At 65.7% G+C, this 230,686-nt stretch carries 193 protein-coding genes and 2 pseudogenes (1 of these 195 cut by a window edge); 89 read left to right on the top strand and 106 right to left on the bottom strand.

The genetic code is table 11. From position 1 onward, the window contains the following. A partial coding sequence (locus tag H8S47_RS00005; protein ID WP_187501891.1) for an MFS transporter occupies window positions 1-353 on the bottom strand: 353 nt, incomplete at its 3' end. Between the two features lie 11 nt (window positions 354-364). Continuing rightward, on the bottom strand, window positions 365-1,399 hold the full coding sequence (locus tag H8S47_RS00010; protein ID WP_187501892.1) for an aldo/keto reductase: 1,035 nt from the start codon (window positions 1,397-1,399) through the stop codon (window positions 365-367). Between the two features lie 83 nt (window positions 1,400-1,482). On the opposite strand from H8S47_RS00010, the gene H8S47_RS00015 reads away from it, so the two are divergent. Then, window positions 1,483-2,391 (top strand): LysR family transcriptional regulator, encoded by a 909-nt coding sequence (locus H8S47_RS00015; protein WP_187501893.1) that lies wholly within the window; start codon window positions 1,483-1,485, stop codon window positions 2,389-2,391. Window positions 2,392-2,800: 409 nt separating this feature from the next. Next, the gene (locus H8S47_RS00020) at window positions 2,801-3,631 is read left to right on the top strand and encodes a 23S rRNA (adenine(2030)-N(6))-methyltransferase RlmJ (RefSeq protein ID WP_187501894.1); all 831 of its coding nucleotides are present in this window, start codon (window positions 2,801-2,803) and stop codon (window positions 3,629-3,631) included. Window positions 3,632-4,101: 470 nt separating this feature from the next. On the opposite strand, the pseudogene H8S47_RS18625 reads toward H8S47_RS00020, so the two are convergent. The 6 genes and pseudogenes from H8S47_RS18625 to H8S47_RS00050 all read right to left on the bottom strand — a co-directional run bounded on the left by H8S47_RS18625 (window position 4,102) and on the right by H8S47_RS00050 (window position 7,840). Next, window positions 4,102-4,591: pseudogene (locus tag H8S47_RS18625) on the bottom strand (SRPBCC family protein). Then, complete coding sequence (locus tag H8S47_RS00030; protein ID WP_187502103.1) at window positions 4,566-4,916, bottom strand: ArsR/SmtB family transcription factor; 351 nt, start codon at window positions 4,914-4,916, stop codon at window positions 4,566-4,568. Before H8S47_RS00030 ends, H8S47_RS18625 begins: the two are co-directional and overlap by 26 nt. Window positions 4,917-5,120: 204 nt before the next feature. Continuing rightward, complete coding sequence (locus H8S47_RS00035) at window positions 5,121-5,945, bottom strand: SDR family NAD(P)-dependent oxidoreductase (RefSeq protein WP_187501895.1); 825 nt, start codon at window positions 5,943-5,945, stop codon at window positions 5,121-5,123. 63 nt (window positions 5,946-6,008) lie between these two features. Further along, window positions 6,009-6,518 (bottom strand): nuclear transport factor 2 family protein, encoded by a 510-nt coding sequence (locus H8S47_RS18970; RefSeq protein WP_187501896.1) that lies wholly within the window; start codon window positions 6,516-6,518, stop codon window positions 6,009-6,011. A 56-nt stretch (window positions 6,519-6,574) separates the two neighbouring features. Continuing rightward, window positions 6,575-7,378 (bottom strand): SDR family oxidoreductase, encoded by an 804-nt coding sequence (locus tag H8S47_RS00045; RefSeq protein WP_187501897.1) that lies wholly within the window; start codon window positions 7,376-7,378, stop codon window positions 6,575-6,577. A 45-nt stretch (window positions 7,379-7,423) separates the two neighbouring features. Beyond that, entirely contained in the window at window positions 7,424-7,840 is a 417-nt protein-coding gene (locus H8S47_RS00050) for a GlcG/HbpS family heme-binding protein (RefSeq protein WP_187501898.1), read from the bottom strand. Window positions 7,841-7,949: 109 nt separating this feature from the next. On the opposite strand from H8S47_RS00050, the gene H8S47_RS00055 reads away from it, so the two are divergent. Beyond that, on the top strand, window positions 7,950-8,837 hold the full coding sequence (locus tag H8S47_RS00055; protein WP_187501899.1) for a LysR family transcriptional regulator: 888 nt from the start codon (window positions 7,950-7,952) through the stop codon (window positions 8,835-8,837). 274 nt (window positions 8,838-9,111) lie between these two features. Here the strand turns inward: H8S47_RS00055 and H8S47_RS00060 are convergent, their stop codons facing one another. Further along, window positions 9,112-9,891, bottom strand: a complete 780-nt coding sequence (locus H8S47_RS00060; RefSeq protein WP_187501900.1) for a Crp/Fnr family transcriptional regulator — start codon at window positions 9,889-9,891, stop codon at window positions 9,112-9,114. A gap of 94 nt (window positions 9,892-9,985) precedes the next feature. On the opposite strand from H8S47_RS00060, the gene H8S47_RS00065 reads away from it, so the two are divergent. The 8 genes from H8S47_RS00065 (at window position 9,986) to H8S47_RS00100 (ending at window position 16,759) form a co-directional block, all read left to right on the top strand. Next, the gene (locus H8S47_RS00065; RefSeq protein WP_187501901.1) at window positions 9,986-11,107 is read left to right on the top strand and encodes an alpha/beta hydrolase; all 1,122 of its coding nucleotides are present in this window, start codon (window positions 9,986-9,988) and stop codon (window positions 11,105-11,107) included. Between the two features lie 87 nt (window positions 11,108-11,194). After that, window positions 11,195-11,803, top strand: coding sequence for a carboxymuconolactone decarboxylase family protein (locus H8S47_RS00070; protein WP_187501902.1), 609 nt, complete (start codon window positions 11,195-11,197; stop codon window positions 11,801-11,803). After that, on the top strand, window positions 11,800-12,261 hold the full coding sequence (locus H8S47_RS00075) for a hypothetical protein (protein WP_187501903.1): 462 nt from the start codon (window positions 11,800-11,802) through the stop codon (window positions 12,259-12,261). Before H8S47_RS00070 ends, H8S47_RS00075 begins: the two co-directional genes overlap by 4 nt. A gap of 69 nt (window positions 12,262-12,330) precedes the next feature. Next, the gene (locus tag H8S47_RS00080; RefSeq protein ID WP_214654853.1) at window positions 12,331-13,422 is read left to right on the top strand and encodes a catalase family protein; all 1,092 of its coding nucleotides are present in this window, start codon (window positions 12,331-12,333) and stop codon (window positions 13,420-13,422) included. A 76-nt stretch (window positions 13,423-13,498) separates the two neighbouring features. Continuing rightward, window positions 13,499-14,584: a catalase family protein gene (locus tag H8S47_RS00085; RefSeq protein WP_187501904.1), complete on the top strand. Its 1,086-nt coding sequence runs from the start codon at window positions 13,499-13,501 to the stop codon at window positions 14,582-14,584. A gap of 37 nt (window positions 14,585-14,621) precedes the next feature. Beyond that, a complete protein-coding gene (locus tag H8S47_RS00090; RefSeq protein ID WP_187501905.1) occupies window positions 14,622-15,191 on the top strand; it encodes a type 1 glutamine amidotransferase domain-containing protein in 570 nt (189 codons plus the stop codon). Beyond that, complete coding sequence (budC, locus tag H8S47_RS00095) at window positions 15,191-15,952, top strand: meso-2,3-butanediol dehydrogenase (RefSeq protein ID WP_187502105.1); 762 nt, start codon at window positions 15,191-15,193, stop codon at window positions 15,950-15,952. The genes H8S47_RS00090 and budC overlap by 1 nt, the downstream gene beginning before the upstream one ends. Before the next feature lie 96 nt (window positions 15,953-16,048). Further along, the gene (locus tag H8S47_RS00100; protein ID WP_187501906.1) at window positions 16,049-16,759 is read left to right on the top strand and encodes an SDR family NAD(P)-dependent oxidoreductase; all 711 of its coding nucleotides are present in this window, start codon (window positions 16,049-16,051) and stop codon (window positions 16,757-16,759) included. Window positions 16,760-16,833: 74 nt separating this feature from the next. Here H8S47_RS00100 and H8S47_RS00105 read toward each other — a convergent pair whose 3' ends face one another. From H8S47_RS00105 to H8S47_RS00125, 5 genes are all read right to left on the bottom strand, one after another. Beyond that, window positions 16,834-18,924, bottom strand: a complete 2,091-nt coding sequence (locus H8S47_RS00105; protein WP_187501907.1) for an epoxide hydrolase family protein — start codon at window positions 18,922-18,924, stop codon at window positions 16,834-16,836. Window positions 18,925-19,251: 327 nt separating this feature from the next. Then, window positions 19,252-19,818: a hypothetical protein gene (locus H8S47_RS00110; protein ID WP_187501908.1), complete on the bottom strand. Its 567-nt coding sequence runs from the start codon at window positions 19,816-19,818 to the stop codon at window positions 19,252-19,254. A 224-nt stretch (window positions 19,819-20,042) separates the two neighbouring features. After that, window positions 20,043-20,477, bottom strand: a complete 435-nt coding sequence (locus H8S47_RS00115) for a hypothetical protein (RefSeq protein ID WP_187501909.1) — start codon at window positions 20,475-20,477, stop codon at window positions 20,043-20,045. A 188-nt stretch (window positions 20,478-20,665) separates the two neighbouring features. After that, complete coding sequence (locus tag H8S47_RS00120) at window positions 20,666-21,271, bottom strand: hypothetical protein (protein WP_187501910.1); 606 nt, start codon at window positions 21,269-21,271, stop codon at window positions 20,666-20,668. Window positions 21,272-21,509: 238 nt separating this feature from the next. Next, window positions 21,510-23,078 carry a bifunctional AfsR/SARP family transcriptional regulator/alpha/beta hydrolase gene (locus tag H8S47_RS00125; protein WP_214654854.1) on the bottom strand — a complete coding sequence of 523 codons (1,569 nt, stop codon included), beginning with the start codon at window positions 23,076-23,078 and terminating at the stop codon, window positions 21,510-21,512. A 286-nt stretch (window positions 23,079-23,364) separates the two neighbouring features. Here H8S47_RS00125 and H8S47_RS00130 point away from each other — a divergent pair, with 286 nt between their 5' ends. Continuing rightward, the gene (locus H8S47_RS00130) at window positions 23,365-24,168 is read left to right on the top strand and encodes a helix-turn-helix transcriptional regulator (protein ID WP_187501911.1); all 804 of its coding nucleotides are present in this window, start codon (window positions 23,365-23,367) and stop codon (window positions 24,166-24,168) included. Between the two features lie 32 nt (window positions 24,169-24,200). Here the strand turns inward: H8S47_RS00130 and H8S47_RS00135 are convergent, their stop codons facing one another. Together H8S47_RS00135 and H8S47_RS00140 are read right to left on the bottom strand one after the other, a co-directional pair. Beyond that, entirely contained in the window at window positions 24,201-25,505 is a 1,305-nt protein-coding gene (locus tag H8S47_RS00135) for a cytochrome P450 (protein WP_235982507.1), read from the bottom strand. 101 nt (window positions 25,506-25,606) lie between these two features. Continuing rightward, the gene (locus H8S47_RS00140; RefSeq protein WP_187501912.1) at window positions 25,607-26,095 is read right to left on the bottom strand and encodes a cupin domain-containing protein; all 489 of its coding nucleotides are present in this window, start codon (window positions 26,093-26,095) and stop codon (window positions 25,607-25,609) included. Window positions 26,096-26,399: 304 nt separating this feature from the next. Here H8S47_RS00140 and H8S47_RS00145 point away from each other — a divergent pair, with 304 nt between their 5' ends. Beyond that, window positions 26,400-28,094, top strand: a complete 1,695-nt coding sequence (locus H8S47_RS00145) for a GMC family oxidoreductase (protein WP_187501913.1) — start codon at window positions 26,400-26,402, stop codon at window positions 28,092-28,094. Window positions 28,095-28,157: 63 nt separating this feature from the next. Here H8S47_RS00145 and glsA read toward each other — a convergent pair whose 3' ends face one another. The 3 genes from glsA to H8S47_RS00155 form a co-directional block, all read right to left on the bottom strand. Then, window positions 28,158-29,762 carry a glutaminase A gene (glsA, locus tag H8S47_RS00150; RefSeq protein ID WP_187502108.1) on the bottom strand — a complete coding sequence of 535 codons (1,605 nt, stop codon included), beginning with the start codon at window positions 29,760-29,762 and terminating at the stop codon, window positions 28,158-28,160. A gap of 210 nt (window positions 29,763-29,972) precedes the next feature. Continuing rightward, the gene (locus H8S47_RS18975) at window positions 29,973-30,104 is read right to left on the bottom strand and encodes a hypothetical protein (RefSeq protein WP_268932938.1); all 132 of its coding nucleotides are present in this window, start codon (window positions 30,102-30,104) and stop codon (window positions 29,973-29,975) included. Between the two features lie 274 nt (window positions 30,105-30,378). Continuing rightward, on the bottom strand, window positions 30,379-31,800 hold the full coding sequence (locus tag H8S47_RS00155; protein WP_459565428.1) for an 8'-apo-carotenoid 13,14-cleaving dioxygenase: 1,422 nt from the start codon (window positions 31,798-31,800) through the stop codon (window positions 30,379-30,381). Window positions 31,801-31,856: 56 nt separating this feature from the next. Between H8S47_RS00155 and H8S47_RS00160 the strand changes: the two genes are divergently transcribed. Both H8S47_RS00160 and H8S47_RS00165 read left to right on the top strand, forming a co-directional pair. Then, on the top strand, window positions 31,857-32,411 hold the full coding sequence (locus tag H8S47_RS00160; protein ID WP_235982509.1) for a TetR/AcrR family transcriptional regulator: 555 nt from the start codon (window positions 31,857-31,859) through the stop codon (window positions 32,409-32,411). A gap of 3 nt (window positions 32,412-32,414) precedes the next feature. Further along, on the top strand, window positions 32,415-32,969 hold the full coding sequence (locus tag H8S47_RS00165) for a cupin domain-containing protein (protein WP_328805366.1): 555 nt from the start codon (window positions 32,415-32,417) through the stop codon (window positions 32,967-32,969). A 212-nt stretch (window positions 32,970-33,181) separates the two neighbouring features. On the opposite strand, the gene H8S47_RS00170 is transcribed toward H8S47_RS00165, so the two are convergent. The 5 genes and pseudogenes from H8S47_RS00170 to H8S47_RS00190 form a co-directional block, all read right to left on the bottom strand. Continuing rightward, window positions 33,182-33,433: a glutaminase gene (locus tag H8S47_RS00170; RefSeq protein ID WP_187501915.1), complete on the bottom strand. Its 252-nt coding sequence runs from the start codon at window positions 33,431-33,433 to the stop codon at window positions 33,182-33,184. Window positions 33,434-33,758: 325 nt separating this feature from the next. Then, a complete protein-coding gene (locus H8S47_RS00175; protein WP_187501916.1) occupies window positions 33,759-34,892 on the bottom strand; it encodes a PepSY-associated TM helix domain-containing protein in 1,134 nt (377 codons plus the stop codon). A 2-nt stretch (window positions 34,893-34,894) separates the two neighbouring features. Next, complete coding sequence (locus H8S47_RS00180; protein WP_187501917.1) at window positions 34,895-37,108, bottom strand: TonB-dependent receptor; 2,214 nt, start codon at window positions 37,106-37,108, stop codon at window positions 34,895-34,897. 86 nt (window positions 37,109-37,194) lie between these two features. Then, window positions 37,195-37,605 (bottom strand): DUF2946 family protein, encoded by a 411-nt coding sequence (locus tag H8S47_RS00185; protein WP_187501918.1) that lies wholly within the window; start codon window positions 37,603-37,605, stop codon window positions 37,195-37,197. A gap of 273 nt (window positions 37,606-37,878) precedes the next feature. Then, a pseudogene (locus tag H8S47_RS00190) lies at window positions 37,879-38,052 on the bottom strand (tyrosine-type recombinase/integrase); the annotation flags it as partial. A gap of 82 nt (window positions 38,053-38,134) precedes the next feature. Here H8S47_RS00190 and H8S47_RS00195 point away from each other — a divergent pair. The 3 genes from H8S47_RS00195 (at window position 38,135) to H8S47_RS00205 (ending at window position 40,286) form a co-directional block, all read left to right on the top strand. Continuing rightward, window positions 38,135-39,118 carry a hypothetical protein gene (locus H8S47_RS00195; protein WP_187501919.1) on the top strand — a complete coding sequence of 328 codons (984 nt, stop codon included), beginning with the start codon at window positions 38,135-38,137 and terminating at the stop codon, window positions 39,116-39,118. A 492-nt stretch (window positions 39,119-39,610) separates the two neighbouring features. Beyond that, a complete protein-coding gene (locus H8S47_RS00200; RefSeq protein ID WP_187501920.1) occupies window positions 39,611-39,874 on the top strand; it encodes a hypothetical protein in 264 nt (87 codons plus the stop codon). 1 nt (window position 39,875) lies between these two features. Continuing rightward, the gene (locus tag H8S47_RS00205; RefSeq protein ID WP_187501921.1) at window positions 39,876-40,286 is read left to right on the top strand and encodes a hypothetical protein; all 411 of its coding nucleotides are present in this window, start codon (window positions 39,876-39,878) and stop codon (window positions 40,284-40,286) included. A gap of 481 nt (window positions 40,287-40,767) precedes the next feature. Here the strand turns inward: H8S47_RS00205 and H8S47_RS00210 are convergent, their stop codons facing one another. Continuing rightward, window positions 40,768-41,640, bottom strand: coding sequence for a LysR family transcriptional regulator (locus H8S47_RS00210; protein ID WP_214654856.1), 873 nt, complete (start codon window positions 41,638-41,640; stop codon window positions 40,768-40,770). Between the two features lie 136 nt (window positions 41,641-41,776). Between H8S47_RS00210 and H8S47_RS00215 the strand changes: the two genes are divergently transcribed. Further along, window positions 41,777-42,445, top strand: a complete 669-nt coding sequence (locus H8S47_RS00215) for a glutathione S-transferase family protein (RefSeq protein WP_187501923.1) — start codon at window positions 41,777-41,779, stop codon at window positions 42,443-42,445. A gap of 164 nt (window positions 42,446-42,609) precedes the next feature. Here H8S47_RS00215 and H8S47_RS00220 read toward each other — a convergent pair whose 3' ends face one another. Continuing rightward, a complete protein-coding gene (locus H8S47_RS00220) occupies window positions 42,610-43,485 on the bottom strand; it encodes an AraC family transcriptional regulator (protein ID WP_187501924.1) in 876 nt (291 codons plus the stop codon). Between the two features lie 87 nt (window positions 43,486-43,572). Between H8S47_RS00220 and H8S47_RS00225 the strand changes: the two genes are divergently transcribed. Next, entirely contained in the window at window positions 43,573-44,364 is a 792-nt protein-coding gene (locus H8S47_RS00225) for an SDR family oxidoreductase (protein WP_328805367.1), read from the top strand. Window positions 44,365-44,448: 84 nt separating this feature from the next. On the opposite strand, the gene H8S47_RS00230 is transcribed toward H8S47_RS00225, so the two are convergent. Further along, window positions 44,449-45,342 (bottom strand): NAD(P)/FAD-dependent oxidoreductase, encoded by an 894-nt coding sequence (locus H8S47_RS00230; RefSeq protein WP_187501925.1) that lies wholly within the window; start codon window positions 45,340-45,342, stop codon window positions 44,449-44,451. 111 nt (window positions 45,343-45,453) lie between these two features. Between H8S47_RS00230 and H8S47_RS00235 the strand changes: the two genes are divergently transcribed. Next, window positions 45,454-45,906, top strand: a complete 453-nt coding sequence (locus H8S47_RS00235; protein ID WP_187501926.1) for an Rrf2 family transcriptional regulator — start codon at window positions 45,454-45,456, stop codon at window positions 45,904-45,906. A 158-nt stretch (window positions 45,907-46,064) separates the two neighbouring features. Here the strand turns inward: H8S47_RS00235 and H8S47_RS00240 are convergent, their stop codons facing one another. Both H8S47_RS00240 and H8S47_RS00245 read right to left on the bottom strand, forming a co-directional pair. Then, a complete protein-coding gene (locus tag H8S47_RS00240; protein WP_187501927.1) occupies window positions 46,065-46,187 on the bottom strand; it encodes a transcriptional regulator in 123 nt (40 codons plus the stop codon). Window positions 46,188-46,419: 232 nt separating this feature from the next. Further along, the gene (locus H8S47_RS00245) at window positions 46,420-47,169 is read right to left on the bottom strand and encodes an SDR family NAD(P)-dependent oxidoreductase (RefSeq protein ID WP_187501928.1); all 750 of its coding nucleotides are present in this window, start codon (window positions 47,167-47,169) and stop codon (window positions 46,420-46,422) included. Window positions 47,170-47,260: 91 nt separating this feature from the next. Between H8S47_RS00245 and H8S47_RS00250 the strand changes: the two genes are divergently transcribed. Next, on the top strand, window positions 47,261-47,626 hold the full coding sequence (locus H8S47_RS00250) for a winged helix-turn-helix transcriptional regulator (RefSeq protein ID WP_187501929.1): 366 nt from the start codon (window positions 47,261-47,263) through the stop codon (window positions 47,624-47,626). A gap of 708 nt (window positions 47,627-48,334) precedes the next feature. On the opposite strand, the gene H8S47_RS00255 is transcribed toward H8S47_RS00250, so the two are convergent. After that, complete coding sequence (locus tag H8S47_RS00255) at window positions 48,335-48,826, bottom strand: winged helix-turn-helix transcriptional regulator (protein WP_187501930.1); 492 nt, start codon at window positions 48,824-48,826, stop codon at window positions 48,335-48,337. Between the two features lie 34 nt (window positions 48,827-48,860). Between H8S47_RS00255 and H8S47_RS00260 the strand changes: the two genes are divergently transcribed. Then, on the top strand, window positions 48,861-49,781 hold the full coding sequence (locus H8S47_RS00260) for an aromatic alcohol reductase (RefSeq protein WP_187501931.1): 921 nt from the start codon (window positions 48,861-48,863) through the stop codon (window positions 49,779-49,781). Window position 49,782: 1 nt separating this feature from the next. Then, the gene (locus tag H8S47_RS00265; RefSeq protein ID WP_187501932.1) at window positions 49,783-50,286 is read left to right on the top strand and encodes an ester cyclase; all 504 of its coding nucleotides are present in this window, start codon (window positions 49,783-49,785) and stop codon (window positions 50,284-50,286) included. Window positions 50,287-50,533: 247 nt separating this feature from the next. Here H8S47_RS00265 and H8S47_RS00270 read toward each other — a convergent pair whose 3' ends face one another. Beyond that, window positions 50,534-51,409 carry a LysR family transcriptional regulator gene (locus tag H8S47_RS00270; RefSeq protein ID WP_328805368.1) on the bottom strand — a complete coding sequence of 292 codons (876 nt, stop codon included), beginning with the start codon at window positions 51,407-51,409 and terminating at the stop codon, window positions 50,534-50,536. A 121-nt stretch (window positions 51,410-51,530) separates the two neighbouring features. Between H8S47_RS00270 and H8S47_RS00275 the strand changes: the two genes are divergently transcribed. Further along, the gene (locus H8S47_RS00275) at window positions 51,531-51,974 is read left to right on the top strand and encodes a putative quinol monooxygenase (RefSeq protein ID WP_214654857.1); all 444 of its coding nucleotides are present in this window, start codon (window positions 51,531-51,533) and stop codon (window positions 51,972-51,974) included. A 155-nt stretch (window positions 51,975-52,129) separates the two neighbouring features. Here H8S47_RS00275 and H8S47_RS00280 read toward each other — a convergent pair whose 3' ends face one another. The 3 genes from H8S47_RS00280 to H8S47_RS19070 form a co-directional block, all read right to left on the bottom strand. Then, entirely contained in the window at window positions 52,130-52,969 is an 840-nt protein-coding gene (locus tag H8S47_RS00280) for a hydroxypyruvate isomerase family protein (RefSeq protein ID WP_235982510.1), read from the bottom strand. A 386-nt stretch (window positions 52,970-53,355) separates the two neighbouring features. Next, on the bottom strand, window positions 53,356-53,757 hold the full coding sequence (locus tag H8S47_RS00285; RefSeq protein WP_187501934.1) for an ArsR/SmtB family transcription factor: 402 nt from the start codon (window positions 53,755-53,757) through the stop codon (window positions 53,356-53,358). Next, entirely contained in the window at window positions 53,754-54,137 is a 384-nt protein-coding gene (locus H8S47_RS19070) for a hypothetical protein (protein WP_398456946.1), read from the bottom strand. Before H8S47_RS19070 ends, H8S47_RS00285 begins: the two co-directional genes overlap by 4 nt. 12 nt (window positions 54,138-54,149) lie before the next feature. On the opposite strand from H8S47_RS19070, the gene H8S47_RS00295 reads away from it, so the two are divergent. The 4 genes from H8S47_RS00295 to H8S47_RS00310 are packed head-to-tail and all read left to right on the top strand — an operon-like array spanning window position 54,150 to window position 57,728. After that, window positions 54,150-55,457 (top strand): NAD(P)/FAD-dependent oxidoreductase, encoded by a 1,308-nt coding sequence (locus tag H8S47_RS00295; RefSeq protein ID WP_214654866.1) that lies wholly within the window; start codon window positions 54,150-54,152, stop codon window positions 55,455-55,457. A gap of 29 nt (window positions 55,458-55,486) precedes the next feature. After that, window positions 55,487-56,263 carry a sulfite exporter TauE/SafE family protein gene (locus tag H8S47_RS00300; protein ID WP_187501935.1) on the top strand — a complete coding sequence of 259 codons (777 nt, stop codon included), beginning with the start codon at window positions 55,487-55,489 and terminating at the stop codon, window positions 56,261-56,263. After that, entirely contained in the window at window positions 56,260-57,078 is an 819-nt protein-coding gene (locus H8S47_RS00305) for a TlpA disulfide reductase family protein (protein WP_187501936.1), read from the top strand. Before H8S47_RS00300 ends, H8S47_RS00305 begins: the two co-directional genes overlap by 4 nt. Before the next feature lie 17 nt (window positions 57,079-57,095). Further along, the gene (locus tag H8S47_RS00310) at window positions 57,096-57,728 is read left to right on the top strand and encodes a DsbA family protein (protein ID WP_328805369.1); all 633 of its coding nucleotides are present in this window, start codon (window positions 57,096-57,098) and stop codon (window positions 57,726-57,728) included. A gap of 3 nt (window positions 57,729-57,731) precedes the next feature. Here the strand turns inward: H8S47_RS00310 and H8S47_RS00315 are convergent, their stop codons facing one another. Then, on the bottom strand, window positions 57,732-58,925 hold the full coding sequence (locus H8S47_RS00315; RefSeq protein ID WP_187501938.1) for a sensor histidine kinase: 1,194 nt from the start codon (window positions 58,923-58,925) through the stop codon (window positions 57,732-57,734). Beyond that, complete coding sequence (locus tag H8S47_RS00320; protein WP_187501939.1) at window positions 58,915-60,147, bottom strand: sigma-54-dependent transcriptional regulator; 1,233 nt, start codon at window positions 60,145-60,147, stop codon at window positions 58,915-58,917. The genes H8S47_RS00315 and H8S47_RS00320 overlap by 11 nt, the downstream gene beginning before the upstream one ends. Before the next feature lie 163 nt (window positions 60,148-60,310). Between H8S47_RS00320 and H8S47_RS00325 the strand changes: the two genes are divergently transcribed. The 5 genes from H8S47_RS00325 (at window position 60,311) to H8S47_RS00345 (ending at window position 71,077) form a co-directional block, all read left to right on the top strand. Beyond that, window positions 60,311-61,558, top strand: coding sequence for an efflux RND transporter periplasmic adaptor subunit (locus H8S47_RS00325; RefSeq protein WP_187502116.1), 1,248 nt, complete (start codon window positions 60,311-60,313; stop codon window positions 61,556-61,558). Window positions 61,559-61,567: 9 nt separating this feature from the next. Next, window positions 61,568-62,248 carry an ABC transporter ATP-binding protein gene (locus H8S47_RS00330; RefSeq protein WP_187501940.1) on the top strand — a complete coding sequence of 227 codons (681 nt, stop codon included), beginning with the start codon at window positions 61,568-61,570 and terminating at the stop codon, window positions 62,246-62,248. A gap of 126 nt (window positions 62,249-62,374) precedes the next feature. Then, window positions 62,375-64,792 (top strand): ABC transporter permease, encoded by a 2,418-nt coding sequence (locus tag H8S47_RS00335; protein ID WP_187501941.1) that lies wholly within the window; start codon window positions 62,375-62,377, stop codon window positions 64,790-64,792. Window positions 64,793-64,802: 10 nt separating this feature from the next. Next, on the top strand, window positions 64,803-67,205 hold the full coding sequence (locus H8S47_RS00340) for an ABC transporter permease (protein WP_187501942.1): 2,403 nt from the start codon (window positions 64,803-64,805) through the stop codon (window positions 67,203-67,205). A 983-nt stretch (window positions 67,206-68,188) separates the two neighbouring features. After that, on the top strand, window positions 68,189-71,077 hold the full coding sequence (locus H8S47_RS00345) for a TonB-dependent receptor (protein ID WP_187501943.1): 2,889 nt from the start codon (window positions 68,189-68,191) through the stop codon (window positions 71,075-71,077). A 94-nt stretch (window positions 71,078-71,171) separates the two neighbouring features. On the opposite strand, the gene H8S47_RS00350 is transcribed toward H8S47_RS00345, so the two are convergent. The 4 genes from H8S47_RS00350 to H8S47_RS00365 form a co-directional block, all read right to left on the bottom strand. Then, the gene (locus tag H8S47_RS00350) at window positions 71,172-72,560 is read right to left on the bottom strand and encodes a M20/M25/M40 family metallo-hydrolase (protein ID WP_398457713.1); all 1,389 of its coding nucleotides are present in this window, start codon (window positions 72,558-72,560) and stop codon (window positions 71,172-71,174) included. Between the two features lie 322 nt (window positions 72,561-72,882). Further along, window positions 72,883-73,281: a barstar family protein gene (locus H8S47_RS00355; protein WP_328805370.1), complete on the bottom strand. Its 399-nt coding sequence runs from the start codon at window positions 73,279-73,281 to the stop codon at window positions 72,883-72,885. Window positions 73,282-73,324: 43 nt separating this feature from the next. Then, window positions 73,325-73,615, bottom strand: coding sequence for a DUF1488 family protein (locus H8S47_RS00360; RefSeq protein WP_187501946.1), 291 nt, complete (start codon window positions 73,613-73,615; stop codon window positions 73,325-73,327). Window positions 73,616-73,618: 3 nt separating this feature from the next. Further along, window positions 73,619-73,903 carry a hypothetical protein gene (locus tag H8S47_RS00365; RefSeq protein ID WP_187501947.1) on the bottom strand — a complete coding sequence of 95 codons (285 nt, stop codon included), beginning with the start codon at window positions 73,901-73,903 and terminating at the stop codon, window positions 73,619-73,621. A gap of 229 nt (window positions 73,904-74,132) precedes the next feature. Between H8S47_RS00365 and H8S47_RS00370 the strand changes: the two genes are divergently transcribed. Both H8S47_RS00370 and H8S47_RS00375 read left to right on the top strand, forming a co-directional pair. Next, window positions 74,133-74,933: a class I SAM-dependent methyltransferase gene (locus tag H8S47_RS00370; protein WP_187501948.1), complete on the top strand. Its 801-nt coding sequence runs from the start codon at window positions 74,133-74,135 to the stop codon at window positions 74,931-74,933. 124 nt (window positions 74,934-75,057) lie between these two features. After that, window positions 75,058-76,344, top strand: coding sequence for a glycoside hydrolase family 130 protein (locus H8S47_RS00375; protein WP_187501949.1), 1,287 nt, complete (start codon window positions 75,058-75,060; stop codon window positions 76,342-76,344). Window positions 76,345-76,645: 301 nt separating this feature from the next. Here the strand turns inward: H8S47_RS00375 and H8S47_RS00380 are convergent, their stop codons facing one another. Continuing rightward, window positions 76,646-76,924 (bottom strand): hypothetical protein, encoded by a 279-nt coding sequence (locus tag H8S47_RS00380; RefSeq protein WP_187501950.1) that lies wholly within the window; start codon window positions 76,922-76,924, stop codon window positions 76,646-76,648. 162 nt (window positions 76,925-77,086) lie between these two features. Here H8S47_RS00380 and H8S47_RS00385 point away from each other — a divergent pair, with 162 nt between their 5' ends. Continuing rightward, window positions 77,087-77,350, top strand: a complete 264-nt coding sequence (locus H8S47_RS00385) for a hypothetical protein (protein WP_187501951.1) — start codon at window positions 77,087-77,089, stop codon at window positions 77,348-77,350. A 268-nt stretch (window positions 77,351-77,618) separates the two neighbouring features. Here H8S47_RS00385 and H8S47_RS00390 read toward each other — a convergent pair whose 3' ends face one another. The 12 genes from H8S47_RS00390 to H8S47_RS00445 form a co-directional block, all read right to left on the bottom strand. Further along, complete coding sequence (locus H8S47_RS00390; RefSeq protein WP_187501952.1) at window positions 77,619-79,463, bottom strand: carboxypeptidase regulatory-like domain-containing protein; 1,845 nt, start codon at window positions 79,461-79,463, stop codon at window positions 77,619-77,621. After that, window positions 79,460-81,559 (bottom strand): DUF4175 family protein, encoded by a 2,100-nt coding sequence (locus tag H8S47_RS00395; protein ID WP_187501953.1) that lies wholly within the window; start codon window positions 81,557-81,559, stop codon window positions 79,460-79,462. The genes H8S47_RS00390 and H8S47_RS00395 overlap by 4 nt, the downstream gene beginning before the upstream one ends. Beyond that, complete coding sequence (locus tag H8S47_RS00400) at window positions 81,556-82,683, bottom strand: BatA domain-containing protein (RefSeq protein ID WP_187501954.1); 1,128 nt, start codon at window positions 82,681-82,683, stop codon at window positions 81,556-81,558. Before H8S47_RS00400 ends, H8S47_RS00395 begins: the two co-directional genes overlap by 4 nt. After that, window positions 82,680-83,594: a DUF58 domain-containing protein gene (locus H8S47_RS00405; protein ID WP_328805371.1), complete on the bottom strand. Its 915-nt coding sequence runs from the start codon at window positions 83,592-83,594 to the stop codon at window positions 82,680-82,682. The genes H8S47_RS00400 and H8S47_RS00405 overlap by 4 nt, the downstream gene beginning before the upstream one ends. Further along, a complete protein-coding gene (locus H8S47_RS00410; RefSeq protein ID WP_187501955.1) occupies window positions 83,587-84,582 on the bottom strand; it encodes an AAA family ATPase in 996 nt (331 codons plus the stop codon). Before H8S47_RS00410 ends, H8S47_RS00405 begins: the two co-directional genes overlap by 8 nt. Before the next feature lie 25 nt (window positions 84,583-84,607). Continuing rightward, window positions 84,608-85,303: a DUF4159 domain-containing protein gene (locus H8S47_RS00415; RefSeq protein WP_187502118.1), complete on the bottom strand. Its 696-nt coding sequence runs from the start codon at window positions 85,301-85,303 to the stop codon at window positions 84,608-84,610. Between the two features lie 163 nt (window positions 85,304-85,466). Next, window positions 85,467-86,801 carry a TldD/PmbA family protein gene (locus H8S47_RS00420; RefSeq protein ID WP_187501956.1) on the bottom strand — a complete coding sequence of 445 codons (1,335 nt, stop codon included), beginning with the start codon at window positions 86,799-86,801 and terminating at the stop codon, window positions 85,467-85,469. A 15-nt stretch (window positions 86,802-86,816) separates the two neighbouring features. After that, on the bottom strand, window positions 86,817-88,397 hold the full coding sequence (locus H8S47_RS00425; protein WP_235982512.1) for a TldD/PmbA family protein: 1,581 nt from the start codon (window positions 88,395-88,397) through the stop codon (window positions 86,817-86,819). Window positions 88,398-88,831: 434 nt separating this feature from the next. Further along, the gene (locus H8S47_RS00430) at window positions 88,832-89,740 is read right to left on the bottom strand and encodes a LysR family transcriptional regulator (protein WP_187501958.1); all 909 of its coding nucleotides are present in this window, start codon (window positions 89,738-89,740) and stop codon (window positions 88,832-88,834) included. A gap of 24 nt (window positions 89,741-89,764) precedes the next feature. Beyond that, entirely contained in the window at window positions 89,765-90,169 is a 405-nt protein-coding gene (locus H8S47_RS00435) for a (R)-mandelonitrile lyase (RefSeq protein WP_187501959.1), read from the bottom strand. Window positions 90,170-90,514: 345 nt separating this feature from the next. Next, the gene (locus tag H8S47_RS00440) at window positions 90,515-91,735 is read right to left on the bottom strand and encodes an MFS transporter (RefSeq protein WP_187501960.1); all 1,221 of its coding nucleotides are present in this window, start codon (window positions 91,733-91,735) and stop codon (window positions 90,515-90,517) included. Between the two features lie 205 nt (window positions 91,736-91,940). Then, window positions 91,941-92,078 carry a hypothetical protein gene (locus H8S47_RS00445; RefSeq protein WP_187501961.1) on the bottom strand — a complete coding sequence of 46 codons (138 nt, stop codon included), beginning with the start codon at window positions 92,076-92,078 and terminating at the stop codon, window positions 91,941-91,943. Between the two features lie 202 nt (window positions 92,079-92,280). On the opposite strand from H8S47_RS00445, the gene H8S47_RS00450 reads away from it, so the two are divergent. Further along, window positions 92,281-93,270: an endonuclease/exonuclease/phosphatase family protein gene (locus H8S47_RS00450; RefSeq protein WP_235982513.1), complete on the top strand. Its 990-nt coding sequence runs from the start codon at window positions 92,281-92,283 to the stop codon at window positions 93,268-93,270. A gap of 30 nt (window positions 93,271-93,300) precedes the next feature. Here H8S47_RS00450 and H8S47_RS00455 read toward each other — a convergent pair whose 3' ends face one another. The 4 genes from H8S47_RS00455 to H8S47_RS00470 form a co-directional block, all read right to left on the bottom strand. Beyond that, window positions 93,301-94,599, bottom strand: coding sequence for a mechanosensitive ion channel family protein (locus H8S47_RS00455; RefSeq protein WP_187501963.1), 1,299 nt, complete (start codon window positions 94,597-94,599; stop codon window positions 93,301-93,303). Window positions 94,600-94,859: 260 nt separating this feature from the next. Next, entirely contained in the window at window positions 94,860-96,122 is a 1,263-nt protein-coding gene (locus tag H8S47_RS00460) for a DUF3526 domain-containing protein (RefSeq protein ID WP_187501964.1), read from the bottom strand. Beyond that, complete coding sequence (locus tag H8S47_RS00465) at window positions 96,122-97,558, bottom strand: ABC transporter permease (protein WP_187501965.1); 1,437 nt, start codon at window positions 97,556-97,558, stop codon at window positions 96,122-96,124. The genes H8S47_RS00460 and H8S47_RS00465 overlap by 1 nt, the downstream gene beginning before the upstream one ends. After that, the gene (locus tag H8S47_RS00470; protein WP_187501966.1) at window positions 97,555-98,283 is read right to left on the bottom strand and encodes an ABC transporter ATP-binding protein; all 729 of its coding nucleotides are present in this window, start codon (window positions 98,281-98,283) and stop codon (window positions 97,555-97,557) included. The genes H8S47_RS00465 and H8S47_RS00470 overlap by 4 nt, the downstream gene beginning before the upstream one ends. 172 nt (window positions 98,284-98,455) lie before the next feature. On the opposite strand from H8S47_RS00470, the gene H8S47_RS00475 reads away from it, so the two are divergent. The 8 genes from H8S47_RS00475 to H8S47_RS00510 all read left to right on the top strand — a co-directional run bounded on the left by H8S47_RS00475 (window position 98,456) and on the right by H8S47_RS00510 (window position 110,962). Next, window positions 98,456-100,615: a TonB-dependent siderophore receptor gene (locus tag H8S47_RS00475; protein ID WP_187502119.1), complete on the top strand. Its 2,160-nt coding sequence runs from the start codon at window positions 98,456-98,458 to the stop codon at window positions 100,613-100,615. A 12-nt stretch (window positions 100,616-100,627) separates the two neighbouring features. After that, the gene (locus H8S47_RS00480; protein ID WP_398456935.1) at window positions 100,628-102,415 is read left to right on the top strand and encodes a M14 family metallopeptidase; all 1,788 of its coding nucleotides are present in this window, start codon (window positions 100,628-100,630) and stop codon (window positions 102,413-102,415) included. Between the two features lie 574 nt (window positions 102,416-102,989). Beyond that, window positions 102,990-104,150 (top strand): efflux RND transporter periplasmic adaptor subunit, encoded by a 1,161-nt coding sequence (locus tag H8S47_RS00485; protein ID WP_235982514.1) that lies wholly within the window; start codon window positions 102,990-102,992, stop codon window positions 104,148-104,150. A gap of 1 nt (window position 104,151) precedes the next feature. Beyond that, window positions 104,152-107,268: an efflux RND transporter permease subunit gene (locus H8S47_RS00490; RefSeq protein WP_214654858.1), complete on the top strand. Its 3,117-nt coding sequence runs from the start codon at window positions 104,152-104,154 to the stop codon at window positions 107,266-107,268. Then, window positions 107,265-108,662, top strand: a complete 1,398-nt coding sequence (locus H8S47_RS00495; protein ID WP_187501969.1) for an efflux transporter outer membrane subunit — start codon at window positions 107,265-107,267, stop codon at window positions 108,660-108,662. The genes H8S47_RS00490 and H8S47_RS00495 overlap by 4 nt, the downstream gene beginning before the upstream one ends. Next, window positions 108,659-108,877: a hypothetical protein gene (locus H8S47_RS00500; RefSeq protein WP_187501970.1), complete on the top strand. Its 219-nt coding sequence runs from the start codon at window positions 108,659-108,661 to the stop codon at window positions 108,875-108,877. Before H8S47_RS00495 ends, H8S47_RS00500 begins: the two co-directional genes overlap by 4 nt. Then, on the top strand, window positions 108,870-109,598 hold the full coding sequence (locus H8S47_RS00505; RefSeq protein ID WP_187501971.1) for a response regulator: 729 nt from the start codon (window positions 108,870-108,872) through the stop codon (window positions 109,596-109,598). Before H8S47_RS00500 ends, H8S47_RS00505 begins: the two co-directional genes overlap by 8 nt. Then, window positions 109,595-110,962 (top strand): ATP-binding protein, encoded by a 1,368-nt coding sequence (locus tag H8S47_RS00510; RefSeq protein WP_187501972.1) that lies wholly within the window; start codon window positions 109,595-109,597, stop codon window positions 110,960-110,962. The genes H8S47_RS00505 and H8S47_RS00510 overlap by 4 nt, the downstream gene beginning before the upstream one ends. Window positions 110,963-111,036: 74 nt before the next feature. On the opposite strand, the gene H8S47_RS00515 is transcribed toward H8S47_RS00510, so the two are convergent. From H8S47_RS00515 to H8S47_RS19075, 10 genes are all read right to left on the bottom strand, one after another. Next, entirely contained in the window at window positions 111,037-112,950 is a 1,914-nt protein-coding gene (locus tag H8S47_RS00515) for an alpha-L-fucosidase (protein ID WP_187501973.1), read from the bottom strand. Between the two features lie 23 nt (window positions 112,951-112,973). Beyond that, window positions 112,974-115,397 (bottom strand): glycoside hydrolase family 95 protein, encoded by a 2,424-nt coding sequence (locus H8S47_RS00520; RefSeq protein ID WP_235982515.1) that lies wholly within the window; start codon window positions 115,395-115,397, stop codon window positions 112,974-112,976. Between the two features lie 49 nt (window positions 115,398-115,446). Next, complete coding sequence (locus H8S47_RS00525; protein WP_187501974.1) at window positions 115,447-118,704, bottom strand: TonB-dependent receptor; 3,258 nt, start codon at window positions 118,702-118,704, stop codon at window positions 115,447-115,449. Window positions 118,705-118,812: 108 nt separating this feature from the next. After that, complete coding sequence (locus H8S47_RS00530; protein WP_187501975.1) at window positions 118,813-119,847, bottom strand: FecR family protein; 1,035 nt, start codon at window positions 119,845-119,847, stop codon at window positions 118,813-118,815. After that, entirely contained in the window at window positions 119,844-120,344 is a 501-nt protein-coding gene (locus H8S47_RS00535) for an RNA polymerase sigma factor (protein WP_187501976.1), read from the bottom strand. The genes H8S47_RS00530 and H8S47_RS00535 overlap by 4 nt, the downstream gene beginning before the upstream one ends. A 103-nt stretch (window positions 120,345-120,447) precedes the next feature. Next, window positions 120,448-121,299, bottom strand: coding sequence for a MipA/OmpV family protein (locus H8S47_RS00540; protein WP_187501977.1), 852 nt, complete (start codon window positions 121,297-121,299; stop codon window positions 120,448-120,450). A 51-nt stretch (window positions 121,300-121,350) separates the two neighbouring features. Then, window positions 121,351-122,772 carry an efflux transporter outer membrane subunit gene (locus tag H8S47_RS00545; protein ID WP_187501978.1) on the bottom strand — a complete coding sequence of 474 codons (1,422 nt, stop codon included), beginning with the start codon at window positions 122,770-122,772 and terminating at the stop codon, window positions 121,351-121,353. Continuing rightward, the gene (locus tag H8S47_RS00550; protein WP_187501979.1) at window positions 122,765-125,851 is read right to left on the bottom strand and encodes an efflux RND transporter permease subunit; all 3,087 of its coding nucleotides are present in this window, start codon (window positions 125,849-125,851) and stop codon (window positions 122,765-122,767) included. The genes H8S47_RS00545 and H8S47_RS00550 overlap by 8 nt, the downstream gene beginning before the upstream one ends. 3 nt (window positions 125,852-125,854) lie before the next feature. Beyond that, window positions 125,855-126,970: an efflux RND transporter periplasmic adaptor subunit gene (locus tag H8S47_RS00555; protein WP_187501980.1), complete on the bottom strand. Its 1,116-nt coding sequence runs from the start codon at window positions 126,968-126,970 to the stop codon at window positions 125,855-125,857. 124 nt (window positions 126,971-127,094) lie between these two features. After that, complete coding sequence (locus H8S47_RS19075; RefSeq protein ID WP_187501981.1) at window positions 127,095-128,144, bottom strand: AraC family transcriptional regulator; 1,050 nt, start codon at window positions 128,142-128,144, stop codon at window positions 127,095-127,097. Between the two features lie 275 nt (window positions 128,145-128,419). On the opposite strand from H8S47_RS19075, the gene H8S47_RS00565 reads away from it, so the two are divergent. Together H8S47_RS00565 and H8S47_RS00570 are read left to right on the top strand one after the other, a co-directional pair. Then, window positions 128,420-129,163: a dienelactone hydrolase family protein gene (locus H8S47_RS00565; RefSeq protein WP_187501982.1), complete on the top strand. Its 744-nt coding sequence runs from the start codon at window positions 128,420-128,422 to the stop codon at window positions 129,161-129,163. Window positions 129,164-129,280: 117 nt separating this feature from the next. Further along, on the top strand, window positions 129,281-131,092 hold the full coding sequence (locus H8S47_RS00570) for a DUF885 domain-containing protein (RefSeq protein ID WP_187501983.1): 1,812 nt from the start codon (window positions 129,281-129,283) through the stop codon (window positions 131,090-131,092). Window positions 131,093-131,151: 59 nt separating this feature from the next. Here the strand turns inward: H8S47_RS00570 and H8S47_RS00575 are convergent, their stop codons facing one another. The 10 genes from H8S47_RS00575 to H8S47_RS00620 all read right to left on the bottom strand — a co-directional run bounded on the left by H8S47_RS00575 (window position 131,152) and on the right by H8S47_RS00620 (window position 142,360). Then, window positions 131,152-131,973 (bottom strand): HpcH/HpaI aldolase/citrate lyase family protein, encoded by an 822-nt coding sequence (locus tag H8S47_RS00575; RefSeq protein WP_187501984.1) that lies wholly within the window; start codon window positions 131,971-131,973, stop codon window positions 131,152-131,154. A 10-nt stretch (window positions 131,974-131,983) separates the two neighbouring features. Continuing rightward, window positions 131,984-132,727, bottom strand: a complete 744-nt coding sequence (locus H8S47_RS00580; RefSeq protein WP_187501985.1) for a GntR family transcriptional regulator — start codon at window positions 132,725-132,727, stop codon at window positions 131,984-131,986. A gap of 83 nt (window positions 132,728-132,810) precedes the next feature. Beyond that, on the bottom strand, window positions 132,811-134,004 hold the full coding sequence (locus H8S47_RS00585; protein ID WP_187501986.1) for a CaiB/BaiF CoA transferase family protein: 1,194 nt from the start codon (window positions 134,002-134,004) through the stop codon (window positions 132,811-132,813). Continuing rightward, complete coding sequence (locus H8S47_RS00590; RefSeq protein ID WP_187501987.1) at window positions 134,001-135,179, bottom strand: acyl-CoA dehydrogenase family protein; 1,179 nt, start codon at window positions 135,177-135,179, stop codon at window positions 134,001-134,003. Before H8S47_RS00590 ends, H8S47_RS00585 begins: the two co-directional genes overlap by 4 nt. Further along, window positions 135,176-136,570, bottom strand: a complete 1,395-nt coding sequence (locus H8S47_RS19080; protein ID WP_187501988.1) for an MmgE/PrpD family protein — start codon at window positions 136,568-136,570, stop codon at window positions 135,176-135,178. Before H8S47_RS19080 ends, H8S47_RS00590 begins: the two co-directional genes overlap by 4 nt. Continuing rightward, window positions 136,567-137,940, bottom strand: a complete 1,374-nt coding sequence (locus tag H8S47_RS00600; protein WP_187501989.1) for an MFS transporter — start codon at window positions 137,938-137,940, stop codon at window positions 136,567-136,569. The genes H8S47_RS19080 and H8S47_RS00600 overlap by 4 nt, the downstream gene beginning before the upstream one ends. 113 nt (window positions 137,941-138,053) lie before the next feature. Further along, window positions 138,054-138,563, bottom strand: a complete 510-nt coding sequence (locus tag H8S47_RS00605; RefSeq protein ID WP_107959818.1) for a MaoC family dehydratase — start codon at window positions 138,561-138,563, stop codon at window positions 138,054-138,056. 77 nt (window positions 138,564-138,640) lie between these two features. Next, a complete protein-coding gene (locus H8S47_RS00610; RefSeq protein ID WP_187501990.1) occupies window positions 138,641-140,173 on the bottom strand; it encodes an OprO/OprP family phosphate-selective porin in 1,533 nt (510 codons plus the stop codon). A gap of 161 nt (window positions 140,174-140,334) precedes the next feature. Further along, window positions 140,335-141,246, bottom strand: coding sequence for an acyl-CoA thioesterase (locus tag H8S47_RS00615; RefSeq protein WP_187501991.1), 912 nt, complete (start codon window positions 141,244-141,246; stop codon window positions 140,335-140,337). A 43-nt stretch (window positions 141,247-141,289) separates the two neighbouring features. Further along, a complete protein-coding gene (locus tag H8S47_RS00620) occupies window positions 141,290-142,360 on the bottom strand; it encodes an FUSC family protein (protein ID WP_214654859.1) in 1,071 nt (356 codons plus the stop codon). A 231-nt stretch (window positions 142,361-142,591) separates the two neighbouring features. On the opposite strand from H8S47_RS00620, the gene H8S47_RS00625 reads away from it, so the two are divergent. Both H8S47_RS00625 and H8S47_RS00630 read left to right on the top strand, forming a co-directional pair. Then, window positions 142,592-143,062 (top strand): nucleoside deaminase, encoded by a 471-nt coding sequence (locus H8S47_RS00625; RefSeq protein ID WP_214654860.1) that lies wholly within the window; start codon window positions 142,592-142,594, stop codon window positions 143,060-143,062. 233 nt (window positions 143,063-143,295) lie between these two features. Then, window positions 143,296-143,889, top strand: coding sequence for a hypothetical protein (locus H8S47_RS00630; protein ID WP_187501992.1), 594 nt, complete (start codon window positions 143,296-143,298; stop codon window positions 143,887-143,889). Here the strand turns inward: H8S47_RS00630 and H8S47_RS00635 are convergent. The 4 genes from H8S47_RS00635 to H8S47_RS00650 are packed head-to-tail and all read right to left on the bottom strand — an operon-like array spanning window position 143,886 to window position 147,537. Beyond that, a complete protein-coding gene (locus H8S47_RS00635; protein ID WP_187501993.1) occupies window positions 143,886-144,596 on the bottom strand; it encodes a Crp/Fnr family transcriptional regulator in 711 nt (236 codons plus the stop codon). The two genes, H8S47_RS00630 and H8S47_RS00635, sit on opposite strands and share 4 nt — an antisense overlap. A 55-nt stretch (window positions 144,597-144,651) precedes the next feature. Further along, a complete protein-coding gene (gene cydX, locus H8S47_RS00640) occupies window positions 144,652-144,774 on the bottom strand; it encodes a cytochrome bd-I oxidase subunit CydX (RefSeq protein WP_187501994.1) in 123 nt (40 codons plus the stop codon). Between the two features lie 25 nt (window positions 144,775-144,799). Next, on the bottom strand, window positions 144,800-145,939 hold the full coding sequence (cydB, locus tag H8S47_RS00645; protein ID WP_187501995.1) for a cytochrome d ubiquinol oxidase subunit II: 1,140 nt from the start codon (window positions 145,937-145,939) through the stop codon (window positions 144,800-144,802). A gap of 14 nt (window positions 145,940-145,953) precedes the next feature. Next, on the bottom strand, window positions 145,954-147,537 hold the full coding sequence (locus H8S47_RS00650) for a cytochrome ubiquinol oxidase subunit I (protein WP_187501996.1): 1,584 nt from the start codon (window positions 147,535-147,537) through the stop codon (window positions 145,954-145,956). A gap of 121 nt (window positions 147,538-147,658) precedes the next feature. Here H8S47_RS00650 and cydD point away from each other — a divergent pair, with 121 nt between their 5' ends. Together cydD and H8S47_RS00660 are read left to right on the top strand one after the other, a co-directional pair. After that, a complete protein-coding gene (gene cydD, locus H8S47_RS00655) occupies window positions 147,659-149,446 on the top strand; it encodes a thiol reductant ABC exporter subunit CydD (RefSeq protein ID WP_187501997.1) in 1,788 nt (595 codons plus the stop codon). Further along, window positions 149,443-151,092, top strand: a complete 1,650-nt coding sequence (locus H8S47_RS00660) for an amino acid ABC transporter ATP-binding/permease protein (protein WP_187501998.1) — start codon at window positions 149,443-149,445, stop codon at window positions 151,090-151,092. Before cydD ends, H8S47_RS00660 begins: the two co-directional genes overlap by 4 nt. A gap of 111 nt (window positions 151,093-151,203) precedes the next feature. On the opposite strand, the gene H8S47_RS00665 is transcribed toward H8S47_RS00660, so the two are convergent. Continuing rightward, window positions 151,204-151,923, bottom strand: coding sequence for an OmpW/AlkL family protein (locus tag H8S47_RS00665; RefSeq protein WP_187501999.1), 720 nt, complete (start codon window positions 151,921-151,923; stop codon window positions 151,204-151,206). A gap of 235 nt (window positions 151,924-152,158) precedes the next feature. Here H8S47_RS00665 and H8S47_RS00670 point away from each other — a divergent pair, with 235 nt between their 5' ends. Genes H8S47_RS00670 through H8S47_RS00685 form a run of 4 tightly spaced genes read left to right on the top strand, consistent with a single transcriptional unit; the run spans window position 152,159 to window position 156,820 of the window. Continuing rightward, window positions 152,159-153,616 (top strand): TolC family protein, encoded by a 1,458-nt coding sequence (locus tag H8S47_RS00670; RefSeq protein WP_235982516.1) that lies wholly within the window; start codon window positions 152,159-152,161, stop codon window positions 153,614-153,616. After that, window positions 153,613-154,614: an HlyD family secretion protein gene (locus H8S47_RS00675; protein WP_187502001.1), complete on the top strand. Its 1,002-nt coding sequence runs from the start codon at window positions 153,613-153,615 to the stop codon at window positions 154,612-154,614. The genes H8S47_RS00670 and H8S47_RS00675 overlap by 4 nt, the downstream gene beginning before the upstream one ends. Continuing rightward, a complete protein-coding gene (locus tag H8S47_RS00680; protein ID WP_187502002.1) occupies window positions 154,611-155,747 on the top strand; it encodes an ABC transporter permease in 1,137 nt (378 codons plus the stop codon). Before H8S47_RS00675 ends, H8S47_RS00680 begins: the two co-directional genes overlap by 4 nt. Then, on the top strand, window positions 155,651-156,820 hold the full coding sequence (locus H8S47_RS00685) for an ABC transporter permease (RefSeq protein ID WP_235982517.1): 1,170 nt from the start codon (window positions 155,651-155,653) through the stop codon (window positions 156,818-156,820). The genes H8S47_RS00680 and H8S47_RS00685 overlap by 97 nt, the downstream gene beginning before the upstream one ends. A gap of 76 nt (window positions 156,821-156,896) precedes the next feature. Here H8S47_RS00685 and H8S47_RS00690 read toward each other — a convergent pair whose 3' ends face one another. Both H8S47_RS00690 and H8S47_RS00695 read right to left on the bottom strand, forming a co-directional pair. Next, window positions 156,897-158,180, bottom strand: a complete 1,284-nt coding sequence (locus H8S47_RS00690) for a DEAD/DEAH box helicase (RefSeq protein WP_187502003.1) — start codon at window positions 158,178-158,180, stop codon at window positions 156,897-156,899. A gap of 195 nt (window positions 158,181-158,375) precedes the next feature. Further along, entirely contained in the window at window positions 158,376-160,151 is a 1,776-nt protein-coding gene (locus H8S47_RS00695) for a putative bifunctional diguanylate cyclase/phosphodiesterase (protein WP_187502004.1), read from the bottom strand. Window positions 160,152-160,391: 240 nt separating this feature from the next. On the opposite strand from H8S47_RS00695, the gene H8S47_RS00700 reads away from it, so the two are divergent. Then, window positions 160,392-161,399: a LacI family DNA-binding transcriptional regulator gene (locus tag H8S47_RS00700; protein ID WP_187502005.1), complete on the top strand. Its 1,008-nt coding sequence runs from the start codon at window positions 160,392-160,394 to the stop codon at window positions 161,397-161,399. On the opposite strand, the gene H8S47_RS00705 is transcribed toward H8S47_RS00700, so the two are convergent. From H8S47_RS00705 to H8S47_RS00715, 3 genes are all read right to left on the bottom strand, one after another. Then, on the bottom strand, window positions 161,371-162,516 hold the full coding sequence (locus tag H8S47_RS00705) for an MFS transporter (protein ID WP_187502125.1): 1,146 nt from the start codon (window positions 162,514-162,516) through the stop codon (window positions 161,371-161,373). The two genes, H8S47_RS00700 and H8S47_RS00705, sit on opposite strands and share 29 nt — an antisense overlap. Before the next feature lie 86 nt (window positions 162,517-162,602). Further along, window positions 162,603-164,924 (bottom strand): TonB-dependent receptor, encoded by a 2,322-nt coding sequence (locus H8S47_RS00710; protein ID WP_187502006.1) that lies wholly within the window; start codon window positions 164,922-164,924, stop codon window positions 162,603-162,605. Window positions 164,925-165,023: 99 nt separating this feature from the next. Next, window positions 165,024-166,112 carry a Gfo/Idh/MocA family protein gene (locus tag H8S47_RS00715; protein ID WP_187502007.1) on the bottom strand — a complete coding sequence of 363 codons (1,089 nt, stop codon included), beginning with the start codon at window positions 166,110-166,112 and terminating at the stop codon, window positions 165,024-165,026. Between the two features lie 26 nt (window positions 166,113-166,138). On the opposite strand from H8S47_RS00715, the gene H8S47_RS00720 reads away from it, so the two are divergent. The 4 genes from H8S47_RS00720 (at window position 166,139) to H8S47_RS00735 (ending at window position 169,674) form a co-directional block, all read left to right on the top strand. Further along, window positions 166,139-167,047 carry an aldo/keto reductase gene (locus H8S47_RS00720; protein ID WP_187502008.1) on the top strand — a complete coding sequence of 303 codons (909 nt, stop codon included), beginning with the start codon at window positions 166,139-166,141 and terminating at the stop codon, window positions 167,045-167,047. Next, the gene (locus H8S47_RS00725; protein WP_187502009.1) at window positions 167,044-168,120 is read left to right on the top strand and encodes an LLM class flavin-dependent oxidoreductase; all 1,077 of its coding nucleotides are present in this window, start codon (window positions 167,044-167,046) and stop codon (window positions 168,118-168,120) included. The genes H8S47_RS00720 and H8S47_RS00725 overlap by 4 nt, the downstream gene beginning before the upstream one ends. A gap of 121 nt (window positions 168,121-168,241) precedes the next feature. Next, window positions 168,242-168,667, top strand: coding sequence for a fasciclin domain-containing protein (locus H8S47_RS00730; RefSeq protein WP_187502010.1), 426 nt, complete (start codon window positions 168,242-168,244; stop codon window positions 168,665-168,667). Window positions 168,668-168,738: 71 nt separating this feature from the next. Further along, a complete protein-coding gene (locus H8S47_RS00735) occupies window positions 168,739-169,674 on the top strand; it encodes an NAD(P)/FAD-dependent oxidoreductase (protein ID WP_187502011.1) in 936 nt (311 codons plus the stop codon). Here H8S47_RS00735 and H8S47_RS00740 read toward each other — a convergent pair. The 4 genes from H8S47_RS00740 to H8S47_RS00755 form a co-directional block, all read right to left on the bottom strand. Then, the gene (locus H8S47_RS00740) at window positions 169,630-170,589 is read right to left on the bottom strand and encodes a Brp/Blh family beta-carotene 15,15'-dioxygenase (protein WP_328805373.1); all 960 of its coding nucleotides are present in this window, start codon (window positions 170,587-170,589) and stop codon (window positions 169,630-169,632) included. The two genes, H8S47_RS00735 and H8S47_RS00740, sit on opposite strands and share 45 nt — an antisense overlap. Before the next feature lie 37 nt (window positions 170,590-170,626). Further along, window positions 170,627-171,394, bottom strand: coding sequence for a bacteriorhodopsin-like (locus tag H8S47_RS00745; protein WP_187502013.1), 768 nt, complete (start codon window positions 171,392-171,394; stop codon window positions 170,627-170,629). 274 nt (window positions 171,395-171,668) lie between these two features. Continuing rightward, window positions 171,669-172,358, bottom strand: coding sequence for a PAS domain-containing protein (locus H8S47_RS00750; protein WP_187502014.1), 690 nt, complete (start codon window positions 172,356-172,358; stop codon window positions 171,669-171,671). 153 nt (window positions 172,359-172,511) lie between these two features. Further along, window positions 172,512-173,420, bottom strand: a complete 909-nt coding sequence (locus H8S47_RS00755; protein WP_187502015.1) for a LysR family transcriptional regulator — start codon at window positions 173,418-173,420, stop codon at window positions 172,512-172,514. 106 nt (window positions 173,421-173,526) lie between these two features. On the opposite strand from H8S47_RS00755, the gene H8S47_RS00760 reads away from it, so the two are divergent. The 7 genes from H8S47_RS00760 to uxuA all read left to right on the top strand — a co-directional run bounded on the left by H8S47_RS00760 (window position 173,527) and on the right by uxuA (window position 182,272). Continuing rightward, the gene (locus H8S47_RS00760; RefSeq protein WP_187502016.1) at window positions 173,527-174,735 is read left to right on the top strand and encodes an MFS transporter; all 1,209 of its coding nucleotides are present in this window, start codon (window positions 173,527-173,529) and stop codon (window positions 174,733-174,735) included. Then, window positions 174,732-175,712, top strand: coding sequence for an LLM class oxidoreductase (locus H8S47_RS00765; protein WP_187502017.1), 981 nt, complete (start codon window positions 174,732-174,734; stop codon window positions 175,710-175,712). The genes H8S47_RS00760 and H8S47_RS00765 overlap by 4 nt, the downstream gene beginning before the upstream one ends. A gap of 67 nt (window positions 175,713-175,779) precedes the next feature. After that, complete coding sequence (locus tag H8S47_RS00770; protein WP_187502018.1) at window positions 175,780-176,694, top strand: EthD domain-containing protein; 915 nt, start codon at window positions 175,780-175,782, stop codon at window positions 176,692-176,694. 461 nt (window positions 176,695-177,155) lie between these two features. Further along, entirely contained in the window at window positions 177,156-180,368 is a 3,213-nt protein-coding gene (locus tag H8S47_RS00775) for a TonB-dependent receptor (protein ID WP_235982518.1), read from the top strand. A 187-nt stretch (window positions 180,369-180,555) separates the two neighbouring features. Beyond that, on the top strand, window positions 180,556-180,873 hold the full coding sequence (locus H8S47_RS00780; protein ID WP_187502019.1) for a hypothetical protein: 318 nt from the start codon (window positions 180,556-180,558) through the stop codon (window positions 180,871-180,873). Further along, on the top strand, window positions 180,858-180,983 hold the full coding sequence (locus tag H8S47_RS18990; protein WP_268932943.1) for a hypothetical protein: 126 nt from the start codon (window positions 180,858-180,860) through the stop codon (window positions 180,981-180,983). The genes H8S47_RS00780 and H8S47_RS18990 overlap by 16 nt, the downstream gene beginning before the upstream one ends. 122 nt (window positions 180,984-181,105) lie before the next feature. Further along, entirely contained in the window at window positions 181,106-182,272 is a 1,167-nt protein-coding gene (uxuA, locus tag H8S47_RS00785) for a mannonate dehydratase (protein ID WP_235982519.1), read from the top strand. A 46-nt stretch (window positions 182,273-182,318) separates the two neighbouring features. Here uxuA and H8S47_RS00790 read toward each other — a convergent pair whose 3' ends face one another. Genes H8S47_RS00790 through madL form a run of 3 tightly spaced genes read right to left on the bottom strand, consistent with a single transcriptional unit; the run spans window position 182,319 to window position 184,234 of the window. Continuing rightward, window positions 182,319-183,011 (bottom strand): GntR family transcriptional regulator, encoded by a 693-nt coding sequence (locus H8S47_RS00790; protein WP_328805374.1) that lies wholly within the window; start codon window positions 183,009-183,011, stop codon window positions 182,319-182,321. A gap of 6 nt (window positions 183,012-183,017) precedes the next feature. Continuing rightward, complete coding sequence (gene madM, locus H8S47_RS00795; RefSeq protein ID WP_187502021.1) at window positions 183,018-183,782, bottom strand: malonate transporter subunit MadM; 765 nt, start codon at window positions 183,780-183,782, stop codon at window positions 183,018-183,020. Window positions 183,783-183,793: 11 nt separating this feature from the next. Continuing rightward, complete coding sequence (gene madL / locus H8S47_RS00800; RefSeq protein ID WP_187502022.1) at window positions 183,794-184,234, bottom strand: malonate transporter subunit MadL; 441 nt, start codon at window positions 184,232-184,234, stop codon at window positions 183,794-183,796. A 164-nt stretch (window positions 184,235-184,398) separates the two neighbouring features. Between madL and mdcA the strand changes: the two genes are divergently transcribed. The 7 genes from mdcA to H8S47_RS00835 are packed head-to-tail and all read left to right on the top strand — an operon-like array spanning window position 184,399 to window position 190,459. Continuing rightward, complete coding sequence (gene mdcA / locus H8S47_RS00805; protein ID WP_187502023.1) at window positions 184,399-186,045, top strand: malonate decarboxylase subunit alpha; 1,647 nt, start codon at window positions 184,399-184,401, stop codon at window positions 186,043-186,045. 7 nt (window positions 186,046-186,052) lie between these two features. Then, window positions 186,053-186,370 carry a malonate decarboxylase acyl carrier protein gene (gene mdcC / locus H8S47_RS00810; protein ID WP_187502024.1) on the top strand — a complete coding sequence of 106 codons (318 nt, stop codon included), beginning with the start codon at window positions 186,053-186,055 and terminating at the stop codon, window positions 186,368-186,370. Continuing rightward, complete coding sequence (locus H8S47_RS00815; protein WP_235982520.1) at window positions 186,367-187,389, top strand: biotin-independent malonate decarboxylase subunit beta; 1,023 nt, start codon at window positions 186,367-186,369, stop codon at window positions 187,387-187,389. The genes mdcC and H8S47_RS00815 overlap by 4 nt, the downstream gene beginning before the upstream one ends. Further along, window positions 187,376-188,092 (top strand): biotin-independent malonate decarboxylase subunit gamma, encoded by a 717-nt coding sequence (mdcE, locus tag H8S47_RS00820; RefSeq protein ID WP_187502025.1) that lies wholly within the window; start codon window positions 187,376-187,378, stop codon window positions 188,090-188,092. Before H8S47_RS00815 ends, mdcE begins: the two co-directional genes overlap by 14 nt. Continuing rightward, window positions 188,092-188,721 carry a malonate decarboxylase holo-[acyl-carrier-protein] synthase gene (gene mdcG / locus H8S47_RS00825; RefSeq protein WP_187502026.1) on the top strand — a complete coding sequence of 210 codons (630 nt, stop codon included), beginning with the start codon at window positions 188,092-188,094 and terminating at the stop codon, window positions 188,719-188,721. Before mdcE ends, mdcG begins: the two co-directional genes overlap by 1 nt. Next, window positions 188,718-189,551 carry a triphosphoribosyl-dephospho-CoA synthase MdcB gene (gene mdcB, locus H8S47_RS00830; RefSeq protein WP_187502027.1) on the top strand — a complete coding sequence of 278 codons (834 nt, stop codon included), beginning with the start codon at window positions 188,718-188,720 and terminating at the stop codon, window positions 189,549-189,551. Before mdcG ends, mdcB begins: the two co-directional genes overlap by 4 nt. Further along, window positions 189,548-190,459: an acyltransferase domain-containing protein gene (locus H8S47_RS00835; protein ID WP_187502028.1), complete on the top strand. Its 912-nt coding sequence runs from the start codon at window positions 189,548-189,550 to the stop codon at window positions 190,457-190,459. Before mdcB ends, H8S47_RS00835 begins: the two co-directional genes overlap by 4 nt. A gap of 97 nt (window positions 190,460-190,556) precedes the next feature. Here the strand turns inward: H8S47_RS00835 and H8S47_RS00840 are convergent, their stop codons facing one another. From H8S47_RS00840 to H8S47_RS00850, 3 genes are all read right to left on the bottom strand, one after another. Further along, a complete protein-coding gene (locus H8S47_RS00840; protein WP_187502029.1) occupies window positions 190,557-191,210 on the bottom strand; it encodes an outer membrane protein in 654 nt (217 codons plus the stop codon). A gap of 114 nt (window positions 191,211-191,324) precedes the next feature. Continuing rightward, window positions 191,325-192,968 carry a glycoside hydrolase family 43 protein gene (locus tag H8S47_RS00845; RefSeq protein WP_187502030.1) on the bottom strand — a complete coding sequence of 548 codons (1,644 nt, stop codon included), beginning with the start codon at window positions 192,966-192,968 and terminating at the stop codon, window positions 191,325-191,327. Between the two features lie 8 nt (window positions 192,969-192,976). Then, window positions 192,977-195,547, bottom strand: coding sequence for a glycoside hydrolase family 9 protein (locus tag H8S47_RS00850; RefSeq protein WP_187502031.1), 2,571 nt, complete (start codon window positions 195,545-195,547; stop codon window positions 192,977-192,979). A 248-nt stretch (window positions 195,548-195,795) separates the two neighbouring features. On the opposite strand from H8S47_RS00850, the gene H8S47_RS00855 reads away from it, so the two are divergent. The 7 genes from H8S47_RS00855 (at window position 195,796) to H8S47_RS00885 (ending at window position 205,856) form a co-directional block, all read left to right on the top strand. Next, window positions 195,796-197,451, top strand: coding sequence for a carboxylesterase/lipase family protein (locus H8S47_RS00855; protein WP_187502032.1), 1,656 nt, complete (start codon window positions 195,796-195,798; stop codon window positions 197,449-197,451). 61 nt (window positions 197,452-197,512) lie between these two features. Next, window positions 197,513-198,397, top strand: a complete 885-nt coding sequence (locus H8S47_RS00860; protein WP_235982521.1) for an alpha/beta hydrolase — start codon at window positions 197,513-197,515, stop codon at window positions 198,395-198,397. Between the two features lie 34 nt (window positions 198,398-198,431). Further along, complete coding sequence (locus H8S47_RS00865; protein ID WP_187502034.1) at window positions 198,432-199,148, top strand: acetylxylan esterase; 717 nt, start codon at window positions 198,432-198,434, stop codon at window positions 199,146-199,148. A gap of 41 nt (window positions 199,149-199,189) precedes the next feature. Next, a complete protein-coding gene (locus H8S47_RS00870) occupies window positions 199,190-200,641 on the top strand; it encodes a family 43 glycosylhydrolase (protein WP_187502035.1) in 1,452 nt (483 codons plus the stop codon). Between the two features lie 234 nt (window positions 200,642-200,875). Beyond that, entirely contained in the window at window positions 200,876-203,212 is a 2,337-nt protein-coding gene (locus H8S47_RS00875; protein ID WP_187502036.1) for a glycoside hydrolase family 95 protein, read from the top strand. Between the two features lie 59 nt (window positions 203,213-203,271). After that, window positions 203,272-204,294 carry an alpha/beta hydrolase gene (locus H8S47_RS00880; RefSeq protein WP_235982536.1) on the top strand — a complete coding sequence of 341 codons (1,023 nt, stop codon included), beginning with the start codon at window positions 203,272-203,274 and terminating at the stop codon, window positions 204,292-204,294. Then, entirely contained in the window at window positions 204,291-205,856 is a 1,566-nt protein-coding gene (locus H8S47_RS00885) for a glycoside hydrolase family 43 protein (protein ID WP_328805376.1), read from the top strand. The genes H8S47_RS00880 and H8S47_RS00885 overlap by 4 nt, the downstream gene beginning before the upstream one ends. 133 nt (window positions 205,857-205,989) lie before the next feature. On the opposite strand, the gene H8S47_RS00890 is transcribed toward H8S47_RS00885, so the two are convergent. The 5 genes from H8S47_RS00890 to H8S47_RS00910 form a co-directional block, all read right to left on the bottom strand. After that, entirely contained in the window at window positions 205,990-207,900 is a 1,911-nt protein-coding gene (locus H8S47_RS00890) for an NPCBM/NEW2 domain-containing protein (protein ID WP_235982537.1), read from the bottom strand. Window positions 207,901-207,905: 5 nt separating this feature from the next. After that, window positions 207,906-210,578, bottom strand: a complete 2,673-nt coding sequence (locus H8S47_RS00895; RefSeq protein ID WP_187502038.1) for a glycoside hydrolase family 3 C-terminal domain-containing protein — start codon at window positions 210,576-210,578, stop codon at window positions 207,906-207,908. A gap of 64 nt (window positions 210,579-210,642) precedes the next feature. Next, a complete protein-coding gene (locus tag H8S47_RS00900; protein WP_187502039.1) occupies window positions 210,643-212,595 on the bottom strand; it encodes a sialate O-acetylesterase in 1,953 nt (650 codons plus the stop codon). Window positions 212,596-212,611: 16 nt separating this feature from the next. Beyond that, window positions 212,612-214,153 carry a tryptophan halogenase family protein gene (locus H8S47_RS00905; protein ID WP_187502040.1) on the bottom strand — a complete coding sequence of 514 codons (1,542 nt, stop codon included), beginning with the start codon at window positions 214,151-214,153 and terminating at the stop codon, window positions 212,612-212,614. A 63-nt stretch (window positions 214,154-214,216) separates the two neighbouring features. Beyond that, complete coding sequence (locus tag H8S47_RS00910; protein WP_187502130.1) at window positions 214,217-217,186, bottom strand: TonB-dependent receptor; 2,970 nt, start codon at window positions 217,184-217,186, stop codon at window positions 214,217-214,219. Window positions 217,187-217,507: 321 nt separating this feature from the next. Between H8S47_RS00910 and H8S47_RS00915 the strand changes: the two genes are divergently transcribed. Beyond that, on the top strand, window positions 217,508-218,194 hold the full coding sequence (locus H8S47_RS00915) for a SapC family protein (protein ID WP_187502041.1): 687 nt from the start codon (window positions 217,508-217,510) through the stop codon (window positions 218,192-218,194). After that, window positions 218,191-219,207 carry a cupin-like domain-containing protein gene (locus H8S47_RS00920; RefSeq protein WP_187502042.1) on the top strand — a complete coding sequence of 339 codons (1,017 nt, stop codon included), beginning with the start codon at window positions 218,191-218,193 and terminating at the stop codon, window positions 219,205-219,207. Before H8S47_RS00915 ends, H8S47_RS00920 begins: the two co-directional genes overlap by 4 nt. Before the next feature lie 17 nt (window positions 219,208-219,224). Here H8S47_RS00920 and H8S47_RS00925 read toward each other — a convergent pair whose 3' ends face one another. Continuing rightward, window positions 219,225-219,788 carry a DNA-3-methyladenine glycosylase I gene (locus H8S47_RS00925; RefSeq protein WP_187502043.1) on the bottom strand — a complete coding sequence of 188 codons (564 nt, stop codon included), beginning with the start codon at window positions 219,786-219,788 and terminating at the stop codon, window positions 219,225-219,227. A gap of 273 nt (window positions 219,789-220,061) precedes the next feature. Between H8S47_RS00925 and H8S47_RS00930 the strand changes: the two genes are divergently transcribed. Further along, a complete protein-coding gene (locus tag H8S47_RS00930; protein WP_187502044.1) occupies window positions 220,062-221,264 on the top strand; it encodes an acyl-CoA dehydrogenase family protein in 1,203 nt (400 codons plus the stop codon). Between the two features lie 12 nt (window positions 221,265-221,276). Here H8S47_RS00930 and H8S47_RS00935 read toward each other — a convergent pair whose 3' ends face one another. Both H8S47_RS00935 and H8S47_RS00940 read right to left on the bottom strand, forming a co-directional pair. Continuing rightward, a complete protein-coding gene (locus H8S47_RS00935) occupies window positions 221,277-222,575 on the bottom strand; it encodes a sensor histidine kinase (RefSeq protein ID WP_235982522.1) in 1,299 nt (432 codons plus the stop codon). Window positions 222,576-222,583: 8 nt separating this feature from the next. After that, window positions 222,584-223,258, bottom strand: a complete 675-nt coding sequence (locus tag H8S47_RS00940) for a response regulator (RefSeq protein WP_187502046.1) — start codon at window positions 223,256-223,258, stop codon at window positions 222,584-222,586. Window positions 223,259-223,353: 95 nt separating this feature from the next. Here H8S47_RS00940 and H8S47_RS00945 point away from each other — a divergent pair, with 95 nt between their 5' ends. From H8S47_RS00945 to H8S47_RS00960, 4 genes are read left to right on the top strand one after another with little or no spacing between them, the layout of a single operon-like run. Next, on the top strand, window positions 223,354-224,616 hold the full coding sequence (locus H8S47_RS00945) for an efflux RND transporter periplasmic adaptor subunit (protein WP_187502047.1): 1,263 nt from the start codon (window positions 223,354-223,356) through the stop codon (window positions 224,614-224,616). Next, window positions 224,613-227,789: an efflux RND transporter permease subunit gene (locus H8S47_RS00950; RefSeq protein ID WP_187502048.1), complete on the top strand. Its 3,177-nt coding sequence runs from the start codon at window positions 224,613-224,615 to the stop codon at window positions 227,787-227,789. Before H8S47_RS00945 ends, H8S47_RS00950 begins: the two co-directional genes overlap by 4 nt. After that, window positions 227,786-229,207: an efflux transporter outer membrane subunit gene (locus H8S47_RS00955; RefSeq protein WP_187502049.1), complete on the top strand. Its 1,422-nt coding sequence runs from the start codon at window positions 227,786-227,788 to the stop codon at window positions 229,205-229,207. The genes H8S47_RS00950 and H8S47_RS00955 overlap by 4 nt, the downstream gene beginning before the upstream one ends. Before the next feature lie 3 nt (window positions 229,208-229,210). Next, window positions 229,211-229,837, top strand: a complete 627-nt coding sequence (locus tag H8S47_RS00960) for a hypothetical protein (RefSeq protein WP_187502050.1) — start codon at window positions 229,211-229,213, stop codon at window positions 229,835-229,837. Window positions 229,838-229,858: 21 nt separating this feature from the next. Here the strand turns inward: H8S47_RS00960 and H8S47_RS00965 are convergent, their stop codons facing one another. Continuing rightward, window positions 229,859-230,686: the 3' portion of an NAD(P)/FAD-dependent oxidoreductase gene (locus H8S47_RS00965; protein ID WP_187502051.1), read on the bottom strand. 417 nt of this gene lie beyond the right edge of the window; the window shows 828 of its 1,245 coding nt (coding positions 418-1,245); its start codon lies off the right edge, out of view; its stop codon occupies window positions 229,859-229,861.

The following is a 230,686-nucleotide window of genomic DNA, read 5'->3' on the forward strand; positions in this document are numbered from 1 at the left end:
GCGACGATCGAACCGACGCCGAAGAACGCGCCGTGGTTGAACGAGGTCAGGATCCGCGCGACCATCAGCATGCTGTATCCGGTCGACACCGCCGCCAGCAGATTGCCGGCGGTGAAGATCCCCGCGAGCGCGATCAGCAACGTCCGCCGCGGCACGCGCCCGGTCGTCAGCGTCATTAGCGGCGCACCGATCACCACGCCCAGCGCATAGGCACTGATCAGCAACCCGGCGGTCGGAATCGACACACCGAGATCATGCGCGATCACGGGCAACAGCCCCATCGGCGCGAATTCGGTCACGCCGATGCCGAACGCACCGACGGACAGGGCCAGCAGGCCGGGATTGAACTTCATCGTGGTGCTCCTCAGACCAGCGCCGGATTCAGACGGGCGAATCCCTCCTGCTGGCGGTACGGCGTATGCGGGTAGGGCGGCAGCACGTCGCTCGCCGCATCGAGCGCGGCCATCTGCGCCTCCGACAAGGCCCAGCCGATGGCGCCGAGATTGTCGCGCAACTGCGCCTCGTTGCGCGCGCCGATGATCACCGACGCGATCGTCGGCCGGCGCAACAGCCAGTTGATCGCGACCTGCGGCACGGTCTTGCCAGTCTCGGTCGCCACCGCCTCCAGCGCGTCGATCACGCGGTAGAGATGCTCGGTCTCGACCGGCGGCGCGAACTGCTCCGTATCGTGCAGCCGGCTGCCGTCCGGGATCGGCCGGTCGCGCCCGATCCTGCCGGTCAGCCGACCCCAGCCAAGCGGGCTCCAGACCATCGCCCCGACGCTGTGGTCGGCGCCCATCGGCATCAGGTCCGCCTCATAGGCGCGGCCGATCAGCGAATAATAGACCTGGTGCGCGACGAGCCGCGGCCAGCCGTGCCGGTCGGCGATTCCCTGCGCCTTCGCCACCTGCCAGCCGGGATAGTTGGACACGCCGGCATAGCGCACCTTGCCCGCGGCGATCAGTGCGTCGAGCGTTCCCATCAGTTCCTCGGTCGGGGTCGACGCGTCGAACGCGTGGAGCTGGAGCAGGTCGATATGATCCGTGCCGAGCCGCCGCAGCGACTCCGCGACCGCGCGGATCAGGCGTGCGCGCGATGCGCCCCAGTCCTGGGGTCCGTCGCCCATCGGCAGGCCGGTCTTGGTCGAGATCAACACCTGTTCACGCCGCCCCTTGATCGCCGCGCCCAGCACTGTTTCCGACGCGCCGTTCGAATAGACGTCGGCGGTGTCGAACAGCGTCACGCCCGCCTCCAAGCACACGTCGACCAGCCGTCGCGCCTCGGTCGCGTCGCTACGCCCCCACGCGCCGAACAGCGGACCGGTGCCGCCGAACGTGCCCGTGCCGAAGCTGAGCACGGGCACCCGCAGCCCCGATGATCCCAATTGCCGATAGTCCATAACGATATCCCCATGATGTCGACGCATAGATGGACGGCGCGGCGCTCACATATTAGCCTGTGTCGCGGCGAAGGATTTTTGAGGTGGACGCAAAGATAGTGCCGGGCGCCGACCGCGCCCGCGCTTTAGGGATTTTCGCGGCGGTGATGCGAGAGGGCAGCTTTTCAGCCGCGGGTCGCGTGCTGGGGCTGACCCCATCGGCAGTCGCGCGGTCGATCGACCGGATCGAGGCGCGGCTTGGTGTCCGGCTGCTTCTGCGCTCGACCCGCGCGCTCACGCCGACCGCGGAGGGGCAGGCCTATTTCCAGAGCGCGCGTCGGATACTCGCCGATCTCGATGACGCCGAACAGCAGATCGCCGACCAGGGCGCGCCCCGCGGCCGGTTGCGGGTCAGCGCAGCGCTCTCGCACGGCCGTTTGTGCGTCGTCCCGCTGCTCGGCGAATTCGTCGGCCTCTATCCGCAGATACTGCTCGATTTCGCGCTGAGCGATGCGATCGTCGACGTCGCTGCGGGTCAGGCGGACGTCGCGATCCGGTTCGGACCGTTGGCCGACAGCCTGCTCACCGCGCGCAAGCTCGGCGAAAGCGGTCGCGTGATCGTCGCCTCGCCCGCCTATCTCGCGCGCTGCGGCATGCCGGTCACGCCCGAAGACCTGCGCGACCACAACTGCCTCAACTTCAACTTTCGCCGGATCGAGCCGGTATGGCCGTTCCGGCGCGACGGCCGCGACCTAGCTCTGTCGGTTAAGGGCAACATCGAGGCGAACAACGGCGAGACGCTCGGTCAACTCGCGCTGGCCGGGGTCGGGATCGCGCGCGTCGGCGCGTTCAGCGTCGCCGACGACATCGCCGCCGGCCGGCTGGTCCCGATCTTCGAGGAGTTCAACCCAGGCGACGTCGAACTCATCCACGCGGTCTTCGTCGGCGGCATCAACATGCCGGCGCGCGTCCGCGTGTTCGTCGACTTCCTCGCCGCTCGCGTGCCGTTATGACTCGGGCGATTCTCATTGCGCGCCGTACGTCCTTAACAATCCTCCGAATTTGTGGATCATCTGGAGGCGTTCAAACTCCGCTTTTCGGGGCGGCTCGGCAACAAGTCGATCATTTCTGAGATAGTCGCATCAGTGGGAAGTCGAGGCTAACGCCATGAACGACCGTCTGGAGTCGGAAAGCGCGCACAGCCCCCAGAGTGACCGACTGTGGGGCAGCGCCGTTCCCGGAGCCTCGCGCCTCCGTTCCTGATCGCGACCGCTAACGCGGGCTCCAAGCCTCGCGCAGAAGTCCGTTGAAGGTTTCCGCCCGACTTTATACCAGCACGGGCTCGGTGACTTCGGTCGCCTCGCGCTCGGCAACCGCGCCAAGGGGCACGTATAAGGTAGATCGTCAGGATTTCGAATTGAAATGAATTATCGCCATTCCTTCCATGCCGGCAATAGTGCCGACGTCGTAAAACACAGCCTACTTATCGCCCTCGTCCGGGCCCTGCAGCAAAAACCGGGTGCGCTGACCCTGATCGACACCCATGCCGGCTGCGGGCTGTACGACCTCGACGGCGAGGATGCACAACGCACCGGCGAGTCCACGCAGGGCGTGCTGCGGGCCTATGCCGACCCGAACTCCGTGCTGAACGACTACCGCGCCGTCGTGCAGGCGGTGAATGCCGGAGCCGAGCTACGGTTCTACCCCGGCTCGCCGCGAATCCTGGCGCAGCTACTGCGCCCGCAGGATTTTCTAATCCTGAACGAAAAGCATCCCCGGGACGCCTATACTCTGCGCGGTGTGATGCGCGACACATCCGCTGCCGTGCATGAGCGCGACGCCTACGAGCTTTGGCTGGCGACGCTGCCGCCCCGAACCGCGCGCGGCGTGGTGGTGGTCGATCCGCCGTATGAGCAACCCGATGACCGCGCGCGTATCACAGCCACCCTTGCGGCTGCTTACCGTAAATGGGCGCACGGCGTGACGATGATCTGGTATCCGCTGAAAGACCGCGCCGCGCATCGGCGGTGGAACGAGCAGTTACGCCGAATCAGCATCCCGAAATTGCTGAGTGTGGAGCATTGGCTGTACGATGACGATCAGCACGGCATCTATAATGGCGCAGGCCTTTATATTGTCAACCCGCCCTACGCCTTCATACAGGCGCTACCACCTCTGCTGGAAGCCTTGCGCGCCGTGCTGGCACCGGAGGGGCATAAAGGCGAGATCACAACCGCTTGGTTGGATGGTTAAAGCAAAGCTAGTATCGCCATCTGCTCCCAAAGGAGGAATTTCGCGCTGCAGGTCTCAAGCAAAGCATTCTCTCTAGAGTCGCTCCCTGACGTCGGAGGTCGACTAGTGTTCATCGCTAGCTTGTGTTCCGCGTTCACCGGGGCCGCTGGTGGCTTTGCTTTCCCAGTAAAAGTAGCCGATTGCCGAAAGCCGCTCATCGACGCGCAGCGTCGACATGAACGGATGTCTGAAGTTCGTAGGCGCGAAATTGCGGCTGAACGTCAGGAACTGGGTCCTCGCTGCCGGAAGCCGTGGGGCTGCTTGCAACCCAAGGGCAGACGTAGCGGAGAAAGTTGCCGGTCTTGGGAGCTGACATTCTGAACCAGCATTCTAATACACGCAAACCTCTGGAAAACCATGGTCGCGTCTGCAGTGTCACAACCGACCGGTTATGACACCGACGACAACAGGGCGGGTCTCGCGTTGAGTGTTCAGCCTTCCAGATAGGTCGTAAGGCCTTCCAGCGTCTGCATTCCGTATTCCACCGCGCCGAAGTCGATCACGGCCTGACGCCGCTCACGGCTCGGATGGAGCTGGCGCATCGTCAGCACCGTTTTACCGTCCGCCTGTTCATCAAAGGTCACCGTCATGCGGAAACGGTCGGGATCGTTGTGATCGGGCGTCCCATAGTCCACCACGATCCGTTCGTTCGGGACAATTTCCAGAAAAGCGCATGAGGTTCGCGAAGCGCTGCTCCCGGCCCTCGAACATGCCCACCATGTCGAACCGCCAGACGCCGCCAACTCGGATGTCAGCCTCGTGATTCTCGATGCTGAGGCCGGCCGGGCCGTACCATTCGGCCAAGGCCTTGGGGTCCAGCCACGCGGCAAAAACCTTGTCACGAGGATGATTCAGCACCTTCGCCAGCACGATTTCACGGTCAAGCGACCAAGTCTCAAACGGGGCCGCCATGTCCTTCATCCTCTTTATTGTCCAAATAGAGTTCCAGCCGATCTAGCCGCTCTGTGGCGCGCCAGCGTTCCGCGTCCATCCAATCCGCTGCCTCGGAGAAACGCGCCTGCACCAGCCTGCACCAGCGGCTGCGCCCGCGCTTTTCGCTGGTAATCAGCCCGCATTCCTCCAGCACCTTGAGATGCTGGGCGAACGAGGGCAGCGCCATGTCGAAGGGCTCCGCCAAAGCACTGACCGGTACTTCGCCTTCGGCAAGCCGCGACACTACCGCGCGCCGCGTCGGGTCACTGAGCGCGTAAAAGGCGAGATCAAGGGGAGCTGAATGGTAAGGCACATCCCTGAGTATCAAGGAATGGGTGATAAAGCAAGGATATTAAGGTAATTGCCTTAGTATAAGGTCACTGCACGCCCCGCCTCATATCGCGACGCCTTAAAATGCTTGGTGACGCGAACGCAGGAGTTTGCTCACTACGATCCTTGCTGTTGCCGGTGTCAGAACCGGACGGTTGTAACACCGAACAAGCAGCGGCAAGCAGCTTCAGAAATCGGTAGAAGTGGACGTGCTGCCCCATTCTTTCAGGATTGCTGAGTCAGAGGCGTGTTTCCCTTGGATCGCCGCCATCGTGTCGCTACCCAGAGGCAAGCGAACGGGTGGGTTGGGCGACTCCACGAAATCAACCAGCACCTTCGCCAGCTTCGTCGGATCACCGGGTTGGCCATGGTTCAAGTCCACGGCGCGGTTGCGAACACGGCCAGCGGTCTGGTCATAGTCGGGGATGCGATTTGGGCTGACGACCAGCGATGACGCATCGAGAAAGTCTGTCCGGAAATAGCCGGGCTCGATTACGGTGACATGGATGCCGAGCGGCGCGAGTTCCGCGTGCAGCGCTTCCGATACGCCTTCCACCGCGAACTTGGTCGCACTGTAGATGCCGAAGCCGGCTGCGCCCCGATAGCCGCCGATGGACGAGATGTTGAGGATACGTCCCGATCTCACGGCGCGCATGTGGGGCAGGACGGCGCGAGTGACGGCGAGCAAGCCGAACACATTGGTGCGGAAGAGACGTTCGATCTCTGGCGCGGTCGCCTCCTCCACGGCCCCAACCATGCCGAAACCGGCATTGTTGAGCAGCACATCGATGCCACCGAACCGAGCGATCCCAGCCTCCGCTGCGGCAACTGCTTGTTCGTCGCTGGTGACGTCGAGCGGCAGCGCAAGCAGGTTCGGGTGCTCGCCGAAACGGTCAGAAATCGCCTGTGGGCTGCGGGCCGTGGCGATGACGGCATCGCCTTTGGCCAGCACGCGTGCGGTGATGAGCGCGCCGAAGCCGCGCGATGCGCCGGTGATAAACCAGGTTTTCATGTCAGATGTCCTTTTCCGGGTGGCGGGGTTCAGGTGCCTGCGTTGCAGGGAGTGCGGGCGCGTTCACTCGGCAGGCGCGACGCGAGCCCAGAGGTCGTTGAAAGCGATTGCGTCGAAGAAGGCGAAGGCGCGGGTCACGCGGCCACCCCGCATTTGGAAGAACCAGGCGTAGGTGTTGACGTAAGGCTTGCCATCGCGTGCGGTGCCGGCGGCGTCGAAGTGGATGACGACGCGGTCACCATCGGCCGTGATGCTCTTGATCGTCGGCTTGATGCCGGCCGACATGCGCGCGTTGAACGGGCGGATGACCTCGCGCATGAAAGCCTCTTTGGTCGGATAGGTCTTCGACACGACCGAGTTGCGCTCGATGGTCCAGCTCGCCTCGTCGGCAAGCAGGTCGAAAGGGCTGCCGGTGCCGGCCGTCCATGCATCGAAGCTGCGCTGTACGATCGTCTTGTTGCCCGCCGGCGTCTGCGCATGAGCGCCGGGTGCCACCGCGAGGATGCCAACGCTGGCGGCGGCGAACGCTAGGCTCGCGCGCACGGCGAAGGGTTTCCAGAAGGTGCTGGTCACGGTCGTTCTCCTGATCGGGCGAGCGGCAGCATGGATCGCCGCCCCTCGCCAGTGGGTTAAATCTGGGCGGTCCAGGCAGCGGCCTGAGCGTCCTTCAGCATGTCCTCGACGAACTGCGGGCAGACGTTGCGGACCTTGCCGGTGTCGGCGGGAACGATATCGATCATGCGGTCGATCATCTCCTGCGGGTCGAGGTGTCCCTGCGGGCTGGCGAGCAGCGCATCGAAAGTGGCCCGGAGTTCGTCGCGCTTGGTGAAGTTCCTGGCGTCGTCGAGCCAGCGGAAGGCGGTGTCCGCCATCGTCTCGTTGTAGCCGGTGAGATAAGCACCGGGGTTGATCGTCTGGACCTTGATCCCGAATGGCGCGACTTCCTGCGCGATCGCCTCGGCCATTGATTCCAGCGCGTGCTTGGTCGAGACGTAGGTGCCCCAGCCGGCGGGCGTGAACAGGCCGCCCATGGAAGACGTGAAGACGATCTTGCCTTGGCGGCCCTCCGCCACCCAGCGGCGGATGAACGCTTGCGTCAGCTCCAACGGCTTGAAGACATTGACTTCGTAGTTCCTGCGGAAGAGATCGAGCGGAATCTCGCTCACAGGTCCGCTCTCACCATAGCCGGCGTTGTTCCAGAGCACGTCGGCATCCAGCGTCTGGATGAACGCCATGTCGTAAGGGTCGTTGAGGTCGAGCTTCTCGACGCGGAAATTGTCGAGTCCGAGTTCGGCGACCTTGTTGCGTAGCGCCGCCACCTGGGGGCTGATCTGGGCGGTGGCGATGATGGTATGGCCCGCCTTCGCCATACCAATGGCAGCAGCCTTGGCGAAGCCGGAGCCTGCGCCGGTAATGAGGATAGTCTTCGTCATGATCGTTCTCCTGGCGCTTGCGGTAGTATTTGCGAGTGAGGGTTCTCAGCCGTTCAGCGCGGCTACTGCGGCTTCGGCGATGGCCAAGTCCTGCGACGGCGCACCGCCTGAGACGCCGATGGCGCCAATGAGCACGCCGTCTGCATTGATCAGCGGCAGGCCGCCCGGAAAGGGCATCAGCCCGCCATTGCTGGCCTGGAGGTTCGGAGCCGGCGCGCCAGGCTGGCAGTAGTCCCACACAGCGGCGCTGCTGGTGCCGAACATCGTGGCCGTGCGCGCCTTGGCCGCAGCAACATCAATCGAGCCGAGCACCACGCCGTCCATGCGGACGAAGGCCTTCAGGTGCGCGCCGGCGTCCAGCACGGCGACGACGGCAGGCACGCCGATCGCAGCGGCGTGGGCTTGGCCTGCGGCAAGCAGGCCCTGCGCCTGGTCTGCGGTGATGGTCTCGAAAATGGTCATCATGTAGCTCCTTCGATCCGGCAGCGTCGGTGGCAGGAGCGTTGTGCGCCTTCTGGACTGATGCGATTAGATGGCTAGTCTTCCGGACAATGCTGAGCGAGGATCAGCAATGCGCACGACCGATCTGTCCGAACTCGCCGCCTTCGACGCGGTCGCCCGCCATCGCAGCTTCCGCAAAGCGGCAGAGGAGCGCGGCGTCACCGCCTCCGCGATCAGCCACGCAGTGTCGAACCTAGAGGCGCGTGTCGGCATCCGCCTGCTCAACCGCACGACCCGCAGCGTGTCGCTGACCGACGCAGGGGCCATGTTGCTGGCGCAACTCTCGCCCGCGTTCGGCGACATCGGCTTGGCGCTGGATGCGCTCAATCAGTATCGCGACACGCCATTCGGCAAGGTGCGGATCAACGCGCCGAACTCGATTGCGCCATTTGTGCTCGGGCCGGTGATTGGCAAGCTGATCGAGCGCAACGCGAACCTGCAGCTGGAGATCGTCGCCACCGACCGCCTGGTCGACATCGTCGAGGAAGGCTTCGACGCGGGCATCCGGCTAGGCGAGAGTCTGCGTGAGGGCATGACTGCCGTGCGCATCAAGCCGCGCATGAGCCTGGTGGTGGTGGGCTCGCCTGGCTATTTCGCGCGGCACCCCGTCCCGCGCACGCCTGCTGACCTGAAAAGCCATGTCTGCATTCAGAACATGTACCCAAGCACTGCTCGCTATCCGTGGTTCTTCAGTCGCGAAGGGGAGGACGTCGAGTTTGAGCCGACCGGTCCACTGGCGCTGCATGACCACGAGCTGATGATCGAAGCTGCGCTTGCGGACGTTGCGCTTGCCTACGTCTGGGAAGATCGCGCACGGCCCTATGTGAAGGCCGGGCGCCTGATCCGATGTCTCGATGAATGGATTGTGCCGGAAGATTGGCTCTATCTCTACTATCCCGCTCGGACAGGCATGTCAGCCGGACTGCGCGCTGTGATTGAAGCGCTCCGCGTCAGCTAGCTAGAACGACGCCTCCAGATCGCGTGGCCCTCTCAAGTCCGGCGATGATTATTGATCGGTGTCATAACCGAACGGTTGTGACACTACGCACCGACGGCTTTCGACCGTTCCGATTCTGGAAGCTGTCAGGCAGCAATGTCCCCAGTTTGAGCCGTTCGGAGCGGCTGTAAGAGTTCGTCAAAGCGGTCTACCCACTCACATGAATGAGCGGCAAGTTTTGGGAAGCGAGAAAGCCCGCGTGAACGGCTGGAATCGGGTCACCTGGCGCGAGGCCTTATCGGTTCCGGTCCATCTGTAGGAGACGGACATAGTCCTGTTCTGGTTGGCCATATGTATCGCCCGCCAGCGCCATAAGCTTTGTCCGATCGTGGACCAGAACCTTGGCCCGGACGGCCCGGATCGCATGCTCTTCCTCCAGCCGGTGGAGTGCGTCCGTAACGCTGCTACGGCGAACGCCGAGCATCAGCCGGAACTCTTCGTGCGTCATGCAGATCTCGTCGGCCTGGACGCGGTCGTGATAGAGAAGGATCCACCGGGCCATGCGGCGTTCGATCGAATGCGCCAGCGATGACACGACGGTCCGGCCCATCTGCAGCATGAACACGTGCGCGAATCTCAGCAGTGTCAGGTGCAAGGCAGGGCTTAGGTCGATCGCTGCAAGCAATGCGTGGGCGGGAATGCGCAGCGCCTGGCCGCGCTCGGCGCGCATCGTGACGTCGTAGGGCGAGCGATCGTCGCCCATCACCAGCGGCCAGCCGATGAACCCCTCGGCGCCGACCAGACCGACCGCATAGCGGCGGTCGTCGTCGAGCGAATCCAGCACTCCGGCAATACCCTGTTCCAGAAAGCAGATGCTTTCGATCGGATCGCCGGCTCGCGTGATGAAGTCGCCGACAGCGAACGATACCGGCTCGAGATGCGGCGCCAGCACGCCGAAATCTTCCGGGGAGAGGCTGGCTAGCAGCCGATTGCCGACCATTCTTTCGACAGGGGCGTCATCGCGATCGACCGCTGCGCGAGGCGTTGCGCCGGTGATGGAAACGATCGTCGACACCCAATTCTCCTTCTAACCGGCGGACTTTGCACGGTTCCGTACAGCAACGTTGGCCATCCTGCTTTGTTCATGAGCGATCAAACAGGAGGATCACATGGTTTCCATCTCGAAGCGCCCGGTCGCGCGCAGCCTTTTCGCGGCGGCGCTGCTGACCGCATCGGCAGGCGTTCTCGCGCAATCGGCCCGCTCGCCTAGCGCACCGCCGCCCGCAGCCCCGCCGGCAAGCGCGACGCAGCCGCCCAAGGCCGCGCCCGACATGCAGAAGGTACTCGACGCGCTGGCGGGTCTCGGCGGCAAGCCGATCGAGACGCTAACCCCGGCGCAGGCGCGGATGCAGCCTTCGGCCGCCGACGGTGCCAAGGCGGTGATGGCGCAGCAGGGCCTGTCGACCGCGCCCGACGCCTCGGTAACGACGCAGGACGTGCCCTATGGCTCGGACGCCCAACAGTTCGCGCGCATCTACAAGCCCGCGGCAGCGCCCGCGAATGGCAAGCCTATGCCGGTCGTCGTCTATTATCATGGCGGCGGCTGGGTGATCGCGGACGTGAACACGTATGATTCGGCCCCGCGTGCGATGGCCAAGGCGCTGAACGCGATCGTCGTGTCGGTCGAGTACCGTCACGCGCCCGAGTTCAAGTTCCCCGCGCAGCATGACGACGCCGCAGCGGCGTATCGTTGGACTTTGCAGAATGCGGCGAGCTGGGGCGGCGATCCTGCGAAGATTGCGGTGGCGGGCGAGAGCGCGGGTGGCAACCTTGCGGTCGCGACGGCGATCTACGCCCGCGACAATCGCCTGACGCTGCCACGCTACATCGTCTCGGTCTATCCGATCGCCAACAGCAGCATGACGCTGCCGTCGCGCAAGGACTCGGCGAACGCCAAGCCGTTGAATGCAGCGATGCTGAAATGGTTCGGCTATTATTACCAGACCAGCGCCGCCGATGCGCAGGACCCGCGGCTGAACCTGGTCGCCGCCAACCTGCGCGGCCTGCCGCCGACGACGATCATCAATGCGCAGATCGATCCGCTGCGCTCGGACGGCGAGACCCTGGCCGCGGCGATGCGCACCGCGGGCGTGAAGGTCGAGCAGAAGACGTATCCAGGCGTGACGCATGAGTTCTTCGGCATGGCGAAGGTCGTGCGTGGTGCCAAGGACGCCAACGAACTGGCGGTCGCGCGCCTGAAGGCAGCGCTCGCAGGGGCGCCCCGCCGCTGATCGGTTCGACGGGGTGGCTGGTGCCGCCCCGTCGATCAATGCGTGACCGGCATCTGGCCGGCGCGGCCTGACAAGGGAGAGCAAGCGATGCGTACCCCACCTTATCCGCCTGCGGACATGCCCGCGGATCTGCGTCCGCTCCACGACGAGATGGACGCTTACATCACCGGGCATCTCAAGGGCTTCGTCTCGCATCGGGCGGATGGCGCGCTGGTCGGGCCATTCGCACCGATGCTGCGCTTTCCCGCGTTCGGTCGCGCTGCCTGGACGTATACCAAGGCGCTGATCGACAACGCGACGCTGCCCAAGGAGGCGCACGAGGTCGCGATCCTGGCCACCGGCGCCGTCTTCAACTCGCGCTACGAACTCTACGCGCACGAGCGGGTCGGCGAGGCGGCGGGTCTGTCGGCCGAGAAGGTCGCGACAATTGCCGCCGGCCAGCGTCCCGCCGACCTGACCGAAGAGGAGGCTTCCGCCTATGACGTCGCGGTCACGTTGGCGGCCGGGCGTCAGCTGCCAGCCTCGACCTATAACCGTGCCGTGCGCGCGTTCGGCGAGGAGGGGACGGCGGAACTCGTTTATCTGGTCGGCGGCTATTGCCTCGTGTCGCTGCTGCTCAACGCCTACGACATGTCGGTCCCGGGCCGCGAGGAGGGCTTGCCCGACGATCCAAAGGAAGAGGGAGAGCGCGCATGAACGGCAAGCGGATGGCCGGCGCGATCGCCGGTGGGTTGGTGGCAGGCCTCGGCATCACCGCGATGATGATGGCGGGCGAGAAGAAGAGCGGCACGCCGTCCGAGCTCACCGATCTCGAACGGGCCGGTGCGCGGCAACTCGGCGCCCGCTCCGTACCGTTAAGCGACCTCCCGGATGCGACCGAACAGGTCGTCGTGCAGGGCAGCCACCTCCTGCTCTCCGCGGCAGCCGGCGCGGTCTATGCAGCGACCGTCGACGAGAATGCGGGCGTGCTGCCGTCGGGGATCGTGTTCGGTCTTGCGTTCTATGCGGCGATGCACTGGATCACCGGGCCGCTGCTGGGGCTCAAGAAGCCCGAATGGCAGGCGGACGCGGCGACGATCGGGACGCACACGATGGTCCACCTCGTCTTCGGCGTCGCGACCGCGGCCGGCGCGAAGGCAGCGGCCAACGCCTGACCGTTCCGGAATACCGACGCCCCCAAAGCGCGAACCGCGCGTTACTGCGCTGAACCACAAGGATTTCCCATGTTGAAGAACCCGATCCGCTACAGCCCCGACGTCGAGACGATCGGTCCCGACGAGCAGGAGACGATCGACGGTCTCAACAAGACGTTCAGCTACATTGTCGAAAAGACGCACGAGGACCTCGGCCACGCGCAGCGTGGCGTCCATGCCAAGAGTCATGCCCTGCTCGAAGGCGAGATGGTGGTGCACGACGACCTCGCCGACGAACAGGCGCAGGGCATTTTCGAGCGCGGGCGTCGCTACCCGGTCATCATCCGGATGTCGGCGATCCCCGGGGATCCGATCCGCGACAGCGTGTCCCTGCCACGCGGCTTCTCGATCAAGATTATCGGCGTCGACGGCGAGCGGCTGCCGGGCGCCGAGGATGAAGTGACGCAAGATTTCCTGATGGCTTCGGGGGTCGCCTTCTCGAACCCGACGCCGGTCGGGTTCCTGCGCAACACCAAGCTGCTCGCTGCGACGACCAACCGCGTGGAATGGGCGAAGGCGGCGCTGTCGAAGGTCTTGCGCCCGATCGAGCAGGCGCTCGAAGCGGTCGGCGGCGAGAGTGCTTTGCTGAAGGGCTTCGGTGGCTATCCGGATACCAATCCGATCGGCGACCGCTATGGCACGCAGGCGGCGCTCCGCTTCGGCGACTATATCGCCAAGTTCGACATTGTGCCGGAATCGCCCAACTTTCGCGCGCTGACCGACCAGAAGCTCGACGAGAGCAAGAGCCCCGACTCGATCCGCGAAGAACTGATGGCGATCTTCGCGGACGAGGGTGGTGCCTGGACGCTGCGCGCGCAACTCTGCCGTGACCTCGAGGAGAACCCGATCGAGGACGCCGCGACGCCGTGGCCGGAGCAGGGCAATCCCTACATCCCGGTCGCGACCATCACGGTGAAGCCGCAGAAGAGCTGGTCCAAGGAGCGCGTCGCCGTGCTCAACGAACAGACTGCATTCCGCCCGTGGCACGGCGTCGAAGCGCATCGCCCGCTCGGGTCGGTCATGCGCGCACGCCGCGCCGTGTATCCCGTCATCCAGGATCTGCGGAGCGAGTTGAACGGCTGCCCGATGCACGAGCCGCGGTCGCTGCCTGCGCTCGACTGACCGGGTCTGCACGGAACCGTACCGAAACGTCGAGGGGCATTCGGGTGTTAACATCCTGATCCAACAGGAGCTTCCCATGCCCTATCTACCCTATCGTGACGACATCGAGACGCCTGAGCCCGGCGAGCAGGAGAGCATCGACGGTATCATCAAGGGGATGACGCAGGAGAGCGAGACGGTCGAGAAGCGCGACGGCCATGCGGTGCGCGCCAGTCATGCCAAGAGCACGGCTTGCGTCATCGGCAAGTTGGTCGTCGCCGCGGATTTGCCGCCCGAACTGGCGCAGGGGCTGTTCGCGAACCCAGGGACGTTCGACGTCGCGGTCCGCTTTGCACAGGGGCCGGGCGAGAAGCTCGGAGACCGGGTCTCGACGCACCGCGGAATGGCTATCAAGGTCTTCGGGGTCGAAGGCGCCAAGCTGTCTGGTCACGACGCGCCGACGCAGGACTTCGTACTGGCGAGCGGCACGACGTTCCCGGCCGGCACCGCCGCCGGGTTTCTAGCGCAGGCGAAGAAGATCGGCATGACCGTGCCGATGCCCGAAGGTGTCAAAAGCGCGGCCGCATCGATCGCGCGCAACATCAACAGGGTCTTGAACGCGGTCGGTGCCGAACCGAGGCCGACGCTGGACTTTTACGGCCATCCGTTCAGCCACCCGCTCGTCGAGAGCTATTTCAGCCAGTGCCCCATCCGCTACGGCGATCATGTCGCGAAACTCGGCGTGTTTCCGGTCGCGCCTGAGCAGCGTGCGCTCGATGATTGGCGGCTCGATCCGCATGAGGATGAGGATGGCTTCCGTCACGCCGCGACCGCGTATTTCGACGGCAACGACGCGGTGTTCGAACTGCGCGCGCAACTCTGGGCCGATGCCGAGACGCAGCCGATCGAAGATACGTCGGTCGACTGGCCGACGCGGGTCAGCGAATACCGCACGATCGCGACGATCCGTCTGCCGCGGCAGGCCGCCTATGGCCCGGATCGCGTCCGCTATTTCGACGAGGTGATGACGTTCCGGCCGGCGCACGCGCTCGAAGCGCACCGCCCGCTCGGCGGCGTGATGCGCGCACGCATGCAGGTGTACCGCGCGCTCAGCGATTTCCGCCACCGCGAGACCGGCATCGCCGCCGCGAACACCGCGGCCATCGCCGATATTCCGGCCTGATACCGCACACGCTTATTCAGATTTCGAAAGGACGATAATGAAGCTCCAAGGCAAGACAATCGCAATTCTGATTTCACCACGCGGCACGGAGGAGCCCGAGTTCGCGCAGCCCAAGGCCGCCGTCGAACAGGCGGGCGGTGCTGTGACCGTCATCAGCCTCAAAACCGGCGACGCGGAGACGTTCAACAACGACCTTGATCCCGGCAAGACGTTCGCCATCGACAAGGCGATCGAGGACGTGTCGGCGGCCGACTTCGATGGCTTGGTAATTCCGGGCGGGTGCGTCGGCGCGGACACGCTGCGGTCGTCGGACAAGGTCGTGGCGTTCGTCCGCGATTTCTTCGCCGCCGGTAAGCCGGTCGCCGCGATCTGCCATGCGCCATGGACGTTGATCGAGGCCGATCAGGTACGCGGTCGTAAGCTCACCTCGTACCCGACGCTCGCCACCGACATCCGTAATGCCGGCGGGACCTGGGTCGATCAGGAGGTGGTCGTCGACCAGGGCCTCGTCACCAGCCGCACCCCGGATGACTTGCCTGCGTTCTGTGCAAAGCTCGTCGAGGAGTTCTGCGAGGGCAGGCACGAGGCGCAGGCGGAGAACGCATGATGGCGCGCTTTGCCGGCAAGGTGGTCGTGATTACCGGTGCCGCCTCGGGCATTGGTGAAGGTGCTGCTCGCCGTTTCGCCGAGGAAGGCGCGACGCTGGTGCTGGGCGACATCGACAAGGGCGCGCTCGACCGGTTGGCGGGCGAACTGGGCGGCACCGTCGAGACGCGGGAAACCGACGTCACCGACCGCGCCGCGTGCGAGGCGCTGGTCGAGGCGGCGATCGACCGGTTCGGTCGGATCGACGTGCTCGTCAACGACGCCGGCGTCGACCATCTGGGCAAGCTGGACGAGGGCGACTTTTCCGAATTCACCAAGGTGATCGAGACGGACCTGTACGGCGTCGTCCACATGAGCCGCGCGGCGATCGCGCATCTGCGCGCGTCGAAGGGCTGCATCATCAACGTGTCGTCGGTGTCGGGGCTCGGCGGCGACTGGAACCACAGCTTCTACTGCGCGGCCAAGGGTGCGGTCAGCAACTTCACGCGAGCGCTGGCGATGGACGAGGCGAGGAACGGCGTTCGCGTCAACGCGGTCAACCCGTCGCTGACCTATATCGCGCTGACCGCGGGAATGAGGGAACAGCCCGACCTGATCGCCAAGTTCGAGGAGCGAATCCCGATCGGGCGTGGTGCCGAGCCCGCCGACATCGCCGGTGCAATCGCGTTCCTGGCGAGCGACGACGCGCGCTTCGTGACGGGCGTCAACCTGCCGGTCGACGGCGGACTGACCGCGTCCAACGGCCAACCCCCGCTGTCCTGACATCGCGAGAGCGCAGCAACCCGCTTTCGGTCCTTTTCGGAGTCCATTCGGCAATGACGACCCCCGTTACCCTCCGCGCGCAGATCGGCGCCGTCGATGTCTGACGCGCTCAAGGTCGCTATCGTCACCGGTGCCTCGCAAGGCTTGGGTGAGGGGATTGCAGATGCGTATCGCGCGCGCGGCTGGCGTGTCGTCGGCGTGTCGCGATCGATCGCACCTTCGCAGGCTGACGATTGGGTCACCGTTGCGGGCGACGTCGCGGATCCCGAAACCGCGAGGCGCACCGTGATGGCCGCGCGCGAGCGGTTCGGGCGTGTCGATACGCTCGTCAACAATGCCGGCGTCTTCATCGGTGAGCGTTTTACTGGTTACACGGCCGAGCAGTACCGCCAGATCACGCAGACGAACCTCGATGGCTTCTTCCACATGACGCAGGCAGTGCTGCCGCTGATGGTCGAGCAGGGCAGTGGCCATATCCTTCAGATCGTCACGACGTTGGCGGAGCACGCCAATGTCGAATTCCCGTCGGTGCTCGCGTCGTTGACGAAGGGCGGGCTCGCTGCGGCGACGCGCAGCCTGGCGATCGAATATGCGGCCTGCGGCGTACGCGTCAACGCGGTGTCGCCCGGCATCACCGAAACGCCGATGCACCCTCCCGAAACGCGCGCCGGGCTCGGAGCGTTTCACCCGCTCGGTCGGATGGGCACGGTCGCGGACGTGGTCGGCGCGGTGCTGTACCTCGAGGATGCCAGTTTCGTGACCGGCGAAATACTCCACGTCGACGGTGGACAAGTCGCCGGTCACTGACGCGCAAGACAGGTACGCGTCGTTATATCTCTGAGTGGGTCAGCGGGCGCCGAGTCCCCTGACCCCCCTTGGCGCTACTGCAAGACGTGTTCGGCGCATCGGCGGACGGACGCAGCGCTGGCCTGCGGGTGCGCGACCGGGAGCATATGCCCTCCGTCGGTCATCTCCAGCGTCGCGCCTGGAATTGCGGCTACTGCCCGGTCGCCGTCGATCGAGGGGGCGATCACTTGGTCGTCACGGCCATAGAGCAACGCGACCGGGATCGTCAGGTCGGCATAACGGCTGACGATTGCGGCAAGGTCGACGTCTGCGCTGGCCAGTTCGACCAGCGCGGCGTTGACCGCAACCGGGCGATCGCCGAGCCCACCGCCGCCGCGCGTGGCGAAATCGGCCGGAACAGCATCGGGCGCGAAGATCTTGCCCCAGCGCAGGCCATACGCCGCACGGCTGATCGGCGTGCCGAGCAGATTGGCAAAGAGCGCGCGCCCGCCAGGGTTGCTTTCGATCGCGTTTGCCACCGAGGCGGGCATCGATCCAGGCGGCTGCGTCATCGGTGCCAGCAGCGCGAGGCCGGCGACCGTCCCAGGATGGTGCGCGGCCACGCCGAGGGCGACCGCACCGCCCAGCGAATGACCGACGAGCAGCGGCGGACGATCGAGCGCGAGCGTGTCGATGAGGCCTGCGATGATCGCCGACTGGCCGAGGATACCGGGCTGTTCGCCGGTCGGTACCGAATAGCCCGAGCCGGGCCGGTCGACCAGAATGACGCGATACGTGTCGGCCAGCGCATCGGCGACGCCGTAGGAGAAGTTGCGCAGTTGCGCGCCCAGCCCGTGGATCAGGACGATCGGCGGTCCCGCTCCGCGATCGACATAGTGGATCCGTGCACCTGTGACGTCGATGAAACGGCCGTCGGCGGGCACGTCCTGCTCGATCCGCTTGGTCGTCGCGCGGGTGTAGACCGCAGCCGCTGCCAGCGCCGCAGCGATGATCCCAGCCGAGCGAAGTGCGATCGAGCGTTTCGGGGCGTCGTCGGAAACCGATCTGGACGCGAAGAAACGGCGCATGTCGGCGAGCAGCAATTCGGGTTGCTCGAGCGCGGCAAAGTGGCCGCCCGCGGGCATCTCGGTCCACTGGACGATGTCATAGGTCTTTTGCGCCTGCGAGCGCGGCGGCGGCGGGAAGACCGGGTCGGGGAACACCGCGACTCCGGTCGGTACGGTGATCCGCGTTCCCGCGGGAAAAGTGCCCGAATCCTCCAGCACGCGGCCACGGTACATCCAGGTCGACGTCACGAACGATCCCTCGACCAGATACAGCATGATGTTGGTAAGGAGCAGGTCCTCGTCGAACGCCTGCCACAGGTCGGGGCGGCCGTGTGCGTCGCGTGGCACGTCGGTCCATGCGCCGAACTTCTCCAGGATCCACGCCGCGACGCCGACCGGGCTGTCCGACATCGCCACGCCTAGCGTCTGCGGGCGCGTGCCCTGTTCCTGCGAATAGCCAGTTTCTTCCTTGGCAAGCTTGGCGCGTTTCGCGGCCCAGGCGACCTCATCGGGCTTTTTAGGCACCGCGTCCTTGGCCTGGAGCAGCACCATGTTCACATGGAGTCCGGCGATCGCATCGGGATGCGCGTGCGCCATCCAGCCACCGATCGCGGCACCCCAGTCGCCGCCCTGCACGAGATAGCGTCGCGTGCCGAACAGCTCGACCATCAGGCCGTGCATGAGCTCTGCGGTCTGCTTCGGTCCGATCGGAGACACGGGGCGGCCCGAAAACGCGTAGCCGGGCAGCGAGGGGACGACGACGTCGTGACCGTCGGCGACGAGCGGCGCGATCAGCGCCTCGAATTCGAGGAACGACCCCGGCCAGCCGTGCAGCAGCAGCAGCGGGGGACGTGAGCCATCGCCCCGCGCATGAATGAAGTGGAGGCTCTGCCCCTGCACGTCGGCCGTAAACTGCGGCAGCATATTGAGCCGCCGCTCCTGCGCGCGCCAGTCGTAGTCCGCCAGCCAATAGTCTACGAGCCGCTTGAGATCGGCGAGGCCGACGCCTGACTGCCAGCCCCCCGCGTCCGGCATAAGGCTCCAGTCGAACGCCTCGACCTTTGCGCGGATGGCAGCGAGGCGGTCGTCGAGTACCGCTATGAAGAAGGGTTCTGCCATGTGTCGATCCTGCCGATGGGGGTAAATCTTGCTTCCCCGATTGAAAGCCTAGCGTCGAACGCGCGAAGGTCGCCGAAAGGCGCTTCGAGGCGAGATGAACGAGCGGCTGCTTTTGGGAAGCAGGTACGGCAATTTGGACGTCTGGAATTGGGTCTGGCCGGCAGCCGTAGGGCAGGGGGCCGCTCGCCCAAACGCGGACGTTGAAGCTCGTGATCTGGACTCCCGATAACGGCCATTCGTTAGGCGCGATCTTTCCTGTCACTATGGGTTAAAAACTTGGAATGCAGCGCCGATGTGATCTCACTGCCCTATCGGCCTCGGCGCGTGCTAGATTGCAGCAGCTTCGATCCGGCTTTGAAGGTCTTTGATATTCTGCTCCACGGCGTGCTGTATAACTGCATCGCCCAGAGCCCGCGCGGCCTCATATTCCGCCCTCCTAATCTTGAGCACCTCGCTGGCGACATGTTGCCAATCGGCAGCAGGTATGCCGTAGTCGCGGGTAGCTTCTGCTTGTTCGAGAGCGCTGATTCCAATCAGATGGAGGCGAGGCCACTGATCAATCTCGTCGACATACGCATAATCGAAGTTGATTTTAGCAGTTTCGGTCAACGTCACCGTAACGTGATTCCAAGGCCTTGGCAGGAAGATGTCCAGCGTTCTCATTCTCGCGAGATCGACCTTGACTGACTCCTCCACCTTTTCGGGCCTGCTACCAAAGCCGGCATACTGCCCTTGAACACCGTCGCGACGGGTCCACTGACTGACTCCCGCGGTCTGCATCCACTCATGAAATTGCGCCTCGAACCGCATCTCCACAGCATCCGCGGGGAAGATCGACCAAAGCTTTCGACCAATGTCGCCAACGGTTGCTTCGAAATGCTGCGTGTCTGCCATCGGTGTCCCAATCCGTTTGTTAGCATTAATTCGTCAGTCTCAGGCAGCAGGTCCAGTCTCGTTCCAAACTTCGTAATTCGGTGCCGACCAACAGGACGTCTATCGCGCAATCATTTCGGAAAATGCGACGTACCATCTCGGCTATCGCGATCGATTTTCCGTAAGCAGTCCGTCCGCTTTCCTCTCCATTCCGGCCATCCTGATGCAAAATCAAAAGTTTTGCATCAGGCCTGGGCGCTTGGCCGAGGCCGCAAGCGCCCAAGGGGATCTAGGATCTTCACCCGTTGGCCAGGTATTCCCGCATAGTCTGTTGCGGAGCGGTGACCGTCGCGGTCAGTGATCGTCACTGTGAAGTGGCAGTTCAACGCGTCGGACCAAAAGCGGGCCTTTGCTTCTACCACGTTAGCGATTGATCCACCGGCTTTCGAACAGAGGTCAGCGAATGCGGTCTTATAGAGCGCTACCGACTCCACCAGCGAGGTAGACGGTTCACCTTCGATGACAACGCCGTGTAGAAAATCGACCGTGATCGCGCGCTCGTGAGAGCGCTCGGCATCTCCATAAACGTCCATCTCGTAATGGCCGATCATGAGACCGATGCCGCTACCGAGGGAATCGGCGACGTTGTGAACGATGGACCGTAGTTCGGCATGTTTCATAGGGCAGGCTATAATGGCTCAGACCCGTTTCCTATGACTTTCCGCACCCATCTGATGCAAAACTCACGGATTTCGCAACGGCCTCAAGGCGGCCCAATCTGCGGCCTTCCTCGATGCAGAACTCTGATGCTTCCCGAGCAGCACGTCGGTTGCAAAAGGGTTCGTTTTTTGGGAACGCTGAGAAGCTCCTACATTCCCTTCGTGAACCAGCAGTTGACCACGCGACCGTCCTTGGCATCCACGTGGCAACGCCCGGTCCATGTCGTCACTTCGAGCACCGCCTGATCTAACGCTATGATCTGAGAGTAGCCTTTCGCGTCCGACCACTCTTCAATTACCATCGGTGCGCGCCAGGCAAGCCTGCCGTTATGTTCGTACGCTGCGACATTTGAAGCGTTGTCCTCCGCAACAAATCCGTACGGCTCATTGACGACATAGACCCGGCGGCGATCAAAATCAGGTACGATCTCCGATACTTCCGTATTGCCAGTTCGGATGCGCTTCAGAATGTTGGCCGTTGCGGCATCTATCAGTAGCAGACCGTCATCGACGCCTACGAACAGGGTTTCATCCATCAGCACCATAATCCGTGCGTTGAACCACGGCGCACCGGGTACGGACACGTCACCAAGTTCGATGATCTTGGCAAAATCAGCGCGTCTCTGTCGCAAGCCGAGGCGCACCCTGCTGGGAGGACGCGACAGCTTCTTGTCGTGGATCTCCTCATAGCTGAGAGCGTCAAATGTCAGATCGGCGACATAATCGACATTTTCCTCTCTATAGACGTAGCGCATTGCCGTCCTTTCCCTTGTCATGCGCAATGCACCGATGGTTCGCTACTAGCACCTATGCCAGCGAAACCTGAGATTCTCGAAACAACATCCTTTTTGAAAAATTCGGCTTGCCGTCAGGCAGAGGGCAATGCGTGCAGCATGAGGCTCGCCTCGAGATGAACGAAGGGCCGAAGTTGGGAAGCGGAGACTACCCCGCGAACGTCAGGAACTGGGTCGTCGGCGCCGGCGCTCACGAACCTTACTTTGCCAGAAATTGGCGCACATGCGCGACGAAAGCGTCCGACGCGGGCTCGCGCCCCAGCAACAGATGATTGTCGCTGTCGAGCGTCACGAATTCTGCGCCCGGGATTCGCGCGGCGAGTTCGCCGCCCTGGCAGAGCGGGATTCGTCTATCGCCACGGGCGTGCATGACGAGCGTCGGGGCCCGCACATCGCCGAGAATGTTGCGAACATCGATATCGGCGAAGACCTCGAGATAGCGCGCGGCATTCTCGGGGGTGACCGTCTGACACTGGAATGCGTTGAACCATTCGAGTTCTTCGGGCGTGGCACTCGGCATGAAGGTCGCGGTGACCATCTGGCGATAACCCGCGTCGGTGCGACCCCAGCCTTGCCGGACCAGCGTTATGATCGCTTCGCGCTCCGCCGTTTCGTCCGGCGTGGCATCGATCCGCCAGCCCGCGGCATAGCCTCCCCACAGGATCAGGTGGCTCACGCGGTCGGGATGGCGCACGGCATAGGCAATCGCGACCGCACAGCCCTGGGACAGGCCGAGCAACGGGAAACGGTCGATCCCGGCAGCGTCGACGACTGTTTCCAGATCCTGGACGAACGCCTCGAAGCTGATGTCGGATGCTGCCCCGTCCGACATGCCGTTGCCACGCTCGTCATAGCGCACGAACGTGTTATCGCGCGCCAGCTCGCGGAACATCGGTGCCCAGATCGGCGCATCCCAATCGAGCTCGAGATGGTTGAGCCAGTTGGCCGCCTTCACAAGGGGCGGCCCCTGTCCGACGCAGCCATAGGCGAGGCGAACCCCGTCAGCCGCCTCGCAGAACCGGATCTTCTGCCGCTGCAGCAATGTCGGCGTCGCCTCTTGGGTCAATGCGGCATCGCTCGGTGGCGGGCTCGCGATCGCCGGAGCGGCGAGGCCGGCTGCGACCATCGTCGCCGCAAAACGTTGCCCCACCATCGCCGCGTCGGCGCTGCGGCCCAGTTGCGACAGGGTGGCATGAAGTTCCTCGGCGGCGGCGCCGTTGAAGCAATCGACGTCGAACCATTCGCGCGCCCATGGCAGCCGGTCTTCCGGTACCAGTGGCGCCGTCTTCACATACCGCGCGAGAAGCAGGCGCCGGAGACGATCGGCCGCCTCCCGCTGCGCGGCCAGCCAGATGGTGAAGCGGTCTAGTCTCGGGAGATCGAGCCCTGCCAGAAACGGCTCGCGCAGCGCGACGAGCGCCTCGACCATGTCAGCGGCGGCAGCGGTGTCCGCATCCAGCGCGCGCGATGCCCGCTGCAGATCGGTTTCGAGTTCATCCTGTCGCAGGGCGACCGTCTCGCGGTCCGCGACGAGTGAGGGCCGATCGACGTCGATCACCGCGCGCAATTTGCTCAGCGACCAGCGCAACGCGCCCCGGGGATCGTCCGGACCATCATCCCATAAGAGATCGCACAGATGCTCGCGGCGGTGCGGCCGATCCTCGACAATCAGATAGGCGAGCAACGCCCTGGTCTTGCGCGAGGGCGGCAGTTTCGCCGTCGTGGCAGCGGACACGACGGTAAGCGGACCGAGGAGGGTGATCGCCAAGCGGGGGGCGGTCGGAAAGGTGGCGGGCTTGCCGGTTACGCTCGGTTTGGGGGGCGCGACGGTACGAAAGGCAGCGGCGCCATGGCCCCGCATCTGCCGGGTGGCAAACGGTGGGTTCGTCTCTCGAGCTGCGACACGGCTTGTCATGATGCGATCCTCATCCTATGTTTACAATGTTCACATTGAAGAAGGTCACAACGGTGCCCAACATGAGCATTCTAGCCGATAAATCGATGTACCGATGCGCGAACCCCGCGTCCGTGCCCGCACTCCGTTGCAGCACAGAATGACCCGGCCACTTGCGTTGCGCGAGGATACCGGAGCACGCGGCATGGTTTCGCGGCGGCAATTCGCCAAGCAGACGCTCGTCTATTTCCCCGACGCGAGCCGGGTGGTTCATGGCAGCGACGATCACCCGAACCAGCGTTATGACGTGCCCCAGGGCACCGTCGTCATCGCTTTGCGGCACGAACCGGAAACGATCGAGTTGATCGAGAACACCACGATGGTGACGCTCGAACTCCAGGATGATCTGCTGGGTGACATGGCGCAGACGGTGCTGGGGCGGGTCGACACCGCATTGGTAGCATCCTCCGGTATCGTCGACACCCGCCTGACCGCCCTGTTCGAGACGCTTCGCACCGAGCATCGTGCCGGGTATCCTACGGGTCAGGCTTTTGCCGAAGCCATCGAACGATCGATCGTTGCATTCTTGCTGACGCACCATGCGAGCGAGGCGGCCCCCGCCGCCGTAGCCAAAGGGGGGCTTGCGCCGTTCCAGGCCCGGCGGGTGGTGGAGTATATCGACGACAGGCTGTCGGAAACCATCACGATCCGCGATCTTGCGGTGACCTGCCAGCTCAGCATTTCCCATTTTGCCCGTAGCTTCGCCGTTACTTTCAACGAAACGCCGCATCGCTATCTCATGCGTCGGCGCCTGCTCCGCGCGAAGGATCTGCTGCGCGGGGCCGACACGTCTCTGCTCGATGTCGCGCAGCTGACCGGGTTCCAGACCCAACAGCATTTCAGCCGGGTGTTCGCCCATGCCACCGGGACGACGCCGGGGACGTTCCGGCGGGCGAACGGCTGATCCGGGACGCTCGGTGATATCCGCGGCGCGAGTCATGACCGCGCCGGTATGCGAACCGGCAGGCTCTGATAGCCCCGGATGAAGCTCGACGGCACCCGCGCCGGCGCGCCCACCACCTCGATCAGCGGCCAACGGGCGAGAATCTCTTCCCACAGGATGCGGAGCTGCATCTCGGCCAAGCGGCTTCCCATGCAGACATGGATTCCCGAGCCATAGGCCAGATGCTGGTTCGGTTTGACCCGATCGATGAGGAACGAATCCGGCTGTTCGATCGCGCGTTCGTCGCGGTTGCCCGAGACGTACCACAGGATGACGCGGTCACCCTTGCGGATCTGCTCGCCGCCAAACATGATATCGCTGCGCGCGGTACGGCGCATGTGCGCGAGCGGAGTCTGATAGCGGATGATTTCGGGCACCATCGTGCCGATCAGGCCGGGATCGTGCCGAAGTTTTCGATATTGTGCAGGATTGTCGTTCAGGAACAGTAGTCCGCCGGTGATCGAGTTGCGCGTCGTGTCGTTGCCACCAACAATCAGGAGCATCAGGTTGCCGAGATAGGTCATCGGCGACATCCCCTGCGTCGCGGGATTATGCGCCAGCATCGAAATCAGATCGTGTCGCGGCGGCAGCGCGATCCGGGTCTTCCAGAGGTCCGTGAAATAGCCGAGGCACTGCAGCAATACCGCCTGCCGCTCCGCCGGCGAAGGACCGCCAGCCTGCTCGTCGACTGCAACCGCCATGTCGGACCACGCCGACAGCTTCGACCGATCGGCGAACGGAATGTCGAGCATGATCGCCAGCATCTGGATCGCGACCTCGCGCGACACTTGGTCGACCCAGTCGAAAGTCTCGCCGATCGGCAGCGCGTCGAGGATGCGCGTGACACATTCGCGCAGGCGGACTTCGAGAAGGTCGAGGTTCTTGCGCGCGAACATCGGCGCGACGGCCCCGCGCTGGACGGCGTGTCCCGGCGGGTCCATCGCGATGAACATCGGCGTGGTGAACCCCGGCGGCTGATCCCTGATCGTGATCCCGCCGAACAGCGCGTCCGACGAAAAGACGGCAGGGTTGGCTTCCACCGCCCTGATGTCGGCATAGCGCGTGATCGACCAGAACGCCCCGAACCGGCCATTCGGACAATAATGGACCGGTGCCTCGTCTCTCAATCGTTTGAAATAGGGCGCCTGGGTGTCGTTCAGATACAGATCCGTTTCCGACATATCGATCGCGGCGAGCGGCATTGCGTAGGCGGTGGATCTGGCGTCCGCGCTAGCGTTGTCAAACGCTTCGAGACCGGGGAGCGACGACGATGCCGTCGTGCGTGGGTGCTGGGTCAAAGGCTTTCCTTATTCGGATCGCGCCACGCGTGCGTCGGGATGCACATGACGATCGAACGTCCAGTCATTGGCGCTGGGTGAGTGGCGTATGTGGGGCCGTGTCAGCCGGCTGGCGGCGACAGCATCTCGATGCCGTATTTCTGCGTCAGCCGATCGATCCGCTCCATATCGTCGATGGACGGACGAATTTCCGCATCGGGCGACGGCGTGCCGTTGAGCGACACCGCCGCTTCGGCGATGAAGGCGGCAAATTCGCCCGGGGTCGCGATCAGCAGCGAACGCATCGCGCCCGGACCGGGATTGCGGAGCCGATGCGGCACGCCGCGCGGCGCGAAGTAGCTGTCGCCTTCGCCCAGAAGACCCGTCTCCTCGCCGATGGTCACCTCGAGTGTCCCCTCGAGGATGGTCATGGACTTGTCATCGCGGTGATGGACATGCAGCCCACCGTCGCCATGCGCCGGCATGATGCCCTCGACCAGCGCAAATTGTCCGCTGGTCTGTGCGGGCGACAGCAGGATACGCATGCCGACGCCAAAGAAGAGATAGTGCGGCGCCGCTGCCGTCGTGGAGAAAAATCCGTGATCAGCCATCGTTTGTTCCTTTTCGATGACCGTCTTCTTAGGCGTCGCGAGGAACCGGGTTTGCCGATTGCCGCCATGCTTTGTCTATTCCGGCTTATTTGTACCGAATGGCGCCCACGCGCCGCACTCAGTGCTCGTTTCGACCCAATCGGTCAAAAAAACCACGGTTTCGACCACGGTCGTTTCGCCGCGTCGGGCGGACACAGGCAACCAGAGCCGTCCATCCGGGCGAGCCGATCAAAGGATGCCGATGTGACAATTTTTCTCTTGGGTCACGCCGCCGCCGCGGCGACGTCATTGCAGGGTCGCCGCCATGACGCATGACGAAACCCTGTCTCCAGCCTTCGCCGCCGGAGTCGTCGCGAACCAGGCGGAGCGGCGCGCGGCCGGCCTTCGCGAATTCGATTACATCGTGTGCGGCGCAGGATCGTCGGGCTCGGTCGTCGCGCGGCGGCTGGCCGAGAACCCGGCCGTGACGGTGCTTTTGCTCGAAGCGGGCGGCGACGACGTCGCGGCAAGTGTTTCCGATCCGCTGCTCTGGCAGGCCAATCTTGGCGGTGCGCGCGATTGGGGATTTGTCGCGGAGCCGTCCCCGCATCTCAACGGGCGCGCCATGCCATTGTCGATGGGCAAGGGGCTCGGCGGCGGATCGTCGATCAATGCGATGATGTGGTCGCGGGGGCACCAGACCGATTGGGACCATTTCGCGCAGGAAACGGGGGATGCCGGTTGGGGCTATCAATCCGTTCTCGGCATGTATCGCCGGATCGAGGATTGGCAGGGCGCGCCCGACCCGCTTCGTCGTGGACGTGGCGGATTGTTTCCGGTCGAGACCGCCAAGGATCCGCATCCGCTTGCCACCGCGATGCTGCACGGTGCGGCCGATGTCGGTATTCCCACCTTTGCCGATCCCAACGGGGCGATGATGGAGGGCAGCGGTGGTGCCGCGCTTTGCAACGTCGCAATCCGCGGCGGGACGCGGTCATCGATCTTCCGGCGGTACGTCTATCCCGTCATGGCGCAGCCGAACCTGACCGTGCTGACCCACGCACTGGTGACGCGGATCCTGATCGAGCGGTGTCAGGCACGCGGGGTGGAGGTGCTGCTCGACAACCAGCGAATCCAGGTCCGCGCACGCTGCGAGACGATCCTTTCGCTTGGCGCGATCAATACGCCCAAACTGCTGCTGCAGTCGGGGGTCGGCGATGCGGCGCAGTTGAGACGGCATGGCATTGCGCTGGCGGAGCATCTGCCCGGCGTGGGGCAGAACTTTCAGGACCATGTCATGGCAGCGGGATGCGGCTGGGCGAGCCCCGAACCTCTGGTGCCGCGCAACAACCAATGCGAGGCGACCTTCTTCTGGAAGAGCGATGCGCAGCTGGACACCCCCGACATCCAGGCGATCCTGGTCGAACTGCCGGGCGGCGTGCAGGACCCAGGCGCTCCCTTGGCCGAATCCTGGAAACTGCTCCCCGGGCTCGTCCGCCCGAAGAGCCGCGGCACGATTACGCTGACCGGTTGCGATCCGTTGCAGCCCATCCGCATCGAGGCGCAGGCGCTTGCCGACCCGGACGATGTTGCGGCGCTTGTGCGGGGCGTGACGCTATGTCGCGAGATCGCCAACGGTGCCGCGATGGCGCCCTTCAACCGGGGCGAGGTGGCACCGGGCAACCTCACCGGGGCGGCGCTCGAGGCATTTGTGCGGGAGTCGGCGGCGACGGTCTGGCACCAGGCAGGGACCGCGAAGATGGGGCGCGATGCGATGTCGGTCGTCGATGCCGAGTTGCGGGTCTATGGAATTGCGAATCTTAGGATCGCCGACGCCTCGATCATGCCGCGGGTCACCACGGGCAACACGATGGCACCGTGCGTCGTGATCGGCGAACGTCTCGCGATGTTAATGACGGCAACACGGGTAGGCGCGCGCTCTGGGGTGCATGCGCACGATGGGCTGCCCGCCGACGAGGAGCGTTCGCGACCGGTCGAGGACGCTTTGGGCCGCTGTTAGGAACAGGGTTTTGCCGGTGCCGCAGTCAAAGCGCGGCACCGGCATGATCCTGGGGTGAATGGCTCAGCCCTCCAAACTCAACACCTTGGTGCCCCTTCGAGCTTTGCTCGCGCTAACCGCAGATGTCGTGCACGTCTGCAGCAGCGCAATGCTCTCGGCATCCTCGTTGCGCTGCGCGTCGAAGAGCGCCGTGTTTCCCCAGCGATCGCTCAGGTCCCGGTCGGCACCGCGTGACAGCAGATAGCGCAAGACGTCGGCGCGACCTTCGCTGGCGGCGAGATGGAGGGCCGTCCGGCCATCGTAATCCGCCAGATTGACGTCGATCGATCGTGCCATCAGCCGCCGCAATTCGGTGAGATCCCCTTTCGCCGCGGCGGCGCAGAAATAGGTCGCCTGATCGACGATCGTCTCGGCGGAACGTCTCCGCGGGTTCGTCTGTGCCCCGGCATCGGGGCCATCGGCGAAGCTGTCGAAGGTAAAGGTCTTGGTCAGGCGACGCGCGAATTCGACCCCGCGGACCGAATTGCCCAACGCGTCGAGCCGTGGACTCCATAAGGCGATCCCGCAGACGCCCGGTATCGTGAGGAACAGCGCGCCCGAAACCCCAGATTTTGCCGGGAGCCCGACCGTAAAGGCGAATTCGCCGGAAAAGTCGTACAGTCCGCAGGACGCCATCAACGACAGGCAGTTCTTGGTCGTGTCATTGCTAAAGACCCGCTCGCTGGTCAGCGGGCACACTCCGCCATTCGCGAAGGTCGCGGCGACGGTCGCCAGGCCGGGCGCGTCGATCGTGATCGAGCAGCATTGGAAATACAGCTCCAGCGTGGCCTTCAGATCGGTGCCATCGGGGAATGCGCCGTTCTCGCGCATGAAATAGGCGAGTGCAAAATTGCGATCGGCAGTGTCGCGCTCGGACAGGAATACGGCGTTGTCGAAGCCGACGGCACCGGCTCCCGCCAGCGCCCTCCAGGTCTGAAAGACGCTGTCGAAGCGATCGGCCGCCGACAGGCCGGGCGCGATCAGCGATGCGCACATGATCGCGCCTGCATTGATCATCGGATTGTGCGGCAGCCGCGCGGCGTTGAGCGTGATCTCGTTGAACGAATGTCCCGACGGTTCGCGACCGACATGGCGGTGGACCGCGTCGATGCCGAGACGATCGAGCGCGATCGCATAATTGATCGGCTTGCAGGTCGACTGCACGCCGAAGCGCGCGTCTGTATCACCGATCGCGAAGCGCTGACCGTCGACCGTGCAGACTGCCATCGCGAAGCCATCGGCATCCGCCCTGGCAAGTTGCGGGATATAGCTGGCGACGTCGCCTTCCCGACACTCCCGCACGGCGACAAACAGGCGTTCGAGTTCGGCGCAGAACGCGGTGAAGTCCGGGATCACCAGATTGCCCGTAAGGGCGCGGCTGAGCAGCGTCTGATTGGTGCCCGACAACGCCGGGGCAATCGCCTCGAACGGGATCTCGATCGTCTGGGCATATCCCTGCATCAGCGCGCTCAAATACCGCAGACGCGGATCGTCGATCGCCAGGCCGTTCGTGCGCAGCATCTGCTCGATTGCATCCCGCGACCGATCGGCGCCGCCATCGGTCAGGTCCTCGTAGAGTTTGCGCGCGCTGGTGTCTTCTTTGAGGTCGCGGGCGACCGGGGCGATCATAGCCACAGCGGCACGCCGACTGACGATGGGCGTGTGTTTTCGGGTGTTCCGAAAGCGGTCGTTGAAGAGCTCGTCGCGATAAAGGAGAACGGTGCATGGGCCATGATGTGGTTCCAGCTAGATTGATGAATTTACGGGGTGGGCCAGCAGCGAATTGGCTGCTTGCCGGCGGAACGTTCTACGTCTGATGTTAGGAAGGGCCGGCGAGCCCTAGAAGCCATTACCCGCCGAGCGCTCGGCAAGCGTTGTCACGGTGACAATGACGCAGATCGTGGTGCAGAATGCTGCGGCGGCAGTTGCCAGCATCTTTTCGGCAATAGTTGCACTGGGTGGTAAGATCATGAGGTATCCTGTCTTGGTCCGCAGTCCCGGCACCTGATGGCGAGGACGCGCGATACGGTCGGTATTGATTGGATCCATTGGCGTAGCGTCGTTGAAGCCTGCGGGGGATCACCCGTGGAAATCGCGTCGCCAGCCATGGTATTTTGCCGTCGGATTGACCGGCTGGCCTTTGTCGCAGCGTGTCGGACGTATCGACGCCGACCCGGAGCGCCCGCCGCCGGCCGCGGACTCGCGTCGCACGATCCGGCTGGCGGCATGCCCCGACCCGCTTTCGTCAGGCGGGGAACCAGTTTCCGTGGAAGCCCGGTGGTATGCGGTGTGGAATGCGGATGCTGGCAACCGGCACGCCGGCAAAGTCGCGCGCGTCGAGCAGCACGAGGTCGGTCGTTTCCTCGGTCATGTCGACGACCAGCCCGATCAGCCACCCTTCGTCCTCGGCCGCGGTCGGGCTGGCCGGAACGAACACGAACTCGCCGGGATAGCGGTTCCGGCCGAAATCGTGGACGCTCCGCTTGCCCGTATCGAGATCGTGCTTGAGCAGGTAGGTTTCGCCGACCCATCCCGGCACCGTGTCGGGCAGGCCGATCGTGTAGGCGTAGCGATAGGGTTGTCCTGCGCGCCGGTCATCCATCCGGGGAAACTCCTGCGGCGTCGCATCGAGGGTCAGACGCTCGACGGTCCGGGCCTCGGGATCGATCGTCCAGCGTTCGAGACCGCGCCCGGAGCCGTCGGGCCCCTTGATGTGTCGTGCGAACATCGTGTCGTAGACGATCGCGTCCATCACGATGCGTCCGTCGGGAAGGTCGTAGGCGTTGGCCACGTGGAAGATGAAGCATGGCGCGAGGGGGATCCAGATCGTTTCGTCGCCGCGGCCCAGGCGGGGAAGCAATCCGATCCGCGCTTGGTGCGCTGTGTTCCAGCGATAGGGAAAGCGATGCCCCGCCATCATCGTCTCCTGCGAGAAGGTGACCGGCAGGTCGAGGATCACCGCATAGCGTGCGGTAATGGCGCAATCGTGGATCGAGGGCCCGTGCTGCACCGCGACGGGCTCCTGACGAACGACACTGCCATCGTCGGAGACCACAACATGCCGGACGGTCGTCGGGTCGGTCGCGTCATAGGTGATGGCGTGATGCTCGCGCAGTTGCGGATCGAAATGGGGATGGCCGCTAAACCCGTTTTCCAGCGTGCCGCCGAACGCGCTATACTGTTGTCCATCGAGCATATCGGAGAGTTCGACCGGGTAGCTGCCCGCCTCCACCACCGCGAACGTGCGCCCAGCAATCGAGACCACGTTGGTATTGACAGTGGAGAGCGCGCCGTCGCGTTGGCCAGACGCCGCGGGCTGGTCGATGACCGCCGCCACCGCTTCGGAGCGGACCCAGCGATTGCGATACCAAAGCGCTTCGCCGCCCTGCAGCGCGATGCCGTGCACCATCCCGTCGCCGATAAACCAGTGATAGCCGGCCGGATCGGGCTTGGCCGGGTTCGGCCCGATCCGCAGATAGCGCCCGTCGAGGGCGACGGGAATCCGGCCCATGACCGTCAACCGTTCGATCGTGATCTCGTCCGTCATCGGGGCGTGAATGCCCGTTAGGAACGGGTGGACGTCCATGCTCTTCGTGCTGGAGCGCGGGCTACCCGCCTCGCATGGGGGAGTACCGGATATCGTCGCAATGGCGCTTGTCATTATCATATCCTCGGGTAAGTGTTGACGATGTAAACATGGGCGTCAAAGGTAACACTGTCAACATGCAAGAACGAAGCGGGAGCTATCATCATGGGGATCTGCGCGCGGCACTGGTCGAGGCGGGTCTGCGTCTTCTCGCCGAACGGTCCGGCGATGGTCTTGGGTTGCGCGAAGTCGCTCGGGCGGTGGGGGTCAGTGCCACGTCGGTGTATCGCCATTTCCCGGACAAGACGGCGCTCCTGGAGGCACTCGCTGCCGAGGGGCTGGCGCGGCTGGCCGCGGCCCAACGCTCGGCATCCGAAGCAGCAGGTGGCGGGACCGCCGGGTTCAGCGCCAGCGGTACGGCCTATGTCCGGTTCGCCTTGGCAAACCCCGCCTTGTTTCGCATGATCTTCGCCAATCCGGGCGCCCGTACCGCCGCCGAGCGCGACGACGACGCGATCGCCATGCTGCGCGACAATGCGGCGACGCTTGCTGCAGGAAATGGCGGAAACGCCGAAGTCGTCATGCTAAAGGCGTGGGCTCTGGCGCACGGTCTTGCGATGCTGATGCTTGATCAACAGGTTCCGGCGGACGACAAGATCATCGATGACGTCGTCACCGCCGCAGGGCTTTAGCAGGTGGTCGATCCGATCGCGGTCGAGGGACTCTATGCGCCCGTCGTCCACCTTGATCGAGCGGCCAACACCGGTCCGGCGCGCCTCCGCGCGACATCGTCCGCCGGTAGCGATACTATTGCCGAGGTCTGCTATGCCGGTCGAATGCCCTCAACCGAAGCCGCCGAAATCATCGAGACCCTGGCGCTCTCGCCCCATCCGGAAGGTGGCTGGTATCGGGAAACCTATCGACAGCCCTCCACACACGGTGGGCGAGATGCCTCGTCGGCGATCCTGTTCCTGCTGGATAAGGGTGAACGGTCGCATTGGCATCGCGTCGATGCGGTCGAAACATGGTTCTGGCACGCGGGATCGCCGCTGCGATTGACCGTCGATCATGATGAAATGATGCTGGGTGGAAACGTGCTTCTCGATCAGATGCCGCAAGCGATCGTCCCCGCCTTCGCGTGGCAATGCGCTCGCGCCGACCAAGGCTGGGCGTTGGTCAGCTGTGTCGTTACGCCGGCCTTCGAATTCGCTGGATTCGAGTTGGCGGCGCCCGACTGGACATTTTCATGACGCCGCAGGAACCGGGCCCGTGCCGATCATAACGGGGCCCGGCTGAGAATTCGGCAGATCGCCGGGTGCCTGCGACAGACATTTCGGCAACCGCCCGATCCGCTGCCTGACCTCGTTGAAACGGCTTGCCTGGGCACCCGGCACTCCCGTTGCCATGCCCGGTGCGTCTACGGTGATCTAGCAGCACTGGAAATGCTGGTCGAGCGTCGCCTTCAGATCGGTGTCGTCAGGGAAAGCCCGTTTTTGCGCATGAGATAGGCGAGTGCCAAATTGCGATCTGCGGTGTTGCGTTCGGACAGAAGGACGGCGTTGTCGAAGCCTACGGACGCTTGCCCGGCCAGCTTCGCCCAAGCCTGCAGGACGGTGTCGAAACAATCCGCGGCCGACAGGTCGGGGGCAATCAGCGATGCGCACATGATCGCACCCACGGTGATCATCGGATTGTGCGGCATCCCGTGGAACACCTCACAGCGGTATCCTTCGTGCGACCAAATCCCAGCGAGGATCTCGGATTAGCTACCGATTGAGAATCTTCATCTAGGTAGCGGTATGCGACAGGCGGAAACGGGTCAAAATTTACTGGTCTGCTCAAGGTAAGCCCATGTCGAAGGTGCCTGAGGTCACGCAGTGAGGTGTGCGAAAGCTGTTGATTTCCCGAGCGTTCGGCGTGGCAGCATGGAGGTGTACGAACGTCCGAAGTTGGGTCTGGCCGGAAACCGTAAGGCGGCCCGGTTTCGCCCAATTGCAAACGTCGAAGCGCAATGCCTGTCGCTGAAGGCAGCCATTCTTTCACGTATGTCGGGCTGCCCGCCGGCGGAGCCAGTGGAGAATGCCGGTTACGAAAAGCACCGACGGAACGAGCCCGAGCAGGACCGCGAGGACCCTCGTGGTTATACCGCCGATCGTGCCGTCGTGTAGCGTGCGTACCCAGCTCGCTACGGCGGTTCCGGTCCCGGCACGCCGAACATCATGCGTCGCCAGTACCCGGCCCGAAAACTGGTCGATGAAGACAAAGCTGCCGGGGAAGCGCCGATGGGGATCGCCGGGCACCTGAAGCCGTACCCGGATTGCCGCGTCATGCGCGCTCGGCACATCGACGAACACGACGTGACCGTCCGGCAGCGCCCGGTGCGCTGCGTGGAGCGCCTGGACGATCGAGATCTGCGCGGCTCCCCCGTCGCGCGATTTCGGGGCACGCGACTTCGGGGCAGGTATCGCCGCGGGCGCCAGCAGGGCCTGTGTGACCGCAGGCAACGCCAGCAGCACACCGGTCGTGACCAGCACGAAGAGCAGCGTCATGCTCCACAGGCCGGACAGTTTGTGCAGGTCGCGCAAACGCCGGATCGACGCTGCGTCGCGCTTGAAGGCGAGGGCCTTGCGCCAACTCCCGCGCGGCCACCAGGCCAGCATGCCGCTGGCTAGCAGCACCAGCATCGCTACACCCGACCAGCCGACGACCTGACTGCCGAACGCGCCGGCAAGCAGCTGCATGTGGAGCTGATAGAGCCAGCTCATGAGGTAGCCGCCCCACGGTTCGGCACGAACGATGCGCGTGCCATCGCCCGAGAACCAGACCATCATCCGGTCGCCGTGGTGGCCGGGCGCCGGATAATAGCGCGCCGGGATCCCACCGCCTTCGCCCGTTACTTCAAGCGTCCACTTGCCGCCCGTGTCGTGCCAGCGCCCCCGCCCGGTCGCCAGCGCGCGATCCCAAACGCGCGCGTTCAGGTCGGGCGCGGGATCGTTGCGCCCGGCCTGGATCGCAGGATGAAGCGCCGTGTCGATGCCGGTGTAGAAGACCAGCGCCGACCCGGTGAGGCCCAGCACCACGAACAGCAGCCCGACGCTCAACCCCAGCCAGAGATGGACGCGGCGCAAGAGGATACGCGCGCGTGACGCTGCCGATCGGCGATGCCCGGCCATGATCAGAACCGCGTCGCCAACGCGACCTCGAACGACCGCGCTGCGCCGATATAGACGTTGGTGGTGGGGTAGCCGGAATACTCGCCATAAAAGGCGTCCGTCAGGTTCCGCCCGCGCAGCGTCACGATCGCCCGTGGTGCGACCGGGAACGACAGGCTTGCATCCAGCACGGTATGGCCAGCGACGCGGATGGTGTTGGCGGTGTCGGTGTAGAAGGCGCTCGCGCGGCGGAGGAAGCCGCCCAGCGTCACCTTGTCCGCAATGGTGTAGAGCGCCGAGGCGTTGACCGTCGTAGAGGGTATGTTGATCGGGCGGTTGCCGCTCCGATCGATCCGCACCCCGCTCACCAGCTCCGACAGTTCGTCATATTGCGCGTCGGTATAGGAGACGCCGCCCGAGAGGCGCAGTAGCTTTACCGGGGAGAGGACGCCGGACAACTCGACACCCTGCGAGGATTGCCGTCCGCCCTGTACGGCCAAGGCCGGGTTGGTCGGATCGCGGGTCAGGATATCGCGCTGTTCGATCCGGTAGGCGGCACCCGTGACGCTTGCCCGCCCGCCCCAGCCGCTCGCCTTGAACCCGGCCTCGTAGGCGCGGCCCGTGGTCAGTCGGAACCGGCTGTTCGCGATCGAGGCCAGCAGGATCGAGGACACCGGCGATACCGCGGTCGTATATTGCGCATAGAGCGTCAAACCGGACGTCACGTCCCATGTCGTGCCCGCCCGCCACGATATGGGGTTGAAGGTCGGGCTGTTGCGATCGACCGCGCCGCCCACATTCTGGATCGTCGTCCGGTCCAGGTCCATGTGATCCCAGCGTACCCCGCCGACCAGCAGCCACTTGGGGGTCAGGTTCAGCGCGTCTTCCGCAAACACCGAGGTCTGTTTGAGCTTGGAATCGAAGGTGACGTTGCCGGCGGTGAAGATCGCCGTCCCCGTGGGTAGGGGTACGATCGCAGGGTTGCGTACATCGACAGCCGGCAAGGCCGAGGTCGGGGCGGTCTGGCGCAGGCTGACGAAATCCGTGTCGTTATGCTCGACGCCCAAGGTGAAACGGTTGCGCAGGCCCGCGATGACGCTGTCGTTGCCGACGACCCCGCGCGCGTTCCAGAACTGGTGATCGTGGCGGAAATCCTGATAAGTCTGGCGGAAGCTGCCGTTCGGAAACCCCGTGGTCGGCGCGACGAAGGCCTGGCTGTCCGCCAGCAGGAAATCGCGCTTCGCGGTATAGCCGGTCAGGTCGAGCGCGAAGGTCCACCCGCTGCCGATCGACCAGTCGAGCCGCGAGCGCACCGTCGTCTCGTCGGCACCGGAATAGGCCCCCTGCGGATTGTAGTTGCGGCGTCGCAGCGCGCGATCGGCGACCAGGCCGTTGGCGCTCGTCACTGCATCGGTCGGACGCAGGGCGTATTGGCCGGGGATCAGCGGCAGTCCCTGATAGGTCGCGTCGTAGCGGTCCTCGAAATGATCGACCGCGACCAGCAGCGACAGGCGGTCGCTCGGCTTCCATAGCGCGCTCGCGGTCAGACCGGCCGAGAAGGTGTCGTTGTTGTCGACGTCGTAGAGGCTGTCCGAGCGCTGGTAGCTGGCGTCGGCGCGCACCGCGATCGTCGACGACACCGGCAGGTTGACCCCGCCGGCCGCGAACACCGTGTCGAAGCTCCCGACCGACAGGAGCGTGTCGAGATGGCGTTCGCCCAGGACCGGTTTGCGCGTCACCTTGTTGATGACACCGGCCAATGCGCCTTCGCCATAGAGGACGGACGCCGGTCCCTTCAGCACTTCGATCCGGTCGTAGTGCCAGTTGTTGCTGTCACGCTGCACGACGGTCGAAGCGGACACCCGTACCCCGTCCTGAAGGATCGACACGGTATTGCCGGCGAAGCCGCGCATCGAGACGACCGCCGGGTTGCCGGGAACGTTGCCGGCGACGGCGCCCACCACGTCGTTGAAAGTCTCGCGCGCGGTGCGCAGCCCGCGCACCTGTAGATCGTCCTGCGTCAGCACCTCGATGCTCGCCGGCGTCTCGCGGATCGTCAGGCCGAGACGGCTGCCGGCTTGGGCCTGATCGTTCAGCTTGAGCGGATCGCGCTGGCCGGTGACGATGATCGTCGCATCGGTTCGCTCGTCAGCAGTGTCGCGGGTCTGTGCGCTGGCCGGGACGGCCAGCAGCAGGCACGGCGCAGCAACGCTGGCCAGCAAATACGTTCGGATCATGGGATTACCTTCGACCGGCCCGGTGCATGACATGCACCAGGCCGCAATTCATGAAAGCGCCGCGTGCAGCGGCACAGAATGACAGGTCAGAGGTAGGCCGGAGGACCGCGCAAGGGTGGCCGCAGGAACGCCGGCCGGGAGGGGGCTGGCGGAACGGTCGCCGTCAGACCGATGGCCAGGACGAAGGCGATCAGCGCAGCAAGCTGGATCGGATCGACCGGACTCAGAACGGCTGCGGACAGCCCGGAGAACGCACAGGGCATCTCAGCCTTGCCGTGGTCCTTCGACTTGCCGTGATCGGGCATGTCGCCGTGCATTCCTGGCATGTCCATTGCCGCCGCCGCGGGTGCGGTGCCCGCACAGATGGTGATGGCGAAGCGGCCATGATCGGCATCGATCATGTAGCCGGTCGGAACCAGCAGTTTCAGCAGCAGCGTCGCCGCGCAGATCAACACGGTCAGGTGGCGTTGCGCCAGAAGATACCGACCTAGTTGCACGGGAGCCGCCTACCGCGGGCGGCGGGAGGTGTCACTTGGACATTCCGTCATGCTCAGTAATTTCCCGAATGAGCTACCCCTTCGAAGACGGAAGAGCGGCGCAACGCCCGCTATCGTTACCTGCCGCCCCAAAAGGAGCCCGACCGCTTCCCTTCCCGTTTGAGACATCCGGGCGGCCGATCTGGCCAGCCGAACGCCGCCGCGCGACGACCTGAACGAACGGCCGAAGTAGGGTGCGGGAAGGGCGGTCTGAACGTCCGCAACTGCGTCCGCTTAGACCTCGGTGCGTTCGGCCAATTCCAAAGCGTCCTCCACGTCAACGCCCAAGTAGCGCACCGTGCTGTCGATCTTGGCATGGCCGAGAAGGATCTGAACGGCACGGAAGTTGCCAGTCGCCTTGTAGATGATCGATGCTTTCGTGCGCCGTAGCGAGTGCGTCCCATAATCGATTATCAACGCGCTGCTGACGCGGACGAACCCCGCTGGTGAACCTGTGTCGAGCCAGGACGCAGAAGCTCGCACGGCGTTAATGCAAACGATTGTTGCTGCGATTGGCGATGCCGCCGACGTTGAGGGTTCGGCCTTGGCGGGCGCGGTTGCAAGTGCGCAGGCGGAGACGGACAACAACTATCTTGGCCGTCGTCAGTTGCTGGCTCAGGCCCGCGAACTTGCCGAGTGCAAGGGTAACGTGGGCTGCCAGGTAGCAGTCTATGCACGATATAGCGCGATCAGCTTTGCCCAGGATGGCGCAATCATCGCGGGCATTCCCTTGGGTGCGGGCGAGCAAGTCGTGGCGGACGTTCAAGGATTGATCGAGCTGATCAAGAACCCGCGGGCTGCCTATGACGCGGTCAAGGCCTTGGCAACCGACCCCCAAGTGCGCAGGCAGCTCGGCGCGGCCGTCCTTGCCGACATCGACGCCAAGCTCGCTGTGTTCAACCGCGCGACGGAATATGGCGGGTTGGAAAACTCCGTTGCTGCGGGACAGGTCATTGGATCGGTAGCGATCACCTTGGCCGGTGCTACGACAGGCGCTTACAGCGCTGCAAAAGCGGCTACAAAAATCGCTACGGTTGGCGCTAAATTAACGAAAGGCAGCGCGGCAGCGGTGGAAGCCGCGTTGGCGGCTAGAAGGGCTACTGCCGCCGCTGAGAAGGCAGCTATTGCTGCCAGAGCAAAAGCGATACGGGAGGGCAATACTCTTGCTGCCAGAGCTGACGCAGAGGCTGGACAGGCCGCTCCAATATCCACCGCAAAAGCAGATCAATCCGTTGTTCCGCGAGACTTAGCCGAGTACATCCTGTTTAAGCAAGTCGAGTCCAGTCCTGAACTAGGGTTAGATCTTAATTTAAACCGCGATAAACGCTTCCCAAGGTCGGGGGGCTGGCAAAAAATGCAGGCGACGACCAGGAGCAAGACAACAAATAAATCTGTCACAATCCACTATCAGTATAACGCTGCCAGGGGTATCGTGGTCGATATCAAGGTTGTTACGCCGCAATTGCAGAAGTGAGATCGGTTAGATGAAAGTATGCACACCATATGACGGAGAGCGAACAATATTTGCGGTCTATAGTGTAGGCGGGAAGGAATATTATCTCTATGTTCCTTACGAGGAATATAATGGTTTATTGGCGATAGATGCCGGGACCTGTATGATAACAAATTCCGATAAGAAAGACTTTATAGTAGATTCATCTGAAGATTGGTTTCATTATTCGTTCCATGTTGCCTTGCAGAGTACGGATCTTTTAGAGCGCGTGATCGATCATGAGCAAATTGCGTCGGACACGTTTCGTAGAAACTTGAAAAGTTTAGGTGAAAGCATTTGATTCTTGCCGTGCGAACCAGAATATTTGGATCGCGCGAACCAGGCGGCCATGCTAGCACGGTCCAGATGTACGCTGCTGATAAAACCAAGTGCTGACGTCGGATCACGTTTGGCTGCCTTGGCATTGCAGTTCTTCGACAGATCGATACCGAAACCGGCGACCTCACGCTTGGAATGCGCCGTCTCAATCTGCCGACCGGCTGGATCGTTGAGGCCAACGATGCCTGGATCCAGGGCGGGATCGATGCCAAGCTGCCTTTCTACCTAGGCACGAACGCTTCGATCGAAAACTTCCGCGCACCGGCAGACTTCGACGTCAACGGTAATTTCATTGGACGCGGACAATATCCCACCACGGTCTTCTTGCGCGAAATGCAGCTGCTCGCCAAGGCTGGGTACACGCTCAAGGGCAACTACATGATCCCGCCGGGAGGTTAAGTTGGCCGACAGACATCAGAGCGTTGCCCTGATCGAGATGATCGGAGCTAGCCCACACGAATGGGGCAAGCGCATCGACGCCCTGTTCACGTTGCTCGACACACTGTCAGACGACGATTGGTGCGCGGTGAAGCGCTCGGTCGCGCCGAAGGTCCGGTACGGTATTATGGTCCAATACCTCAGTCACGTTGAGCGGACATACACCGCCGCCGCGCCGGAGGCGGCGCAGATGGTCGAGGTCGGCATAGCGTTGATCTTGCTCGAAGGATTCGAGCTGGATTATCGCGAGACGACACTGCGGGTCACGGATTTTCTAAAGACTACTGGTTCGACGCTAACGCGGTTCGCCGAGCAGGCGCATAAGTGCGACGTACCGGCGCTAGAATATATCCGCGGGCTCTGTCAGACCTGATGTACCGGCTGGTAAGGGACAGATGGACGATGGCGAAGTCGAGGGTGTCATCGACGCTGGTCGGTGCCCGCTCGGTCGAGCAGCTGAAGGGCTATCTGGCTGCTGCGTCGCTTAAGGTGGACGATGGCAATAATGGAGCGCCTGAATGAGATGAGCGCCCCCGCACCGAGCTTCAGCGCCGCGCTGGTATCGCCCGCCATCCGGAGGATGATCTTCGGCGGCCAAGATGTGCGTGGATGGGGAGAGTAAGTCCTTGCTACCACTCAATCACGATAACCAAGCCTGTCGCCGTTCCAGGCTGCGACTGGCTTTGTCGTCACTGGCACAACGTCCGAAAGCTGCAGTCCGTTTTTTCTCAGATTACGACGTTGATGACGGGTTATCGGTCACAGACAAACGGTCAGCGCGTCGATGAATGAGTGTTTGAAGTTGAGAAGCCGGAGAGGGGACGGGAATGACCGCAATTGGGTCTTGCTGCTGCTCAAGCTGCGCCGAGCGATGCTGCCAAGTGATCCACAATCGCTCGTACCTTAGCGGAAGGTCTCGGGCCGGCCGGGAAGATGGCGAATACCTCAGCCGGGTCGAGCTGGTACCCTTCGAGCAGCTGTTTGAGCTGGCCGGAGCGCAGCTCCTCGCCCGCCATGACGCGGGTGCCGAGGGCCACGCCGAGGCCCGCAACCGTGGCCGCCAATACACCAGGGGCCGAGTTGATCCAAAGCCTCGCATGCACATTAACCGAAGTGACAACCGTGTTGTGCCGGAAACGCCAACTCTCGGTCCCGAACGAGCCATGCTGAAGGATACAGTCGTGACTGGTCAGGTCCCCCGGCGTAGCGGGCGTGCCATGGGCGGCGAGGTAAGCGGGCGCCGCGATCACCACTCGCTCGACCAGCGCGAGTTTACGCGCGCCGAAGGTGGAGTCGTCCAAAGGTCCTACGTTGATGCGAATGGCGAGGTCGACGCCGTCCGTGATGAGGTTTTGGCGCGCGTCACTCATGGCCAGCTCGACTTTCAGATCGGGATGGCGGGCCAGGAACGGCGCCAGCGCTGGGATTATCGCGCGCGTGCCATACATAAGCGGCATCGCGAGCCGGATGACGCCGTGGAGTGAGTCCAAGCCTCGCGTCGCCTGCTCGGCCTCTTCCATCTCGGCAAGAAGGCGTCTTGCGCGCTCCAAATAAAGGGCACCGGCGTCGGTCAGTGAAAGACTGCGGGTGGTGCGCAGCAACAGGGTCGCGCCCAGCCGCGCCTCCAGCGTGCCGATGATCCGCGATACAGAGGGCTGCGACACCTTCAGTTCGCGCGCGGCGCGCGAGAGGCTGCCGCTGTCCGCGACGCGGACGAAAACGGTCATCTCCTGCCAGCGATCACTCATTCGAATCTCGGATAAATGTTGTTTGGTTTGAGTGGATACACTGCATTTCGCTGAAGGCCTATTTTCTGGCTCACGGTACCCATTCCGAACCCAACGAAGAGAAAGCGTCCCTGAAATGGCTATTAAGATCTACGGCGACCCCGGTTCGGGCAGCCGCCGCCGCGTGACCGCAGCCGCGGCCGCGATGGGCATCGACATAGAAATCGTGAACATCGATCTCTTCAAGGGCGAGAGTTACACGCCCGAGTTTCTGAAGCTGAACCCACATGGTCTATCCCCCGTGATGGTGGACGGCGACTTCGTCCTCTACGAGTCCGCGGCCATCAATCTCTACCTCGCCGAGAAGGCGGGCAGCGATCTGGCGGGCCGCACCACCAAGGAACGGTTCCAGATCCTGCAATGGATGTTCTGGTCGGGTGAGCAGTGGTGCATCTTTGCGACGCTCACCTTCGACGAGGTGCTCGGCAAGAAGTTCATGGGCCAGTTCGCGGACGAGACCATCGTCAAGCTGGCCGCCGACAAGATCCGCGCGGCCGCCGCGGTGCTCGACGCCCATCTCGCCAAGCACGACTACATCGTGGGTGACCGGCTCACACTGGCCGACTTCGACATCGCCGGGCCGTTCTCGCAGAACGAGCGGACCAAGATCCCGCTCAACGATTTCCCAAATCTGGTCGCCTGGCAGCAGCGCCTGCTTACCAAGGTTCCGAGTTGGGCGGCGACGAAGCGCGAGATCGACGAGCGCATCGACGGTGCGCTGGCGGCGGCCGGCGTTAAGCTTTGACAGCGTCGCGCCAGCATCCTTGTAGCCGACTGGCGCCATGACGTAAGGACTGCGGCTACGCGCGGGCTGAGGAGGCGTTCGTGATCCCGGAGGCCTATCGCGCGAAGGGCTGATGTGTCGGCTACGTCATACCTCGCAGTATCACCGGCACCCGCCCCCTCCACTCAATCCAATCGGACAGCCCGGATTTCTCGCATGGGCGGCGTACCGAACATCCGACTGTATTCGCGACTGAATTGCGAAACGCTTTGATACCCGACCGAAAATGCGGCCGAGCTCGCGTTGGTCGGTTCGGTCAGAAGCAAGCGCCGCGCTTCGTAAAGCCGAAGGGTCTTTTGATATTGCAGCGGCGCCATGCCGGTGGCAGCCTTGAACCGCCGGTGAAAGGCGGAACAGCTCATGCCAACCGACTGCGCAATCTCCTCCACCTTGAACGGGCTGGTATAGCTCTCACCAATCACAGCCATCGCCGTCCTGATCGGCAAGATCTTCGGATCGGCCGCGCCGACCTGCCGCAGAACCGCGCCTTGCGGGCCTCGCAGTAGGCGATATACGATCTCTCGCTCGAGCAGCGGCGCCATGATCCGCACCTCGTCGGGCCGGTCGATCAGCCGCAGCATCCGGCTCCAGGCGTCGAGCAGGTCGCGGTCCGCCGGATGGACTCCGAACCCTTTTCCATCAGCATCGCTAGCACCATTAGGCATATCGAGCGTCACATCTGATACGATGTCAGGATCCAGGACAAGACGTATCGCCAGATACGGCCGCTCGGCGCTCGCTTGGATGATTTTTCCCAAGACCGGAAGGTCGAGCGCGGCGGTAAAGGTATGGCCCGCGCGATACGTCAGAACCTCGTTGCCGACCAGCAACTGCTTTTCGCCTTGCAAGATAAGGCTAACCACCGGTCGGTAGGTTTCCGGGAGAAGACCGATGCACTGGCTGACCTTGTACAGCCCCACATTCGGCATCGCGGTCGGCGTCAGGCCTTCTTTCCCTTTGCGCGCAACCGTAGAAGCCAAAACTGCGATCGTCTCGTCCATCATCGGGCCTATGTCATGCCAGCCACGTCCGATCAAAGGTTTGACAGAAATAGGCAAAGAAGCGGCAGGATCAGGTGCGCGCTGTCGTTGGCGCGCGCCTATGTGCTGTCTCACATACATGGAGGCGACATGAAGCGCGCAGGAAACACGATTTTCATCACCGGCGGGAGTTCCGGCATCGGCCGCGCGCTGGCGCATCGCTGGCATGATCTGGGCAATACGGTGATCGTCGCGGGCCGCCGCCGCGGCGCGCTCGAGGAGACCGTCGCGGGTCGCCCGGGTATGACGTTCTACGAACTCGACGTCGCGGACCCCGATGCGATCGCCGCCGTTGCCCAAGGGTTGGTCGCCGAGCATCCGGACCTCAACGTGCTGGTCAATTGCGCTGGGATTTCGGGTGCGGAAGATCCGACGACCGCGCGCGATCTTTCGCGCGGGGAGAAGATGGTCGAAACGAATCTGCTGGGTCCCATTCGCATGATCGACGCGCTCGTCGATCATCTGAAGGGCCGCCCCGCCGCGGCCATCGTCACCGTTTCCTCGGGCACTGGCTTCGTGCCGTATCCCGCTGCGCCCACCTATTCGGCGAGCAAAGCGGCACTGCATTCCTATACGCTCTCGCTGCGCGCGCTCCTGGGCAACGCCCTGCAGGTGATCGAGATCATCCCGCCGCAAGTCGCGACCGACTTGATGGAAGGGCTAAAGGATTCGCCCTATAGTGTTCCGCTGGACAAATTCGCGAATGATGTGATGGCGCAGCTGATCTCCTATCCATCCGCGGAGGAGATCATCGTCGATGAGGTGAAGCCGTTTCGCTTCGCCGAACGGGACGGCACGGCAAGCGATCTGGTAAAAGCCATGGCATCGGCTACCGGATAGACCAAGTGACCGTGGTTCGCCGCGCGGAGGCATCGAAAGGCGGCTCGGCGATTGACTGAAAATCTCCGTTTGCCCCCGCCAATCTCACGAGCGCACCAGCGACTGGTGCGCTCCGATCCCCGCGAGCACGCCCGATGCCGATGCGACCGTGGCATTGTGCATCGGGCTAGTCGCGTCTCCGGCTGCATAGACGCCGGATACTGATGTCAGCCCCCAGACATCGACCTTTACAAAGAGTCCCGTTGGCCCCTCCTCCAGCGCACAGCCCAAATCTTCGGCAATGGCACTCGTCTGGTGCGTGCGGGGGGCGGTAAAAACGGCCGCGACGTCGATCGTCCGACCGTCCGAGAGTTCCACCGCTCTAAGACCCGGCGTCTCCCCCAGCAACGCGATCACCGGCGTTCGCTCGATCGCGACGCCACGCTTCGCGAGCAACGCGGCTTGCTCCGGTTCCGGATCGTAAATGCCCTGCGTAAAATAGATTGCCGGCCCCCAATCGGGGATCAGCGCGGCCTGATGGGCCGACATCGGGTGGTTCGCGATGATCCCGAGCGAATGATCGCGGACTTCGTACCCATGGCAATACGGGCAATGCAGGACCGTCTCTCCCCAACGCTCCGCCATGCCGGGGATATCGGGCAGTATGTCGGTGACGCCGGTGGCCAGAACCAGGCGCTTCGCCTGGCGCTCAAGCCCACTGGAGAGAGTCAGGACGAAATGATCGTCCACGCGAACCGCATGCTGAACCTCTGCGCTCAGCACCTGCGCCGTCGGGTATTTGAGCAACTGGCGCGTCGCTTCGCGCATGATCGCGTGCGGTGCGTTGCCATCCTGCCCGAGAAAGCCATGGGCGGCGTCGGCGAACCGATTGCGCGGTGCACCAGCGTCGATCAGCACCACGTCCTGCCGCGCGCGCGCAAGCTGGATCGCGGCGGAGTGTCCGGCGAAGCTTCCGCCGATGACGATGACATCCTGCATTTCCTTATCCTTATCGATCGATTACCACGTAATCTCAAATGTTACGTATGAGACCGGGGCGGGTTGCGCAACTCTTGATGTGACATGATATGCTGCGCTTGAGGGGACACGATGCAACTGGACGGCCGATTATCGAGAATGCTCCACCTGCTGATCCATATGGATCGAGCGGAAGGTCCGGTCACGTCGGCCGCGGCCGCGGAGATGCTGCACACCAATCCCGTCGTAGTACGGCGGACGATGGCCGGCCTTCGTGACGCCGGCCTAGTACGATCGGACAAGGGACATGCCGGAGGCTGGACCCTCATCAAGCCGCTCGAGGCGGTAACGATGCTCGACGTCTACAAGGCCGTCGGGGAGCCGCGCATCTTCGCGATCGGTCTCGCCGACGCAGCGCCGCACTGTCTGGTCGAGCAGGCGGTCAACGCCTCGATGACGAACGCTTTGCGCCGGGCAGAGACCATGCTGATCGCCGAGATGGCCAATGTGACGCTCGCGGAGATTGCGAAGGATTTCGAGAGTCGATTCTCATCCCGACCGGCGAACCTGGGGAATCAGCGCTGATCGCATCGGCGCCAGCGGCAATCCGTGCCAGGGCTATCCTCCCTCGAACACTGTGCCGATCCAGCCGACGAACGCATCGGTGCCGCCTGCATGAAGCGGAGCGACGGCCGCAGGAGATAAATGCCGCCGTCGGTATCGAACCGCCATTTGGGCAAGAGCTACACGAGAACGCCGGTCGCGAAGTCGCGCGCCATCGCCCATTCGCGGAAGCCGACGACGCCAAGACCCTGGCGTGCCGCTTCCAGCAATGCGGCGATGTCGTTGGCTTCAGGCATCTTCATGATCATTCTCCGATGGCCAGAATGGCCGCCCGAAGAACGTTTTGGCGCATGATAAGCAGGCATGTCCCAAGGCAGCTGCCGACCAGAGCCGGTCGTGTAAATTATCTGCGGTGACGTCCGGTCCTAGCGGAGGCTGTAGGTCGGAGCGCACAATCAAACGCGCTCCTGCCCGGCTCATCGTTGAAGGCGAAGAACCGAGCTTTCGCGATTCGCACAGTCTTCTTCTGGTGGCTCAGACCTGCGCCATACCTCCGTCGACGAACACCTCCGCTCCGGTCATGAAGCTGCTGTCTTCGCTCGCCAGGAAGAGCGCGACCGCTGCGGTCTCTTCGGGCTGGCCGATCCGACCCAGCGGCGTCTGTGCAGTCAGGCCGGCGACGAGCGCTTGTTCCTCTTCAGGCGAACTGGCGAGACCCTGTAGGCCAAGCGTCAAGATCGCTCCGGGCGAAAGCACGTTGACGCGAATGCCGCTGTCCTTGAGGTCGAGCGCCCAGCTTCGCGCGAAATTGCGGACCGCGGCCTTGCTCGCACTGTAGACGCTGAACGCCGGCGTACCCTTCGATCCGGTGGTTGAGCCGGTGAGGATGATTGATCCGCCCGATTGCATCAGTGGCAGCGCCTTTTGCACCGTAAACAGGGTGCCGCGAACGTTAGTGGCGAAGGTACGGTCGAACTGTTCCTCGGTGATCACGCCAAGCGGCGCCAGATCGCCACCCCCGGCATTGGCGAACACGATGTCCAAACCCCCACGTTTCTCGCGCACCACGTCGAACAGCCGGTCGAGATCGTCGAGGCTGGCAACGTCGCTGCGGATGCCTGTGACGGCGCCGCCGATCTCGTCGACCGCCTTGTCCAGTTCGGCCTGGCGGCGGCCGGTGATGAAGACGTGCGCGCCCTCGGCGACGAAGCGCTTTGCGGTCGCTAAGCCGATGCCACTGGTGCCGCCGGTGATGAGCGCCGTCTTGCCTTGAAGTCTGGTCATGTGTTTGCTCCGGGAATCGAATGATGCGGAGGTAGACACACGCCTTCCTTCTTACTAGTATGCACCTTTTGGTAAGTATCTGGGGTTGCCGATGGAGAGCAAGGTTTTCAGCTGCGGCCTGGACGTGGCGCTGTCGGTGATCGGGGGTAAGTGGAAGCCGCTGATCCTGTTCCATTTGGCGCACGACACGCGGCGCTACGGGGAGCTCAAGCGGGCGGTCGGCGGAGTGAGTGACAAGATGCTGATCCAGCAACTCAAGGAGCTGCATGCAGATGGTGTGGTCGATCGCCGCGATCATCAGCAGGTGCCACCCAAAGTGGACTATTCGCTGACACCGTTCGGCAAGACGCTGGCCGATGCGCTCGTACCGCTATGTGTTTGGGGCACAGAGCATATCGCCAAGGTCGAGCATCTTGTGGCCAATCGCACCGCCAAGGATGCGAAGGCGGCGGCATAGCGCATTGGCACGCCATTCCGGTGGAATTTTCGGTGCCACACGAAGCAGAGGATGGTAGTCCGCATCCAGGACACGCCAAGCCTGAATTTCGAATAGTGGGGCGAGCCGCCAACCCATCGCTGACATTGCCGCGGAAGGGGGCCGTGTCGTTCGATGCTTTCGGAGACTATCTACCAAGTCCTCATCAACAGTTTTTCCGGCTGATCTTTCTGCAGCGGCCGCTTCAGGTTGACATTTTTTGACCGGGTAATCTCTTAAATCCGCCAGTCTCACATCCTCGAGAGGTGTGCGTGGAACACAAGACTAGAGATCCGCCGGCGAAAGTCCGGATTTGGCGATAGCTGTCGTTCAGCAGCGTGTGCCTGGATGAAAGCTTCGTCCCACTTCTCGCCATTTCCGCCATCGCTGGTCTATGCGTCGGGCGAACATGAATGGATGTCTGAAGTCGGGGAGCGCCAAACGACGGCTGAACGTCCGCAATTGGGTCTGGCCGGCAGCCGTAGGGTAGGGGACCGCTCGCCCAATGTCGGTCGTTTAGTCGAAATATGTAAGGTCGCGAATCCCGCCATTCTAGCCGCCAGGGCGATTCCCGTTTTCCCATGTCCGGTAGGCAATCTCGGGAAAACTAATCGGGAACAGATTTCGGGAAAGTGGCTCGTTCAGCGGTTGTGGCAACAACATCAATCTCCGCTTTCCCGTTCTACCTTCCTAATCGGGAACGCTTCGGGCTTTCGCATGATCGTTAGCGACGGGTCCATTATGGTCGAACCGGGTGCGTGCTGCCCTGAACTCCGAGGCGTTGTCGATGATCCAGGTCCAAAGCGGCATCATCCCTACGAGCATCCCCCGTCCCATGGGTGTCAGCGTGTAATCGACCCGTGGCGGCACCTCGCCGTAGTCGCGGCGAAGAATGAGCCCATCGCGTTCCAAGTGACGCAGGGATCGGGTCAACATGCGCTGCGTGACCCCTTCGAGCCGTCGCGCCAGTTCGGCGTGTCGTAGCGTACCGGCGACCCCCAAGGCATGGACGATGCCGAGCGACCATCGGTTGCCGGCATGGGCCAGCACTTCCCGCTTTAGCCCGTCATCATCGTCGCTTAGCGCGTCGCAGGCTGCTTGCGAGCGGGCAATCACCGCATCAAAGTTTAAGTTATCAAGCGGTATCACGTGTGTACCTTCTTCTTCATCCCAACCGTGCATCTCATTTTGCGATCAGGATCATAAGGAGCACCTGATGCCAGAAACGAATAAACCTGTCGCCACTACCCTTGTCATCGGCGCGGGAGAACTGGGACTGGCCGTCATTGACGGCCTATTGGAGCAGAACCCGGAAAGCGCCGGATCGATCAGCGTCCTTCTGAGGCTACCCGCAGATCCGGCCGCAGAGCAGGTTGACCGCCAGTTGCAGGATAAAGGACTTCAAATCGTTCGCGGCGATCTTGCGAAGGAAACGGTCGACGGCCTTGCCGCCATCCTCGCAAGGTTCGATACGGTTATCTGCTGTACCGGGTTCGTTGGCGGCCCCGGCACGCAACGCAAGATAACCAAGGCTGTCCTGCAAGCCGGCGTGAAACGCTATGTGCCTTGGCAGTTCGGCGTCGATTACGACGTGGTCGGGCATGGCAGCGGGCAACCGGTTTTCGATGAGCAAGCGGACGTGCGCGACATACTCCGCGGGCAATCCGCCACGGAATGGGTGATCGTCTCGACGGGCATGTTCACCAGCTTCCTGTTCGAGCCGGCCTTTGGTCTGGTCGATCTCGAACGCCCCAAGGTTCATGCCCTCGGTAGTTGGGAGAACCGCCTGACCGTGACTACCTCGGGCGATATTGGACGGCTTACCGCCGCGATCCTCGCGCATGAACCGCGCATCCGGGATGAGGTGGTGTACGTCGCAGGGGATACGTTCTCCTACGCCCAACTTGCCGACATGGTTGAAGGGCATTTGGATCGGGATGCGGAGCGGGTGTTGTGGGACACGGATCGGCTACGGTCCGAAGTCGCGTCACACCCGGACGACGGAATGCGAAAGTACCGCCTTGCTTTTGCCCGCGACACCGGCGTCGCGTGGGACAAGGAGCAGACCTTCAATGCAGCGCAGGGCATAGATGTCACCGACGTGACGGGCTGGTTAGAGAAGCGGAAGGGCGCATAAGATGGGCCGTTTCGGATTTGGGTATCACACGCGAGTAGATGATGCCTCGGCGGTTGCCTTCGCGCGTCCTGATGTGCTGGTCAGCCCCAACGATAGTGCGGCTTCCATGCTCGCAGATCTCGCCGCGACCTATTACGGTTTCTGGAACAATGGCAGCACAACACTATTCGAAGCGACCGTTTCTTCCAGCTACACAGATCGCACTTTGCCTGCCGGTCGGCAGCAAGGCCCGTCAGGCCTAGCCGATGCTGGGGCGGCCTTCTTTGCGGCGTTCCCTGATGGCCGAGTGAAGGTTCTCCAACAGATGCTGGTTGGGGATCGTATCGTCAGCCATCTTCGCGTCACGGGCACTTTCACAGGGAGCCGCAAGGGCACGGGAGGAGCGGGGCAGGCAATAGACTATCTGGCGACCGACATTATGCGGATCGCTGACGGGCTGATTGTCGAAAATTGGCATGTCGAGGATCACGAGACGTTGCACCGGCAGATCGCCGTCTCGGCATAATCTTCCCGCACCACGGGATTTGGGAAAGCTCGAGCTTTCCCTTTTCTTGATCGTTGGTGAGAAAGCTGCCGGCGGGCGAGGCGACAGATAGCGCGATCAGAACGCCGCCAAATACTGTGCGTGTTACAAACCGGCCTGTGACCGTGAGCGCGTTCAGCTCGGTTCCATAACGATTTTGACACTGGTCTGTGTTGCGAGCATTTATAGCTCTGCTAGATTATCGAAAATAGCACCGATTCGAGAAGTGTCAGCCTTGCGCTTCACCTTGAAGCCATCCGCGAAAGAGTCGAGCGGCGCGCGTGCGTATCTCAGTAGGTTCGATAAGAAAAAAGCTGCGTTCCGACCGCAGCCGGTACGTGTCGAGCCCCTTCAATCGCTCTTGGCCTAGCAGGGCGGATGTCAGCGGTTCGATGCCGATGGCGACACCGGCACCGGCGCCGCTCAATACTCGCTCGTAGAGGAGCAGCGCGTCGATCTCGCGAGGGCGGGGCCCCGGATACTCCAGCCCGACACCGCGCATCCATTCCTCCCAGAACTCTGGTCGATGATCTGGGCCAAGCAGCGGATGATGCATCACATCGTCGGGGTGAGTAATCGCGCGTGGATGGGCGGCGCTCCAGACCGGCATAAGGTGGATCGGCAACAACGGCGCTGTCGTCATCTCGTGATCGAGCGCTAGCCGGATGGCGAAGTCATACTCTCCTGTGTCGAGCCGTTCAAATGCGATCGAGGTTCGCACCTCCACGTCGATGCCGGGGTACCGTGCGCTGAACGCCGGCAGTCTGGGTAGCAGCCAGCGTGTTGCGAAAGCAGGGATCGTCGTCACCCGCACGAGCGAAGTGTCACGCTGCAAATCAGCCGCCGCAACCTGAAGTCGATCGAGAACTGCGACCGCATGGGCAAGATAGCTATTGCCGGCGGTAGTCAGCACCACGCCCCGAGGCACGCGTTCGAAAAGGCGGATACCAAGCTCCTTTTCCAAGCCAGCGAGCCGTCGCGACAACGCTGGCACCGACATCGCAACGCGCGCACTTGCAGCAGCAAGGCTACCGAGTTGCGCGGCTGTAACGAACGCTTGGAGGGTACGGGTAGAGGGAAGGTGCATCGAGGAAGATGCTAGCATTATTTCAGGCTTGCAAAAAGTGGAAGGCAGCGCGGTGCTTCACAATGGTGTCTGCCGAGCGACAGCCTACCTACAGGCCTCGACAATCTGCGTAACTTCCACAGTCCGCAAAGGTGCAACCATGACGAACGCGACCCCGCCTTCAACCCGCCCCGAAGACCTAGCCACCGTTCCCGGCCCGATCCCCGATCCCGAACAGCCGTCGAACGCGCCACACCGGGGCGTCGTCGTAACTGGTAAGAACGGCGAGGACGGCCATAAGGCGTTCTACATCCACATCGAAGCCAAGCGAGGCAAGGAGGACGAGGTCGTGCAGATGTTGCGCGATATCTACGACTGTGTGCCGGATGAGCCGGCAACCGGTCCGTGGTTCGGCGTGAGATACTCTCCAACTACGTTCGGCATTTTCGAGGCATTTCCCAACATCGCGGGCCGGGACGCGCATGTGGCCGGTGGAGGCGGTGATATTTTCCGTGATAATCCCCGCATGAATGCGATTCTCGCCTCTCCTGCCCATGTTTATCGGGTGGACGTACTCTTCAATAAAGCAACGATTGGGAAGTAGCGCCGGGGCGTCGCTCTTCCCGAAACTCGATCCTTTTCGAGAAAGCCTGGCAGTCAGAGGGAGGGGCTCGCGGTCCTAACTTCACTCTGGCCGTGGACATGAACAAGCTGCCGGAGTTGGGGAGTTGAACCGATGCTCTGAGCGTCCGATTCCGATCACACGGTACAGGTCCGGACCGCCTCCGCAAGTGCGGCCAGTGGATCGCCAACAGGCACGAATTCGTGCGCGAAAAAGCCTTGGAAGCCGAGATCGGCAACGCTGCGCGCAACCGCATGCCAATTCACCTCCTGTTTGTCGTCGAGGTTATGGCGCCCAGGAACCCCGCCGGTATGGAAATGGCCGATCCACTGGATATTCTTCCGGATTGTATCGATCAGGTCGCCTTCCATGATCTGCATATGATATATATCGTACAGCAGCTTGACGTGTGGCGAGGCGACCTCCTTGGCGACGCGCGCACCCCAGGCGGTATGGTCGGCCATATAGTCAGGGTGGTCGACCTTGCTATTGAGCAGCTCGACGCAGATCGTCACACCATAATCCTCGGCGATTTTCTTGACACGGTTCAGGCCTGCGACGGCGTTGTCGGCGCCTTCCGCGTCGGACATGCCGCGACGATTGCCTGAAAAGGCGATCACGTTGGGCACGCCGGCCTTCGCAGCTTGCGGGATACCAATCCGGAAGGCTCGTTCGATCGCAGCGTGGTTTTCACGCCGGTTCAAACCATTGGGGATCGTCATGATGTCGGCGGCGTAGCCCATCGTGCAGCGCAATCCATGCCGGCGCGGCACCTCATAATCGGCAGGCTCCAGAAGATCGATGCCTTCCAGCCCGATGCGCGCTGCGGCGGCGCACAACTGATCGAGCGGAATATTCTGGTAGCACCAACGGCTAACCGACTGCTTCAGTCGGCCACGACGCGAAGGCGCGGCAGCCATGCCCGAGGTCGCGCACATGGCGAGGGAAGAAGCGATGACAGAGCGTCTTGTGATCATGCCTGCACACTAATCTAGAACACAATGGCGGCAAGGTGTATTGCCTAAAGTCGCTAGCCGCCACGGCATCCTCGCCATCCAGCGGATGCGAAAAGCGAATTTTTGCGCCCGCCCACCATAGGCAACTCATCGGGGTAACCTGTTTGCCGGTGATGTCCGTCGTCAACCGATGACCACGGCACCGGTTAAGCCGCGTCCGGCAAATATATCGGCTGCTTCGACTCACCGAACCCGGCGCCGGGTCTGATTCCGGCGGGATGGTCACCCGCGCGGAAAGTCGACGACCGCGATCTTATGCCGTCAACCGCGATCAGCCACTGGCGCTGCGGACCCCTGCATCGCGGAATACTGCACCGGCCCGGTTCGGATCCGCGGTTCGGGCGGGCTCAATCGACCCGAGCGAACATCGCTGCGACACTGGGCTTAGGGGTAGCTGCCGGTGACGCTTTGGCAGACCCGGTGATGCGTTCCAGCGCGGTCGCCACGGCCTCGCCGCTGCCGAACATCGCCTCGATCGCGCGGACGCAGAGCGTCACGTCGTCATCCGCCAGTCGGTAGAAAACCTGTTTCGCCGCGCGGCGCATCACGACGAGATCGGCCTTTCGCAATTCGGCAAGTTGCTGGCTGAGCGCGGGTTGAACGATCCCCGTCGAACGTTCGAGATCGGCGACGATCTGCTCGCCGTCGAGCAGGCGGGACAGGATCATGAGCCGCTGCGGCTGCGCATAGGTTTTGAGCCGGTCGGCCGCGGCATTGGCACGTTCGCGAGACTGGTAGATCGCCGTCATCGATCGGGCTGGGTCTGATGAAACCAGTCAGCGGGAGCATCGTCGCCGATCGCCGTCTCCGCGGTCTGGGCAGGGGGGACCAGCACATCGTCGCCTGGTTGCCAGCCGGCGGGCGTAAGGACGCTGCCGTCGGCGGAGCGCTTCAGCGCGGCGAGCATGCGGACCATCTCGTCGATCGAGCGTCCGATCGTCATGGGATACCAGGTGACGCCGCGGATCACGCCTTCGGGGTCGATGAAGTATGTTGCGCGCACCGCGGACGCATCGGCGGCATCGTCGTCGATCATGCCATAAGCGCGACCGACCGCCATCGATGGGTCTTCGATGATGCATTCGCGATCGGTTCGATACCGGCGATCGCGCTCCATGTGCCCGGTCACACCCCGGCCGACATGGCCTATGTCATCGGCGAGGCGGTGTTCACGGGCGATACGCTGTTCATGCCCGAAACACCCGCAGCAATTCCGGAAGGAGCGGGGCCATCGCGGGCCGATGTCGTCATCGTCGGCGGTGGCTCGGCAGGGCTGGCGACGGCTGCGTCGCTGCGCGAGCGTAACCGCTCGCTCGACATCGTCGTCATCGAGCCGCGTACCGAGCACGACTATCAGCCGGGCTGGACGATGGTCGGCGGCGGCGTGTTCGATGCCAAGGATCCGCGGCGGCCCGAGGCGAGCGTCATGCCCGCCGGCGTGCGCTGGATCAAAGGCGCGGTCGCCAGTTTCGAGCCCGAGCGCGATACCGTGACACTGGAAGACGGCTCCACCGTCGGATACCGCGCGCTCGTCGTCGCACCGGGGATCGCACTCGACTGGGCCGGGGTGGATGGGCTTGTCGAGACGCTCGGGCGCAACGGCGTCACCTCCAACTACAGTTACGAAACCGCACCCTATACGTGGGAACTGGTTCAGTCCCTGAGGGGTGGTACCGCGCTGTTCTCCCAGCCGCCGATGCCGATCAAGTGCGCAGGCGCGCCCCAGAAGGCGATGTACCTGTCGTGCGACCATTGGCAGCGGCAGGGCGTGCTCAAGGACATCGACGTGCAGTTTCACAACGCCGGGGGCGTATTGTTCGGCGTAAAGGAGTTCGTCCCGCCGCTGATGGCCTATGTCGACCGCTACGGTATCGACCTCCAGTTCGAGTCCACCCTGGTTGCGGTCGACGGATCTGATCGAACCGCCACCTTCCGGGAGAGGGGCGGAGAGATCACCAAATCGTTCCACATGATCCACGTCACGCCGCCCCAGAAGGCACCGGCGTTCGTCGCGCACAGTCCGCTCGCCAACGAAGCGGGGTATGTGGATGTCGATCAGACGACCCTGCAACACATTCGCTACGCCAACGTGTTTGGTCTGGGTGATGGCGGATCGACGCCGAACGCCAAGACCATGGCTGCCGCGCGCAAGCAGGCCCCGATCGTTGCCGAAAATCTGCTGTCGATGCTCGCCGGCAAGACGCCGATGGCGCTCTATGACGGCTATGGCTCGTGTCCGCTAACGGTCGAACGCGGCAAGATCCTGCTTGCCGAGTTCGGCTATGGCGGAAAGCTGCTGCCGAGTTTTCCGAAGTGGATCATCGAGGGCACCAGGCCGCAGCGGCTGTCCTGGCTGCTGAAGTCCGAAGGCCTGCCGTGGATCTACTGGAACGGCATGCTCAAGGGCCGCGAGTGGATGGCGCATCCCGAGCATCGCCAAGCCGCCTGAGCCAGCTCCGCCGTCCAAGGTCCGTCTTCATGCTCGATACCATCCAATACCTGCTGGGCGCAGTGTTCGCGGGCCTGGTCGGCTTCACGCTTGGCCTCGTCGGCGGCGGGGGCTCGATCCTCGCCGTGCCGCTGATGGTCTATCTCGTCGGCGTGACCAATCCGCACGTGGCGATCGGGACGAGCGCGCTCGCGGTCGCGGCGAACGCGGCGACCGGTCTGCTCAGCCATGCGCGGGCCGGCACCGTCAAATGGCGCTGCGGGCTGATGTATGCGGGGGCAGGCGTGCTCGGTGCATTCGCAGGATCGTCGGCGGGCAAGGCCGTCGATGGCCAGCATCTGCTGTTCCTGTTCGCCATCGTCATGGTCGCGGTCGGCATCCTGATGCTGCGCGGCCGTCGCAACCTCGGCGTCGAGGGCGCTGCCTGCAATCGCGCAAACGCCTCGAAAGTGCTAGGCTTCGGGCTTGGTACAGGAATTTTCTCGGGCTTTTTCGGCATCGGCGGCGGATTTCTGATCGTGCCCGGACTGATCGCATCGACCAGGATGCCGATGATCAACGCGGTCGGCACATCGCTGGTCGCCGTCACCGCGTTCGGTCTGGCGACTGCTACCAACTACGCGCTGTCCGGGCTCGTCGACTGGCCGCTCGCGGGCGTCTTCATCGCTGGTGGTGTCGTCGGCGGCATGGTCGGGACGGTCGTTGCCAAGCGCCTCTCCGACCGCGGGACGCTCACGACCGTCTTCGCGATCCTGATCTTCGTCGTTGCAGCCTATATGCTGTGGAAGAGCGCGGCCGCGTTATGACGATCGGCAATACCGTCGCCCTCGGTCCGCTGGTGCTGTCGACCGACCGATTGCTCGCGCTGCTCGCGATCGCGGTCTTTATCGGCTTGGTGTCGTTTCTGACGCGCAAGTCGCCCCGGCCGACGTCGAACGCGGCTACGGCGGCGGTCGTGGCGGGCTTGGTCATGGGACGCATTGGCTATGTCGCCATGCATATCCCCAGCTACAGCGATGATCCCCTGTCGGCACTCGCGATCTGGCAGGGCGGATTTTCCGTGACTGCGGGCATCGTCGGGGCGGCGTTGGTGCTCGTCGCCACGCTCCGCCGTTCCGCCGCGCTCCATCGGTCGCTGGCGAGCCTGGGTATCGCCGTCATGGTCTGGGCAGCGGCTGCGCATCTCCTCGTCGAGGATGCCGCCATCCCTCTGCCCAAGGGACTTGTCGCGTACACGATCGACGGACGGCCGGTTGCTATCGATAGTTTTCGGGGAAAGCCGTTCGTCATCAACCTGTGGGCGACCTGGTGCGGGCCGTGCCAGCGCGAGATGCCGATGCTGGTGCGGGCCGCGGCGGCACGTCCCGCAGTGCCGGTTCTGTTCATCGATCAAGGCGAGACGCCGGACACCGTAAAGGCTTTCCTGGCCACGACGCGGCTGACATCGCCGCTTCTGCTGGTCGATCGCAGCCAGGATTTCAGCCGGGCAGTCGGTTCGGGCGCCCTGCCGACCACCGTGTTCGTGGCTGCGGACGGCATGATACGCGAGAGCCATGCCGGTGAGATTTCACGTGCTGCGCTCGACGACGGTATCGACGATATTCTGGAGACTAATCAATGAACTGCATTCGCTCCTCGGTGGCGACGCTCGCAGTGCTCGCGATCACCGGCTTCGTCATCGGGGCCACGGACGCGCTGACCCAGCCGGCGGTCGCCGCAACGATCACCAAGTCGGCGATCCTGGAAGATCCGGTTGCCCCAAAAGTCGCGCCCAAAGGCTATGACATCACGATCGTCCAGTTCGCGGACTATAATTGCGGCTATTGCCGGCGCATGCATTCCGTGGTCGTAGCCCTAATCGCCTCCGATCCGAAGATCCGGTTGGTCTATCGGGACTGGCCGATTTTTGGGCCCGTGTCGGTAGAAGCCGCGCGCGCCGCCATCGCCAGCCAGTGGCAGGGCAAGCACGAAGCCTTCAACGCAGCACTGTATGCAGGGGCGGGGAAACTTGATTCTGTCGCGATAAGGACCGCCGCAAATCGGGCAGGGGTGAGCTGGCCCCGGCTGCAAGCCGATCTCGTAAAACACAAGGCTGAGATCGACGCGCTACTCGCACGAACCAGCGAGCAGGCCCCGGCAATCGGCCTCCAAGGTACGCCAGCTTTCATCATCGGTGCCTATCTTGCGCCCGGCGCGCTCGACCTTGCGACCTTGCGTAAGGCTGTCGCGGAAGCACGCCGGAACCCGAATGGTCCAGCCAGGGCGCGCTGATCGTCAGCTGGTCGGAACGGACCCCACTGCGCCCTCGAACCGCGTTTCGCCGGGGACGGAAGATACGAGGCCGAGATCGCCGTTGTGGCCGCGAAGGATCTGCCGAGCCAGGGCCAGGCCCACACCCGTGCCTTCGGTCTTGGTGGTGAAGAAGGGGCGAAAGATGTCGGCCTGATGTCCGACGGGAATGCCGGGACCGGTGTCCGTCATGGTGAACTGTGTTTGGCCGACCATTGTCGAGACGGCGAACGTGACGCGAGCATCTGGCGTATCGTGCAAGGCCTCGGCCGCGTTCTGCAGGACTGCCCAGAGTGCGGCGGTCAATTGGTCCGGATCGGCGAGCAGATACGCCGGCGCGCGTTGAAGGTCCGTCGTAAAGCTGATCGTCGGCCATCGGGTCGTGAACAGCGCCGTCAGGTCGTTCACGAATCCGGCCAGCGGGATCCGTTCCGGGCTGGGCGCCGGCAACTTCGCGAGCGCACGGTAGCTTTCGCCGAAACGGTGCAGGCTGGCGGCACGGCGCGCGACCGTCTCGATCGCGTCGCGGACCTTGGGTAGCGCGGGGTCGGGATCGTCGAGCATCGCGACCGCGGTCTCGGCGAGCGAGGCGATCGGGGTCAGCGCGTTGACGATTTCGTGGCTCAGGACCTGGACGAGATCGCGGAGCGCGCCGGCCTCGGCGGCCTTCAGTTCGGCGTCGATATCGATCAGTGCGCCGATCCGCGTCATCCGGCCTGCCAATGCGAGGTCGCCGGTGGCCAGCGCGAAGCTGCGGACGTCGGTATCGACGCCGATCTCGATCGTGGCGGTGCGACCGGGGCGGGTATCGGAGAGTGCGGCCACGAGCCCGTCGGGCGGATCGGCGACGAGATCGCTCGCTCCGAGCAAACGCCGCGCGGCGCGGTTGACGACGCGCAGGCGGCCGTCGTCGAGGGCGACCAGCGGCGCGGGTGACAGATCGAGATAGGCGTTCAAGCGGCGGCGTTCCTCCTCTCCGGCAGAGACCGGCGCGGGGGGGGGCGGCAATGGCGGGCGCTGACCGGTATCGACCAGGTTGAGCGCCGCGATCCAGACGGCGAGCAGCCCGGCGAGCAACGCCGTGGCGTACAGGCCACGCGTGGCGGCGACCGCACCGGCGGCCCCGGCTGCGGCGATCACCAGCGCGCTTAGCATCGCGCGAACCCGGTCAGAGGCCATAGCGCGCCATCCGTCGATAAAGCGCAGCGCGCGTCAGCCCGAGCTGGGCGGCGGCCCGGCTGACGTTGAACGCGTGGCGTTCGAGGGCTGCGGTGATCAGCGTCTCCTCGTTACGGGCCAGCGACAGATCAGGTGCCAGCGATTGGAGCTCGGCCATATCGGGGGACAGCCTGAAGTCGGCGATCGCATAGGCCTCGCCGTTACCGAGCAACACCGCGCGCTCCATCGTCTGGCGCAGGCCGCGAACATTGTCGGGCCAGCGTTCCGTCGCGATGGCATGCGCGGCATCGTCGCCCAGCGGCCGGTTCGGTTTGCCATGGCGGTATGCGAACAGCGCGAGGAAATGGCGGGCTAGCAGCAGCGCGTCGCCCGTCCGATCGACGAGCGGAGGAAGGGCAATCTCGATCGTGCCGACCCGGTCGAGCAGGTCTTCACCGATCGCTGCCCGAAGGCCGGCGCGGTCCAGTCGCGTCGTCGCGACGACCCGTATGCCATCGAGGGCGGCCAGGAGGACGCCGTGGAACGCGCGGGGCAGGCGGTCGATATGATCGATCACGAGCATGCCACCGGCGGCGGCGGCCGTTTGCGTGGCGATGACGGCGGCGTCGGCGGCTTCGGCGTCCAGCGTGACGAGTGGTAGGTGCGCATGGGCCGAGGCCTGATGGATCAGCCGCGCGATCAGCGTCTTACCCGTGCCCGCTGTGCCATGAACGAGGATCGGGGCAGCGGTCGGCGCGACGCGAGCGATCAGGTCGCGTGCGCGTCCGATGCCGGGACTCTCGCCGAGCAGGATGCCGTCAGGGACGCGCGGCGTCGCTGCCGTTTCCAGCTTCGCGCGACGCAACGCCAGACCGCGTTCGACCGTCGTCAGCAGGCGTTCGTTGTTCCAGGGCTTGATCACGAAATCGGTCGCGCCACTGCGCATCGCACGGACCGCGACCGCGATCCCGCTATGCCCGGTGACGACGATCACCACCGCGCGCGCATCCCCCGCGATCAGCCGGTCGAGCATCGCGAAGCCTTCCTCGCCGGTGGTTCGCCCGCGCGCGAAATTGAGATCGAGCAGGATGACGTCGACCGGCTCGCCCGCGAGCAGGACCCAGGCCTCCTCCGGACTTGCCGCGGTCGACACGCGCATGCCGTGACGCTCCAGCAACAGTCTTGCGGCTTTGGCGATGTCGGGATCGTCGTCGACGACCAGGATATGCGATTCGGTTGACATGGCGGCCATAGTGTCCGGAAACGGACAGTCGGTACAGTCTGCGCGCTGGCCGGGACCCTAGATTGCCAACATCTGACTAGATTACAGCGCTTTAGTCTGTTTGCGTGCGGTCCCGTACACTGTCCGCATGACGCAGACGACCCTGCCCGGAACTGGCGCCGCAATGGACCGGCGTATCGAGCGCCCGCACGCCAAACGGCGCACGCTGATCGTGCGCGGCGTTATCGGGCTTGCCGTAGTGGCGGCAGCGGTTGCGCTGTGGCTGCTCATGCCCGGTGCGAACGCGCTGACCGTCGATGCCGCGGCCATCCGAACCGGCGAAGTCACCCGCGCGCCGTTCCGCGATTTCGTGCCGCTGCGCGCCGAGGTGGCGCCACTCCGCACCGTGTTCGTGACCGCGATCTCGGGCGGACAGGTCGCCGAAATGGCGGCGAGCGACGGCGCGATAGTCGTCGCCGGCACGCCGCTCGCACGACTGTCCAACCCCTCGCTCGAGCTCGATGTCGCCAGCCGATCGGCCGAGATCGTCGGGCAGTTGAGCGCGATCAGCGGGCAGCGGCTGTCGGTGCAGAGCACGCGCCAGGACGGCGCGCGCAATCTGGCCGAGGCGCGCAACGCGCTGTCCAAGGCACGCACGCTGCTCGCGCAGAAGCAGGTCCTGTTCGAACGAGGGATCATCACACGCGCCGCGATCGATCCGGTGCGCGAGGATGTCGGTTACCAGCAGGCGCGGGTCGCTGCGCTGGATCGTGGCACGGCGGAAGCGGGCGCGACGCTGGCGGACCAGTCCTCCGGCATCGCCGCGACCGCGCGACAGTTGCGCGAGAGCCTGGCGATGGTCCGTGCCAGCCTGTCCGCACTGGTGTTGCGCGCGCCAGTCGCGGGACGGCTTACCGCCTTCACGCTGCAGCCCGGCCAGACGCTCAAGGCGGGCGATCCCGTCGGCCAGATCGACTCCGAAGGCCAGTGGAAGCTGACCGCCGATGTCGACCAATTCTATCTCGGGCGCGTCCGGGCCGGGCTAGGCGCAGCGGCCGACATCGAGGGGCGCAGCTATCCCATGACGGTCATCAAGATCCTGCCGCAGGTCACCGAGGGCAGGTTCCGTATCGAACTCGGCTTTCGCGGCGCGGCGCCTGCGGGGCTGAACCGCGGCCAGACGCTCGACGTCCGGCTTGTCCTGGGCGCGGACCGGCCGGCGGTGGTCGCGCCGTCGGGCGGCTGGCTCGATGCGGGCGGCACCACCGCGTTCGTGCTCGACGGCGACAAGAAGGCCGTCAGGCGCGCGATCGTCACGGGCCGACGCAATCCCGATCAGGTCGAGATCGTCTCCGGCCTCGCCCCCGGCGAACGGATCGTGACGACCGCGCTCGGCACCTACACCCCCTTCCAGACCCTTCTCATCCGATAGGATTCGATCATGATCCAGCTACAGGACCTCAGCCGCACCTATGCCTCGGACGAGATCGAGACGACCGCGCTCGGCGGCATCGATCTGGCGGTCGAGGCGGGCGAATTCGTCGCGATCATGGGGCCGTCGGGCTGCGGCAAATCGACGCTACTCAACATCATCGGCACGATCGACCGACCGACGGACGGGCGATATCTGTTCGAAGGTGCCGACATCGCCCATGCGCCGGAAGCGCAGCTCGCCCGGCTTCGCCGCGACCGGCTGGGCTTCGTGTTCCAGAGCTTCAACCTGATCGACGAGCTGACCATCGCCGAAAACGTCGCGCTCGGGCTCGCCTATCGGACGATGCCAGCGCGCGAGAAGAAGGACCGTGTGGCCGCGGCGATGGACCGGGTCGGAATCGCGCATCGCCAACGGCATCACCCGCACCAATTGTCGGGCGGCCAGCAACAGCGTGCCGCGATCGCGCGCGCGATCGTCGGCGAGCCGCGGCTGATCCTGGCGGACGAGCCGACCGGCAACCTGGATACCGAGAACGGCGCGCAGGTGATGGACATCCTCAGCCAGCTCAATGCGGAAGGCGCGACGATCGTGATGGTCACGCACAGCCCGTCGCATGCCGATATCGCCAAGCGGACGGTGCACATGCTCGACGGGCGTATCCTCTCGTCGGCTCGGCGCGCCGCCTGATGCGCCGCTCGCTCCAGATGATCGTGTTGCTGCTGCTCGTGGTGGTGCTCGTCCGTCATCTTGCCGCGACCAAGCCCGGCCCCACGCCCGGCCCCGATTCCGCAAGCGACGCCTGAAGGAACCGCCATGTCCGCGCTCACCAGTCTCTATCGCTCGCTCGCGCATCACCGGTTGTTCGCGCTGCTCAACATCGGCGGTCTCGCGCTCGGGATCGCGACGTTCCTCGTCCTGTTCCTCTTCGTGCGGTTCGAGACCGGGTACGACCGCGTATTGCCGCAACAAGACCGGTTGTGGGTGATGGAGGAGCGCTATGTGATGCCGGGCTATCCGGCAGACACCAATCCGAACACGATGGGTAGCGAGCTCAAGATCCTGCAGGCGGATTACCCGCAGCTGGTCGGTACGCGCTACATGAACATGGCCGCGACCGTGCAGCAGGGCGGGCAGGCGACCGCCGAGGATCTGGGCACGGTCGACCCTAACTTCTTCGATCTCATGCGCTTTCCCGCGGTCGAGGGCGATCCGACAGCAACGCTTGCCGATCCAAACGGCCTGGTAGTCACGCAGAAGACTGCGCGGAAATATTTCGGGAGCCAGTCGGCGATCGGCCGGACGCTGCAACTGTCGATCGACGGGACGACCTATCCCTACAAGGTCGGGGCGGTGCTGCGCGACATGCCCGACGACGTCACCTTCAAGAGCGAGATGTTCGCGCAACTGTCGCGGACGCGCTTCGGCAACGAATGGTGGGAGCACTGGGGCAGCGCGTCGCTGACCACGTTCCTGCGTTTCCCCGACGATGCCGCCGCGCGCGCGTTCGAGGCGCAATTGCCCGCGTTTCTCGATCGCCACGCTTATGCCGGGGGCAACGTCAAGAAAGGTGAGTATTTCCAGTCGCTGCGGCCGCTGACCGCGATGCATCTGTATAGTCCGGGCGATCGCGCGATCGTCACGACCTTGGGCGCGGTCGGGCTGCTGACGCTGCTGATCGCGATCGTGAACTACGTCAATCTGGCCACCGCTCGCGCCGGGCTGCGTGCGCGCGAGGTGGCGATGCGCAAGGTGCTGGGCGGCACGCGGCGGTCGCTTATCCGGCAATTCCTGGGCGAGGCGCTGGCGACCGTCGCGGTGGCGGCGCTGATCGGGCTCGCGCTGGCCGAGATCGCGCTGCCGTTCGTCAACGCGCTTGGCGGAACGTCGCTGGCGATCCGCTATGTCGGTTGGGACGGCGTCGTCGTGCCGCTGGTCCTGCTGGTCTTGGGCATAGCACTGGTCGCGGGGCTGTATCCCGCGTTCGTGCTGTCGGGGTTTCGCCCGGCGGCGGTGCTCGCCTCGACGCGCGCGCCCGGTGGTGGGCGTAGCGGCACGAGGCTGCGGAGTGCGCTGGTGGTCGTGCAGTTTGCGATCGCGATCGCATTCGCCATCGCCACCGGGGTCATGCTCAAACAGACCGAGCATATTCGTGACGCCGATCTCGGGTTTCGTCGCGACGGTTTGATGATCGTCCGCTCGCTGATGACCGGCGGGATCGACTCCCCGCAGCGCGCGGCGATCCTGCGTAGCCTCGCGGCGGCCCCCGGCGTCGTCGGCGTCACCGTCGCCAACAATGCCCCGGGCGACCAGAGCACGACCAATTTCTCCGGTTACAGCCGCGCAGGCACGTCCGGCGCCAAGATATCGTTGATGGATGTCGGCACCGGCCGCGACTATTTCCGCGTGTACGGTGCGCGCCTCGTCGCGGGGCGCCTGTTCGACGCCGCGCATGCCGACGACCGCGGCCTGTTGACGATAGCCGAACGCAAGCGGGCAGGGCCCAACGTCGTGATCAACCGGACGGCAGTGACCGCGCTGGGCTTTGCGTCACCGACCGCGGCGCTGGGGCAGGCGATCAACGACGGCGAACGGGACTCGACGATCATCGGCGTGGTCGACGACCTGCGCTTCAGGAGCCCGCGCGATGCCGTCACGCCGGTCGCCTATACCTACAACACCGTCGACATCCTCTCGCCGTTCGCGGCGGTCCGTTATGCCGGCGCCGATGCGAAGACGATGATGGCGGCGCTCGAGGCGGCATGGAAGCGCGTCGTTCCCGGCGTTCCGTTCGAGGCCCGCTCGGTCGAGGACAATTTGTACCAGCGCTATTACAAGGCCGACGCGCAACGCTCGCGACTGTTCACAATCGGCGCGGTGCTGGCGGTCCTGATCGGTTGCATCGGGCTCTACGGCTTGGCGGCGTTCGACACCGCACGGCGCGTGAAGGAGATCGGTATCCGCAAGACGCTCGGCGCCTCGACTGCCGAGGTGCTGCGGCTGTTGATCGGGCAGTTCCTGCGACCCGTTATCCTCGCCAACCTCGTCGCGTGGCCGCTCGCCTATGTCGCGATGCAGCGCTGGCTAGGCGGGTTCGACGACCGGATCGCGCTGTCGCCGATGTTCTTCTTCGGCGCCTCGCTCGCCGCGGTGCTGATCGCAAGCGCCACCGTCTTCGGCCAGGCGTGGCGTGTCGCCCGCGCGGAACCAGCGCGCGCGCTGCGCCACGAATAGGGGCCGATCGATGTGGCTCACCCTGTACCGGTCGCTCGCCAGGCATCGCTTATATGCGATCCTCAACATCGGCGGGCTCGCGCTCGGCATCGCGGTGTTTCTGGTCCTGTTCCTGTTCGTTCGGTTCGAGACCAGTTACGACCGCGTGCTGCCGGGATGGGAGCGGGTTTGGACAGTGGAGCGAACGGTCCAGTTTCCGGGAAATCCGGAATTGCCGATCCCGTCTTCGCCAACGCTCGCCGCGCAATTGGCGAACGCATTCCCTAACCTCGTCGCAGCGCGCATGACGCCTTACGATACCGCGACGGTGCTGACAGGAAACACCAGCATCACGCGAAAGCTGGCGTTGGTCGACCCCGCGTATTTCCAGATCTTCCCGTTTCCCGTCGTCGAAGGCGATGTCGCGACGACGATCGCGCGGCCCGACGGGCTCATTGTCTCGCATCGTGTCGCGGAAAGCTATTTCGGCAAGACCAGTCCGCTGGGTCGGACGCTGACCGTCGCGATCGACGGCAAGCCCAAAGTCTATCGGGTGGGGGCGGTGATTGCCGACCTGCCGAAGAACCAGACCTATACTAGCGACATGTTCGCCGCGATCCCGGACCAACCCGCGGATGACACGTTATCCGCGAGCTACGGCGTCACGACCTTTCTGATGGTTCCCGATGCCGCAACCGTGGACCGGGTCGGCTCATTCATGCGGCGCCACCCCGATCCCCAGTTCAATGCTGAGGCACGTCGGTTCCTGAAAGAAGGATTGAAGCCGCTTTCGAGCCTCCACCTCGCCGACAAGGGCGTGAGCACGGTCGTCGCCGTGCTGGGTACGGTGGGAATCGTCGCGCTGCTGCTGGCGACGGTCAACTACATCAACCTTGCCACGGCGCGGGCCGGTCTCCGAGCGAGGGAGATCGCGATACGCAAGGTCGTCGGTGCAACCCGGCGCACGCTGGTCGGCCAGTTGCTCGGTGAGGCGCTGATCGCTGTGACGCTCGCCGCATTGATCGGGCTCGCGCTTGCCGAGATCGCGCTTCCCTTCGTCAACACGATCGGGGGTACCGACCTGTCGATCGCCTATTGGGGAACGCGGTCGATCCTGCCGCTGCTATTGGTCATGATTGCGATGGTGGCGTTGCTCGCGGGGTTTTATCCGGCCTTCGTGATCTCCCGGTTCCAGCCCGCCGGCGTGCTTGCTGCGGCACGGACCCCTGGCGGCGATCGATCAGGCGCGCGGCTACGCAAAGCGCTGGTCGTGCTCCAGTTCGGCATCGCCGTCGCGCTGATGATCGGTACGGCGGTACTGTACGCCCAGACCCGGCACGTCCGGCAGGCGGACATCGGCTTTGGTCGCGACGGTCTGATCATGATGACCGGTTACGGGGATCGCGCACTCGATACGGAACAGCGTGCCCGGTTGAGGGACTCGATCCGACGGGTTCCCGGCGTTGCCGGTATCACGACCAGCGGTGCCGTGCCCGGGGGCGGTACGTTCGCGATCGCCAAGATGAAACGCGCAGGCGCAACCGGCGAACCGCCGATGATCGTCCAGTCCACGGTCGGCGATCGCTTCTTCGCGATCTACCGCGCCCGTCTGCTAGCGGGCCGGGTCTTCGATCCGGCGCGTTTTGCGCTTGATGTCGACCGTGAACGCTCCGGCGCAACCGACCACAAGGCTACGCTGAACACAACAAACATCATCCTAAACCGCACCGCCGTCCAGCGCCTGGGGTTCGACCATGCCGCCGATGCGATCGATCAGGTGGTTTCCCTGGACGATGGCATGGTCAGGATCGTCGGGGTCATCGCCGACATGCGGTTCGGTACGCCGCGTCAGCCGGTCGAGGCGTTCGCATATCGCTATCAACCGGGGGGCGGGAACCGCTCGATCCTGGTGGTTCGCACGTCGGAGGATACCAGACCCGTTCTGGCGCGTCTGGAAGCCATGTGGCACCGGGTCGCACCAGCGGTGCCGCCGGTCGCGACGACCGTCGACCAAACGCTGTACGAATCCTATTATCGCCAGGACGTCCAGCGTTCGCGGTTGTTCACGGCCGGGGCCGTGCTCGCGGCGCTGATCGGGTGTATCGGTCTCTACGGTCTTGCCGCGTTCGACACCACGCGTCGGGTCAAGGAGATCGGTATCCGCAAGGTGCTCGGTGCCTCGACTGCCGACGTCATGCGATTGCTTCTCGGTCAGTTCCTGAGACCGGTCCTCCTTGCGAACATGATCGCGTGGCCGATCGCGTGGGTCGCGATGACGGACTGGCTGAACGGCTTCGACGACCGAATTGTCTTGTCGCCACTCTATTTTGTCGCCGCGAGCGTGCTTGCGCTGATCATCGCAACGGGAACGGTAGCCGGCCACGCATGGCGAGTCGCACGCGCCGAACCTGCGCGCGCGCTGCGTCAATTTTAGGAGATGAAGCAGGTGTGGTCTCGGGCCGGGAACGCTATGCACGCCAAAATAATCAACCACTGCGACACCACCGGCCTGAGCAATCGCTGTCGTTTGCGTTCGAGGAGATGGACGTGATCTGGCTGGCTGATGACGACGGCCCAGCATGCCCGGCGCTACGCGGCATATCGACGAACGGAGAAATGTAATCCTTTACATAGACGATTTATAACAATAATACTCTCCGAAGCCGACGCTAAGACGTTGGGAAAGGAGAGGTGATCATGATCACGGCACATGCGGCGATCAGGAAAGCATGCACAGCATTCCGATGATATCGGACTGGCCTTTCGCGTGTTTCGGCCATGGCGTGCGGAAGCATGATGGCCAGAGAATTACTGATATGCATACTCGGCCAGCGCTTCCAGCAGATCATCAGGTCTGCGCATACTTTGGCAGACATCGTGTATTACGTCGAAACGACGCTAATATGCTTCGAAGCATGTTTACTAGAGAGTATCTTGAAGACGGCGCCGAGTGCAGATGCGCCGGAGTTGTGAAGGTTGTGCCTGACGACAGTGATCTTGGGCTGGCAACGCAATCTATATTAATAGATCAATTACAAGATGTGCAGCGTCTCGCGCGCGTTGCTGTCCATAGGCGGGAGAATGAGCGGATGGCGCGCGCAATTTCCTCGTGGCCGACCGCCCCGGAAATCGCCTCAACCTCGTGCTTCCAACCTTCGCTCACGGTCACCGCCCCGCCAGCAAAAGCCGTAGTAAGCCATCAGGGGACTTGTAGATGCTGAATAGTATAAGTTTATCTTAAGAAGCTTTTTCCAGAACTGTTTTGGCGGGTGGGTGGACGGTATAACTTCACAATAAAACCTAAACTATCATCGGTAAATTCAATATTAAGTTAAGAACAGACCGTCGGGCAATAATAGCTTCGAGGTAAATAAAAAACGAATCTGATTAATTTAGATCGGTACAGGGAGAGGATGTATGAAGAGATTTACTGCACATACGTGTCTGTTGCTTAGCAGCGTATTCGTTACCGCTCCGGTGTTTGCACAGGAGATGACCGTGCCCACGCCCGGATCGGTTGAGGGCGGCGCCACCGCGCTCCCCCAGGAACCGGTACCGGCCACCGCCGAGGCGGGTCAGGATAGTCCGGGCGGAGGCGAGGAGATCGTCGTTACCGGCATCCGCAGCAGCTTGGCCAACTCGGCGCGCGTAAAGCGGGACTCGCAGCAGATCGTCGACAGCATCAGTGCGGAAGACGTCGGGAAATTCCCCGACTCGAACATCGCCGAGTCTCTCCAGCGTATTACCGGTGTCGCGATCGACAGGTCCGGCGGCGAGGGGCAATTCATCACGGTTCGTGGCTTGGGGCCGGAATTCAATACGGTGCTGGTCAATGGCCGGATCATGGCGACCGACAATCCGGGCCGTGAATTCTCCTTCGATGTGCTGTCGTCGAACATGATCCAGCGTACCGACGTGTTCAAATCGAACGTGCCCGAGCTGCAGGAGGGCGGCATCGGGGCCACGGTCAACATCATCACCGCACGCCCGCTGTCGGGGCGGGACGGGTTCCATTTCTCAGGCTCCGTCGGCGCGATCTACGATACCTTGCGCGACAAGGCGGGGCCGGATGCGTCTGCTACCGCGTCCTGGACCAATACCGAAAAGACGTTCGGCGTGGTGTTGTCGGGCTCGTACACCAAACGTAAGAACCAGGAAGACACGATCGCGATCGACGGCTGGATCAATGGCCGGCCAGACATCATCTCGGTAATCGGCGGCACGCCGACGCTGATCACCGGCGCCGACCCGCGATATCCGGCAGCGGGCAACGTCAACGTTCCCCAGAGCCTGTACTATCAGCGCTCGCAGGAAGAGCGCGAGCGGATCAACCTGGCCGGCGCCGTCCAGTTCAAGCCGCGCGACAATCTCGAGATCACCGTCGACGGCATCTATTCGAAGTTCACCGTGTCGGGGGTGGTCCGCAAGATGGATAACTTCCTGGCCGCGCCCTATTTTGAGCCGACGTTCGACAGCAACGGGACGGCGACCGGGCTCGGCATGATCGGTGGCGACTTCATTGCCCAGAATCCGGGGTTCCTGGAGGCCAATCGCGACAGGCTGACCAACAACGGTCTCAACTCGAAGATCGACCATGTCTACAATCTGACGAAGCGCGAGTCCGAGAGCTATCAGTTCGGCGGCAACATCAAGTGGAACCCGGCCGAAGACGTCGAAGTGCGGCTCGACGCGTCCGTCACCGGCGCGAACCGCGTCTCGCCGAACCAGTATCTCGTGATCGGTGCGTTGCTGCCGTACAGCTATCAGTTCGACCTCAACCCCGGCCAAGGACTGCCGACCGCGTCGTTCGATAACGCGATCATCAACGATCCCGATCGGATGCGGCTGCATTACATGGGCATCGACACCAATCGTTCGCGCGACCGCGGCTCCGAATTCCATCTCGATACGAAGTACGACATCCAGGATTCGGTTCTGAAATCGGTGCAGATCGGCGGGTCCTACACCCAACGGCGCAAGATCAATCGGCAGTTCAACAACAGCGATTCGAACTGCACCTATTGCGGATACCAGGTGCCGATCGCGTCCGGCCTGCTGGAGGGTTACGACTGGACCAATCTGCTGGGCGGGGGGCAGAATATTCCGCCTTCGCTGTTCCAGTTCGATCCACAGGCGTTCCTCGCCTATCTCAATGATCCCGCGACTCTGTCGATCCCGACCAACGGCCGCACGCCCGCGCAGCAGGCAGCCTTCGCGCAGCAGGTGCTCGCGCTGCCGGGCGGCCCGTTCGGCGTGCGCGAGCAGCTTCGCGGTACGGTCAACGTCCAGGAGAAGCTGACCGCGGGCTACATCAGCATGCAGTTCGGCGGCGATCGCTGGGCGGGGAACGTCGGCGTACGTGTCATCAAGACCGACGTCGTGTCGTCGGGCTTCAACACGCCCGTCGTCAACATCGCCAACACCCCCGGCGACGACACGCTGCAGTTCACCTACGGACCGGCAACGCCGGTGTCGGTAAGCAACAGCTACGTCAATGCGCTGCCATCGGCGAACATCCGGTTCAACGTGACCGAGAAACTGCTCGCACGCGCCGCGTTCTCGCAGACGGTCACGCGCCCGACGCTGACCGATCTCGGCGTCAACAACGATTTCGGTGGCCGTATTTCGGTGCCGCAGTCGAGCGGCGGCAACCCGAGCCTGTTGCCGTTCAGGTCGACCAACTACGACCTCTCGTTGGAATGGTACATGACGCCGGTCAGCTATGTCAGCGTCGGCGGGTTCCACAAGGATCTGAGCGACTTCCTCGAACTCCAGACGCTGCCGGTCAACCGGTTCGGCCGCGTGTTCCAGGATACCCGCACCCGCAACGGGCAGACCGGCTATATCCGCGGCATCGAGGTGGGCGCGCAATATGCGTTCGACTGGCTTCCGGGCTTCGCGTCGGGCTTCGGCGTCACCGGCAACTACACCTATGTGGACAGCAAGGTGCAACGCGAGGACACGCTCGCCGATTTCGACTGCGGCTATAACGGGCTGTCGCCGCACTCCGCCAACGGCAGCGTATTCTACGAAAAATACGGCATCTCGGCACGCACGTCGTACAACTGGCGCTCGGATTACCTGCGGCAATGCCGGTCGAGCCAGGGTCGCCCGCGCAATCGGTCGTCCTATGGCCAGCTTGACTTCAACGTCGCCTATGACCTGACCTCCAACTTCCAGGTCTATGTCCAGGGCGTCAACGTCACCAACGAGCGGGTGAACGAATGGTCGGCCGTCGAAGACCGTTTTCTGGCGCTCCAGGAAACGGGCGCGCGCTATAATTTCGGTGTGCGCGTGAAGTTCTGATCGCACGATCCCGTTCCGGACCACGGCCAAGCCGATTGCGCTTGGTCGTGGAACGGGCAGAGGTGGATGCGTAGAATGGGTAGAGTTGAATTCGCTACCTCGTAAGATCGGTGAGCAGCGAGCGGTAATAGGTGATCGCCAGCGGAATGTTGTCGATCGGGGTGCGTTCGTTCAGGCCGTGGCTGAAGTCGTCGGATTGCTTGATGAACGTCGGGCTGACGCCATAGCTCGGCACGCCGACCGAACGGTACCACATCGAATCGCTCGCCCCCGCCGACATGCTCGGGAACACCGGAACGCCGGGGCGGATCTTGCCCATCGCCGTCTTGACCGCGCCGGTGAGGTCCGCACGGAGTGGCGAGGCGTCGGTCGGGTTCGAGCCTTCGGTGACGTCACTGAACTTCACGCCGGGGTCCGCGGCGACCTTTTCGAGTTCGGCCATCACCGCGGCTGGTTTTACGCCGGGAAAGATACGGCAGTTGATGTTCGCGGTTGCGCGCTGGGGCAGGGCGTTGAGTGCATGGCCACCGCTGACCATCGTCGTGACGCAGGTCGTGCCGATCTGGCCGACATAGCCGGGATTGGCGGCAAGCGTCTCGATCGCCTTCTGGTCTTTCGGGTTGGCCGCGAAGGCGCGCATCGCGGCGCCGATCTCGGGCGTCTGGCGCGGCGCGACGCCCTCGAAATAGCCCTTGGTGATCGGCGACAATTGCGGCGTGAAGCGGTAATTACCGATCTTCACCAGCGCGGCGGACAGTTCGTTGATGGCGTTCACCTTGCGCGGCGCGGACGAGTGACCGCCTGGGTTGGTCACTTCGAGCTGGAAATCGGCATAGGTCTTTTCGGCGGCACCGATCGTGAAATACTCGGCCTTGCCGTTTTCGGCGTACAGCCCGCCGCCGCCGTCGATGTTGAGCGCCATCTCGGCGTTCTTGAGCTGGTCGGCGATCAGCGAGGACGTCTTCATCACCGTTTCCTCGTCGCCCGACAGCGCCAGGACGATGCCGCGCTTGGGAGCGTAGCCCGCCTTCTTCATGTCGAGCAGCGTCGCGATCGCGAGCGCGGCGTCCAGCTTCATGTCGGTTGCGCCGCGGCCGTAGAGATAGCCGTTCTCGACCACCGGGACGAACGGATCGCGCTGCCAGTCGGCGGGCTTGGCCTCGACCACGTCGATATGCCCGGAGAGGACGATCGGCTTCAACGCGGCGTCGCTGCCTTTCCAGGTCGCGATCAAATAGGCGGTGTCGTCGACCGGGGTGATCGTCACGTCGCTCGCCGCAAAGCCGCCCGTGACCAGCACGGACTTCAGATACGCGGCGAGTTGCGGCGTCTGGTTGCCGGGGCCGCGCACGCTGCGGAAGGCGATCATCTTCTTGGCGATCTCGAGGCCGTTTGTCGCAGCGGTCTGGGCCTGCGCCGAGGCGGGGAGGGCGGTCATCGCGGCGGTGCAGGCCAGGAGAAGCTTGAACTTGGACGTCATCATCATTCTTTCTTTGGAAGGGATACTCACGATCCTGCTGCTGGCGAAGAAGGATCGATCAGTTGTCGAATGAGATTCATGGTCCCGCAGGTCCCGTTTCAAACGCGTTTCGAGCAACGGCTCCGCGACGTGAAGCTGGTCGTCGTGCAAGGTCAGCGCGGACTGGACCGGATCGTTCGGCCAGCGGGGGGGGCGGAATGGAAACCATCACGCCAACTCTCCGAGCGGACCCTGCCGGCGTCAAGCGTGGAAGTGTGCGACGAAACGCGATCGTGGCCTTCGTCGAACAATCGCAACATCTGAAATTTCTACGTGATCGAGGTAATCACGCAGCGACGAGATCTATGTTTGGGTGGCCAGCGATGATGTCGAGTATAATATCGAAATAGGTCTGGCCGGTGCCAGCTTTCAGTTCGGCGAGTTGGCGGTCGATCCGCGCTACGTCATACCGGTCCGGTCGTTGCAGCTTAGCATCCAGGAATGCGCACGTTGCGGCAAAACCGAGATGGGAGCGGGCACGATCGATATCTTGCCAAACGAGTATAACGGGCCCGCCTCCACGAGCCGCACCGTACCCGCCACGCAGCATGTCATCGAGCGCATCGAGGCTTTGGCCCAATTTCCAGTCCTCATGTGCCATGAAGACGCGGTTGATCTCTGCGTAGAACGACGGGATGTCGTGAATAGCACTCCCGATGATCGTCAGGATGGGGGGCGTCGTCACTGTAGCATCCCGCATCGCCGGTGTTCTGACGGGCTTCCAAGGCTCATGTCGAAACGTCGGCTGCCGTAATCAGGACAGGGGGCTCGCCGCCCAACCGGCTGACGAACTCTCGCCGTGCGATGCGATGGATGTCGGCCTCGAACTCAACATACGTCTCGACCGCGGTCTCGCTGTCGATCCCTTCGAGTTCTGGGTTGATCAACTCGGCCAATGCCTCGCTCGTGATCAGGAACTCGACCATTCCGAGGGCGGTGTGGCCCAGGAACAGGACGCCGTTCCGCTCTGCCGACCACGCATACTCGCCGCGTTCAAACCGAACACTCGCGGGCGCCATCCCTCAGCCCTCGTCGTTCGCGCTGGGCAGCCGCTCGGCCAGCGCGGCGATCCCGTCGCCGGTGAGAGATACATGCGATGCGCCGTCAATCAGCACGGCGCGCTCCGGGGTGAGTATGGCAGCGTCGCGATGTGCGCTGTCCAGTACGGTCCAGGCACGGACAGCGCCCTCCAGGCTGGTCACCTCAGCGACGTCTTCGCCACCGCGCGGGACGTTCTCCAACGCGGCACTCATCCGCCAGTCGATCTCCGGCGTCTTCACATCGTCGCCCCAAGTCGCTTCCGTCATGCTCGTACCTCATCATTGCCGACGATGCCGGTTTCTGTCTGGTAAAGCGCTCACCTTCGAAGGCTGGTTCCGCCGAGAGTGGCGCTGTTTCGATCACGAATGCCCAAGCTCCTGTGTGCGTCGGTGCTTGATGACACACGCTGCGTACCTTTAGATACTATCGCTTGAGATTGTACGGGCGGCTCGGGCGGGGCATGGTAGCCAAAATACATCCAGGGAGAGTGACGATATGAACCGACTGCTCACAGCCGCGACCTGCCTCGCCACATTGGGCGCCACGGGGGTGGTCGCGCAGTCTGTCGCTCCCTCGAAGGACATAGCCGCAGTCGTCGCGTCGCCGACGCGGGCGCCGGCGAACCGGGCGCGCGATCGGTATCGGCACCCTGCGGAGACGCTGGCCTTTTTTGGCGTGAAGCCGACGCAGACGGTGGTCGAGTTTCTGCCGGCCGGCGGCTGGTACACCGAGATCCTGGCGCCGTTGGTAAAGGGCCGTGGGCGATATGTCGCCTTGGTGCCGACCGCACAGGCGGACCGGACGCGCACCGTATTCGCCGAAAAGGCCGCGGCGTACGGCGCGGTTCAGGTCGCGACGATCGACTTCAAGACTGGAGCATCGACCATTCCTGCGGGGAGCGCCGATATGCTGCTGACGTTCCGCAACGTCCACAATCTGCTGATGCAGGATGATCCGGCCGTGGCGGGTCGCGTGTTCAAGGCGTTCTATGCAGCCCTCAAGCCCGGTGGCGTGCTGGGCGTGGTCGATCATCGCCTGCCGGAGGACATGGATACGGCGCGTGAAAAGACGAGCGGCTACATCAAGCGATCGACGGTGGTTCGACTGGCGCAGGCGGCGGGCTTCAAACTGGCCGGGGAATCCCGGATCAACGCCAACCCAAAGGATACCCACGATCATCCGGAAGGCGTCTGGACGCTGCCGCCGAGCTATCGACTGAAGGACGTCGATCGCGCGAAATATGCAGCCATCGGCGAGAGCGATCGGTTCACGATCAAGTTCGTGAAGGGGCGCTGATCGAGCATCGCAGACCACGGCCGTGGGACACTTGCCTCGGACCTGGGATCGCGACGGGCGCGGCATCGTTACCTAATAGGTCGCGAGCGTTCCGTCCGCGATCCTGTTCGAAGGGCCGATGCCGATGAAAGCTGCCGATGTGTTCACGACGCTCGATGTCGAGTTGAAGCCCGATCCGTCACGCACCGTGATCCGGCCGTTCAGCTTCGGGTATCCGGCAGCGTTCGAGGCCGATCATCCGCCGCGCAGCCGGGTCGTCGTCGACCGTATCCGGGCGCTCGACGACACGATGCGCGAACGGATGCGCGACCTGTTGCTGACGCCGATGCGCGAGCGCCATCGCAACGTCGAGCAGGTGCTGCTCCGCCGGTTCGAAGATGTGCGAGACGACATAGGCGAGGGCGAATTCGACGAAGACGAACGGCTCTTGATCGGCGCCTATTTTAGTCAGGAATACGCGTTCGAGTCCGCCGCGCTATTCAACCCCAGTATCGTTGCGTTGACGGATGAAGCGCCGTCGGAACCGGGTGCGGTGCGTTTCGTCATGTCGCTCCGCGGGATCGGCGAGGGGCATATCTCGTCGATCACGTTTCGGACCGGCGAATGGGGACCGGGCGACCGACTGGTGATCGACCCGGCGAGCTCGCACGGCGTCCCGCCCCGTATCGAGCGCCATGACGACGCGTGGGTTCGCCTGGTATGCGAAGACAGCCAGGACGCGTCGGAAACCGTCATCTTCCCGGTCCTGCCCAGTCAGCGTCAGGGCATCGAGGATCTGCGGCTCGTCAACTTCACCGATCACGACGGGGTCCGCAGCGTCATCGGCACGTACACCGCGTTCGACGGCAAGGATGCGCGCCAGGAAATCCTGCGCGGCATCGATCTGCGGCGGGTCGAGATGCGGCCGCTTGCCGGTGCCATGACCGGGTACAAGGGGATGGCTCTGTTCCCGCGCCGGATCAACAACCAGTTCGTGATGCTGGGCCGCCAGGACAGCGAGAATATCTGGCTGCTGCGATCGGACGATCTTCACACGTGGGAAACCGGAACGCCGATCATGGCGCCGAAATACCCGTGGGAGTTCGTGCAGCTCGGCAATTGCGGGTCGCCGATCGAGATAGACGAGGGCTGGCTCGTCTTCACGCACGGCGTCGGCATGGTCCGGGGATATTGCATCGGCGCCTGCCTGCTTGACAAGGACGACCCGTCGAAGGTGCTCGCACGCACGCCGTCGCCCCTGCTGTTTCCAAGCGCGGAGCAGCGCGGGGGCTATGTGCCGAACGTGACCTACAGCTGTGGTGCGCTGATACGGGACCGCCGCATCCTGCTGCCATACGCGATCGGCGACGAGTATTCGGCGTTTGCCGTCGGAGACGTCGATGACCTGTTGTCCGTGATGCAGCCCGCCTGATCCATACTGGCTTGCACGGCGCGGCGCCGTTGCGAGCATATGGTTTTCGTCCAAAGCTCCGGACCGATGCTCGGGAGTAAATGCGGTCGCTTGGGGCCAGCCAGAGCTATTCTACCGGTGTAGGCGTTAACAGTACCGATCCGTCGACATTCGCGGCCGTGCGAATGAGAACGCTTTGTCGGATTGCGCCGATGAACTTAGCTGAATCCGATGTTCCGAAGCGACCGCCGACACGAAGGGCGGCAAGGCGGTCGTCGGCCACCATGATCGACGCGCCGGATTTCGGCAAATACTTCCTTAATCACAGGCTGGAAGTCTTGATCTCCGTAATATCGCCGTTTGAAAGGCCCGCAGTTTCCTTGCGGAGAAACTCTTGGAGTTCGCCGATTTCCTGCGGTCCGAACTTCAGGTCGAGAGCGTCCATTCGGATGGAAACCGATTTCTGCTGGTCCGACGGCAGGCCCGCAACGATATCCATGCACGCTTCGAGCGTTCCTCGTCCCACAACATCCGACGTTACGTCGCCGCATGCCTCGACAGCGTAGATCGTAGCCGGTTCGCTTAAAGGGTAGGTCGTCATATGTATTCCTTACCTGTGATGTCGATACGAGAACGTACAACGCTGTATATCGGGCACATCGACACCAATCGTTCGCTAAGGACCACGTTGCCGGGGGCGCTGAGGGCGGAAGTCTGCCATAAAACGGATGCCAGCCAGCGATGAGCAGGCTATTGGAACATGATGGCGAGAAAGAAGCGCTACCTGACTGCGGTCATGGCTGATGGCTATGTAAAGACGATCGGTCCCACTGGCGCGCCATTCACGCATTTCTGGCGCATCGTCGCCGTTCTTCAGAACGGAAAGACAGACGTTTTCTGGGGGCATTGCGCTTCGCGCAAAGAGGCGGCCGGTAAGCAGAGTGCAGCAGGCGAGGCGGCGAAGCAACGCGGCTGGGCCACGTACGACTTCGAAGTTGTCGAGCTGGTTGAAGGCTTGCATACTTAATCGTCGGGATCGGGCGCACTTCATCAAGGTTAGCAGCAAACGGCTTGCAACCCGACCCGGCGGGTATGCTAAGATTGCGAAACGGGAACCGGGGAATAACGATCTGGGTGGTCGCTGACGCGTCTCGCCGGCCAGAAATTCAGCGTGAAAGCGCGCGCCCACCGAGATTTGGAAGAGTCTGTTTTGAAATCTGTCTGATCAAACCTCGCCATACATGCTCGCGCTCAATTCGGACGGACCTTTGTTTCAAAGCTGGGTCAATACCACATCAAACCGACGACTTTTTCGCAAATACATCCGTCGCAGTTCGGCCCCTCCGCAGACGTTCCAGCCACCAGAGCAAACAGCAGACCATGACCCATCCTATGAACCATGGGCCGGACGGCCCTCGGCTGTCGTCGATTTTTCCCGTGCGCTCACCGTTGCCATTACCAACTAGAATTTGCGTTCCTTCGCTACGATCGAGCGCCCGGATGTTAGGTAACGCGGCAGCGGGATAGACGTAAAAGGACTGTGCGGGGGGGCCTGGTAGATGGGCCCAGCCAGAAACGACAGGCCAGTATCCGGCACATCCGGCCGCACCGGTCGCGGGATCCATCAGGACCCGATGTGCCCCGCCGTTGCTGTCGATAACGGTCGTGGAACCTGCCCCGCAAATCCTCGTGCGTTGGCCAGCGAAAGCGGGGCTGTCGATCTGCGCGAGCGGGCTGGTTTGGCGGCGGGCAACTTCAGAGACTAGTTGGCTCCAGAGCTCTGCATGCGCATCGCCGTGACCGCTGGTGACGAGCGCGAAGCTGTCCTGGAGGCTTATCAGCGCGACCTTGCCGCGTCCGCGGCTCCGCGACGCCGCGACGACCGTGCCGCGAATGTCGCGAAGGATCGGGATGCCGCCCGCGATGGTCACTGCCTGTCGCGTGAGCACCGGCACGGTATCGCGGGCACCGGCCACCGCAGCGGGAGCGTCGCGCGTCCCCGGACCGCGCCGCGCGGCAAGCGCTTCGTCGCTGGGGGCGTCAGCACGCAATGTCACCGGCGCAACATCGGCCGTGCCGGCGGCCGTCAGTCCGAGAACCTGCCAGTCGGGTGCTACCGGCCCGGTAATCCGCACGACCAGGCCCATGCCGCCCCGGACCGCTGCCGCGACCGCCTGCCGCCCAGCCGCGCCGATGCCGTCCCAGGTGCGATCGTCGAGGATCGCAGCATCGACCTTAGCAAGCGTTGCCGTCGTGAGGACGGGTGGTGTATCGGCCAGCGAGACGCCGCCACCCACGCCGACCCGGACCTGCGGCGCCAGCCCTGCATCGGTCGCCCAGCGGCGCAGATACTTCACTTCCGGCCCTGGCGCCCCGGCGAGGATCAGTACGCGCGTGGGTGGCGAGGCAGGGGCGGGGACCCAGACCGGTACCGACGCCTGCTCGACCAGCGCGCGCGATCCGTCGCGCAGAATCACCGTAAATAGTGCCGTTCCCGCAGCCCGTGCGGTGCCGGAGAGCGCGATGGTGCCGGTTGGTCCGATCGGTTGCGTATCGATGACCCGCGAGGCTGGATCAAGCAACTCCGCCGATCCGCCTGCGAGCCCGCCGGCGCGCGCCGTCACCGCGAACCGCGCGCCGGCTGCGATCGGTCCGGGCGGTTGCAGTGCGATCAGGCCCCGCGGTTTGCGTGTCGGTTCGAAGCTCACCGCCCGTCCCCCGGTCTCTTGCCGATCGCGCGGCTCCAGACCGGAGCCAACGATCCGCAGCGCGCCAACGGCAGGATATCGCCGAAGTGCCGTCCCAAGATCGGGGAATTGTTCGGCCCCGACAACGCCCCCGGCCCTGGCCGAAGCCTCGGGTAATGCGATCAGCCGTTCGTCCGGATCGGTTGCGACAAAACGGGGTGCTCCGGCGGTTGCGATGACAAGCGCGCCCGTCGTCTTGCCGGCGCCGGCAGGCGGGAATACCGTGCAATAGAGCAACATGCCGGCGACCGGTTGCAGTGCCAGCAACGCGACCAGTCGCCAGCGCTCCGCCCGGGACGATACCGGGGCACGTCGCTGCCAAAGGAGAAGTCGCACCCAGGCTAGGACGACAGCAAGCGCCAGGATCGTTGCAACGCCTTGTGCGATGGTCATGGCAGCGCGTCCAGATAACGGTGGCCAACCGCGTCTCCGTCCGGGCGCCGTGTCAGGCCGGGCGTTGGTCTGGACAGCGCGCGCCAGAGTGTGCCGCGCAGCTTCGCGCGGCAGGCGGTGCATGTCGGATCGCGGCGCAGCGTGTCGATCGCGGCGGACAGTGCGAGCGGATCGGGCACGCGCGCCTCGTTCATGCGCAGCCAGCGCGCAAGTGCGTCCAACCCGCCCGTATCGCTGCGCGTATCGAGTGCGGCCCAGATCTTGGAGGGGGTCGCATCGATTGGGTCCGCAGCGGTGGACGCGAGCGTGTGCGCGGCCATGTCGGAACGGTCTCCCGTCAGCCTGCGCGCGAGATCGACGGGGGGCAGCTGCGATCCGGTGCGTGCGAGGAAGATGCGGGTCGCCTGCTGGACCTGTTTGATGAAGCGCAGCGCCTTGTACGCGAACGGCAGCGCGCGCCTAGGTTCGCCCAGGCGGAGCGCGGTCTCCGATTGGCGCATGTTGTCGAGCGCCTGTCGCAACGTCGCGCGCGTGCCGGGATCGAGCAGCGTTGCGGCTTCGGATTCGTCGTGGGTGTGGCCATACGTCTCGACGATCACGCTCTCCAGCCCGAATTGCGGTGCCGGGGCAGGAGGCTCGCCCGCGTGTTGCTCCGCGGGCGGCGCGGCGCCTTCCTCCGCGTCGCTGGTCGGCATCGCGTTGGTCGCGCCACCGCCGACTTCCTCCCCCATAAACTGGCCGTAGCGCATACGCAGAAGGCGCTGGTCTTCGGCGATCGAGGTCGACCGCGCGAGGAAGCGGTCTGGCACAGGGGGAGGGCGTTCGGCCAGCAGCGCTTCGGCGTCGATGATGACTTGCCGTTGGCTGCTGAAATAGGCCGGCATCGTGCGGCGGGTCATCGCTTCCAGTCCGCTCTCTGCACCGCTGGCGGGCGGGCGGCGGAGGATGATTCCGGGGCCGACGACGCGGTGCGGCGCAGGCGAACGAGCGTCGGCGACGGTGAGTTGCGCGACCAGATCGCCGGGTTCGGTGAAGCCGGTTCCGGCAAGCGCGATGGTCGTCGCGAAAATGCGGCGGCGCGGGTCGCCGGTGCCGCGAACCGGCACGATGCGCTCGCTGAAGCGGACATTCTCGCCCTCGCCCTGCGCGACGACGATCCGGAGCGACGCGACCGGTTGCACGCCGTAATCGTCCGTCGCCTCAAACGACAGCGACCAACTGCGTTGATCCGGCGACATCTGGACGAGCGTCTCGGCGGGCGAGACGAGGCGGATGCGCGGCGGCTGGTCGTCGATGACGTCGATGCGGTGAAGCGGGGGGGCGGGTTGTCCACCCTGCGCGATCACGCGGTAAAGGAACGCCCGGTCCGCGGTGCGGCTGGCTGTCCATGCCGCGCCGGATTGCGCGAGGGGCGTACGCGTTCCGTCTAGGACTGTGAGTGAGGCGGCGATGGGTTCGGGCGCGAAGGCGAGCGTCCATTCGAGCCGCGACCCCGCCGGAATGCGCGCGTCGAGCGTACCGAGCGCGCGCGCGGGGAGGCCGGTATAGGCAGGCGGGACCACCGTCAGGCGCTGCGCCTTCAGCGCCGGAACGCCCGGCCGCGCGACGCCTTCATGCGCCGGCGACAATGCGCCGCCGGGCTCCGATCGGTCGGGCCAAAGCACGATCGCGGCGATGGCAACGGCGGCGGCGACCCACAGCGCGACGGTCGGTCGGTGCGATCGGGCAAGATACAGATCCGGCGCAGGCTGTGTGGCGAGTCTCGCCTCGACCCGGGCGCGTTGCAGGCGCTGGAACGGCGTCAGCGCTGCCGGGTCGGCGAAGAGAAGGTCGGTACTGTCCTCCGCGTCGCTTCGCGCGGCGTCGATCGCCCCGATCAGCCAGCGGCGGTCGTAGCGGCGCGCGCGGTTGCGGGCGATCACTACGATCGCGATGGTGCCGAGCAACGCCAACCCGACGCCTGTCGCCGGGTTGGCCAGGCGCAAACCCAATGCCGCAGTGACGAGGACGATCGGCGTGCCGAGCAGCAAATCGTCGCGGATCGATTGCGTCCGTGCAGGCTTGGCCCACTCGGTCACCGGCGTCTCGACGCTCATGGCGCGATCGCCCGTCGGGCGCGGGTCGCGAGCCAGCGCTCGACCAGCCATGCGGCGGCGATGACGAGCGCGAACCAGGGTCGCAGATCGCGCGACTGGGTTGCCGGGGGCAGGCCGCCGGGCAGCGGCCGGTACGCGCTCGCCGCGACGCGCGCCGGTTGCGGTGGAGGCGCGAGCAAGTGCGCGAGGGTCTTCGGGAAGTCGGGCTCTACCAGCGTGGGCATCGCGATCGGGTCGAGCGATCGCAGCAGTCGCAGGACGTGGCCCCTGCCCTGCGCCCGCGCTTCGACCAGCGGCGCGCCGGTTTCGTCTTGCCATGCGGGGGCGGTGGGGGCTGCCGCGATCACCGTATCGCTGGCGACGAGTGCGGTGCCGCCTTGCGCGATCCAGCGCTCGACGGTGGCGGGCAGGGGACCGCGTGCCAGCCAGATCAGCGCCGTTGTCTTCGGTGGGAGCGCCCGCCCGGGATCGCCGACGTCGGTCGCGAGATCGAGCGCATTGGTTGCCGCCCGGATGTAGCGGGCGCCGGTCGCATGCGCGGTATCGATGCGCAGGGCGAGGCGGAGCGGCGAGGGCACGGGTCTGCTCGCCGCCATGGCGCCTGGCACGACCTGCCAGCGCACCCGATGCGACACGCGCGGACGTTCGGCATCCGCGCCGTCGAGCGTCACGGGGACGACGACGGTAAGCGGCGCCGCCGCAGCGGTCTGGGTGTCGAGTTGGCGGACCAGGCTGCCGACGGGAACCGCGCGTTGCGGAGCGGGTGTGTCGATCGAGGGAAAGCCGGGAGCTAGCCAAACCGCGCGTGCCTTCGCGTCGCGGGCCACGGTCGCCGGCGCGATACCCGGAGCGATTGCCACTACGGGCGTCGCATCCTGGGTGTTCAGGAGCGCCGGTCTGGCTAGGAAGATCGCTAGCAACACGAGCAACAGGATCCGGGTCGCCAGCAACACCAGTTCGTCGAACTTCGGCCGGTGGCGCGGGCGTGGTTTCTGACGAAGCCAGCGCAGCGCGGCGAAGTCTGTCGGGCGTTGCTCGGTTCGGCGTGCGAGGTGGAGGACTAGCGGAACGAGGATTGCACCGAGCGCAGCGAGGCCGAGCGGGAGTAGCAGCGTCGGCGTCATTCCCCGCCCGCCCGGTTGCCGGTGCGGCCGAACAGCCGCTGCAACGGCGTGTCGAGCGGCTGGTCGAGGACGAGTTCGGCGTGGCGAATGCCGGCGGCGTCGAGCGCGGCGTGGAGGCCCGCCTTGGCTTCGGTGAACCGGGTTAGATACTCGGCGCGCAGGGCAGCGCCATCGCCGAGCAGTTCCTCGCCGGTCTCGGGGTCGCGAAACCGGTAGCCGCCGTCATAGTCGAAATCGCGTTCGCCTACGGTCAGGATCTGGATCCCGAGCACTTCACGGCCCGCTGCCGACAGCCGGCGCGCGAGATCGAGACAAGCAGAATCGAACCAGTCCGAGAGGATGACGACCAGATCGCGTCGGCCGATGCGCTCCCACAAGGGCGTGAGCTTCGATTCCTCGGGGAAGACGCCTGCCGCCGCCAGCGCGTGGAGGTCGAGGTGCAGGCGATCGCGGTGCCGGGTGCCGCTCGCCGGACGGGTGAGCGCGATACCCGTGTCGCGCAACGCGGCGAACGCGAACCGGTCGCCTTGCGCGAGTGCCAGTTCGGCCAGCGCTGCGGTCAGGCTTTTGCCTGCATCGAGCCGCGAGAAACTAGCGCGGCGCGTGTCCGCCTGCGCCATCGACGCGCTAGCATCGAGCAGGATCCAGAGTGCGACGGGGCTTTCCCGCTCGGCCTCGCGGACGAAGAACCGGTCCGATCGCGCATAGAGTTTCCAGTCGATCTGGCGCGGTTCGTCGCCGAACTCGTACGGCCGGTATTGCGCGAATTCGAGACCGGTGCCGCGGCTGTGGCTCGCGTGCAAGCCGATGCCGCGATCGCCCACCGCACGCCGGGCGACCAGCGACAGCCCTTTCAACCTGTGCCGGACGTCGGCCGGTATGAGGACGGGCGGTATCAGCGTTTCAGGCACCCGGTCCTCTCACCGCGCCGACGAGCCGGGCGACGACCTCGTCGGGGCTGATACCCTCGGCCTCGGCGGCGAACGACAGGATCAGGCGGTGGCGCAACACCGGCGCGACAAGCGCGAGGATATCATCGCGGGTCGCGGCAAGCCGCCCCTGGAGCAGCGCCCGCGCCTTCGCGGCGAGCACCAGTGACTGACCCGCGCGGGGCCCCGCACCCCAGCGGACATAAGTGCGGATCGCGTCCGGCATCCCTTCGCCCGACCGGCTCGCGCGAACGATCCGCGTGATCCAGTCTAGCAGGTCCTCGCTCAGATGCACGTCGCGCACCCAGCGGCGCAGCACGAGCACGTCCTCTGCGCCGAGCACGCGCGGCACCTTCGCCGTGCGGCTTCCGGTGGTTTGCGCGATGATTGCGCGCTCCTCCGGCTCGGTCGGATAGTCGACGCGGACGTGAAGCAGGAAGCGGTCGAGCTGCGCCTCGGGCAGCGGATAGGTGCCAGCCTGCTCGATCGGATTCTGCGTCGCCAGCACGAAGAACGGATCGGGCAGCGTATAGGTGGTGCCGCCGTAGCTGACGGTGCGCTCCTGCATCGCCTCCAGCAGCGCTGCCTGGGTCTTTGGGGGCGTGCGATTGAGTTCGTCGGCGAGCAGCAGGTTGGTGAAGATCGGGCCTTGCTGGAAGCGGAAATGGCGCTTGCCGGTGCCGTGGTCCTCTTCGAGCAATTCGGTACCGAGAATGTCGCTCGGCATCAGGTCGGGCGTGAACTGGACGCGACGGAAGTCCAGCTCCAGCGCTTCGCCGAGCGACCGCACCAGCAGCGTCTTGCCGAGACCGGGAACGCCTTCCATCAGGCAGTGCCCGCCGGCGATCAGCGCGATCAGCAATTGCTCGACGACGGCCTCCTGCCCGACGATTGCCTGGCCGATCGCGGCGCGCAGATCGCCCAGCTTGGCCAGTTGCGCGGAAATGTCGGTTTCGGTGATGTTGGTCATCGGAGTACTCTCGGGCAGGTCTGCGTCAGACGGTCAGCGCGTACATGACGATGTTGACGCCGAACTTGGTGTTGTCCTGCGCGAGAAAGCGCTTGTTGCGCCAGTCGTAATCCCATTCGCACCCGTAATCCTTGTTGCTGTACAGCAGGCCGAGCCGGCCATCGATGGTGACGCCCTTGAGGTAATCATGGACGAGGTCGTCTCCCCAGCCGTTCAATTCGAACGTCGTCGCAGGCGGGCCGGTAAATTTGAAGAAGCTCGTGTAGATCGGATGCTTCGGCGGCAGCTTCTGCAGCGCGCGGGGACCGAAGATCTTGGTCATCTGCCGTTCGAAAGACTGCGCGAACAGGCCGTCGATATCGTGGTTGCAATCGTCGACCAGCACGAACCCGCCATTACGGACATAGCGCTCGAAGTTGCGGCGTTCGGCAGGCGAGAATTCGACCAGCTTGTGCCCGGCCATGTAGCAGAATGGCGCGGTCAGCATCTTCGGGTCGGCGAGCGCGACGACGCGTTCCTTCGGATCGACGCGCAGGTTTGTGTAATCGATCAGCGAGGTGATGATGTTGGACGGCATCCGCTGGTCGACGTCCCAGTCGCCGGATTGATAGCGCAGCCGCGTGAACCAGAAATCATAAGCGCCGGCGGCGGTCGCTGCGCGCGGGAGCGCCGCGCTGGCAAGGCCTGCGCCCATGAGCTTGAGGAAATCCTGGCGAGTCATCACGCCGCGTGGTTTTGTTGTATTATGCGAGTGGCCGTTCCCCGGCGAAGGCCGGGGCCCAGTTGGAATGGCGTTCGTAACGCCGGGCCACTCTTACTTAGCCACGTCCCCCAACTGGGCCCCGGCCTTCGCCGGGGAACAGAAATTTGGGAAACGGCCAAGATCAAACCGCGTCCGACAGCGAGGTGAAGGTGAAGTCGCGCAGTTTCATCGGCGGGATCATCATCACGAGCGAGCTCTCGTCTCCGGCGACGCGGACCGGTTTGCCGAGCTCGTCGATGTTGTTGAGCATGATCACCGGGCTCTCGTTGAAGCGGAAGTTCTTCACCGGATATTTGATCTCGCCATTCTCGATATAGAACGTCCCGTCGCGCGTCAGGCCGGTCAGCAGCACGGTTTGCGGATCGACCATGCGGATGTACCAGGTGCGCGAGACGAGGATGCCGCGCTCGGTACCGCGGATCAGGTCGGCGGTCGACTTGGTGCCGCCCGCCATCAGCAGATTGCCCGGCGATCCGACTGCGCGCTTGCCCTGTTTCTGCGCCCAGTAGCGCGAGTAGTTGAGGTTCACGATCTTGCCGTCCTTGATGATCGGCATCGCCTCGCGTGGGAGACCCTCGTCGTCCCACGGCATCACCGCGGCGCCGGGTGCCCAGGGGTCGGCGGTGAAATTGACGCGCGGATCATAGACCTGCTCGCCGACCTTGTTGCCGCCGCCCTTCTTCGACAGGAAGCTGCGCCCCTCGTCCGCCTGGCGCGCATCGAAGAAGTTCATCATGAAACTGATGAGCCCCGCCGCTGCCGCGGGTTCGAGGATTACGGTGTATTTGCCGGGCTCGAGCGCGCGCGCGTCGACCGAGGCCGAGGCCTTGCGGATCCCGGTGCGGATGTCGGTGGACGCGCTGAAAGCCGACGAGTCCTGGAGGCTGCGGCCGACCCAGCCCGAGCCGCGGCCATCTTCGGAGCGGACGGTGCAGGTGTAATCCATCGACGAGGCACGCTGGTACCCGAAATTGCCCTTCGAATTGGCGAACGCGACATAGCTCTGGCCGTCCTGCAGGAACCCGGCAGCGATCAGTTTCTGGGCCTTGCACGCGGTGATCGAGTCCCCGGCGACCTTGGCGCGATATTCGGGATCGATCGCGGCGGTCGCGGCGCTGAACGTCGGCGACGGCTTGTAGACCTGCTTGGCGACCGCGGGGACGAACTCGGGGTTCTCGGGCGCGAGCCGGGCTAGATCTTCGGCGCGGCGTACGACACGTTCGAGCGACGCGTCGTCGAACTGGTTGATTGTCGCGGTGCCGACGCGCTTGCCGAATGCGACCTGCACGGCGAGGTCCGAATTGGTGATCACGCCGCTGGTCGAGATGTTGTTCAACGCGAACCGGATGTTGCCGTCGATCGAGCCCGTCAATTGCGCGGTGCATTCGTCGGCCTTCGAAAGCGCGACGACCTTGGTGAGGATGGCGCGCGCCTGCTCTTCGGTGAGGATGCTCATGACCTGTATCTCCTATCAGCCGAGCGAGCGGGCGGTGTTGATGACGTTGATGCCGTTGAAGCGCGCGGTCGAGGAGCCGTGGCTGACCGTCGACACCTGGCTCGGCTGACCCTTGCCGTCGAAGAACGAGCCCCCCATCCGGTAGTCGCGGGCGTCGCACACGCCGACGCACGCGTTCCAGAATTCGGGCGTGCGGATCTGGTAGGCGACGTCCTCGATCTGCTGGGTGATCTTGCCGTTTTTGATCTCGTAGAACAGCTGCCCGCCGAACTGCGCGTTGTAGCGCTGCTGGTCGATCGAAAAGCTGCCGTCACCGATGATGTAGATGCCGTTCTCGACACCGCCGATCATGTCCGCGACGCTTTGCTTCTTCTTGCCCGCCTCAAGGCTGACGTTGGGCATGCGCTGGAACTGCACGCTGGCCCAGTTGTCGGCATAGCAGCACCCGTCCGACGCGGACTTGCCGAGGATGTGCGCCTGGTCGCGGATCGCCTCCAGGTCGACGAGCTTGCCGTCGCGGATCAGGTCCCACTTCTTGGTCTTCACGCCCTCGTCGTCGTAACCGACCGCGCCGAGGCTGCCATATTGGGTCTTGTCGGCGACGATCGAGACCTCGGGGCTGCCATATTGGTAGCGCTGTTTGACCTTGTCGAGCGTCACGAACGAGGTGCCCGCATAGTTGGCTTCGTAGCCGAGCACGCGGTCGAGCTCGAGCGGGTGGCCGACCGATTCATGGATCGTCAGCCACGTGTGCGAAGGATCGAGGACCAGGTCGTATTTGCCGGGCTTGACGGTCGGTGCCTTCAGCTTGGCCTGCGCCTGCTTGGCTGCGGCGATCGCGTCTTCCTTCATGTCGTAGGACAGGCCGTAGTTCACAACTCCGTTGGGCGACACGAACTTGCCCGAGGCGGCACCGTCGAGATACTCGAACCCCATCCCCATCGGAGCGGACAGGCCTTCGCGGGTGCGGAACTTGCCGGTCGCCTTGTCGATCGCGGTGACAGTCAGCGGCGCCCAGATGCGGTGGACGTCCTGGTCGATGTAGGATCCGTCGGTCGAGGCGAAATACTTCTGCTCGTTGACCAGGAACAGGATCGAATTGACGAAGCTCGCGCCTGCGTCCGTTGCAGCGGCATTGACGCCGAGCAGCAGGTCGACTTTCTCCTTCAGCGGCACCGCCATCGCGTTCTTCTTGACGGGGGTCCGCCACGACACCTCGCCGACTCCGGGCGTCGGCGCGAGCTGGACCGGTGCGGTCTGCGACTTGGCGTTGGCCTTGGCGATCGCGGTGGCGAGCTTGGCGGCGTTGGCGACCGCGTCGACGGTCATCTCGTTGGTGGCGGAGAAGCCCCAGGCACCATTCGCGATGACGCGGACGCCGACACCCGTCGATTCGGTACTGACGACGTTCTCGACGTTCTTTTCTCGCGTAACGACGAATTGGCGAAGGTACCGGCCGACACGCACGTCGCAATAGCTGGCACCAGCGCTTCTGGCGGCGTTCAGCGCGGCGTCGGCGAGGCGCTTCTTCACGGCGACGTCAATGGTGGAGACCAGTTCCTCGGCAGCGATCGCCCGCCCGAGGAAGGTCGGCAATACGCCGCCCCCCAATATCAAGCCACTTGCGGCCAGGAAGTCCCGTCTATGCAACGCCGTTCCCCCAAATATTGCCCGCGAGTGTCCTCTGCGTGGCACGGTCCCTGATCCCGGTGAAGACGATCGCGTTTCGATCGTAACCTGTCCGATGGTCGGATCATTGCGCGCGTTTCGATAAACGTCAACACGGTGTTTTACCGAACTGCTACAGTTGGTGCGTCAAGCCCGCTCGGACCCAGGAAAAGCCGGCCCGCCTCTACGGCAGCGCGTCGTCGTCAGCGGAAGCGAGCGTGCAGCCGGCCGAACCGGTCATGCCAGGAAGCATGTCGGCGTCCGGTACGTTCAGGTGGTAGCATGGCGCTGCCACGGTGGTGCCAGCGACCGGGAATGTCGGACCGGGGGTTATCGCTGCGCCGCATACGGTCTCATTCCCGTTAAAGACCCAACGGATGCCGTTCGCGGATCAGGTCGATCAGCAGGCGCAGACCGGCGGGGACTTGTCGGCGGCTTGAATAATAGACGTAGTAACCGGGGCCGGTCGTCGCCCACTCGCACAGCACGGTGTGCAGTTCTCCGCGCGCGCAATAGGGGGCGAACAGTGGCTCTGGACCATACATCAGACCCGCTCCGCCGAGTGCTAGTCCGAGCATCGCCCGGCCTTCGTTGACATAGATCTTGCTAGGGACGCTCACCGCGAACTCGCCGTCCGGGCCTTCGAAATCCCATCGGTAGATCCGGTCGTCGCCTAGCCGGATGCCGAGACAGCGATGCCGCTGGAGGTCGTCAGGATGCTGCGGCTCACCGAACCGGTCGAGATAGGCGGGCGAGCCTGCGACCGCCCAGGGGATATCGCCCGAGATACGCTGCGCCACCATGTCCTCGGGCACGGTGCCGCCGTGGCGGATGCCCGCGTCGAAGCCATCACCGACGATATCGACCATGCGGTCGGTGGCGACGATATCCAGGACGATGTCCGGATAGCGATCGGTGAATTCCGGCAGGACCCGGCTGAGCAGGAGCGTCGCCGCATCGACGACCACGTTCAGCCGGATGCGACCTGTCGGCGCATCGCGGTAGCGGTTGAGATCCTCGACCGCCTGGTCGATCGCCGAGAAGGGCTGCGTGATGGCGTCGCGCAGGTCTTTGCCCGCCGCCGTCAGCGTTATGCTACGATTGGTCCGGTTGAGCAACCGCACGCCGAGCCGACCCTCGAGCCCCTTCAGCGCATGGCTCAGCGCCGACGCACTGACGCCGAGTTCCAGCCCGGCGACGCGGAAACTGCGGTGCTTCGCGATCGCCAGGAAATAACCGAAGTCGGCAAGATCGGACCGGCTGGTGACCATGTGCGGCTGTGTATCCTCAGGGCCCTACGCGGCCAAGCCCAGATACTGCGCATCGGTCACCGGCTCCAGCCAGTCGACCGGGCTACCGTCCAGCGCTTCTTGGATCGCGATATGCGTCATCGCCGTGGTCGACGTGGCGCCGTGCCAGTGCTTGTGGGCGGCCGGGCACCAGATCACGTCGCCGGCGCGGATCTCGACGATCGCCTCGCCCTCGCACTGGGTCCAGCCGCAGCCGGCCGTGACGATCAGCGTCTCGCCGAGCGGATGGGTGTGCCAGTTGGTCCGTGCTCCGGGTTCGAACGTCAACGCTGCGCAGCAGTGGCGCGCGGGCTCCTTCGCGGTGTTGAGCGGATCGAGGCGGACCGTCCCGGTAAACCAGTCGGCGGAGCTCTTTTGCGATGGCTGCGATCCTGCGCGTTTCAGTTCCATGATCGTACATCCTTGGATGTTCGGCCCGGCGCATCCTCGCGTCAGGCGATGTCGGGCAGGCGGTCGAGAGGCATGTCGAACGTTAGCGGGCGTAGTCGCGGATGCGCACGCCGGTCGCGTTGTAGACTGCGTTCGCGACCGCGGCGCTGCCGGCGAGCAGTCCACGGCGCGACACTTCGAGTTCGGGGACTTCCGACATGAAACTCAATTTCCTTCCCGACCAGCTCGCGCCCGGCCGGCATGCTTGCGGGGCTTGGACCCAGGTGAGCGTCTGTTGAGTGGATACCAACGCGGCGCTGCGACTTTCGTGTCGGTGTCGTGGCTCAATGGAGCAGTGAGGATCGCTCATCGGCGGGCGGCAATGGTGCGGTCGTGTCGTGCAACGGTGAGCGCTGCGATCGCCGCCACGCCTAGCAGTGCGGCGCTGGTGAGAAACTCGGGCACGGCGCCGGCGGTGTCGTACACCACGCCGCCGACGGTCGCGCCGAGCGTGATCGCCAACTGGACCACCGCGACCATCAGGCCGCCGCCCGCTTCGGCGTCTTCGGGCAGGGTCCGGGCGAGCCAGGTCCACCAGCCGACCGGCGCCGCGGTTCCGGCAAAGCCCCATATCGCGAGCAACCCGGCCGTCGCGATCGCCGACCCGCCGAACAGGGCGAGGCCGATCGCGACTGCTGCCATCGCCGCCGGGAGCATCCAGAGCGTGACGAAGAGGCGCTTGACGACGAGCCGACCGATCACGACGGTCCCGATGAAGCCGGACGCGCCGACGGTAAGCAGCATGACCGAGAGCATGACCACGCTGACGTGCGTGACCTGTTCGAGGAACGGCCGCAGATACGTGAACAGCGCGAATTGCCCGACGAACAGCATGGCGACCGCAAACAGTCCGAGCAGAACCGCCCTGCTGCGCAGCAACTCGAGCATTGCACGCGCCGACTGACGTTCGGCGACGGGGAGCTTGGGTAGTACGATCGCCTGCCAGACGAGTGCCCCGACCGCGACCGGCACCACGCAGAGGAACGCGCGGCGCCAGCCGATCAGGCTGCCAAGAAAACTCCCGAGCGGCGCGGCGAGCGCGGTCGCCAGCGCGGTTCCGCCGCTGATGATCGCCAGCGCCTTGCCGACCAAATCCTCGGGCACCAGCCGGATCGCGATCGCCGCCGACATCGACCAGAACCCGCCGATCGCGACACCGAGCAGCGCGCGCCCCGTCATGAACACCAGGTAGCTCGGCGCAAACGCGACCATGATGCCCGAGACGATCAGTATGGCGATCAGCGCGAGCACGACGCGGCGGCGGTCGATCCTTCCGAGCAGTACCGAGAACGAAAGGCTCGTGACGACCGCGAACACACCCGAGATCGCGATCGCCTGCCCGGCCTGCCCCTCGGTCAGACGCAATGTCTTCGCGATCGGGCTGAGGAGGCTGACCGGCAGGAATTCGGAAGCGACGAGCACGAAGCTGCACAGCGCCATCGCGTACACGGCGCCCCAGCGTGGCGGCGTGGCATCGCCTTCCGCCGTCTCGAGTCTGGTCGCTGGAGTGGCAACGAGGGTGGCCATGTCGGCGCGTCCTTCTGTCGGTTCGGGAGTGCCCGGACGATCCATGCGCAGGCACATGGCTTCGTTCGAGCGCTGGCGGCCGCAACGGGGTTGCACGGCGGATCCGCACTATAAGCCGCCGGATTCGCGCGAACAATTTGCCGCGTCGTTGATGCAGCGATGAGCTGGGCTCATCATGGTGGCATCAATCGGTCGCGGGCACGGTTCAGGCGAGCCCGATGGTATTCAACATCCGGTCCAAGGTGATCGGGAGGCTGCGAATGCACTTACCGTGCACACGATAGACCGCGTTGCCGACCGCAGGCGCGACGCCGACGAGATCGATCCCAGAACCAGGCGCCAATCTAGCGTCTCGCGCGAACGGTCCGTGGCAACCGAAATCCGGTGCCGACCGTTAAGCATACGTGCTGGGTCGTTCCATCTCTCATATCCGGATGCGATACCTCGCAGCGATCGGCCTGCTGGCGTGCTCGTCGGCGTGTACGACCTTGCCACCACCGCTCATGCAGACATGCCTGCCCCCGTCGACCGCATCGGCTGCACAAATGTCGCTCTCGGCGGATGGCGCCCGCGCCAGCACGACCTTCGACGTCCTGACATTCAATATCGAAGGTCTGGGATGGCCGGCGCGAGCGAAGCGTGGTCCGGCGCTGGCGCGGATCACGGCAGCGCTTCGGCAGATGGAGGCCCAGGGCGATGCGCCGGACATCGTCATGGTGCAGGAGATGTTCAGCAAGGCTGCGGTCCGGGCGGTCACGGGCATCGGCTATCCCAACATGGTTTTCGGGCCGTCACGCACCCAGCGCAAGAGCCTGCCGGGCGCTGATCGCATGGGGGGACCGTATCGGTGGAAGAAGGGCGAGCTCGGCTTGCACATGGTCGGTTCGGGCCTTGCCATCCTGAGCCGCTACCCGATCGTCGAGACCCGCTCCGAACCGTTCGGACGTCGCCGGTGCGCGGGCCTGGACTGCCTCGGCAACAAGGGCGTTCTCTATGCGCGGGTGGCGATCCCGGGCGTGCCCGGTGCGATCAACCTCTTCAATACCCATCTGAATTCACAGCGCTCGTCGCGCGTGTCGCCCCGGCGCCACGCGCGCGCGCACCGCCTTCAGGTCGACGAACTCGGCGCCTTCATTTCCGTGGTGGGCGACCAGAACGTGCCGACGATCCTCGGCGGCGACTTCAACATGAAGGACTCGGCGATCCGGTTCGAACGGTTTCGGAACGTGACGGAGCCGTTCGAGATCGTGCAGGAATGGTGCACCGCCAACCCGCTGCCCTGCGATACGCGCATATCATGGGATGGCGACGAGCCATGGATGGACACCCAGGATCTCCAGCTCTTCGAAAGCGGTTCCACGGTCACCGTGACTCCGATCCGCGTCGAGGCGGTCTTCGATGGCTCGGCGGGCAGCCCTCGATTGTCGGATCATGACGGGTTTCGGGTAACCTACAGGGTAAGTTGGCCCGCTCGCGCTCGGTCTCGCATGGGTAGCGCGGAGGCCTTGCCGAGCTGTGGTGGTCGAGCAGGCTGAGCCGCCGTAAGAGCCGCGGAAATTCCGCGATTATCGGTGCGGTTCCGCTTTGGGGGCCATTTCCCCGCCCGGCGGCGAGTGAAAGCGCAGATCGCGCTGGGGCACCGGGATAGTGACGCCGTGTTCCTTGAACAGGTCCCAGATGCGAAAGAACACGTCGCTCGTGACATTGCCGACCCCGGCCTCGGGGCTGTCGATCCAGATCCGCAGATCGAACTCGACGCCGTTGTCGCCGAATTCCTTGATCCAGCAAACGGGCGCGGGTTCGGTGAGCACGCGAGGCGAGACCGACGCGGCCTCGACGGCGAGCCGTTGCGCCAGCCGCAGGTCGCAATCGAACGATACCCGAAATCCGACATGAACCCTGACGTCCCGGCTCGAGAAGGACCAGTTCTCGACTTCGTCGGTCATCAGCCGTTCGTTCGGGATCAGATGCTCCTTGCCGTCACGGGTCAGCACCGAGACTGCGCGAACGCCGATCTTGTTGACCCAGCCGAAGGTATCGCCGACCGCGATGACGTCGCCGGGCTTGATCGATCGGTCGAGTAGCAGGATGAGCCCCGCGATCAGATTGCCGAGCGTCTTCTGCAGGCCGAAACCGATCGCCAGACCGAACGCTCCCGAGAACACGGCCAGCGCGGTGAGATCGATGCCGAGCAGGTCGATGCCGACGAAGATCGCGACGGTGACGACCGCGATCTGGGCGAGTTTCTGGAACAGCACGCGTTGCGCCGCATCGAGCAGCCGGGCCTGTCCGATCCCGCGCAGGATCAGGCCGAGCAGCGCGCGCGCGGCGAGAAACAGCAGGAGCGACAAGCCGACCGCGTTGACGATGTCGAGCAGCGAGATGCGGCGGGTGCCGACCCCCATGCTGGCGCGGTCCAGTCCTGCGATCAACGGGGTCATGCCGCCCAGCCGACTTGCCAGCACGATTAGGAACAAGGTGGCCGCGATCAGCGATGCGGGTCGGCTTTGCAGGCCAAGCGCGCGGCCGAATTCATAGGCCAGGACGGCAACGGCGATGCCGAGACCCGCAGCAAGGAGAAGATCCGCGCCGGGGTTCAGCCCACGGACGCCGAGAAACGCAGTCAGGACCAGCGCCGTCACGCCGGCGCGGGTGATCGCCATCAGTCGCGGCGCAATCACGTCGGCATGTCGCGGCGCCAAAGCGGGCAGGAGATACCGACAGGCAAGGCGCGCCGCGACGATCCCCAGCAGCAACGCCGTGCTCAGGATCGCGACTGCCGCGATCAGGTCATGAAACGGCAGCGCCGTCCATTGGTCCAGATAGGTCTGCCACCAGGCATCGTGTTCCAACCGGTTCTCCAATGCGAGCTCCTTGGCGTCGTTCGCCCGACAATCACCCCGACAACACAATGGTATGCACGTCTGGTAGCCCGACCTGTGGTAGCCAGAATCGGCGCCCCGGTCAGCCCTTGTCGTCATGCCTCATTGCCGCATCGCACTTCGCGTAGATCGCGGGGGCACGCGGTCAGCGACCGGTGCGGAGCACACCATTAAGATCGAGAGCCGCCGCCGTCGGCGGCGGTTCCTGATGGAGGGCCATGCCGCGGACCGCGCCTTTGCCGTCAGCCACGATCTCGATCGTCGAAGCGGGGGGCGCGGTCGAAATCAATTTTGCCGAACGGTCGGTCGCGGAAGAGATAGCCGTAGTAGAAGGTGCGGAGACGATGGTGGAACGCGCGGATACGGTCCTGATAGGCCAGTTGCGCCGTCAGGTCGGTATGCGCGATCCGGGTCAGCAGCGCCTGCACGCCCACCGAAGGCAGCACCCAGCCGAGCGCACGGCCCGCGGCATCGCGCGCTTCCAGGCCCTGGCGATAGGCGCGGACCGCGGGGGCGACGCTTTCGTCACCATTCTCGTGGAAGGCCAGATACCATTTATAGTGAAATTCGGGACCGAGCGGCGCCGAATCCGCCCATTCGGGATGGCGGGCGTAGAAGCGCCGCATGGTGGCTTCGCGGGGCACGTCCCACGCGCCGTTGACCGCTTCACGCTGCGCCATCGCGATCTCCGCGCCCTGGTTGACGGGGATCGCGGCGTTGATCGCCACGTTGCACAAGGTCGGGACGATCAGCACCAGCACGAGCCATGCCGCCGCCAGCGCCGCCGCGTTCGCGACCGAACTCCAGCGCAGCCGGCCGATCAGCGCGGCGAGTGCGATCCAGAACAGCAGATAGGCGGCGACCACGGCAAGGACGATCAGGATCGATGCGACGCCGACCCCCGCGAATGCCGCGGCGATACCGAAGGGTATGCCGAGCGCACTCCATGTCAGCAGGAAGCGAAGCAGCGTCCGGCGGCGCCACAGCGCACGCCCCCCGTTCGGCAACGCATCGAGCATCCGCTGCCGCCCCGCCTCACGCTCGGCCGAGCGGAGATCGTGAAACAGCGCGATCACGAACAGCGGCGCGAGGAATACCAGCACGAAGGCGAAATCGAACCGGCCGGGCAGTGCGAGTTCGGGATTGAAGGTGTCGCCGTCGTAGATCTGCGCCTCCAGCCCCAGCGCGCGGACCCGCAGGATGTACGGCGCCACGTCGCGCATGCCGAGCGCGGCGAAGGCGAGCGGTGCGGGCGCATCCCAGGTCGGATGGAAGCTGTAATAGGCGGCACTTCCCGCGTCCTTGGTACGAACGACATAGTCGGCGATCGCCCTGATATCCTCGGCTTGTGCCGCTGGGATGGCAGCGATGGCGGCGCGCTGGCGGACGATCTCGCCGGTTCCCGCGGCGAGCGCCGCCGCGGTCAGCAGCGCGAGCAGGGCCAGCGCGCAGACCGTCAGGCGCTGGCGGAACAGCAGTCGCAGTTCATAGCGGAACAGGCCCATCATCGTGCTCCCAGTCGGCGCGACGCGACCATGAGCAGGACAAGCGCCCCTGCCAGCCAGGCGAACACCACGGCGAGGCCGGGCAGCGCGGCGGCGGCGAGCGTACGACCGTCGGGCGCGACGAACCGGAAGTTCGGCATGGTCTGCCAATTGCGCGCGGCGACGCGCTTGCGCCGGTCCGCGCCGGCATCGGTCGCGCCGTCGTCGGCATAGCTGACGTCCTCCATCTGCATCCGGTTCAGTCGTTGTACGAGCGCATAGCGATAGGCCTCGGCCTGCTCCAGGAACCGCTGGTGCCCGATAAGGTCGGTGCCCGCGGCGGCCATCGACAAGGACCGCAAAGCGATGGCCGGGCTCAGCAATCCCATAGCGTCGACCAAGCTATTCTGTCGCGCCTGCGCCGCGTGGTTCGCGGTCGCATAGCGGCCATAGACCGCCGAGGTCAGCCGCTCGCCCTCAATGCCGACCGCACCCTTGTAGTTGATCGGCAGATGCTCGACTTTCGCAACGCCGTAGCGCGCGAGCAGCGCCTGCTTGAACTGCGCGAAATGGGGATCGTCGGGATTGTGGCTGTCTCCCATCGTCCGCAGGTCGCGCGCGACCGCGACTTCGGTCTGCAGCCGGTTGGTCAGGGGAACCGCGGCGCTGGCGAGATCGGGTGCGACACGGGGCAACAGCACCACCGCGACCGCCCACACAGCGACCAGCGCGAGGAGCGCATCGCGGCTGCGGCGGACCGACGCCGATACGAGCAGGATCAGCACCGTCCACAACGCCAGATAGCCGATATGGCCTAGCGCGATCACCAGCATGGGCCAGACCAACGCGCCGGGCTGGCCGGCGATCGCGACCAGGCCGATCATCGCCGGCAGCCCGGCGAGCAGCGCCGCCGCACCCAGCGCCAGCAGCTTCCCGCGAACGATCTGCCCGCGGGCGGCGCCTTGCAGCATCAGGACGCGCACCGTGCCGCGTTCGGTCTCCCGCGCCAGCGCGCCATAGCCCAGGAAGATCAGCAGCAACGGCGCAACCACCTGCAGAACGAAGGCGGGCGTCAACTGGCCGAAGCGCACCAGCAGCGAGCTTTGCCGCACATCGCCGAAATTGGCGCTGTTCTGGCGATGTCCCTCCAGGAACATGCTGTTGCCCGTGAATGCATCGACGCCGGGATCGAACGCGGCCAGCGGCCCCAGTGGGCGGAAGATGAATGTGCCGTAGTGAACGACACGGTGGGGGTGTCGGTCGGGCTGCGCCTTGAACGCCGTCTCTGCCGCCTCGGCCTGACGCGCGCGCAGCTCGGCGATCCCGCGCTGATGCGCCCAGGAACTCGCAACCGCGACCAATGTCAGCAGCACGACTAGGACGAAGGCAATGATGGCGACGCGGTTGCGAGTCATCAGGCGAATTTCGTCGCGCGCGATCAGTCCGACCGCGCTCATGCCGCCAACCGATCGCCGCCGAGCTGGAAACGGGCGTGCAGCGCGCGAACGTCGAACCGCTCGGGGCCGTCCGCCCGCACTTCGTGTGCGACGCGTCCCGCTTCCAGAAAGGCGATGCGGTCGGCAATGTCGGCGGTGGAGAGAAGGTCGTGCGTCACCATCAATATGGCGGTGCCCCGTTCCCGGACCTGCAAGAGAAGCTGCGAGAAGTCGGCGGTCGCGCGCGGATCGAGTCCCGATGTCGGCTCGTCGAGCAGCAGCACCGGCACCCGCCGCAGCAGCGCCACCGCGATCGCGACCTTCTGCCGCATCCCCTTGGAGAAGCCGCCGAGCCGCTGGTGCCACGCCTGATCCTGCAAACCGGCCGCAGCAAGCGCCGCGGCGATGGCATCATGCCCCTGGCGCTCGCCGGAAAGCGCGAGCAGATAGTCGGCGTTCTCGACCGCCGTCAGATGCTCGTAGAGCGCGACGTTCTCCGGCAGATACGCGATCCGCCGTCGCACGGCGTCGGGATCGGTCGCCGGATTCATCCCGCAAACCTCGACCGTCCCCGATCGTGCCCGCGTGAATCCGAGCAATGTCGATAGGGTCGTCGACTTGCCGGCACCATTGCCACCCAGCAACGCGGTAATGCTGCCCACCGGTACGCGCAGCGACAGTCCGTTGAGGACGTCATGCGTATCGTACGCGAACGTCAGATCGTCGATCAGGATCGGTTCGGTCATCGGGCGTATCAAATCCTCGGCAATGAACATCGTCGCTCAATGCCCGGTCGACGCCTGTGTAACAAGATATCATTGACGATGTTACATCATTACCTTCATAGGCGAGCCAGTTCGGAGCGTCGCAGCGCTCCCGATCCGAATTGCCGAAGGGGATATTGTCTTGCGTCTGTCCATGCGTGCGGCCTCGATGGCCGGTGCCATTCCGCTTGCCATTGCCTTGTCTTACGCCCCTGCTGTTGCGCAGTCGGACGAGGAAAGTCGGTCCGAACGGGGCCGAACCGAAAGCGAACGCGAGGAAATCACGGTGACCGGGGTGCGGCAGCCGTATCGCGGCAACTTCACGCTACGCGAGATCCCGCAGGCGATCACGACGATCGACGACACGGTTATTGCCGAAAATGCCATCACACGCCTTACCGACGCGCTCGACCTGAACGCCTCGGTGGTGCGGCAGAACACGCTGGGCGGGCTGTGGGACAGTTTTGCGGTGCGCGGCTTTGCCGGCGACGAGAATCTGCCGAGCGGCTATCTGGTCAACGGGTTCAACGCTGGACGTGGGTTCAGCGGGCAGCGCGACGTGGCTGGGATCGAGCGTGTCGAGGTGCTGAAGGGGCCGGCCGCCGCCGTGCTGGGCCGTGGCGAACCCGGCGGCTCGATCAACCTGGTGACCAAACAGGCGGAGCTAGGCCGGACGTTCGGTACCGCATCGCTGCAATATCGCAGCTTCGACACCGTTCGTGCCGAGGGCGATGCGAACCTAGCACTGACCGACACGCTGTCGGCGCGGCTGATCGGCTATGCCGAGAGCGGCGACACGTTCCGCGACACGGTGGAGCAGAAACGCTGGGGCTTCCTCCCGTCGATCGGCCTGAAGCTGGGCGATGCAACGCGCGTCACCTATGATTTCGAATGGACGCGCGTCGAGGTGCCGTTTGACCGTGGTATCGCCGTGCTGAACAACGATTTCAGCACGGTGCCCCGCTCGCGGTTCCTGGGCGAACCGAGCGACGGCGACACCGTCGCGCGTGCCACCGGGCACCAGTTGCGTCTCCAGCACGACTTCAGCGACAGATGGTCGCTGTCGGTTGGCGCCAGCCACCGCGATACGCGGCTGACCGGCGCATCGTCGGACGCGGAAACGCTGCGATCGCGCCAGAAGCTCTATATCGACGGCCGATCGCTGTCGCGGCAGCGGCGCACCCGCCAGTACACCTCCGAGCACAGCGTGCTGCGCGCCGAACTGGCGGGTGATTTCGCCACGGGGTCGTTGCGCCACCGTGTCCTGATGGGCGGGGATTTCGACTATTTCGATACCGACCAGCTGTTCACGCGCTATCGCGGGCCGGTGGTGAGCGCGACCACGACCGATCAGGCGGGCTATGTGCTCGATCTGCAGAACCCGGTCTATGGCCGCTATCCGGTGCTCGCCACCGCGCCGATCACCAACAGGCTCGACGTGCAGCGCACGATGGGCGCCTATGTGCAGGACCAGATCAGCCTGACCGATCGGTTGCAGGTCCGTGTCGGCGGCCGCTACGACGACTTTCTGCTCCGCGTCGACAACCGTCTGACCAACATGCTGGGCCGGCGCAAGCGGAGCCGCTTCAGCCCGCAGGTCGGGATCGTCTATGAACTCAGCACGACGCTCTCGATCTATGCGGCGTATGGCGAGGGCTACCGCGCCAATATCGGCGCGGACGCGAACGGCAACGTCTTCGAGCCCGAAACCAGCAAGTCGATCGAGGCCGGGGTGAAGCTGACCGCGCTGGGTGGCCGGCTGACAGGCACGCTGGCGGCCTATCAGCTTGAGAAATCCAACGTGCTGGCCACCGATACCGCTAATCCCGGTTTCTCGATCGCGATCGGCAAGGCGCGCAGCCGCGGGATCGAGGCCGATCTCAACGGCCGTCTGCCCGGCGGGATCGAGCTGCTTCTGAGCTACGCCTATACCGATGCCGAGGCGCGCTCTCGCGTGCTCGACCCGAACTTCTCGTTCCAGATCGAGCCGGGCGATCCGCTGATCAACATCCCCAAGCACAATCTCAACCTGCAGGCGGCCAAGCGCTTCAAGGCGGGGTCGCGTGACATGCTGATCGGGGCCGGCGTCCAGCATGTCGGCGCGCGCAACGGCGAAACCGGGACCGACTTCACGCTGTCGTCGCACACGCTGTTCCGCGTGTTCGGCCAGGCCGACCTGATCGACGGGGTGCAGCTGTTCGGCTCGATCGCCAACCTGTTCGACGACCATTGGTACGCCAACAGCTATTCGCCCGTCTGGGTGCAGCCGGGCATCCCGCGCACAGCCACGATCGGCCTGCGCGCCAGCTTCTGAGTAATGATCCCCATGCGTCTTATCTCACTCGCTATCATCGCCCTGCCCGCAGCGTCCTCGGCGCAAACGCCCACACCGCTACCTGGGCTGCCGGCTGCGATCCTGCCACCGGTGCAGCCTTGGTCCGGCGCGAGCGAGCGCGTGATCGTCGCCGCGAACGATCCGTGGATCACTCCCGCCGAACGCGCGAACTTCGCGACGACACCACGTTATGCGGAGACGCGCGCCTGGCTGGAACGGCTCGCCGCCGCGTCGCCGCTGATCCGGATCGAGACGTTCCGCCGCACCGCGCAGGGGCGCGACATGCTCATGGTCCGCGCCAGCAAGGGTGGCGCGGGGAAACCCGTCGTCCTGATCCAGGCGGGCATCCACTCCGGCGAGATCGACGGCAAGGACGCAGGGCTGATGCTCCTCCGCGACATCGCGCTCAGGGGCAAGGACAGCCTGCTCGACTCGGTCGATCTGGTGTTCGTGCCGATCTACAATATCGACGGACACGAGGCGATGAGCCGCTGGAACTTCCCGGCGCTGCGGGGCCCGTCGGAAAAGGGCAATGTCGCCACCGCGCGCGGCATCAACCTGAACCGCGACTATGCCAAGGCCGACGCGCCGGAGACGCGCGCGATGATCGCGTTGCTGCGGCGGCTCGATCCGATCCTCTATGTCGATTGCCATGTCAGCGACGGCTTCGACATGCAGTACGACATCACCTTCACTTATGCCGGCTGGGGGCGCTACGCCTATCACCGCGCCACGGCCGACTGGCTGACGGCGCGGTTCGGCCCGACGGTGACTACGGCACTGGAGCGCGCCGGGCATATACCGACGCTCTACCCGAGCCCGATCGACACGCGCGATCCCGCCAAGGGGATCCGCCAGGCGCCCGAGGGCCCGCGCTATTCGACCGGCTATGGCGACTTCATCGGCGTGCCGACGGTGCTGGTCGAGAACCACATGCTCAAACCCTATCGGCAGCGCGTGCTCGGCACCTATGTCCTGCTCGAAGCGGCGTTGAAACTGGCCGCGGCCGACCGGGACCGGATCGCCGCGGCGAAGGCGGCCGACCGTACCAGCCGGCCCGCCACCATGCTCGCGCGCTGGAAGCCGGCGGCGATGCCGATCGGCTGGATCGAGCGGTTCAAGGGCATCGGCTTCGACACCTATCGTTCGCCGGCGAGCGGACAGATGGAACAGCGCTGGACGGGCAAGCCGATCACCTTCCGCATGCCGATCATTGGGCAGGACCCGGTCGAGACGGTGACTTTGCCGACCGCCTGGTGGGTGCCGGCGGAACAAACCGAGATACTCTATCGCCTCCGCCTCCACGGTATCAGGTTCGATCCGATCACGGCCCCGCGGACGCTGACGCTCGACCGCGTCCACCTGCGCGATGCGGTGGTGCAACGCGCGCAGGACGGGCGGCTGCCGCTGAAGGCATCGTTCGAGCACGTCCCCGTGACCGAGACGCTCCCGGCAGGTACGGTCCGCGTCCCATCCGACCAGCCGCTCGGCCTGCTCGCCGCCGCGTTGCTGGAACCTGAAGCTCCGGACTCCCTGCTAGCCTGGGGCTTTTTCCCGGAGATGCTCTCGTCTCCACCAGGCGCGGAAGACTTCGTCCGCGCGCCACTCGCCGAGGCGCTGCTGGCGTCGGACGATACCGTCAGAACCGCGTTCACGGTGAAACTGGCAGATGACTCTGCGTTCGCCAGAGACCCGGAAGCACGGCTCGATTGGCTTATGGAGCGCCTTCCCGACCGCAAAACCACGCATCTGACGTACCCGATCCCGCGGGAACGTTGAGGGTTTTGTCGAACGAGCGATTGGTCAACGGCGTGAACGAATGGCTGAAGTCCCAGTGTCCAAGGCAATCGACAATGCGTGTTTGGCGCCTCGAGACGATCCAATTGCGCGCTGCCTACCATAGGTTCCGGCCGACCGTGTCGAAAACAGAGACGGCTCATCATAGTGCCGCGCACACGACCGCAGATAGGGTACGACAATTCATCAAACGGAGTGCGCGAGTAAAGTCGTCGCATTGAGCATCGCACCGGTTTAACCGTGCGGCTCGTCGAGATCGGCGGCCTGATACAAACGCTTACATCATCTTACCCCGCGTACATGTTTGGCGAGAGCCGCGTCGGCTACCGGACCGGACCACTATGAGGGTTCGGTCGATATGCTAGCTTTTGAAATCGCCGCCGTCATGGCGGCATCTGCCCAGCGGCACACCGCCGAGGCGCGCGCTCCGACCACTCCAGCGAGCCGATGCCGCCTTACCGCCCTTCGCATGGCGAGCATGGCCGGCAGCGCCGATCCGATCGCGCGCTGCAAGCGCCTCCATCGCAACCACTGAAACGGCATCATCATGCTATTTATGACGACGCGCCGCGCGCTACCGCTGCTGCTGACTTTTTCGCTCGCTGCCTGTGGCGGTGCGGAAAAAGGCGGTCCCCCTCGCCAGGGGCCGGTCGAGGTCGGCGTCGTGACGCTGACCGCGCAACCCGTCACCACCACGACCGAGCTGACCGGCCGCATCACCGCGACCGCGGTGGCCGATGTCCGGCCCCAGGTCGACGGGATCATCAAGGCCAGGCTGTTCACCGAGGGTACGACGGTCCGTGCCGGGCAGCCGCTCTACCAGATCGATCCACGCCTCTATCGCGCGACCCGCGACCAGACCGCCGCGCAGCTGGCGAGTGCGCAGGCATCGGCGGCCACCGCGCAGGCGAAGGTGGCGCGCTACAATCGGCTCCAGACCGCCGATGCGGTCGCGCGGCAGGATGTCGACGACGCGGTCGCCGCCGACCGCGAGGCCAAGGCGAGCATCGCGCAATATCGCGCGAGCCTGCGGACCGCGAACGTCAACCTCGGCTTCACGCGGGTGTATGCGCCGATCTCGGGACGGATCGGTCGGTCGGCCTTTACCGTAGGCGCGCTGGTGTCCGCCGCGCAGACCTCCGCACTGGCGACGATCTCGCAGCTCGATCCGATCTATGTCGATATCCAGCAATCGAGCACTGCGCTGCTCGACCTGCGCGAAAGCCTCGCCAGCGGCGATGTACTGCCGGCCAGCACGACCGTCCGCCTCGTGCTCGAGAATGGGCGCGTCTATCCGCAGGCCGGGACGATCCAGTTCGGCGAGGTCAGCGTCGACACGACCACCGGCACGGTGACGCTGCGGGCTCGCTTTCCGAACCCGCAGGGTATCCTGCTGCCGGGCATGTTCGTCCGGCTGACCGTGCCGCAGACGATCGTCCGCAACGGTATCCTCGCGCCGCAGCAGGGGATCACCCGCGATGCAAAGGGTAATGCCACCGCACTGGTCGTCGGCGCGGACAACAAGGTTGCGCTGCGCCAGGTCACCACCGGGCAGGCAGTCGGGGCGCAGTGGCTGATCACCGCGGGGCTCAGGACCGGCGACCGGCTGATCGTCCAGGGCACCGACAAGGCGCAGCCCGGGGCGACCGTGAAGGCCGTGACCGTCGCCGCTGGCACCACCGCCGCCGGCACCACCAACCCCGGGATCACTAACTGAGATGGGTATCAGCCGCTTCTTCGTCGAACGCCCCATCTTCGCGTGGGTGATCGCGATCGTCATCATGCTCGGCGGGGTCGTCGGCTTGCGGTCGCTGCCGATCGCGCAATATCCCGACGTCGCGCCACCGACGATATCGATCAATGCGACGTATCCCGGCGCGTCGGCCGAGACGCTCGAGACCAGCGTGACTCAGGTGATCGAGCAGCAGCTGACCGGGATCGACGGCCTGCAATATTTCCAGTCGAGCTCGGACTCGTCGGGATCGGCGTCGATCACCGTCACCTTCGTCAAGGGGACCGATCCCGACATCGCGCAGGTCCAGGTCCAGAACAAGGTTCAGCAGGCCACCGCGCGGCTGCCGTCCGCGGTCACGGCGCAGGGCGTCACCGTGACCAAGTCGAACAGCGACTTCCTGCTGATCGTCGCGCTGTACGACAAGACCGACAAGGCGACCGGCAGCGACGTCGCCGACTATCTGGTCAGCAATTTCCAGGATGATATCGCGCGCGTCAGCGGCGTCGGCCAGAGCCAGGTGTTCGGCGCGGAATATGCCATGCGGATCTGGCTTGACCCGACCAAGCTCGCCGCCGTCCAGCTGATGCCGTCGGACGTCCAGTCGGCAATCACCGCGCAGAATGTCGATGTCTCGGCGGGGCAGATCGGTGCGCTGCCCGCGGTGAAAGGGCAGATGCTGAACGCCACCGTCCGCGCCAAGTCGCGGCTGTCGACCCCCGATCAGTTTCGCCAGATCGTGGTCAAGACCAATACCGACGGCTCGGTGGTGCGGCTGGCAGATGTCGCGCGCGTCGAGCTGGGGCAGGAGAGCTACACGGCCTCCGCCAAGCTGAACGGGCATCCCGCGTCGGGCATGGCGATCCAGTTGGCGACGGGCGCCGATGCCCTGCAAACCGCAGCGGCGGTCAAGGCGCGCGTGGCCGAACTCTCGACCCGTCTGCCCGCTGGCTACACGATCGCCTATCCGCGCGACACCACCGCGTTCGTCAAGCTGTCGATCGAGGAGGTCATCGAGACGCTGGCGATCGCGATCGTCCTAGTGGTGGTCGTCATGTTCGCCTTTCTCCAGAGCTGGCGCGCGACGCTGATCCCGGCGATCGCGGTGCCGGTGGTGTTGCTCGGCACGTTCGGCGTGCTCGCGGTGTTCGGCTATTCGATCAACACGCTGACGCTGTTCGCGATGGTGCTGGCGATCGGCCTGCTAGTCGACGACGCGATCGTCGTCGTGGAGAATGTCGAGCGGGTGATGGCGGACGAGGGCCTGTCGCCCAAGGACGCGACGAACCGCTCGATGGGCGAGATCGGGTCCGCGCTGGTCGGCATCGCGCTGGTCTTGTCCGCGGTGTTCCTGCCGATGGCGTTCTTCGGTGGCTCGACCGGGGTCATCTATCGGCAATTCTCGATCACGATCGTCTCGGCGATGCTGCTGTCGGTGCTGGTTGCGCTTGTCCTGAGTCCTGCGCTGACCGCGACGCTGCTGAAGCCCACGCACGTCGATCCGCTGGAGCGCCGCGGCGCATTCGGAAAGTTCAACCGCTGGTTCGATCGCTCCACGCGGCGATACGTGAATGGTACGCGGTCGGTCATCGGCCGGCGCTGGCTGCATCTGGCGATCGTCGGCGGCATCACCGTCGTCCTCGGTTTGCTGTTCGTCCGCTTGCCCACGAGCTTTCTGCCGAGCGAGGATCAGGGGCAGATCATGGTGATGTATACGCTGCCGGCCGGCGCGACCAACGAGCGGACCGAGGCGGTCGGCAATCGGATCCAGAACTGGTTCTCGACCTCCGAAAAGGCGACGATCGCGGACGCCTTCACCATCAACGGTTTCGGCTTCAGCGGTTCGGGGCAGAATGCCGGCATGGCTTTCGCCAGCCTGGCGCCGTTCGACGAACGCAAACAGGCGAGCCAGAGCGCGACGGCGATCAACGGGCGCGCGATGCAGGCGTTCGGATCGATCCGCGATGCGACCATCATACCGCTCACGCCGCCCGCGATATCCGGTCTGGGCCAATCGAACGGCTTCACGTTCGAACTGACCAACACCAGCGGGTTGAGCCGCGATGCGTTCGTGGGGCTGCGCGACAAGCTGATCGCGGCGGCGAACAAGGATGCCAAGCTGGCCCGCGTCCGTGCCTCGACCTTGCCCGATACGCCGCAGCTGCGCGTGTCGCTCGACGATGCCAAGCTCGCGGTGCTGGGGCTCACCGAAGCGGATGTGACCAATGCGCTGTCGAGCGCGTGGGGCGGCGTCTACGTCAACGACTTCGTCGACCGCGGTCGGGTGAAGCGCGTGTACATGCAGGCGGATGCGCCGTTCCGGATGCTGCCGGGCGACCTCGATGGCTGGTTCGTGCGCAACGCGAGCGGAACGATGGTGCCGTTCTCGGCGATCGCGACTTTGTCCTGGGAGAAGGGGCCGAACAGCGTCTCGCGCTTCAACGGGCGGTCTTCCTACGAAATCCAGGGCGAGCCCGCGGACGGCGCGAGTTCGGGCGATGCGATGGCGGAGATGGTCAAGCTGCAGCAGCAGGTGGCACCGGGTACCGGCTATGCTTGGGCGGGGCTCTCGTTTCAGGAAAATCAGGCGAGCGGGCAGGGGACGACGCTCTACGGCGTGTCGATCCTGATCGTCTTCCTCTGCCTCGCCGCGCTGTATGAAAGCTGGTCGGTGCCGATCGCGGTGTTGCTCGTGCTGCCGCTCGGGATCGTCGGCGCAGTGCTGGCGGTGACGATACGCGGGCTCGACAACGACATCTATTTCCAGGTCGGGTTGATCACCACGATCGGTCTCGCCGCCAAGAACGCGATCCTGATCGTCGAATTCGCCGAGGAGGCGCGGCGTGCGGGCAAGGACGTCGTCGATGCCGCGCTGGAGGCGGCGCGGACCCGGTTGCGGCCGATCCTGATGACCAGCCTCGCCTTCGTGTTCGGCGTGTTCCCGCTCGCGGTCGCCACCGGGGCGGGGGCCAACAGCCGGATCGCGATCGGCACGGCGGTGATCGGCGGCATGCTGACCGCCACCGTGCTTGCGATCTTCTACGTGCCGATGTTCTTCGTCGTCATCGCGCGGCTGTTCCACGGGCGAAAGGAAGCGGCATGATCTCGTTGCGTAGCGCGATGCTGTTGCTGGGGGCGAGCGCGCTCACCGGCTGCAACCTCGCGCCCCATTACGTCCGCTCGGTCGCGGAGTCGGTGCCGTCGCGATGGCCATCGGGGGCTTCCTACGCCTCGACAGCCGCCTCGACCTCGGCTGGGATGCCGTGGCGGTCGCTGGTCGTCGATGCCAAGCTGCGCACGGTGATCGAGCAAGCGCTCGCGCATAACCAGGATCTCGCCGCGGCGGTCGCCAATGTCGCGTCGGCGCGCGCGCAATATCACGTGCAGCGCTCCGAGCAGTTTCCGACACTGTCGGCCGATGCGGGAGCGACGATCACGCGCGCCGTCACCGGCGGCGGCACCGCGTCGTCGGGGTCCACGACCCTCTTCACCGGTGATGTCGGCGTCAGTGGGTTCGTGATCGACCTGTTCGGGCGGCAGAAGAACCTCTCGAAAGCCGCATTCGAAACCTATCTGAGCACTGCCAGCGGCGCGCGCTCGACGCGGTTCACCGTCGTATCGGAAACCGCGACCGCGTATCTGACGCTCGCCGCCGATCGCGACCTGCTCCAGGTGTCGCAGGATCAGGTGCTTAGCAGCGAGCGGACGGTGCGGCTGAACGAGGATCTGCACGACACGGGGCTGGTGAGCGGCGCTGACGTTGCCGATGCACGTACGTTGCTGGCGCAGGCGCAGGCCGACGTGGCGCAGAACACGACGCAGGTCGCGCAGGACCGCAACGCGCTCGAGCTGCTCGTCGGCGGGCCGGTCGAGGACGCGTTGTTGCCGACCAGTCTCGGCGCGCTCGATGCAGGAATCGCCAACGTCCCCGCCGGCCTTTCGTCGACGGTGTTGCTCGATCGGCCTGACGTGGTCGAGGCCGAGCACCAGCTGAAGTCGGCGAACGCCAATGTCGGTGCGGCACGCGCGGCGTTCTTCCCGACCATCTCGCTGACCAGTATGCTGGGGCTCGCCAGCACCGCGTTGACCAGCCTGTTCTCGGGATCGACGTGGTCGGCGACCCCATCGGCTAGCATACCGATCCTCGGCGGCACCAATCGCGGCAACCTCGATTATGCGAGGGCGCAAGTGGACTATTACCTCGCGACCTATCGCAAGGCTGCGCAAACGGCCTATCGCGATGTTGCCGACGGGCTTGCCCGACGTGGTACGATCCTGCGCCAGCGACGGGCCCAGGTGGATCTCGTCGCCGCCGCGCAGAAAAGCTATTCGATCAGTGAGGCGCGGTACCGTGAAGGCACCGACAGCTTCCTCACCGCGCTCGTGGCGCAGCGGACGCTGTATTCGGCTCGTCAGACCGCGATCGCCGCCGACCTGACCGACCTGACCAACCGCGTGACGCTGTACGAGGCGATCGGTTCGGACGATTCGCTGTGACGAACCGAAACCCTCCGGACAAAACGGCCGACGAAGAGTTTCGCTATTGGTCGAACCGGTCGTGGGACGAGACGGCGCAATCTCTCGCCGCGCATTCCGGCGTAGCGCAGGACGCGCATTGGCGGCTTGCCGTGCTGTGCATCCGCCGGGCGCTGACCTATGCTCCTGCCGCGTCCGCGACCTGCGGCCCGAACATCTGGGACCATGATGACTGAGATTGCGACTGGGACTGCTGTCGACCGCCCTCATCTCCTGATCGCCGACGACGACGCCGACATCCGCGATCTCGTGACCGCGCAGTTGATGCGGGAGGGCTATGCGCTCAGCGCGGCGGGCGACGTGTCCGGTATCCGCGCGACGCTCGCGGCAGGCATCGTCGATCTGATCGTGCTGGATCTCGGTTTGCCCGACGGCGACGGACTGACCCTGTGTCGCGAACTGCGGAGCGAGGGCTATGCCGGCGCGATCATCATGGTCACCGCCCGCGACAGCGCGATCGACCGGGTGCTGGGGCTGGAACTGGGCGCCGACGACTATCTCACCAAGCCGTTCGAACCGCGCGAGCTGACCGTCCGAATCCGCAACCTGCTCAGGCGTGGCGCGCGCGAGACAGGTACGGGCGCTCCGGTCCGCTTCGCCGCGTTCGGGCGATGGCGGCTCGACCTGATCAAGCGCCGTTTGCTGGCGCCGGGCGACAGCGTGGTGATGCTGTCCACCGCCGAGTTCGACATGCTGTCCCGCCTCGTCCAGTCGGTCGGTCGTCCGCTGTCTCGCGAGGCGCTGATACCGGCACGGGCCGCGACCGCCGCGCACGATCGGACGATCGACAACCAGATCAGCCGGTTGCGCCAGAAACTCAGCCCCGACGGCGAGGACTTGATCCTCACCGTTCGCGGCCAAGGCTATATGCTGGCTGCAACCGTGACCTTCGCATGACGCCGTGGCTCGCGCGCGGCGTGCGGTTCTTCGGCACGCTGACCGGGCGGATGGCGTTGACGCTCGCTACGGGTGTGGTGATCGCCTTGGTCGCGTCGATCCTGATCGCCGAGCGAGGCCGGCAGGCGGAATACGACCGCGGTCGCGAAGAGCGCGTGGTGGCCAGCGCGCTCGATGTGATCAAGCGACTGAACCACGCCCCGGACGGCATGATCGCGAACCTGCGCGATGGCCGTCTGATCGGTGCGCAACTGCTGCAAGGCGCGTCGATCCCGACCGCAACGCCCGACGACGAGATGACCCGGAAGCTGGCCATGCGGGCGACGCCGGCGTCACGGCCGACGATCGCCCGCGTGCCCGGCATAACCTGTCTGGGCGGCGACCCGTTCTGGACGCGGCCTCGGGCGGCGGGGTTCGATGCACCTCTGGCGCCGGATTGCTGGCTTCTGGCGGTGCGCGTGCAGGGACGTCCGGTCGCGATCGCGTTGGCTTTGCCTCACCTGCCCGCGCCACCCAGCTGGACGACGGACTGGCGGTTCCTGTTGCTGGTCTTCACTGCGGCGTTCATCCTCTCGTTGATCGTCGCACGCGTCGCGACGGCGCCGCTACGGCGCTTGTCCGCCGCGGCCGAGGCGTTCGCCCGGTCGATCGACGCGGAGCCGGTGACGGAACGGGGGCCGAGCGACGTTCGCGCGGCGCTCGCCACCTTCAATCTCATGCAGGAGCGGGTCCGGGCGGGCCTGCGTGAGCGGACCCGCATCCTCGCGGCGATCAGCCACGATCTCCAGACCCCGCTGACCCGACTGCGGCTCCGTCTCGAACAGGTCGAGGACGAGGCTTTGCGCGAACGCCTGGTCGCGGATCTGTCGGCGACGCTGTCGATGGTGAAGCGCGGCCTGGATCTCGCGCGGAGCGGCGAAAGCGGCGAGGATTGGTCCTCCGTCGATATCGACTCGCTATTGTCGAGCCTTGCCGACGATGCCGCCGAATTCGGCCATGCCGTCTGCTTCACGCAGGGCTGCGGCAGCCTGGTACGGGCGCGTCCCGATTCGCTTAACCGCTGCCTGGCGAACCTGATCGACAATGCTATCAAATATGGTGGCAATGCCGAGATCGCGGCGCGTCGCGCGGGAAAGGTCGTGATCATAACCGTCCGCGATCACGGTCCCGGGATGACGGAGACGATGCTGGCGCATGCCTTCGATCCGTTCGTCCGCGCGGATACGTCGCGATCGAGCGCGGACGGCACCGGGATCGGCCTGACCATCGCGCGCGCGCAAGCGGCCGCGACCGGAGCGATATTGTCGCTCGATAATCATCCGGACGGGGGCCTCGAAGCGATGCTGACCGTCACCAGATCGTGATGGCCTTCGACGAATGATCGCCACATCCTCGCGGTCGTGCAGGGCGGACGAGACTAAGTCGTCAGTCCGAGTCTCTATCCGAACAGGTCGATACCGGCGATCGCCATATGACTTTTCGGCGCCGCCAATCCGACGAACGTCATCCGTACATAGCTCGCGTCGGTCTTGGCGGCGAACAGGATGCGCTGCGGCGATAGCGCGTTGGCGATGTTCGAGAATTCGTCGGACGCGGCATTGCTCCACGCTTTACCGTCAACGCTGGTTTCCACGACGAACCGCTTCGGTGGCGCGCTGTCCGTGTTCACGGCGCGGGAGGGGGTCAGGATGAAGCCTGCCAGTCGTTGCCGCTTGGCGAGCTTGATCGTGACCGTCGCCGATCCCGAGGCGGCGGCGACCGGAACCTGCCAGACGCTGCCCGGATCATTGTCGATCAAGGCCTCGGCGCCAGACCCAGTCGCGGCGACGATTGAAAGGTCGGAGGACGGCAGCACGTCGCGCGCACGGGCTTGGGGTAGTTTAACGGCAAGCGGGGCGACCTGTCGGAACAGCGCGACTTCGCTGATCGCGGGGCATGCCTGGGCAGCGACGATCCGGAGGCGCAGCCGTCGTGCGACCACGGGCGCAGGCAGGCGGACGACGCGCTGCGCGGCAATGCATTCGCCGCGTGCGACTTCCGACCATCCCGCACCGGTATCGATGTCGATCGCAAACCGGTCCACGCGCACGCCGAGCGGCAGGAACTCGCGGATGCGCACGAGATCGAAGCTGGTGCCGGGCGGCAGGTCCAGCACGAGGCTAGGCGTGTGGATGGCATCGGGCGTCGACCAATAGCTCTTGGGATTGCCGTCGAGCACGTTCCGCGCGGCGAAGCCCGGGCCGCGGACGTGATCGGCCGAGGCGACCCCGCGGTCGGCGAGATTCTTCGCGAACGTCGCGCGCTGCGCCGCACCGAAGGATTGCAGCACCGCGACGTCCGGATCGGCAAGGCGACCGCGTCGGTCGGGCGGCAGATTCAGGATCAAATTGGTCCCACGCGCGATCGATTCGTCGAACAGCCGTAGCATCCGCTGTGGATCCTTGACCTTCGAATCCTCGTCGGCGTGGTAGAACCAGCCCGGCCGGATCGAGGTGTTGGTCTCGGCGGGCCACCACAATGGGCCGTTGCGTAGGCCGGCATTGCCCTCGGCCTGGGTCGGCTTGTGATTGGCCATAGTCGGCCAGCACGGATCGCCAGCGACCCCGTCCTCGTTGCCGACCCAGCGCGCATCGGAGCCGAGCGGCTCGAACGTGCAAGCCATCGGCTGATGCTGGTGGACCAGCGCGAAGATCGACGGCCAGTCGTAATAGGTCTCGGAATCGATCTTCCGCGTTTCGCGCGCGCCACCATAATAGCCGTCGCCGCCATTGGCGCCATCGAACCAGAATTCGAACAGCGTGCCATAGCGCGTGCAGAGCTCGACGATCTGCTTGCGGTAGTAATCGAGATACGCGGGGCGGCCATAGTCCGCGTGATTGCGATCCCAGGGCGACAGATAGATCGCGAAGTCCATGCCGGCCCGTCGCGCGGCCTGTTCGAATTCGCCGACGATGTCGCCCTTGCCGTCGCGGAACGGGCTGTTGCGCACGCAATGTTCGGTCAGCATTGTCGGCCACAGGCAGAAGCCGTCATGATGCTTGGCGGTCAGGACGATACCGCGCAGGCCGCCCGCCTTGGCCGCGCCGACGATCTGATCCGCCGAGAAGTCGCTCGGCGCGAACAGCTTGGGATCCTCGTCGCCATAGCCCCATTCGCGATCGGTGAAGGTGTTGATCGAGAAGTGGACGAAGGCATATTGCTCGCGCGCATGCCAGGCGAGCTGGCGCGGGGAGGGGGTTGCCCCCCAGGGGGCGGGGGCTGCTGCGGATGCGGGTTTGCCGGCCCAAGCGCTCGACGTGCCCATCGAGGCGAGCCCCGTTGCCAGCATGGTGCGGCGAGTGATGATCGACATGGCGGCTCCTCGAAAATCTTGAGTCATGCGGCGTCGGAACGCCTGCGTAGCGCGATGCGATAGGGTCGGCCCGGCGTGGTCGCGAACGTGATCGCATGCGGGTCCCGTTCGAGCCGGATGGCCTTGCCCTGGTGCGATACCGTCACCGGTTCGAAGCCAGGCGGCATCCGGATCGTCAGGCGCTCACCCCCGGCGATCACGGTCGCATCGACGTGCAGGCCGCTCCAGCTGATCGCGACCTCGTGACCGCCCCGCGCGCGTAGTCCTGCGACGCGGCCCGAGGTCCATTGCGGCGGGTGCGCGGGTAGCAACGCGATCTCCGTCTCGCGGCTTTGCAGCAGCATCTCGGCGATCGCCGCGGTGATGCCCAGATTGCCGTCGATCTGGTATACCGGGCGCGGTTGTGCGGGGTGGGTGTCGAGCAGATTGGCCGCGACGCTGTTGACGATAAAGGCGGAGAGCGACCGCCCGGCCTGTGCCCCGTCCCCGAGCCTCGCCCAAACTGCTGTCGCCCAGGCGCGGCTCCACCCGGTGCTGGCGCCGCCATGCGCCTCGCGGCGGGCCATCGACGCACGGGCGGCCTGCGCGAGTCGCGGTGTCCGGACCGGGTCGATCGCATCGCCGGGGTACAGCGGATACAGATGCGAGATGTGGCGATGACCCGGATCCTGCTCGGCAAAGTCCGTCGACCATTCCTGGAGTTGGCCGTAGCGACCGACACGGTAGGGTTCGAGCTGTTCGAGCAATCCCGTCAGGCGCGCACTAAGCCCGTCGACATCGCCGATCACCGCCATCGCCGCGATGCAGTTGGCGAACAGTTCGCGGATCAGCGCGAGGTCCATCGTGCAGCCGGCCGAGATCGCCGCCGACTTGCCGCTCGCCGTCAGGAACAGGTTCTCGGGCGAGATCGACGGTGCGGTGGTCAAATGGCCGCTGCGGGGATCGCGGACGAGCCACGCCGCGCAGAATTCGGCACAACTGCGCATCAGCGGAAAGCCGCGTACCTTGAGGAATGCACGGTCGCCGCTGAAGCAGTAATGCTCCCAGACATGCTTGACCAGCCAGGGCCCCGCCATCGGCCAGTTCGCCCAATTCGGATCGCCGACGCCTGCACCGACCGGATTGCTCATCGCCCACAGGTCGCTGTTGTGATGCACGCACCAGCCGGGCAGGCCGTACAGCGATCGGGCGGTCTGCGCACCGGTGACGGCCAGCCGCTCGATATGATCGATCAGCGGCAGATGGCAGTCCGCGAGATTGCAGCTCTCCGCCGGCCAATAGTTCATCTGGAGATTGATGTTGGTGGTGTAGTTGCCACTCCAGGGCGGGCGCAGTTCGGCATTCCAAACGCCCTGCAGGTTCGCGGGCATCGTGCGCGCGCGCGAACTGGCGATCATTAGATAGCGGCCGAGCTGGAACAGACGCTCCGCGCGTGGCGTATCGCGGTCGTCGGCCGCCCCGTGCAGTTCGAGCGAGGCACGGCGATAGAGCGACTGGTGATCGGCAATGTGGCGATCGAGCAGCGTCGCATAGCCATGCCGCGCGCTCGCTGCGAGGATGCGCTCGGACGAGGCGCGGACGGTCTCGACGGGCGTGCCCGGCATCAGGTCGAAGCGGCGGAACCCGGTGGCGGCGGCGATCCGGATCAGCACCGTGGTGGCGCCGCGGATGCGCAGCGCGCCGTCCGCCGCGGTGACCTCGCCGCCCTCGGTCTCGACCGACAGGATCGTCGCGAACGCCATGCCGTGGCCGGGCGTATCCGAATAGCGCACGGGGTCGGGGACGTCGCGGTAATTGGGTTCGCTCAGCGCCGGCGCCTTGCCGACCAGCGTGATTCGGTTGCCGCCGGCGTTTGCGGTTGCGCGCAGTTTGCTCGTCAGCTTGAGGCCGCAATCGATCATCCCCCGACGATCCGCGGTGAGACGCAGGACGATCACCGAGTCGGGATGTGAGGCGAACAGGTCGCGGCTGAACGTGACGTCGCCACAGCGATAGGCGACGGAGGCGACCGCGCGATCGAGGTCGAGCACGCGGCGATACGCCTCCGGGGCCCCGACATGATCCATTTCGAGGTCGAGATCGGCCATCGGCGCATAGCTGGCGCTGAACGGTCCTTGGAGCGCCGTGCTGATCCTATCGGCGGTCACCGGGTCGTCCGCGAATACGGCGCGACGGACCGCCGCCAGCGCTTCCCGGCCGTCGTGATCGGGCTTGGCGGCAGGCTGTCCGCTCCACAGCGTATCGTGGTTGAGCGACAGCACGTCGCGCGCGACTCCGCCGCCCATCATCGCACCCAGCTGCCCGTTGCCGACCGGATGACCGAGCAACCATTCGGTAGCGGGTTGCTTGGCCGTGATCCGGTGGCGTGCGTCCGTCCCCGGCTCGGCACCGGCATCGCCCACCCCGGCGAGCAGGCCGGCAAGCACCGACCCGGTACCCCCGGCCAAGACGGCGCGACGCGATACCCCGTCGGACGCGGGGGACTTGGTACCCAGCTCAGAAATCGACCGTCGCCCCTACGCTGATCGACCGGCCGAGCGAGTCATACACCGACGGCGAGGTGTTGACGCGTTCGGCGGCCTCGAGTGGCGGGCTCGGGCGGACCGGTGCCGAGCGGTTGAGCACGTTGTTCACCACCACCCGCAGCGTCAGCGCGCGCGATATCGTCACGCTGCCGCTCAGATCGAACACGTCGTAGGCGGGCAGATACTTGTATTCGTCCGGCACGGTCGGATCGTCCTCCCCGAAGATCGGATTGCCGTCGAGCCGCGAGTTCTTGAGCCCCGAATTATGGCGCCAGTTGACCGAGATCAGCCCCTGCGTCTGCGCGGACTCGGGCGAACTCAGCGTGAACCGGAAATTATGCTGATAGCGGCGATAGCCCTGACCCGCATACGGGCCAAACAGCCCGACCACGTTGAAGTCGGTATCGGGCAGCCCCAGATCGCCGCCCTTCGCGGTTTGCAGCGTCGACGTGTAGCTGGTCGAGAACCGCGCCCAATTGCCCAGCCGCGTGTCGTAGTTCGCGGAGAAATTGAAGCCGCGCGCGTTGGTCCGGCCGAGGTTGCTATACCCCTGGTTGATGTAGCCCGTTGCCGATCCGGCATTGCTGAACAGCGTCCCGTCGGCGTTGCGCTTCAGCTGGCTGCAGAAGAACTCATAGCCGGTGTTGGCGCAGGTCTGCAGGAAGTCGATCGCCCGGTAATAGCCGATGCCGTTCTCGATCTCGATGCTGTAATAATCGGCGGTGGCGGAGAAACCGCGCAGCATCCGCGGCGTGAGGACGAGGCCATAGGTGTAGGTATGCGCGACCTCCGGCGTCACCAACCCCTCCGAGCCGTTGCGCACGGTGCACAGTAAGTCGGGACATTGCGCGATCGAACCATATTGCGCGTCGGTCACGCCGGTGCTGGCGCAGATCTCGCGGCTCGCGACCGGGCTGGTCCCCGCACAGGGATCGCCGAGCGTGTTCGTATCGAGCGTGCCGTAGCTCGTATTGGCGTTGGACGAGAGCTCGTAGATGCTCGGCGCACGCGTAGCCTTGTTATAGCTCGCGCGGAACAGGATGTCCTCGACCGGGCGCCAGCTACCGTCGATCTTGTAGGTCGACTGCGCCTTCGCGATGCCCGAATATTTCGAGCCGCGGATCGCCGCGCCGACGCTCAGGTCGCGGATGAACGGCTTGTCGCTGACCAGCGGCACGTTGATCTCGCCGTACAGGTCGGCGGCTTCGTTCGACAAGGTCGTCGGCGTCGAGCCGAAGGCGGCCTGGTACGCGGCATCGGGGCGCGATCGATAGGTGTTCCGGCGGTATTCGCCGCCGACCGCGACGTTGATGCCCTTGGTCGAGAAGGGGCTTTTGAGGCCGTAATCGCCGAGATCGCCGGTGACGTTGGCATTGCCGACCCACTGCTCATAGCGTTCGCGGAACACGCCGCCGCCCTCCGCATAGGACAGATAGTCCACCGCGGCGGCACTCGGCCCGTTGGTCGAGAAGATGTCGAGCGGGACACAGCTCGGGTCTGATCCGTTGACGGCCGAGACGCAGGTCGGCGTGCCGTTGACGTCGACCACCTGCAACGCGTTGGCGACATTGGTCGGATCGATCCGACCGGTCTGCTGCTGGCGGTACAGCGTGGTCGAGTAGACGCCGCCGACATCGTAATGCCAGGCGCTGCCGAGATCGCCGCGAACGCCCGCCACCGCGCGATAGATCTCGTTCGACGACCGCGTCGTCTGCGGCTCGGTGAAGCGGTAGCGCACGTCGGTGCGGACGTTCGTGCTGGTGCCGGCCGCCGATCCGCACAGCGCGCCGGCCTGTTGCGCGGACAGCAGGGGGTTGTTGCAGTTGATGTCGTACGGGGTCGATCCGGGCTGGATGGTGGCGGGGTCCGACTGGCTCTGCGATTCGGACCGCAGATACAGCCCGTTCGCGTAGAGCTGAATCGCCTTCGAGACTTCGTAGTTCAGGAACGTCGCGCCGTTGTAGCGCTTGTTCTGCCGCTGGAAATAGAAGCTGTCGTTGTAGTTATAGCCGTTCGTGCCCGTGAACGGGACGAATTCGCGGCCGCCATCGGCCGCGTTGGTCAGGATGTTGCCATTCTGCGCCGGGCCCGACAGCGCCTGGAAATACCCCGCCGAGGTGGCGGACGACGGCGATGCGCAGACCACGGTCTGGCCCGACAGCGTGATGGGGCAGACCGAGAACGAGCGCGACGAGGCGAGCACGGGTTCGGTCTGGCTGTACGCGCCGAACACCGAGATATTGCCCCGGCCGCCGGCGAAGTTCTTGCCCATGCTGATATTGGCGTCGAACCGGCCGCCATCGTTGGTCATGCCGCTGGGGACCGCAAACCCGGAATTGCGTGCCGCCTGCGCGGCGATGTTGTCGCGGTTGTCGGCGTTGTAGAAGCCGTAGTTGACGTTCGCGTTGACGCCTTCGAAGTCCTTGCGAAGGATGAAGTTCACCACCCCGCCGATCGCATCCGAGCCATAGACCGCGGATGCTCCGCCGGTCAGCAGGTCGACCCGCTCGATCAGCCCGACCGGCACGACGGAGGCGTCGATGCCTTCGGTGACTCCGATCCGCTGGCCGTCGATCAGCGTGAGCGTCCGGTTGGTGCCCAGCCCGTGGAAATCGAATTGCTGGCGTCCGTTGCCGTTCGACAAATTGGTATCGCTGTTCTTGATCGCGGGTACGCGGTTCAGCACTTCCTGCACGCTGAACGCCGCCTGCAGTTTGATGTCTGCCTGGGTGACGCTGGTCACCGGCGCGGTCTCGACGAGGTTCTTGGAGCGGATGCGCGACCCGGTGACGACGATGTCGCCGCCGGGCGGGGGCGTTGGGGCGGTGTCGACTTCGGTATCGGCCGCCGCGCGATCCTGGGCGGTTCCCGGTACCGTAATCGCGACCCGGGTGAGCGCGGCGGGGCGGGTGATCACATAGACGCCCTGGCCGGTCCGCGACATCGTGAGGCCGCTGCCCTGGAGCAAGCGGCCGATCGCCGCGTCCGCCGTCATCGCGCCGATGATGGAGGGGGCAATGCGACCACCGAGTGCCGCTTCGTCGAACACGATCTGCACATGCATCTGACGACCGAGCAATCGCAGCGCCGTACCCAGCGGCTGTGCCTTGATATCGATGCGGACCACCCGCTGGGCTTGCGGTGCCTGCGCCTGCGCCGACGTGACCGTCATCATCGTCGCTATAGCCGCGCAGCTTGCGCCGAGAATCATGCGCTTCGTCACAGTCATCAACCGCCCCCTCGTCAGGTTATACTTTTATGACGCATGGCGTGCGCGGATGCTCAGCAAATTACCGCATTTATCTTCAATTGATGTTATTTTGGCGCTCAACCGGTATCATCGGCGTCGGCGCAGCCGGATTTCCGCATCGTCGACGGTGGCATCGACGGGGAAGGTCGCAGCGATGGCCTGCGCGAACGCATCAACATCGCCGACGTTGAAGACCCCGCTGATCCGGACGTCCGCGACGCCGGGATCGACGGTGATCCGTCGTCGCTCGGCATAGCGGTTTATCCGTTCCGCGGCGGTGCCAAGCGTCTCGGACGTGAAGCTGATCTGTTCCGCACCCCAGCCCTCGCCGCCGCCCATAGGGCCGATCACCGGACCGATCGACCCGATCGTCCCCGCTACCGGCAGACCGATTTCGTAGCCGGGCGTCAGCGCACGCTCCGCGGTAACGCTACGACCATCGCGCCGGACGATCTCGCTCGTCTGCCCCTGCGGCGTATCGCGCAGCACCGCGACCCGCCCTTCGAACAGCGCGACCCGCACCTCGCGGCTGAGCCGTTCGACCGAGAATTCGGTTCCGGTCGCGACGACCATATTGCGGCCGCTCCGTACCGCGAACGGGCGAAGCGGGTCCTTTGCGACCTTGAACCGCGCGCGGCCCCGTTCGAGGACGACGTTGCGGCGTTGCGCGGTGAACGACACCGTGACGACGCTGTCGGCATCCAGCGACAGGCGCGAGCCATCGGCCAGCGCAATGACGCGACGCTCGCCGATCCCGGTGCGATATTCGTCGCGCCCGTCCTGCCGCCACAGCAGCGACCCGAGCGCCAGCGTCAGCAGCAATGCCGCGGCGATCGCCCACAGGATGGGCTGGGACACGAACTTCGTGCGCAGCCAGCGGCGCTGTCCGGCGCGGTGGACCGCACCGAGCGCTTCGCGGCGCAGGGCGAGCATCTCGGGCGCGTCGGCGTCCGCATCGACCGCGTCCCACACCGCGAGTGCAGCGCCCAGTCGCTCGCCACGGGTCGCGTCGCCGGCGAGCCAATCGTGCAGTTTGTCGCGGTCCTCCGACGACATGCTGCCGTCGCTCAATCGCAGGCACCATTCGACGACCATGTCCTCGTCGGACCGGGGCGCGGTCATTGCGAGTCTCCCATGTCTGCCAGCAACGCCCGCATCGCGTTCGCGATATGCTTTTCGACCGCGCTGACCGAGATGCCGAACGCATCGGCGATCGCCTTTCGCTGCATGCCCTCCAACCGATAGAGGATGAAAATCTGGCGGGTGCGGTCCGGCAGTCCGCCCAGCGTCCGCGCGACACACCCGACGCTCTGCCGCGCGGACAGCAACCGCTCGGCGTCGATCGGGTCGATAGCAAGGTCGGGATCGCCCGCGCGCGATTGCAGATAGCGCGAGCGCGTGGCCTCGCGCCGGTAATTGTCGCGCAGGAGATTGGCCGCGGCCTGGAAGATATAACCTTCGGGATTGTTCGTCGCCGGCCCGGTCATGGTCGCCATGCGGATGAAAAGATCCTGGATCAGATCCTCCGCCTGCAGCGGGTCGCTCAGACGCCGGACGAAGAACGCCATCAGCGCCGGACGTATGCGCTCCATCAGCGCCGACAGGTCGTGCTCCGGCATGACACCTGCAGGTCGCGTGCGCTTCATCATGGTAGATAGACGTCCGGATAGGCGATGTGCACAGCCGAAACCGCAGATTCCTTTGATTTAGCCGCTTTGGACATCAGAACGTGTACGCAAGGCCGATCGTCCCGAGCCACTGGTCGCGCGATCCGGCGATCGCGACGAGCGGGCTGCGGGCGATGTCGCCGTCCATGCGGCCATAGGTGCCACCCGCGACGATCTTGACGCCGTGCAGCAGGTCGCCGGTGAGCGAATAGCTGCCGATCGCGCCGAGCGTCCAGTTCTTGAGGCCAGCGCCGGCGGTGTAGATCGGCAGCCCGCTCGCCACGCTCTGCGCCGCGGAGACGCTGTAATAGGTCTGCGCATAGCCGCGTTCGACGATGTCGGCGGAGGCGAACAGGCCGATCGCGGCTTTGCGCGACAGCGGCGCGAAATAGGTGATGCTTGGGTTCCAGATCCCGCTGTCGTGGACGCCGCTGACGTCGTGGCGATAGCCGAGCGTGACCGACAACTTGTCGTAGGGGCTGGTCAGCACGCCGGTCTTGCCGATGCCGACATAGCCGCCGAGTTCGACGGCGGTAGCGCGCTTGCCGAGCGCACGGACGCGGAGGTCGTCGATGCTGCCGGACGCACCGTGGTTGAAGTTGAGCTGCGCGATCGGGCCCGCCTGGAAATCCCAGACCGGACCGGGCCTGTCCTTGATCAGATCGACGCTCAGCTGATTGCCGGCGAGGACGAAGCCATAGCCCTTGATCGCACCGATCGCGGCGGGGACGGGGGTGATCCGGTAGTCGTTGGAGCCTTCGTAAACGGGCAGCGCTGCGACCCCCGCACCGACCGTCACGGTATCGCGGTAGAGATCGGCGGGCTGGTCCTGCGCGCGTGCGGGGGCTGCGCCGATCGCGGTCAGCGCGCCGCCGAGGATGATCGCTGAAGTTCGAGTGGGGAGCATGGAAATGTCCTTGGTCTTGGAGGGGGGGCAGGCGCTGCGAACCGCTAACCGCTAGCCGCCGAGCGCGCGGTGGAGCTGGATGTGGGCGATCATGGCGGCGACGCGCTGGCGGACGAGCGCGCGCTCCGCCGACAGCGCGGCCTCGCGCGCGTCGAGCACCGGCGGCAGCGCGATATCGCCGCGAGCGTAGCGCGCCTCGACCCGCGCGACCGTCTCGCGCCGCGCGGCAAGGTCGCGGTCGGACAGGTCGGTGCGTTCGGTCGCGGCGCGAGTCGCCGACAGCGCGTCGTCGACTTCGCGCCACGCGTTGAGGACGGTCTGCCGGTACGCGAGCGCGGCGCTGCGGTCCTCCGACCGGCGCAGGTCGAGTTGCCGCTGCAACCGGCCGCCAGAGAAGATCGGCAGCGACAGGCTTGGCCCGATGCTGGTGCTGCGCGCGTTCCAGCCGAAGTCGGAGAGGCTGAGCACGTCGATGTCGAACAGGCCGGTCAGGCTGATCTTGGGATAGAAATCGGCCTGTGCCACGCCGATCTGCGCGGTCGCGGCGTGGAGTCGTGCCTCGGCCTCGACGATGTCAGGCCGCGTGCGGGCGACGTCCGAGGGCAGACGCACTGCGGTCGCCGGCAGGGGCTTCGGCGGTTGCAGCGTCGCGCGGTCGAACGGCGCGGAATCGGGCGTGCCCCCGACCAGGATCGCGAGCGCGCGCTGCGTCGCCGCCGCCTGATGATCGAGGTCGACGATATCGCCGCGCAGCGCCCGCAGCTTTTCCTCGGTCGCGGCGAGATCGATCGGCGTGGCGAGCCCGCGCGCCAACAGCGCACGCGCGATTGCGGCGTTGCGGTCGGCGATGGCGACGTCTTGCTGCGCAATGCGGCGTTCGTCCCACAGGCCGCGCAACTGGACATAGCTGCGCGCGACCTCGGCCTCGACCGACAGGCGCACCCCGCGCGCGGCGGCTTCGGTGGCTTCGACCGAGGCCTGCGCGGCTTCGGCCTGACGCCGGTGGCCGCCCCACAGATCGAGTTCCCAGCTCGCGCCGACGCCGACGCTGTAAAGATCGAAATCGACACCCTTGGGCGGGGTCGTCGTCGGCGTGACGCCGAGCACAGTCTGCGTGACCGAGGCGATCCCCGCCGTGCCGAGGCGTTCGCGGCTGTACCCCGCCTGTCCCTCGACCTGCGGCGCACCGGCGGCGCGCGCCTGACCGCGCTCGATCCGCGCGGCGGTGATCCGCTCGATCGCCGCTGCGATATCGAGGTTCGCCGCACCAGCCCGCGCCTCCAGCGCATCGAGCACCGGATCGTCGAAGCTGCGCCACCAGCGCGCATCGGTGCTAGCCGCCACCGGGGCCGCCCCCTGCCACACCGGCGGCAGGATCGGCGCGGGCGGCGTGAAGTTCGGCCCGACCGTGCACCCTGCCAGCGCGGCGGCGAGCAGCAGCGGCAGGGCGCGCGAGACATTCGGTTCATGCATCGTGGTGGTCCTGCTGCGGAAGGCCGGATTTGCGATCGAAGGCGAGCGCGTACAGCGCGGGCAGCGCGACCAGCGTCAGGATCGTCGCGCCGATCAGCCCGCCGATCATGACGATCGCCATCGGCCCCCAGAAGATGTTGAAACACAGCGGAATGAACGCGAGCACCGCCGCCAGCGCCGTCAGCACGACCGGGCGCGAGCGGCCGATCGTCGCGGCGACGATCGCCGCATGCAGGTCCATGCCCTCGGCCTGGTTATGCTGCACCTGATCGACCAGGATGATCGAATTGCGCATGATCATCCCCGCCAGCGCGATCAGCCCGAGCAACGCGACGAACCCGAATGGCGCGCCGGTCAGCAGCAGCGCCACCACCGCACCGATCACCCCGAGCGGCGCGGTCGCCAGCACCAGCAGCGCGCGCCCGATGCTTTGCAGCTGGATCATCAGCAGCAGGAGCATCAGCCCGAAGGTGATCGGCAGCAGCGCGTAGATCGCGTCGTTCGCCTTGGCGGACAATTCGCCGTCGCCGCCGTCCTCGATCCGGTATCCGGCGGGGAGCGATGCGGCGATCGTGGCCACGCGTGCTGCTGCTGCGTCGACGACCTCGGACGCCTGCACGTCGCCGGTCATGTCCGCCTGCACGGTCATGCAGAGCGCACCGTCGCGCGTCCACACGATCGGCTGTTCGGTGGTCACGCCGATCCGCGCGATCTGAGCGAGCGGCTCCGGACCACCGGGCGTGCTGACCGCCATGTCGCCGAGCCGCCCCGGATCGCTGCGTTCCGCCGCCGTGCCGCGCACGATGATGCCGATCCGCTTGGTCCCGCGCAGCACCTCGCCCGCCGGCTGGCCCGACAGCATCGTCGCGACCTCGCCCGCCAGCTGCGCCCGGTCGAGCCCGAGCCGCGCGACCCGCTCGCTATCAAGGTCAAGCCGCATCGCGACCGACGGCGTCCCCCAATCGGCCTGCACCGCGGTCGTCCCCGGCGTCGCGCGGAGCACCGCCTCGATCCGCGTGGCGATCGTCCGCAGCATTTCCGGATCAGGGCCGATCACGCGATATTGCACGGGGAAGCCGGCGCTCGGCCCGAGCGACAGGCGGCGGACATGGAGCTTGGCCTCGGGCGAGACGTGGTTCGCCAGCAGCCGCGCGATCACGCGTTCGCGTGCGTGGAGGTCGCTCGCGACCAGCACCATCGTCGCGGTTGCCGGATCGGGCAACGACGGACCATAAGGCAAATAGAAGCGCGGGGAGCCCTGCCCGATATAGCTGTCGACCTGCGCGACATCGCGGTCGTGCACGATGCCCGCCTCAATCCGCTTGACCGCCGCCGAGGTGGCGGACAGCGACGCGCCGGGGCGCAGGCTCACGTCGACGATGATCTCGGGGCGGTCCGAGGTGGGAAAGAATTGCTGCCGCACCAGCATCGTCCCAGCGAGGCTCGCCACCAGCAGCGCCGCCGTGACCGCGACCACAGTCCTACGGCGCGCCATGCACGCATCGACGACCCGGCGTAGTCGTCGATAGACCGGCGTGTCGTACATCGCGTCTGGATCGTGGTGCGAGACCGCCTCGGGCAGCAGCCGCACGCCCAGATACGGCGTGAAGACGACCGCGACGACCCAGCTGACCAGCAACGCGGAGCCCGTCACCCAGAAGATCCCGCCAGCATATTCGCTGGTGGTCGATTGTGCGAACCCGACCGGCAGGAAGCCGACGATCGTCAGCAGCGTTCCCGTCAGCATCGGGAACGCGGTGTGCGTCCACGCATACGCCGCGGCATCGGCACGCGTCGCGCCCTTTTCGAGTTGCACCACCATCGCCTCGACGCTGATGATCGCATCGTCGACCAGCAGCCCGAGCGACAGGATCAGCGCGCCGAGCGAAATCCGTTCCAGCCCGATCCCGCTTGCCCCCATGAACAGCGCGACGATCGCCAGCGTCAGCGGCACCGACAGCGCGACGACCACGCCGGTCCGCCACCCCAGCGTCACGAACGCGACGATCAGCACCACCGACAGCGCGCAGAAGAATTTGATGAGGAACGCGTCGACCGCCTCGCGGATATTCTGGCTCTGGTCCTCGACCTGCGTCAGCTTGACCCCGGCTGGCAGGGTGCGCCCGAACTCGGCGGCGACATTCGACAGCCGCTTGCCGAAGCCGAGGCCGTCGGCCCCGGGAGCCATCGCGATCGCCAGCACCACCGCAGGCTTTGCTGCGTGGCGGACCAGCCCGTCTGGCGGATCGGCATAGCCGTTGCTGACCATGCCGATATCGCCGACCTTCACGGTGCCGTTCGCCGCAGGAACGGCCGTGGCCTCAATCGCCTCGACGTCGTCCGCGCCCCCGTCCACGCCCCCGTCCACGCCCCCGTCCACACCGCCGCCGATCCGCACGGGCACGCGCATCGATCGGTCCGCGACGCCGGATGGCGCGACGCTGGTGCGCTTCGCCAGCGCCTGCGCGATCGCGCCCGGCGACACGCCCATCGCGGCGAGCCGGCGGCTGTCGAGATCGACGAACAGCTTGCGCGGGATTTCGCCGGTGATCTGCGCCTTGCCCGCGCCGGGCACGCGCAGCATCGCGTCGCGCGCCTGCTCGGCCAGCGCGACCAACCGCGCATTGTCCGCGCCGGTCAGCGTGAAGACATAGCCGTAAACGTCGGCATAATCGTCATCCGCGGCGACTGACGCGCCGGCGGGCAGATCGGGCTCGATATCCTTCAGCCGCTTGCGCACCTGTTGCCAGATCACCGGCACGCGGTCCTTGGGCGCGCCGTCGGTCAGCGAGACGTGGATGACGCAGTGGCCGTCGACGCAATAGGTCTGAAGGAAATCGAGGTTTTCGGTCGCGCGCAGCCGGCGTTCGATCGGCCCCGCGACCTGCGCCTGCATCTGCGCGGGCGTCGCGCCGGGCCATGCCGCGGCGACGATCATCTCCTTCAGCGTGAACCCCGGATCCTCGTCGCGGCCGAGCGCGAAGAATCGCGCGGTGCCGGCGGCAAACAGCAGCGCGATCAGGAAGCCGACGAGCGCGGGATGGCGGGTCGCCCAGCGCGACAGGTTGAAACGGTCCATCGCTCAGTTGCCGCCCGCGACGCTGCCGGCCACGACGACATGCTGCCCTTCCGACAGCGTATCGCCGCCGCTCGCGACGATCCGCTGGCCATCGGGCAAGCCGGAGACGATCGCATCGTCGCCGCGCAGGTCGACCAGATGCACCGGCTGGCGGTGGACGCGGTTGCCGCCCCCGTTTCCGCCCCCGTTGGCGCCGCTCGACAGCGTCCAGACATGCGGCTGGCTGCCCTGCGCGCCGAGCGCGGTCAGCGGCACGCGGATTGTCGCCTTGGGATCGGGCAGCCGCAAGGTGAGCGTCGCCGAACTGTTGAACGGGATCGCCGATACGTCGCCCAGCACTGTGAACCGCGCAGTCCGCAACCGGAGCGTGCCGTCCGCCGCGGGGCCGACGAGCCTGAGGCGCGCCTCGGCGATCATATCCGGCGCGGACCAGAAGCTGGCGTCCGCCATCGTGCCGCCGGCCAGGCGCGCGCGCTCGGGCAGGCGAACCTCGATTTCGGGGCTGCCTGCCGCGAGCCGGACGACGACACCACCGGCATCGACAACGGTGCCCGATTCGGCCGCACGTTCGGTCACCACGCCATCCTCGGGCGCGACCAACACGGCGTCCGCAAGCGTCACACGGCTGCGCTCGAACGCCGCGCGCGCCGCGTCGCGCTTGGCCGCCGCGGCGCTGGCGGTCAGCGCGCGGTCATGGACGTCCGCTGCCGACAGTGCGCCGATCCCGTCCAGCCCGGAAGCGCGCCGCGCCGCATCGCCTGCCCGGATCGCCTCGGCGGTGGCGGCGGCCAGTTCGGCACGCGCCTGCCCGGCATCGGCGATCGCCTCGGTCCGCGTCAGGCGGGCGAGCACCTGCCCGGCACGGACGTGATCGCCGACCTGCACTGTCAAGGCGAGCACGCGGCCGCCGGTCTTGAACCCGAGCGCGATATCGCGACGTGGTCGCAGGACACCGTCGAAGGACGAGGTACGGCCGCCGGCACGATGGATCGTGACGACATCGACTAGCGTACCGTCCGGTACGGGCGATGCGGCCGGCTCCGACGTGCAGCCGGCGCATGATAACAGGGTCAGGCCGGCGGCAATCAGCCCGGTGGTCGTGGGGAAAATCTTCGGCATCGTCGCGTCCCGTTGGTGAACGCGGTCGCCCTGACGATCCGGGCCCATCCTGGCCTGCCGATCCTCGAAACCGACCAGTCGTTTTCGAAAACGACCGGTTTGCGGTCCTGAAAACCGGCTTCACTCAGCCGTCGAGGTGCCGTCGCCGAAACGCGCTCGGGGTTTCGCCCAGTCGTTCCTTGAACACGCGGTTGAACATCACGAGGCTGCCGAAGCCCGCGTCCACCGCGATCGTCAGGATCGGCACGTCCGCCTGCGTCCGGTCGGCCAGCGCGCTGCGGACTTCGGCAATACGGTGTTCGTTGAGATAATCGCTTACGTTGCGATAGCCCAGGCCACCATTGATATGCCGCCGCACGCGATATTCCGGCATCTCGACGCGCGCGGCGATCATCCCGATCGTCAGGTCGGGATCGCGATAGGCACGGTCTTGCGTCATCATTCGGGCGAGACTCTGCCCCAGCGCGGCGTCGAGCGGTTCGGGCGCTACGGTCGCCGCCTGCACCTCGCCGACCGCGGTGCCCGACGCCGCGCTCGGAAAGACTTCCGGATGACGCAGCCCGAACAGCAGCGCGCTGATGACGAACGCCCCCATGAACAATCCCACCGCCGACGCCATCCCGGACAGCGCTAGGTGATGCGTCAGCCGTCCGACGATCTCGCTGCCGAGCAGCCAAAGGATGATGAGCCCGACCGATACGACGAAGATCGTCCGCGCCTGCCGTCGCGCCTCGACCAGATCGCCCTGCCGGTTGCGCCACGCCAGCCACTGCGCATGGATCGCGAACGCCATCCCGCCGATGTAGATCGCGATATCCAGCCCCTCGATCGGCGCCGCCAGCCCGCGCCCCTCGAGGCTGGCGTACAGCGTGCAGCACAGGAATGCCGCCGCCAGCGCCATATCGACGGGTTTCGGACGAAACGCATCGTCGAACCACGCGCGCGCGAACAGCCAGAACAACGGGATCGCGACGTTCGAACTCAGATCGAGCAGCGGATCGAACGCGCTCGGTGCATGCGGCAATCCCGCCAGCGTGCCGACCACGGTGCACAGCGTCAGCGCCAGCCCGAACCGGCTCGGCAACGACGCCGGCGCGCGCGCAAACACCACCGCCGCCAGCAGCAGTAACCCGGTGGCACCGCCACGAAACAACAGGTCGAGCTGCGGGATCACCGGCGGCGCAGGGTATTGCTAGGCATTGCGCGCGAAAACCATGATGTGCTCGGTCTGTCCAGTATGGCTGCGCCTCACGAACGGTTTGCGAACCTCTCGCGACCTGCCGGATGGGCAGTACGCCGTGGCCTCGGCCCGTTGGTCGCTCGTCGCCATCGCCATCGCCATCGCCATCGCCGTAGGCCAACATTCCTGCTGCGATGACTGTCCAGGATCGCCGGATAGCCTGTATGGCGACGGGGGATTTTGTTCGGCACCGGCATGAGGATTAGCGGATGATCTTGCGTAGCGACGAGACACTGGATGTCGACGTGCCCGGCAGCGGCCCGATGCGGATGCATCTGTTTCGGCCGGCGATCGAGGGGCGTTTCCCCGGTCTGCTCCTGTTTTCGGAAATCTATCAGGTGACGGCGCCGATCCGTCGGCTGGCGGCGATGCTCGCTGGAAACGGCTATGTCGTCGCCGTTCCGGAGGTCTATCACGAGTATGAGCCGGCGGGGACGGCGCTGAATTACGATACGACCGGCACGGATCGGGGCAATGCGCTGAAGATCACCAAGCCCGTTGCCGCGTTCGATGCCGATGCGGAAGCCGGCTTGACCGCCCTTCTGGGACACCCGGCCTGCAACGGCAGGCTGGCGACGTTCGGCGTATGTCTCGGCGGCCACCTTGCCTATCGCGCAGCGCTCGATCCGCGCGTGTCCGCGTCCGCCTGCTTCTATCCGACCGACATCCATTCGGGCACTTTGGGCGAGGGGCGGTCCGACGATAGCCTCAAGCGAATGGCCGAATTGGAGGCCGAAATCATGTTCGTCTGGGGGCGTCAGGATCCGCATGTTCCCTATGCCGGCCGGGAGACGATCCGCGGACGGCTCGAAGAAGTCGGGGCGGCCTATGAGTGGCATGAACTCAATGCACAGCATGCGTTCCTGCGAGACGAAGGGCCGCGATACGATCCCGCGCTGTTCCTGCAAGCAATGGGCCTGACTCTGGAATTCTACCGTCGTACCTTGGCATGAGGCTGTAGCTACATCGTTTGGCCCGCATAAGCCTGTCGATTTGGATTGCGGCTGACCGCAGACGATTGCGTCGATCGGAGTAGCGCGCGACAAGCGAGCATTCGACAGGAGAATCTGATGCGTCTTGCCTTTGCCCTATTGCTGTTGCCGGCGCTGCCGATCGTCCAGGCCGCCGCGCCGGTCCCGGTCCAGGATCAGGCAACGGCGGCGCAGGATGCGGCGCTGCTGAAATTCCTCGACGACGCGTACGACCAGCAACTCGATCTCAGCCCGGAGTCTTTGACGCAGCTCGGGCTAAAGACGCACTACGACCGCCTCGACGACTATACCGATGCCGCCGCGCTCCGCGCGCAGACGCTGTCGGAGCGGCAGTTGAAGGCGATGCAGTCGCGCTTCCGTCCCGACCAGCTCGGCGAAAGCGCCCGCGTCAGCTATCGATTGTTCGAATATGAGGTCGAACGCGGCCGCCAGTCGCTTCAGTTCCGCAAGCTCCGCTTTCCGGTGTCGACCAACGGCAGCCCGGCTGGCGACATCCCGGTGTTGCTGATCAATAATCACAAGGTCGATACGCTGGCGGATGCCCAGGCCTATATCGCCCGCCTGCGCGATACCGAGCGGGTGATGCGAGAGGTTACCGCGACGATGCGCGAACAGGCGGCAGCCGGTATCATTCCGAACAAGGTGAACTTCGCGCCAGCCCGCGCCGATGCCCGCGCCGTGCTGGTCGGTGCGCCGTTCGACAGTGGAGCGGACTCGACCCTAATGGCGGATTTCCGCAAGAAGGTTGGCGCGCTGAACGTGCCCGCCGCGACGAAGGCGACGCTGTTGCGCGATGCGGGTGCGGCGCTGACCGGACCGTTCCGCCGTGGCTACGACATGCTGTTCGCGACGCTCGACGCGATCGAGCCGCAATCGAAGGGCAATTTCGGGGCGTGGAGCCTGCCGAACGGCGCTGCCTATTACGCAGACCGGCTGAAGACCTCGACCACGACCGACCTGACCGCCGACCAGATTCACGATCTCGGCCTGAAGCAGGTCGCCGCGATCCGGCAGGAGATGGAGGCGATCAAGCGCGAAGTCGGCTTCCAGGGAACGCTCGAGCAGTTTTTCGCCAAGATCCGCACCGATCCGCAGTTCAAATATCCCAATACACAGGCCGGTCGCGAACAGTATCTGGGTGACGCCCGCGGCGTGATCGCATCGGTGATGGCGGTTGCGCCCAAATATTTCCGGACCTTGCCCAAGGCGCCGCTTGAGGTTCGCGCGGTTGAGAAATGGCGCGAGGGCACCGCGTCGACCGCATTCTACAACCCGCCGTCGGCAGACGGATCGCGACCCGGCATCTATTACGTCAACCTCGTCGACATGAACCAGACGCAGAAGGTGCAGGTCGCCGGTATCGCCGCACATGAAGGCGCTCCGGGCCATCATTTCCAGATTGCGCGCCAACAGGAACTGACCGGGATCCCGAAGTTCCGCAAGTTCGGCGGCTACGGTGCCTATGTCGAGGGCTGGGGGCTCTATTCGGAGCGGCTGGCGAACGAGATGGGCGTCTACAAGGACCCGTATAGCCGGTTCGGAATGCTGTCGTTGCAGGTATGGCGCGCGATCCGACTGGTGCTCGATACCGGCATCCACTCGAAGCGCTGGACCCGCGAACAGGCTATCGCGTATTTCAAGGCGAACAGCTCGGTCGCGGACACCGATGTCGCGCGTGAAGTCGACCGGTATTTCAACTGGCCGGGGCAAGCGACGAGCTACATGGTCGGCGAGTTGAAGATCGCGGAGTTGCGGGCGCGGGCCGAACGAGAACTCGGGCCGCGTTTCGACATTCGCGACTTCCACGAAGCGGTGCTGGATCAGGGCGCCCTACCGCTGGACGTGCTCGACGAGCTGGTCGGCCGGTACATCTCCGCGCACCGGCAATAGGACGGCAATCGGCAGTTGCGAGACGATGAGAAGAGCCCGTCGTCCGACCGTTTTCGCTATCAGCCGACTTGGAACGCCGCATGGGTTTCGAGAAGGCGGCGGGCGCGGTCGACGACGGGTTTGTCGATCAGTTTGCCGTCGACGGCGACGGCTCCGAACGCGCCATCGATCGCGGCGATGACGCGGGTCGCCCAGTCGATGTCGGCGTCGGAAGGGAGGAAGGCAGCGTTGACGATCCCCACCTGACGCGGGTGGACGCAGAGTTTTCCGGCGAAGCCGAAGCGGCGCGCATGATCGGTGTCGCGGGCCAGCGCCGCGTCGTCGGTGAGGTCGGTAGAGACCCCGTCGACCGGTGCCGCAAGCCCGGCGTTGCGTGAGTGAAGGACGATCTGCGTGCGGACATAGTCGATCTCAGCGCCGTCACCGTCGATGCCGGCATCGGCTTGGAAGTCCACCGTGCCGAACGACAGCCGCGCGAGCCCGGGGGCGGTGACGAGGTCGGCCAGATTCAGGATCGCCGAGACGGTTTCGACCAGGGCATGAAGCGGCTTGCCCGCCGCGGCCTCGTGCATCGCCACAAAGTCAGACGCGCGCTCGGCCTTGGGCAGCATCAGCCCCGCGACGCCTGGCAGGCCCGCGAATGCGCGGACGTCGTCGGCGTGCCACGCGGTATCCAGGCTGTTCACCCGCACGACGAAGCGCGGCTCCGTCAGGCCCGCGAGCGCATCATGGACGGTGTTACGCGCCGCGGCCTTGCGGTCGGGGAGGACCGCGTCTTCGAGATCGATCACCACCATGTCCGCGCCGCTCGAGCGCGCCTTTTCGAAACGCTCGGCACGATCCCCGGGGACGAACAGGATGCTGCGGGCGGCAATGGTCATGGGACGTCCTCTACAGGCCGGATACGGGATCGCGGCGGAAGGTTTGGGAATAGGAATAGCGGTCCGCAGGATGCGTATTGATCGCCATCTCGACGACCTCGCCGCGCGCGTTGAGATATTGCCGCGTCAGGCGCAGGCCCGGTGCACCGGTCTTGGTTTCGAGCAATTCGGCGATCGGCGCGGGGATCGCCACCGCTTCGATATGCTGGCGAACCTCGGCGACGCGCTCGCCGAACTGTTCCTCGATCCGGCTGAAGATCGGCACGTCGCCGACATCGTCGTCCAGCTTCAGGCTGCGGAACGCCGGGTGGAGATAGATGTCCGAATAGGAGATCGGGCTGGTCCCGGCGGCGCGGCGCACCGCGCGGAGGTGCAGCCAGGTCTGGCCGGGTGTCGCGCCGACCTGATCGGCGATCGCGCCGTCCAGCGCGATCGTCCCGCGCTCGACAATCGAGAGGCTGGTCTCGTTGGTGTATTGCTGGAGGTCGGAAAGCCCCTCCATCACCTGTCGGTACGCGGCCGGGCGCGACAGCCCGAGGACGCGCGTGCCGACCCCAGCCTGACGCGAGACCATGCCCGATTGCACGAGCCGCTTGATCGCCTCGCGGACGGTGAAGCGGCTCGCGCCGAACTGGTCGCAGAGCTCGAACTCGGTCGGCAACAGCGTGCCGATAGGATACCGCCCATCCTCGATCTCGTTGATCAATGTCTGCGCGAGTTGCAGGTAACGCGGTTGCTGACGAAGCTGGGGCATCGAATATCCATCGGTCGCTTTGTCGGGTGATCCGGACAATAGCCCACCGTTCAATGCCTTGGCGTTCGATGCAAGCGCTGGTGTCACCGTACCGCACCGCGGGTCCGCAAGGCCGCCACATCGTCGTCGGTATAGCCGAGCGTCGCAAGGATGGCGCCGGTATCCGCACCGAGTGCGGGGGCGGCCTTGTCGGGATGCTCGACGCCGCCCGCGCGGATCGACGAGGCGATGCCGGGCAGGGGTCCGTGCTCGGGATGCTGGAAGTCGATGATCCGCTTCGATTCCGCCAGAAACGGATTGTCGAGCGCCTGTTGGACGTCGAGCACGGGCGCGGCCGGCACGCGTCCTTCGAACAACTGCATCCAGTCCGCGGTGGTGCGGGTCGACAGTACCGCATCGAGATCGGCGTTGAACGCCGGACGGTTTTCCAGCCGAGCGGCAAACGTCGCATAGCGCGGATCGGTCGCCCACTCGGGACGCTCGATCAGCCCGCACAGCACCTCGAAGAACTTCTCCTTGTTGCACATCACAAAGATCCAACCATCGCTGGTCGTGTAAAGCTGGCTGGGGGTGAGCGAGGGATGGCTCGATCGCGACGTCCGTTCGACGGTGACGCCGCCGTTGAGATACCATTCGGCGACATAATTGAGGTTGCCGAGCGCGACGTCGAACAGGCTGACGTCGAGGTCCCGCCCGACGCCGCTCGCGCGCGCCGAGACGACGCCGGCGAGGATCGCGAGCGCGGCCGTGGTGCCGGTCATGAAGTCGACGATCGACAGACCGAAGCGCGACGGTGGCGTGCCGGGCTCGCCGGTCAGCGACAGATAGCCTGCCTCGGCCTGCATCAGATAGTCATAGCCGGGCCAGGCCGCGCGGCTGCCGGTGCGGCCATAGGCGGAGAGGTGGACGCAGGCGATCGCCGGGTTGAACTGCGACAACGCGGCGTAATCGAGCCCGAGCTTTGCCGGCAGGTCGCCGCGCAAATTGTTGAACACCACGTCCGACTCCGCGACGAGCTTTTCCAGCACCGCGCGCCCGTCCGCGCTCTTCAGGTCGAGGCCTATGCTGCGCTTGTTGCGGTTCAGCGATTCATAGAAATGGCTGTCGCCCGGCGCGAAGAAATACGGGCCGACATGACGACCGATATCGCCGCCATCCTTGTGGTTCTCGATCTTGATGACCTCGGCGCCGAGATCGGCGAGTTGCTGCGTGCCGAACGGCCCGGCGCCATATTGTTCGACCGCGACGATGCGGAGGCCTGCGAGTGGCTGGCTCATGCCGGGTTCCGCGCGATGATCTGCTTGGCGATGATGATGCGTTGCAGTTCGTTGGTGCCCTCGCCGATCGTCAGCAGTGGCGCGTCGCGATAGAGCCGCTCGACATTGTATTCCTTCGAATAGCCATAGCCGCCGAAGATCCGCATCGCCTCGATCGCGTTCTCCAGCCCCGCCTCGGTCGCGAAATACTTCGCCATACCCGCTTCCATGTCGCAGCGCTCGCCGCGGTCATACGCCTTGGCGGCGGCTTCGGTGAGCAGCCGCGCGGCGTAGGTGCGCGTCGTCATCTCGCCGAGTTTCAGCTGGATCGCCTGATGCTCGCAGATCGGCTTGCCGAACGTCTTGCGAGTCTGAGAATAGGCGACCGCTTCGTCGAGCGCCGCCTGCGCGATCCCGACGCCGCGCGCCGCTACGTTGATCCGGCCGAGTTCGAGCCCGCCGAGCACCTGCTTAAGGCCGACGCCTTCGATCCCGCCAATCAGCCGGTCGATCGGCACGCGGTACCCGTCGAACGTCAGCGCGTTGCTGTCGATACCCTTGTAGCCAAGCTTCTCGAGCTTCTTAGACACGATGAAGCCATCGCCCTTCTCGGCGATCAGCAGGCTCATGCCCTTGTGGCGCGGCTCGGCGGCCGTGTCGGTCTTGACGAGCAACAGGATGGTGTTGCCCGAGCCCGAATTAGTGATCCACATCTTGCTGCCGTTGACGACATAGTCGTCGCCGTCGCGCACCGCGGTGGTGCGGATCGCCTGGAGGTCGGTACCCGCGTCGGGCTCGGTCAGGCCGATCCCGCCGCGCAGTTCGCCGGTCGCGAACTTCGGCAGGTAATGATCCTTCTGCGCCTCGGTGCCGCAGCGCTGCACGGTCATTGCCATGATCATGTGGCTGTTGATGATCCCCGCGACCGACATCCACACGGTCGAGATCTTTTCGATGATCCGAGCATAGGTCAGCGTCGAGATGCCGAACCCGCCGAATTCGGGCGCGATCATCAGGCCGAACAGCCCCATCTCCTTCATCGTGTCGACGATCTTCTGCGGGTACTCGTCGTCATGTTCGAGCTGATGGACGAACGGCCGCACATCGGTTTCGAGGAACTTGTCGATCGAATCCAGGATCATGATCTCTTCGTCGGTCATCGCGCCATCGGCGGCGATCGCGTTTGCCAGGGTCATACGGATACTCCTTGAGGGGCAGTGGCGCCGGCGAGGACGTCGCCGAGCGCGGAAGCGGGGTGTCGGTCCATGTCGAGCACGGCGGCGCGGATGTGCGCGGCGCGCGGCGCGTCGACCGTGCGAGCGGCGTTCTCGAAATATTTGGCGTCGATGTCGGCGTTGCTGAGGGGCCGGTCGGACGCGCCGCGGTTGATCGCCTCGCGGTGACGCAACATGCGACCGTCGTGGGTTTGGACGATGACTTCGCCGGTGAAATGCTTCGGATAATCGCTGTCCGGGTCGATCGCGTAATCGACGCGCGTCGCCAGATCGAGCACCGCCGAATCACTGAGCGCCGCCGGATCGAGCGCATCGAGCGTGAACTTCCCGGTCAGCAGCGCGGTCGCGACCGTATAGGGGATCGAGAATTGCGCGTCGTAGCCGGTGCGCGGCGTCCGCTTGGGGGCGATTGGCTCGCAGACGATCGGGATGACCGCCTCGGGCACCAGCACGATGACCTTGGCGATGTCGGCGGCGGTCAGGGCGTATTCCGTGCGCAACGCGATCGCCGCATCGATCGCCGCATGCGTCATGTGGCAGGCGGGAAGCGGCTTTACCGACACCGCCTCGATCTCCCAGGATTCGCCGAGCGCTTCGGTCGCCCGCGCGAGCAGGGCAGGGGCGGCGTCGCGCAGATACAGCGCATAAAGACCGAAGCGACCTTCATACGCAGCCGGCGGTCCGACGAAACCGCGCTTGGCGAGCGTGGCCGCGGTCAGCGCCGAGCTGGCCGCCCACCCGGGATGCAAGCGCTTGGTCCACGCACCGTCGTCGAGGAATTCGAGGCTCCCGCCGGCCATCGATAGCACGATCCCCTGCGCCATCGCGATCTGCTGCGCATCCAGCCCAAGCAACCTGCCGGCCGCGAGCGTCGATCCGAACGCGCCGATCAATCCGGTCGGGTGGAAGCCGAAGCCGTGAAACCCGCCCGCGCCGACGGCTGCGACGCGCGTCGAGATCTCCATCGCCGCGACATAGGCGACGAGCAGGTCGGCGCCCGATGCGCTGGCTTTGTCCGCCGCAACGAGCGCAGTCGGAAAGGCGCTGACGGTCGCATGGATGATCCCGCGCGAATGGGTGTCGTCATAGTCGAGGCCGTGCGTCACGAGCCCGTTCATCAGCGCCGCGTCGCGCATTGCCAGCGTGCGGCCATAGCCGAGCACCGGTGCGGTCCCGCTGCCGAGATCCCCGGCGGCGGCGAAGCTCGCCTCCGCCCAGGGGGCGCCGACCGCCGCAAGGCCGGTGCCGACCGAATCCAGGATCAGGTGACGTGCCCGCTCCCTGACCCGCTCGGGGATCGCATCGATCGTCAGGCCAGTCGCGAAATCGGCGAAGGTTTGCGAAAGCGTCACTTGGCAGCCCCCCCGGTGACCAGCGAGTCATCGGCGACGTCGTCGAGCGACTGGCCGGTGGTCTCGATGTTGAGCAGACCGACTGCGGCGATCATGCAGGCGAGCACCACGCCGACCATGCCGAGCACGCCCTCCAGCCCGAAGCGCTCGAACAGCGCGACGGTGGCATAAGGCGTGACCATCGATGCGGCCCGTCCGCACATGCCGGCGAAACCGGTACCGCGCAGGCGATAGGCAGTCGGGAACAGCTCGGGGATGTAGGCGAACAGCGCCAGCGTCACGAGCGTGTAGATGCTGGATACGAGCAGGAAGCCTGTCAGCGGCACCATCAGGTCGCCCTGCGCATTCGGATACAGGAAGCCGAAGATCATGATCGCGATAGCGGCCGCTATCAGCGAGGCGCGGCGCGAAATGCGGTCGGCGATACCGATCGCGACGATCGCACCGAACACGCTGCCGAACGACATCAGTGTTGTGTACCAGAGCGAGGTAACGATGCCGGTGCCGTGGCTGACCAGGAAGGTCGGCAACCACGCGACGAATCCGTAGACCGAGACGTTGACCGCGATCGCGGCGAGCGTCGCGGCGATCAGGCGTCGACGTAGTTTCGGCCCGAACAGCGCGGACAGCGGCGCATGGACCTTCGGCACCACGCGGACGGCTGGAACGGGGGCAAGTGGGCCCTTGTGTGCGGTGACTTCGGCTTCGATTTCGCGCAGCGTCGCCTCGGCCTCGTCGTTGCGACCGACCGATTCCAGCCAGCGCGGCGATTCCGGCATCTTCTTGCGCATCACCCAGACGATCAGCGCCAGTATGCCGCCGATCGCGAACATGTAGCGCCAGCCGAGCGTCGGAATGACGATATAGCCGACCGAGGTGGCGACCAGCAGGCCCGAATTGACGACCATCCCCATGATCGACACCCAGCGGCCGCGATACGCGGGCGGGATGAACTCGCCGAGCGTGCCCGCCGCGACCACCAGCTCTGCACCCAGGCCGATGCCCATGATGAAGCGGCAGACGATCAGGAACGTCATGTTCGGTGAGAAAATCGCCGCGATCGACGCGAGGCCGAACAGCGCGAGGTTAAACTGGTAGGATGCGCGACGCCCGAACCGGTCGCCGACATAGCCGGCCATCCCGGCGCCGATCATCATGCCGAGGAACGTCATCGACATGAACACCGCGGCCTGCGCCAGCGTCGAGAAGCCCTCCGCCTTCAGCGCGGCGATGACGCCGCCCGCGAGGTACACGTCGAACGCGTCGAGGAAAGCACCCGCGCTGATCAGCCCCAGGATACGCCAGTGGAATCGGGAGATGGGCAGACGGTCCAGCCTGGCTCCTGCTTTGACGGCGATGGTATCGGCCATGGGGCTACCTCTCTTCGGAATGACGACGGGCCGGGTCTTCGTTGGTCGAAGTTCTCGCAGCCGCGCGGGGGGCGTCCGGTCACCAAGGGCGACCGGTCAATCGATCGGTCGGGCTATTTGTCGTCGGGAGATTCACCGCGCTTGTAGACCAGCGAGTTGCGCGTGAACTCCATGATCTGCTTGGCGTCCTGGTTGAACGCGCGGGTGCGGGTCGTGACGATTCCCTGCGTCGGCCGCGACTTGGACTCACGGATCTCGAGCACCTCGGTTTCCGCAGTCAGCGTGTCGCCGCCGAATACCGGATGCGTCAGCTTGATCTCGGTCCAGCCGAGATTGGCGGGCGACTTGCCGCTCACGTCGTTGACGGTCATGCCAAGCACGATCGCCAGCGTCAGTCCGCTATTGACCAGCAGCCGCCCGAATTCGCTCTTCGCCGCATATTGCGCATCGCAGTGCATCGGGTGGGCGTTCATCGTCATCAACGAGAACTGGATGTTGTCCGCGTCGGTGATCGTCCGCCCGGGGCGATGCTCGTAAATATCGCCGACGACGAAATCCTCGAGATAGCGGCCATAGCTCGCGCGGTAGCGCTGCTCGCCAACCTTGATAGCCGAAAGGCTCATACATCCTCCTTATCACTTTGTACGGACATTATCGAACTTATGGTACGCTGGCAAGTCGATGCGAGCGGCGCTTGGAGTCAGAACGCCACTTCGGCCCTTGCCGCGAACGTGTCGCCGCTATCGCGCCCGACGAAACTGCCGGTGCGGTTGTCGGTACGGAAATGGGTATAGTCCGCCATGAACCGGAAATTGTTCGTCAGCGACCAGTTCAGCCCGAGCGTGCCCGCCGTACCGGTGCCGCCGAGCGGCAGGCTCGAACTGTCGAGATCCTCGTAGCGCACTACCGCTTCCAGCGCGCCCCAGCCGCCGTCAAGTACCGAGTTCAGGACGTTCGGCGCGACATAGGTGCCGCTGCGCGAGGCATAGGTCGGCGTCTCGCCGGTGATCCAGAAGCCACCATTGACCGACAGGGCCTTGATCTTGCCGCTGCGGAAGGTCGAGGTCGGGCCGCCGTGCACGGTCCGCTGACCATATTCGCCGAACGCGTAGAACCGGCCGAGCGTGCCGCCGAGTTCGAGCCCGAACGCCTTCGATCCGTCCGCCCCGGTCAACGCCGCGGACTCGACACGGACGCTGTTGTTGAGCGCCCCCGCCATGCCCTGCGCAAACGTGGTCGGCAGCGTCGTGTCGGGGATGTTCTCGCTATACGCCCAGCCGCCGATGTGGATCAGGCCATGCTTGGTGAGGATCGGGTTCCAGTGCGCGCGGCCCAGGAACATGCGGTTGTCGCTGCGCGTGAAATCGCTGTCGATCGCATCGCCGTGCACGCCGAAGCTCGCATGCCAGTTCTTGCCGCCCGCGCGGCCGACCGCGCCCATCAAGAAGACCTTGCCGCCCTGCGTCGCGAGCGCGGTGGTGTTGATGTTGGTCGTGATGAACGGGTTGGCGGTCGAGGCGGTACCGATGTCGATGCCGCGATCGGTGATGAGATTGCCGAACCTCACGTCGGCGTCGGTCTTGCCGAACTTCTGGCGGTAACCGACGAACGCCTGCACGACCTCGGTCGCGTTGCGCCGGAAATCGGTCTCGAACTGGTAGAACAGGTGATCGCCGATCGTGCCGATCGCGCCGACGCGGAACTGACGTAGCGTCGAGACGGTGATGTTGCGACGGTCGAAATCCGACCCGCCGGTCGAGGAGATATCCGCCAGCAGCCGCCCGCGCATCTTGAAGGTGAACTTTCCGTCACGGCTGCCGAACACCGGCGCGCCCCGGCTCCAGTCGACCGCGAGATCGGCAGGCAGCGCGACTCCGCCAGCGTTCACGACCTGCAGGTTGCCGACCGGCACGGGCGCGATCTTCGCATCGGGATCGGCCGTCTGGTTGGCGACCTGGACGCGGGGTGGCGGCAGTATCGGAACTGCCGGTGGTGGGGCTGCCAGTGACGGGGCATTCGCGGCAAGCGCACGGCCGGCTTTCGCCTTGGCATTGGCGATCAGCGTATCGGCACGCTCGCGGCTGACCAGCTTGTTCTCGACCATCTCATCGATCAGCGCCAGCATCGTCTGGTACGACGGGTCGGTATCGAGCGGAGACGCGGTCTGCGCCCGGGCTACCGATGGCAGTACCGCGAGCAGCGCGCACAGCGGTCCGGCGTACGAATGACGCATACAGACATCCTCTCGAGATCGGGATCGTCCGTCTTCCGCGGCGCGACATCCTGGAACCAGCTTCACTGGCGCAAGATAGTCTTAATGTCCGTACAAATGCGCTGTCAATATGGATTTCCGCGTTGAGCTGATTCAGCGCGGATCGATCGGGGCCGTGTTGGTCAGGGCATATGCGGGATCGTGGTGCGCGGCGCGAGGTCTGGCCGCATCCGGATCAACCCTTCCTGCGTGACATGCGCGACCGCTTGCCCGTCGCGGCTGTGGAACACGCCGCGCGCTATACCACGACCATGGCCCGACCATGGGCTCTCGCTGCTATACAGCAGCCAGCCGTCGAGCGGCACGTCCTTGTGGAACCACATCGCATGGTCGAGGCTGGCGGTCTGCATGCTGTGCTCGAACATGGTGACGCCGTGCGGGATCAGCGACGCGCTGAGCAGTGCGTAGTCCGACAGATACGCGAGCAAGCCGCGGCGCATCGCGGGATCGGTCGGTGCGCTGCCCCGGAACCGGATCCAGACATGGGATACGGGCGTGGCGGGCTCGGTCTGGAGGAACGCGGGCACGCCGCAGGGCCGGATATCGAACGCAGACGGCTGGCGGAGGAACGCGACGGCTTCCGCCGAGATACCCGCATAGTCGCCAGAGAGAGTATCGAGCGAGCGCAGTTCCTCCGGCGGCGGAAGATCGGGCATCGCGATCGCATGCTCCAGTCCGGCTTCCGGCCGCTGGAACGATGCGGCCAGCGTCAGGATCGTCGCGCCGTTCTGGCTTGCGGTGACGCGGCGGTTCGCGAACGACTTGCCGTCGAAGTCGCGCTCTACCCGGAAGATGATCGGTTGCGTCTCGGTGCCGGCGCGCAGGAAATAGGCGTGCATACTGTGCGCCACGGCGGGTGCTTCGACCGAACGCTGCGCCGCCATCAGCGCCTGTGCCACGACTTGGCCGCCGAAGACGCGCGCGGTCGCGCCGGGTCGCTGGTGCCCGCGGAACAGGTCGGTATCAAGCGGTTCGAGGTCGAGCAGCGCGACCAGTTCGGCGGCAAGGTCGGGCGTCGATAGGGTGTCGGTCATCGCCGCCCGTACCGCGCGCGCGGCCAGCGTCAAAGCCGCGTGGTCAGCTTTGGTCGGCTGCGAGCACCTTTGTCGGCGCGATCTGGTCGACGCGCCCGGCGAGGTCGAGCAGGTCGCGGTGCAGCCGACCCGCGGCAAAGGCGAGCCCGAACACGCGGCCCGATGCGTCGAAATCCAGGGTCGCTGCGGCGTCGCTGCGGCGGAACAGATCGAGCGCGGTGCCGAACAGGCGATAACAGGCTTCCACATCCCCCCGATCGACCTTGCCACGCGTGCGCAGCGCCTCCGAACACCGGGTCGCCAGCGCGGCGTGCGCGGTCAGCATCGCCGCCGTCGGCTTGGCGAGCGCCGCCATTGCCGCCGGGGGCAGCGGTTCGTCGAGCGCGCGACCGCTCAGCACCAGGTCGTTCCGGATCCGCCAGAGCGTGCGCGGGACGGCGGCGGGGATACCGTGGTCGGCAAGGCGGGAGGCCCGCTCGCGGTCGGCATCCTTCATCGCCAGCTCGACCGCGGCCAGCGCCTGACGGAGTGCGGCGTGTTCCGGGGACGAGGGCAGCGCGAGCCCGGCGGTCAGCGCGTCGGCCTGCGCGCGCAACATCCGGTCGATATGGCTCAGCACGGCCAGCGTGCGCGCGATCACCACGCCGTGCGAGCGAGCCGGCAGGATCAGCATCGCCGCCAGCACGCCGATCATGCCGCCAAGCCCGATCTCGATGATGCGATCGCGGACGAAGATCTCCACCGAAGAGCCCGGCGGCGCGCTGAGCAGCATGATCGCCGCGGTGACCGGTGCGATCCGCAACCGCGGCCGGATCGACGCGACGAGCGCAGCGATCCCGGTAACGGTGACGAGCACCAGGCCAAGTTCGAGCGTGTCCGTCCGCCCGAGCGCCGCGCCGATGCCACCGAGAACCGCGCCCAGCAACGTCCCCAGCAGCCGATCTGTCGCCGCGCCAAGCGTTCCCCCGATCGACGCCTGCATCACGATCAGCACGGTGAACACCGCCCAATAGCCTTCGTGCAGGCCGAGCGTCTTGTACGCCGCGAACGCCGCCGCGGTCGCGACGATCACGCGGACCGTCTGGCGCAGGCTGTCCGCATTCGCCTTGATCAAGGCGCTCGGCCGGAACTCGAATGTCAGTGCGTTTTCCTCGGTCGTCAGCGGATAGTCTACTTTCCGGTAGCGCCCGGGACGCCAACCGTAAATTCGTCCGCGGCCACAGGATCGGATCTTCTGCGACGTGGGCGATTTGCCCGGCTTTCATTTGCCCGGCTTTCCAATGCAACGGCGTCGGATCCATTCGCCCGCGCGACCGCTTTGGTTTGGCAAACGAGGATGGGCATCATGAACGACAACGACCTTCGGTATCTGCGGCGGTGCGTGGATCTGGCGAGCGAGGCGGTAGAGGCTGGCGACCAGCCCTTCGGATCGGTCCTGGTGTCTGGTGACGGCACGATCGTGTTCGAGGATCGCAACCGGACCGGCGGCGGCGATCCCACCCGGCACCCCGAGTTCGCGATCGTCCGGTGGGCTGCCGAAAACCTGTCCGCGCAAGAGCGACGAGCGGCGGTCGTCTACACCTCGGGCGAACATTGCGCGATGTGCGCGGCGGCGCATGGTTTGGCGGGCATGGGGAAGATCGTCTACGCGACATCCTCGATTCAGCTCGACGAGTGGTTGCGCGACCTCGGCAAGCCGCAACTTGGGATCGCACCGTTGCGGATCACCGATGTGGTGCCGGGGGCGATCGTCGAGGGGCCGGTCATGACGTTCGCCGACGAGATCCGCGCACTGCACGCGCGTGCTCGAACCTGACGGCGCGCTGGTCAGATGGCCGGCTCGTTTGTCTCCACATGCGCCGCGACGCGGCGTGTCTGCTCCTTTGTAGAGGTGTGGAGCGCGATGCCGACGACGACCGGGGGACGATCGCATTCGGACAGCAACCGGGGAACATCGCCGCAAACGCCGCCGCTTCCTGCCGTGGCGTTATGATCGCCGGGAGGCCGTTGCCCTGCAAGTAAGGCACGCAGTGCGCGGCGCTCCGGCATTTGATCGCCGTCAATGCTGCGTATCCGGCGGCGTGCAAGCTGGCGGCATGGAGATCCGCGATGGTCGAGCGTGACGGATATGGCGAGAGGGTGGTGTCGGGGCAGCGCTGGCCCGAGATCGACGAGATCGACCTCGGGCGGCTGATCGCCGATCATGCCCGGCTTCGCGTGTTGTGCGATCGCCTGGAGGCGTGCGCGGACGCGCTACCCGATCGGGTTTCCGAGGCGGAGACCGATGCCCTTGGGCGAAGCTTTTGCGCGATGATGGTCCGTAATCCGCGGCCGGGAACCGCCACGATCGATGCGCTGTTTGCGCGCGATCTCGACGACCCGTTGACCGCGGCGTTGCTCGGACGAACGCGCGCCTGGCATTTGAGCGCTTCGATCCACGCGGACGACGTCGCCGCGGCCTTGTCCGGTGACGCGACACCCTGTGCTGAGGCGTTCGGGTACATGTTGCGCGGGTTCTTCGACGGGTGTCGACGCGAGATGGACTTCATCGAACTCGCTATCCTGGCGCTTGGCGCGGATCGTCTCAGCCGGAACGCGCGGGCTATGCTGGTCGATGGCCTGTGCGGACGGGACGCGGGTTAGGCGGCTTCGGCGCGACCCTGCAGCGCATCCGGGTCGGATATCGTGATCGCGCGGCCGCCGGGCAGGGCGATCACGCCGGCCGTCTTGAGCCGGGTCATCTGGCGACTGACGGTTTCGATCGTTAGTCCGAGTACGTCGGCGATCTGTCCGCGGGTGAGCGGCAGGTCGAACGTCATCGGCCCGTCGGGCGTCGCGCGACAACCGGTCGCGGTGGCGCGCAAGGCCATGTCCAGGAGGAACCCCGCGATCTTCTCCTGCGCCGATTGGCGCGCCAGTGACAGGATCCGCGTACGCGCGATACCGAGCGCCGCCAGAGTCCGCTGGAGCAGCAGGCGTTCCATCCGCGCATGATCCTCCAGCACGCGTTCGAATGCGTCGCGCGGAAAGATGCACAGCTCGGACTCGGTCAGCGCGGTGATCGTGAAGTCCGCCTGGCCGGCATAGGGCTGTCCGACGAAATCGGCGGGATAGAGCAGCCCGACGATCTGTTCGCGACCGTTGGGCGTGGCAGCGACCAGCTTGAGGACGCCCGACAACAGGTTCGCGCAGATGATGCTGTCGTCGCCTGCCCAGATCAGTGTCTGGCCGCGTGCGATCTTGCGGCGGCGCCCGAGCGTGTTGAGCGCCTGCAGTTCGACATCCGTGAGGCTGCTGCACAGAGCCTGATCGCGGACCGCGCAATCCGCACAGATGTCGTGGTGAGCCATTGATCCAGTATAGTCCGAGGCCGTCGGATATCCGCGCGAATTCTTTACGAGCCCGTTACGAGTTTGCAGAGGCGTCGGCATCGTCCTCGATCGACAAATGGAACTCGTGCCAGATGCCATTGAGAATACCGAAGCCGACGGCCAGACCGAGGCCTAGGACCCAGGTGAAATACCACATGATCAGATATCCTTAGCGTTCGGGATCAATAGAAATCGGGGTTGGTCGCGACCTCCTGCGAGGTCACCCGGCCGAACATCACCTTGTACGCCCAGGCAGTGTAGGCGACGACGATCGGCAACAGCACCACGGTGACGAACAGCATGATGCCGAGCGTCTTGGCGCTCGACGACGCGTTCCAGACCGTCAGGCTGGAATGCGAGTCGATGCTGGACGGCAGGATGAAGGGGAACATCGACAGGCCGACGGTCGCGATGATGCCGAGCGCGGAAGCCGACGACCCCGCGAACGCGGCGCCTTCCGATCCGCGCCTGATCCCGAACAGCGCGAGCGCCGCGCCGCCGAACCCGAGTGCTGGAGCGATCATCATCCATGGATAGAGGCCGTAGTTGGCGAGCCAGCCGCCGCGGGCGAGTTCGCTGGTGGTGCGCAAGGGATTGGACGGACCGGACGAATCGATCGCGCCGACGATCCGGTAGCCGATGTCGCCATACGCGACAAAGCCCCAGCCGATCGCGAACAGCGCGAGCGACGCGACGCCGGCGACCGTGCCGAATTTGCGCGCGCGATCGTGCACCGGGCCGTGTTCGATCTTGATCGCCAGCCACGCGCTGCCGTGGAGCACGAGCATCGCGACCGACAACAGGCCGCAAACGAGCGTGAAAGGCGTGAACAGCCCGAGGAAGCTGCCGTCGAAGACCGCGCGGAGGTCGCTGTCGAGGCGGAAGGGTGCGCCCGACAGGACATTGCCGACCGCGACGCCGAACACGAGCGCAGGCACGAACCCGCCGACGAACAGCGCCCAGTCCCAGCGCGACCGCCAGGCCGGATCCGGCCGCTTCGACCGGTATTTGAACCCCACCGGCCGGAGGATCAGCGCCGCGAGGACGAGGAACATCGCGAGGTAGAAGCCCGAGAAGCTGATCGCATAGACGAACGGCCACGCCGCGAAGATCGCGCCGCCCGCGAGGATGAACCACACCTGGTTGCCCTCCCAGGTCGGGCCGATCGAATTGATCACCATCCGCCGCTCGGCATCGGTGCGCCCCACGAACGGGAGCAGCGCCGCGACGCCGAGATCGAAGCCGTCGGTCAGCGCGAAGCCGATCAGCAGGATTCCCATCAGCGCCCACCAGATCAGACGCAGCGTTTCATAGTCGAACATCGTCGTGTCTCCTGTCAGGCGGCCGGGGGGAGAATGGGAGGCGTCGTGGGAACGAGGCCGACGACGGGCTTCGGATCCTTGTCATGCTCGAACGGACCTTTTCGGATCGTCGCGAGGATCAGCCGCACTTCGATCACCGCCAGTGTGCCGTAGATCGCGGTGAAGCCGATGATCGTCGTCCACAGCACCCCGCGAGTCAGCGACGATGCCGCGAGGAACGTAGGCAAGACCCCCTCGATCGCCCAGGGCTGGCGACCGATCTCGGCGAGCATCCATCCGAGCTCGATCGCGATCCACGGCAGCGGGATCGCGATGACGGCGAGCTTCAGGAACCAGCGCGTGTGGGTGTGCATCCGAAGCGAAGTCAGCACGAACGCGATGCCGAACAGCGCAATCATGAAGAAGCCGATGAACGCCATAATCCGGAAGCTCCAGAACATCAGCGGCACGTTCGGCAACACGTCCCATGCGGTCGCAGCGATCAGCTGTGGGCTCGCCATGCGCGGATCGGCGACGTGGCGTTTCAGCAGCAGCGCGTAACCCAGATCGCGCTTGTGCGCCTCGAACCGCGCCCGCTGAACAACATCCGTGCGATCGACCTTCAGATGCTGGACCGCGTCATAGGCGATGACGCCCGAGCTGATCCGCTCCTGTGCTTTCAGCACCAGTTCGGACATCCCCGTTACCTCCCTGTCGAGGCTGCGCGTTGCGATCAGGCCGAGCAACCACGGGACCTGTACCTCGTAGCGGGTCTCGCGCGCGGCGACGTCGGGCAGGCCGAACAGCGTCAGCCCGGCGGGGGCAGGAGCGGTGTGCCACGCAGCCTCGATCGCCGCGAGCTTCATCTTCTGATTGTCGGTCAGCGCATAGCCGCTCTCGTCGCCGAGCACGACGACCGACAGCGACCCGGCAAGGCCGAACGCGGCGGCGACCGTCATCGAACGGCGGGCGACTGCGGTGTAGCGGCCCTTGAGCAACCAGAAGGCGGAGATGCCGAGCACCACCACCGCGGCGCAGACATAGCCGGCGCTGACGGTGTGGACGAACTTCGCCTGCGCGATCGGGTTGAACAGCACCGCGCCGAAATCGCTGACTTCCATCCGCATCGTGTCGGTGTTGAACTCGGCGCCGGTCGGATTCTGCATCCAGCCGTTCGCAACGAGGATCCACAGCGCCGACAAATTGGTCCCGAGCGCGACCATGAAGGTAACGATCAGGTGGCCGAGCTTCGACAGGCGATCCCAGCCGAAGAACATCAGCCCGACGAACGTCGCCTCCAGGAAGAACGCCATCAGCCCTTCGATCGCGAGCGGCGCGCCGAAGATGTCGCCGACATAATGCGAGAAATACGACCAGTTCGTGCCGAACTGGAATTCCATCGTCAGCCCGGTGGCGACGCCCAGCACGAAGTTGATCGCGAAGATCCGCCCCCAGAACCGCGTGATGACGCGCCAGATCGGTCGGTTCGTCATCACGTACACGGCTTCCATGATGACCAGCATCATCGACAGCCCCAGCGTCAGCGGCACGAACAGGAAATGGTACAGGGCGGTCAGCGCGAATTGCAGCCGCGACAGATCGATGACCCCAAGGTCCATGATTAAGCTCCCCACAGGGCCGTCGACGGCCTTGTTCGGATGCCGGGCTAGGCCCCGGCGGCGGCGCGAACATTGACCGTGGTCAAAGACGCGCACGGGCGGTCCGCCGATTGCGGTGGACATGAGCAGTATTGCCAAAGACCGCGCCCAGGCTTCCCGCGCCTATCTGAAAGCGGCGGTCGCGGACGGCGGCGGTGTACGAACGTCGACGAGCTTGCTCTTACTCGATACCGGGGCGGCGATCGGGTTCGCGGCGGGGCTGGCGGGCAGCGTCGTCGCAGTCCCGCACGGTGTCGCGGCAATGCTGCCCTGGGCCCTGCTGGCAGGCGTTTCGGCGATCGCCCGCGGTGCATGCGCGATGCTGGCGGCGCGCGTCGGCGCAGGTGGCGCGTACCGGGCGAAGACGCGGTTGCGGCGGCGGATCGTGGAGGCCGCGCTTCACCGTGCGCCCGGATCGGACGCGACGACGGGCACGCTGATGAGCGCGGCGGTGGACGAGGTGGATGCGATCGATGGCTATGTCGCGCGCTTCCTGCCCGCACGGATGGCGGCGTCGATCGCGCCGCTGATCGTGCTTGCCGCGACTGCGGTGGCGAGCCCGATCGCGGCGGGAATCCTGGTGGCGACATTCTTCCCCTTTCTCGCTGCGATGATCCTCGCAGGCGGGGCTGCGGCGGATGCATCGCGGCGCCAGTTCGTCGCGCTCGCCCGGTTGTCGGGGCTGTTCGCGGATCGGATCGGAGCGCTGCCGGTCATACTCGCCTTTCGCGCGGAGCAGCGGGAAGCGCGCGCACTCGGCGCGGCTTCGGAAGATCTCGCGCGGCGGACGATGGCGGTGCTGCGCGTCGCGTTCCTGTCGTCGGGAGCGCTGGAGTTCTTCGCGGCGCTGTCGGTCGCGCTCGTCGCGGTATATGCCGGGTTCAATCTGCTGGGCCTGCTTCCGTTTCCGGTTCCCGAGACGCTCGATCTAGGCCGCGCGTTCTTCGTGCTCGCGCTGGCGCCGGAATTCTACGCGCCGATGCGGCGGCTCGCGGCGGCGTATCACGATCGGCAGGCGGCGGAGACGGCGGCGGAGCGGTTGGCGGAGGTGGAGCGGGCCAAGGCAGCACCGCCACCTACTGTTCCCGTCTGGTCCGGCGTCGCGCCGACGATCCGCTTCAACTCGGTTTCGATCCGCTATGATGGCCAGGACCACGCGGCGGTGTCCGGCGTCTCGTTCGAGGCTTGTCCCGGCATGATCGTCGCGCTGATCGGCCCGTCGGGGAGCGGCAAGAGCAGCCTGCTGCATCTGCTGCTTGGTCTCGCCCCCTTGTCAGAGGGCCGCGTCAGGATCTGCACGCCTTCCCCCCTCCCTGAAAGGGAGGGACCGGGGGTGGGTCGGCTTCCGCATTATCCGTCGTCGGCGGCCAAAATTGGCCAACCCACCCCCAACCCCTCCCTTTCAGGGAGGGGAGCAGACGCGGTGCTCGACCTTGCACAGATCGGCAGCATAGCACCGATCGCTGCGTGGATGGGGCAATCGCCGCTGATCCTCGCCGGGACGATCGGTTCGAACATCGCACTCGCCGACCCGACCGCATCGGCCGAGCGGATCGCCGAGGTCGCGCGTGTCGCGGGCCTGTCGCCGATGCTGCTCGCGCGTGGCGGATTGGGGGCGGTGATCGATGCGCGGGGTAGCGGCTTGTCGGGGGGAGAGCGTCGCCGGATTGCGCTCGCCCGCGCGCTGTTGAAGCCGGCGCCGGTGCTCCTGCTCGACGAACCGACCGCGCATTTCGATGCGGACTCCGAAGCGCGTCTGGTCGAGGCGATCGCGCGCGCCTGTGTCGGGCGCACCACGATCATCGCGACGCACAGCGCGCGGTTGGCCGCGATCGCCGACGTCGTAATCGACCTGGGAGAGCGGACATGACTGCGTTCGGTACGCTGATCGCCGAGGAGCGACGGCGGCAACGGCGCGGCCTGTGGCGTGCGGGTGGCTATGCGGCGGTCGTTGCGATCGCTTCGGTCGTTCTGCTCGGGCTGTCGGGCTGGTTCATCACGGCCGCAGCGGTCGCCGGGCTGGCGGGAACGATCGCCGCGGAGGGCTTCAACTACATGCTGCCGAGCGCCGGCATCCGCCTGCTCGCGATCCTCCGCACCGCAGGGCGCTATGGCGAGCGGCTCGCTAGCCACGAAATGGCGTTCGGCGCGCTCGCCCGCATCCGACCTGCGCTGTTCCTCGGTCTGGCGAAGGGCCCTTCGGATCGTGCGCTGGCGCTGACGCAAGGCGAAGCGACGGCGCGGATCGTGCAGGACGTGAACGTCGTCGAGGCGCAGTTCGTCCGCCTCTCTGCGGTGCCGGGTATGATCGCAGCGCTGGCGAGCGGCTTGGTCCTGTGCGCCTTGGGCGGGTGGCGACCGGCCGTTGCGCTGGTGCTGTGCCTGGCCGGCCTTCTGGCGTTCGTGACCTTGCTCGCTCGACGCATCGAAGCGCCCGGGCGTGAGGTGCAGCGCGCGACCGGGACGTTGAAGGAGGCCTTTGCCGGCGTGGCCGATGCCGCTGCGGAACTTCGCTGCTACGGAGTCGAGGCGCAGGCGATGGCCGCAGTCGACGCGAACAGCCGGCGTCTGGCGGAGGCGCAACGCGCGCAGGCCTGCGCCGCGGGCTGGTTCGAGTTCACCCAGGCGGTAGCCCTTGGCGTGGCTGGACTCGCAACGTTGCTGCTCGCCGCGCCTTCGGGGGCGCCGATCGCGGCATTATGCGCGCTGGCGGCTGTAATGACGATCGACGGCGCGGGCCCGGTGCTGCGCAGCCTTGCCCAACGGAGCGCGGTGCGCGAGGCGACCGCACGGCTCGACGATCTGCTGCCGGATGCGGTCGAGCAGGGCGACGCGATCGCGTGTATCGGCGACCCGTCGCTCGACCTGCGTGGTACGCATCTGGTCGCCGGAACACGCGCCGCGCTGGTGGGAGCATCGGGGACGGGCAAGACCACGCTTGTAGAAAGCCTGCTCGGCCTGCGGTCGGTCGAGCCGGGTACCGCGTTTATCGACGGCAGGGACGTCGCCCGCATCCCGCTCACCACCCGTCGCGCGACGTTCGGCTGGGCTCCGCAGGACGCGGCGCTGTTGGCCGGTACGATCCGCGACACTCTTGCCCTCGGCGATCCGCTGGCCGACGATGCGGCGATGTGGGTAGTCCTCGACGACGTTGCGCTGGCCGACGTCGTCGGAGCGCTTCCGGACGGCCTCGATAGCTGGATCGGCGAGCACGGCGTGCGGCTGTCGGGCGGTGAGCGGCGGCGGCTGGCGCTTGCCCGTGCGTACCTCGCCCCCGCGCCGTGGCTGCTGCTCGACGAGCCGACCGAAGGATTGGATGCCGCCACCGAGCGGCGCGTCGCCGAACGCTTGTCGGCCCGGTTGGCGAGAACGGGGCAGGGGCTCGTGATGGTCAGCCACCGTCCGGCAATGTTCGCGCTGTGCGACCGGCAACTCGCGATCGCGCCTGAGCCGGCTGCGACGGTCGCGCTACCGATCGATGCCGCGAGACGGGCGCGTCGGTATGGCCGAGAGTGAAAACTCACTTAAAATCTGCGGTTCGGGGCGACGGTCGCCCGAGTACGCGGGTCACCGAGTCGCGGTGAGGCGAGGACCCCGGAAAGGGAGGCACTCGCCCAGGATCGGCCGTCAGAGTCGTATGCCGAGCCCGACGCCGAACACCAGAGGGTCGAGGCTGATCGCGACGCGCTGCGTGCCGGCTGCCGTCGTTCGCAGCCGTGCGGTCGTGTCGATATCGATGTATTTGACGTCGAGGTTCAGGAACACCCTCGGCGTGATGTCGATATCGACGCCTGCCTGTGCCGCCCAGCCGAAGCTGTCCTTCATGTGAACGTCGGTCGATCCGACCGCCGCGATGAGGCCGTCGGACGCCTTTTCATTCCAGAAGATCGTGTAGTTGAGCCCGGCACCGACATAGGGGCGGACCTTGCCGGTCGGATTCAAACGATATTGCGCGGTCAGCGTCGGCGGCAATACCCATGTCGAGGCGAGCTTGCCGATCGAGCCGGTCGTGCCGCTGCGGCCATCGGCGTGATGCTTGGTGGTCGAGGCGATCAGTTCGAAACCGATGTGATCGGTCGCCATGTAGGTGACGTCGACCTCGGGCATGAAACTGTCGTTCGCGCCGACACGCTCGCCGGGAAACGCAGGCAGGATGCTGCCGGACTTTTCGTTCGGCGCAACCAGGATCGTTCGTACGCGCACCAGCACGTCGCCTGCGGCGATGCCTCGACGCGGGGCCGGATCGGTCTGTGCCAAAGCCGGGGCGGTCTGCGCGAGGGCCGGTGCGGCCACGATCATGCCCGCGCATGCCGCACCGATGGCGAGGTTCTTGATCGACGATGTCATGGTCCGGCTCCTGTAATCCAAGGCGCCCGGGCTACCCGTGCAGCATCGAGCAGGCGTTGATCGCGGACAAGGGTTGCGTTGACCGCGGTCAAAGACGCGACGCCCGCCACCGCGCATTTCGCGGCCATGGGCAGTCCTGCTGGCTTACCCGTCGCGTCCCGCGAATTGCTTTGCTAGGGTCATGGCGGGCGAGGATTCGAGGGCGATACGGGTGGGGGGAAAGTGGCACTGGTCGATGGCGGTCGCGCTGACGGCGTGCCTTTCGTCGACTGCCGAGGCGCAGACGGCGCTCAGCTTCGACGCGGCGCAGATGCGGTTGGATCGGACGTCGCGCGCGCTGAGTGCCGCCGATCACGGTGTCGATGCGGCGAAGGCGGGGGCGGACGCGATGCGCACGCTGCACCGACCGATCGTCACCGCGTCGGCGCAGTATCTCGTCTACGAGAAGACGCTGTCGGTCGATCTCGCGGGGGCCAAGGGCAATGCGCTGGGCCACACCCAGGATTTCCTCGCGGCATTTCCCGGTAGCGTGCCCCCGGCGTTTCGGCAGATCGCAGGCGAGATCACCGGGCGGTTGTCGCAGGCGCTGCCGGGTCTGTTCGATGCGATCCCCGACCAGCTCAGCTACCGCTTCCGCGACGAGGTGTTCCGGCCGACCGTACAGGCGGCGATGCCGCTCTATACCGGCGGCGCGATCCCGGCGATCCAGCGTGCGGCGCAAGGCGGCGTCGCGATGGCCGAGGGACGCCGCGCGCAGGTGATCGATCTGGCGCGGATCAACCTGATCCGCGCCTATTTCGGGCAGCAGGCGGCAGCCGGGCTGCTCGAAGCCGCCCGCCGCAGCCGCGATGCGCTCGACAAGATCCTGTCGGATTCGCGCAAGCTGGAGGCGGCGGGGGTCATTTCGCGTGCCCGGACGCTGGAGGTGCAGGTTGCGCGCGATACTGCCGAGCGCACCTATCAGCGTGCCGACCTGTCCAACGCGACCGCGCGCGACGAACTCGCGCGGCTGCTCGAGGTCGAGGGCAACGTGGTGCCGACGACCGCGTTGTTCGTGCAGACGCGTCCGCTGGCGCCGGTCGAGACCTATCTGGGCAGCGAGGGCACGGCACCGGAGGCACGGACAGCGGATGCCGGGCGGCAGATCGCCGACGCCGGCGTCGCGCTGGCCCGGTCGCGCCGCCTGCCGCAGGCCTATGCGTTCGGTGAATATAACTTCAACCGCTCCAACGCGCTGCCGATCGAGCCGGACTGGATCGCCGGCGTCGGCGTTCGCTACACCATCCTCTCGAACATCGACCGCCGGCGCACCGAGGACGCAGCGCGCTCGCAGGCCGCCGCCGCCGCGGATACCGCGGCCGAGGCACGCAGGATCGCCACCAGCGCGACGATCCGCGCGTACAATCTCGTCGAGGGCGCCCGCCGCTCGTTCGTCCTGCTCGACAGCAGCATGGTCGCGGCGCGCGAGAATGTCCGCGTGCAGGCGGTGGCGTTCCGCGAAGGCGAGGGGACCGCGACGCCGGTGATCGCCGCGCAGGCTGCGCTCGATACCGCCGAGGCACAACGCATCGCCGTCGCCTATGAATACGACCTAGCGCTCGCCGGGCTGCTCGCTTCGGCCAGCCGGCTAGACGCGTTCGGTGCGCATCTCGCGCAGGCCGACCAGCGCCTCACCTACGGAACCGACCGATGAGCGACCCCACCGCCCCGCCGACCCGCCGTGCGCGCGTGCTGCTCTATGTCGGCCTGATCGTTGTGGTCGCGACTGTGGGCATCGGCTTGTGGCTCGCGAGCCGTCCAGGACCCGAGCAGATCCAGGGCATGGTCGAGGCGGACAGCGTTAACGTCGCGACCAAGGCGCTGGCCCGCGTGGACCGGTTGCTCGTCGACGAGGGCGCGCGGGTGAAAGCGGGACAGGTGCTCGCGACGCTGTCGAGCCCGGAGCTTGGCAATGCCGAGCGTCAGGCGCAGGGCGCGCTCGATACCGCGCGGGCGCTCGATGCGGTGGCACAGGCCGGCGCGCGCAGCGAGGATGTCGGCTCGCTCCGCGCGATCTGGCAGTCGGCGCAGGCCGCGGCGGATCTCGGCGCGACGTCGAGCCGCCGCGCGGACACGCTGTACGCCGAGGGGGTCATCGCGGCGCAGCGACGTGACGAGGCGCATGCGGCGCGCGACAGCAGCCGGATGTCGGCCGAGGCCGCACGGCTGCAATATGAGAAGGCGCTGGCCGGGCCCCGTCGCGAGGACAAGCAGGCTTCGGCGGCACAGGTTCGGATCGCGCAGGCGGGGTTGTCGACGGCACGATCGCTGATGACCGAGACACGGCTGGTGTCGCCGATCGACGGTGAAATCTCACGCAAATTGCTCCAGCCGGGTGAGATCGTCAGTCCTGTGCTGCCTGCCTATCAAGTGATCGACATCGACCATCCGCACGTCGAGATCACGGTGCGCGAGAGCCAATATGCGGGCGTCCGTCCGGGCGGCATCCTGGTCGGCCACGTCCCGGCGCTCGGTCGCGACGTCCGGTTCCGTATCACGTATATCGCGCCCGAAGCCGCGTTCGCGACGGTCCGCGCGACGCGGCAGTCGAGCGGCTACGACGTCCGCGCGTTTGCGGTCCAGCTGCGGCCCGTCGAACGGGTCGCGGCGCTGCGTCCGGGCATGAGCGTGCTGTTCGACTGGCCGCGATGAGCGCGTTCCGGCGGGCGCTGGCCGAGGAGCTCGCGCATCTCTGGCGCGATCGGTTCGATCTCGCACTGCTGACGCTGGTGCCGCTGATCTGCCTCGTCGTGATGGGCGGGATGCTGTCGCGGGGCTCGCCGCGTGGCCTCGGCGTGGTGATCGTCGACCAGGATCGCAGCGTCGCCTCCCGGTCGATCGTCCGCGCGATCGGCGCGGTCGATGCGCTGACGATCGTCGATGACGTATCCAGCCTGTCGGAGGGGTTTTCCGCGATCCGGCGCGAACGGGCGATCGCGGTGGTCGTGCTTCCATCCGGTCTGGGCGGGGCGCGGACGGCGGCGACCCCGCGCACGATCGAGATCTTCTACCAGACCGCGTTTCTGTCGACCGGCGCGCTGACCTCTGCGCTGCTCCAGGCGACGATCACCGCGGACCTGGCGAGGCAGGTACCCACAAACGCCGGCGTCGGCGGGATCGCGTTGCTCAGGGTGCCGCTGCCGGGCGTACAGGTGACGCTGCTGGGCAATCCGTCCGCCAGTCTCGAATGGTATCTCGGCCTGCTGATCGGTCCCGCGATCCTGCATCTGCTGATCGCCGTGACGTGCGCCGCATCGCTCGGGCGCGAAGTGGTCGACGGGTCGATGGCGCCCTGGGCGGTTCGGGTCGGTGCCCCTGCGATGGCGGCGGCGGGCCGGTTGTTGCCGCATGTCGTGATCGGTACGCTCTGGCTATGCCTGTGGCTGTTGTGGCTGACGCTGGGGCAGGGCTTCGCCTTTACCGGCGCGATCGGACTCGTCGCGATCGGCGGGCTGTTGCTGTTCGTCGCGACCGCGGCGATCTCGACGTTGCTCATCGCGCTGACCGGCGAGGTCGCCACCAGCCTGTCCGCGAGCGTGATCTATGCGGGGTCCGCGCTCGCCTATTCGGGCGCGTCGCTGCCGATCACCGGCGGCATCGCGGTCGCGCGGATCTGGAGCGCGATCCTGCCGCTCACCCATTTTGTCACGCTCGAGATGCACCAGACGATCGGCGTGGACACCGTGATATGGGCGAAGCAGGCGGCGATCCTGATGCTGTCGGCTTTGGTCGCGGGCGGCGGCGCGGCGCTGCTGCTGCGGCGGCGGGCGCGCAACTCGGCATGAGTTTCCGCCAAGCCTTCGAAGGCGCGCTGCTCGAAATCCTGCGGACGCGCGATCTGGTCGCGGTCGCCGTGATCTCGGTGCTGTTCTACGCCTTCTACTACCCGGCACCCTATGCGCATCAGGTCGTCGAGCGCCTGCCGATCGTCGTCGTCGACGCGGATCGCAGTGCCGTCTCACGCGCCATCGTTCGCAACCTCGGCGCCGCGCACGAGGTGGTGATCGCCGCCAACGTATCCGACATGGTCGCGGCACGAGCGCTTGTCCGCAACCGGCAAGCCGAGGGCATCCTGCTGATCCCGCACGATCTGGGTTCGGCGGTGATCGAAGGGCGACCCGGCGGCGGCATCGCGGTCTGGCTCAACGGCGCCTATCTGCTCCGCGCGGAGGCGGTCGGAAAGACCGTCGGCGCGGCGATCGGTGCGACGCTCGAAGGTCGGCTGTCGGGGCTCGCGGAATCGGTCGCAGTGCCGGTCACACCGGTCGTCACCCGTCCGCTGTTCAACACGACCGAGGGGTATCGCGACTATATCTTCCCCGCGGTGGCCAACATCATTCTGCAACAGACGCTGTTGTTCTCGGTCGCGCGTCTGATAGCCGAGCGGCGCCGCAACGGCCGGTGGCAGCGCGGAATGTTCCTCGGCGTATGGGCTGCGTGCACGACGATCGGCACGCTCGGCGCGCTGTTCTACTTCGGCCTGATCTACTGGCTGCAGGACATTCCGCACGGCGGCAACATCCCCGCGCTGCTCCTGACCGGGCCGCTGTTCGCCGCGACCGTGTCCGCACTCGCACTGACGATCGGCAGCATGGTGAGGAGCGGCGACGATGCGCTGAAACTGCTCATCCCGACGTCGATCCCGTTCGTGTTCCTGTCGGGGTTCGCGTGGCCGCTGTTCGCGATGCCCGGCTGGGTCCAGGTCATCGCCTGGATGATCCCCGTCACCCCGGCGACGCACATCTTCGTGCCGCTCAACCAGATGGGCGCGTCACTGGGCGAGGTCCGTGGTGCGGTCGCGATCCTGGTCGTGCAACTGGCGGTGTTCGGATCGGTGGCGCGTTACCGTTTGCGATGAACGCACCGAGCAAGGTGCGATCTGCCGATCCGCACCCCAAGCCCGACGCCGTCCCCCCGTGTCTCGTATCGTTCCGTCAGGCAGCCTTGGCGGCCATCCGCGCGGCGAGCTTCTCTTCCTCGGTCCACACCTTGCGCTCGCGCGCGGGCTTGGCAGGCTTGATCTGCTTGACCGGGCCGCCGCCCAGCACCGGCGCGCGCTTGGTCGAGTGACGCGCGATTTCGCAATGCCATTCGTGGTCGTCCTGCACGGTCAGGGTGCGCCCGATCTCGCGCTCGACATCGTGCAGCCACGCGCGCTGCTCGGCATCGCACAAGGTGATCGCGAAGCCGCTGCGCCCGGCACGACCGGTACGGCCGATGCGGTGGACATAGCTTTCCGGCAGGCTTGGCAGGTCATGGTTGAATACGTGCGTCACCGTGTCGACGTCGATCCCGCGCGCGGCAATGTCGGTCGCAACGAGCACCTGCACGGTGCCGGCACGGAACGCGTCGAGCGCACGCTCGCGCTGACCCTGCGACTTGTTGCCGTGCAGCGCTTCTGCGGTGATGCCTGCCTCGCCGATGAACGCACACACGTCGTTCGCGATGTTCTTCTGGAGCGTGAAGACGACCGCCTGGCCCATATTCGGCGTCTGCAACAACGCCAGCAGCGCCGCCTTCTTGTCGGCCGCGTCGAGGAACATCACCGACTGGTCGATCCGGTCGACCGTGGTCGAGGGCGGTGCGATCTCGACCTTGGCCGGATCGCGCAACAGGCTCTCGGCCAGCGCGGCGATCGACTTCGGCATCGTCGCCGAGAACAGCAGCGTGTGGCGATCCGCCGGCAGCGTCGCAACGATCCGCTCGATCGGCTTGGCAAAGCCCATGTCGAGCATCTGGTCGGCCTCGTCGAGCACCAGCGCTTCGAGCTGCGACAGGTCGCAAAGGCCCTGCTCGACCAGATCGAGCAGGCGGCCCGGCGCGGCGACGATGATGTCGACACCGGCCTCGAGCGCCTTGACCTGGTGGAACTGGCTGACGCCACCGAAGATCGTCATCACGCTCGGCTTGATGTGCCGGCCGAAGCTCTCGAAGCCGGCGGCGATCTGCGAGACGAGTTCGCGCGTCGGCGCGAGCACCAACACGCGCGCGCCACCCTTCGGCGCCGGGCGAGGGTTGGCGGCAAGGCGGTGGAGCAGCGGCAGCGCGAACGCCGCGGTCTTGCCGGTACCGGTCTGCGCCATGCCGAGCATGTCACGACCCCCCAACAGCATCGGGATCGACTGCGCCTGGATCGGCGTCGGGTGGGTATAGCCCTCTTCGGCGAGCGCCTGCAGCAGGGTGGGCGCGAGCGAGAGATCGGCGAAAGTCATGGTCATTGTCACGCGGCGCCTCCAGCGCTGAGCTAAAGCTGCGCCTGGTAGGGCTTAGCGTCCTGAGCGCGGGCAGGTAGGTTTTATGCTGCACTGCGTCAATCAGGAAAGCCGGGGGAGGGCGGTTTGACGCTGGAGTCTTTATCGAGCCGCGCACCGCGGATCGTCCCGGCCCGTCACCTCGGCCTTGCGCGAGGCGTCCTAGGCGACCAACAGCGAGGGCGTACCCTGACGCTCCTCCAGCCATTCGGCGAACTGCTCGGCTTCCATCGGCCGTGCGAACCAGAAGCCTTGCGCCTCCTCGCACTGCAATTCCGTCAAGATGGCAGCGGCTTCGGCCGTCTCGATCCCCTCCGCGACCACCAGATAGCCAAGCCGGTGAGCGAGACCGATCATCGTCTCGACGAGCACGAAGTCGGGCCCGCTAGGTTCGGTGAGATTGCGGATAAACGCCTGATCGATCTTGAGGACCCGGGCCGGCAGCTGCTGGAGATAGGCCAGGCTGCTATGGCCCGTCCCGAAATCGTCGATCGCAAGGCGGATCCCCGCCGCATCCAACTCGCGCAGCACAGCCATGGCCTTTTCCGGCTGCTCCATGATCGCGCTCTCGGTAAGCTCGATCTCCAGCTGGTCGGGGCGTAAACCGCGCTTCAGCAGGCCGAACTGAATACGCTGGACGAAATCCGCCTCGCCGAGATTGGCGGCGGAAATGTTCACCGACAGCGCGACCGCGGCGCCCGTTCCTCCCCAGTCGGCAAGCTGCTCCATCGCCGCGTCGACCACCCATTGCGTCGTCTGTCGCGCCAGCGAGGTCTGTTCGATAAGCGGAATGAACTCGGCCGGGGAAACGTCGCCCAGCCTTGGATGTCGCCACCGCAGTAGCGCCTCGGCGCCGACACACCTGCCGGTCGTCAGGTCGATCCGCGGCTGATAGACGAGGCGAAGTTGGTCGGTCATCTCCAGCGCCGTGCCGAAGTCGCGGAGCAGGCCGTATTGCCGCTGGTGCGCGGTATCGCTCGACGACGAATATAGCGCGATGGCGCCGTCCGCGCCTCGCGCGTCCTGCGCCGCGCTGGCAGCACCGCGCAACACGTCGTCGGCCGGCATCTCCCCGAGAACGAACGGACGTACGCCGATCGCGACGTTGGTGACGAACCGGACCGAGGACGACGCCCGGATCCGCTCGAACTCCAATTGAAGCGCCTGCAGATAGGCGACCTGTTCGATGCCCGGTGGCGACAGAAACGCGAGTTGCGCCGGGCCGACATGATAGGCCGAGCGCGTGGGTTTAAGCACCTTGAGCAGCGACCGGGTGGCTTCGCGGATCATCTCGTCGACGCGGGCGCCGCCGAGAACCCGCGTGATCCTGCTGATCTGATCGTCGCGCGCCAGATCGACCACCACGGCAAGCCGCTGTTCGCCCGGATGATCCCGTGCCAGATCGATCAGATCGTCGCGGAACTGCGTGCGCGTTGGCAGGCCGCTAACCGGATCCACGTGTCCGAACGCGTGCTGCAACTCGATCTGGGCCATCACCATCGCGGCGAGATCGACGAGCGCGGCCAACTCCCTTGGCGTTGCCTGTCTGGGTTCGGTTCCCAGGACGCACAGCGCGCCCAGGCCGTAGCCGTCGCTGGTGATCAGCGGCGCTCCCGCATAAAATCTGGTTCCCGCGCGACCCAACACGCTTTCGGCGTAATAGGGATCGGCGTGAAGGTCTTCGATTACCAGCAATGCGCTCGATGCGGTGACCTGGGCACAGGGCGCCCGGTCGCGGGGAATGCTGGTATGATCCACGCCAACCCGGGATTTGAACCATTGCCGGTCGTGATCGGTCAGGGAAACCGCGGCAACCGGCAGACCGAAGATCTGGCTCGCCATCCGGGTGATCCGGTCGAAGCTCTCGGTTGGCGAGGTGTTGAGCAGCTTGAGCTGGTACAGAGCGTCAAGCCGGGCTTCTTCCTGATAGTCGCGCACGCGGTACTCCTTGCGCGATCATTATAGGATCAAAACCTTAACGGTTTCATCCAATTACCAAAAACGATTTTATTTGTCGGCATTCGGTTTCGACAGGTTCGTTCGCCCGATCGAAGCCCGTCGGCTGTGTCGTCCATGCACCGATCCAGCAACTAATTGCCAACCTCGCCGGGCTCGAACCAGTTTGCTTTGACGCTGTTGCGATATGTCTCCATCCAAGACGCGCAAGGGGAGGGCAGCGTGCGGCCAACTATCAACGACGTGTCGCGGCTTGCCGGCGTTTCGATCAAGACGGTCTCACGCGTGCTCAACAACGAGCCTCGCGTCTCGGAGGCGACGCGTGCGCGGGTGACGGCGGCGTTCGCGACGCTCAAATACCGGCCGAACATGGCCGCGCGGACGCTGGCGGGGCATCGCAGCTTCCAGATCGCGCTCGCGTGCGACAATCCCAGCCCCTATTACGTGTATGAAATGCAGTCCGGCATCCGTGATCGCTGTCTGGTCGATGGCGTGCGGATGATCGCGCAGCCCTATGACCACGACTCCGACCGGCTGATCGACGACATCGAGAGCCTGATCGACGGATCGGGCGTCGATGGACTGATCCTGACGCCGCCGGCGACCGATTACCCCGAAATATTGGCGCTCATGGCGCGTCGGAACGTGCGGTTCGTCCGCGTCTCGCCGGGGACCGACCTAGATCTCACCGCATCGGTGTTCATCGACAATATCGGTGCTGCGACCGTGATGACGCGGCATCTGCTGGCACTCGGCCACCGCCGCATCGGCTTCGTCTCGGGGCATGCGAGCTATGCGACCAGCGTGCAGCGACTTGCCGGATATCGCGCCGCGCTCGACGAAGCCGAGATCGCGTTCGATCCCGTCCTGGTACGGCCCGGCGACTATGACTTCGCATCCGGCGCCGACGCGGCCGAGGCGCTGTTGGCGCTCCGCCTGCCGCCCACCGCGATCTTCGCCTCGAACGACGACATGGCGGCAGGCGTGCTCAGCGTCGCGCACCGCCGCGGGCTGTCGGTACCCACCGACCTGTCGATCGCCGGCTTTGGCGACGACGCGATCTCGCGGTTCGTTTGGCCCGCGCTGACGACGATCCGCCAGCCCACGCGGACGCTCGGTTATAAGGCGGCGGATCTGCTGCTCGCCGCGGAGTTCGCCGTGAAGCGGATCGAAGTGCCGTTCGAACTGATCCGCCGCGACTCTACCGGGCCGGTTCGATCCGCGGGATGAGCAACTGGATGAACCCCAGCGCCAGCAAATAGCTGCACGCGCAGATCGCCAGCATCGGCGCATAGCCGAAGCCGTGGCCGAGCGACCAGGCGGACAGCTGGATCATGCCGATCGATCCCATGTTGCCACAGAACGCCGCGATCCCGATCGTCGACCCGACCGACCGCGCGGGCATGACGTCGGTGGTCAGCGCAAAGACGTTGGTCGAGAACCCCTGATGCGCGAACAGCCCGAGGCCGAGCACCAGCGCCGCGGTCCACGGGCTTTGCAGCGACAGCACGATCGGCACCGGCAGGATGAGCAGCGCATATAGGAGTAGCGTAGATTTCCGCGCACGGTCGAGGCTCCAGCCGCGCGCCATCAACCGCGTCGGCAACCAGCCGCCGGTCAGCGCGCCGCACGCCGCGAGCGCATAGACGAGCGCGACGGGGAGCCCGACCTGACCCTGCGGCAGTCCGAACAGCCGGTGGAACAGATCGGGCAGCCATGAAAGCATGAAGAACCAGACCTGATCCGACAGCACTTTGGCGACTGCGATGGCGAGCGTCCGGCGATCCTTGAACAGGTCGATCCAGCGGATCGGCGCGGGGCCACCGGTTTCGGCGATCGCGGCGGGCATCTTGAACGCGAACCACGCGGCGACCCAGACCAGCCCCAGGCCGCCAGCGACGAGGAACGCCGCGCGCCAGCCGAACGCGATCGCGAGCGCCGGGATGACGAGCGGGGTTATGACCGCACCGACATTGGGCGCGGTATTGCCGATGCCCAGCGCGATCGAACGGTCCTTGGGGCCGAAATAGGTCGCAGCGGATTTCACCGCCGCGGGGGTGCCGATCGACTCCGCCGCGCCGAGCACGACGCGCGCGCCGATGAACCCGCTTACGCCGGACACGAACGCGTGTGCCATGCCGGCGAGGCTCCATACGAAGACCCCGGCCGCAAAGCCGATCCGGAGACCGACCCGGTCGATGAACCAGCCGGTCCCCAGAAACGCGACCGCGGCGGCGAACTGGAACGCCGACGCCATGTTGCCGTAATCCTGATCGGACCACGCAAACTCCTGCTCAAGCGTTGGCTTCAGCAACGCCAGGATCTGCCGATCGACATAGTTCAGCATGATCGCGAAGAACACGAGCGCCACGACCCCCCAGCGCGCCTTGGAATGGGCGAGCGAGGGGGTCGGGGAGGTCTGTACCGTATCCGTCAAAAGTTCAGCCTTGCGGTGATGCCGGCGTAGCGATCCGCCTCGCGCGGGATGATGTAGCGATAGGCCCCACCGGGCCCGCCGCTGGTGATCGCCGAGGCGAAGCTGGTGTCGAGCACGTTCTTAATCTGGAGCACGACCCTGAAGGCATCCTTTGCGTCGATGATGCCCGCCGAGAGATCAAGCAGGCCGTATGCCTTGATCGTGGTCGCGTCGCGGATCGCGGCGCTCGCGTCGAACTGCGAGATCTGGCTGGACTGGTATGAGCCTTGCGCGCCGACCGTGAAGTCGATGCTGCCGCCGGTGCGGATGCGGTAGTCGCCGCCGAGCGATCCCTTCCACCGCGGCGCGTAGCCGAGTTGCGTGCCTGCGGGCACGACGCCGGTGGTCGAGCCGTTGGTCGGGATCTTGAACTGGTCGACATGCGCGTCGGTATAGGCGAGCCCGCCCGAGATGTTGAGATCGCGGACCGGACGATAGAGCAGGTCGAGCTCGCCGCCGCGGGTCGAGATGTCGCCCGCGTTGGTGAAGCGGGTGACGAGCACGCCCGCGACCACGTCGGGGTTGTTCGCCTGGAAGTTGTGGTATTTGGCGTAATAGGCGGCGAGGTTGATCACCAGCTTGCCCCCGAACAGCGTGTTCTTCAGGCCGATTTCATAGCTGTCGGCGGTCTCCGGATCGATAACATTGGTGCCGGTCGCGCCGAGATTGTAGAAGATGTTGAACGCCGGCCCTTTATAGCCGCGCGAATAGGTCGCGTAGGCGGTCGATTGCGGTGCCAGGTCGAATTGCAGCCCGCCCTTGCCCGACCAGTTGGTGTTGGTGGTCTTGCCCGCGAACGGCCCGAAGCTCGGGTTGATGCCCGGCCCCGCAAGCGTGGTGACGCGGCTGTGGAATACGTCGAGCTGGTCGCTGGTATAGCGGACACCGCCGATTGCGCGGAACCGGTCGGTGAGGTTGAAGACGCCCTGGCCGAAGAATGCGAGGTTCTTGAAGGTCGAGCCGAACACCGCGGTGCCGGTCGGCCGGGTCACCGCCGTCCCCGCGGTCGAGCAGGGGGTGAGCACGGTCGGCGTCGGCGTGGCGGTGCAGACGACGTCGTCGCGGCGGAACGTCCGTTCGGTTTCCGCGCGCGAGTAGAATGCGCCGACCACATAGCTGAAGAACTGGTTCGACGGCGACGCGATCCGGACTTCCTGCGTGAAGGTGTTGCTGACCTGCGGTCCGAAATCATGGAGCTGGTTGGCACCGACATACGCGGTCGGCAGCCAGTCGCCGTCGCGGATCTCGGTATTGTCGTATTCGCGGTACGAGCCGATGTACGTCACCGTCTGCGTGCCGAGCGTGGCGTCGGCTTGCAGCGAAACGCCCCAGCTCTTCTCGTCGGTATGCGTGATCAGGTCCTGGTTGACGGTGCGTGACTTGTTGCCGTTGCGGTCGGGCAGGACGCTGGCGGTGAGGCCCGTGGTCGGCGTGGTGCCGATGACCTCGGCGCAGCAATCGTCGTTGCTCCGCCGATAGTCGCCGATCAGCGTGAAGGTCAGGTCGGGCGTCGCGTCGGCGACGACCATGCCGCGGAAGCCGTAATGCTCATACCCGTTCACGCGCCGGTTATCGTGCGCGACGTTGCGGATATTGCCCGCGTAATTGCCGTAGAACCCGGTGAAGCGGCTCTTGATCGTCTCGCTCACCGGAATGTCGAGCGCGGCGCGGGTGCGATACTCGTTGCCGTTGCCGTTGCCGGTGAAGACCGAGCCCTCGACCGAGCCGGCGAGCACGTTGCCGGGACGCTGGGTGACGATGTTGATGACGCCCGCGCTCGTGTTCTTGCCGAACAATGTGCCCTGCGGACCGCGCAGGACTTCGATCCGGTCGATGTCGATCAGGTCGCTGAACGCTTCGCCCGCGCGGCTGTAGACGACGCCGTCAACGACCGTGGAGATCGAGGGCTCGCCTGCGACCGAGAAGGTCGAGGTGCCGACCCCGCGCAGGAACAGCGACTGGTTGATCGTCGTGCCCGATTTGCGAAAGTTGAGCGTCGGGACGAGATACTGCGCGCCCTCGAGGTTCACCGCCCCCTGCGCGGCGATCTGCGCGCCCGAGATCACGGAGACTGCGACCGGCACATCCTGAAGACGCTCCGAGCGCTTCTGCGCGGTCACGACGATCTCGCCCGGCACGGACGCATCGGGCGGGCTGGTGGCGGTTTGGTCGGTCGGTGTGTCCGGCGTGGCCTGGATCGGTTGCGCATCCTGCGCCCAAGCCGGTGCGCTCAGTCCTGCGGCCAACGCCACCCCCGTCAGCAACCAATGCGTTTTCATGCGCGTCCCCTCCACAATTCCTACTTCACGAGTAGGTTATACAGTGTCCTGCGCTGTCATACACCAATTCGCCTTGGAGGGTGCAAAGTACCGCTTCATTCAAAACCCGAGTTCGGCCATCTCCACGACGCGCTTCGTGCGGGCGCTGATCTCGGCGGCGGTACCGATCGCGACCGCCATGAGCCCGTCGCGCGCGGTAACCTCGACGTCGATCTCGCCGCGCACCGCAGCGATGAACTTCTGGTGCTGATAGAAGGTCGAGCCGTGATGGCTGCCGGCGTCGAGCGCGGTGCGATCGACCTCGATCACCTGCCGTTCGACCTGTTTCGGATTAAGGAACCCGGTGCGCGGGCTGAACACCAGCGCGCCCTCGGGAATCAGCACGTCGAGCCGTGCGGCATCGCCGACCGCGGTGATCTCCTCCTGGTTCTCGGCGCCGTCCGCGAACATCGACAGGTCGAGCATGGCACGGACGCCGTTGGCGAAATCCACCGTCGTATAGCTGTTGTCGATGATGTCGGGCCGTTCGCCGTCATAGCGCTCGTCGACATGGTTCACGTCCATCGCGCCCGAGCAATAGACACGGACCGGTTCCGACTGGACGATCAGCCGCATCAAATCGAAGAAATGGCAGCATTTCTCGACCATCGTCCCGCCGGTGCTGCGGCTGAAGCGGTTCCAGTCGCCGACCTTGGGCAGGAACGGGAAGCGGTGTTCGCGGATCGACAGCATCCGCAAGCGCCCGATCCGGCCGCCATGCACCTGGTCGATGAACGCCGCGGCGGGCGGCATGTAGCGATATTCCATCGCGGTCCAGAACGGCCGAGTCATCTGCGCGGCGCGATCGACGACCCAGCGCGCGTCCTCCAGCGTCGTCGCCAGCGGCTTTTCGCACAGGATCGCCACGTCCGCATCGAACAGCGGCGCCAGCACGTCGCGGTGCGTGTAGTTGGGGCTCGCGACGATCACCGCATCGACCAGCCCGCTGCGCGCGAGCGCTGCCGCATCGGCAAATTCCTGCACGCCGTCGCCGCGCATACCCAGCGCATCGCGCGCCCAGCCGAGCGACGCGCTCACCGGATCGGCGATCGCCGTCACCACTGCGCCGGGGGTGACCGCGAGGTTCTGGAGATGCTCGACCCCCATCATGCCGGTTCCGACCAAACCATAACGTACTTGCTCGACCAAGCCTATTACCCCTATTCGTGACAGCGATGTCGCAGCTTGATCCTACACCCAAAGCCATTCCCCTCGGCAAGAGCGGAATCCTTGTCAGCCCGATAGCCTGGGGCATGTGGCGGTTCGCCGGAGTGGGCGTCGCCGAAGGACGCGCGTTGATCGAGGCGGCGTTCGAGGCGGGCGTCACCCTGTTCGACACCGCCGACATCTATGGTTTCGACGGCGCCGGCGGATTCGGCGATGCGGAAGTGTTGCTCGGCCGGATCTTCGCAGAGGCGCCCGGCCTGCGCGAGCGGATGATCCTATCGACCAAGGGCGGCATCCTCCCGCCGCTGCCGTATGATTCCAGCCCGGCCTATCTGGCGAAGGCGCTCGATGCCTCGCTGACGCGGCTCGGGGTCGAGCAGGTCGATCTTTACCAGATCCATCGCCCGGATATCCTGACGCATCCGCAGGAAGCGGCGCGCGCGCTCGAGGATGCGGTGACCGCGGGCAAGGTGCGCGCGGTCGGCGTGTCGAACTACACGCCCGCGCAGGCCCAGGCGCTGGCATCGTTCCTGACCATCCCGCTCGTCAGCCACCAGCCGGAATTTTCGCCGCTTCACCTCGAACCGCTCGAAAACGGGCTCTTCGACCAGGCGATGGAGCGCGACATGGCGGTACTCGCCTGGTCGCCGCTCGGTGGTGGCCGGCTCGGTGTGCCCGCCGACGCGCGCAGCGCAGGGGTGGCAGCGGCGCTTGATCGCAAGGCAGCCGAGACGGGCGCGAGCCGGGCGGCGACCGCGTATAGCTGGATCATGGCGCATCCGGTGCGCGCGATCCCGATCGTCGGCACGCAGAACCCGGCGCGGATCGCCGAACTCGCGCAGGCGTTCGCGATCACCTGGACCCGGCAGGACTGGTACGATGTGCTGATCGCGGCGCGCGGCGAGGCGCTCCCGTGACCAAATCCTGCGAAGTCAGCTGGTTCTCGGCGCTGTGCGACGACGATTACGAGTTTCTCGGCGTGCCCGATCCCCGGCTGCAATCGACGTGGGAGCATTGCCGCGACATCGTCCTCCAGGCGGAGACCGGTGGCTACGACAACATCCTGCTCCCCTCCGGCTATGCGTTGGGGCTCGACACCACCGCGTTCGCCGCGGCGATCGCGCCGATGCTGCGTCGGATGGCGCTGTTGATGGCGGTGCGCGTCGGCGAAAGCTGGCCGCCGCAACTCGCGCGCCAGATCGCGACGATCGACCGGATTCTCGGCGGGCGGCTCAACATCAACATCATTTCGTCCGACCTCCCCGGCGAGACGCTCGCCTCCGGCCCGCGCTATGCCCGCACGGTCGAGCTGATGCGGATTCTGAAGACGCTGCTGAACGGCGAGCCGCTCGATCACGACGGTGAGTTCTGGAAGCTGAAGCTCGACCCGCCGCGGATCGGCACGGTCTCGGGCAAGGCGCCGTTGCTGTACTTCGGTGGACTGTCGCCGGACGCGCGCGAGGCAGCGGCGAAAGAATGCGACGTCTATCTGATGTGGCCCGACACCCGCGAGAAGGTCGCCGACATCATCGCCGACATGACCGCACGCGCCGCTCGCCACGGCCGCACGCTGCGTTTCGGCTACCGCGCGCACGTCATCGTCCGCGAGACCGAGGACGAGGCGCGGGTGTACGCCGATCGTCTGCTCTCGAAGCTCGATGCCGAACAGGGCGCGGCGATCCGCGCCAAGTCGCTCGATTCGGGGTCTGCCGGTGTCGCGGCGCAAGCGGCATTACGTGAAGGCGCATCGGCCGACGGCTATGCCGAGGACAATCTGTGGACCGGCATCGGGCGGGCGCGCTCGGGATGCGGCGCGGCGATCGTCGGCAATCCCGATCAGGTACTCGCCAAGCTCGCCATGTACCAGGATATGGGGATCGAGGCGTTCATCCTCTCCGGCTATCCGCACGCCGCGGAAGCCGACCTGTTCGCGCGCCACGTCCTGCCGCGGATGACACACGCGCCATTATCGGTCGTGATCGACGCCTGAGCGGCTCGGATTACGTGCTGGGGCGTACGATACGACCCAAAGGTCATATCGCGCCGACATGGGCTTGATGGGAAGGACGCGCGCCGGACACCGGCATCAGCCTCCGATTTCAGGATAGACCATGACCGATACCAAGCATGACATCGTCGACACCGCAGTTGCCGCAGGGTCGTTCACGACGCTGGTCGCCGCCGTCGGCGCGGCAGGCCTTGCCGATACCCTGAAGGGCGAGGGTCCGTTTACCGTCTTCGCGCCGACCGACGCGGCGTTCGCGGCGCTGCCGGCAGGGACCGTCGACGACCTCGTCAAGCCGGAGAACAAGGACAAGCTCACCGCGATCCTGCTCCTCCACGTCCTGCCGGGTGCGGTCATGGCCGGTGATGTGAGCGGCAAGGTTCTAGATCCCGCGACTGCAGGCGGCTCGACCGTGCATGTCGACGGCACCGACGGTGTCACCGTCAACGGCGCGCGCGTAATCACCGCCGACATCGCGTGCACCAACGGCGTGATCCACGCGATCGACACGGTGCTGCTACCAACCGGTTGATCGCCCAGCGTAATTGATATGTACTCGATACCGGGATCTGATCGTCCCGGTATCGTTGTTTGGAGACATGCGTGAAGGTTGCGATCGTGGGTGCGGGTATCGCGGGACTGTCCTGCGCGGTGCGTCTCCAGCAGGATGGCTGTGCGGTGACACTGTTCGACAAGGGTCGTGGCGCCGGTGGGCGCATGGCGACGCGGCGCTCCGACACCCCCGCAGGCGAGACAGCCTTCGATCACGGCGCGCAATATCTGACGATGCGCGACCCGGACTTCGTAGCAGCGATGCACGCGTGGAAATCGGCGGGAGTCGTCGCGCCCTGGCCCGTCGCGGGCCCCGAGGCCTGGGTCGGCACGCCCGGCATGAACGCCATCGTTAAGCATCTCGCCGCGCAAACCGACGTGCGCTGGAATTCTCGCGTCACCGACGTCCACAGGACGCCCGAGGGCTGGGTGATCGACCCGGATACGACGGGCGCGCTGTTTGACGCCGTCGTCATCGCAACGCCCGCGGAACAGGCCGCGCCGTTACTGGCACCGCACGATCCGGCGATGGCAAGCGAAGCCTTGGGCTGTCGGTCTGCCCCCTGTTGGACGGCGATGTTCGCCTTCGAAGCGCCGCTGACGATCCCGCACGACGTGCTCAAGGATGCCGGAATCATCGGCTGGGCGGCGCGGAACAGCGCGAAGCCGGAACGCCAGGGCCCGGAGTCCTGGGTCGTCCAAGCGACACCGGACTGGTCGAACGAACATCTGGAGCAGCCCGCCGACACCGTGGTCGATCGGTTGCAGACGGCGCTGGCCGAGCACGCCGAGGAAGGACTACCCACGCCGATATTCCGCACCGCCCATCGCTGGCGCTACGCGAAGACGGCAGGGCTCGATCTCGGGTCGCTCTGGAACGCCGGCGAGCAGATCGGCGCGGCAGGCGACTGGCTGCTGGCTCCACGGATCGAAAGCGCGTGGCTATCCGGCCGACACCTCGCCGAGCAGATCCTCGCCAGCCCCTGATGCCGGGAAGTGCTGGCGATCACCCTGCGCCAGACGCCGCTCTATCCATTTCGAAAACGCCAGATGCGGCACCGCGACGGTCGCGAGCAACTGGAACGCCTGCGCGGTCAGGTCCGCGGGCAGGGACCGTCCAAGGCTGCTGGCGAACAGGACCCAGCCGCCGATCGCCGCCACCGACAACGCCGCCCCCGTCGCCAGCCACCAGCGCTGCGAAACCCCGCCCAGCGTGATCCGCGCATCGGCTAGATGACGCGGTGAGTGCAGGAACACGAAGAACAGCGCGAACCCGGCAACCGGCGGCGCGATGATCAGTCCCAAGATCGCAACCGCCGTCGCCGTAGCCCATTCGCGCGCACCGTTCCTCCAGGCGTCGCTGATGCCGACGATCGTAACCAGTAGCGCGACCGGCGCGACCGCGATCAGCGACCGCGCGACCGTTTCGCCACCGGGGCCCCCGACCATCGCGACGAACAACCGCGCGACTTCGGCCGGGTGGCCGATCGCGGGCGCGGCGATGATCGCGGTCCCGGCCGCGACCTTCAGCAGCGGCTCGTCGATCATCGTCCAGTCCTCGCCGAAATGGACCGAGGCGACCGCGACGAACAGGACCAGCGCGACCAGCGGGCTCGCCACCCACATCACGGCCATCGCGACCGCGATCCCGACATAACCACCGACCGCGAGCCCGAGGCCGCGGCGTCCGAGGCGGCCGGTACGCGCGAGCAACGCGATGTCGTAGGCGCCATGCGGCATGCCCCCGCCGATGAAGACAATCGTGGCGATCAGCGTCGCGATAGGTCCATCGAGCGACAGCCCCGCTGCCAATGCGGTCGCGAGGTACAAGGCAGCCAGCCAGAATCCGGGATGCACGAAGCCGCCGCGCCCCGAGGGGACGCGGCGGCCTAGGCTCGTCACGGCAGCCGATGCCGCAACCCGAGGAGAAGCCTCGGTATCAATGATTGTGGACGGCGACGCCATGCGCCTCGACCTGCGACTTGCGGACGGAGATCATGTAGATCAGCACGCCGACGCCGGCCTTCGCGACGATGTCCGCGATGGTGTAGCCGAGCTGGATGACGGTCGTCGCGGTCGCACCGCTGATCCCGGCATAGGGCGCCATGTAGACGATCGGGTAGAAACCCCACGACGCGAAGGTCAGCAGGCGGGCCTTGCGCACCAAGCCGCGCGCGACGGCCGGCTGCTGCTCGATCGAGTCGCCGAGTCCGCGGAACAGCTCCCAGACGATATAGACGAACGGGATCGACGACAGCGTGCCCCACAGGGCGCGGGTCGGGATGTCGGTCGCGATTTCGCCAGGATAGCCTAGGACGATCATCAGCGCCGCGGCCGAGCCGAGACGGACGGTCTTGGACGAGGTCTCCTCGGGCGACAACCGCATCACCAGCACCAGCTCGATCAGCAGCAATGGCACGGTCAGCAGCCAGTCGACGTATCGATAGGCGTCGTTGAATGCGAAGCCGGTGCCCGAGATGATCCCGTCCTTGAGCGAATAGGTCTCGTTCCAGCTCTCGAAGATCCGCAGATAATGATAGGCAGCGATCGCGGTCACCAGCCCCGAGATGGTGACGGCGGTACGGTACGCCGGCGCGACCTGCGATCGGCACAGCCACAGGAAGGCGGTCGTCGCGGCCATCGTCGCGAACGTGAATGAAAACGCGTTATATACCAGCGAGAACTGGAACGGGGTTATGCTGTCCATGAAGGTCTCCATCACCTTGCTGTGCCGCGCCCGCTACGCTGGCGAACCGGCCTTGTTGCGGGAGAGCGAGGGCCGACGGAGCGATCGGTTTCGGTCCACCCGGGGATGGCGCCACAGCGACTTCAAAGGGTAACGGAGGGAATTCCACCCGAGCCGCGGAACCGATGGCTAATACGGTCCGAGACCCAGCCGCTGTGACGACCAAGAACCAAATACGCCTGGGTGGGGCAGGGGGCGATACGGACCTTGGCCCATATGCGACATGCGATATGGCCTAGAGCCCGGCCTCGACCGCGAGCCGGATCAGGTCCGCGGTGGTCGTCAGGCCGAGCCGGTCCATCAGGATCGCGCGGTGCATTTTCACCGTCTTCTCGGCCAACCCCAGTTCGGCGGCGATCTGCTTGTTGAGCAGGCCCTGCGCGACGAACTTGAGCACCTGGCCCTGCCGCGGCGACAGCGCCTTGACCATCTCCGCCGCACGGATGCGTCGCATGCTGGTCGGCGGCGCGGCGTTGGTATCGATCTCGACTTGCGAGCCGAGGAAATATAGCAGCCGGTCTTCCTCGTCGTACAGCGGCGCGACCAGCACGGCGTTGCGGAACGGCTGTCCGTTGCGCTTGTAGTTGAGGATCTCGACCAGCACCGGCTTGTGCTCGCGCACCCCGCGGCGAATCTCTTCCGAGAGCCAGGGCTCGGTCGCCGGCCCCGAGAGGAACCGGCAATTGCGCCCGATCACCTCGTCCGCGGGATAGCCGGTCAGGTCGCAGAACGGCTGGTTGCACGCCACGATCGGGTTGTCGGGCAGGCGGGGATCGCTGATCACCGACGGGATCGGGCTGTCGGTGACAAGCCGCACGAGGCGCTGGTTCGATTTCGCGTTGGCACTGTCGGTGTCGACCGATCCGGGATCGGCCGCAGCGGCGTTCGCCAAGATGGACTCGGCCAATATGGAATCGATTGTCATCTTGCACCGCCCCCCTCGGTACCTGATCGCAGGCCTGCGCCCTTTGGGGAAGCGATAGCATGATTTCGGACACCACGCCTAAGGCGATGTTCGCGCGTAAGGCGACTTGGGTAAACTAAGAGCGAGCGATAGCTGTCGAGCCAGCGTGCTACCTCAGGCTATACGCAGGCCGTCCGCGAGCGCCTCGACGAACGCATCGACCTTCGGATTGAGCTGGCGACTTCGCGGCCAGACGAGGTGCAGCGGCAGTCCGGCAGTAGCGTGGCCGGGCAGGATCTCGACCAGCTCGCCGCGGCGGAGTTCGTCGCGGATCAGCCATGTCGCGAGCTGGGCGATACCGAACCCGGCCCGCACCGCGCCGACCTGCGCCTCGGCGCTGCCCAGCGTCATCCGGCCGGTCATCGTCCGCTGCTCGACGGTGCCGCCGTCATAGCCGAAGCGCCAGTCGATCGTGCTGCCGTCCCCGCGACCGTACAGGATGCAGTCGTGCTCGGCGAGCGCCTCGACCGACATGGGCGTACCACAGCGCGCGAGATAGGCGGGTGCGGCGCAGAAGACGAGGTGCTCGTGACCGAGCGCGCGGCGTCCCAGGCCGTTACCGCCGACGTCCGACGCGCTGATCCGGACGGCGACGTCGACGCCCTCCTCGATCAAATCGACGAACCGGTCGTTGAAGCTGATCTCGGGGCGAAGGTTCGGGTGGCGCCGGCAAAAATCCAGCAGCACGGGCATCACCTGGATCCGCCCGAACGCCACCGGCACGTTGATCTTCAGCCGACCGACCGGCTCGGTCTTGTGTGCCGCGAGCACCGCCTCCGCGTCGCCCAGTTCGGCCAGTACGCGCACGCAGGTGGAATAGAACGCCGCGCCCTGATCCGTCAGCGCCAGCCGGCGCGTGGTCCGTTCGAACAGCCGGCTGCCGAGCCGCGCCTCGAGCCGGGCGACGCCCTTGCTGATCGCCGAACCGGTCAGGTTCAGGCGCTCGGCGGCGGCGGTGAAGCTGCCTGTATCGGCGGAGACGACGAACGCCTCGATGCCCTTCAATCGTTCGGATGGGATCATGGGACTAGCGTATTGCGGAATATCCGTCGCGACAATGCGGAATTAATGCCGCAAGCGTGAATTTTTATCGCTCTTATGTAGGCGAGCTTCAACAGGAGTTCCGCCGATGCCCGTTTCCGTCCAGCACCCACCCACCCGATCGAGCGAGGCTACCGCGCCGGGCAATGGCCTGGCCGTCCTGTTGCTGGCGGTCTCCGCGTTCGTGATCGTCACGACCGAATTCATCATCGTCGGTCTGTTGCCCAGCCTGTCGCGCGATCTCGGGATCTCGATCTCCGCCGCGGGACAGCTGGTGACGCTGTTCGCCTTCACGGTGATGCTGTTCGGTCCGGTACTGACCGCGATGCTCTCGCATTTCGAGCGCAAGCGGTTGTTCGTCGTCATCCTGCTGATCTTCGCTGCGTCCAACGCGCTGGCCGCCGCGGCGCCGGATATCTGGGTGCTGGGGCTCGGGCGCTTCCTGCCCGCGCTCGCGCTGCCGGTGTTCTGGGGCACCGCGAGCGAGACCGCAGGCGAGCTGGCCGGACCCGAAAAGGCCGGCAAGGCGGTTGCCAACGTCTATCTCGGGATTTCCGGAGCGATGGTATTCGGCATTCCGCTCGGCACGCTCGCGTCGAACGCGTTCGGCTGGCGCGGGACGTTCTGGGGGCTGTCCGGCCTGTCGCTGGTGATGGCGGTGCTGCTGCTCGCGGTCATGCCGACGCTCGCACGGCCGAAGCGCGTCCGCCTCGCGGACCAGGCGCGCATCCTCAAGGATCCGTTCTTCCTCGGCAACGTGGTGCTGTCGGTGGTCGTGTTCACCGCGATGTTCACCGCCTACACCTATCTCGCCGATACGCTCGAGCACATCGCGCTGATTCCGGTGGGGCAGGTCGGCTGGTGGCTGATGGGCTTCGGGATCGTCGGTCTCGCAGGCAATTGGCTGGGCGGGTATTTCGTCGCGCGCAATCCGCTGAACGTGACGCTGATCGCGCTGCTGGTGCTCGCACTCGGCATCGCCGCGACCACGCCGCTGGCGCTGCATCACGGCTGGCTGGTCGTCGCGCTGGCGGTCTGGGGTCTCGCCAACACCGCGCTGTATCCGATCTGCCAGGTGCGTGTGATGCAGTCGGCGACGCATGCGCAGGCGCTTGCGGGCACGCTCAACGTCTCGATGGCGAATGCGGGGATCGGCCTCGGTGCGGTGATCGGCGGCGCGGTGATCCAGCATTGGGGGCTCGCCACGATCGGCTATGTCGCCGCCTTCATCGCGCTGGTCGGCGCGGCGATGATCCCGTTCGTCGCGCGCCTCAAGGCGAAGGGGACAGACGCATGACCGCGCCCATTGCGATCGCACCCGATCTGGCCGGACATCCTGCCTATGCGCGGGTGTTTAAGCCCGGGCAGCTGACGATCGGCTTCATTGCCCCGCTGGAGGGATATCCGACCGCACCCTGGCCGACGCTGGCGCGACATGAGGAGATAGTCGCGCTGGTCGATGTGGCCGGGTTCGCCGCGATCTGGCTGCGCGACGTGCCGTTCTACGATCCCGGCTTCGGCGACGTCGGCCAGATCATCGATCCGATGGTCTATGCGGGCTGGCTCGCCGGCAAGACGCGCACCGTCGCGATCGGCACCGCGGGCATCGTCCTGCCGCTGCGCGATCCGCTGGCAGTCGCCAAGCAGGCGACCAGCATCGACCAGCTGTCCGGCGGGCGGTTCCTGCTCGGCCTGTCGACCGGCGATCGTCCGTCCGAGTTCAAGGCGTTCGGCCGCGATATCGACACGCGCGCCGAGCGTTACCGGGATGCGCTGGCGATCATCAAGGCGTCGACCGAACAGGCGTTCGCGACGCATCGCTCGACGCAGCACGGCGAACTCGACGGCTCGCTCGACCTGATACCCAAGCCGGTCGGCCCGCGACTGCCGATCCTGGCGATCGGCCGGGCCGGGCAGACGCTCGACTGGATCGGGGAGAATACCGACGGCTGGATCTGGCATCTCAGCGATCCCGCGCGCTTGCCCGATGTGATTTCCCGGTGGGGGCGGGCGACCGCGACAGAGGCGTTCAAGTCGTACGGCTATGGCGCGATGTTCGATCTGCTCGCGGACCCGACCGCGCCGCTGCAGTTCGCGCGCGGCGGCATTCGCAGCGGCCGCAACGCGCTGATCGAGATGTGGAAACGTCAGCGCGACGAGGGCGTGAACCATGTCGCGCTCAATCCCAAGCCGTTGCAGCGGCCGTTCGCGGAGGTCGCCGACGAACTCGCGACGCATGTCCTGCCGCATTTCCCGGCGGTCGTGAGGCAATAGCTGGACCCGCCGCGCTGAACATCGGCGCCGTCTCGACCGTTACCGACACTTCCCCGAGGACCACCCCATGACCAAGATTTCCACCACCGACGATTATGCCGAGCGCGATGCCAGCATCGCGATCAATTCCTACACCACCGTCTTGCGCCGCCCCAGCGTCCCGCATGAGGTGTTCGCGACTTATTGGCGCGATGTCCACGGCCCGCTCTGCTCGCGCATTCCGGGTTTAGGCTGGTACGTCCAGAACCACTTCAACCGCGAGCAGGACGCGCATCTCTGGCCCGCGATCGACGGCATCGCACCATTCGACGACTATGTCCTAGATGGCGGCGTGGAGATCGGCTTCGCGACGCAGACCGACCAGAATGCGTTCAACGACGCGTGTCCGATCCTGTTCGCCGACGAACAGAACATGTTCGCGGCGACGATCGCCTACGCCCTGCCAAAGGGCTCGACCACGCTAGTCGACCGTGTCGCAGACCCGATCCCGAACGAGGATGACGGGCTGGACCGCATCCACGTCCACTTCGGCGCCGGTAAGACCGATCCGGCTAGGTTCGCGACGTTCATGCGCGGGTTCGCCGAGACGCTCGCCGGCGATCCGGCGGTACTCAAGGTCAGGCTCCACCAGCCCGACCGCTACGACAACGCCAATCCCGCACCGCCAGCGCCCAATGTCGGCCACGACGTGCCGCCCGAACGCGCGCAAATCGCGATCCTCGAACTCGCCTTCCAAACGCCGCTGACGCGCCGGCAGTTCTTCGCGTCGGAGCTGTTCCAGAACACGATCGAGGATCAGAAGGCGCATATCGGCCATGTCGCGGCGTTCGCCGTCAGCGGCGTCTACACCTATGTCCGCGACAAGACGCTCACGACCGCCGGCCTGCGCGGCAGCCGTCCGGCGCAGCTGATCGAACGCCTTGGTGCCGCCAATCAGATCGCTGCCGACGCGAAGACCCTGTTGTTCACAGGCGCGCTCTAGGAGGCGTTCGGCCGAGCGCCAAGCACTGAACCGAGGTGCGCGGCGCTCGACCCAGGTCCGTCTATCGCATGGCGCGCGATGATCGCCGCAACGACTGGCCATCGGTGCTGGCTTAGTCGCGCTGACCTACCGAACCTCAATCTCTTCAATTGGTCATCTAGATCAGCTTCAAGATATCGCTACCCCACGGCAATTTGTCTGCCTTACTAGGCTAGCCCGCCGAAAATTGGCCTAACCGAACTACCTTGACTCGTTGACCAACGATCGTAAGGTACCGCTATCAACGAGCTGCCTAGACAGACGTGATCGGGAGTAGGGTGACCAGGCACTATCCAAATTCAGCTCAGATACCGGATCATGCGCCGCATTCTCCGGGCGCCGTCACGTCCCGAGCATTTCGATAACCATAAAATACTGCGTCTCGCCGCAACGACGGCGAGGTTCCAGAGAGGATCCTGACCATGACACCCTATAAAACGGTACCTCGTTTGACGCGCGCCGGCCTGTTGTGTGCGACGACGATGGCCGCGCTGTGTGCGACCATCGCGACGGCGCAGACCATACCGCCGACGCAGGATCCGTCGCCGCCCGTGGCGCAAGATGCCGCGCCTGCCACAGCGGAACCTGCCGCCCCCACGGCGCCTTCCACAACCGCGGCGCCCCCCGCCGCGAGCTTGCCAAGCTCCGATCAGGTTCCGGGTACGGTCGACGCGACGGACAGTGCCGACATCGTCGTCACCGGCTATCGCTCCAGTCTCGCCAAGTCGACCAATGCAAAGCGGGCCGCGACGGGGTTCACCGACTCGATTTTCGCAGAGGATATCGGCAAGTTCCCGGACACGAACATTGCGGAGTCCTTCAATCGTATTCCCGGCATCACGATCACGCGCGACGTGACCGGCGAAGGCACGAACGTCGCGATCCGCGGCCTTGGCTCGAACTTCACCAACGTGACGCTCAACGGTGCGACGATCGCGGTGGCGTCGTCGGGTGCGACCGATGCGCAGGGCACCGATCGCTCGGTCGATCTGAGCTTCTTCCCGACCGATCTCTTCACCAAGCTCACCGTCAACAAAAGCTATACCGCGGACCTTCTCGAAGGTGGCGCGGCCGGTAACATCGATCTGCGGTCGGCGCGGCCGTTCGATCGTGCGACTTCGTTTCTCGCCTATAACGTGCAGGGTACCAAGCAGTCGCCCGAGGACCGGATCGGCGCGCGTGGCTCGCTGATCGGCAGTTGGCGCAACGATACGTTCGGCATTCTGGCGGGCGTCTCGGCGCAGCGTCTGTTCACCGACACGCGCGGCTTCGAGACGATCGGCTATACCAATCCGGCTCTGACCGCGGCGCAGTGCGGTGCGGCGACGGGCTGCAACTCGACCGCCGGCGGCAATTGGACGATCCCGGCGACGGTGCCCGTCGGCGCTGGCGCGGGCCTGGTCGCCGGCACGCCGATCACCAGCGCGTTCCTGCTCGCGAACAACCCCGGTGCGACGATCCAGCAGATCGACAACGCGCTGCTGCCGCGGCTGGGTCGCTCGACCAGCATCCGCGGTCCCCGCGATCGCATCAATGCGATCATGAGCGCGGAATGGCAGCCGACCGATACGCTGCATTTCTACATCGACGGCCTCTACGGCTACAAGAAGAACGAGCTGATCCGCGAGAATGTCGCGTGGATCGTCCGCAACAGCGCGATCATTCCGACGAACCTGACGTTCGACAAGGCGGATTGCACGGTCGGCTGCGTCGTCACCGGCGGTACCTTCGCCAACGCGCAGTTCTTCAACGAATTCCGCCCCTATACCGAGACGACGAAGCTCTTCAGCATCAATCCCGGCGGTGAATGGGAGATTTCGGACACGCTGAAGCTCAACCTCCAGGGCAATTATGCGCGCTCGACGTTCCACCGCGAAAGCCCGTCGGTCGGCCTGACGACGCCGCTGGGTGTTGGTAACACGGTCACCTATACTAATGACGGCGGTATCCCGACCATCCAGAGCGGGCTGGACCTCAATGATCCGGCCAATTTCGGCTGGAACGCGGGCAGTCGCGTCAATATCCAGGACGAGCGGCGGCTTAACACGAGCAAGGGCGGGCGCGGCGATCTGACCTGGGGTAGCAAGGCACTTAATCTAAAGGTCGGCGGTGCGTTCGACGACGTGTTTCGTCGAATCCGCGGATACGATAACAGTCAGGCATGGCAGAACGCGGTTTGCGGCAACAATCCCAACGTATTTGTTGGCTCGCCCAATTCGCAACCGCCCTGCGAAGGCCTTAACGCGCCCGGCGCAGCCCCGGCCGGCTATCCGACCTATCCTGGCTATGGCACCGGAGCGACCGCGGGCATGAGCGGGCCGGTGAGCTATGGGGGTTCGCTGATCCCGAATTCGGCGGCACCGACCTATCTGACGCCCGGTCCGGCAGGGTTCGTGACGGTCGACTGGCCGAAGTTCGCGGCCGCCAGCAACTATGATTTTTATCACGACAACGCCCCGGAAACCGGTGCTGCCAACACGGGTGCAAGCGGCGGTGCGATCCGCGAAGTCGTCAAATCGGCATTCGCTACGGTGAACGGCGAGCAGGAACTGGGCGGCAACATGCTGCGGTTCAACGTCGGCGTGCGCTACGTGGACACGATCCAGACGATCACCGGGCGCGTGTCGCTGCCCGATCCGCGCAACACGACGTCGACCGGCGCCGCGCTGCCGGACGGCAGCCGCTATCCGAACCTCGTCAGCAACGTCTCGACGCGCAACGTCTATGCGAAGTGGCTGCCGGCGGCGACCTTTGCCTACGACGTCAGCGAGCACGCCGTGGTTCGCGTGGCCGGTTCGCGGACGATGACCCGCCCCGATCCGTCCGCGCAGCTGCCGGGCGTCAATTTCGGCGCCCCCTCGGCGGACCAGGCGACGATCGGCAATCCCGCACTGAAGCCCTATCTCTCGACCAACCTCGATCTGGGCTTCGAATATTATACCGGCCGCGAGGGCGTGGTCAGCTTCAACGCCTTCCGCAAGTCGATCGAAGGCTTCACCAACACGTTCATCAGCACGGTGCCATTCGCCGATCTGGCGCAATATGGCATCACGTACGATACGCTGAACCCCACACAGCAGATCGCGCTGAACTCGCGTGGTGGCCCCAGCGCCGCGCAGGTGCAGGTCACGTCGCAGGTTAACGTCCCCAACAAGCTGACGATCAACGGCCTCGAATTCCAGTGGGTCCAGCCGCTCGACTTCATCACCAAGCATATCGGCGTCACCGGCTTCGGCTTCAACGCCAACGCGACGGTCGTCGATCAGCGCAGCGATGGTCCGGCCCAGGCGTTCGGCGTGGCGCCGTTCACCTACAACATCACCGGCTATTACGAGAAGAACGGCGTGATGCTGCGGGTCTCGACGACCTCGCGTGAAGGATCGCAGAACAGCGGCGCGGCGCAGAACGGCATTCCGGCAGCGGCATTGTTCGGGACGGACTATACGACGTACGATTTCTCGTCGTCGTTCGACCTGGACAAGATCTTCGGTCTTGCGGGTGCGCCGCAGCTGACGATCAACGTCGCGAACTTTACCGATGCGACGCTGCGGTCGTACTTCCAGTTCGAGAACGCGACTTTCACGCAGTACAAGCCCGGCCGCCAGTTCCTGATCGGTCTGCGCGGCACGTTCTAGTAGGCACGCGGGCTAGTAGGCAGGCGGGGTGGTCCCGATACGGCCGCCCCGCTCCACGATCGTGGAGACGAAATGATGATCACGCGCCGTAACATGATGGGCGGCGCGGTCGCCACAGGGCTGATGGCCTCTCCGCTGGCCGCCGCGGTGCGTTTCGACCGGCGCAAGCGCGGGTTCGACATCACGCATGACCTCCGACCAGCCGGAATCGACGCTGGTGCAGCAGCGCAAGTCCAACGGCCGCGACGAGGCGTGGCGCGTGCCAGTCTTCGGCATCGGCAACGAGACCTGGGGCTGCGGCGGCGAGATGCGGCCCGATTACGCGGCCGACGTCAACGCACGCTATCCAATCTTCGCGCGCGCGCCGAGCGGCTATCCGATGGTCAAGGTGGCGAGCGGCGCCAGCGTCCAGGGCGGCGGCGACTTCGAGGCGTTCACCACCGCGATGATGGCGCATATGCGCGCGACGCGGCGGGAGCACGTGCGGCGATGCGGGCGCATCTGACGTCGGTGATGGATTATCTCCTTTTCAGGACCGAGGAGATGGCGATGGAGCAGGCCCGGCGTGCCCTTGCGACCACGCGGCAGCGATATGGCGGCGGTGCGCACGCCTGACGCGACGTCGTGCTGCCGATCTTTAGAAGTTGTCAGACCAATTTGACGGCTGCTATCGACATTTTACTGGTTTCGCGTCGAGACGCGGCATTGAACGGGACGAGGACACCGAACAGATGATGATGACCCAGACCATGCGATGGTTTGGCCCGAACGATCCGGTGCCCCTCTATGCGATCCGCCAGGCTGGTGCCACCGGGATCGTCACTGCGCTGCATGAGGTCGCCAATGGCGACGTATGGACTGCCGATATGATCGCCGCTCGCAAGGCCGTCATCGAAGACGCTGGCCTGGAGTGGAAGGTCGTCGAAAGCCTTCCCGTAGCCGAGGCGTTGAAGACGCGCTCGGGCGACTGGGCGCGGCTGATCGAGGCGTATGTCGCCAGCCTGCGAAATCTCGCAGCGCAGGGCATCGATGTGGTGACGTATAATTTCATGCCGCTGCTCGACTGGACGCGGACCGACCTGGCCTGGGCCTTGCCGGACGGCGCCCGCGCGCTTCGGTTCGAACTGCACGCACTGGCCGCCTACGACATCCACATCCTGCGCCGCCCCCATGCCGAACGCGATTATGCGCCGCAGGTCGTTGCGATCGCGGCCGAGCGGTTTGGGGCGATGGACGACGAGGCCCGTACGACGCTGGAGCGGACGATCATCGCAGGCCTGCCGGGCAGCGAGGAGAGCTTCAGTTCGCCGCAATTGCTCGAACAGATCGAAACATATGCCGACATCGATGCAGCGCAGTTGCGCGCCAATCATGTCGCCTTCCTCGAGGCGGTCTGTCCCGTTGCCGAGGCCGAGGGTATCCGGCTGGTGGTGCATCCCGACGATCCGCCGTTCCCGATCTTCGGCCTGCCGCGCGTGGTCAGCACCGAAGCCGATGTGCGCGCGCTGTTCGAAGCGGTACCGTCGGCAGCCAATGGCCTGTGCTTCTGCAGTGGCTCGTTCGGTGCTCGCGCCGACAATGACTTGCCCGGCATGGTTCGGCGGCTGGGCGACAGGATCGGCTTCGTGCATCTGCGATCGGTGCAGCGCGAGCCCGACGGCGCGTTTCACGAAGCGGCGCATTTGCAAGGCGATGCGAACATGCCGGCGATCTTGACCGAACTGGCCACCGTGCAGGCGCGGACCGGTCGTTCGCTGCCGATGCGCCCGGATCACGGTCACCAGATGGCCGACGATCTGACGAAGCGCACCAACCCGGGTTATTCGTTGATCGGGCGTCTGCGTGGGCTCGCCGAATTGCGCGGGTTGGAACTGGGTCTGGCGTATGGGCGGGGCTTGGACTGACCGAGCAACTGGCAAGCCAACGTCAACGCCGACGCCCAATGGCTGTTCAGTCCTTTTTTAAAATGGTCAGAGCCGCGTCCTGGTGCGCGATGTAGCTGTCGAGCGCGCTCGCCGCGTTGAGCATGTGCGCGCGCATACGGCGAGCGGCCTTGTCGCCGTCGCCTTCGGCGATCGCGCGCATCACCGCTTCGTGTTCGGCGCGCGAGCTGGCGAGGCGCTGGTCCTGGCGGAGTTGCATGCGGCGGAACGCGTTGAGACGGGTGCGGACCGCGATCGCCTGATCGGCGAGGAAGTCGTTGTGCGCGGCGCGGTAGATTGCCTCGTGGAATTCGCGGTTCAGCGCGTCATACGCGTCGACATCGCCCGCCTCGACCGCGGACTCGCTCGCCTCGTGGATGCGGAGCAGGCGGCTGCGCTCGAGCGGCGTGATGCGGTAGGTGGCGAGACGGACGCACACCGCCTCGATCTCGGCCATCGTCTCGAACATGTCCATCACCTCCTCGGCGGTGACGTGGCGGACGATGACGCCGCGGCGCGGGCGGACCTCGACCATGCCGCTGGTCGCTAACTGCCGCAGCGCCTCACGGACCGGCGTGCGCGAGGCCCCGTACCGATCGGCCAGTTGCTGTTCGTCGAGCATCGTGCCCGGCGCCAGCTCGCCCGACGAGATCGCATCGGTCAGCGCATTGCGGATCCGATCGGACAACAGCCCGGTGTCTTCGATGTCGATAACTGCCACTTAGCCTCAGCCCCCCACGATCGCGCGGACGATCAGGTACAGGATCGACGGCGCCACCAGGCATCCTAGCCCGGTATGGAAGGTCGCGGTCAAGGCGCCATAGGGCACGAGCCGGCGATCGGTCGCGGCGAGCCCGCCCGACACGCCGCTGACCGTGCCCATCAGCCCGCCGAACACCATCGCGCTGCGCGGATTGTTCAGCCCGATCAACCCGGCGACCAAGGGCGTGCCGACCATCACCATGACCGCCTTGAACACGCCGGTCGCGATCGACAGCGCGATGACGGGCGAACTCGCGCCGATCGCAGCACCCGTGACCGGGCCGACGATATAGGTGACCGCGCCCGCGCCGATCGTCGTCATCGAGATGGCATCGGTATAGCCGAACGATGCCGCCACCAGTGCGCCGACGATGAACGGCAGCACCGTGCCGAGCAGCAGCGCGACGACGCCGATGAGCCCGGCTTTCTTCGCCTGTTCGACATCGACCTCGCAGGCGGTGGCGACAATCGCGAAGTCGCGCAGCATCGCGCCACCCATCAGGCCGATTCCCGCGAGCATCGGCAGATCGGCCAGCCCCTTGTGCCCGCCGGTCGCGATCCCGCCCCAGAAGGCGAGCGCGAGACCGATCAGGATCGCGATCGCCGAACCGTGAACCCGCCCCATCGTCAGCTTGGCGGACAGCATGTTCGACAGCCACATGACGATGCCGACGACCGCGAACGCGGTGAGCAGCGCGTTGGCGGTCAGCACCTTGGTGATCATTTCCATGTCGATGCGCCTCAGTGCTGGGTTGCAGGGGAGGGGCGCGCGACGGCGGCAACTTCAGCCTCGCGGGCTTCGCGCGCCTCGATCTCGTCCATCGTCTCGGGCGTACCCGACAGGCGGCTGATGAGCGCAACCGCGCTAAAGCACACCAGCAGCGCCCCGACGCCGGCGATCAGCACCACCGGTCCGCCCTCGACCGCGGCGACGACGTCCTGTTGGGCCGCCATCGCGACGACGATCGGGATATACAGCGCACCCCAGAAGCCGATCCCGCGCGAGACGCCCTCGACGTAGCGGCCCCGGGACTTCAGCCACATCCGCGCGGCGATCAGCAGGATCATCGCGATGCCGACTCCGCCGACATTGGCCTTCACGCCGAGCAGGGCGCCGAGGCCTTCGCCGAGCAATTGCCCGATCAACGTGCAGATCGCGAGCAGCGCGACTCCGGCGATCATGCGCCGTGTCCCGCATTGGGGGCTGGGACGGGTAGGGACTGGCTCATGGCGGATCCTCTCACTGTATTCGATCTTTCTTCTTATACGCCTTTAAGTATGCACAGGGTTGCATTTGGAGCAATAGAGAATACAAAGAGTGCCGAGTTAGCGTCAGGAGGCGATGCGTGCGGCAGTGGAATACGCGGAAGGCTTTGCGCGAGGAGCGGATCGCGGCCGGGGCGAGCTTCGCCACCGGCAAGCTGGTCGATCCCGAGACGCTGGTCGATTTCCTCGAGGCGGTGCTGCGGCCCGGCGACCGGGTCTGTCTCGAGGGCGACAACCAGAAACAGGCGGACGTGCTGGCGAAGGCGCTGGCGGCGATTGACCCGGCGCGGATCCACGATCTGCACATGGTCCAGTCGGGCGTGGTGCTGCCCGAGCATCTCGACGTGTTCGACAGCGGCATCGCGAGGCGCCTCGACTTCTCCTATTCGGGCCCGCAATCGGCGCGGATCGCGAAGATGCTGTTCGGTGGCAAGATCGAGCTGGGCGCGATCCACACCTATCTCGAATTGTTCGCACGCTATTTCGTCGACCTCACCCCGCAGGTCGCACTGATCGCCGCGGTCAGCGCGGACCGCCACGGCAATCTCTATACCGGCCCCAACACCGAGGACACGCCGACGGTGGTCGAGGCGACCAGCTTCGGCAGCGGGCTGGTGATCGCGCAGGTCGGAGAGATCGTCGATACGCTGCCGCGCGTCGACATCCCCGGCGACCAGGTCCATTTCGTGCTCGACGCGGGCAAGCCCTTCTATGTCGAACCGCTGTTCACGCGCGATCCCGCGGCGATGACCGAGACGCAGATCCTGACCGCGATGCTGGCGATCAAGGGGCTGTACCAACCCTATGGCGTGCGCCGGCTGAACCACGGGATCGGCTTCAACACCGCGGCGATCGAGTTGCTGCTGCCGACCTATGGCGAAAAGCTCGGGCTGAAGGGCAAGATCTGCACGCACTGGGCACTCAATCCGCATCCGACGCTGATCCCGGCGATTGAGGCGGGCTGGGTCGAGCAGGTGCATTGCTTCGGCTCCGAGGTCGGCATGGAGGATTACCTCGCCGCGCGGCCCGACATCTTCTTCACCGGCCCCGACGGATCGCTCCGCTCGAACCGCGCCTTCAGCCAGACTGCTGGGCTTTATGCCTGCGACATGTTCATCGGCTCAACGCTCCAGATCGACCTCGCCGGGCATAGCTCGACGATCACTGCGAACCGGATCGCCGGCTTTGGCGGCGCGCCCAACATGGGATCGGACGCGCGTGGGCGGCGGCATCCGAGCTCGCCTTGGTTGCTGGCGGGGGCGGAGGCCGACCCGGATACGGCGGCGCCCTTGAGACGTGGGCGGAAACTGGTGGTGCAGATCGGCGAGACGTTCGGCGAGGGCAACGCGCCGCTGTTCGTCGAGAAGCTCGGCGCGCTCGAACTTGCCGAGAAGCTCGATCTCGATCTGGCACCGATCATGGTCTATGCCGACGACACCACGCATATAGTCACCGAGGAGGGCATCGCCAACCTGTTGCTGTGCCGTACCGCCGACGAGCGCGAGCAGGCGATCCGCGGCGTCGCGGGCTTCACCGAGATCGGCCGCGGCCGCAACAAGGCGATGGTCGAGCGATTGCGCGCACGAAAGATCATCCAGCGGCCCGAGGACCTGGGCATCGACCCACTCGACGCGAACCGGAATATGCTCGCCGCCCGATCGATCAAGGATCTCATGCTCGCCTCGGGCGGGCTGTACCGGCCACCGAGCCGCTTCCGGAACTGGTAGGACAATCATGGAAATTCTCCATTTCGATATCGCCGCGCCGACCCCGGCAGGCGGCACGCGCGCAATGGCGCTGGTCGGCGTGGTCGCGTCGGGCAATCTCGAGGTGCTGGTCGAGCGCGGCGACGCACCCGATCGATGCGCGATCGAGATCAGCACTGCCGCCCACGGCTTTCGCGACCTGTGGGACGCAGTGGTCGCCGATTTCGTCGGCAGGCGTGCGGTCGGCGGCCTGCGGATCGCGATCAACGACGGCGGCGCGCGACCCGACACCGTGTCGCTGCGGCTCGCCCAGGGCGTCCGCATGATCGAGGAGCCCGAGGCATGAGCAACGTGCACCAGAGCTGGTACGAGGCGGGCGCGCGCGAGCGGATTGCGGCGCTGGTCGACACCGGGAGTTTTGCCGAGTTCGTCGGGCCCGAACAGCGCGAAACGAGCCCGCATCTCGGCATCTTCGACTTGCCCGCGCAGTTCGACGACGGGATCGTGGTCGGCAGCGCGACGCTAGACGGCACACCCGTGCTCATTGCCGCACAGGAGGGCCGCTTCATGGGCGGCGCGTTCGGCGAGGTGCACGGCGCCAAGCTCACCGGGCTGTTGCGTGCGGCCAAGGCGCTCGGGCGCGACGTGGTGATCGCGTTCGACACCGGCGGCGTTCGCTTGCAGGAGGCCAACGCCGGCGAGATCGCGATCGCCGAGATCATGCGCGCGGTCGCCGAAGCGCGGATGGCGGGCGTCCGCGTCGTCGGGCTGATCGGCGGTCGCGCCGGCTGTTACGGCGGCGGCGGGTTGATCGCGGGATGCTGCTCGACGCTGATCGTGTCCGAACAGGGCCGCATCAGCGTGACCGGCCCCGAGGTGATCGAGACCAACATGGGCGTCGAGGAGTTCGATTCACGCGATCGCGCACTGGTCTGGCGGACAATGGGCGGCAAGCACCGCACGTTGATCGGCGGCGCGGACGTGTTCGTCGACGACGACGCGGCGGCGTTTCGCGACGCGGCGCGTGCGGCGTTGGTGCGGTCGGCTCGACCGATGTCAGATCGGAGCGCCTCGCCTGACCCGTTCGCCCCGAGCGAAGTCGAAGGGCTAGGCTCAATCGACGGTGCTTCGACTTCGCTCAGCACGTACGGGAGCGGGGAGCGATCCATTCTCGATCTAGAGACGCTAGCGGCTGAGCAGGCGCGCCTCAAGCGCCGGATCGCGCGGTTTGGGGATGCAGTTGACGCCACCGACATCTGGCGCACGCTCGGGATCGACGATCCTAAGGCGGTCCCCGATATGCCTGCCGCCGCCTTCGCCACCCTTGCCGCCCAGTATCGGGAGAGCGCCGATGACGCCCGCTGAGATCCTCGCCTCGCTGTTTCCGTCCGGCCATTCGGTATCGGCCGAGGGCGACCTGTTGTTCGGGCAAGGGACGTTGCCCGGCGGTGCGGTCGTCCACGTCGTCGGCGCAACCGCGCGCGCGCCGATCGGAATCGATCAGGCGATCCGGCTGTCCGGCGCGGTGCTGGAGATCGCGCGCAGCGACGATGCCGCGCCGATCCTGTTCCTCGTCGACAGCGCCAGCCAGCGGATGAGCCGCCGCGACGAACTGCTCGGGCTGAGCGAATATCTCGCGCATCTCGCCAAGTCGCTGCTGCTGGCGGAAGCGCGCGGCCACCGCACGATCGGACTGCTCTACGGCGGCAGCGCGGCGGGCGCGTTCATCGCCACCGCGCTCGCTTGTGGCACGCTGGTCGCATTGCCTGGTGCGCACCCCGAAGTGATGGATCTCGCCTCGATGTCACGCGTGACGAAACTGCCGATCGAGGTGCTGGAGGCGAAGGCAAAGACCACGCCGGTCTTTGCGCCGGGTCTCGGCAACCTCGTCAGCGTCGGCGGTATCGCGGCGGTCTGGGATGCGGACGACAGTCTTGCGGACCAGTTGCAGGCGTTGCTGGCATGTCCGCGCGACGGTGACGATCGCGCCGCGCTGGGCGAGAAGCGACGCGGACGACCAAAATCCGCGCGTATCGCCGGTGAAGTCGCGGCGGCGGCGCAGGCGTGATGCGGTTCGACCGGCACCGCCTGGTCTATCTCGATCCGGCGCGCTGGGGCGAGATATTGGCCGCCCATCCAGTGCTTCAGGTGATCCCAGTCGTCATCGACTGGGTCGCGAAGGGGTATCCGCTGATCGCGCGTCGCCCGATATGCTACGACACCGCGCGGTTGGTTCCGCTCGGCCTGCCGTTACCGCCATCGCTCGGCAAGCAACGTCTTGCCGTCGCCGTACCAGCGGATGGGATCCTGTCGAATGCGGCGGCGCCCTTGCTCGCGGACGCGGGGCGGACCGCTCCGGTGGCGTGGCAGGCAACGATCGCGGCTCTGGTCGCACTCGATCCCGAGACACGGTGCTTCGGCAGCCTGGCGTGGGCGCATCTGACCGGCCTTCCGTATCTGTCGAAGGCGTCCGATCTGGATCTCGTCTGGCAGGTCTCGACCGCCGACGCCGCTGCGCGGCTGGCTGCTGCACTGGTGCGGATCGACGCGGAGGCGTCGGTGCGGCTGGATGGCGAGATCGTGACGCCCACCGGGCTCGCGGTGCAGTGGCGCGAACTCGCTTCCGCCGCGCCCGAGATGCTGGTGAAGGCCGCGGACGGCAACCGCATGATCGCGCGAACCGAGTTGTTCGCATGACCGCGTTGGCTCGCGCGGCAACGGCGATCGACTCCGCCAGCATCGGCCGGATCGCGACGGACTGCCTCAAGCTGGAAATCGCCACCTATCCCAAGCCCGGCTTGGTCAGCCCGGTCGATACCGGCGCGCATGACGACATGGACGCGGCGATGATGAACCGCAGCGCCGAGACGCTCGAACCGTTCTTCGCAAGGCTGGCCGATGCAGGCGCGGCCGGCGCGGGCATGGACCGGCTCCGCGCGATCGGAATCGAGGCGGAGGTCGCGATGATGGCGGCGACCGGTGGCGTCAACACACACCGCGGCGCGATCTTCGGGATGGGATTGCTCTGTGCAGCCGCGGGGTTTCGCGCCGCGTATCGCGCTTCCGGCACGTTGGGGGAGATCGTCGCGCACCGCTGGGGCGCCGAGATTCGCCGCGGCCCGGTGGCGCTGCACAGCCACGGCAGCACCGCCGCGCGCCGTCATGCCGCCGGCGGCGCGCGCGCCGAGGCGGCGACCGGGTTTCCGTCCTTGTACGATATCGCGTTGCCCGCTCTCGCCGAAGCGCGACTGCTGACGGCTGAGGAAGAGGCTCGCCGCGTCCATGCGCTGATCGCGCTGATCGTCGGCGTGGAGGACACCAACCTGCTCTATCGGGGCGGCACGGAAGGGCTGGCGTTCGCGCAGTCCCGTGCCCGCACGTTCCTCGCCTCTGGCAGCGTCGCGATCCCCGACTGGCGTGCGCGGGCGGTGGCGATGCACGAGGCTTTCACGGCACAGCGGTTGAGCCCTGGCGGGTGCGCCGACCTGCTCGCGATGGCACTATTCGTCGAAGCGCGCGGGGCGTGACTCTCGCTCTGCTCTGCTCGGGACAGGGGCGGCAGGATCGGGCGATGCTCGATCTGTTCGCAGACGATCCGCGTGCGGCGTCGATTCTGGCGGAGGCCAGCACGCTGCTGGGTCAGGACATCCGGACCCTGCTAAGCCATGCCCCCGACTCCGCGCTGTTCGCAAACCGGACGAGCCAGATCCTCTGCGTGACCCGCGGCCTCATTGCGGCTGCCTGCGTGGCGCCGACGGCGCCGTTCGTCATCGCTGGGTATAGCGTCGGCGAGATGACCGCATGGGGAGTCGCCGGGATCTGGTCTTCCGAGCACACCCTGCGACTGACGGCGGTTCGCGCCGAGGCGATGGATGCGGCGAGCGGGGCGGACGACGGGCTGGGCTTCGTTCGCGGGCTGGCACGCGAGCATGTGCAAGGGCTGGTGACCCGGTTCGACTGTGCGATCGCGATCATCAACCCGGACCTTGTGTTCGTCATCGGCGGTGAGCGTCGGCAGGTCGAGCGATGTTGTGCAGCCGCACTGGGAGAAGGAGCGGCGGCGGCAAGACCGATCGCCGTGCATGTCGCCTCGCATACCCCGCGCCTCGCGGCGGCCGTCGCGGTGTTTCGCAAGCAGCTCGACGACAGCGAACCCGCTCGGCCGACCTGCGGACGAACCCTGATCGGCGCGGCTGACGCCTCGATCGTGCGTGGTGCAAGCGGCGTTGCAGGGCTGGCGGAGCAGGTCGCAACGACCATCGACTGGGCCGCGGTGCTCGAAGCGCTGGTCGAGCGCGGTGTCGACCGGGTGCTCGAACTCGGTCCGGGCACCGCGCTCGCCGACATGATGCGCGCGCGCTATCCGACGGTCGAAGCCCGCTGCGTCGACGACTTCCGTAGCCAGGCCGGCATCACGAACTGGCTCGCGCGCTGACCAAACCACAAGTTACCCGCTGGCGAACCGGCGTTACTGTACCGCCCGAAGCTGCCCCGCCCGGATTGTCCGGGCGGAGTGGGCTTCAGCGTTCGGATCAGAAGCGGACGCCCATCGCATAGGCCACCTGATGCCGGGTCGGCTTCAGGCTGGCGGTCGCACCGTCGAGTGCCGCCGATACGCGACCGTAGTTGGTGTAGATGTACTCCAGACGTCCATAGACGCCGCCGGTGATCGCCGCCTCGACGCCGCCGCCGACATGGAAACCGTCGAAGTTGCGATGTTCGTTCTGGTCGGCGAGGATCAGTTCATAGTCCTGATAGTCGACCGAGACGCGGCCGTTCGAATAGCCACCCTTGCCGTATAGCAGAAACGAATCACCGACGACGGTACCGATGCGGGCACCGGCGGTGATGTTGCGGCCGGCGCGGACGCACAGACGATCTTCACCGTAAAGTTCGCCGCAGGCCTTGGTCGTGGAGCCATCGATGCCGGCATAGGCGCCGATCACCAAATTGCCGTTCGTGCGGACGTCGTAGCCGATCTCGCCGCCATAGGTCACGCCGCTCTTGCCCGCGCTTCGGCTGATGCTGTCGACGCCATCGGACAGAGTCACGCGAACATCCGGATGATCCCAACCGGCGCGCAGTTCGATCCGGGGGCCGTCGAACGATGGTACGATGTCCTGGGCAAAGGCAGACGTAGAAATACAAGCCACCATAATGGCAGCTGCCGACGCAACGATCTTCATGAAATACTCCCGCAGCCGACGCCATCGCCGGCTTGCCTCCAAAGAGCGGAATTTCGTTAAGAAGCCTTTATAGTGCCACCAATCTCGATCTATTTCCCGGAGCCGGGAGGATCCTCAGCGATACCAGGCGTAGGGACCGACCACCGTACCGACGAACCCGCCCGCGGCCTTCGTACTCAGGAACCGGACGTCGACGTTCTCGGCCAACGTGCTTTTTCCGGCGGCAGTCTGGTAGTCGAAGGCCATGCGATCCTTGTCGGCGCGGATGGTCAGCGTGACGGGACCTGCCGTTGCGGGTGCCGATGCGATCATCCGCTCCGTCCCCTTGTCCCTGGCGTAGAGTGCCACCACCGGCTTGCCCGCGATCCGCGTCATGCCGAAGAAGAGGTAGTTCAGGTCGCTCTGCATCGCGACGAGGCCTGCGCGGTCACCGTCGGTGTCGGGCGAGAATCGCAGCGTCGTGGAGATGGTTGCGACGTGATGCTGCTGGCGCCGCCCCACGAACGCCGGAACACCCTTCAGGTCGCCGATCGGCGTGCCGTGACCGAGCACGAGGTCGCCGCGCTCGAGCCGGTAGAACGGCGTCTTCGGCGTTCGTACGCCGACCCACTGCATCCCCAGCGTGCTGCCGTCGAAGTCGTCGACATAACCGAAGTCGCCGCTGGTCGGCAGCGGGCCGGCCGCGCTCGCGGGCAGCCGCGGCTTCGTCCCGACAAACGGTATCGGCTGTCCCTTGGGCAGGATGATCGGCCATCCGTCTTTCCACGTGACCGGCAGGAGAAACGTCTCGCGGCCGATATTGTAATAGTCGCCTTCGTACGGGCGGACGCCCAGGAAGGTCGCATACCAGTCGCCATGCTGCGTCTGCAACAGCGTGGCGTGGCCCGCCGAGGTGATCGGATTGGGGCGGGCAGGGTCGAGATCGCGCTGAGTCAGGATCGGATTGTCGGCGTACGGCACGAAAGCCCCCCGCAGGGACTTGGAGCGCAGCACGACCTGCGAATGGTTGACGCTCGTGCCGCCCTCGGCCGCGGTCAGGTAATAATAGCCGTCCTTGCGAAAGATGTGCGGGCCCTCGATCCAGACCGGCTTCTTGGAAATGTCGACGCCGCCGTTGATCAGCTGCGTGCTGTCCCCGACCATCTTGCCTGCGCGCCAGTCATATTCCTGGATCCAGATCGCCCGGTGGCCGTCATAGCGCGGCGGCTCGGCGGGCGCGCGATTGTTGACTATATAGGCCTTGTCGCCTTCCCAATAGATCGAGGGGTCGATGCCTTCGAAGGGTAGCCAGATCGGGTTCGACCACGGTCCCGCCGGGTCCTTCGCCGTGATCACGAAATTGCCTTTGCACTCGACGCATGTGTTGACGATGTAGAACACGCCGTCGTGGTACGAGATGTCGGGCGCGAACACCGCCTGCGACGTCCGCATGCCGGTGAAGTCGAGCTGTTCGGACCGGTCGATCGCATTGCCGATCTGCGTCCAGTTCACCAGGTCCTTCGACCGGAAGATCGGCAGGCCCGGATAATGCGCGAACGACGACAGGACGAGGTAATAATCGTCGCCGACCCGCGTCACTGAAGGATCGGGATAATAGCCGGACAGGATCGGGTTGCGGTACTGGTTCGGCCCGACGGTCACCTTCTCCTGTGCGTGGCCGTCATAGCTGAAGCGGCTGAACCGCGGCGCATCGCTGGCCATGGCGGGCGATGCGAGGGCGGCACCCGAGAGCAACAGGGCAAGCGTTTGAAGTTTCATGATGGTCCTCATCGAACGGCGCCCGCGCGCACGGTTGCGGTCGACTTTGGGCCGGCGGAGCGATTGGCGAGATCCTGCGCGGCTAGCGCGAGTTCGATCCACATCGCGCCCTCGGGAATGACGTATTCGTTCTCGCCCCAGAAGAACGGCCAATCCTCGTGGTTCTCGGGCAGGTCCGGCTTGACGATCAGCACGCCCGGCACGACGCCGCCGGCGATGAACGAGAAGTCCGCGCGGTTGTTGCCGTACGCGACTTCCTTCGACACGGTGCCGACGCCCGATACGAACGATATGTCGGATGCGGGGTGATGCCCGACCAGGAATTCCAGACCGCGGAACACAGCGTCGGCGGGCATGATCTCCGGAAACGCGGTGTGCAGCGCATAAACGTTGAGCGCGGTTCCCAGCACGGTGCCGCTGCCCGCCCAGCCGCCGGTGGTGATAGGCACACCGAACGGGTTGGCCTTCGCCGCAGCAGCCGTTGTAGCTGCATAGGCGCGGACCGCCGGGACCATGCCTTCGCGGTAGGTTGGCGGCATGAACGGGATCGCGGCGACCGCATCCCGCAGCGTGAAGGCGAAGCGCTTCTCCATTGCGGGCCATAGCGACTGGACGGCGGCGGCATAGCGCGGGTCGCGGGTGGACCGCAGCAGTTCGACGGCGGCGGAGAATTGCTCGGCCTCCAGCGGCCCACCGGTCGTGTTGCCGTGCTGGTACAGATCGGGCGCGTGCGACTGTTCCTCGGCCCAGGTCCGCGTCGCGATATCGAGCGCCTTTTTCGACAGGGCAGGGTCGACATCGGCCAGCGCGCGCGAGGCCGCGGCAAGTCCCGCGATCGATCCATAGTTGAGCGCGGACGCCTTGGTCGTGAACGCCCAGCGATCGTCGGGCGTACCGCTGCGTCCCCCCTTTTCCTCGCCGAGCTTGAGGGTCGGATCGTAGATCAGCCCATCGGTTTTCGTCGATGCGTCGCCGAGATGGGTATATTGCGCGACGTCGGGCTCGACGATGCCGTGGATCGCATGGCCGACCGCATCGAACTGCGCGATCAGTTGCAGCGTGCCGTGGCGGATCTGCTGGACGAGATCGGGCGTGCCGTCGGGGACGTGCATCTCGGTCTTGCGCCGTGTCCAGTCGATCGCGGTGGTGTCGCGCGTCGGGCGCCAGCGTTCCCAGCTATCGGCCAGCGATCGGATCACCTGATATTGCGACTGGGTGCGGATGTCGTAGTCGCCCGCGTCGAACCATCCGCCGACCGCGAGGCCCGGTATGTGTTCGCCCGGCTTGAACTTCGTGTCGGTGGTCGGCCCCTGCGCGTAGAGATCGATATGCTCATGGTTCACGGGTGCCTGGCGCGCATCGTCGCGGTGTGCGTCGCCGTGCCAGACCCGGTAGCCTTCGTTGACGAACATATGGTCCATCGCGACCGGAAAATAGACGTCGAGCGTCGGATGCCACGCGCCCGCATAGGCATCGGCGGCGATCCGGAACGGCGCGGTGCGGGTCGCTCCATATTCGAGCACATAGGTGCCGGGCTGCCGGACCGCGCTGAAATCGAGCTGCAGATAGGTATAGCGCAGATACTCGCCCCAGCGCTTGGCCGGCGCGGTGCGGATCGGCGTCATGCTGCCGTCTGCTCCGACGCGGAGCAGGCGCGCGGGCAGCGTTCGACGATCGTTGCGGTCGAGTTCGATCGTCGCGACCTTCCGCGCATCCGGCGTGTAGCCGAGCTGCGAATGCGCGATCACCGGAGGACGCAGCCAACCGGGTACGCTGTTCGGCTGGATCGTCCATTCGAGGACCGTGCCGGTGCGTCCAGCGGGCAGGAGCGACCGGAGCACGAACCAGCCGTTCTGCGCCTGGTTGCGACCGTCGAACAGCTGCACCTCGGCGGTGGACCGTATCGTCACGCGCCGGGCAGGATCCTCCGGCGCGAGCACGAAGCGAGTGCCCTTGGCGATCGCGGTCGGCTCGGCGCCGGGCCCTTCGGCACGGCCGCTCGCCGCGTTGCGGTCCGGCGTCGCGACCATCGTGTCGGCGGGATAGATCGGGAAAGTGCCGGTGGCGTCGTCCGCCATATAGCTGTGATGGAAATAGGCGGTGGGCAGGAATTCCAAGTTGAACCCGGCCTTGCCGGCAAGCGCGGCTGGTACCGGCTGGTCGAGGATCACCGAGACGGCGACCGCCCCGCCGCGCTTTTCCGATCGCACCCGGTACTGCCATTTATAGTCGGGATATTCGAGCGTCACCGTGATCGCGCCGGTTGCTGCGTCGACCTTGCGGTCTATCAGGCGACCGATCGCATCCCATTGGCCGGGGGTGGCGGAGAGGCGGACATCGCCATTGGTCGCGATCCGTTCGCCCTGCTGGATGATCTCGACGCCGCTGATCTTCGAATCGGCGAACAGCCCGTCATACCAGTTGGAGAAGACGAGCACGTTGGCGGCGGGCGCTTCGTAATAGCCGGCCGCGTTCAGCGTCAGCTCCGGTGCTTTGCCCGCTTGCTTTGTCTGAGCGATCACGGGTGACACGGTGGCGAGCAGTGTCGCCAATACGCAGAATACGGGTCTTGCCGTCATAGTCAGATCCTCTCCCAAGTCTTCGCGCGCCGTCTAACCGCGTCGCATTTGCCAGAACTATAGCGCTAACAGCGGGGCGCGCTAGCCGCTGTCGACAGCGTTCGGGAATAACTTCACGGTCCGGCTAATCACTGGACTCGATAGCGGTATCACCATATCACTCCGACAAGGACGCGAGAGTGGTCCGGCAGCGACGATCGTCGGCGAGGCCGTACAAAGGACCCCGCAGCAGTCCCTGGGAGAAGAGGATGACCGGGCTGATCGTCGATCGTCGTGGTGCCATGCGTGCATCGATCGCTACCGGAGCGGGTCTGATGCTACCCGCAACCGGTGCGGCGGATGCTGCGCCACGGCCCGCCGGGTCTCGCACCGGAACCTGTTCCACCCCCCAGTCAGCGACTGCCCGGACGCAATATGGTCCCTTGCGCGGCTATGTTCAGGACGATGTCTTTACCTTCAAGGGCATCCCGTACGGCGCGGATACCGGCGGGGAAAATCGCTGGTTGCCCGCCAAGCCGCCGACGCGATGGACCGAGCCGCGCAATACGCTGTCCTACGGTGCGAACTGCCCGCAGACGCTCCACGACTTCAGCGCAGTCGAGCACACGTTCCTCCAGCAATGGACCGACGGTTTCGTCGGCGAGGATATGCTGAAGCTGAACGTCTGGACGCCGGCCTTGTCGGGCAAGCGACCGGTGATGGTGTATTTCCACGGCGGCGGTTTCGCGTTCGGATCGTCGTACGAACTTGCTGCGCACGATGGCGCGCAGATGGCGCGGCATCACGATGTGGTGCAGGTGTCGATCAACCACCGGCTCAACGTGCTCGGCTTCCTCGACCTGACCGAGGTCGGCGGGGCGGCTTACGAGGAGTCGGTCAACGTCAGTATGACCGATTGCGTCGCCGCCCTGCGATGGGTGCACGAGAATATCGCGCAGTTCGGCGGCGATCCCGACACCGTGATGATCTACGGACAGTCGGGCGGCGGATCCAAGGTCACGACATTGCTCGGCATGGCGAGCGGCAAGGGTCTGATCCACCGTGCGGCCGTACAATCGGGCGGCGGCGGCGCGCTGCCGACGGCCGAGCAATCGCGCGATTTCTCGCGGCGAGTCCTGCGTGCCCTGAACATCGGTCCGAGGGATATCGGCGCGCTTCAGAGGATCGCATGGAAGCCTTTGTTCGAGGCAGGCAACAATGTCGCGAACGACATCAACGGCCCGCGTGGGCCGATGGGGCCATCGCTCACGCCGCGGGTCGGCTGGAATCCGACGCTCGACGGCAGGGTGATCGACGTGCGTTCGTTCTCGGAGGTCGCGCCGGAGGTGTCGCGCGACGTGCCGATGATGATCGGCAACACCAGCGAGGAGGGGATGCGCTGGGGCTATGCGCCGTCCGAAGCGCAGTGGCGCACCGACCTGACCACGCAGATCGGCGCGGGCAAGGCGGCGAACCTGATCGCGGCGATGCAGCAGGCGCACCCTGAAAAAGCGGTGCGTACGCTGGCTTACGGTGTCCAGGGACTGCAGAACCGCAACCGCGTGCAGGACATGGTGCGGCTGAAGCACGCCCAGCGCGCCGCGCCGGTCTATCAATATCTGTTCCAGTGGCAGTCGCCGCAGCTTGGCGGCGTTGCGGGGGCGTGGCACACGGCCGATCTCGCCTTCTGCTGCGACAATACGCGGCTGTGCGACCAGGGCACCGGCAACACGCCCGACGCGCGACGGCTCGCGCGTACGATGGCGACGGCGTGGGCGAATTTCGCGCGAACCGGCAATCCGAGCCAGCCCGGTCTCGCTTGGACTCCGAGCGATCCGCAGCGCTGCCAGACGATGGTGTTCGATACCAACTCCCGCATGGTCGACGATCCGGAAGGCGCTTCGCGGCGCATCCTGCTCGGCTGATTGCGGCTCTCGAAGGGAAACGACGATGCGCTGGACGGGACGATTTGGAATTGCGGCGGCCATGCTCGCACTGACTGCGCCGGTCATGGCGCAGGACGCGCGGATGACGGCGATGGCGGCGCCGGCCGAGCCGACCGCGATCCCGCTCGGGACCGGCTCGGTCGAGAACCAGACCGCGCCCGAGGCGTGGTTCCGCCAATATGGCGTCGCGATGACCCGCAACGTGACGACCGCGACGCTGACGCCGTTCCTGCCCGATCCTGCCAAGGCGACCGGTGCCGCGGTGATCGTGGCGCCTGGTGGCGGTTTCCTGATGCTGTCGATCGAGAATGAGGGTTGGCGTGTGGCAAAGGCGCTCGCCGAACGGGGCATCGCGGCCTTCGTGCTGAAATACCGGCTGAAGCCGACGCCCCCCGACATGATCGGTTTCGAGAAAGCGGTGACCGCGATGTTCGCGGGCGCCGGTCGGCCGCAGGGCAGACTGAAGCCTGCGGATGCGATCGCGGGGCTCGGCGATCAGATCGCCGATGCGCGCGCTGCGGTCGCGCTGGTACGGGCGCGGGCCGACGGCTGGAAGATCGACCCGGCGCGCATCGGCATGATCGGCTTTTCGGCAGGCGCCATGACGACGATGGCGACCGCGCTCGCGGCGCCGGACACGCGGCTGGCGTTCGTGGCGCCGATCTATGGGTCGATGGAGGCGGTCCCGGTTCCAGCGGGTGCGCCGCCGTTGTTCGCCGTGCTCGCCGCGGACGATCCGCTGTTCGCGAACAAGGGCTTCGGGCTCGTCGAGGCCTGGCAGAAGGCGGGGCGGCCGGTCGAGTTCCATCTCTACCAGGGTGGTGGCCACGGTTTCGGGCTCGGCAAGACCGGTACGACCAGCACCGGATGGTTCGAGGATTTCATGCACTGGCTCGATGCCAACCAACTGCTGGTCCGTCGATGACCGCGCGCGTGACGATGGGGGGAGGGACACGGGTATGACGATTGCAGGGATAGGCCGAAGGGCATGGCGGAGCGCGCCGTTGCTTGCGCTGGGCATGTTGGCGGGGCTGGCATCGGGCGCCGTGGGGCAGGAGGCGGCCACCACCACAGCGCTAGCGCCGCATTTCGCGCGGGTGACGCCCGGCGCGACCACGCCGGACAGTGACGGGTTCCTGCGTCGCTGGCTGTTGCTGGAACCGATCGACAAGCCCAACCGGAGCAATTCGGGCTTCACCGCCACCTATGTCCGGCAGGCGCTGACCACGGACTATTTTCCCGGCCAGTTCGGGGCGGTGCCGCGCGACGGGCAGCTGGTGAAGGCCGCCGCGCCGTTACGCTGGTACGCGCTCGATTCGACCGCGTTCGACGTGAAGCTGTTCGACTTCGCCAAGGCGCTCGGCAAGCCGACGTACGGCGTGATCTTCTGGGCGGTGACGGTCGTCGACAGCCCGCGCGAGATGCGCGACGTGCGGCTGGCGGTGGGCTCAAACTCGGCATCGATGTGGTGGTTGAACGGGAAAGAGACCGTCGGCCTCTTCAACGATCGCCGCATGGTGATGGACGACGTGCTGTCGGACCGGGTGACGCTCCGCAAGGGCCGCAACGTGATCCGCGGTGCGGTGATCAACGGACCGGGCCTCAGCGATTTCTGCATCCGTTTTGTCGGCGCCAACGGCCGGCCGATCACCGATCTGAAGATCGACGTCCGATGACGTCGGTCTCGACCTGCTCAGCCGAAAAAATGGAGGGCCGTATGAAGCGTCTGGTTACGGGGGCCCTGGGGCTCTGCACGATCCTGGCGGTCGGCATTGTGCCGGCGAGGGCACAGTTGCAGGGCGAGACCTTCATCCACGATCCTTCGACGGTGACCCTGTCGGAAGGCAGATACTACACGTTCGGCACGCGCGGCGGCGGCCTGGTCTCCGAGGACGGCTGGACATGGCATGGCGGGCCGGAGCGTCCCGGCGGCGGCGTCGCCCCGGACGTCATCAAGATCGGTGACCGTTATTACATGGCCTATGCGGTCGGTGGCGGCGGCATGGGCGGCGGACACGCCAGCCAGGTCAAGATGATGTGGACCTATTCGCTCGACCCGAAATCGCCGAAGTTCAAATTCCACGATATCGGCGTGGTCGCCTCGAGCGACGGCGTCGAGACCGCCGACGCGTTCGACCCGGCATTCCTGTACGTCGACGGGCGCCTGTGGCTGACATACGGAACCTATTTCGGACCGATCCGCATCATCGAGCTCGATCCCAAGACCGGACTGCGGCTGGCGGGTAACCAGCCGGTCGATGTCGCGATCGACATGGAGGCCACCGCGATGATGCATCGCGACGGCTATTATTATTTGCTCGGGACGCACGGGACCTGCTGTGACGGTCCCAATTCCACCTATCACATCCGCGTCGGCCGATCGCGTAGCCCGCTCGGTCCGTATGTCGATCACATGGGCACGCCGCTGCTGCGCGGCGGCGGCAAGCTGGTGATCAGCGCGCGCGGGCGAAACATGGGTCCCGGTCATTTCGGCCTGATCGAGCTCGGCAACGGCGTCGAAAAATTCTCGATGCATTACGAGGCGGACATGGATCGCAGCGGGCGCAGCGTCTTGGGAATCGCGCCGCTTCGATGGACCGACGGCTGGCCGGTCGCTGGCGAGAATGTCGCGCCCGGCATGTATGAGATCGCGTCGGAGCGGAGCGGCTACGCGCTGCAACTCGCGACGGATGTCGTCCGCATAGCGTTCGACGCGCGCCGCAGCTTCATGGCGAAGCCGAGCGATCCGGTGGCGCCGATCGCGGACCAGACGCTCGCCGAGGAATCAATAGGCTGGCCGCAGGGATCGATCCGCGTCGATCTTGGTGATTACATGAACCGGCCGCGCCAGCGGTGGACGATCGCGCCCGTGCCCGGTGCAGGCGGCTATTTCGGCGCGCCGTTCTACAGTATCGTCATCGCCGGTACCGATCGCGCGCTTGCCGCCAATGCCGCGGGCGAGGTCGAGACCGTGGCGACCTTCACGGGTGCCAGCGAGCAATTGTGGCAGATCGATCAGCTGACCGACGGCACCTATCGGATCGCGCCGAAAGCGGCACCGGGGAGAAAACCGGGCCTCGCGCTCGTGGCGATCGGCGCGAGCACGCCTACGCTCGCGCCGTTCGATCCGGTCAGTCCCGCCGGCCGATGGACGTTTCGGCAACCCTAGCGCCGTCGCCGAGGCTGGCCTCACCTGATGACCGACACACAGAGTTGCGCGAAGACATAGCCGAAAGCGACTGCATGACCTTGATCAGCCACCGCCCCGCAAAGCCGTATCGACCGTCCAGTCGGCATAGTGTCCACGCGCCGGACCTCCTTCCGGCGATGACGCGGCTTTGTACCCTCGCACGGGGGACCGCCGATCGATCGGCTGGCGCGCGCGAACTGGACGGACGGACCGATGCCTAGCCGTCCTTCACGGCGCGATCTGCTGGAGGGGGCAGCGGCGAGCGCCGCGGCTCTGGTCTTGCCTATGCCTGCTTGGGCGGCGGCGGCGGGGAAGGACGCGCGGCTGTGGTATCGCCAACCGGCCGTCGCCTGGACCGAGGCGTTGCCGGTGGGCAATGGGCGGCTCGGGGCGATGGTGTTCGGGGGCACCACGCGCGAGCGGTTGCAGCTCAACGAAGACACGCTGTGGACGGGCGGGCCCTATGATCCGGTCAACCCGGCGGCGCGGGATACGCTTTCGGAAGTGCGACGGCTGATCGATACCGGCAAGTTCGCCGAGGCGCAGGCTTTGGCGAACGCCAAGCTGATGGGCGTGCCACGGACGCAGATGGCGTACCAGCCGGTCGGCGATCTGCTGCTCGACATGCCGGGGATCGGCGCGGTCGCGGCGTATCGGCGCGACCTCGATCTCGACACGGCGATCGCCACGACCAGCTTCACCGCAGGCGGCACGCGTTTCCATCGTGAGGTGTTCGCCGCACCGGGCGATCAGGTGATCGTCGTAGAGGTCACCGCGGATCGCCCCTTCGATATCCGCATCGGCCTGACGTCGCCGCATCCCGGCGCGGTCGTCTCGGCGAGCGGGGCGGCGTTGACGCTGACCGGGCGTAACGGCGAGCGCGCGGGTCTCGCGGGGCGATTGAGGTTCGCGGCCCGCGCGCAGGTGTTGACCACCGGCGGGACGATCGTCGCCGATCGCGACAGTCTGCGCGTCCGCGGTGCGCGATCGGTTACCGTGTCGATCGCGATGGCGACGAGCTATCGTCGTTTCGATGACGTGAGTGGCGATCCCGAAACTGCGACGCTCGCCACGCTCGATCTGGCCCAAGCGCGCGGGATCGACCGTATTCGCGCCGAGACGATTGCTGCGCATCGGGCGCTGTTCCGCCGCGTTACGTTGGATCTCGGGCGGACGGCGATTGCAGACCGCCCGACCGACGAGCGTATCCGCGCGAACGATGCCGCCGCCGACCCGGCGCTCGCCGCGCTGTATTTCGACTATGGCCGCTATCTGCTGATCGCGTCGTCGCGGCCCGGCAGCCAGCCCGCCAATCTGCAGGGCATCTGGAACGACCAGATCAAGCCGCCCTGGGAGTCCAAATACACGGTCAACATCAATACCGAGATGAACTACTGGCCGGCGGAGGTCACCGCGCTCGCCGAATGTACCGAGCCGCTGGTCCGGATGGTGCGCGAACTGGCGGTCGCCGGCGAACGCACCGCGCAGAAAATGTACGGCGCGCGCGGCTGGGTTTGCCATCACAACACCGATCTGTGGCGGGCGACCGCGCCGATCGACGGGGCCGAGTGGGGGCTGTGGCCGACCGGCGGCGCGTGGTTGTGCACGCATCTGTGGGATCGCTACGATTACGGGCGCGATCTCGCCTATCTGCGCTCGGTCTATCCGCTGATGCGCGGGGCGGCGTTGTTCTTCCTCGATACGCTCCAGACTGATCCTGCGACCGGCGCGCTGGTGACCAACCCGTCGCTGTCGCCCGAGAACATCCATCCGGCGGGGGCCTCGATCTGCGCGGGGCCGGCGATGGACATGCAGATCCTGCGCGATCTGTTCGATCAGGTTGGGCGGGCGGCGGCGTTGCTCGCGATCGATGCCCCGTTTGCGGCGGAGATAGCGGCGGCATGCGCGCGCCTCGCACCCGATCATGTCGGTGCGGAGGGTCAGCTTCAGGAGTGGCAGCGCGACTGGGACGCGGCCGCGCCAGAGCCGCACCATCGCCACGTATCGCATCTCTACGGCCTGTTCCCGAGCGATCAGATCGACCTCGACCGGACGCCCGCACTGGCGCAGGCGGCGCACCGTTCGCTCGAACTGCGCGGCGACGAGTCGACCGGCTGGGCGACGGCGTGGCGCGCGAACCTGTGGGCGCGGCTGCGCGACGGCGACCATGCGCATCGGATCCTCGCGTTCCTGCTGGGGCCCGAGCGGACCTATCCCAATCTGTTCGACGCGCATCCACCCTTCCAGATCGACGGTAATTTCGGCGGCACGCGCGCGATCGCCGAGATGCTGATGCAGAGCCGCGGTGACGAGATACTCCTGCTGCCGGCACTGCCGAGTGCATGGCCGACTGGATCGGTGACCGGATTACGCGCCCGCGGCCGGTGTGCGGTCGATTTGGAGTGGCGGGGCGGCGAACTGGTCGAGGCGGTGTTTCGTGGAGAGCTACCGGAACGCCGCGTGATTCGCTTGGGCACGAGGCGGGTCGAGGTCGTGCTGACGCCGGGCAAGGCGGTCAGGCTGCGCGGTAGTGATCAGACGCGCGCATGAACAAGCAAAAGGGGATGTCCGTGAACAGAGTTCTTGCCACATTCGGCACCGCGTTGGCGATGCTGTCGATCGATCCCGCATCGGCGCAGGTCAAGACGCCGGCACCGCCGCCCGTCGCCGGTGCACGCCCGGTGACGATCGAGCGGATTACCGTCCACTCGCCCGCGATCGAAGGCAATCTGGAAGGCGAAAGTCCGGACCGGGCCGTGCTGGTGGTCCTGCCGCCGAGCTATCGCGCCGACCCGAAGCGTCGCTATCCGGTGGTCTATGCGCTGCACGGCTATTCGATCGGCGTCGAACAGTGGATCGGCGAGATCCACGTGCCGCAGACGATCGAGGGCGCGTTTGCCAAGGGTGCTCGCGAGATGATTGTGGTGCTGCCCGACAGCAAGACCGCGCATAACGGGTCGTTCTATTCGAGCTCGGTGACGGTCGGCGATTTCGAGACGTTCGTCGCGCGCGATCTGGTCGGCTATGTCGACGGCCATTACCGGACGATCGCGGACCGTCGCAGCCGCGGGCTCGCGGGGCATTCGATGGGCGGCTACGGCACCGCGCGGATCGGCATGAAGCATGCGGACGTGTTCGGCGCGCTCTACATGATGAGCCCGTGCTGCCTGTCGACCCGCGCGCTTGGCACGCCGGATGCGGCGACCGAGACGGCGATCCGAGCGCTTCGCTCGCCGGCGGAGAGCGCGACCTTGTCATGGGGTTTGCGAGCGCAACTTGCGACCGCGGCGGCGTGGTCCCCCAATCCCAAGGCGCCGCCGCTGTACCTAGACCTGCCGATCAAGGACGGCGTGCCGCAGCCTGACGTGATGGCGCGCTGGGCGGCCAATGCGCCGCTGGCGATGCTCGATCAATATGTCGGCAACATGCGGCGCTATGCGGCGATCGGGATCGACGTCGGAGATCGCGACGGGTTGAAGGACGATGCCGGCAAGCTTCACGCAGCGCTGGACAGCTACAGGATTGCGAACAGCTTCGAGGTGTATCCGGGCGATCATACCAGCGGCGTCGCGGGGCGCGTGCAGGACAAGATGATGCCGTTCTTCTCGCGCGCCTTGGCGTTCGGCAAGTGAGGGTCGGGTTGGCAATCGCGCTCGGGCTGATGGCGACCGCCGCGTCGGCGCAGGTGTGGCGATCGGACCAGGGTGACGGGACGTTCCGCAATCCGGTACTGTTCGCGGATTATCCTGACCCTGACATCATCCGCGTCGGCAGCGACTATTATTTCGCTACGACGACGTTCGCGAATACGCCCGGGATTACGATTCTGCACAGCCGCGATCTGGTGAACTGGACGCTCGCGTCGCACCTCGTCGATCGGCTGGAGGGCAAGCCCGAATACGACCTGAAGGGCGGTAACGCGTACCGGCACGGGCTCTACGCCTCCTCCTTACGCTACCACGCTGGCACCTATTATCTGGCCAATACGCCGGTCGGGCAGAAGACGCGGATCTGGTACGCGAAGGACGTGCGCGGGCCGTGGCGCTATCACGAACTGGAGCGTGAGGCGTTCGATCCCGGGCTGTTCATCGAGCCGGACGGGCGCGCGTATCTGGCGACCGCGAGTACCGCGGACGGGACGATTACGTTGCTGACGCTGGACAAGGCGCTGGCGCACGTCACCGCGTCGCAGAAGGTGCATTACATCAAGGGCGCGGAGGGGTCGAAGATCATCCGGCGTGGTGCGTACTACTATATGTTCAACGCGCTGCCGCCGCGGCTCGCGCTTAGCGTCTCGCGGGCGCGCAGCCTGTTCGGGCCGTGGGAAACGCGCGACCAGATCGATGACAAGACCGGTGGGCACCAGGGTGCGCTGGTCGACTTGCCCGATGGCCGCTGGTTCGGCTTCGTGATGGAGGATAGCGGCGCAATCGGGCGGATGACGAACCTCAGCCCGGTGTTTTGGCAGGACGACTGGCCGGTATGGGGCACGCGCGAAGCATCCGGTCGCGTGCCGCGGCGTGCGGCCAAGCCGATCCCTGGCGGTGCTTTTGCGGAACCGGCGACGTCGGATGATTTCGGGAAGCGGACGCTCGGGTTGCAGTGGCAGTGGAACCATAATCCCGAGCTTTCGCGATGGTCGCTGACCGAGCGGCCGGGCTGGTTGCGGTTGAAGCCGACGGTCGCGACCGGGTTCTGGAGCGCGCGCAACACGCTGGTGCAGAAGGGGCAGGGGCCGGCGAGCCGGGCCGAGGTGAAGCTCGACATCCGCCATCTGGCGGCGGGGGATCGTTGCGGGTTCGGGACGTTCGGCCAGTTCAGCGGGAATATCACGGTACAAGGCGCGGCGGGTGGCAAGGCGACGCTGGCGATGGAGGTGACCGAGGATACGGTCGCGGGCGCCCGGACAGAAGTTCGCGCCACTGCGCCGTTGCCGCGTACCGAGGCGCTGTGGTTGCGGACCGACATGGACTTTACGACCGATCTTGCGCGGATGGCGTATAGTGTGGACGGGCGGCGCTGGACCGGGCTCGGCGGCGACTTCCCGTTGGCGTTCGCTTGGCGGACGGGGACGTTCCAGGGCGAGCAGCTCGCGCTGTTCTGCTACGCGCCGACCGAGAGCCGGGGGTGGCTGGATGTCGACCGGTTCACGCTGTCGGCCTTGCCGCCGGCCAAGCCGGAACGGGTGCGTTAGCGTCGTTTTCAAACCTTTCCGTTCGTGCTGAGCGAATTCGAAGCACCGCTCTCAACAGGCGTGTACGCAAGGTCGAGGGGTACCCTTCGACTACGCTCAGGGCGAACGGGGGAGGGGGCGGCCTCCCCTGTCCCTATGTATAGAGCGCGGCGTCTGCCCAGATCGCAGGTTGCGGCGTCCCCGCATTTGCCGCTGCACCACTCCCCCGCGCTACCAGTTCCACGATCCGCACCCCCGCGACCCTCGCCTCCAGCGGCGCAGCGGCCTCGCCGAACCCCATCGGCCGCGACTTGGCGAGCAGGCGACCATCGCCCCAGACCTCGAACACGGTCGTGCCCGAGCGTGGCTGGCCGGAATCGTTGATGCCGACGTTGGCCGCGAACCGAGCGTAACCCTGGTTGCGGACTTCGAGGCGGGAGTTCGCCAGCACGCCGATCCCCGTGTCGAAGTCGGTGCCGGCCACCCGCAGTAACTTGCCATACGGCGCGCGGTCGGCTTCGGCGCCGCCCCAACCGCCATATTGCGGGTGTTCGCCGCCGCCCCGCGTGCCGGTCCACGGCGTGATCGACTGGTAAATCGTCGGATCGGGCTGCGGCACGACCACTCCGTCGGCGGCCGGATTGACGCGGCCGGTCTGCTCCGAGAGGTACAGCCCGCCCGGCAGGCGCCGCGTGCCGGTCGCGCGGAAGATCAGCGTTTCGTGTGGCGCGAGCGTCACCGCTACCTCCTTCCGAAAGCTCTGGTCCTTCTTCGTCCAGAGGTCCTTCAGGCGGACGTCGGCGGTCGGTAGCATCTTGAGTTGCTCGGCGGTGAGCACGGCCTTGGCGGGCGAGGCGGTACGGTTGAACAGCGCGACGCCCTTGCTGCCGTCGGCGAGCGTCTTGACGAAGGTCTGCACCTCGCCGGAATCATAGGCGAGCACCGCCTGGTTGCCGGCCGGATCCTGGTTCAGCGCGACGATGTCCGCATTGCCGAAGATCGCGAGCAGGTCCGGCGTCAGCTTGCGCAGGTCGTAGCCGATGATCAGCGGCGAATCGACCATCGCCCATAGCGAGAAGTGCGACCGCGCCTCGGTCAGATGCGCCGCGTCGAAATCGCCGGTGCCGACGAACAGCATGTCGGGGTCGTTCCACGATCCGGGATGCGCATAGAGCGCGCGGTGCGTGACGGTGTCGAGGTTGGTAAGCATCCGCGGCCAGACCGGCTGGATGTCGTCGCTGGTGCGCGAGGTATTGCCGACGTCCTTGCCCCAGGCGCGCACGTCGCCCGCGCCCCACAGGCACAGCGAATAGACATAGGGGCGGTCGCCGGCGTGCGTGTGCAGCGCGGTGTGGACCTGTTCGTAAAGGCCACGGATGCCCGCGACGTCCGATCCGCCGAGCGACTGCATGTCGACCAGCGGCGTCAGCGCGCGATAGAGTCCCGACTTCACGCGTGGTGCGTCCGCCGGAAGGCCGCGCGCGCCGCAGCCATCGACCTTAATGAAGTCGAAATTCCATTCGGCGAAGAACAGACGGATGTCCTGGTCGACATGACCGTATAGCCCGACTTCGCGCTCCGCGACGCTGCCCTCGGGCTGGTTCTTGAAATCGGGGGTGTAGATCTGGCCGCAGCTGTTGCGGCCGATGTCGGAATAGATGCCGGCCTTCAGCCCCATCGCGTGCAGCCGGTCGGTGAGCGGGCGGAAGCTGGTGTCCGCGCCGGTCGCGGCGGACGGGAAGTGGCTGGTGCGGATGAGCAACCGCCCGTCGGGCTGGCGGCGCTTGAGCCACCAGCCATCGTCGATGTTGACGTAGCGATAGCCGATGTCGCGCAGCTTGGTATCGACCAGCGCCTGTGCGGAGGCGAGCACCTTCTCCTCGTCGACGTCGCTGTTGAAGGCGTTCCACGAATTCCAGCCCATCGGCGGCACCGGCGCGGAGCCATCGGTGTTGGCGCTCCACTTGCCGGTTGGCGTCATCGGGTCGGCGGCGGCTGCTGTTGCGGCTGCGAGCGGACCGCACAAGGCGGCCAGCGCCACGCCGATCATCATCATCGATGGCATACGCTTCACTTCGGTAATTCCTTCGACTGGCGGGCGGTGAAGCGCGCGGATTGGACCGGCGCGCCGGTTCCCGGCTGGCCCGAGCCCACGGTGACGCGGTAGCTGCCCGCCGCGACCGAGCGCGTGCCATCGACGGCCACCGAACTCAGATCGCGCGGCGACAGGTCGAAGGTGACGGTGCGCGTCTCGCCGGGACGCAGCGCGACACGCTGGAAGCCGCGCAGTGCGATCCGAGGCGTGCCGGGCCGATCGGGGAAGTTCAGGTAAAGTTGCGCCACCTCTTCGCCCGGCCGATCGCCCTGATTGGTCAGTCGCGTGGTGACGCGGATGCCGGCCTCGGCGCCGCCGCGTGCGGGAGTCACGGTCGGCGTCGTGTAGCCGAACCGCGTGTAGCTGAGCCCGTGGCCGAACGGATAGACCGGCGTGCCCGTAAAGTAGCGATAGGTGCGGCCGTTCATCGCGTAGTCGCCGAACGGCGGCTGGTCCGCGACGCTGCGGTAGAAGGTGAGCGGCAGGCGTCCCGACGGGTTGGTGCGTCCCGTGAGGATGTTGGCCGCGGCCGTGCCGCCGGTCTCGCCCGGATACCAAGCCTCCAGCACGGCGGCGGCGTTGTCCTTCGCCCAGGCGAGGTTGATCGGGCTGCCGTTCATCGCGACCAGCACGATCGGCTTGCCGCTGGCCTTGGCCTGTTCGAGCATCGCGATCTGGTCTGCGGGCAGGTCCAGCGTGGTCTTGTCGCCGCCCGAGAAGCCCGGCACCGTCACGCCGGTCTCCTCCGCTTCGAGATCGGAAGTGAGGCCGACGACCGCGACCAGCACGTCGGCGGCGGCCGCCGCGCGGCGAAGCTCGGCGGACGGCGCATCCGACACGCGCTTCCACACCAAGTCGATCCCGCTGCCCTCCGCGCGGATCGCATAACGTCTGCCGCCTTCGAGTTTCAGCGTCGTCATACCGGGGAGGTCGTTCCAGCGCGCCTTGCGTCGGTCGGAGATCATCCTGCCGTCGAGGGTGAGCGTACCGCCCGAACCCGACAGCCCGACGCGGTAGGTGCCGCTTTCGGGCGGCACCAGGAAGCCGGTCCATTCCGTGCGATGGACATCGGCCACGCGCGCCAGATCGAGGTTGCGGTCGCCGACGTCGGGCTCGATGCGGGTGACCACCGGCTGGGTCTGATACTTGGCCGCAGCGACCAGCTTCTCGCGCGTGCCGGGTGCGTATTGTGCGGGCATCGGCGTCGTCGGATTGAAATAGCGCGCGAGCAGGCCGGGCCTGCCGTCGGGGGTGAGCAAAGCGGAGGTCGGCACGCGGTCGCCGTCCGTGACGGACTCGCCGAACGGCACGAGCGTGACCTGGCTGGCACCGAGCGCGGTTTCCAGACCCTCCAGCACCGACACCGGCCGGCCCGACAGCGGCGACGAGTAATTGCCGCGCAGCACGCGCGTCGCATCGCCCAGCGGGCCGATCACGGCGAGCTTCACGCCGGGCTTGAGCGGCAGGATGCCGTCGTTCTTGAGCAGCACCATCGATCGCTCGGCCGCGGCCAGCGCCAGCCGGCGATGTTCCGGTGCCCCGACAACGCTGGTCGGTAGCGCCTTGGGTGCACCGGCAAGTCCGGGCAGATCGCCGGTCCGGTAGCGTGCGGCGAACAGGCGGATGAGGCTCCTGTCGACGTCCGCCTCGGTGATCAGGTCGCGGCTGAGCGCCTCGCGGTATCGGGTCTCCAGGCCCGCAGTATCGCCCAGCGTCTCGCCGTTGCACTCGTTGTCCACGCCCGCGCGCATCGCAGCGGCGACCGCGGCGGCGCTGTCGGGCGCGTATTTGTGATTGTCGGCGATGTCCTTCACCGCGTCGCAATCGGACACGACATAGCCCTTGAAGCCCCACGCCTCGCGCAGATGCTCCTTCAACAACAGGTCGCTGGCGCAGGCAGGCTGGCCGTCGATGCGGTTGTAGGCGCACATCACCGACGCCGCGCGTCCGTCGACCAAGGCGGCGCGGAAGGCGGGGAGGTAGGTGTCCTCCAGGTCGTGCGCGGACACGAAGACGTTGGCCGAATGCCGCGTGCCCTCGGGGCCACTGTGCACCGCGAAATGCTTCGGCGTGGCGATCACCCGCGGGCGATCGGGGTTGAGACCCTGCATCCCGCGGACGAAGGCGACGCCCATCGCCGCGGTCAGGAACGGATCCTCGCCATAGGTCTCTTGTCCGCGACCCCAGCGCGGATCGCGGAAGATGTTGATATTAGGCGACCAGGTGTCGAGCCCGGTGCCGATATGCCCGTTCCTGCCGGTCTCGCGACCAAGCGTATGCAGCCCGCGCACCTCCTCGCTGATCGCGCCCGCGACGTCGTGGACGATCGGACCGTCGAAGGTCGCGGCGAGGCCGATCGGCTCGGGGAAGTTGGTGGTTGCGAGCGGGCCGAGCGCGCCGTGCAGCGACTCGGTCCACCAGTTATACGCGGGAACGCCGAGCCGCGGGATGGCGGGAGCGACGTTGAGCAACTGCGGCAGTTTCTCGTCGTGCGTCATCCGCGCGACGATGGCGCGGGCCATCTGCTCGGCGGGGTCGCTGGCGGTCTGCTGGCTCGGCGTGGCCGCTGGCTCGCGGGCGACCGCTGGCGAAAATGCGAGCGCGAGCCCGGCCGTCGCGAGCGCTCTCGCCGTCATGGTCCTGCGCATCGTCACTATCCCCCATTGCGGCACGCGCAAGCGGCCGATTGTGTTCTTCGCGCCCGTTCGGGGCTTATCGACCCGGCGAGACCGGTACTTCGAACGTGCCGACCGGCAGCGGTGCGTCGTCCGCGAGGTTGGTCGCAGGCGCATCGGCCCAGGCGTAGCGGACGCGCGTGACCGGCTGACCGTCGCTCGGCAGGGTCACGGTCGAACCTGCAACCCGCCCGGCGGCGTAGCGGCAGGTGCCGACCGCAGGACCGCAAAGCTCGAAGCCGATCGCCTGCGCGGAACTGCGAGCGTGCAACGCGCCCGTGACGCCGCTGAACCGGACCGTGACGCTGCCATCCGGGTCACGCCGCGCATCGGCGACTGCCGGGCCGGAGGGAGCGATCTTCTCGCCGTACACCGCCGCGCGCATCACGCGGGCGAGCCTTTGCCCGACCTCGCGTTTTTCGCCGGGATGGATGTCGAGAGCATCGCCGAGATCGAGCGCGACGGCGATGCCGGCATGCGGGTCCGCTGCCGCGACGCGTCGCTGTGCATCGCGGACGTCGCCCCAGCCGCTTTCGCTCGGCGCAATCGCCGGGCTGCCGTAATTGGCGAGCTGGACGATCGCGAAGCCGGTCTCGGGCGTGCCGAAACAGCGCCGCCAGTCGGCGATCAACGCCGTCATCCGGCGATCGTAACCGGGGATGCCGGTGTCGGACTCGCCCTGATACCAGGCCATGCCGGCGAACTTCGTGGCGCCGAGCGGCGCGATCATCGCGTTGTAGAGCGTGCCCGCGCCATTGATGTCGTCCCACGGCACGCGCGGTGCGGCGCCCGCCAGCCGCTTGGCGATCGCATAACGCCAGCCGGTGCCGAGCGGTACGCTGGTCCCATCGGCGAACGACAGCCGCATCGCATCCGCGGGGCCGGTCATTCCGCCATAGGCGTAGACGTCGTCGTCGTTGACGGTGATGACGTTGCGCCCGGCTTTCAAACTGCCGGCGGGCAGCGCGTAGACGCGCGATTGCGAGGCGAGGCTGCTGCCGCCGACGCCCACGCCGTTGACCCAGGTGCGGTCCGCGTCGTCGACCATGCCCAGCACCAGCGTCGCAGGGCCGCGTGCCTGCTCGGCGGTCAGTCGGACCTCGTGCTGGTACCAGATCATGCCGTTGTAATTGGCGAGTTCTGGCACGCCCCATGTCTCGAAATTGGTCATCGCCGGCACCGGCTGCCAGTCGAGTGCGGCATCGGGCTGCCACGGTTCGCGGCCGGCGGCATCACCCGAGCCCGCGCGCCACCAGCTTTCCCAGATCGTCGATGCCTGTCGGTTGGCCGCGGCGGGATCGCGAGCATAAAGGGCGAGCAGGTCGGTGGGGTCGCCGAGCCCCGCCTGACGCAGCGCAGTATCGCTCATCCACGCGCTGATCCGTGATCCGCCCCAGCTCGAATGCACTGCGCCGATCGGTACGCCCGACGTGCGACGCAGCGCCTGGACCATGTAGAAGCACGCGGCGGAAAAGCTGGGCGCCGTGGTGGGGCCGGACACCGTCCATGCCGGCTGTTGGGCAAATCGCGCGACCGGTGCAGCGGCGGAGACCTTTTCGACGGTCAGCAGCCGGAGCTTGTCATCGACCTCCGGGTGCGCATCGGGAAACAGGCCTTGTCCCTGGTCGACGCGGAGTTCCATGTTGCTCTGGCCCGAACACAGGAACACGTCGCCGACCAGAATGTCGCGGAGGACCGCCGCACCGCTCGGCGCGGCGATCGTCAGGTCGTAGGGACCGCCGGCGGGGAGGGCGGGCAGGCTCGCCGAAAACTTGCCATCGCGTCCTGCCTTGGCCGTGACGCTGCGGCCGGCGAGCGTGATCATCACCGTCTCGCCAGCCGCCGCCTGTCCGGTCAGGACGACGGGTTGGCCGCGCTGGATCACCGCGTGATCGCTCAGGATACCGTCGAGGCGCGGGGCCGCCGACGCTGCGGTCGCGCCGATGGTTAGGATCGCGCCGATGGCCAGGCACGCTGTGACGGTCCGCATAATGTTCCCCTGACGGCTAGATCGACTGAAGGCCGTGCCGCTTGATCTTGTCGATGAGATCGCGGTGGCCGGGCAGGCTGCTGACTAGTCGCTGCGTCTGCATCTGGTTGTCGTGTCGCGCACGCCGCGCCAGCGCGAGGTCGTCGTCGATCGTGCCCGGCATCACCGCAGTTCGCGCACCCATGCCGTACAGCACATATTGATAGCTGGCGGACGGGAAGACCTCCTCGGCGCGATCGAACTCGTCATGCACCCAGGGCGACTGGAAGCGCCACAATTCCATCAGGCCCATCAGGCGGTCGGGGATCGTTTCCGGCCGCACATTGTCGCGCCAGAACTCCGTGTCGGTGCGCTTGGTCAGCGCATAATGCAGCTTGAGGAAGTCGATGATGCGGCCCCAGCGGTAGCTGGTCGTGTCGTTGAAGCGGCGCGCGACGACGTCCATCACCTCGCGGCAGGCCGGCATCTGTTCCGCGATCATCTTCGCCGACAGCTCGATCAGGACGATCGCGGAGGCTTCGAGCGGTTCGAGGAACCCCGCGGCCAGCCCGACCGCGACGCAGTTGCGCGCCCAGAACTGCTCGCGGTGGCCGGCACGGATCGCCAGCCGGCGCGCAGTCAGGTCGCGCGCGGCCGGGCCGATATAGTCGCGCAGTTCCTGCTCGGCGGCATCCACGCTGATGTGACTGCTGGAGAAGACATGGCCGACCCCACGTCGTGTCGGCAGGCCGATGTCCCAGATCCAGCCCGCCGATTGCGCGGTCGAGATCGTATGGCTCGCGATCGGATCGTCGGGCAGATCATAGGGCACCTGCATCGCCAGCGCCGTGTCGCAGAACAGGACGTCGGTGCAACTGCGGAACGGCACTTTCATCGCGCCACCGATCAACAGCGCAGCAAAGCCCGTGCAGTCGACGAACAGGTCACCCGCGATCGAAACGCCCTGTTCGGCGTCGAGGCTGGCGATGTCGCCGCTCTCGTCGAGGCGGACCTCGGTGACGTCAGCCTTAACATGGCGGACGCCGAGCGTGTCGCAGCAATGCCGCTGGAGGAAATGCGAAAATTTGCCCGCGTCGAGGTGATAGGCGTAGTTCGCGTGGCCGTCATATTCGGGCGTCGCGATCGTCTTGGGGCCGAGCCCTTCGTCGCAGATCCGGCCCTGCGGCGTGACCGTGTCGCAGAACGTCGTGCTGCCCTCGTCCGCGAGCCAGTGCGGCGCGAGGTTCACCTGCCCGAAGTGCTGCGGCAGCATCAGCGGATGGTAATAGCCGTCGTCCGAGGCGCCCGTGGTCCAGCGGTTGAACCGTGCGCCCTGCTTGAAGGACGCATCGCATTGCCGGAACAGTTCGGTCTCCGACACGCCCATCTTCTTGAGCGTCGAACGCAGCGTCGGCCATGTTCCTTCGCCGACGCCGATGGTCGGCACGTTGGGCGATTCGACCAGGGTCACGGTGAAGCCGTGCTGGCGACGGGCCTGATGCTTAGCCGCGATGACGCCCGCGGTCAGCCACCCCGCGGTGCCGCCGCCGACGATAACGATGTTCTGAATTTCGTGCATGGTGCAGCGTAATCGAAAAGAGGCGGAGCACGAACAAATCGTGCTCCGCCAGGGGGGAGAGGGTCAGAAGCGGTAGCGGATACCGGCCGTGTAGCGACGGCCGTAATCGAACACATCGAGCAGCTGGTTGTCGTAGCGCCCGTGCGTGCTCTGCTGGTTGTTGTTGATGTTCAGCGCCTCGCCGAACACGCTGAAGTGTTTGTTGATGTCGTAGCTCGTCGTCAGGTCGATCTGGAAGCTCTGGTTGACGAAGGTCGGCTCGGCACCGAACGACCCGGTGTTCTGGTTCTGGCCGAACTGGAGCAGATACTTGTCGCGCCAGTTAAGCGCCGTGCGAAACTGGAACCCACCCTTGTCGTAGAAGCCGACGAAGTTCGCCGAGTTCGCCAGGCCCGTGACCGCGAAGCCGGTCTGCGAGATGTTCTTGTCGTCATAGGGCCGGTTGGTGTTCACGAACGTCGCATTGGCCTGGAAGCCGAAGCCGGTGTCGCCGAAGACCTGCTGCCAGGCGAGCTCGACGCCGCGTACGGTGGCGTCGGGTCCGTTGACCTGCTGGGTGACCGCGAAGCTGGCGAGCTGGCCGGTTGTCGGATCGACGAGGCCGTTGATCGTCTGTCGCGTGACGCCGCCGACCACGAAGTTGCTGACGTTCTTCAGGAAGAAGCCGACCGACAGGTACGAGTTCCGCTTATAGTACCATTCCGCCCCGATATCGAAATTGTCGGCGAGATAGGGCTTGAGGTCCGGGTTGCCGCCGCTTGCCGACAGGGCGCCGATGCGCTGGCCGTTGCCGACGTTGAGCACCGGGTTCAGCAGCGCGAGCGACGGACGGGTCAGCGTCCGCGAGGCATCGAACCTGAGGATCAGATTGTCCGTGAGTTCCAGCTTCGCATCCATGCTGGGCAGCAGGTACGAGTACGAACTGTTGCTCGTGACGCCCTGCACGTCGGTGTAGGTCGGGATGCTAAGCAGCGTCCGGTCCGCCGTGCTGGTCACCAGCGACGTCGGCAGGCGACCCTGTCCGGTCGAGACGAGGTTGGTGTTCTCGTTACGCACGCCGGCGTTGAACGTGAACGGCAGGCTGCCGATCTCGGTCTTGAAGTTGACGCTGAAATACAGCGACCACGTCCGCTCCCGGACCCGCAAGATGCTGCCCGGATCGACCGCTTCGTCGAAGGTCCCGGTGAAGCCGGTCACGTTCCCGTAGTTGAAGCCCGGGACGTTCTGCGCCTGCGGGTTGCCCAGGCTGGTCAGATAGTTCTGGTAGGCGACCGGGCTGAACACGAACACCGATGGCGGCAGGCTGCCGTCGAACCCCGGGATGAAGTTATTGAGGCTGACCGAGCCCTGGTACAGGCTGCCCGGCAGGGGCGCGACGCCCGAGGTGCCGGCAGAGGGCGCACCGTAGCCGGCATAGGCCTGCCAGAAATTGTTCGTGAAGGTGCTGGTGTTCCGGAAGTTGAACGTGTCCTGATAGAATTGGCCGCCGGCCTTGATCGTCAGGTCGTCCTGTTTCCAGGTGGCATTGCCGCGGAACTGCATCAGTTCGTCGGTGTTGCGCTGCGTCTGGTTGACCGCGACGTGCGTGCCGATCAGCGACGTGTCCGCCCAGGCGGCGCTGTTGCCGGCCGGACCGAAGTTGCTGATCGTCGGGAACGCACCGCTGCTGTTGCCGTCGACCGTGAACTGCAACGTGTTGCCCAGCGCACTGCCATAACCGATATCGCCGTTCTGGCTGCCGATGACGTTGCCCGGGTTCCGCCAGCTCTTCGCATAGGATCCGTCGGCCTCCAGCGTCAGATTGTCGGTCACGTCGTATTTGACGTTGAGGCCGGTCTGGTTGGTCTGCAGGATCTCGGTGTTGCGCGCCGCCGTGAAGTCGGTCGGCGTGCCGGCCTGCGTGAAGTCGACCGCGGTCCCGTTGCCGTCGAGCGTCACGTTGCGCAGGTCGCCCTGGTTGAACCAGACGCCGAACGCGTAATTGTTCTGGACGATTTCCTGGCGCGAGAAATTGTTGTCCAGCGTGATCATCAGGTCGTCGGTCGGATGATATTGGAAGGCGACACGGGCGTCGACGCGCTCGTCCTTCACGCGCTGCTGCTCCGCGCCATATTGCTGCGGGAACCAGCCCGGGATGTTCTGGCGGTTGTTGGGGTTCGCGTACGCAGCCGATGCCGTATCGCTGGTCGGCGAGCACGCCCCGGCGCCGGCGTTCCCGGCCAGCTGGCACGGCGCGAAGTTACCGCCCGGCCAGCCGGACACGTACACGCGGTTGGTATCGGTATCACGCCGCGTATAGATGACGTCGGCCAGCACGCCGAACGTCTCGTCCGCGTTGGTATCGCTGATCAGCAGGCCCGCGGTCGGCACGATCCTGCCGGCCCGCTCCTGGATCGAACCCGAGCCGGTGGCGGCGAGGCGGAAGCCGGGATGATCGAACGGCTTCGGGAACTGGATGTCCACCGTCGCACCGATCGAGCTCGACGACAGCGATACGTCCGGGGTCTTCAGCACGCTGAGCTGGCCGATGAAGTCGACGCCGACGGTGCTGAAATCGATCTGGCGACCACCGGTGGCGGTCGAGATACGACGACCGTCATACAGAGTGGTGTTGAAATCGCCGCCGAACCCGCGGACGGTGATGCCCGTGGGCTCGCCGCGCGAACCCGATCGCTGGATCGATACGCCGGGAAGGCGCTGCAAGGCGGCCGCGACGTTGGAATCGGGAAATTTGCCGATATCCTCGGCCGAAATGACATCCACCACGCCCGAGGACGTGCGCTTCAGATCGAGGTTGCGCTGCAACGAGCCGCGTAGCCCGGTGATGATGATCTCATCGCCTTCGCCGGCAGCGTTGCCCTGCGATGCGTCGGGAGCGGTTGCGGCGTCCTGGGGTTGCCCAGCCTGCACTGCGGTGATCGTGTTCGCGGTCGAGGGGACTGCGGGTTGCGGGGCGGTCGGCTGAACGGTCGTACTGTTCTGCAGACTAGCCTGGTCCTGCGCCAGAACAGGGATCGACCACATTAACGCCATCACGCTGGTAGCACAAGCGAGCGTGTGCTTTGGCCGCGACAAGCTGTGAAGGCCCAAATCACGAAAATTCGTGGTCATATCCAGTCATCCCCTCATGCAACGTCGCTCCGCTCTTCTTGTGAGAAGCATGCGCGACCAAATTTCGTGATGGGCGAATCAGGCGCTCTACGAACCGTCCCGGCCATCACCGTTAGCGCTCACATAATACGCACACGGTTTGTAGTTGCAAGCATTTGTATGAGTGATCGCGCCGCGCCTTTGCAACGGCGCCGCGCTGTGCGATCTGAGGAACAAAGACGATTACAGGATAGGGAGAAGACGATGCCGGCCTGGGAAATGCTGAACCACGAACAGCATGCGTCGCTTCGCGTATCGCGGGCCTGTGATGGCCAGCGGCATTTTGCGCAGATCGTCGCGGACGAGTTTTTGCAGGCCGCGCCCTATTATCCCATCCTCTTCACCAAGCATCCGGAGACGGGTGCGTTCTATGCCGGGGTCGTGATGGGGCTGGAGCCGGGACAAAATTTGCTGACCAAGGAGGGCGTTCTGGCGGATTATCGTCCTGCCGATCTGGAGCGCCAGGGCTTCTACATCGCCGAGGGACAGTTGGTCGTGGATCGCGACCATCCGGTGTTCGTCGGGCCCGATGGCCAGCCGGTATTCAATATCGATGGAGAGGCAGCGCTACCATTGAAACGGGTCCAGCACGCGTTGCATATGTTGGAGACAGGTCTTCCCGAAACCGACGCGGTGATCGGACGCCTGCTTGAACACCGCCTGCTGGAACCGATCGACGTCTCCATGTCATTCGACGACGGCGAGAGCCTGACGCTCGAGGGGCTGTACACGATCAGCCTCGATACTCTGCACGCGCTGCCCGACGCGGCCGCGCTCGACCTCTTCCACAGGGGGGACCTGCAACTGGCCTATGCCCAGACGGGGTCGGTGCGCCATCTGCGGACGCTGGGACGTCGCCGGAACGACCGGCTGGCAGACATCGGCCGATGATCTACGAGCCGCCCGCGAGTGCTTTGCGCGATCCGGACCATTTCCGGACGATCGTCATGGAACGCGGAGAACCAGCGATCATGCGCGGCGCGGCGCGCGATTGGGCGATGCTGGCCGATCTTACGGCACCGGGCGAAAACCTGGCCGGGGTCGTCGACCAATTCCGGCGCTTCGACGCCGGGCGGCTGGCGGAGGTGTTCGTCGGCAAACCGGAGATCGCGGCGCGGTACAATTACGATGCGTCGATGGCCGGCTTCAATTTCGATCGGAGCATGATCCGGTTCGACGATGCGCTCACGCAGATCCTCGCTAGCGCGTCCGAGCCCGGGCGGCCCAGCATGTATATGGGGTCGCTGGCGGCGGAGACGTATTTCCCCGGCATCGAGGAGACGACCCCGCTGCCGTTCGTGCCGGTCGCCGTCCGTCCGCGGTTCTGGATCGGTCACGCATCGACGGTCGCCTGCCATTACGACACGATGGACAATGTGGCGTGCGTGGCGGTGGGTCGGCGTCGCTTCACGCTGTTTCCGCCCGATGCGATCGAGGATTTGTACGTCGGGCCGATCGACCACACGCTGGCCGGGCAACCGATAAGCCTCGCGGTCGGCAGCGAACCGGGCGATCCGCGGTACCCGAAGTTCGCGCAGGCGAGGGACCGGGCATTGGTCGTCGAACTCGATCCCGGCGACGCCCTCTATATCCCGAAGCTGTGGTGGCATCAGGTCGAGGCGCTCAGCGAGGTCAACGTGCTCGTCAATTTCTGGTGGGATGGTTTCGCGACAGGGCCCGACCAGCCATACACCGCGATGCTGATGTCCATGCTCGCGATCGCCGAGCGGCCGCCTGCCGAGCGCGAGGCATGGCGCGCGTGGTTCGATCATTACGTGTTCCGCCCGGACGGCCACCCGCTGTCCTTCCTGCCCGTCGAGCAGCACGGCGTGCTCGGGGCACAATCGAAGGACAATTACGCGCGCATCCGCACGCTCGTCATGCGCCTATTGCGCGGCGGCTGACGGCGAGCCGCGCCGCATCACGCGGTGGTTCGCCGGAAACAGCACGCCTCGTGGTCGTCGACTAGCCCGCACGCCTGCATCCACGCATAGACGATGACCGGCCCGACGAACTTGAACCCGCGCTGCTTGAGCGCCGCGGACAGCGCCTCCGATGCCGGCGACCGGGTCAGCGCCTTCTCGCCATCGCCGATGACAGGGGAGCCGTCGACGAAGCGCCAGACGAAATCGGCGAAATCTTCGCCGGCGTCGCGCATCGCCAGATAGGCGCGGGCGTTGCCGATCGTCGCTTCGATCTTGGCGCGCGAGCGAACGATGCCGGCATTGGCAAGCATCGCCGTGACGTCGTCCTCGCCGAACCCAGCAACGGTCTCGGGGTCGAAGCCCGCGAATGCCGCACGAAACGCATCGCGCTTTCGCAGGATCGTGATCCAGGCCAACCCGGCCTGAAACCCGTCGAGCATCAGCTTTTCCCACAGCGCGCGCGGATCGCGTTCGGGCACGCCCCATTCGGCATCGTGATAGGCGGCAAGCAACGGATCGCTTTGCGCCCAGCGACAGCGCGTGACGCCCGAAATCGTCATGTCGGGCACCGCGAGGTTTGATCGGGAATTGTCATGTTGCCCGGTACGATGCGCGGTTTGCGCGCCTCTGTCGATCCTGCGCCGCTGTGTCGCGCACCGAGAATGGATCGGAACTTGCCAGCGTCTGGTGCGATAGCGAAGGTGGTGAAGGGCACCGAAGACGGTGTGAATTGCCGAGAGAGGATCGCTGGACGCCATGCCGACCGACCTACCGTTCACCAAGCGCGCGGGCACCCCCCGTTCGGATACCATGATCGACGACGGATGGTTGTCATGAGTGCTGCCCCGACCGCACGGGCGGTCGCGATCGGTGAGCGGGTCGAGCGGTTCGTGCGCGATGAAGTCATACCCTTCGAGCACGATCCGCGGCGCGGCCCCCATGGCCCGTCGGACGATCTCGTCCACGAGATGCGGGGGCTGGCACGCGAGGCCGGCGTGCTGACGCCGCACATTCTCGGCGATGGCGAGCACCTGACCCAGGCGGAGACCGCGTATGTGCTGATCCGCTCGGGCCTGTCGCCGCTCGGTCCGCTGGCCTGCAACACGATGGCCCCCGATGAAGGCAATATGTACCTGATCGGCAAGGCCGGTACGACGGCGCAGAAGGCGCGTTTCCTGGCGCCGATGATCGCCGGCCATGCGCGGTCGGCGTTCTTCATGACCGAGCCGGCGGCAGAAGGGGGCGCAGGCTCCGATCCGTCGATGATGCAGACGACCGCGCGGCTCGACGGCAACCACTGGGTGATCGACGGGCGCAAGGCGTTCATCACCGGGGCCGACGGCGCGAAGGTCGGCATCGTCATGGCGCGTACGGACGCGGGCGACGGAAAGCTCGCGGCGACGATGTTCCTGGTCGACCTGCCCGATCCGGCGATCCGCATCGAACGCGTGCTCGATACGATCGACAGCTCGATGCCGGGCGGTCACGCGGTAATCGCGATCGGCGGTCTACGTGTCTCGTCAGACGCGATCCTCGGCGCGCCGCATGAGGGGTTTCGCTACGCTCAGGTGCGGCTGTCCCCGGCACGATTGTCGCACTGCATGCGCTGGCTCGGCGCGTGCATCCGCGCCAACGAGATCGCTGTCGATTATGCCTGTCGCCGTCACGCGTTCGGCAAGCCGCTGATCGATCACGAGGGTGTCGGCTTCATGCTGGCCGAGAATATGATCGACCTCCGCCAGGCCGAACTGATGATCGACTGGTGCGCCGGGGTGCTCGATACCGGATCGCTCGGCACCGCGGAAAGTTCGATGGCCAAGGTCGCGGTGTCGGAGGCGCTGATGCGGATCGCCGACCGGTGTGTCCAGGTAATGGGCGGTACGGGCGTGACCGGCGATACTATCGTCGAGCAGGTGTTCCGTGAGATCCGCGCCTTCCGCATCTACGACGGCCCGACCGAAGTCCATAAATGGAGCCTCGCCAAGAAGATCAAGCGCGACTGGAAGGCGGCGCAGGCCTGCGAAGTTCAGGGTTGAACGAGGCGCTTTTCAGGACGAGCGTGGGCCAAGTGTCATAGTGAACCGCAGCCCCCTGCCGCCGGGACCGGTCGCGACGTCGAGGACGCCGTGGTGCGCGCGGGCGACCCGGTCGACGATCGACAGGCCGATCCCCGAGCCTTCGGAGCGGGAGCCGTCGGTGCGCCAGAAGCGGTCCTTCAGCCGTGCGAGTTGGTCGGGCGCGACGCCGTCGCCATCGTCGGTGACGCTGAGGGAGGGGCCCGGCCCGATCTGGACGACGATTGCGGTGCCGGGCGGGGTGTGGCGCACGGCGTTGTCGACGAGGTTCTCCAGCGCGAGGACGATGGCGCCCGGATAGCCGGTGCCGCCGACGTCCGACGACTGGTCTTCGAGCGCGATCGTTCGTCCGCCTCCGATGATTTCCGGCGCGCGACCGGCGACCACGGCTCCGGCCAGTGCGAGGAGGTCGAGCGGTTCGCCGTCCTCCTCGACCGGCCGTTCGAGATCGGCGAGTGCGAGCAGTTGCGTCACCACGCGGGCGGCGCGGTCGACCGCGGCGAGCACCCCCGCCTTCACGGCCGCGTCGTCGACCGCATCCGCGCGCAGGCGGATCACCGCGAGCGGCGTGCGCAATTCGTGCGCGATGTCCGCGGCGAACGCGGCCTGCGTGCGGAAGCCGTCCTCTAGGCGGTCGAGCGCCTCGTTGGTGGCCATGGCGAGCGGCTCGACCTCGGACGGCAGCGTGCCGCGTGGCAACCGCGTGTCGAGCGTGCGCGGGCCGATCGCGGCTGCGGTCGCCGACACCGCCTGCATCCGTCGGGTGAGGCGTCGGGTCAGCAGCGCGCCGATCAGCGGCACCAGCGCGGCGATCGGCAGGACGAGCAGCGCGAACCGTTTCAGGAATGCGCTGACGATATCGTCGGTGACGACTTCGGGCGCGGCGCTGTCCTGCGAGGCGACGATCCACCGGCCGCCTCGCGTCGGCAGGCTGTACGCCTCGACCACCCCGCGGCGAAAGAAATGCGAGCCCTGATCCAGCGTTGCCGCGGCGATGACGGGCGGGCGGGCGGGCCCTTTTGCCAACAGGACCGCGCGGTTCCGGTCGATGACCGCGATCGCCATGCCATCGGTCAGCGCGTCGCTGCGAAGCGCGGCGTACGAGGGCAGGGCGCTCGCGACGATCGCCGCCTGTTGGCGGAGCAGCCGCCGCTGGTAATGATCGGCGGTACTATGGAGCAGCGCTGCGACGCCGAGCGACAGCGCGATCGTCGCGATCAATGCGGTGACGATGTGGAGTGCGACGAACTGACCCAGCAGGGATCGGGGCAACCTCGGCTTCACGGCTTGCAGACGATCATGTAGCCGACGCCGCGCACCGTCTCGATCCGCGCGCCGCTATCTGCATCGTCGAGTTTCTTCCGCAGGCGGTGGACATAGACCTCGACCGCGTTCGAGCCGAGATCGCCGCCCAGTCCGAACAGATGATCCTCGGCGATCCGCTTCGGTACGACGTTGCCGGCGCGCCGCAGCAGCAGTTCGAGAAGCTCGGTCTCGCGCACCGATAGCGCGATCGCCGCGTCCGCGACCCGCACCAGCCGCGTTTCGAGATCGAAGCTGAGGCGGCCGCACGTCAGCGACCGGCCGATATACCCCCCCTGGCGTCGCAGCACCGCGAGCAGGCGGGCGTGGAGTTCATCGACGTCGAACGGCTTCACCAGGTAATCGTCGGCGCCTTCGTTGAGCCCGCGGATGCGCGCCTCGATCGCGCCGCGCGCGGTGAGGATCAGCACCGGGCGAGTGTCGCCGCGCCCGCGCAACCGGTGCAGCAGCGAAAGCCCGTCCTCGTCCGGCAGCCCCAGATCGAGCAGGATCGCGGCATAGTCGCCGTGCTGGAGATAGGCGTCCGCTTCGTCGCCGCTGCGCGCGAGATCGACCGCGAAGCCGCGCGGGGACAGCGCTGCGGTCAGGGCCTGGGCGAGATCGCGGTCGTCCTCGATCAGCAATACCCGCATCGATCTTCGCCTCGTTTGGGTGCAGCGCAGCATCCGTAAGCGCGCTGTAAGCCAGCGACGCTACCGGCTCCAGTCTAATCCCCAAGGGGCTGATTATGCACGCATCGACGACACCCGAAACGCTCCCCCCGACCCGCGCGCTGTCTCGTTCCGCGCAGATACGCTGGCTGGGAATCGCGGCCGCCATGATCGTCGGACTGGTGCTGATCGTCGCGCTGATCGGCAAGCTCACGCATCACGAACCCGCGCCGGCACCGGTCGCGCCGGCGGGAACGTTCCGGCCGACAAAGGACCAGATGACCGGTCTGACGACGATGCGCGTCGGCTATGGCGCGTCCGATGCGCGGACGCTGGCGAGTGGCGCGATCACCGTCGACGGCGACCGCAGCACGCCGGTGCTGATGCCCTATTCTGGGCAGGTGGTGCGCGTGCTCGCGGACGCCGGGCAGCATGTGACGCAGGGCCAGCCGTTGCTGCTGATCAAGACCAGCGATTTCGTCGATGCGCGCAGCGGCCTGTTCGCGGCACGCGCGGCGGCGCAGAACGCGCAGGCGCAACTCGCCACCGCGGAGCGGACCGCGGAGCGCCAGCGGCAGATCTACGAGACGGCCGGCGGCGCGCTGAAGGATTATCAGCAGGCCAAGACCGATCTCGCCGCCGCGCAGGCGACCGCGCGTACGGCGCAGGCCGCGCTGGGGGCAGCACGCGACAAGCTGGCGATCCTCGGCAAGTCGCAGGGCGAGATCGCGCGGTTGGAGAGCGTCGGCGAAGTGTCCGGCATCCATGACGTGACGACGCTGCACGCGCCGATCTCCGGTCTGATCGCGACGCGCGACGTGTCCGCAGGACAATATCTGTCGCAGGGCGGCGACAAGCCGGTGATGACGATCACCGATCCGTCGCGCGTCTGGCTGATCGCGCAACTCGCCGAGGGCGATGCGAGCGCGGTGCATCTCGGCGACAGCGTCACCGTGACGACGCCCGCGCTGCCGGGGCGCAGCTTCCACGCGACGATCGACCTGGTCGGCGCCGCGCTCGATCCGCAGAGCCACCGCCTGCCGGTGCGCGCGACCATCGCCAACCCGGACGGCGCGCTCAAACCGCAGATGTTCGCGAGCTTCTCGATCCAGCGCCCGCACAGCGGCGACGCGCTGCTGGTCCCCGCCGAGGCGGTGATCCATGAAGGCGACGATGCCCGCGTCTGGGTGGTCCGGCCCGACGGCTTGCTGGTCGCGCGCACGGTCACGGCCGGCGAGGAGCAGGACGGCAAAGTCGCGATCGTCGCCGGGCTCAAGTCAGGCGAGCGCATCGTCACGGCGGGCGCGCTGTTCGTCAACGAAGCCGGTCTCGGCGAATGAACCGGATCGTCGAGTTCGCGCTGCGTCAGCGGCTGCTGATCGTCGGGATCTTCGTGGCCATGCTGGTGGCGGGGGGCGTCGGCTTCTACAATCTCAATATCGAGGCGTATCCCGATCCGGTCCCGCCGATGGTCGAGATCATCACGCAGACGCAAGGCCTGTCGGCCGAGGAGATGGAGCGCAACGTCACCATCCCGATCGAGGTCGGCATGGCGGGCATTCCGCATCTGACCGCGATCCGCGCGATCTCGCTGTTCGGGCTGTCGGACATCAAGATCCAGTTCAGCTACGACCTGACCAACGATCAGGCCAAGCAACAGGTCATCAACCGCCTGTCGCAGCTCCCCCCGCTCCAGGGTGGTGCCCAGCCGACCTTGTCCCCGACCAGCCCGGTCGGCGAGATCTTCCGCTATAAGATCACCGCGCCGAAGGGCTATTCGGTGATGGACCTCAAGACGTTGCAGGACTGGGTCCTCCAGCGTCGGTTCAAGCGCATCCCGGGCGTGATCGACGTCACCGGATGGGGCGGCAAGCTGCGCGCCTATGACGTGGTGATCGACAACGACCGGCTCGCCGCGCACAACGTCACGGTCGCGCAGGTGCTGGCGGCTCTCGGCAAGAGCGACGGCAATGTCGGCGGCCAGACGATCAACTTCGGGTCGCAGGCGGCGATCGTCCGCGGTATCGGCCTGATCCAGTCGGTGTCGGGGATCGAGAACGTGCTGGTCGGCACCGGCGGCGGCCAGCCCGTCCTGTTGAAGGACGTCGCGCATGTCCGCATCGGCAACGAACCGCGGCTTGGCATCGCCGGCTACAACGATCAGGACGACATCGTTCAGGGCATCGTCCTGATGCAGCGCGGCGCGCAGTCTATGCCGACGATCCTGGCCGTTCAGAAGGAAGTGTCCGACATCAACGCGTCGGGCATCCTGCCGCCGGGCGTCCATCTCGACCGGGTATATGATCGCTCCGACCTGATCCACCTGACGATTCACACCGTGCTGGAGAACATGGTGGTCGGCATCCTGCTGATCTTCGCGCTCCAGTGGATTTTCCTCGGCAATCTGCGCAGCGCGATCATCGTCTCGGCGACGATCCCGTTCGCACTCGCCTTCGCGATCCTGATCCTGGTGTTGCAGGGCGAGAGCGCCAATCTCCTCTCGGTCGGCGCACTCGATTTCGGGCTCGTGGTCGATGCGTGCGTCATCATGGTCGAGAACATCTTCCGCCACATGGTCGAGCGATCCGCGCATGTGGAAAACGGGAAGGGCCATTACACGCTCGCCAACCGCTTCTCGGCGGTGCTCGGCGCCAGCTCCGAGGTGAGCCGCGGGATCTTCTTTGCCGCCGCGATCATCATCGCCAGCTTCCTTCCGCTGTTCACGCTGACCGGCGTCGAGAGCCATATCTTCGGGCCGATGGCGAAGACCTATGCCTATGCGATCTCCGGCGGGCTGATCGCCACCTTCACGGTCGCGCCGGTGCTGGCGACGTTGCTGCTGCCCGACAAATTGTCGGAAGTGGAGACGTGGATCGTCGGCAAGCTGCGCCGCGTCTACGAGCCGGCGGCGGCGTTCGCGCTGGGCAACCGGGTCGTCGCGATCGGTGGCGCGCTGCTGCTGATGGCGGTCGCTCTGGTCGGCGTGCGGTCCCTCGGGATCGAGTTCCTGCCGCATCTCGAAGAGGGCAACATGTACATCCGCGCGACGCTGCCCGCGTCGGTCAGCCTCGAGGCGGGGCAGCCGGTGGTCAACGGCGTCCGCCGCATCCTGATGCAATATCCCGAAGTGCAGGCGGTATTGTCCGCGCATGGCCGTCCCGACGACGGCACCGACTCGACCGGCTTCTTCAACGCCGAGTATTTCGTGCCGCTGAAGCCGTTCGACACCTGGCCGAGTGGCGTCACCAAGGAGACGCTGACCGAGGAACTGTCGAAGCGGCTGTCGGCCAAATATCCCGGCGTCGACTTCTCATTCTCGCAGATCGTCGAGGATAACGTCGAGGAAGCGGCTTCGGGTGTGAAGGGCGCGAACTCGATCAAGCTGTTCGGCCCCGACCTGACGACGCTCGAGAAATACGCCGACCAGATCAAGGCGCAGATGTCCAAGGTCCGCGGGATCGAGGATCTCGGCGTGTTCCAGTCGCTCGGCCAGCCGACGGTGCGGATCGACGTCGATCGCGCGCGCGCCTCGCGCTACGGTCTGACCCCCGACGACATCAACGCGACCGTCGCCGCGGCGATCGGCGGCAAGTCGAACGTCGACCTGTACGAGAAGGACACCGATCGCCACTTCCCGATCGTCGTCCGGCTGAAACCCGAACAGCGCGACACGATCGACGCGATCCGCCGGATCACGATCGGCGCGCCGTCACCCGATGGTGCCAGCACGATCCAGGTGCCGCTGTCGGAGGTCGCCGACGTCAAGCTCACCTCGGGCGCGTCGTTCATCTACCGCGAGCATCAGGAGCGCTACATCCCGATCAAGTTCTCGGTCCGCGGCCGCGATCTCGGCGGTGCGGTCGACGAGGCGCATGCGCGGATCGAGCGGACCGTCCACCTGCCACCCGGCTATCACCTCGAATGGGCGGGCGAACTCGACAACCTCAACAACGCGGTCGCGCGATTGGAAGTCGTGGTGCCGATCAGTCTGTTGGTGATCCTGCTGCTGCTCTACGCGAATTTCGGCTCGATCCGCGACAGCCTGCTCGCGTTCTCGGCGATCCCGATGGCGATCATCGGCGGCGTGCTCGCGCTGGCGCTGACCGGAACCGCGTTCAGCATCTCGTCGGCGATCGGCTTCGTCGCGCTGTTCGGGATCGCGGTGATGGACGGGATCCTCGTGGTCACGACCTACAATCACGCAGTCGACGAAGGGTTTGCGCGGGAGAACGCGCTGGCGACGACTGTACGCCATAGCCTCAGGCCGGTCGTGATGACCTGCCTCGTCGCAGCGATCGGCCTGCTCCCCGCTGCCTTGTCGAGCGGGATCGGCAGCCAGGTGCAGAAGCCGCTCGCGCTGGTCGTGGTCGGAGGGATGACGCTCGCGCCGATCCTGATCCTGCTGGTGCTGCCGGTGCTGATCGACCGCTTCTCGAAGCGCGTACCGCCCGAGGATCGCGGCGCGCACGGGCGTGACGTCGGCCATCACGCCCATCCGGAGGCTCAAGCATGATGCGTCTCGCCATCCTCCTGCTCGCCGGCGTTACGAGCGCCTGCACGATCGGTCCGCGCAACCTCGACGCGCATGCCAGCCTGCCGCCCGGGCCCGCGGTGCAGACGTTTGCGCCTGCAAGCGCCGCCGCCCAATCCACTACGCTTCCAGCAGTACCGACCGAATGGTGGCGGACTTTCGGCAGCACACAGCTCGATACGCTGGTGAGCGAGGCGCAGGCGCATGCGACCGATATCGCCGTGGCGGAGGCGACGTTGCGGCAATATCGCGAGCAGGGTTCCGCCACGGCCGGCTCGGCGCTGCCGCAGGCCGATGTGAACTATCAGGCGGAGCGCACGCGGATCTCGAACGCGCTGTCGCCCGCGGTCGCGGACCAGAACCAGCAGCTCTACACGCTCTACACCGCGCAGGTGACGGTCAGCTATGCGCCCGACCTGTTCGGCGGCACGCGCTCGAAGATCCGCTCCGCCCGCGCCGCGACCGAGACGCAGCGGCAGCGGCTCGCGGCGGCGCGGACGACGGTGATCGCCAATCTGGTCGAGGCGGTGATCCAGCGCGCCTCGCTCGCCGAGCAGATCGTCGCGGCGCAGACCGCGATCGCGGTCAACCGCGACATCCTGCAGACATTGGTCAGGCGTCAGCAGCTCGGCGCGGTCGGGGCTGCCGATGTGTCGACGCAGCAGGCGGCACTGGCGACAGCGGAAGGCGCACTCCCCCCGCTGGTCCGCGCCGAAGCGCATCAGCGCGTCGTGATCGCAACGCTGATCGGGCGCTCGGCAGGCTCGGACCTGCCGCCGCTACCAACGCTCGCATCGCTCACCTTGCCGCGCGACTTGCCTCTGGTAGTCCCCTCCGATCTGGTCGCAAGACGCCCCGACGTGCTGGCCGCACAGGCGCAACTCGAAGGGGCAGGGGCCGATGTCGGCACTGCCATCGCCGCGCGGCTCCCCGCGATCTCGCTCAGCGGATCGGCGGGCGGCACGTCCGAACGGTTCGGCGACATATTCAAGAGCGGCAACCCGTTCTGGACGCTGATCGGCGGGATCACGCAGCCGATCTTCCACGCCGGCGCGCTCCGTCATCAGCAGCACGCCGCTGAGGCCGCGCTGGAGGGGGCGAAGGCGCAATATCGTGCCGCGGTGCTCCAGGCATTCGGCGACGTATCCGACGCGCTGACCGGTCTGCGGACCGACGCCGACGCGCTCGACTCCGCCACGCGGGCGACCGATGCGTCGGGGCGAGCGCTCGGGTTCGTCCGCCGCCAGCTCGCGCTCGGCGATGTCGGAACGCCTGCGCTGCTCAACGCCACCGCCACCGACGCGCAGGCCCGCGCGCAGGCGGTGCAGGCGCGCGCCGCACGGTTGTCGGACACGGTCGCGCTGTTCCAGGCCGCGGGCGGCGGCGTTTCGGGAGGGTAATCGATGGGCGGGATAACCGGCGCGACGAGCGGCAAGTTCGTCCTGATGGCGGCGACCCTGTTGTTTCACGGCAGGGTCGACAACGCACGCACCCTGATCGCGATCGTACCGGGCTCGCCGCATTCGGCAATCGGCGCCACGCTCGCCGATCGGATCGTGCACCGCGGCCGGGTCAAGATCGGCATCCGCGCGGAGTATCTCTACGCGCCGATCGTCGCGGTCGAACCCGATCCGGCGGCAGGCGCGGAGCTGCGGATCGGCCAGGATATCCTCGACGCCAACCCGATCGAGATAGACTTTCCGCACCACGAACTCCGCCTTTTGCTGCCCGGCGAAGCAGCGCACGCCGAACGCAGGATGACCGCGATCCCGGTCACGCACCAGGCCGACGGCTCGATGACGGTGCCGCTAACGCTCGACGCTGCGCCACCGACCGCGGCGGTGCTCGATCTTGCCCACGCCACCGACGTGGCCGCGCCGACCGCCGCCGGCGCCGTCGCGCTCGGGCATGCTGTCCTGAAGAACGTCGTCATCACACGCGGCGCTATCCCGTCGGTCGGGCTCACTGCGTTCAAGGACATGCGGGTGATCTTCGACCTCGGCCACGACCGGATCTGGGTCGCGACCTGACCCGGCTGTGGCGGTCGGCTGTCACTGCAAGCGGGCGGCCGATTCCTTCAGCGGGATGGCGGGCGATGCCAGATCGGCGTGGTCGGTCGGTGCAAGCAGGCCGATCAGCGCCCGACCCTGCACATAGTCGCGGGTCGCGTTGACGCAGTCGAGCGCGACGATGCGACCGTGCTTGAGATAGATCAGCGAAAACGATCGCGTCGCGGGCTCGCCGCGGATGATCACCGTGTCGTGGCCGGCCGAAAGCCCGACGGTCTGCAGTTTCAGATCATATTGATTGGACCAGAACCAGGGGACGGCGTGGTAGGGTTGCGGATCGCCGGTGATCGTTCGGGCGACGACGTTCGCCTGATCGGAGGCGTTCTGGACCGATTCCAGGCGGATGACGGCGCCGCCCGCATACGCATTGGCATGAGCCGCACAATCGCCGATCGCAAAGACATCGGGCAGGCTGGTGCGGCAGAACGTGTCGACCAGCACGCCGTTGTCACCCTCCGCGCCTGCCGCTAGAAGCGGCTCGACTGCGGGTTCGATACCGATGCCGACGATCACCATCTCGCACGCCAGTATTTCCCCGTCGATGAGACGCACGCCGCTGGCTGCACCGTCGCGTTCCTCAATGCAGGCGACCTTGGCTTCTAGGCGGATATCCACACCGTGCGCCCGATGCTCGGCTTCGAAGAACCGCGACAAGGGCTCGCCGGCGACGCGCGCTAGGACCCGGTCGAGCGCTTCGAGGACGGTGACGTGCTTGCCGAGTTTGTTCAGGACGGCCGCGGCTTCGAGCCCGATATACCCCCCGCCGATCACCACGACGCGGGAGACGCCCGGGAGTTCGGCGATCATCCG

Source organism: Sphingomonas albertensis (genome assembly GCF_014358075.1).
GTDB lineage: Bacteria > Pseudomonadota > Alphaproteobacteria > Sphingomonadales > Sphingomonadaceae > Sphingomonas > Sphingomonas albertensis.

What these genes read in the sequence shown, in the direction of transcription:
- H8S47_RS00515 (WP_187501973.1), bottom strand. Translation starts at nt 112,950, where the DNA reads ATGTCGATCATCACTCGCCGCACCATGCTGGCAACGGGGCTCGCCTCG.
- H8S47_RS00840 (WP_187502029.1), bottom strand. Translation starts at nt 191,210, where the DNA reads ATGAAGATCGTTGCGTCGGCAGCTGCCATTATGGTGGCTTGTATTTCT.
- H8S47_RS00895 (WP_187502038.1), bottom strand. Translation starts at nt 210,578, where the DNA reads ATGCGCAGGACCATGACGGCGAGAGCGCTCGCGACGGCCGGGCTCGCG.
- H8S47_RS00905 (WP_187502040.1), bottom strand. Translation starts at nt 214,153, where the DNA reads ATGCACGAAATTCAGAACATCGTTATCGTCGGCGGCGGCACCGCGGGG.
- H8S47_RS00300 (WP_187501935.1), top strand. Translation starts at nt 55,487, where the DNA reads ATGCTCGATACCATCCAATACCTGCTGGGCGCAGTGTTCGCGGGCCTG.
- H8S47_RS00200 (WP_187501920.1), top strand. Translation starts at nt 39,611, where the DNA reads ATGCGCCGTCTCAATCTGCCGACCGGCTGGATCGTTGAGGCCAACGAT.
- H8S47_RS00550 (WP_187501979.1), bottom strand. Translation starts at nt 125,851, where the DNA reads ATGGACCGTTTCAACCTGTCGCGCTGGGCGACCCGCCATCCCGCGCTC.
- H8S47_RS00130 (WP_187501911.1), top strand. Translation starts at nt 23,365, where the DNA reads ATGACCCGGCCACTTGCGTTGCGCGAGGATACCGGAGCACGCGGCATG.
- H8S47_RS00485 (WP_235982514.1), top strand. Translation starts at nt 102,990, where the DNA reads ATGACGACGCGCCGCGCGCTACCGCTGCTGCTGACTTTTTCGCTCGCT.
- H8S47_RS00340 (WP_187501942.1), top strand. Translation starts at nt 64,803, where the DNA reads ATGTGGCTCACCCTGTACCGGTCGCTCGCCAGGCATCGCTTATATGCG.
- H8S47_RS00670 (WP_235982516.1), top strand. Translation starts at nt 152,159, where the DNA reads ATGGCGGTCGCGCTGACGGCGTGCCTTTCGTCGACTGCCGAGGCGCAG.
- H8S47_RS00415 (WP_187502118.1), bottom strand. Translation starts at nt 85,303, where the DNA reads ATGACTCGCCAGGATTTCCTCAAGCTCATGGGCGCAGGCCTTGCCAGC.
- H8S47_RS00635 (WP_187501993.1), bottom strand. Translation starts at nt 144,596, where the DNA reads ATGGCTCACCACGACATCTGTGCGGATTGCGCGGTCCGCGATCAGGCT.
- mdcE (WP_187502025.1), top strand. Translation starts at nt 187,376, where the DNA reads ATGACGCCCGCTGAGATCCTCGCCTCGCTGTTTCCGTCCGGCCATTCG.
- H8S47_RS00490 (WP_214654858.1), top strand. Translation starts at nt 104,152, where the DNA reads ATGGGTATCAGCCGCTTCTTCGTCGAACGCCCCATCTTCGCGTGGGTG.
- H8S47_RS00240 (WP_187501927.1), bottom strand. Translation starts at nt 46,187, where the DNA reads ATGAAGATGCCTGAAGCCAACGACATCGCCGCATTGCTGGAAGCGGCA.
- H8S47_RS00010 (WP_187501892.1), bottom strand. Translation starts at nt 1,399, where the DNA reads ATGGACTATCGGCAATTGGGATCATCGGGGCTGCGGGTGCCCGTGCTC.
- H8S47_RS00855 (WP_187502032.1), top strand. Translation starts at nt 195,796, where the DNA reads ATGACCGGGCTGATCGTCGATCGTCGTGGTGCCATGCGTGCATCGATC.
- H8S47_RS00870 (WP_187502035.1), top strand. Translation starts at nt 199,190, where the DNA reads ATGAAGCGTCTGGTTACGGGGGCCCTGGGGCTCTGCACGATCCTGGCG.
- H8S47_RS00890 (WP_235982537.1), bottom strand. Translation starts at nt 207,900, where the DNA reads ATGCCATCGATGATGATGATCGGCGTGGCGCTGGCCGCCTTGTGCGGT.
- H8S47_RS00280 (WP_235982510.1), bottom strand. Translation starts at nt 52,969, where the DNA reads ATGATCACAAGACGCTCTGTCATCGCTTCTTCCCTCGCCATGTGCGCG.
- H8S47_RS00370 (WP_187501948.1), top strand. Translation starts at nt 74,133, where the DNA reads ATGAACCGACTGCTCACAGCCGCGACCTGCCTCGCCACATTGGGCGCC.
- H8S47_RS00590 (WP_187501987.1), bottom strand. Translation starts at nt 135,179, where the DNA reads ATGACCCTGGCAAACGCGATCGCCGCCGATGGCGCGATGACCGACGAA.
- H8S47_RS00760 (WP_187502016.1), top strand. Translation starts at nt 173,527, where the DNA reads ATGCCCGTTTCCGTCCAGCACCCACCCACCCGATCGAGCGAGGCTACC.
- H8S47_RS00055 (WP_187501899.1), top strand. Translation starts at nt 7,950, where the DNA reads ATGCGCACGACCGATCTGTCCGAACTCGCCGCCTTCGACGCGGTCGCC.
- H8S47_RS18975 (WP_268932938.1), bottom strand. Translation starts at nt 30,104, where the DNA reads ATGATCTTACCACCCAGTGCAACTATTGCCGAAAAGATGCTGGCAACT.
- H8S47_RS00440 (WP_187501960.1), bottom strand. Translation starts at nt 91,735, where the DNA reads ATGGCCACCCTCGTTGCCACTCCAGCGACCAGACTCGAGACGGCGGAA.
- H8S47_RS00955 (WP_187502049.1), top strand. Translation starts at nt 227,786, where the DNA reads ATGATGCGTCTCGCCATCCTCCTGCTCGCCGGCGTTACGAGCGCCTGC.
- H8S47_RS00530 (WP_187501975.1), bottom strand. Translation starts at nt 119,847, where the DNA reads ATGACCGCGCCCCGGTCCGACGAGGACATGGTCGTCGAATGGTGCCTG.
- H8S47_RS00075 (WP_187501903.1), top strand. Translation starts at nt 11,800, where the DNA reads ATGAACGGCAAGCGGATGGCCGGCGCGATCGCCGGTGGGTTGGTGGCA.
- H8S47_RS00265 (WP_187501932.1), top strand. Translation starts at nt 49,783, where the DNA reads ATGGGCCGTTTCGGATTTGGGTATCACACGCGAGTAGATGATGCCTCG.
- H8S47_RS00730 (WP_187502010.1), top strand. Translation starts at nt 168,242, where the DNA reads ATGACCGATACCAAGCATGACATCGTCGACACCGCAGTTGCCGCAGGG.
- H8S47_RS00610 (WP_187501990.1), bottom strand. Translation starts at nt 140,173, where the DNA reads ATGCGTCATTCGTACGCCGGACCGCTGTGCGCGCTGCTCGCGGTACTG.
- H8S47_RS00400 (WP_187501954.1), bottom strand. Translation starts at nt 82,683, where the DNA reads ATGACGCCGACGCTGCTACTCCCGCTCGGCCTCGCTGCGCTCGGTGCA.
- H8S47_RS00465 (WP_187501965.1), bottom strand. Translation starts at nt 97,558, where the DNA reads ATGAGCGCGGTCGGACTGATCGCGCGCGACGAAATTCGCCTGATGACT.
- H8S47_RS00565 (WP_187501982.1), top strand. Translation starts at nt 128,420, where the DNA reads ATGATCTTGCGTAGCGACGAGACACTGGATGTCGACGTGCCCGGCAGC.
- H8S47_RS00080 (WP_214654853.1), top strand. Translation starts at nt 12,331, where the DNA reads ATGTTGAAGAACCCGATCCGCTACAGCCCCGACGTCGAGACGATCGGT.
- H8S47_RS00480 (WP_398456935.1), top strand. Translation starts at nt 100,628, where the DNA reads ATGCGTCTTATCTCACTCGCTATCATCGCCCTGCCCGCAGCGTCCTCG.
- H8S47_RS00540 (WP_187501977.1), bottom strand. Translation starts at nt 121,299, where the DNA reads ATGCTCCCCACTCGAACTTCAGCGATCATCCTCGGCGGCGCGCTGACC.
- H8S47_RS00395 (WP_187501953.1), bottom strand. Translation starts at nt 81,559, where the DNA reads ATGAGCGTCGAGACGCCGGTGACCGAGTGGGCCAAGCCTGCACGGACG.
- H8S47_RS00665 (WP_187501999.1), bottom strand. Translation starts at nt 151,923, where the DNA reads ATGACATCGTCGATCAAGAACCTCGCCATCGGTGCGGCATGCGCGGGC.
- H8S47_RS00880 (WP_235982536.1), top strand. Translation starts at nt 203,272, where the DNA reads ATGCTGTCGATCGATCCCGCATCGGCGCAGGTCAAGACGCCGGCACCG.
- H8S47_RS00910 (WP_187502130.1), bottom strand. Translation starts at nt 217,186, where the DNA reads ATGGCGTTAATGTGGTCGATCCCTGTTCTGGCGCAGGACCAGGCTAGT.
- mdcC (WP_187502024.1), top strand. Translation starts at nt 186,053, where the DNA reads ATGGAAATTCTCCATTTCGATATCGCCGCGCCGACCCCGGCAGGCGGC.
- H8S47_RS00350 (WP_398457713.1), bottom strand. Translation starts at nt 72,560, where the DNA reads ATGATGACGTCCAAGTTCAAGCTTCTCCTGGCCTGCACCGCCGCGATG.
- H8S47_RS00365 (WP_187501947.1), bottom strand. Translation starts at nt 73,903, where the DNA reads ATGACGGAAGCGACTTGGGGCGACGATGTGAAGACGCCGGAGATCGAC.
- H8S47_RS00305 (WP_187501936.1), top strand. Translation starts at nt 56,260, where the DNA reads ATGACGATCGGCAATACCGTCGCCCTCGGTCCGCTGGTGCTGTCGACC.
- H8S47_RS00770 (WP_187502018.1), top strand. Translation starts at nt 175,780, where the DNA reads ATGACCAAGATTTCCACCACCGACGATTATGCCGAGCGCGATGCCAGC.
- H8S47_RS00720 (WP_187502008.1), top strand. Translation starts at nt 166,139, where the DNA reads ATGTCGCAGCTTGATCCTACACCCAAAGCCATTCCCCTCGGCAAGAGC.
- H8S47_RS00860 (WP_235982521.1), top strand. Translation starts at nt 197,513, where the DNA reads ATGCTCGCACTGACTGCGCCGGTCATGGCGCAGGACGCGCGGATGACG.
- H8S47_RS00580 (WP_187501985.1), bottom strand. Translation starts at nt 132,727, where the DNA reads ATGCCCCAGCTTCGTCAGCAACCGCGTTACCTGCAACTCGCGCAGACA.
- H8S47_RS00675 (WP_187502001.1), top strand. Translation starts at nt 153,613, where the DNA reads ATGAGCGACCCCACCGCCCCGCCGACCCGCCGTGCGCGCGTGCTGCTC.
- H8S47_RS00115 (WP_187501909.1), bottom strand. Translation starts at nt 20,477, where the DNA reads ATGAAACATGCCGAACTACGGTCCATCGTTCACAACGTCGCCGATTCC.
- H8S47_RS00875 (WP_187502036.1), top strand. Translation starts at nt 200,876, where the DNA reads ATGCCTAGCCGTCCTTCACGGCGCGATCTGCTGGAGGGGGCAGCGGCG.
- H8S47_RS00145 (WP_187501913.1), top strand. Translation starts at nt 26,400, where the DNA reads ATGACGCATGACGAAACCCTGTCTCCAGCCTTCGCCGCCGGAGTCGTC.
- H8S47_RS00930 (WP_187502044.1), top strand. Translation starts at nt 220,062, where the DNA reads ATGAGTGCTGCCCCGACCGCACGGGCGGTCGCGATCGGTGAGCGGGTC.
- H8S47_RS00775 (WP_235982518.1), top strand. Translation starts at nt 177,156, where the DNA reads ATGACACCCTATAAAACGGTACCTCGTTTGACGCGCGCCGGCCTGTTG.
- H8S47_RS00235 (WP_187501926.1), top strand. Translation starts at nt 45,454, where the DNA reads ATGCAACTGGACGGCCGATTATCGAGAATGCTCCACCTGCTGATCCAT.
- H8S47_RS00215 (WP_187501923.1), top strand. Translation starts at nt 41,777, where the DNA reads ATGGCTATTAAGATCTACGGCGACCCCGGTTCGGGCAGCCGCCGCCGC.
- H8S47_RS00755 (WP_187502015.1), bottom strand. Translation starts at nt 173,420, where the DNA reads ATGATCCCATCCGAACGATTGAAGGGCATCGAGGCGTTCGTCGTCTCC.
- H8S47_RS00100 (WP_187501906.1), top strand. Translation starts at nt 16,049, where the DNA reads ATGTCTGACGCGCTCAAGGTCGCTATCGTCACCGGTGCCTCGCAAGGC.
- H8S47_RS00320 (WP_187501939.1), bottom strand. Translation starts at nt 60,147, where the DNA reads ATGTCAACCGAATCGCATATCCTGGTCGTCGACGACGATCCCGACATC.
- H8S47_RS00915 (WP_187502041.1), top strand. Translation starts at nt 217,508, where the DNA reads ATGCCGGCCTGGGAAATGCTGAACCACGAACAGCATGCGTCGCTTCGC.
- H8S47_RS00375 (WP_187501949.1), top strand. Translation starts at nt 75,058, where the DNA reads ATGAAAGCTGCCGATGTGTTCACGACGCTCGATGTCGAGTTGAAGCCC.
- budC (WP_187502105.1), top strand. Translation starts at nt 15,191, where the DNA reads ATGGCGCGCTTTGCCGGCAAGGTGGTCGTGATTACCGGTGCCGCCTCG.
- H8S47_RS00470 (WP_187501966.1), bottom strand. Translation starts at nt 98,283, where the DNA reads ATGACCGAACCGATCCTGATCGACGATCTGACGTTCGCGTACGATACG.
- H8S47_RS00385 (WP_187501951.1), top strand. Translation starts at nt 77,087, where the DNA reads ATGGCGAGAAAGAAGCGCTACCTGACTGCGGTCATGGCTGATGGCTAT.
- H8S47_RS00020 (WP_187501894.1), top strand. Translation starts at nt 2,801, where the DNA reads ATGAATTATCGCCATTCCTTCCATGCCGGCAATAGTGCCGACGTCGTA.
- H8S47_RS00680 (WP_187502002.1), top strand. Translation starts at nt 154,611, where the DNA reads ATGAGCGCGTTCCGGCGGGCGCTGGCCGAGGAGCTCGCGCATCTCTGG.
- H8S47_RS00960 (WP_187502050.1), top strand. Translation starts at nt 229,211, where the DNA reads ATGGGCGGGATAACCGGCGCGACGAGCGGCAAGTTCGTCCTGATGGCG.
- H8S47_RS00745 (WP_187502013.1), bottom strand. Translation starts at nt 171,394, where the DNA reads ATGGACAGCATAACCCCGTTCCAGTTCTCGCTGGTATATAACGCGTTT.
- H8S47_RS00585 (WP_187501986.1), bottom strand. Translation starts at nt 134,004, where the DNA reads ATGAGCCAGCCACTCGCAGGCCTCCGCATCGTCGCGGTCGAACAATAT.
- H8S47_RS00525 (WP_187501974.1), bottom strand. Translation starts at nt 118,704, where the DNA reads ATGACTGTGACGAAGCGCATGATTCTCGGCGCAAGCTGCGCGGCTATA.
- H8S47_RS00195 (WP_187501919.1), top strand. Translation starts at nt 38,135, where the DNA reads ATGCAAACGATTGTTGCTGCGATTGGCGATGCCGCCGACGTTGAGGGT.
- cydB (WP_187501995.1), bottom strand. Translation starts at nt 145,939, where the DNA reads ATGTTCGACTATGAAACGCTGCGTCTGATCTGGTGGGCGCTGATGGGA.
- madM (WP_187502021.1), bottom strand. Translation starts at nt 183,782, where the DNA reads ATGGAAATGATCACCAAGGTGCTGACCGCCAACGCGCTGCTCACCGCG.
- H8S47_RS00325 (WP_187502116.1), top strand. Translation starts at nt 60,311, where the DNA reads ATGGACCGGCGTATCGAGCGCCCGCACGCCAAACGGCGCACGCTGATC.
- H8S47_RS00750 (WP_187502014.1), bottom strand. Translation starts at nt 172,358, where the DNA reads ATGACAATCGATTCCATATTGGCCGAGTCCATCTTGGCGAACGCCGCT.
- H8S47_RS00105 (WP_187501907.1), bottom strand. Translation starts at nt 18,924, where the DNA reads ATGGCAGAACCCTTCTTCATAGCGGTACTCGACGACCGCCTCGCTGCC.
- H8S47_RS00345 (WP_187501943.1), top strand. Translation starts at nt 68,189, where the DNA reads ATGAAGAGATTTACTGCACATACGTGTCTGTTGCTTAGCAGCGTATTC.
- H8S47_RS18990 (WP_268932943.1), top strand. Translation starts at nt 180,858, where the DNA reads ATGCGGGCGCATCTGACGTCGGTGATGGATTATCTCCTTTTCAGGACC.
- H8S47_RS00260 (WP_187501931.1), top strand. Translation starts at nt 48,861, where the DNA reads ATGCCAGAAACGAATAAACCTGTCGCCACTACCCTTGTCATCGGCGCG.
- H8S47_RS00615 (WP_187501991.1), bottom strand. Translation starts at nt 141,246, where the DNA reads ATGACCGACACCCTATCGACGCCCGACCTTGCCGCCGAACTGGTCGCG.
- H8S47_RS00175 (WP_187501916.1), bottom strand. Translation starts at nt 34,892, where the DNA reads ATGGCCGGGCATCGCCGATCGGCAGCGTCACGCGCGCGTATCCTCTTG.
- madL (WP_187502022.1), bottom strand. Translation starts at nt 184,234, where the DNA reads ATGATCGCCGGAGTCGCGCTGCTCGCGATCTGCACGTTGATCGGGCAA.
- H8S47_RS00270 (WP_328805368.1), bottom strand. Translation starts at nt 51,409, where the DNA reads ATGCTAGCATCTTCCTCGATGCACCTTCCCTCTACCCGTACCCTCCAA.
- H8S47_RS00545 (WP_187501978.1), bottom strand. Translation starts at nt 122,772, where the DNA reads ATGCATGAACCGAATGTCTCGCGCGCCCTGCCGCTGCTGCTCGCCGCC.
- H8S47_RS00230 (WP_187501925.1), bottom strand. Translation starts at nt 45,342, where the DNA reads ATGCAGGATGTCATCGTCATCGGCGGAAGCTTCGCCGGACACTCCGCC.
- H8S47_RS00120 (WP_187501910.1), bottom strand. Translation starts at nt 21,271, where the DNA reads ATGCGCTACGTCTATAGAGAGGAAAATGTCGATTATGTCGCCGATCTG.
- H8S47_RS00450 (WP_235982513.1), top strand. Translation starts at nt 92,281, where the DNA reads ATGTCGCTCTCGGCGGATGGCGCCCGCGCCAGCACGACCTTCGACGTC.
- H8S47_RS00650 (WP_187501996.1), bottom strand. Translation starts at nt 147,537, where the DNA reads ATGGACCTTGGGGTCATCGATCTGTCGCGGCTGCAATTCGCGCTGACC.
- H8S47_RS00295 (WP_214654866.1), top strand. Translation starts at nt 54,150, where the DNA reads ATGGCCTATGTCATCGGCGAGGCGGTGTTCACGGGCGATACGCTGTTC.
- H8S47_RS00625 (WP_214654860.1), top strand. Translation starts at nt 142,592, where the DNA reads ATGAACGACAACGACCTTCGGTATCTGCGGCGGTGCGTGGATCTGGCG.
- H8S47_RS00505 (WP_187501971.1), top strand. Translation starts at nt 108,870, where the DNA reads ATGACTGAGATTGCGACTGGGACTGCTGTCGACCGCCCTCATCTCCTG.
- H8S47_RS00070 (WP_187501902.1), top strand. Translation starts at nt 11,195, where the DNA reads ATGCGTACCCCACCTTATCCGCCTGCGGACATGCCCGCGGATCTGCGT.
- H8S47_RS00605 (WP_107959818.1), bottom strand. Translation starts at nt 138,563, where the DNA reads ATGAGCCTTTCGGCTATCAAGGTTGGCGAGCAGCGCTACCGCGCGAGC.
- cydX (WP_187501994.1), bottom strand. Translation starts at nt 144,774, where the DNA reads ATGTGGTATTTCACCTGGGTCCTAGGCCTCGGTCTGGCCGTCGGCTTC.
- H8S47_RS00390 (WP_187501952.1), bottom strand. Translation starts at nt 79,463, where the DNA reads ATGACCATCGCACAAGGCGTTGCAACGATCCTGGCGCTTGCTGTCGTC.
- H8S47_RS00765 (WP_187502017.1), top strand. Translation starts at nt 174,732, where the DNA reads ATGACCGCGCCCATTGCGATCGCACCCGATCTGGCCGGACATCCTGCC.
- H8S47_RS00495 (WP_187501969.1), top strand. Translation starts at nt 107,265, where the DNA reads ATGATCTCGTTGCGTAGCGCGATGCTGTTGCTGGGGGCGAGCGCGCTC.
- H8S47_RS00845 (WP_187502030.1), bottom strand. Translation starts at nt 192,968, where the DNA reads ATGAAACTTCAAACGCTTGCCCTGTTGCTCTCGGGTGCCGCCCTCGCA.
- H8S47_RS00555 (WP_187501980.1), bottom strand. Translation starts at nt 126,970, where the DNA reads ATGCCGAAGATTTTCCCCACGACCACCGGGCTGATTGCCGCCGGCCTG.
- H8S47_RS00575 (WP_187501984.1), bottom strand. Translation starts at nt 131,973, where the DNA reads ATGACCATTGCCGCCCGCAGCATCCTGTTCGTCCCCGGGGATCGTGCC.
- H8S47_RS00430 (WP_187501958.1), bottom strand. Translation starts at nt 89,740, where the DNA reads ATGGTCACCAGCCGGTCCGATCTTGCCGACTTCGGTTATTTCCTGGCG.
- H8S47_RS00710 (WP_187502006.1), bottom strand. Translation starts at nt 164,924, where the DNA reads ATGAAAACGCATTGGTTGCTGACGGGGGTGGCGTTGGCCGCAGGACTG.
- H8S47_RS00660 (WP_187501998.1), top strand. Translation starts at nt 149,443, where the DNA reads ATGACTGCGTTCGGTACGCTGATCGCCGAGGAGCGACGGCGGCAACGG.
- H8S47_RS00140 (WP_187501912.1), bottom strand. Translation starts at nt 26,095, where the DNA reads ATGGCTGATCACGGATTTTTCTCCACGACGGCAGCGGCGCCGCACTAT.
- H8S47_RS00275 (WP_214654857.1), top strand. Translation starts at nt 51,531, where the DNA reads ATGACGAACGCGACCCCGCCTTCAACCCGCCCCGAAGACCTAGCCACC.
- H8S47_RS00155 (WP_459565428.1), bottom strand. Translation starts at nt 31,800, where the DNA reads ATGATAATGACAAGCGCCATTGCGACGATATCCGGTACTCCCCCATGC.
- H8S47_RS00815 (WP_235982520.1), top strand. Translation starts at nt 186,367, where the DNA reads ATGAGCAACGTGCACCAGAGCTGGTACGAGGCGGGCGCGCGCGAGCGG.
- H8S47_RS00180 (WP_187501917.1), bottom strand. Translation starts at nt 37,108, where the DNA reads ATGATCCGAACGTATTTGCTGGCCAGCGTTGCTGCGCCGTGCCTGCTG.
- H8S47_RS00050 (WP_187501898.1), bottom strand. Translation starts at nt 7,840, where the DNA reads ATGACCATTTTCGAGACCATCACCGCAGACCAGGCGCAGGGCCTGCTT.
- H8S47_RS00685 (WP_235982517.1), top strand. Translation starts at nt 155,651, where the DNA reads ATGGGCGAAGCAGGCGGCGATCCTGATGCTGTCGGCTTTGGTCGCGGG.
- mdcG (WP_187502026.1), top strand. Translation starts at nt 188,092, where the DNA reads ATGCGGTTCGACCGGCACCGCCTGGTCTATCTCGATCCGGCGCGCTGG.
- H8S47_RS00255 (WP_187501930.1), bottom strand. Translation starts at nt 48,826, where the DNA reads ATGCACGGTTGGGATGAAGAAGAAGGTACACACGTGATACCGCTTGAT.
- H8S47_RS00925 (WP_187502043.1), bottom strand. Translation starts at nt 219,788, where the DNA reads ATGACGATTTCGGGCGTCACGCGCTGTCGCTGGGCGCAAAGCGATCCG.
- mdcB (WP_187502027.1), top strand. Translation starts at nt 188,718, where the DNA reads ATGACCGCGTTGGCTCGCGCGGCAACGGCGATCGACTCCGCCAGCATC.
- H8S47_RS00045 (WP_187501897.1), bottom strand. Translation starts at nt 7,378, where the DNA reads ATGACGAAGACTATCCTCATTACCGGCGCAGGCTCCGGCTTCGCCAAG.
- H8S47_RS00435 (WP_187501959.1), bottom strand. Translation starts at nt 90,169, where the DNA reads ATGGAACTGAAACGCGCAGGATCGCAGCCATCGCAAAAGAGCTCCGCC.
- H8S47_RS00410 (WP_187501955.1), bottom strand. Translation starts at nt 84,582, where the DNA reads ATGACCAACATCACCGAAACCGACATTTCCGCGCAACTGGCCAAGCTG.
- H8S47_RS00360 (WP_187501946.1), bottom strand. Translation starts at nt 73,615, where the DNA reads ATGGCGCCCGCGAGTGTTCGGTTTGAACGCGGCGAGTATGCGTGGTCG.
- H8S47_RS00220 (WP_187501924.1), bottom strand. Translation starts at nt 43,485, where the DNA reads ATGGACGAGACGATCGCAGTTTTGGCTTCTACGGTTGCGCGCAAAGGG.
- H8S47_RS00900 (WP_187502039.1), bottom strand. Translation starts at nt 212,595, where the DNA reads ATGCGGACCGTCACAGCGTGCCTGGCCATCGGCGCGATCCTAACCATC.
- H8S47_RS00285 (WP_187501934.1), bottom strand. Translation starts at nt 53,757, where the DNA reads ATGACGGCGATCTACCAGTCTCGCGAACGTGCCAATGCCGCGGCCGAC.
- H8S47_RS00510 (WP_187501972.1), top strand. Translation starts at nt 109,595, where the DNA reads ATGACGCCGTGGCTCGCGCGCGGCGTGCGGTTCTTCGGCACGCTGACC.
- H8S47_RS00160 (WP_235982509.1), top strand. Translation starts at nt 31,857, where the DNA reads ATGCAAGAACGAAGCGGGAGCTATCATCATGGGGATCTGCGCGCGGCA.
- H8S47_RS00335 (WP_187501941.1), top strand. Translation starts at nt 62,375, where the DNA reads ATGTCCGCGCTCACCAGTCTCTATCGCTCGCTCGCGCATCACCGGTTG.
- H8S47_RS00535 (WP_187501976.1), bottom strand. Translation starts at nt 120,344, where the DNA reads ATGCCGGAGCACGACCTGTCGGCGCTGATGGAGCGCATACGTCCGGCG.
- H8S47_RS00420 (WP_187501956.1), bottom strand. Translation starts at nt 86,801, where the DNA reads ATGAGCATCCTCACCGAAGAGCAGGCGCGCGCCATCCTCACCAAGGTC.
- H8S47_RS00330 (WP_187501940.1), top strand. Translation starts at nt 61,568, where the DNA reads ATGATCCAGCTACAGGACCTCAGCCGCACCTATGCCTCGGACGAGATC.
- H8S47_RS00780 (WP_187502019.1), top strand. Translation starts at nt 180,556, where the DNA reads ATGACCTCCGACCAGCCGGAATCGACGCTGGTGCAGCAGCGCAAGTCC.
- H8S47_RS00850 (WP_187502031.1), bottom strand. Translation starts at nt 195,547, where the DNA reads ATGACGGCAAGACCCGTATTCTGCGTATTGGCGACACTGCTCGCCACC.
- H8S47_RS00940 (WP_187502046.1), bottom strand. Translation starts at nt 223,258, where the DNA reads ATGCGGGTATTGCTGATCGAGGACGACCGCGATCTCGCCCAGGCCCTG.
- H8S47_RS00950 (WP_187502048.1), top strand. Translation starts at nt 224,613, where the DNA reads ATGAACCGGATCGTCGAGTTCGCGCTGCGTCAGCGGCTGCTGATCGTC.
- H8S47_RS00210 (WP_214654856.1), bottom strand. Translation starts at nt 41,640, where the DNA reads ATGACCGTTTTCGTCCGCGTCGCGGACAGCGGCAGCCTCTCGCGCGCC.
- cydD (WP_187501997.1), top strand. Translation starts at nt 147,659, where the DNA reads ATGAGCAGTATTGCCAAAGACCGCGCCCAGGCTTCCCGCGCCTATCTG.
- H8S47_RS00250 (WP_187501929.1), top strand. Translation starts at nt 47,261, where the DNA reads ATGGAGAGCAAGGTTTTCAGCTGCGGCCTGGACGTGGCGCTGTCGGTG.
- H8S47_RS00065 (WP_187501901.1), top strand. Translation starts at nt 9,986, where the DNA reads ATGGTTTCCATCTCGAAGCGCCCGGTCGCGCGCAGCCTTTTCGCGGCG.
- H8S47_RS00035 (WP_187501895.1), bottom strand. Translation starts at nt 5,945, where the DNA reads ATGAAAACCTGGTTTATCACCGGCGCATCGCGCGGCTTCGGCGCGCTC.
- H8S47_RS00110 (WP_187501908.1), bottom strand. Translation starts at nt 19,818, where the DNA reads ATGGCAGACACGCAGCATTTCGAAGCAACCGTTGGCGACATTGGTCGA.
- H8S47_RS00600 (WP_187501989.1), bottom strand. Translation starts at nt 137,940, where the DNA reads ATGGCCGATACCATCGCCGTCAAAGCAGGAGCCAGGCTGGACCGTCTG.
- glsA (WP_187502108.1), bottom strand. Translation starts at nt 29,762, where the DNA reads ATGATCGCCCCGGTCGCCCGCGACCTCAAAGAAGACACCAGCGCGCGC.
- uxuA (WP_235982519.1), top strand. Translation starts at nt 181,106, where the DNA reads ATGACCCAGACCATGCGATGGTTTGGCCCGAACGATCCGGTGCCCCTC.
- H8S47_RS00245 (WP_187501928.1), bottom strand. Translation starts at nt 47,169, where the DNA reads ATGACCAGACTTCAAGGCAAGACGGCGCTCATCACCGGCGGCACCAGT.
- H8S47_RS00315 (WP_187501938.1), bottom strand. Translation starts at nt 58,925, where the DNA reads ATGGCCTCTGACCGGGTTCGCGCGATGCTAAGCGCGCTGGTGATCGCC.
- H8S47_RS00460 (WP_187501964.1), bottom strand. Translation starts at nt 96,122, where the DNA reads ATGGGCCTGTTCCGCTATGAACTGCGACTGCTGTTCCGCCAGCGCCTG.
- H8S47_RS00475 (WP_187502119.1), top strand. Translation starts at nt 98,456, where the DNA reads ATGCGTGCGGCCTCGATGGCCGGTGCCATTCCGCTTGCCATTGCCTTG.
- H8S47_RS00920 (WP_187502042.1), top strand. Translation starts at nt 218,191, where the DNA reads ATGATCTACGAGCCGCCCGCGAGTGCTTTGCGCGATCCGGACCATTTC.
- H8S47_RS00570 (WP_187501983.1), top strand. Translation starts at nt 129,281, where the DNA reads ATGCGTCTTGCCTTTGCCCTATTGCTGTTGCCGGCGCTGCCGATCGTC.
- H8S47_RS00865 (WP_187502034.1), top strand. Translation starts at nt 198,432, where the DNA reads ATGACGATTGCAGGGATAGGCCGAAGGGCATGGCGGAGCGCGCCGTTG.
- H8S47_RS00690 (WP_187502003.1), bottom strand. Translation starts at nt 158,180, where the DNA reads ATGACCATGACTTTCGCCGATCTCTCGCTCGCGCCCACCCTGCTGCAG.
- H8S47_RS00705 (WP_187502125.1), bottom strand. Translation starts at nt 162,516, where the DNA reads ATGCTGAACTATGTCGATCGGCAGATCCTGGCGTTGCTGAAGCCAACG.
- H8S47_RS00380 (WP_187501950.1), bottom strand. Translation starts at nt 76,924, where the DNA reads ATGACGACCTACCCTTTAAGCGAACCGGCTACGATCTACGCTGTCGAG.
- H8S47_RS00945 (WP_187502047.1), top strand. Translation starts at nt 223,354, where the DNA reads ATGCACGCATCGACGACACCCGAAACGCTCCCCCCGACCCGCGCGCTG.
- H8S47_RS00085 (WP_187501904.1), top strand. Translation starts at nt 13,499, where the DNA reads ATGCCCTATCTACCCTATCGTGACGACATCGAGACGCCTGAGCCCGGC.
- H8S47_RS00090 (WP_187501905.1), top strand. Translation starts at nt 14,622, where the DNA reads ATGAAGCTCCAAGGCAAGACAATCGCAATTCTGATTTCACCACGCGGC.